163 protein-coding genes and 2 tRNA genes (1 of these 165 running past the window's edge) are annotated in these 207,627 nt (G+C 55.4%); 78 read left to right on the top strand and 87 right to left on the bottom strand.

Annotated features, from left to right (window positions below):
• Positions 1-122 precede the first annotated feature (122 nt).
• On the bottom strand, positions 123-1,061 hold the full coding sequence (locus tag ABD971_RS28235) for a sugar phosphate isomerase/epimerase family protein (RefSeq protein ID WP_345327089.1): 939 nt from the start codon (positions 1,059-1,061) through the stop codon (positions 123-125).
• A 233-nt stretch (positions 1,062-1,294) separates the two neighbouring features.
• Here ABD971_RS28235 and ABD971_RS28230 point away from each other — a divergent pair, with 233 nt between their 5' ends.
• On the top strand, positions 1,295-2,035 hold the full coding sequence (locus tag ABD971_RS28230; protein ID WP_345327088.1) for a 3-keto-disaccharide hydrolase: 741 nt from the start codon (positions 1,295-1,297) through the stop codon (positions 2,033-2,035).
• A gap of 14 nt (positions 2,036-2,049) precedes the next feature.
• Here ABD971_RS28230 and ABD971_RS28225 read toward each other — a convergent pair whose 3' ends face one another.
• Both ABD971_RS28225 and ABD971_RS28220 read right to left on the bottom strand, forming a co-directional pair.
• Positions 2,050-2,757 carry a class I SAM-dependent methyltransferase gene (locus tag ABD971_RS28225; protein WP_345327087.1) on the bottom strand — a complete coding sequence of 236 codons (708 nt, stop codon included), beginning with the start codon at positions 2,755-2,757 and terminating at the stop codon, positions 2,050-2,052.
• Entirely contained in the window at positions 2,754-3,656 is a 903-nt protein-coding gene (locus ABD971_RS28220; RefSeq protein ID WP_345327086.1) for a hypothetical protein, read from the bottom strand. The genes ABD971_RS28225 and ABD971_RS28220 overlap by 4 nt, the downstream gene beginning before the upstream one ends.
• Before the next feature lie 130 nt (positions 3,657-3,786).
• Between ABD971_RS28220 and ABD971_RS28215 the strand changes: the two genes are divergently transcribed.
• Positions 3,787-4,581 carry a methyltransferase gene (locus ABD971_RS28215; RefSeq protein ID WP_345327085.1) on the top strand — a complete coding sequence of 265 codons (795 nt, stop codon included), beginning with the start codon at positions 3,787-3,789 and terminating at the stop codon, positions 4,579-4,581.
• Positions 4,582-4,849: 268 nt separating this feature from the next.
• On the top strand, positions 4,850-5,158 hold the full coding sequence (locus ABD971_RS28210) for a hypothetical protein (protein WP_339937616.1): 309 nt from the start codon (positions 4,850-4,852) through the stop codon (positions 5,156-5,158).
• Positions 5,159-5,289: 131 nt separating this feature from the next.
• Here ABD971_RS28210 and ABD971_RS28205 read toward each other — a convergent pair whose 3' ends face one another.
• The 3 genes from ABD971_RS28205 to ftsY all read right to left on the bottom strand — a co-directional run bounded on the left by ABD971_RS28205 (position 5,290) and on the right by ftsY (position 8,432).
• A complete protein-coding gene (locus ABD971_RS28205; RefSeq protein WP_345327084.1) occupies positions 5,290-6,381 on the bottom strand; it encodes a hypothetical protein in 1,092 nt (363 codons plus the stop codon).
• 442 nt (positions 6,382-6,823) lie between these two features.
• On the bottom strand, positions 6,824-7,405 hold the full coding sequence (locus ABD971_RS28200; protein ID WP_345327083.1) for a MiaE family protein: 582 nt from the start codon (positions 7,403-7,405) through the stop codon (positions 6,824-6,826).
• Positions 7,406-7,409: 4 nt separating this feature from the next.
• The gene (gene ftsY / locus ABD971_RS28195) at positions 7,410-8,432 is read right to left on the bottom strand and encodes a signal recognition particle-docking protein FtsY (RefSeq protein ID WP_339937612.1); all 1,023 of its coding nucleotides are present in this window, start codon (positions 8,430-8,432) and stop codon (positions 7,410-7,412) included.
• 644 nt (positions 8,433-9,076) lie between these two features.
• Here ftsY and ABD971_RS28190 point away from each other — a divergent pair.
• A complete protein-coding gene (locus tag ABD971_RS28190) occupies positions 9,077-10,390 on the top strand; it encodes a porin (RefSeq protein ID WP_339937611.1) in 1,314 nt (437 codons plus the stop codon).
• Between the two features lie 190 nt (positions 10,391-10,580).
• On the opposite strand, the gene ABD971_RS28185 is transcribed toward ABD971_RS28190, so the two are convergent.
• Both ABD971_RS28185 and ABD971_RS28180 read right to left on the bottom strand, forming a co-directional pair.
• Entirely contained in the window at positions 10,581-10,832 is a 252-nt protein-coding gene (locus ABD971_RS28185; protein ID WP_345327082.1) for a (2Fe-2S)-binding protein, read from the bottom strand.
• Complete coding sequence (locus ABD971_RS28180) at positions 10,822-12,018, bottom strand: M20/M25/M40 family metallo-hydrolase (RefSeq protein WP_345327081.1); 1,197 nt, start codon at positions 12,016-12,018, stop codon at positions 10,822-10,824. The genes ABD971_RS28185 and ABD971_RS28180 overlap by 11 nt, the downstream gene beginning before the upstream one ends.
• Before the next feature lie 398 nt (positions 12,019-12,416).
• On the opposite strand from ABD971_RS28180, the gene rlmN reads away from it, so the two are divergent.
• From rlmN to ABD971_RS28165, 3 genes are all read left to right on the top strand, one after another.
• Complete coding sequence (gene rlmN, locus ABD971_RS28175) at positions 12,417-13,523, top strand: dual-specificity RNA methyltransferase RlmN (RefSeq protein ID WP_486348653.1); 1,107 nt, start codon at positions 12,417-12,419, stop codon at positions 13,521-13,523.
• A gap of 397 nt (positions 13,524-13,920) precedes the next feature.
• Positions 13,921-14,208, top strand: a complete 288-nt coding sequence (locus tag ABD971_RS28170; protein ID WP_345327080.1) for a hypothetical protein — start codon at positions 13,921-13,923, stop codon at positions 14,206-14,208.
• Positions 14,209-14,254: 46 nt separating this feature from the next.
• Complete coding sequence (locus ABD971_RS28165) at positions 14,255-14,980, top strand: glycine zipper domain-containing protein (RefSeq protein WP_345327079.1); 726 nt, start codon at positions 14,255-14,257, stop codon at positions 14,978-14,980.
• A 34-nt stretch (positions 14,981-15,014) separates the two neighbouring features.
• On the opposite strand, the gene ABD971_RS28160 is transcribed toward ABD971_RS28165, so the two are convergent.
• Positions 15,015-15,695: a histidine phosphatase family protein gene (locus ABD971_RS28160; RefSeq protein WP_339937602.1), complete on the bottom strand. Its 681-nt coding sequence runs from the start codon at positions 15,693-15,695 to the stop codon at positions 15,015-15,017.
• A gap of 245 nt (positions 15,696-15,940) precedes the next feature.
• Entirely contained in the window at positions 15,941-16,708 is a 768-nt protein-coding gene (locus ABD971_RS28155; RefSeq protein ID WP_339937601.1) for an AraC family transcriptional regulator, read from the bottom strand.
• 879 nt (positions 16,709-17,587) lie between these two features.
• On the opposite strand from ABD971_RS28155, the gene ABD971_RS28150 reads away from it, so the two are divergent.
• Complete coding sequence (locus ABD971_RS28150) at positions 17,588-19,141, top strand: sulfatase family protein (RefSeq protein ID WP_345327078.1); 1,554 nt, start codon at positions 17,588-17,590, stop codon at positions 19,139-19,141.
• A 65-nt stretch (positions 19,142-19,206) separates the two neighbouring features.
• On the opposite strand, the gene ABD971_RS28145 is transcribed toward ABD971_RS28150, so the two are convergent.
• Genes ABD971_RS28145 through ABD971_RS28130 form a run of 4 tightly spaced genes read right to left on the bottom strand, consistent with a single transcriptional unit; the run spans position 19,207 to position 24,348 of the window.
• The gene (locus tag ABD971_RS28145) at positions 19,207-20,811 is read right to left on the bottom strand and encodes an ABC transporter permease (RefSeq protein WP_345327077.1); all 1,605 of its coding nucleotides are present in this window, start codon (positions 20,809-20,811) and stop codon (positions 19,207-19,209) included.
• Complete coding sequence (locus tag ABD971_RS28140) at positions 20,808-21,776, bottom strand: ABC transporter ATP-binding protein (protein ID WP_339937595.1); 969 nt, start codon at positions 21,774-21,776, stop codon at positions 20,808-20,810. The genes ABD971_RS28145 and ABD971_RS28140 overlap by 4 nt, the downstream gene beginning before the upstream one ends.
• On the bottom strand, positions 21,773-23,980 hold the full coding sequence (locus tag ABD971_RS28135; RefSeq protein WP_345327076.1) for a hypothetical protein: 2,208 nt from the start codon (positions 23,978-23,980) through the stop codon (positions 21,773-21,775). The genes ABD971_RS28140 and ABD971_RS28135 overlap by 4 nt, the downstream gene beginning before the upstream one ends.
• Complete coding sequence (locus ABD971_RS28130; RefSeq protein WP_345327075.1) at positions 23,977-24,348, bottom strand: hypothetical protein; 372 nt, start codon at positions 24,346-24,348, stop codon at positions 23,977-23,979. Before ABD971_RS28130 ends, ABD971_RS28135 begins: the two co-directional genes overlap by 4 nt.
• A 111-nt stretch (positions 24,349-24,459) precedes the next feature.
• Between ABD971_RS28130 and ABD971_RS28125 the strand changes: the two genes are divergently transcribed.
• From ABD971_RS28125 to ABD971_RS28115, 3 genes are all read left to right on the top strand, one after another.
• A complete protein-coding gene (locus ABD971_RS28125; protein ID WP_345327074.1) occupies positions 24,460-24,777 on the top strand; it encodes a hypothetical protein in 318 nt (105 codons plus the stop codon).
• Complete coding sequence (locus ABD971_RS28120) at positions 24,774-27,767, top strand: CRTAC1 family protein (RefSeq protein ID WP_345327073.1); 2,994 nt, start codon at positions 24,774-24,776, stop codon at positions 27,765-27,767. The genes ABD971_RS28125 and ABD971_RS28120 overlap by 4 nt, the downstream gene beginning before the upstream one ends.
• Positions 27,768-28,064: 297 nt before the next feature.
• Positions 28,065-29,270: a DUF1559 family PulG-like putative transporter gene (locus ABD971_RS28115; protein WP_345327072.1), complete on the top strand. Its 1,206-nt coding sequence runs from the start codon at positions 28,065-28,067 to the stop codon at positions 29,268-29,270.
• A 285-nt stretch (positions 29,271-29,555) separates the two neighbouring features.
• Here ABD971_RS28115 and ABD971_RS28110 read toward each other — a convergent pair whose 3' ends face one another.
• The gene (locus tag ABD971_RS28110) at positions 29,556-29,741 is read right to left on the bottom strand and encodes a hypothetical protein (RefSeq protein WP_345327071.1); all 186 of its coding nucleotides are present in this window, start codon (positions 29,739-29,741) and stop codon (positions 29,556-29,558) included.
• A 481-nt stretch (positions 29,742-30,222) separates the two neighbouring features.
• Here ABD971_RS28110 and ABD971_RS28105 point away from each other — a divergent pair, with 481 nt between their 5' ends.
• A complete protein-coding gene (locus ABD971_RS28105; protein ID WP_345327070.1) occupies positions 30,223-31,677 on the top strand; it encodes an alkaline phosphatase D family protein in 1,455 nt (484 codons plus the stop codon).
• 481 nt (positions 31,678-32,158) lie between these two features.
• On the opposite strand, the gene ABD971_RS28100 is transcribed toward ABD971_RS28105, so the two are convergent.
• The 6 genes from ABD971_RS28100 to ABD971_RS28075 form a co-directional block, all read right to left on the bottom strand.
• Positions 32,159-33,445 carry a DUF1552 domain-containing protein gene (locus ABD971_RS28100; RefSeq protein WP_345327069.1) on the bottom strand — a complete coding sequence of 429 codons (1,287 nt, stop codon included), beginning with the start codon at positions 33,443-33,445 and terminating at the stop codon, positions 32,159-32,161.
• Between the two features lie 32 nt (positions 33,446-33,477).
• The gene (locus tag ABD971_RS28095; RefSeq protein ID WP_345327068.1) at positions 33,478-35,916 is read right to left on the bottom strand and encodes a DUF1592 domain-containing protein; all 2,439 of its coding nucleotides are present in this window, start codon (positions 35,914-35,916) and stop codon (positions 33,478-33,480) included.
• Between the two features lie 57 nt (positions 35,917-35,973).
• The gene (gene rpoN, locus ABD971_RS28090; RefSeq protein WP_486348654.1) at positions 35,974-37,458 is read right to left on the bottom strand and encodes an RNA polymerase factor sigma-54; all 1,485 of its coding nucleotides are present in this window, start codon (positions 37,456-37,458) and stop codon (positions 35,974-35,976) included.
• Positions 37,459-37,650: 192 nt separating this feature from the next.
• On the bottom strand, positions 37,651-38,250 hold the full coding sequence (gene recR, locus ABD971_RS28085; protein WP_345327067.1) for a recombination mediator RecR: 600 nt from the start codon (positions 38,248-38,250) through the stop codon (positions 37,651-37,653).
• Positions 38,251-38,255: 5 nt separating this feature from the next.
• Positions 38,256-38,612, bottom strand: coding sequence for a YbaB/EbfC family nucleoid-associated protein (locus ABD971_RS28080; RefSeq protein WP_339937577.1), 357 nt, complete (start codon positions 38,610-38,612; stop codon positions 38,256-38,258).
• A 378-nt stretch (positions 38,613-38,990) separates the two neighbouring features.
• Positions 38,991-39,878, bottom strand: a complete 888-nt coding sequence (locus ABD971_RS28075) for a DUF1571 domain-containing protein (protein ID WP_339937575.1) — start codon at positions 39,876-39,878, stop codon at positions 38,991-38,993.
• A gap of 662 nt (positions 39,879-40,540) precedes the next feature.
• Between ABD971_RS28075 and ABD971_RS28070 the strand changes: the two genes are divergently transcribed.
• A complete protein-coding gene (locus ABD971_RS28070) occupies positions 40,541-41,053 on the top strand; it encodes a hypothetical protein (protein WP_345327066.1) in 513 nt (170 codons plus the stop codon).
• Between the two features lie 291 nt (positions 41,054-41,344).
• Positions 41,345-42,151, top strand: coding sequence for a hydrogen peroxide-dependent heme synthase (hemQ, locus tag ABD971_RS28065; RefSeq protein ID WP_425571383.1), 807 nt, complete (start codon positions 41,345-41,347; stop codon positions 42,149-42,151).
• A 340-nt stretch (positions 42,152-42,491) separates the two neighbouring features.
• Here hemQ and ABD971_RS28060 read toward each other — a convergent pair whose 3' ends face one another.
• Complete coding sequence (locus ABD971_RS28060; protein ID WP_345327064.1) at positions 42,492-43,415, bottom strand: phosphoribosylaminoimidazolesuccinocarboxamide synthase; 924 nt, start codon at positions 43,413-43,415, stop codon at positions 42,492-42,494.
• A 235-nt stretch (positions 43,416-43,650) separates the two neighbouring features.
• Here ABD971_RS28060 and ABD971_RS28055 point away from each other — a divergent pair, with 235 nt between their 5' ends.
• Positions 43,651-45,147: a glycoside hydrolase family 10 gene (locus tag ABD971_RS28055; RefSeq protein WP_345327063.1), complete on the top strand. Its 1,497-nt coding sequence runs from the start codon at positions 43,651-43,653 to the stop codon at positions 45,145-45,147.
• Positions 45,148-45,205: 58 nt separating this feature from the next.
• On the opposite strand, the gene ABD971_RS28050 is transcribed toward ABD971_RS28055, so the two are convergent.
• From ABD971_RS28050 to ABD971_RS28040, 3 genes are all read right to left on the bottom strand, one after another.
• A complete protein-coding gene (locus tag ABD971_RS28050; RefSeq protein ID WP_345327062.1) occupies positions 45,206-46,015 on the bottom strand; it encodes an SDR family NAD(P)-dependent oxidoreductase in 810 nt (269 codons plus the stop codon).
• 470 nt (positions 46,016-46,485) lie between these two features.
• Positions 46,486-47,973: a Gfo/Idh/MocA family protein gene (locus tag ABD971_RS28045; protein WP_339937566.1), complete on the bottom strand. Its 1,488-nt coding sequence runs from the start codon at positions 47,971-47,973 to the stop codon at positions 46,486-46,488.
• Positions 47,974-48,073: 100 nt separating this feature from the next.
• The gene (locus ABD971_RS28040; RefSeq protein ID WP_345327061.1) at positions 48,074-50,125 is read right to left on the bottom strand and encodes a sulfatase-like hydrolase/transferase; all 2,052 of its coding nucleotides are present in this window, start codon (positions 50,123-50,125) and stop codon (positions 48,074-48,076) included.
• Positions 50,126-50,313: 188 nt separating this feature from the next.
• Here ABD971_RS28040 and ABD971_RS28035 point away from each other — a divergent pair, with 188 nt between their 5' ends.
• From ABD971_RS28035 to ABD971_RS28020, 4 genes are all read left to right on the top strand, one after another.
• Positions 50,314-50,799 (top strand): hypothetical protein, encoded by a 486-nt coding sequence (locus ABD971_RS28035; RefSeq protein ID WP_339937564.1) that lies wholly within the window; start codon positions 50,314-50,316, stop codon positions 50,797-50,799.
• A gap of 83 nt (positions 50,800-50,882) precedes the next feature.
• Positions 50,883-53,510 (top strand): prolyl oligopeptidase family serine peptidase, encoded by a 2,628-nt coding sequence (locus ABD971_RS28030; protein ID WP_345327060.1) that lies wholly within the window; start codon positions 50,883-50,885, stop codon positions 53,508-53,510.
• Between the two features lie 448 nt (positions 53,511-53,958).
• Positions 53,959-54,477, top strand: coding sequence for a hypothetical protein (locus ABD971_RS28025; RefSeq protein ID WP_345327059.1), 519 nt, complete (start codon positions 53,959-53,961; stop codon positions 54,475-54,477).
• Positions 54,478-54,641: 164 nt separating this feature from the next.
• Complete coding sequence (locus tag ABD971_RS28020; protein ID WP_345327058.1) at positions 54,642-55,871, top strand: DUF1559 domain-containing protein; 1,230 nt, start codon at positions 54,642-54,644, stop codon at positions 55,869-55,871.
• A gap of 83 nt (positions 55,872-55,954) precedes the next feature.
• Here ABD971_RS28020 and ABD971_RS28015 read toward each other — a convergent pair whose 3' ends face one another.
• The 5 genes from ABD971_RS28015 to ABD971_RS27995 form a co-directional block, all read right to left on the bottom strand.
• On the bottom strand, positions 55,955-58,285 hold the full coding sequence (locus ABD971_RS28015; protein ID WP_345327057.1) for a GMC family oxidoreductase N-terminal domain-containing protein: 2,331 nt from the start codon (positions 58,283-58,285) through the stop codon (positions 55,955-55,957).
• Positions 58,286-58,458: 173 nt separating this feature from the next.
• A complete protein-coding gene (locus ABD971_RS28010; protein ID WP_345327056.1) occupies positions 58,459-62,088 on the bottom strand; it encodes an AAA family ATPase in 3,630 nt (1,209 codons plus the stop codon).
• Entirely contained in the window at positions 62,088-63,365 is a 1,278-nt protein-coding gene (locus ABD971_RS28005; protein ID WP_345327055.1) for a metallophosphoesterase family protein, read from the bottom strand. Before ABD971_RS28005 ends, ABD971_RS28010 begins: the two co-directional genes overlap by 1 nt.
• Positions 63,362-65,986, bottom strand: coding sequence for a UvrD-helicase domain-containing protein (locus tag ABD971_RS28000; protein WP_345327054.1), 2,625 nt, complete (start codon positions 65,984-65,986; stop codon positions 63,362-63,364). The genes ABD971_RS28005 and ABD971_RS28000 overlap by 4 nt, the downstream gene beginning before the upstream one ends.
• A gap of 73 nt (positions 65,987-66,059) precedes the next feature.
• Positions 66,060-68,969, bottom strand: a complete 2,910-nt coding sequence (locus ABD971_RS27995) for a PD-(D/E)XK nuclease family protein (protein WP_345327053.1) — start codon at positions 68,967-68,969, stop codon at positions 66,060-66,062.
• A 433-nt stretch (positions 68,970-69,402) separates the two neighbouring features.
• On the opposite strand from ABD971_RS27995, the gene ABD971_RS27990 reads away from it, so the two are divergent.
• Together ABD971_RS27990 and ABD971_RS27985 are read left to right on the top strand one after the other, a co-directional pair.
• The gene (locus tag ABD971_RS27990; RefSeq protein ID WP_345327052.1) at positions 69,403-70,305 is read left to right on the top strand and encodes a TIGR03546 family protein; all 903 of its coding nucleotides are present in this window, start codon (positions 69,403-69,405) and stop codon (positions 70,303-70,305) included.
• A complete protein-coding gene (locus tag ABD971_RS27985) occupies positions 70,302-72,062 on the top strand; it encodes a TIGR03545 family protein (RefSeq protein WP_345327051.1) in 1,761 nt (586 codons plus the stop codon). The genes ABD971_RS27990 and ABD971_RS27985 overlap by 4 nt, the downstream gene beginning before the upstream one ends.
• 169 nt (positions 72,063-72,231) lie before the next feature.
• Here the strand turns inward: ABD971_RS27985 and trpE are convergent, their stop codons facing one another.
• The gene (gene trpE, locus ABD971_RS27980; RefSeq protein ID WP_345327050.1) at positions 72,232-73,749 is read right to left on the bottom strand and encodes an anthranilate synthase component I; all 1,518 of its coding nucleotides are present in this window, start codon (positions 73,747-73,749) and stop codon (positions 72,232-72,234) included.
• Positions 73,750-73,983: 234 nt separating this feature from the next.
• On the opposite strand from trpE, the gene ABD971_RS27975 reads away from it, so the two are divergent.
• The 7 genes from ABD971_RS27975 to ABD971_RS27945 all read left to right on the top strand — a co-directional run bounded on the left by ABD971_RS27975 (position 73,984) and on the right by ABD971_RS27945 (position 84,127).
• The gene (locus tag ABD971_RS27975; RefSeq protein ID WP_339937543.1) at positions 73,984-74,541 is read left to right on the top strand and encodes a UvrB/UvrC motif-containing protein; all 558 of its coding nucleotides are present in this window, start codon (positions 73,984-73,986) and stop codon (positions 74,539-74,541) included.
• Positions 74,538-75,626 carry a protein arginine kinase gene (locus tag ABD971_RS27970; RefSeq protein ID WP_339937542.1) on the top strand — a complete coding sequence of 363 codons (1,089 nt, stop codon included), beginning with the start codon at positions 74,538-74,540 and terminating at the stop codon, positions 75,624-75,626. Before ABD971_RS27975 ends, ABD971_RS27970 begins: the two co-directional genes overlap by 4 nt.
• Positions 75,627-75,986: 360 nt before the next feature.
• On the top strand, positions 75,987-76,559 hold the full coding sequence (locus ABD971_RS27965; protein WP_339937540.1) for an RNA polymerase sigma factor: 573 nt from the start codon (positions 75,987-75,989) through the stop codon (positions 76,557-76,559).
• 28 nt (positions 76,560-76,587) lie between these two features.
• A complete protein-coding gene (locus ABD971_RS27960; protein ID WP_339937538.1) occupies positions 76,588-76,845 on the top strand; it encodes a hypothetical protein in 258 nt (85 codons plus the stop codon).
• Between the two features lie 169 nt (positions 76,846-77,014).
• Positions 77,015-80,155 carry a PSD1 and planctomycete cytochrome C domain-containing protein gene (locus tag ABD971_RS27955; RefSeq protein ID WP_345327049.1) on the top strand — a complete coding sequence of 1,047 codons (3,141 nt, stop codon included), beginning with the start codon at positions 77,015-77,017 and terminating at the stop codon, positions 80,153-80,155.
• A gap of 62 nt (positions 80,156-80,217) precedes the next feature.
• On the top strand, positions 80,218-81,642 hold the full coding sequence (locus tag ABD971_RS27950; protein WP_345327048.1) for a DUF1501 domain-containing protein: 1,425 nt from the start codon (positions 80,218-80,220) through the stop codon (positions 81,640-81,642).
• A 190-nt stretch (positions 81,643-81,832) separates the two neighbouring features.
• Entirely contained in the window at positions 81,833-84,127 is a 2,295-nt protein-coding gene (locus ABD971_RS27945; RefSeq protein WP_345327047.1) for a leucine-rich repeat domain-containing protein, read from the top strand.
• A gap of 196 nt (positions 84,128-84,323) precedes the next feature.
• Here ABD971_RS27945 and ABD971_RS27940 read toward each other — a convergent pair whose 3' ends face one another.
• From ABD971_RS27940 to ABD971_RS27915, 6 genes are all read right to left on the bottom strand, one after another.
• A complete protein-coding gene (locus ABD971_RS27940; RefSeq protein ID WP_345327046.1) occupies positions 84,324-85,403 on the bottom strand; it encodes a leucine-rich repeat domain-containing protein in 1,080 nt (359 codons plus the stop codon).
• Positions 85,404-85,822: 419 nt separating this feature from the next.
• The gene (locus ABD971_RS27935) at positions 85,823-87,034 is read right to left on the bottom strand and encodes a DUF790 family protein (protein ID WP_345327045.1); all 1,212 of its coding nucleotides are present in this window, start codon (positions 87,032-87,034) and stop codon (positions 85,823-85,825) included.
• Between the two features lie 9 nt (positions 87,035-87,043).
• Positions 87,044-88,447 carry a DEAD/DEAH box helicase family protein gene (locus ABD971_RS27930; RefSeq protein ID WP_345327044.1) on the bottom strand — a complete coding sequence of 468 codons (1,404 nt, stop codon included), beginning with the start codon at positions 88,445-88,447 and terminating at the stop codon, positions 87,044-87,046.
• A gap of 10 nt (positions 88,448-88,457) precedes the next feature.
• Entirely contained in the window at positions 88,458-88,874 is a 417-nt protein-coding gene (locus ABD971_RS27925) for a hypothetical protein (protein ID WP_345327043.1), read from the bottom strand.
• Between the two features lie 64 nt (positions 88,875-88,938).
• A complete protein-coding gene (locus tag ABD971_RS27920) occupies positions 88,939-89,415 on the bottom strand; it encodes a tetratricopeptide repeat protein (protein WP_345327042.1) in 477 nt (158 codons plus the stop codon).
• A 29-nt stretch (positions 89,416-89,444) separates the two neighbouring features.
• Positions 89,445-89,921, bottom strand: coding sequence for a GNAT family N-acetyltransferase (locus tag ABD971_RS27915; protein ID WP_345327041.1), 477 nt, complete (start codon positions 89,919-89,921; stop codon positions 89,445-89,447).
• 178 nt (positions 89,922-90,099) lie between these two features.
• Between ABD971_RS27915 and ABD971_RS27910 the strand changes: the two genes are divergently transcribed.
• Both ABD971_RS27910 and ABD971_RS27905 read left to right on the top strand, forming a co-directional pair.
• Positions 90,100-90,627: a hypothetical protein gene (locus ABD971_RS27910; RefSeq protein ID WP_339937650.1), complete on the top strand. Its 528-nt coding sequence runs from the start codon at positions 90,100-90,102 to the stop codon at positions 90,625-90,627.
• A 22-nt stretch (positions 90,628-90,649) separates the two neighbouring features.
• Positions 90,650-91,600 (top strand): hypothetical protein, encoded by a 951-nt coding sequence (locus ABD971_RS27905; protein WP_339937521.1) that lies wholly within the window; start codon positions 90,650-90,652, stop codon positions 91,598-91,600.
• Between the two features lie 43 nt (positions 91,601-91,643).
• Here the strand turns inward: ABD971_RS27905 and ABD971_RS27900 are convergent, their stop codons facing one another.
• From ABD971_RS27900 to ABD971_RS27865, 8 genes are all read right to left on the bottom strand, one after another.
• Positions 91,644-92,588, bottom strand: a complete 945-nt coding sequence (locus ABD971_RS27900) for a GHMP family kinase ATP-binding protein (RefSeq protein ID WP_345327040.1) — start codon at positions 92,586-92,588, stop codon at positions 91,644-91,646.
• A 98-nt stretch (positions 92,589-92,686) separates the two neighbouring features.
• Entirely contained in the window at positions 92,687-93,340 is a 654-nt protein-coding gene (locus ABD971_RS27895) for a DUF447 domain-containing protein (RefSeq protein WP_345327039.1), read from the bottom strand.
• Entirely contained in the window at positions 93,337-93,927 is a 591-nt protein-coding gene (locus tag ABD971_RS27890) for an anthranilate synthase component II (protein ID WP_345327038.1), read from the bottom strand. Before ABD971_RS27890 ends, ABD971_RS27895 begins: the two co-directional genes overlap by 4 nt.
• Before the next feature lie 28 nt (positions 93,928-93,955).
• Complete coding sequence (locus tag ABD971_RS27885; protein ID WP_339937513.1) at positions 93,956-94,429, bottom strand: ExbD/TolR family protein; 474 nt, start codon at positions 94,427-94,429, stop codon at positions 93,956-93,958.
• Positions 94,426-94,863 (bottom strand): ExbD/TolR family protein, encoded by a 438-nt coding sequence (locus ABD971_RS27880; protein WP_339937511.1) that lies wholly within the window; start codon positions 94,861-94,863, stop codon positions 94,426-94,428. Before ABD971_RS27880 ends, ABD971_RS27885 begins: the two co-directional genes overlap by 4 nt.
• Positions 94,864-95,703 carry a MotA/TolQ/ExbB proton channel family protein gene (locus ABD971_RS27875; protein ID WP_345327037.1) on the bottom strand — a complete coding sequence of 280 codons (840 nt, stop codon included), beginning with the start codon at positions 95,701-95,703 and terminating at the stop codon, positions 94,864-94,866.
• Positions 95,704-95,976: 273 nt separating this feature from the next.
• The gene (locus tag ABD971_RS27870) at positions 95,977-97,008 is read right to left on the bottom strand and encodes a tetratricopeptide repeat protein (RefSeq protein WP_339937506.1); all 1,032 of its coding nucleotides are present in this window, start codon (positions 97,006-97,008) and stop codon (positions 95,977-95,979) included.
• Between the two features lie 131 nt (positions 97,009-97,139).
• Positions 97,140-100,211, bottom strand: coding sequence for a tetratricopeptide repeat protein (locus tag ABD971_RS27865; RefSeq protein ID WP_345327036.1), 3,072 nt, complete (start codon positions 100,209-100,211; stop codon positions 97,140-97,142).
• Between the two features lie 207 nt (positions 100,212-100,418).
• Here ABD971_RS27865 and ABD971_RS27860 point away from each other — a divergent pair, with 207 nt between their 5' ends.
• From ABD971_RS27860 to ABD971_RS27815, 10 genes are all read left to right on the top strand, one after another.
• A complete protein-coding gene (locus ABD971_RS27860) occupies positions 100,419-101,954 on the top strand; it encodes a hypothetical protein (RefSeq protein WP_345327035.1) in 1,536 nt (511 codons plus the stop codon).
• Positions 101,938-103,425, top strand: a complete 1,488-nt coding sequence (locus ABD971_RS27855) for a hypothetical protein (protein WP_345327034.1) — start codon at positions 101,938-101,940, stop codon at positions 103,423-103,425. The genes ABD971_RS27860 and ABD971_RS27855 overlap by 17 nt, the downstream gene beginning before the upstream one ends.
• Before the next feature lie 200 nt (positions 103,426-103,625).
• The gene (gene mdh / locus ABD971_RS27850; RefSeq protein WP_345327033.1) at positions 103,626-104,573 is read left to right on the top strand and encodes a malate dehydrogenase; all 948 of its coding nucleotides are present in this window, start codon (positions 103,626-103,628) and stop codon (positions 104,571-104,573) included.
• Between the two features lie 193 nt (positions 104,574-104,766).
• On the top strand, positions 104,767-105,690 hold the full coding sequence (locus ABD971_RS27845) for an alpha/beta hydrolase (protein ID WP_345327032.1): 924 nt from the start codon (positions 104,767-104,769) through the stop codon (positions 105,688-105,690).
• Between the two features lie 409 nt (positions 105,691-106,099).
• On the top strand, positions 106,100-106,552 hold the full coding sequence (locus tag ABD971_RS27840; RefSeq protein WP_339937496.1) for a response regulator transcription factor: 453 nt from the start codon (positions 106,100-106,102) through the stop codon (positions 106,550-106,552).
• The gene (locus ABD971_RS27835) at positions 106,549-106,971 is read left to right on the top strand and encodes a DUF423 domain-containing protein (protein WP_345327031.1); all 423 of its coding nucleotides are present in this window, start codon (positions 106,549-106,551) and stop codon (positions 106,969-106,971) included. Before ABD971_RS27840 ends, ABD971_RS27835 begins: the two co-directional genes overlap by 4 nt.
• A gap of 374 nt (positions 106,972-107,345) precedes the next feature.
• Complete coding sequence (locus ABD971_RS27830) at positions 107,346-108,347, top strand: aspartate carbamoyltransferase catalytic subunit (RefSeq protein ID WP_339937648.1); 1,002 nt, start codon at positions 107,346-107,348, stop codon at positions 108,345-108,347.
• The gene (locus ABD971_RS27825) at positions 108,340-109,623 is read left to right on the top strand and encodes a dihydroorotase (protein ID WP_339937492.1); all 1,284 of its coding nucleotides are present in this window, start codon (positions 108,340-108,342) and stop codon (positions 109,621-109,623) included. The genes ABD971_RS27830 and ABD971_RS27825 overlap by 8 nt, the downstream gene beginning before the upstream one ends.
• A gap of 101 nt (positions 109,624-109,724) precedes the next feature.
• Positions 109,725-110,582 (top strand): fumarylacetoacetate hydrolase family protein, encoded by an 858-nt coding sequence (locus ABD971_RS27820; RefSeq protein ID WP_345327030.1) that lies wholly within the window; start codon positions 109,725-109,727, stop codon positions 110,580-110,582.
• Positions 110,583-110,693: 111 nt separating this feature from the next.
• Positions 110,694-112,286, top strand: a complete 1,593-nt coding sequence (locus ABD971_RS27815) for an aldehyde dehydrogenase (NADP(+)) (protein WP_345327029.1) — start codon at positions 110,694-110,696, stop codon at positions 112,284-112,286.
• Between the two features lie 291 nt (positions 112,287-112,577).
• Here ABD971_RS27815 and ABD971_RS27810 read toward each other — a convergent pair whose 3' ends face one another.
• Together ABD971_RS27810 and rho are read right to left on the bottom strand one after the other, a co-directional pair.
• Positions 112,578-113,543, bottom strand: coding sequence for an RluA family pseudouridine synthase (locus ABD971_RS27810; protein WP_345327028.1), 966 nt, complete (start codon positions 113,541-113,543; stop codon positions 112,578-112,580).
• A 5-nt stretch (positions 113,544-113,548) separates the two neighbouring features.
• Positions 113,549-114,907, bottom strand: a complete 1,359-nt coding sequence (gene rho / locus ABD971_RS27805; protein ID WP_339937484.1) for a transcription termination factor Rho — start codon at positions 114,905-114,907, stop codon at positions 113,549-113,551.
• 579 nt (positions 114,908-115,486) lie between these two features.
• On the opposite strand from rho, the gene ABD971_RS27800 reads away from it, so the two are divergent.
• Positions 115,487-115,798 carry a hypothetical protein gene (locus tag ABD971_RS27800; protein ID WP_339937482.1) on the top strand — a complete coding sequence of 104 codons (312 nt, stop codon included), beginning with the start codon at positions 115,487-115,489 and terminating at the stop codon, positions 115,796-115,798.
• A 111-nt stretch (positions 115,799-115,909) separates the two neighbouring features.
• On the opposite strand, the gene ABD971_RS27795 is transcribed toward ABD971_RS27800, so the two are convergent.
• The gene (locus ABD971_RS27795) at positions 115,910-117,490 is read right to left on the bottom strand and encodes a diguanylate cyclase (protein WP_345327027.1); all 1,581 of its coding nucleotides are present in this window, start codon (positions 117,488-117,490) and stop codon (positions 115,910-115,912) included.
• Between the two features lie 677 nt (positions 117,491-118,167).
• On the opposite strand from ABD971_RS27795, the gene ABD971_RS27790 reads away from it, so the two are divergent.
• Positions 118,168-118,389, top strand: coding sequence for a BON domain-containing protein (locus ABD971_RS27790; protein ID WP_339937479.1), 222 nt, complete (start codon positions 118,168-118,170; stop codon positions 118,387-118,389).
• 153 nt (positions 118,390-118,542) lie between these two features.
• On the opposite strand, the gene ABD971_RS27785 is transcribed toward ABD971_RS27790, so the two are convergent.
• The 4 genes from ABD971_RS27785 to ABD971_RS27770 all read right to left on the bottom strand — a co-directional run bounded on the left by ABD971_RS27785 (position 118,543) and on the right by ABD971_RS27770 (position 123,048).
• Positions 118,543-119,805 carry a DEAD/DEAH box helicase gene (locus ABD971_RS27785; protein WP_339937476.1) on the bottom strand — a complete coding sequence of 421 codons (1,263 nt, stop codon included), beginning with the start codon at positions 119,803-119,805 and terminating at the stop codon, positions 118,543-118,545.
• A 55-nt stretch (positions 119,806-119,860) separates the two neighbouring features.
• Positions 119,861-121,210 (bottom strand): ABC transporter permease, encoded by a 1,350-nt coding sequence (locus tag ABD971_RS27780; RefSeq protein ID WP_345327026.1) that lies wholly within the window; start codon positions 121,208-121,210, stop codon positions 119,861-119,863.
• Positions 121,211-121,299: 89 nt separating this feature from the next.
• Positions 121,300-122,883: a sugar ABC transporter ATP-binding protein gene (locus tag ABD971_RS27775; RefSeq protein WP_345327025.1), complete on the bottom strand. Its 1,584-nt coding sequence runs from the start codon at positions 122,881-122,883 to the stop codon at positions 121,300-121,302.
• A gap of 36 nt (positions 122,884-122,919) precedes the next feature.
• The gene (locus ABD971_RS27770) at positions 122,920-123,048 is read right to left on the bottom strand and encodes a hypothetical protein (RefSeq protein WP_345327024.1); all 129 of its coding nucleotides are present in this window, start codon (positions 123,046-123,048) and stop codon (positions 122,920-122,922) included.
• 188 nt (positions 123,049-123,236) lie between these two features.
• Between ABD971_RS27770 and ABD971_RS27765 the strand changes: the two genes are divergently transcribed.
• Positions 123,237-124,763, top strand: coding sequence for a sensor histidine kinase (locus ABD971_RS27765; RefSeq protein WP_345327023.1), 1,527 nt, complete (start codon positions 123,237-123,239; stop codon positions 124,761-124,763).
• Positions 124,764-124,794: 31 nt separating this feature from the next.
• On the opposite strand, the gene ABD971_RS27760 is transcribed toward ABD971_RS27765, so the two are convergent.
• Positions 124,795-126,273, bottom strand: a complete 1,479-nt coding sequence (locus ABD971_RS27760) for a hypothetical protein (protein ID WP_339937467.1) — start codon at positions 126,271-126,273, stop codon at positions 124,795-124,797.
• Positions 126,274-126,494: 221 nt separating this feature from the next.
• Entirely contained in the window at positions 126,495-126,671 is a 177-nt protein-coding gene (locus ABD971_RS27755; RefSeq protein WP_345327022.1) for a hypothetical protein, read from the bottom strand.
• A 261-nt stretch (positions 126,672-126,932) separates the two neighbouring features.
• Here ABD971_RS27755 and ABD971_RS27750 point away from each other — a divergent pair, with 261 nt between their 5' ends.
• The 13 genes from ABD971_RS27750 to ABD971_RS27690 all read left to right on the top strand — a co-directional run bounded on the left by ABD971_RS27750 (position 126,933) and on the right by ABD971_RS27690 (position 140,034).
• A complete protein-coding gene (locus ABD971_RS27750) occupies positions 126,933-127,388 on the top strand; it encodes a type II secretion system protein GspG (protein WP_339937463.1) in 456 nt (151 codons plus the stop codon).
• Between the two features lie 16 nt (positions 127,389-127,404).
• Positions 127,405-128,040: a hypothetical protein gene (locus ABD971_RS27745; protein ID WP_339937461.1), complete on the top strand. Its 636-nt coding sequence runs from the start codon at positions 127,405-127,407 to the stop codon at positions 128,038-128,040.
• The gene (locus ABD971_RS27740; protein WP_345327021.1) at positions 128,037-128,546 is read left to right on the top strand and encodes a type IV pilus modification PilV family protein; all 510 of its coding nucleotides are present in this window, start codon (positions 128,037-128,039) and stop codon (positions 128,544-128,546) included. The genes ABD971_RS27745 and ABD971_RS27740 overlap by 4 nt, the downstream gene beginning before the upstream one ends.
• Complete coding sequence (locus tag ABD971_RS27735) at positions 128,543-129,598, top strand: PulJ/GspJ family protein (RefSeq protein ID WP_345327020.1); 1,056 nt, start codon at positions 128,543-128,545, stop codon at positions 129,596-129,598. Before ABD971_RS27740 ends, ABD971_RS27735 begins: the two co-directional genes overlap by 4 nt.
• Positions 129,595-131,262: a type II secretion system protein GspK gene (locus tag ABD971_RS27730; RefSeq protein ID WP_345327019.1), complete on the top strand. Its 1,668-nt coding sequence runs from the start codon at positions 129,595-129,597 to the stop codon at positions 131,260-131,262. Before ABD971_RS27735 ends, ABD971_RS27730 begins: the two co-directional genes overlap by 4 nt.
• Before the next feature lie 13 nt (positions 131,263-131,275).
• Complete coding sequence (locus ABD971_RS27725; RefSeq protein ID WP_345327018.1) at positions 131,276-133,111, top strand: hypothetical protein; 1,836 nt, start codon at positions 131,276-131,278, stop codon at positions 133,109-133,111.
• Positions 133,108-134,301, top strand: coding sequence for a hypothetical protein (locus tag ABD971_RS27720; protein WP_345327017.1), 1,194 nt, complete (start codon positions 133,108-133,110; stop codon positions 134,299-134,301). Before ABD971_RS27725 ends, ABD971_RS27720 begins: the two co-directional genes overlap by 4 nt.
• 12 nt (positions 134,302-134,313) lie before the next feature.
• On the top strand, positions 134,314-135,072 hold the full coding sequence (locus ABD971_RS27715; protein ID WP_345327016.1) for an ABC transporter ATP-binding protein: 759 nt from the start codon (positions 134,314-134,316) through the stop codon (positions 135,070-135,072).
• The gene (locus ABD971_RS27710) at positions 135,069-135,866 is read left to right on the top strand and encodes an ABC transporter permease (RefSeq protein WP_345327015.1); all 798 of its coding nucleotides are present in this window, start codon (positions 135,069-135,071) and stop codon (positions 135,864-135,866) included. Before ABD971_RS27715 ends, ABD971_RS27710 begins: the two co-directional genes overlap by 4 nt.
• A gap of 96 nt (positions 135,867-135,962) precedes the next feature.
• On the top strand, positions 135,963-137,096 hold the full coding sequence (locus ABD971_RS27705) for a Re/Si-specific NAD(P)(+) transhydrogenase subunit alpha (protein ID WP_345327014.1): 1,134 nt from the start codon (positions 135,963-135,965) through the stop codon (positions 137,094-137,096).
• 12 nt (positions 137,097-137,108) lie between these two features.
• Positions 137,109-137,414, top strand: coding sequence for an NAD(P) transhydrogenase subunit alpha part 2 (locus ABD971_RS27700; protein ID WP_425571380.1), 306 nt, complete (start codon positions 137,109-137,111; stop codon positions 137,412-137,414).
• 13 nt (positions 137,415-137,427) lie between these two features.
• Complete coding sequence (locus tag ABD971_RS27695) at positions 137,428-138,834, top strand: NAD(P)(+) transhydrogenase (Re/Si-specific) subunit beta (protein WP_339937442.1); 1,407 nt, start codon at positions 137,428-137,430, stop codon at positions 138,832-138,834.
• Between the two features lie 153 nt (positions 138,835-138,987).
• Positions 138,988-140,034 (top strand): ABC transporter substrate-binding protein, encoded by a 1,047-nt coding sequence (locus ABD971_RS27690; protein WP_345327013.1) that lies wholly within the window; start codon positions 138,988-138,990, stop codon positions 140,032-140,034.
• A 36-nt stretch (positions 140,035-140,070) separates the two neighbouring features.
• On the opposite strand, the gene ABD971_RS27685 is transcribed toward ABD971_RS27690, so the two are convergent.
• Together ABD971_RS27685 and ABD971_RS27680 are read right to left on the bottom strand one after the other, a co-directional pair.
• A complete protein-coding gene (locus ABD971_RS27685; protein ID WP_345327012.1) occupies positions 140,071-143,055 on the bottom strand; it encodes a tetratricopeptide repeat protein in 2,985 nt (994 codons plus the stop codon).
• Positions 143,056-143,747: 692 nt separating this feature from the next.
• A complete protein-coding gene (locus ABD971_RS27680) occupies positions 143,748-144,593 on the bottom strand; it encodes a protein kinase family protein (RefSeq protein WP_339937436.1) in 846 nt (281 codons plus the stop codon).
• Positions 144,594-145,001: 408 nt separating this feature from the next.
• Between ABD971_RS27680 and ABD971_RS27675 the strand changes: the two genes are divergently transcribed.
• Complete coding sequence (locus ABD971_RS27675; protein WP_339937434.1) at positions 145,002-146,081, top strand: substrate-binding domain-containing protein; 1,080 nt, start codon at positions 145,002-145,004, stop codon at positions 146,079-146,081.
• Positions 146,082-146,332: 251 nt separating this feature from the next.
• Positions 146,333-146,530, top strand: a complete 198-nt coding sequence (locus ABD971_RS27670; RefSeq protein WP_345327011.1) for a putative motility protein — start codon at positions 146,333-146,335, stop codon at positions 146,528-146,530.
• Between the two features lie 25 nt (positions 146,531-146,555).
• On the opposite strand, the gene ABD971_RS27665 is transcribed toward ABD971_RS27670, so the two are convergent.
• Positions 146,556-148,274: an NADPH-dependent assimilatory sulfite reductase hemoprotein subunit gene (locus ABD971_RS27665; RefSeq protein WP_339937431.1), complete on the bottom strand. Its 1,719-nt coding sequence runs from the start codon at positions 148,272-148,274 to the stop codon at positions 146,556-146,558.
• A 182-nt stretch (positions 148,275-148,456) separates the two neighbouring features.
• On the opposite strand from ABD971_RS27665, the gene folD reads away from it, so the two are divergent.
• Complete coding sequence (gene folD / locus ABD971_RS27660; protein WP_339937429.1) at positions 148,457-149,356, top strand: bifunctional methylenetetrahydrofolate dehydrogenase/methenyltetrahydrofolate cyclohydrolase FolD; 900 nt, start codon at positions 148,457-148,459, stop codon at positions 149,354-149,356.
• Between the two features lie 7 nt (positions 149,357-149,363).
• Here the strand turns inward: folD and ABD971_RS27655 are convergent, their stop codons facing one another.
• The 4 genes from ABD971_RS27655 to ABD971_RS27640 all read right to left on the bottom strand — a co-directional run bounded on the left by ABD971_RS27655 (position 149,364) and on the right by ABD971_RS27640 (position 154,947).
• The gene (locus ABD971_RS27655) at positions 149,364-150,797 is read right to left on the bottom strand and encodes a class I adenylate-forming enzyme family protein (protein WP_345327010.1); all 1,434 of its coding nucleotides are present in this window, start codon (positions 150,795-150,797) and stop codon (positions 149,364-149,366) included.
• 199 nt (positions 150,798-150,996) lie between these two features.
• Positions 150,997-152,019 carry a class II fructose-bisphosphate aldolase gene (gene fba, locus ABD971_RS27650; protein ID WP_339937425.1) on the bottom strand — a complete coding sequence of 341 codons (1,023 nt, stop codon included), beginning with the start codon at positions 152,017-152,019 and terminating at the stop codon, positions 150,997-150,999.
• Between the two features lie 181 nt (positions 152,020-152,200).
• Positions 152,201-154,171 carry a YjhG/YagF family D-xylonate dehydratase gene (locus tag ABD971_RS27645; protein ID WP_345327009.1) on the bottom strand — a complete coding sequence of 657 codons (1,971 nt, stop codon included), beginning with the start codon at positions 154,169-154,171 and terminating at the stop codon, positions 152,201-152,203.
• A gap of 107 nt (positions 154,172-154,278) precedes the next feature.
• On the bottom strand, positions 154,279-154,947 hold the full coding sequence (locus ABD971_RS27640) for a zinc metallopeptidase (RefSeq protein WP_339937422.1): 669 nt from the start codon (positions 154,945-154,947) through the stop codon (positions 154,279-154,281).
• Positions 154,948-155,369: 422 nt separating this feature from the next.
• Here ABD971_RS27640 and ABD971_RS27635 point away from each other — a divergent pair, with 422 nt between their 5' ends.
• Complete coding sequence (locus tag ABD971_RS27635; RefSeq protein WP_339937420.1) at positions 155,370-156,386, top strand: phosphatidate cytidylyltransferase; 1,017 nt, start codon at positions 155,370-155,372, stop codon at positions 156,384-156,386.
• On the top strand, positions 156,383-157,165 hold the full coding sequence (locus tag ABD971_RS27630; RefSeq protein WP_345327008.1) for a TatD family hydrolase: 783 nt from the start codon (positions 156,383-156,385) through the stop codon (positions 157,163-157,165). The genes ABD971_RS27635 and ABD971_RS27630 overlap by 4 nt, the downstream gene beginning before the upstream one ends.
• A gap of 661 nt (positions 157,166-157,826) precedes the next feature.
• On the opposite strand, the gene ABD971_RS27625 is transcribed toward ABD971_RS27630, so the two are convergent.
• Entirely contained in the window at positions 157,827-158,156 is a 330-nt protein-coding gene (locus tag ABD971_RS27625) for a nucleotide pyrophosphohydrolase (protein WP_339937416.1), read from the bottom strand.
• A 23-nt stretch (positions 158,157-158,179) separates the two neighbouring features.
• On the opposite strand from ABD971_RS27625, the gene ABD971_RS27620 reads away from it, so the two are divergent.
• From ABD971_RS27620 to ABD971_RS27610, 3 genes are all read left to right on the top strand, one after another.
• Positions 158,180-158,890: a hypothetical protein gene (locus ABD971_RS27620; protein WP_345327007.1), complete on the top strand. Its 711-nt coding sequence runs from the start codon at positions 158,180-158,182 to the stop codon at positions 158,888-158,890.
• A gap of 71 nt (positions 158,891-158,961) precedes the next feature.
• On the top strand, positions 158,962-160,395 hold the full coding sequence (locus tag ABD971_RS27615; RefSeq protein WP_339937413.1) for a phytoene desaturase family protein: 1,434 nt from the start codon (positions 158,962-158,964) through the stop codon (positions 160,393-160,395).
• An 86-nt stretch (positions 160,396-160,481) separates the two neighbouring features.
• Complete coding sequence (locus ABD971_RS27610) at positions 160,482-162,014, top strand: sulfatase family protein (protein ID WP_345327006.1); 1,533 nt, start codon at positions 160,482-160,484, stop codon at positions 162,012-162,014.
• 103 nt (positions 162,015-162,117) lie between these two features.
• Here ABD971_RS27610 and ABD971_RS27605 read toward each other — a convergent pair whose 3' ends face one another.
• Positions 162,118-162,687 (bottom strand): DUF488 domain-containing protein, encoded by a 570-nt coding sequence (locus ABD971_RS27605; RefSeq protein WP_345327005.1) that lies wholly within the window; start codon positions 162,685-162,687, stop codon positions 162,118-162,120.
• A gap of 36 nt (positions 162,688-162,723) precedes the next feature.
• Entirely contained in the window at positions 162,724-164,625 is a 1,902-nt protein-coding gene (locus ABD971_RS27600) for a transketolase (protein ID WP_345327004.1), read from the bottom strand.
• Between the two features lie 263 nt (positions 164,626-164,888).
• On the opposite strand from ABD971_RS27600, the gene ABD971_RS27595 reads away from it, so the two are divergent.
• Both ABD971_RS27595 and ABD971_RS27590 read left to right on the top strand, forming a co-directional pair.
• Positions 164,889-165,134 carry an acetyltransferase gene (locus ABD971_RS27595; RefSeq protein WP_345327003.1) on the top strand — a complete coding sequence of 82 codons (246 nt, stop codon included), beginning with the start codon at positions 164,889-164,891 and terminating at the stop codon, positions 165,132-165,134.
• Between the two features lie 52 nt (positions 165,135-165,186).
• Positions 165,187-165,825 (top strand): PDZ domain-containing protein, encoded by a 639-nt coding sequence (locus ABD971_RS27590; RefSeq protein WP_345327002.1) that lies wholly within the window; start codon positions 165,187-165,189, stop codon positions 165,823-165,825.
• Positions 165,826-165,952: 127 nt separating this feature from the next.
• Here the strand turns inward: ABD971_RS27590 and ABD971_RS27585 are convergent, their stop codons facing one another.
• The 5 genes from ABD971_RS27585 to ABD971_RS27565 form a co-directional block, all read right to left on the bottom strand.
• Positions 165,953-167,455, bottom strand: coding sequence for a DUF1501 domain-containing protein (locus tag ABD971_RS27585; RefSeq protein WP_345327001.1), 1,503 nt, complete (start codon positions 167,453-167,455; stop codon positions 165,953-165,955).
• A gap of 93 nt (positions 167,456-167,548) precedes the next feature.
• On the bottom strand, positions 167,549-170,794 hold the full coding sequence (locus ABD971_RS27580) for a PSD1 and planctomycete cytochrome C domain-containing protein (protein ID WP_345327000.1): 3,246 nt from the start codon (positions 170,792-170,794) through the stop codon (positions 167,549-167,551).
• Between the two features lie 32 nt (positions 170,795-170,826).
• Positions 170,827-172,551 (bottom strand): FecR domain-containing protein, encoded by a 1,725-nt coding sequence (locus ABD971_RS27575; protein WP_345326999.1) that lies wholly within the window; start codon positions 172,549-172,551, stop codon positions 170,827-170,829.
• Positions 172,548-173,090 (bottom strand): sigma-70 family RNA polymerase sigma factor, encoded by a 543-nt coding sequence (locus ABD971_RS27570; RefSeq protein ID WP_345326998.1) that lies wholly within the window; start codon positions 173,088-173,090, stop codon positions 172,548-172,550. Before ABD971_RS27570 ends, ABD971_RS27575 begins: the two co-directional genes overlap by 4 nt.
• Positions 173,091-173,514: 424 nt before the next feature.
• The gene (locus ABD971_RS27565) at positions 173,515-174,111 is read right to left on the bottom strand and encodes a DUF4416 family protein (protein ID WP_345326997.1); all 597 of its coding nucleotides are present in this window, start codon (positions 174,109-174,111) and stop codon (positions 173,515-173,517) included.
• 155 nt (positions 174,112-174,266) lie between these two features.
• Between ABD971_RS27565 and ABD971_RS27560 the strand changes: the two genes are divergently transcribed.
• Positions 174,267-175,379: a pyridoxal phosphate-dependent aminotransferase gene (locus ABD971_RS27560; protein WP_345326996.1), complete on the top strand. Its 1,113-nt coding sequence runs from the start codon at positions 174,267-174,269 to the stop codon at positions 175,377-175,379.
• 22 nt (positions 175,380-175,401) lie between these two features.
• Here the strand turns inward: ABD971_RS27560 and ABD971_RS27555 are convergent, their stop codons facing one another.
• Positions 175,402-175,578 (bottom strand): hypothetical protein, encoded by a 177-nt coding sequence (locus ABD971_RS27555; RefSeq protein WP_339937398.1) that lies wholly within the window; start codon positions 175,576-175,578, stop codon positions 175,402-175,404.
• Positions 175,579-176,022: 444 nt separating this feature from the next.
• Here ABD971_RS27555 and ABD971_RS27550 point away from each other — a divergent pair, with 444 nt between their 5' ends.
• The 3 genes from ABD971_RS27550 (at position 176,023) to ABD971_RS27540 (ending at position 180,200) form a co-directional block, all read left to right on the top strand.
• Positions 176,023-177,156 (top strand): NHL domain-containing protein, encoded by a 1,134-nt coding sequence (locus tag ABD971_RS27550; protein WP_345326995.1) that lies wholly within the window; start codon positions 176,023-176,025, stop codon positions 177,154-177,156.
• Positions 177,157-177,196: 40 nt separating this feature from the next.
• Complete coding sequence (locus ABD971_RS27545; RefSeq protein WP_345326994.1) at positions 177,197-178,291, top strand: L-threonylcarbamoyladenylate synthase; 1,095 nt, start codon at positions 177,197-177,199, stop codon at positions 178,289-178,291.
• Positions 178,292-178,616: 325 nt separating this feature from the next.
• Positions 178,617-180,200 carry an ATP-binding protein gene (locus tag ABD971_RS27540; RefSeq protein WP_339937390.1) on the top strand — a complete coding sequence of 528 codons (1,584 nt, stop codon included), beginning with the start codon at positions 178,617-178,619 and terminating at the stop codon, positions 180,198-180,200.
• Positions 180,201-180,259: 59 nt separating this feature from the next.
• On the opposite strand, the gene ABD971_RS27535 is transcribed toward ABD971_RS27540, so the two are convergent.
• The 4 genes from ABD971_RS27535 to arfB all read right to left on the bottom strand — a co-directional run bounded on the left by ABD971_RS27535 (position 180,260) and on the right by arfB (position 183,928).
• Positions 180,260-180,889 carry a response regulator transcription factor gene (locus ABD971_RS27535; protein ID WP_339937389.1) on the bottom strand — a complete coding sequence of 210 codons (630 nt, stop codon included), beginning with the start codon at positions 180,887-180,889 and terminating at the stop codon, positions 180,260-180,262.
• A 92-nt stretch (positions 180,890-180,981) separates the two neighbouring features.
• On the bottom strand, positions 180,982-182,463 hold the full coding sequence (locus ABD971_RS27530; protein ID WP_345326993.1) for an ATP-binding protein: 1,482 nt from the start codon (positions 182,461-182,463) through the stop codon (positions 180,982-180,984).
• Between the two features lie 21 nt (positions 182,464-182,484).
• Positions 182,485-183,219 carry a UvrB/UvrC motif-containing protein gene (locus ABD971_RS27525; protein ID WP_339937385.1) on the bottom strand — a complete coding sequence of 245 codons (735 nt, stop codon included), beginning with the start codon at positions 183,217-183,219 and terminating at the stop codon, positions 182,485-182,487.
• A 280-nt stretch (positions 183,220-183,499) separates the two neighbouring features.
• Positions 183,500-183,928, bottom strand: a complete 429-nt coding sequence (arfB, locus tag ABD971_RS27520; RefSeq protein ID WP_339937383.1) for an alternative ribosome rescue aminoacyl-tRNA hydrolase ArfB — start codon at positions 183,926-183,928, stop codon at positions 183,500-183,502.
• A gap of 149 nt (positions 183,929-184,077) precedes the next feature.
• Between arfB and ABD971_RS27515 the strand changes: the two genes are divergently transcribed.
• Positions 184,078-185,490 carry an outer membrane protein assembly factor BamB family protein gene (locus ABD971_RS27515; protein WP_345326992.1) on the top strand — a complete coding sequence of 471 codons (1,413 nt, stop codon included), beginning with the start codon at positions 184,078-184,080 and terminating at the stop codon, positions 185,488-185,490.
• Between the two features lie 100 nt (positions 185,491-185,590).
• On the opposite strand, the gene ABD971_RS27510 is transcribed toward ABD971_RS27515, so the two are convergent.
• Positions 185,591-186,739, bottom strand: coding sequence for an FAD:protein FMN transferase (locus tag ABD971_RS27510; RefSeq protein ID WP_345326991.1), 1,149 nt, complete (start codon positions 186,737-186,739; stop codon positions 185,591-185,593).
• Positions 186,740-187,028: 289 nt separating this feature from the next.
• Between ABD971_RS27510 and ABD971_RS27505 the strand changes: the two genes are divergently transcribed.
• From ABD971_RS27505 to ABD971_RS27495, 3 genes are all read left to right on the top strand, one after another.
• A tRNA-Ser gene (locus ABD971_RS27505) sits at positions 187,029-187,117 on the top strand.
• Positions 187,118-187,239: 122 nt separating this feature from the next.
• A tRNA-Lys gene (locus ABD971_RS27500) sits at positions 187,240-187,312 on the top strand.
• A gap of 170 nt (positions 187,313-187,482) precedes the next feature.
• Positions 187,483-187,866, top strand: a complete 384-nt coding sequence (locus ABD971_RS27495) for a group I truncated hemoglobin (protein WP_345326990.1) — start codon at positions 187,483-187,485, stop codon at positions 187,864-187,866.
• Between the two features lie 59 nt (positions 187,867-187,925).
• On the opposite strand, the gene ABD971_RS27490 is transcribed toward ABD971_RS27495, so the two are convergent.
• The 7 genes from ABD971_RS27490 to ABD971_RS27460 form a co-directional block, all read right to left on the bottom strand.
• A complete protein-coding gene (locus tag ABD971_RS27490; RefSeq protein WP_345326989.1) occupies positions 187,926-188,468 on the bottom strand; it encodes a type 1 glutamine amidotransferase domain-containing protein in 543 nt (180 codons plus the stop codon).
• A 69-nt stretch (positions 188,469-188,537) separates the two neighbouring features.
• Complete coding sequence (locus ABD971_RS27485; protein WP_339937375.1) at positions 188,538-188,876, bottom strand: P-II family nitrogen regulator; 339 nt, start codon at positions 188,874-188,876, stop codon at positions 188,538-188,540.
• A 390-nt stretch (positions 188,877-189,266) separates the two neighbouring features.
• Complete coding sequence (locus ABD971_RS27480) at positions 189,267-190,685, bottom strand: ammonium transporter (protein WP_425571382.1); 1,419 nt, start codon at positions 190,683-190,685, stop codon at positions 189,267-189,269.
• Positions 190,686-191,267: 582 nt separating this feature from the next.
• Positions 191,268-191,603: a hypothetical protein gene (locus tag ABD971_RS27475; RefSeq protein ID WP_345326988.1), complete on the bottom strand. Its 336-nt coding sequence runs from the start codon at positions 191,601-191,603 to the stop codon at positions 191,268-191,270.
• A gap of 11 nt (positions 191,604-191,614) precedes the next feature.
• On the bottom strand, positions 191,615-193,129 hold the full coding sequence (gene proS / locus ABD971_RS27470) for a proline--tRNA ligase (protein WP_345326987.1): 1,515 nt from the start codon (positions 193,127-193,129) through the stop codon (positions 191,615-191,617).
• A 232-nt stretch (positions 193,130-193,361) separates the two neighbouring features.
• Positions 193,362-195,800: a flagellar hook-basal body complex protein gene (locus ABD971_RS27465; RefSeq protein ID WP_339937371.1), complete on the bottom strand. Its 2,439-nt coding sequence runs from the start codon at positions 195,798-195,800 to the stop codon at positions 193,362-193,364.
• 85 nt (positions 195,801-195,885) lie between these two features.
• Positions 195,886-196,329 carry a flagellar hook assembly protein FlgD gene (locus ABD971_RS27460; protein WP_339937370.1) on the bottom strand — a complete coding sequence of 148 codons (444 nt, stop codon included), beginning with the start codon at positions 196,327-196,329 and terminating at the stop codon, positions 195,886-195,888.
• 319 nt (positions 196,330-196,648) lie between these two features.
• Between ABD971_RS27460 and ABD971_RS27455 the strand changes: the two genes are divergently transcribed.
• Both ABD971_RS27455 and ABD971_RS27450 read left to right on the top strand, forming a co-directional pair.
• Positions 196,649-199,132, top strand: a complete 2,484-nt coding sequence (locus ABD971_RS27455) for a sodium-translocating pyrophosphatase (protein ID WP_339937369.1) — start codon at positions 196,649-196,651, stop codon at positions 199,130-199,132.
• A 25-nt stretch (positions 199,133-199,157) separates the two neighbouring features.
• Positions 199,158-200,132: a dihydrodipicolinate synthase family protein gene (locus ABD971_RS27450; protein WP_339937368.1), complete on the top strand. Its 975-nt coding sequence runs from the start codon at positions 199,158-199,160 to the stop codon at positions 200,130-200,132.
• A gap of 118 nt (positions 200,133-200,250) precedes the next feature.
• Here ABD971_RS27450 and ABD971_RS27445 read toward each other — a convergent pair whose 3' ends face one another.
• On the bottom strand, positions 200,251-200,934 hold the full coding sequence (locus ABD971_RS27445) for a glycine zipper domain-containing protein (RefSeq protein WP_339937367.1): 684 nt from the start codon (positions 200,932-200,934) through the stop codon (positions 200,251-200,253).
• Positions 200,935-201,188: 254 nt separating this feature from the next.
• Positions 201,189-201,659, bottom strand: a complete 471-nt coding sequence (nrdR, locus tag ABD971_RS27440; protein ID WP_339937366.1) for a transcriptional regulator NrdR — start codon at positions 201,657-201,659, stop codon at positions 201,189-201,191.
• Between the two features lie 476 nt (positions 201,660-202,135).
• On the opposite strand from nrdR, the gene ABD971_RS27435 reads away from it, so the two are divergent.
• Positions 202,136-202,531, top strand: a complete 396-nt coding sequence (locus ABD971_RS27435; RefSeq protein WP_339937365.1) for a GYF domain-containing protein — start codon at positions 202,136-202,138, stop codon at positions 202,529-202,531.
• A gap of 58 nt (positions 202,532-202,589) precedes the next feature.
• Here the strand turns inward: ABD971_RS27435 and ABD971_RS27430 are convergent, their stop codons facing one another.
• The 3 genes from ABD971_RS27430 to ABD971_RS27420 all read right to left on the bottom strand — a co-directional run bounded on the left by ABD971_RS27430 (position 202,590) and on the right by ABD971_RS27420 (position 207,003).
• On the bottom strand, positions 202,590-203,888 hold the full coding sequence (locus ABD971_RS27430; protein WP_345326986.1) for a hypothetical protein: 1,299 nt from the start codon (positions 203,886-203,888) through the stop codon (positions 202,590-202,592).
• 88 nt (positions 203,889-203,976) lie between these two features.
• The gene (locus ABD971_RS27425; RefSeq protein WP_345326985.1) at positions 203,977-205,752 is read right to left on the bottom strand and encodes a pilus assembly protein N-terminal domain-containing protein; all 1,776 of its coding nucleotides are present in this window, start codon (positions 205,750-205,752) and stop codon (positions 203,977-203,979) included.
• 384 nt (positions 205,753-206,136) lie between these two features.
• A complete protein-coding gene (locus tag ABD971_RS27420; protein ID WP_339937361.1) occupies positions 206,137-207,003 on the bottom strand; it encodes a TrmH family RNA methyltransferase in 867 nt (288 codons plus the stop codon).
• A gap of 92 nt (positions 207,004-207,095) precedes the next feature.
• Here ABD971_RS27420 and ABD971_RS27415 point away from each other — a divergent pair, with 92 nt between their 5' ends.
• Positions 207,096-207,627, top strand: partial view of an N-acetyltransferase gene (locus ABD971_RS27415; RefSeq protein ID WP_345326984.1) — the 5' end (the start) only. The gene runs 599 nt beyond the window's last position; 532 of the gene's 1,131 nt are visible here — the first part of the coding sequence; the start codon lies at positions 207,096-207,098; its stop codon lies off the right edge, out of view.

Here is a 207,627-nt window from a genome sequence, read left to right as displayed (position 1 = left end):
GAATTCACCAGCCCTCCCCGAAAAGCTCGCGGGAGGCTCGTTTTTCGACCCTCCCGACGCAGGCTGGGAGGGTGAAACGAATTTGCCGCTAACGTCGGCACAACCTTGTTCTCGGTCAGCAACTAGCCGATTTTCTTGGCGACCTTTTCTAGCAACGCTTTGCTCTTGCGAATGCCTTCGTATTCGTCGCCGCCACCTTCGAATTCAATCCCCACGTAACCGTGGTAGCCGTGGTCCACGACGATTTTCATCATGCGTTCGTAGTCGGTGGACGTTTCGTTGCCGTCGGCATCAAACTCGTGTGTTTTCGCGCTGACCGCCTTCGCGTACGGCATCAGTGCTTGCACGCCATGGTAGCGGTTGAACAGATCGGGGTTCTCGCCACGGGTGATGTAGAAGTTGCCGAAGTCGGGAAGCGTTCCACAGTTATCCATGCCAACTCGCTCGATCACCACGGCCAACCAAGCGGCGTTGCTACTGAGCCCACCATGGTTTTCGACGATCACGTTGATGCCGTGGGGTGCGGCGAACTCACTCAGTCGGCGAAGTCCATCGGCGGCGCGATCGAGTTGTTCGGTGTAGGTGCCACCGCTGGCTGCATTGACACGAATCGAATGGCATCCCAAGAATTTCGCTGCTTCGACCCATTGGTGATGGTTTTCGACCGCTTGCTTGCGTTTTTGTTCGTCGGGGTCTCCCAATCGGCCTTCGCCATCGACCATGATCAATAGACTTTTGACACCGAGGTCCGAGCAGCGTGTTTTCAGTTCGGTCAAATAGTGGGTGTCGCGTGCCTTGTCTTTAAAAAATTGATTGACATACTCGACCGCGTCAATCCCAAACTCTTCTTTGGTGATGCGAGGGAAATCAAGGTTGGTGATCCCTTTGGATTGATCGCGAAGGGTGCGATGCAGCGACCATTCGGCGAGCGAAATTTTGTAGGGAGCATCACTGCCTTCGGCGGCAAACACGCGGTTGCTGACCAAAGTGGTTGCTGCGGCGGCGGCCATCGAGGCTTGCAAAAACTGGCGACGACTCGGAGCGTTAGGGAGATTACGCATCGTGAAAGGGATCCTGTGTCTTGGATATGGGTGGGGGAAATGAAGGAGGGGGTGTCATTGAATTGTTTCGCTAAATTGTAATTTGTCGTCCGCCGTTTCGCTTGGGGTAAGCGAGGTAAACGACGTAAAAAATGTCATTGGAAAGAGATCGGGTTGCGTGTTGCTTGGTCTATAATCACGCTGCCTCCCCTGCCTGTTCCTATCCCACCCCCAGTCAATTCGACGGAAATTTGATGAAAACGACTTTTTTGCGGTACGCGACCCCGCTGTTCTCGGTACTGCTTTTCGGATGGATGTCGGTGGCCACTCCGGCCATGTCTCAGGATCTGCAGTTTCGAGATCTCTTTAATGGCAAAGATTTATCGGGCTGGGTCGACGTCAACACATCGCCTGATACCTGGAGCGTCAAAGACGGCTTGCTGGTTTGCACCGGTCAGCCGATCGGAGTGATGCGTTCGGATCGTCAATACGAGAACTTCATTCTCGATATCGAGTGGCGGCATATGGAACCGGGCGGCAACTCGGGTGTTTTTCTTTGGTCCGACGCGACACCCGATCCCAAGAATCGATTGCCATTGGGAATGGAAGTGCAAATGTTGGAACTGGATTGGGTCAACCAGAACAAACGTGCCGATGGGACGCTGCCGCCGATCGCCTACGTTCACGGTGAACTGTTTGGTGCGGGCGGGATGACCGCGATCCCCGACAATCCGCGTGGCACTCGCAGCAAGTCGCTCGAAAACCGCTGTAAAGGTGTCGGGCAATGGAACCACTACGTCGTCGTGGCGGTCGATGGGACAGTGAAGCTTTCGGTGAACGGCAAGTTCGTCAACGGAATCCGAAATGCATCCTTGAAAAAGGGATACCTCTGTTTAGAGTCCGAAGGCCGTGAAATCCACTTTCGCAAAATCCGGATCATGGAATTGCCCGACGGCATGGCGGACGAGGCCACCACCGCAGCGCTGCTGAAGTGACGAAGAGTTGCACTTTAGTCCTGCATACGTTGGGGCTCTCGCCGCTGATAGATCCCGGCAACGATCATTTCAAAGTGGAATGTTTTTTCACGCTGTATTTCAAATCCGAGCGAGCGAAGCATTGGACCAGGATCAACAATGCAGCGAGATTTTAATCCGGTTTGCCAGCGAAAAAACGCATGCATGATGGCGAGCCAGAACCTTGCCCACCATCGCCGGAGTCCTCGCGGGGGCTCACAAAAATCGACAACGTACCAAATCGCGTGCGGCTTTAGTGCATCGGCGATTCGCGGCAACAGCTTGCTGAGTTGATGTGAGTCAAAGCAGTCGAGGAAAAATGCGGTGATCACGATGTCAAACGTCGACGTCGGAAACACGAACGACTCGATCGGCGACTTAATCCACGTTACCGCATTTTGAAGTGGCTCATTCGCCAAATCGTGCAATGACAATCCAGCGATACGGTTGCGTTGCAGCTCGATCATCTTAGGACTGGCGTCCACGCTGGTGACGTGCGCGGTGGGGCAATGCTTCAAAAATGCTTCGAGCAATCGGCCATCACCATCGCCGAGCACCAGCACGTGGGGGGACGAATTGGCATTGGCAAGCGAGGGGATGCCCCAGACGCGAGCCCGCTGAAGGGTATTGCCGAATCGTAGTTTCTCGATCCACTCGTAGTGACGGGCGAGCCGGTCGTAGCCAGCGGAACAGCGGTCGCTCATGTCACGATCGCCATGACCATGAATGGCAACAACAGTGCATAGTCGGCAAGTTCGCCCCATTGCGATGCGGTCAGCCCGCCGATTTGATCATCGATCGACACTGCGATCGGAATCAGCAAGATGCTGCTCAGCGAGATGGTGGCCGCAATCGAAGTAGGGATCAACCCGACAGTACCCAGCACCGCCGACGCAGTGGCTAACATGCCGGCAAGCCAAGGGAGACGTACGGATAAATGAGGGAACATCAAGATCGCCGAACCGATTCCTTGTTGGCGATCGCTTGCGCGTTGGGCTTTGGCGACACATAAGCAATTCAGTACGAACAAGGCTGCTAACAATCCGATCGCGATGACAAGTGATAACGTCAGACGCGATGTCATAACCGGCAGGCTGACACCGATGGCAAACAATGTTCCGACAATGAACTCTTTTGGAATCCCACGCTGGAGATAATGGACCGCTGCGGCGTAGAGGGTGACGAAGATCAACAAGATGCTGCCCGCGAACAAGAGTTCGCGATGTAAATGAGTCAGTGCAATCAGTCCACCAAGCATCAACACGGCGCCCCACAGCGGCCACATAATGGGGGACCAACGTTTAGCAAACCGATGTCGCCGTGACGCTTTGCGGTCGAAGTCCATCCGCCGACAATCCAACAATCGATCGGCCGTGTAAATCAACCACACGCTCATGAACAAAACGATGGTCGACGCGGTGAACATTGGCGCCGTAAGCGTTTGCTCATTTCTCGTGGCGGGATTGGCAAAGGCGAAAAGCATCAGCCACTGCCAACCGATTGCAACCAACGGGGCATCCAGCGAAAGGATGTTGGGGATCGAGATCAAACCCCGTAGCGAGCGCGTTGTAGTTCGTGATGCGTCCGAAAGGATGGTCGCCATGCGTATTGTCCTCGATAGCGTCCTTTGCCGGAACTTGTCGTCAAAACCGGATACTCGTGATACCCTCGCCGCCCTGTGATACCATAGTGCACGAATCGGATCTTTTTGAGGGGCTTTGCGAGGTGAGACGATGCGGATCTTAAGAACAGTGTGTTTCGCGTGGCTCGCGGTTTCGTTTTGTGGGTGCTCGCGAGGTTACCGTGACGACTTGGACTATTCATACGGGGTGGTCCAAACATGGCCGATGGAATCGTTGTTGTTTGGCGACTTGGTCCAATTTGAATCCGTTCCGCTGGATCTAGACGAGACGGAATCGCTTCGCAAGCTGATTATCGACGACAGCATCGCGGCAAATCGAAACGTGTTAGAAGTAGGGACCGGCACGGGATTGATCGCCATTTTGTGTCTTCAAAATGAAGCGAGCCGAGTGGTCGCGATCGACTGGAATCCCGCCGCGGTGGCTAATGCACGCTATAACGCCGCAGCCTTGGATAGCGAGGCGAATTTGGAAGTGCGGGCGACCGGGCACAAGGAAGAGGTGTTGTCAGGCGTCCAAGAAAAAGAAAAATTTGATTTGATCCTCGTCAATTTTTCGGATGCGGTCCCCCCCGTTGTCTCAGCCAACGCGGCGGCTCATTCTGGGATCGAAGATCATGATGCGTGGCGGGATGCATTGCTGGATCACTTAAAGCCGCATCTGAATGCGGGCGGACGATGCTTGTTTATCGTTCACAACAAACAAGCTGTTACGCGACTTATCGACGCAGTTCAAAGCGAGCACTATCAAACCAAGGTGCTGGATTCTCGCGACTGGGAAACGTTAGAGAGTGAAATTCGACCAAGTTTGATCGTAGAGATTCGGGTTGCCGCCAATGCGGAAATTGTTTCCGAAGGAGAGTTCAGCTCCGCCCCCACGGCGCAGTAAAATCAGCAGCGTGAAGCGGGTGGTAAGGGATCGGACACATTTCGATGGTGATCGTAACGCCATTAACTCGATGCGGTGGCGTTTGTCAAGCATCTGTCAGGTTCGGGTTTGTTTGTTAAAAAAAGTAAGGGCAATTTGCCTTGCGACCGCATCGCTCACGTCACTAATATTAAGATAGCTCGTCACGTTTCTTTTCGTTTGAATTTCAGCATCGGGTTTGTGTACCCGGCGCGTTGGCGAGATTAACCCACGGTTGGATGACTGATTGATGATTCATTACACCTGTGATCGTTGTAAACGGGAAATCGATACCGCTTGCGAAATTCGATACACGGTACAGCTTGAGGTTCAAGCCGCACCCGATCCGCAACTCGGTGATTTTGATGAGGACATTGATCACTTGACTGAGTTGCATCAGATCCTTGAAGGCATCGCAGAAGAGGACGAGATGGATCTGTCCAATGCGGAAACGAGTCTGCAGGGACGCTACGATTTGTGTCCCGAATGCCATCGTCAATTTTTAAAAAATCCGCTCGGGCGTGATGCGTTCCACGCGATCGGCTTTAGTAATAACTAGGCCGCCCGATAACTAAGACGCCCGATAAATTTCGAACGTTTCACTCACTGCAACCGGGCGGCTCTCGCGCCGCGTCGCGACCAAAGTGGATGACATCGCGAGGGGCGAGCTGCGTGGACGACAACGCGAACCTACTCTACCGCTGGCTTGGCAGCGGAGTACCGCCCGGCGGGCTCGCCTGCATCGGCTACATCAGTCATCCTCGTTTCGATCGGCGAAGGTTGGTTCAAGCGAGTGAACTTCTCGCGGGCTTCGCAGTAATCGATGGCAACGACCCGTGTTTGGACGGGCAGTTCCAGAATCTCTTTGTCCGAATATGGATTGGTTGCATCGAGTAGCAAACGCTCGACCCAGCGAGTGGAACGGTCGCGATCATTGGCATCGAAAATTTGAGTGACGCTTCGCACCAGCGATGGCAACGAAGTGTTTCGCTTTTGCAAATGCAGGATTGCAACACGCCGCAGCGCGTCTTCGGCACTCGAGAGACTCTTGGCGGCATGGAAAGCGGTTTGATCGCCATCGTTGTAGGCAGCGACCACGAAATGGGCGTTACCGAGCGTGACCACTTCTTTGTCCCAACCCCCGAACGATTTCTTTTCGCTTTGCGCGATCACGGAAACGTCGATCAATCCGCCCCGCCATTCATCGGGAACACTCATGGTCAAGCGAAATGTCTTTTCGCCCTCGAGCACTTGCTGTTCGGTCCATTTCAATTTGAAATAGACGCCGCGTCCTCGATTGATCGTGCCTGATGCTGTCACCGTTTGCACCGGCGAGACGCGATCGTATTGAAGCGATTCAATGGTCTTGTTGGTCTGGTCGGCACCAAGATGACCGCGAGCGAAATGCGAAAGCGTTCCATCGACGGACAATCCTGCAGTCTTGGCATTTTCGTCGGTGGTCTTGATTTGGATCGGACCTTGAATCGGACTCGCCACTTCGGTTTGCGGAGCGTAGTCGGCAATTTGCATTGTCCGGTCACGGGGTTGGCAACGAACGATCCATTGATCGATCCGCTTGGGTTCGGGGGCCACGATCATCGACGAAAGTTTCAATTCCACGTCGACGAGTCGTCTACCGTTGCTGTCGCATGAATTCGAAACGGCCGCGACAACCAAAGGCAAATCAAACGTGATTTCAGGGCTGGATGCTTGCAATGTTTTAGGGAGCCCCGCGGATTGGACGAACAGAATCGCGGACGAAAACATGAGGGAGCGTAGCATTTCGATATTCCTTTTCTTTGATCTCGGCAAAATCCATCGAGCGTTTCCGCAGGGGGCGACCTGCGTGAGCAATGGCTTTGTGCGAACAAGACTTCCGTATGTTGTCTTGCCGGATCCTCCGGTCGATCAAGCCCCGCTGCTTCGCAAAGCAGAATTTGCAAAGCAGCGGAGCTTGAATTCCAGTTTCCGTCTTGGAAAAGGGCGAGGGCGAGCGGGTGGGTTAAACTGAGCCGCTAAGATCGTCCTGCAGAGAAACTGTATTGCTGGAAATTGCAGAAATCAAACCGACAAGATCCCCGGGCGAGCCCGTCAATGAAAACTCACTTTCCATCGCCGCCCGTGAAACACGCCCATCGTCGTTGATCGCTCCGCGATCCTAACGCAGCTTCGAAACAAAGCACGAAATCTCGCACCCCACGCCGCCGCCGCGTGAAACACACTGCTAGCTATGCATCCGCGGCAGCGGGGAACCTGCGGCAATGATCTCTGCTTCGCAAGCGGACAGTTGGTTCAGTCGGTCGCGAACCGTTTCCCGCGGGGCAAAGTATTCGGCCAGTCGCACGTAGGTGGTGTGATGTCTTGCTTCGCTTTCGAAAAGTCCCGCGTAGAAATCGGCCAGCTCTGGTTCGCGCGGGCGAACGTGCTCGGCAAGCAGACTGAAACGCTCGCAGCTGCGGGCTTCAATTAGCGACGCAACAAGCAACCGGTCGACGGCGCGATCAGGTTCTTGGGATCGAACGAGTTCGTTCAGATCTTTCCCGTACGGCCCCGGCGTCAATCGACGGAACGCGACCCCACGTTTTTCGAGGATATCCAACACCATTTCAAAGTGTTCGAGTTCCTCTTCGACAATTCGCTTCATCTCGCGACAGAGATCGCGATTTTCAGCATAAGCATTGATAAAGTTCATCGCCGTGGACGCTGCTTTGCGTTCGCAATGGGCGTGATCGATTAGGATTTCGTCAAGATTTTGATCGACTTGCTCGAGCCAGCGGGCTGCGGATTCGGATTGTAAATGCAACATCGGCTTACTCCGAGAACAATGCGGTGGCGAACGAGGCGGGGTCAAACGGGGCAATATCCTCAATGCCTTCGCCCAGCCCCACAAATTTCACAGGCAATTGAAACTGTTCGCGAATCGGCAGCACGACGCCACCTTTGGCCGAACCATCAAGTTTCGCCAGGATAATGCCGGTGCATTTGGCGGCTTCGCTGAATCCACGTGCCTGGCTGATCGCGTTTTGACCCGCGGTAGAGTCAAGCACAAGCAGCACTTCGTGGGGCGCCCCCTCGATTTTCTTTTCCACCACGCGGCGAATCTTCTCGAGTTGCTGCATCAGGTTTGTTTGCGTCTGCAAACGGCCGGCGGTATCGATAATCGCGATATCGGCGCCGGTGTCGATCGCTTGTTGGACCGTTTGAAACGCGACGCTGGCCGGATCGGCCTCCGGTTTGCCGGTAACGATGTCGCATCCGATTCGCCCCGCCCAAACGGTCAATTGTTCCACCGCAGCGGCACGAAACGTATCGCCTGCCCCGAGCACAACTTTTTTGCCCGATTGATGTAAATGGTTGGCCAATTTGCCAATCGAGGTGGTTTTTCCGCTGCCGTTAACCCCGACGACCAGGATCACGGTGGGGGCCGCGTCGGCAAGATTTAGCGAGGTCGATTCTTGCTGCAGCATGCTGCGGGTTTGGTCGGTGATCGTTTGCACGACCTCTTCGAACTGCACCACTCGGCCTCGCAAACGGGTTGCGACATCATCCCGAATCGTTTCGGCAGGGCCAATTCCCATGTCGGTGCGGATCAGTTTGGCAAACAATTCGCTGAGCAACGCGTCATCAACGAGCCGGCCTTCACTCTTGAACAGGTCACGGATATCGGTGTTCAGCGTACGACGTGTTTTCTGTAACCCGGCACGCATTTTTGAGAGCAGACCGCCACCTGATTTCTTAGCGACATCCGCTGACTGCCCCTGTGTGGGGGCTTTAGCCGAGTCGACAGTGGAAGGGTCGTCAGAAGCGGTGTTTTTGGATCGCCAAAACGCCATCGGTGAATCACTTGCTTGTCGAAGGAGAGAATCGGACGCTGCAGACGTCGGAAAGGAAAGCAACGATTCTGCCCGATGAGCATCGTTTCGTATAGATCCGACCTAATTGTGTCGTCCCGCCGGGGGGCTGGATCATTAGCCAAGTAGCGTGTTTTCGGCGGCGAAACGGGCAAATGTTAATTTGTAACGGCACTGATATCGAATGTTTAGATTCATCGATAGAAAACGTTCAGTCATCAAAATTGCTACAGTCGATGAAATGATTGTAGACCGACCGACCGTTTCGACCGGCTAAGTTTGACCAGAGAGATTCACAGGTCCAGGTCGCAAGATTCCTACAAGATGCACTTGTGGAACCTGACTTGGGCATACGTCGTCGGAATCGTCACATTCGTGCGTGCGATTCCCGACGGGACTCCGATATCTGCTGTGAAGACTTAGCGTGGACGTAGGAGTGTCGATCGCAATTTGAAGTGAGCTCTCGCAGTTTTCTTCAGGCGGAAATTTCGAATTCGTTCTACCTAATGCGGGCGTAGACCTGCATTTTCCCTGACGGTTTGTTGTCGTTAGGAAAATTCACGTGGTTGTAATTAAAGCAGAAGATACAGTCACCCTTTACGGATGATGGGGAGTAGAGAGCGATTATGAGAATTAGCAAACTAGCGATGCTGGCCATGATGGCCTGCGGCGTTAATGCCGGAATCAATTCAGATGTCCGTGCAAACGAAATTAACCTGGTTTCGCACTGTGCCCAAAAAGGCTGCGATTGCGGCGAACCTGTTTGCGGTTGCGAGCCTGTAGCTCCCACGTGTGACACCGGCATCTGTGATGGCGGATGCGACGGTGGTTGCGACTCGGCTGGCTGCGGATGTGGTTCGGGATCGGGATGCGGCATCGGCAGCATCTTGACCGGTGGCGATTGCTGCCTGGGCGACCCTTGGACCTTGTTCGGCGAGCACAACGGTTGGTCCGCTGGCGGTTGGATTCAAATGGGCTACCACAGCGACGCATTGCCGTTGTTCAACAGCCGTCCCGATGAATTGCAACTGCACCAAGCTTGGCTGTACGCCGAAAAGGCAATCGACACATCGAACGGTTTCGATATCGGTGGTCGCATTGACTATCTATACGGTACTGACTCGCAAGACACCCAAGCGTTCGGTATCAACAACGATCACTGGGACAACGGATGGGATAACGGATCCGATTACGGACACGCGATGCCTCAGTTGTACATGGAAGCCGGTTACGGCGACCTGTCCGTGAAAGTTGGTCACTTCTACACCATCATCGGTTGGGAAGTGGTTCAAGCGACTGGCAACTTCTTCTACAGCCACGCTTACACGATGTACAACAGCGAGCCATTTACGCACACCGGTGCTTTGGCAACCTACAACGTGAACGACAACGTCACCGCCTACGGTGGATACGTGATGGGTTGGGATAGCGGTTTCGAAGACAACGGCGACGCGTTCCTCGGCGGATTGTCGGTTGGTTTGACCGATGACTTGACCGTCACTTACGCCACCGTCGGAGGCGTTTTCGCCAACAACCAAGCCGCATACGAGCAGGGCTACATGCACTCGATCGTTGCCGATTTGGCTCTGTCGGACAAACTTCAGTACATCTTCCAAAGCGACGTGCTTGACACCGAAGATCGTGCTGGAGCAACCGCTCGCGAAACGTTCGACATCAACCAATACTTGATCTACTCGATCAACGATTGCTGGTCCTACGGAACGCGTTTCGAATGGTACGATGCGAAGTCGGGCGTTTTGGCTGGCAACGACGTCGACGTCTACGCCTTGACCGCTGGTGTGAACTACAAGCCACACGCCAACGTCACCGTTCGTCCTGAAATTCGTTACGACTGGGTCGAAGGAAATCCTGCGGGAATTCTTGAGAACAACGACGACGAGCAATGGACCTTCGGTGTTGACTCGATCTTCACATTCTAAGCTTCGTGTAAACGAGCAACGAATCGTGTAAGCGAATCACAGATTGAAAAAGACCCGGTCGCCTTGGAAAAGGCGGCCGGGTTTTATTTTTGCCCTCGTGCTTTGTTACAGCTAAGAATCAAGGTCACGGCCGTAGCGGAAGCCGTCAAGACTTTCGACGATTCACGGTACCGATCGAAGCACTCGCAATCTAGCTCGACTTGTGCTTGCGGTACTCGGCTCGCTGCAGCGAGTAATCTTCGGGGGCGGGCAAGTTCACCGTTTCCGGATTCGCTTCGTCCATCAATTTGCGCAAAAACGGCCGGCACCAACCGCATCCCGTGCCCGCGCCAAAACACTCCGAAAGCTGGCTCGCCCGCTTGGGTTTCTGAACACGAATGAACTGCACGACCTTGCGGCGTGTGACGTGAAAGCACAAGCACAGTTCGTCATCATCCTGCACTTTCGGCTCCTTCGGTAATCAGCCATGTCGCGATACGACAGGCATCGAGGTAGTCGGCGATTTCGAGACGTTCATCAATTGTATGAATGTTTCGCTGGCCGCAACCGAGCGTGACCGCTTCGACTCCGTGACGATACAGCCAATTGGCATCGAGTCCGCCGTTGGCGACATCGCAGTAGGGTGTCCGTCCAACCTTGGAAATCGCGTCGTTGGCTGCCTGGATCGACGGGTGATCTTCGCCCAACCGGAATGCCTCGTAATCAACCTGAGTCTCGAATTCGATTTTTCCACAAACTCCCGATTCGGTACTGACACTTTCGGCAGCGGCTTGGAATGCTTGACGAATTTCGGCAACGATTCGCGTCCGCATCTCGGCGTCGTGGCTTCTCGCTTCGGCACGCAGAGTCACTAGCGGGGTGACCACATTAGTCGCGTCACCGCCCTGGATGACACCGACATTCGCGGTCCCGCTGCGGCCGTCTTTTTCGATCTTGCCGAGCCATCCTCGTTGATCCAAATCGGCAATCGCTTTGGATGCCATCACAATCGCGCTGGCGCCTTGCTGAGGCGCGACTCCGGCGTGAGCTGGCGTTCCGAACACTTTAATGGTGATCCGTTCGCCACCAACGGCTCCGATAGTGACTTTCTCGGGGGCTCCGCCATCGAAGTTAAACGCTCGGTCGACGTTGCCAACCAGCGAGACATCCAAATTGCGAGCACCGTGCAATCCGATTTCTTCCTGTACAAAGAAGCCGATCACTGCCGGGGGGAATTTTTCGTCGCCCAGCTTCAATCGCTCGAGTGCGGCGGTCAAAATCGCGGCACACCCGCTGCGATCGTCTGCCCCCAACCCCGTTGCCGCACTGCTTCGCACTTGGTCGCCATCGACCACCGGCTGGCTGCCGACGCAGATCGGAACGGTATCCATGTGCGCCGACAACATCGTTCTCGGCCCGCTGCCACTTTTTGCCCCGATGCCGTTGCCCGGCAGGGTGACGATCAGATTGCCACAGTTACCCTTGAGGTTGGTTCGCGTTTCGGCGGCATCGAACTGGATTTGCGAATCGGGAACCCCCGCCTCCTTAAAAACGCGGACCAGATACTCTGCGACGGCTCTTTCGTCGCCGCTGAGTCCAGGAATTGCGGCTAATTCGAGGAATCGGTCCAGTGTCTTGTCTGCATCCATAGGGCTCTCTCGGGTGGGATGTTAAGTCAATGCCATCTCGTTTGGCACTAAGCGGGTGGTTTTTATAGCGGAGCGGCGCAAGCGGGCTGTCAGTTTGATAGTCAATCCCAGCGGTGAGCCGTGGGACGTAAGGCACCGGGTAGTGCGTGGAACCCGGCCGCTCACGCGCCAGCGGCTCACTAAACCGACAGCAATCAAGCCGCACCGCTATCGATATCGATGGCATTGGATTGCCGGTCGCCGCAATTTAACAATATTGGCGAGCGATTGGCAGAAGACTCCTTTCCAGTTTGCCCTCTGCACAGAGAATCCTTGCGTTAGAATAGACCGCGAGCGCACGCTCGCTGAGCTCAATCAATCACTGCTGTTTCCCCTTTACTTACTGCTGGTACCCACCGTTGGATCTTCCCGTTATTCCGTCCGCTGCAATTCCCGGCACCGCGGCTCAAGATTCCGGTGATGGCGCCGGACAACGCATCCATCTGCTGGATCTCGATGTCGATCAGCTTCGGACTTGGCTTGTCGAACAAGGCCAGCAGGGGTTCCGAGCCAAACAGATCTGGAATTGGATCTACCAGCGTCGTGCGTCCACGTTCGCCGAGATGACCGATCTGCCGAAAAAGCTTCGCGAGCAGCTGGAACAGCATTTCGTGATCTTCCGCGCCAGCGAGGTCGAAGCGGTTTGCTCGTCCGATGGCACCGACAAATTGCTGGTTCGTCTGTTTGACGGAGGCGAAGTCGAATGTGTATTGCTTCGCGATGGCATTCGCCGCAGCATTTGTGTTAGCAGCCAAGTCGGTTGTGCGATGGGATGCGTGTTTTGCGCCAGCGGACTCGACGGCGTCGACCGCAATCTGACGCGAGGCGAGATTCTGGAACAGATGCTGCGTCTGCAGTCGCGTTTGGACGAAGACGAACGGCTCAGCCACATCGTGATGATGGGGATGGGAGAACCACTCGCTAATCTGGATCGCGTGTTACCGGCGCTGGACGAGGCACGCAGCCCCGAGGGACTGGGGATCAGCCCCCGGCGAATCACGATCAGCACCGTCGGACTGCCTCCGGCGATCGATCGGCTTTCCAAGCATGGCGTCCCCTACAACTTGGCGGTCTCGCTGCATGCTCCCAATAACGAACTGCGAACTCAGCTGGTGCCCGTCAACAAGCGGATCGGTATCAAAGCGGTACTCGATGCGGCGGATCGCTATTTCGAAGCCAACGGACGTCGCTTGACGTTTGAATACGTCCTGCTCGGTGGTTTGAACGACTCGGATGATTGTGCTCATCAATTGTTGGGAATCCTTCGCCGACGTAACGTGATGCTAAACGTGATCCCCTACAACCCAGTGGCCGGATTGCCGTATGTGACACCGAGCAGCAAAGCGATTGCCGACTTCAAAGACATCTTGGTTTCAGGCGGTGTCAACGTGATGTTCCGGCAACGCAAAGGCAGCGAGATCGATGCCGCTTGTGGCCAATTGCGTCGCAACCGCCAATCGGTCTAAGTCGCGTACGGAACGACGTGCTTTGTCTCTCCCAACGTGAGACCGTGCTGTTTTATTACTGAGAGTGGTGGATCTTGCTAAAGATCCCGCTTGCAGGACGTGTAGCCACGTCCACTACGCAAAAGTTTTCAGTCAAAAGATTGTGATGTCCCACGCCAATCGAGGAGGGCATCTTATTGCCCTTGCAACTCGCCGCTCGCTGCATAATCGTCACATCCGGCACGCGTTGCCGAGATGCATCCCCACATGTGGGCTGGCCGACGTTATTTTATCGGCAATTCTTTCATCGTGTGCAAAACTTTCGTAACAAAGCTTTGCAAAGAATCGTCAGCGCGGGGGCGGTGGTGATTGGTCAACGCAAAGCCGTTCCAATATCCCACCTAACGAGCATTCTGCCATGAAACGTATTGCCGCTTTCCTGTTTGTTGTTGTCGCTGCGAACACCTCTGTTTCCGCACGTAGCCCCTTCCAATTGTTCCGTTCGTCGACCCCTTCGCGACCTGCCCAGCCCGCCAATCCACAGCGTTCGAACACCGAAAATCCGCTCAGCATGAGTGACGAACAACTCGAAAAGACCTACGGACCGAGCATTTTGGTGCGTGAGGTCCAAGTCACTCAGAAAGCAACTCCGGCGAAAGCAGACACCGCAACGCGATTTGTGACTCAGCCCACCGACGATCAATAACACCACGCATCATCGGTCTCTCCTTTTTTCATCAAAGTAACGTGTCATGTACAAGCAAAGTTTGATCGCGATCGTCTTGGTTGCCTCCACGCTGAATATTGCCAGCGCGCAGGACCACACGCATCGGCGTCGCGGCGTCATCCTAGGCGGGCTCGCCGGCGCCGCGATTGGTGCCGCGATTGGTGACAAAGGAAACAATGAGACGACGGGAGCCTTGATCGGGGGTGCCGTCGGCGCGATCGCCGGTGGAACGATCGGTAACGACAAGGATGCTCGAATCGAGCACAACCGAATCTATCACTCGGCTCCGCCTCAGCACGTTCACTCGTACCCGGGATACTCGCAGCCTGCGTACCCACAACCTGCCTATCCTCATTCGGGATATCCGCAGTACCGGCCGACGTCGCCGTACCCGTCTGCATCGGCCTATTTGGGGCACTCCAGCATGGAAACCGCTCCGCCGCCAACGATCTATCGAAGTCGGCCTGATTGGCAAGCGGAACCACAATACCTGGGCCCGCTGTCGCCGCTTGACGTTGTCTCGATGAAACGTCGCGGAGTTTCCGACGCTGCGGTGGTAAATCATCTGCAAAGCCACGGCATCACGATGCCGCTGAGTGTGCGAGATATCATCGGGATGCACGACCAAGGCGTTTCCGAATACGTCATCGATGCGATGCAAGTCGCACCCGTGATGCAGCCCACCCCGCAGAGTTCTTCAACATTGACTTCGCCTACTCTCGGTTCGCCTACACTGCACGGTCCTCAGTAAACCGCCGATTAGATACCGAAACGCAGCGTTAAGATTACGTTTCGTTGCCAGTCACCAAGCGTGACGGCAGATGGCTGGCAGAATTCAGCCAATGCAGTTGCCACGCTTTGCCGTCGTAATCCAATTTGGTGATTCCCGTATTGACGAGCGCGCCGATCTTTTCGACGTCGGTTACATCGGAAAGCATCTTTGTCAACAAACATCGTTTAAAGTCGGCATGGATGACCGCGACGATCGTTTTGCCGCTGGCTCCAAACGACTGGACCAACCGCTCGGTGACGACTCCGGCTCGTGCGTTCGCCTGGTCATCGGTTTCTCGTGCGTTGCCGGCCCACCAGCCTGCATTGGTGATCGTTTCGTCGATGATACAGTCGTGGGGCAAAGCCGAAAATTCTTGTTCGATGCTCGCGCGTCCCATGCCGGGGCCACCCTCGGTTGCATCGGGACCATGGCCACGGAAACAGCCGCCGCGTTCAAAGACATTGTGCCAAACGTGAACACGCTGTGGCGACTGATCCAGAATGAACCGCGTGGTTTGGATCGATCGGCGAAACGGGCTTGTGATCAACGTGTCGATCCTCAGCGTGCTTGTCCATTTGGCAAGATACTCGGATTGCAACCGACCCCGCGCGGTGATCGCAGGATCCTCAACCCGTTGGTAGGGCGGCATGGCATTGTTTTCGCTTTCCGCATGTCGAATCAGGTAAAGTTGCATCGTCGATTATTGTGTCCGTGCTTGCAGCCAAGTTCTCAGCATGGCCCAAGCCACGCCGTCACAGGCATTTCGATAGAATTGCGAGGTGAATGACCGATGCGTATCCCACCGGTCGTCTCAATTCTAGGGATCGCAACCGATGATGCGAGCCGCCACCAAGCGTGTGGCTACTTTGAATTACCGTTGCCGCGAGTTTCTAAGCGGCCGAGTGTAAAGTTTTGCGGAAGATTGGTTTCGGCGGCGCTTCATTCCTTCGATAGGTTCTGGGTCTGTTGGCGAAACTGCGACGGCGTTACGCCGGTTGCGGCGCGGAACGCTCGGGTGAAGGCACTTTGGTCATAGAACCCGCTCGAAAATGAAATGTCTGCGATTGTTTTGTCGGTGTCCAGCAGCAGCCGCGATGCCGTTGCCACACGTGTTTGACGTATAAATTGACTGGGGGTCAGACCGAACAGGCGTTTCGTCAGCCGGGCCAAACGCTGCAGTGACATATTTGCCCGGTCCGCTAACATCGAAGGGGTGCTGATCTCGATCGGGTTTTGTTCAAAGAACTCGAGCGCCATCGCAAATTCATTAGGAATGATATCGGTTTCGACCGGCACACGGACGTCGCGTGAGAAGCCCACCAAGCCGATGATTTGGTCATCGGAATCGATAATAGGCAGCTTCGTGGTCAGACACCAAACCGGTTTGTGAGGACGATGCCACTGCATTTCAAGATGGCCAACTAACGCGCGTCCGGTTCGTAAAACCTTGGCGTCCTGTTCGGCGGGAACTTGTCCGAAGTCGCCAGGACAGATTTCAGAGGGGCGTTTGCCAATCGCATCGGCAGCACGTTTCAAGCCATGCCGCTTCGCCAGCGATTCATTAACGCACACGTATTGCCCGTGTTCGTTTTTGATGAAAAACGCGACATCATCTGCTTGATCGAAAAGCTGACCTAGCAACCCCACTTCGATGCTGGTGATCTGTCTCGCGGCGAATTCTGTGGTTGGTTTTAACCAAGTGTTCATGGTCGTCGGTCCTTGCCAAAGGCGTCCGAGAAGTAAGAGCCGGCAAATTCGTGGCGATGAAGATTCGGTAACGAATGACCGTGAACAATCATGCGAGCATTCGCATGCGAATCTTCACGGGGGCCAACGCTCGCAATGCAGACGCGGTTTAACACGCTTCGGGTAACCGAGAACAGCCCCACCGATCGAGTCCAGCATCGGGGATATTTCGTTTTGAAAAACATGCTTTATGGCGGCTAAGTCGAAGAGAAGATTTACGTGAATCATAGCATCGCAATCGATCGCAAGGCCAATGATTGGGGTGAATTAAAACCGAGCGGGCCCATTGTCGGCATCGCTCCGTCTTGGTGAGGTCCCTCGGCGCCCTAGCACCAAGCAGCTGGGTGTCGCAAATTAGTATCGAGGTGTCGCAAATCATTAATCTTGTGCCGCCCGGACCTGCTGGCTGTGGGAGGGGGCGTTCCCCCAGTCCAACCCCACCATTGTAGGAATCAATTGCCAAACAGTGTCATTTACCGCCTGTTTCGTAATGAACCGTGTCCAGCCGGCTGATGGATTGTAATTGGTTCTCCGCCATTGTGCGCATATTTGTCGAGTCGCAATCGTTTCGTCCAATGAGCAGGGCTCGTCCGTCATTAGGATCAATTCGTCTCCCTCCAAACGCTTGTTCCGAGAGCGACAGTGTATGGATGGATCCTGCCCTCTCGGAACTCCAGTTGCTAATCGTCGGCAGTCCGAATCGGGCGAGCGGATGCATGCTAACAGCATGACTTTTGCATTGCCGGTTGTTATGGTGACAGCTCTCGCCGGCATCAAAAGCGGTGCTGACGCGAAACCTGCTTTTCCTTCGCCCTCCCCCCGAAGATCGATCTAAAACTCATGAAGCTGATCTTGAACTTAGCGGTGTGCGTCCTGGTGGCGTCCACCTGCGGCGGTTTCTCAAACACGTTATTCGCCGCCGAACTGCCGAACGTGGTCGTGATCCTGGCGGACGATTTGGGGTACGGCGATTTGGGATGCTACAACCCCGAATCGAAAATTCCGACGCCGAACCTTGACCGCTTCGCGAGCGAAGGAATGCGTTTCACTGATGCGCTTAGCCCTTGCACCGTATGCACGCCAACGCGTTACAGTTTGATGACGGGGCAAATGGCGTTTCGGATTCCCAACGGCGGCCGCGTGTTTTCAGGTGCAGGCGGACCATCGCTAATCGCTCCAGGGCGAATGACATTACCATCGATGCTGCGTGATCAAGGCTACAGCACCGCATGCTTTGGCAAGTGGCATATTGGATTGACGTTTTACGATCAGCAGGGGGAACCGATCCATCACGGAAATCTTGAAGCGGTCAAGCGAATTGATTATTCGCGACCCATCGATGGCGGACCCGTGGATTGTGGGTTCGACCATTTCTTTGGTACCGCATGCTGCCCCACGACCGATTGGTTGTACGCTTTTATCGATGGAAAACAGATTCCCATTCCGCCCGTCAAGCAGCTCGATCAGTCCACACTACCGAAACATCCTTATGCCAACGATAACCGTCGAGGGATGGTTGCGCCGGACTTTGATCTCGAAGAGGTCGACATGGTCTTTCTGAAAAAGAGTCAGGAATTTCTCAACAAGCATGTCGCGGAAACACCTGAGAAGCCGTTCTTTTTGCTGCATAGCACACAAGCGGTTCACTTGCCCTCCTTTCCTGGCAACGCGTTCAAAGGCAAAACCGATTCTGGGCCGCACGGCGATTTCATTTTCGAGTTGGACTATGTTGTCGGCGAGTTGATGAAGACGCTCAAGCGTCTGAATCTCGATGACAATACGTTGGTCATTTTCACCAGTGATAACGGTCCCGAAGTCCCCACGGTTTATCACATGCGGCACGATCACGGTCACGACGGAGCACGTCCGTGGCGAGGGGTTAAGCGTGATAACTGGGAAGGCGGCCACCGTGTTCCGTTTCTTGTCCGCTGGCCTGGCAAAGTACCCGCCGGGACAACGTCTTCGGAACTCACTTCGCTCACCGACGTGATGGCGACGATTGCCGAGATCGTCGATACGCCGCTTCCCGACGATGCGGCCGAAGACAGCTTCAGCATGCTGCCGGTGATGTTGGATGCTTCCCCACAGGATCCCATTCGTCCGTATCTGCTGCAGCAAGGGTTTGGCGGTCGTAAATACTTGGCGATCCGGCGAGGACGTTGGAAGTATTTAGCGCACAAAGGATCGGGAGGGAACAACTATGAGTCGCATTTCCAGCTCAAAGAGTACCACTTGCCAGACACAGCTCCTGACGCTCCAGGGCAACTTTTTGACTTGGAAGCCGATCCAGGCGAGACGCGGAATTTATCCGCTTCGCATCCCGAGATTGTCGAAGAATTAAGTTCACTATTAGAGCAATCGCTCGCGAGTGGCCGCAGTGCCCCAAGCCGATAACATTGGGGAATCGCAGGTCACCGCCGACGCGGAAATGCGTAGGGGGCGTTAGCGTGCTTCGCTTGTCATTTTTCGGAGTCGGCGATCACACGGACCGGGACTGCGACGCGGCGATAGGTGAATTCGCGAATCAGTAAAAACAGGTTCACGACGAAGACCGTGCCACCGGACAGGAAGGAAATGAACGCCACCGCTTCGATGCTGGAGCTGCGGCTAAACGATCGATCAATCGTCCATATCCAATTCGTGAATTCTTGCATTCCGTATTGTTGTGAGGGGCCGCCTGTCGTGATCGTCATGAAAATCGCTGGCGCAATCACACCGAGTGCCAGCAGCGCCGCGGTGACGCAACAAGGGATCGCAAATGTATTTCCCATCCGCCATGCGATTGGCAGCACAATCAAGCGGCTGCCGCCAAGGAACATCGTCAAATAACCCATCATCAAAAAAGCAAAGGTGAGCGGCTCGAATGCGTTGTTGATGCCGAACAGCACCGCTACCATCCCAAGCGACATCATGCCTGCACAACCTGTGGTGATGGCAAACATGAACCCAGTGCCCGGTCCGGGACTAAACCACAACATCATCATTCGCCCAAAAGTGGTTTGCGGCAGCGTTCGTAAAACACGTGGGCTCAGCTCGGAGGATTCGCCCAGCATCAGCGTGCCCATCAATAACCAGTAACCGCCTTGGATCATGATCCCAAACTGAAGGACTACTTCTTCCGAATACCACAGGGCGAGCGTCGCGATGCTGGCGATCCAAATCAATTGTTGCGCGAACATGATCCAGCGCAAACGCGTTGATCGGTTCTCGGTAATCGGAGCAATCCGTGCTGCGGCGGCACGCACAAACATCACCATGCAGGAAACCGTCACCGCTGAAAATAGCAGCGTGAACACGACGCCCTCGCCATTCCAGAATATCTGCTGCCGCATGATGACTTCGAGAACAAACGCGCCGCACAAGAATTCGGAAAACACAATCACGCCGAGCAACACAAGCAGCGTGAAAATTTGGCCCGCGCGATTCTGGACAACGGTGGCCAGCAGCAGTCCAAACGTCGTCAATAAAATCGAAACGCCGAATACCAACATGATCGTGGTGCCAATCATCACCATGTCGATACCCCGCAGCAGGTAGCAAAACGCAAAGCAGGGAACGAGTGCGGCAAAGTAAACCAGCATCTGCAGGACCGCACTTCCGAGTTTGCCCGTCACGATTCGCATCGACGTCAGTCTCGTGATCGCCAGCAGTTCGTAGGTGCCTTCATCAAGTTCGGCGGCTAGTGATCGGTGGGCGGCAAGCGGCACCATCGCGATCATCGGAATGGCAAGCAAAAAGTAGTAGCCGGACATCAAGTCGGCGCCCGAGGGGACAAAATAGATATCCGGTGCAAGCGTGACGACCCCGATAATCATCCAGAACCACGACGTGACCAGCAGCAGAAAGAAGGTCACGGCAAATTGCCGGCTCTTCAGCGATTGACGTGCTTCTTTGATCAAGATTGGATTTAAGTGACGCGAGACCTGTTCGCTTTGTTTGTCGATCCATCCCCACCACCCCGGTCGGTCGGTGTCGCGTAGCAGAGGATGTTCCTCGTCTGGTTCTGCCATGATAGGGTCGCGGTGAAGTTCAAGTGGCATTTTTACTGATGCAGAATCACTCATTGCACATGCCCCTTGGTGACTTGCAAGAAAACGTCCTCTAGTGAATGGTCGCACGGTGAGTACTCAAGCACATCGACGCGAGCGTCACAGAGGAGCCGGAGTATCTCGATCTGCGGTGCGTCACCATCGTCGATTGAAAATCGAATGATGGAATCGATCGCCTTCACATCTTTGGTTTGCGTGTGCTGGGAAATCAGTTCGGCCGCACGTGCCGCGTCTGACGCGACGCGAACCAGGATCTCGCGATGCGGCTGCAAGGTGCGGCGGATTTCTCCGACCGTGCCGGTTGCCAACAATCGTCCACGCTCGATGATCCCCACGCGGTCGCACATCTCGGCAAGTTCGGTCAAGATATGGCTGCTAATCAAGATCGTTTTGCCTTCCGCAGCGAGTGAACGAATGATTTGACGCAGCTCGATTCTCGCTCGCGGGTCTAGCCCCGCAGCGGGTTCGTCAAGCACGAGAACCGGAGGATCGTGAATCAGAGCACGTCCCAGACACAGTCGTTGACGCATCCCCTTGCTCAGCCCTCGCATCGGCTTGGTCGCCAACGGACGCAGGCCAGTGAAGTCGATCACCCACCGCAAACGCCGGGTTCGCTCGCGACCGACCAACCCGTACGAGCGTGCAAAAAAATCGAGGTACTCGATACAGTTCGTGTCGCTATAGGTTCCAAAACCATCGGGCATGAAACCCAAACGGCCACGCACACGATCAGGATCGTTGACGCTACTGAGGCCTTCGATATACGCTTCGCCTGATGTCGGCAGTTCCAGCGTCGATAAGATTCGCATGCTGGTCGTTTTGCCCGCGCCGTTGGGACCGATGTAGCCAAACACGCTGCCTTTGGGGACCGCGAACGAAACATTGTCGACGGCATGGGTCGTCCCAAACGTGCGGCACAGCGAATTCAGTTCGATCATCGGCCCCGCATACGATGTCGCGTTATAAGTCGTCGCGATCATTGCAAAGCTCCCATAATGACATGAACGCTATCTTCGATCTCGACGTCATCGATTCCAAGCGAATCGGCTCTCAAGGCGGTCGTTGCGATAAATTGATTTGCCGGAAGCCGGCTTAGCCATCCGTTCAGGGTTTGGTCGATGGAGGAAACTTGCGATCCCGTGCTGCCGCGACTGTAATAAGCGCGGCGCAGCCGCGGAACCAAACTCGCTAACGCCATGGGCGAAACACCAAGCTCCGCTGCAGCGGAACCACTTTGTAATAAACTCATCGGAACCGATTTTCCAGGGGCGACGGTTTGCGTGGTCCATTGTTGCTGTTGGCTATCGCTGGCGACAACTTGATACAGCGGTTGGTCAGAGTGGTTAGTCACAGTCAAACCGTTGCTGGTTTTAGAAAACGTGACCAGCGGATCGGCTTTCTGCGGTTCAAGACGGAGGTATTGGACCTGAGATCGTGAGGGCAGGAATTGGCCCGTGAATTGTTGGTAATCATGGCCGACTTCGATTTGGCAAGCGGCTGCCCCGCTGCGACCACCGCCGTAATATCGATTTTCCACTGGTTTGTTCAGTATGGGAAACAGGGCAGTGTCGTCCGCGAATTGCAGTCCGCTACTTTTTCCCATCGCCGAAAAATAGGTCAGCCGGTCGTTGTGGACCAAATAGCCCGACTGAGCGTCTTGCCATGTGATTTGTCGGGCTCGCAATCGAGTGCCCAAACCATCTGCGAGAATTGCAGAGATGAACAAACCGGTGGTGACCAGCAGTGCGAGCGCGGGAGCAGAGAAGAGCAACAAATACAATCGCTGGTTTTTGCGGAAAAAACGATAGCTAAGCGGCCCCACCAAGACGATAAAAACGGTGTTGATCAGAAAAAACAGTTTCACCGGCGGCCCGCCGACCGCTTCGATCAACCAGCTCCAATAATGGTCGTTGCCATAGCGGACATCGATCCCGTTACGCTCGACCCACTGCAGTTGGTTTTTCCCATGCAGACCGGCGACGGTCTGCCACAACTGAAACGATCCAGGGAATGGATCGACGTCGTCAATCGAGGTGACCGTGCCTCGACCCAAGGAAGTGGTCTTGATCGTCAACGCCAATGATTTTGCAGGAATATCCTGGACGATCGGATGGTTTACTTTGACCAGTTTTTCAAAAATGGTTTGGCGTGATGACAGCGTGTTATTGTTCTGTTTCCACTGCCAATTGCTGGACCCTTTGCTGATGCCGGACCACGATTCGTACTCGAGGTCCGTGGTGTCGTTGATGTCTTGCAGTTTTAGTTTGCCTTTGACTCGCGAGGGCGTCACGACTTGTCCCACCGTGACCGGTTTTAAATTCGCAAACGGCAACGCAAGACCGCCTGCATCATAGATCCACAGATTCCCTCCGGCCGCAATCCAATCACGCAGGGCGTCAAATCGATCTTGCGGCCCACTGCTGGCCAGCATTTCAAGTGTGGGCCCGTGAATCAGAATCACATCGAGTTGTGAATAACCCAACCACGAGGAATGCATCGACTCGGGGGCGATGTTGCGGAACTGAACCCATGCCGGTTGGACCTGGGCGACGCGTCGCAGTGATTCGGCGTGGGAAAGTCGAGGTACGTCCACGGCCTCGTCGATCGGACCCTCCCCTAACACAGTGATCAGTGTGCGGATGTCCGGGAACGCAGGCAGCCCCGATGCGGGGAGTTGTTTCAGTGTCGGGTGGATGATGCCAACGGACGTCTTTTGATCCGCATGACGAACCGTCAATTGATTAACGAATGCGATTTGTTTGCCACCGTCCACGGTCCGTCCGTCGTCTCGGACTTCGATAAAGATCGTTTCCCAGGGGACATAGTAGGGGACATAAACGACAAAACGTGCGAGCGTTGTCTTTTGTTTGACCTGACAGCGAAATCGGTAGCTAAAGTCGACATCGCTTATCGAATTCCCATGGGGCGACAAGGTGACGTCAAAGGTCCGGTCTGTAGCAAAGCTTCCCAGCGGACTGGCGAAGCTCAGGTAGATCGGTTGATAGCCATTGCCTGCCACTTTTGACATATGAACGGTCATCGAAAAGCCAGCCTTGCGAAAATTTGCAGGCAGCGTTGCCAATGAATGCGCATTGGGGTCGGACTGGGCATAAAGTTCGCTGCCCGGCATCGCCAACAAGGTGACGGAAACCAGCATCAGCGAAAGTCGAGTGAGCGGGTTCACGCGTTGTCCTTCGTGGGGATCGACGATTGAGAGGGGAGCGAAGCGGAGCCAGGGCTGGGCGGTAGCGGCCGGTTCTGGTGAAACGGTTCGAGGATCGCGCCGCTGACTCCGGCTAGAAAATAGGCGATGCAAAACATGACAGCGTAGGCGAAAAAACATGCCATCGCCGTTATCAAAACCACGCTAAGACACTTCGCCCAGAACAGATTGTCCATCGCGCCAGCGCGAAACGCCCACATCATCGCGGCACAGACGGCTGTTAGTTTTAACAGGAATTTAAGCGACAGCTGCGGAAACAACCGCTCACGCAGCGGTTCATCTGCAGCACTCGGGATCGATGGATCTTGCAGTGGCGGATCTTGAGACATTGTGATGGTTACCGAGAAGAGCAAGGGCGATGCGGATGAGGAATCCGGCCACGCAATCAGGCACAGCGCAATCAGGCACTGGGAGTCAGTGTAACGTCTGCGAGCCCCCCTGTGGTTGATTTGACCGGTGACGTTTTTGGGCACTTTGTACCGATGCCTGAGCAGTTCGCCAGTGATGACGAGCAGTTCGCCGGTGATGACGAGCAGTTCGCCAGTGATGACGAACCCGGCAGCTCGCGGGTGCCTCAGATTTTTGCCTGTCCCTCGCGTGTGTTGGCAGCCCGTGTGCTACGGACTAGACTTGATTGGCCCGGTCGTTTGCAAAAAGTGTTGCCAGTCGCAACGCCGGGCCTCTGTTCGTTTTTATCCCTCCTTAGACGCAACGCTTGGTTGCGGACGAAGAACCTAGCACCTGAGTTGGCGGAATGATTCCTGTGGTTGCTCTGAGCCGTACGCCAATCGGGGCGAGATATCTGTTTGGGTTTATCCTTCTACTGACGGGCTGTGGCGGGGCAGAGATGAACTCGACGCCACCCCCGGTGGATGAGCCTCAGACGCCGTTACAGGCAATGGATGCGGCAATTCGTTTGGGGCGATGGGAGCAAGCGTGGCAGTGGTCCGACGAGGTCTTGATCGCTCATCAGGGCGATCCCGATGTGCTTGCCAAGGTCGCACGGGTTGCGTTCGAGAACAAGCAAGGTGACGTTGCAGCCCACCTGCTGGTCGATGCAAATCGGGCGGATGATTTCCAAAACCCCGATTTAGTCCAACAGGCGACAATCGCGTTGATTTCGGTCGGACAACTGTTTGAGGCATTGGAGATGCTGGAGGAAGTGGCCGCGAGACATCCTCAGCAACATCAGTCGCGTCGGTTGCTATTCGATTTTTTGATCGTCATTGAAGATCGTGATGCTGCGATCGAGCATGGCCGAGAACTCGTTCGGCAGCGAAAGTTTGACTTCGATCTGCTGCTGTTGCTCAGTAATTACGAAAAACGGACTCTCGATACCGCCGCGCTCAATGTGTTGATGCAGCGTAACCCTGCTGACAATCGTCCTTTGATCGGAGAGGCTCGGAAGCAATTTGATCTCGGGATGTCATCCCAGGCGGTCGAGACGTTGCGGCCGATCGTGCAGTCGCATCCCCAGTTTCTGCCTGCCCAGATACTGCTGGGACGCGCGCTCGTCGATTCGGGGCAATTTGACCAACTTGATAGCTGGTCCGATGGGCTTGCCGGCGATTACGAATCGACGTGGGGATACTGGATGGTGCTTGGTGATTGGGCACGCTATCAGGGGAAGACGTCCGAGGCAGCTGGGGCCTATTGGCAGGCGACTCAGCGAAATCCAGACGTCGTTCAGATTTGGTCCAAGCTCAACGCAGCACTCAGTCTGCTTCAGAAAAGCGATCCGGGGCTGACCGAAGTGTCTTTGCCGGATCTCGAGCGGCGAGCGAGTTTGTTGAGTCGTTTTCGCCAGCAAAAGGATCGCTTTGCTAACTCGGGAAGCCAATCAATCGCCATTATCATCGAGATCGTCGAAACGCTGCGAGATCTTGGACGTGTGTGGGAAGCAGAAGCCTGGGCCGCGATGGCGATGACGCTTCCCGATCACAAATCAACTCGCATTGGGACACTGCGAGATTCATTAATTGCCCGATTAAACCGGAGTACTCCTTGGCAAACATCAAACGAACACTCCGAATTGCGACTCGATTTGTCAAATTTACCGCTGCCATCGTTTAGCGGTGTGGCGACTGTCAAAGCAACGCCACCGCGACGCATCGCTGTGGCATCGGTCCAGCCCGACCTGCGGAACGAAGCGACGCAGCGAGGACTGAATTTTTTCGGCAAAACGGCAGACCAACTCGACCAGCCGGGGATTATGTTCTATGCCACGTTGGGTTGTGGCGGCGGTTCGATCGACTTTGATCTCGATGGCTGGACCGACCTCTATCTCAGCGCTGCCGGTGGCACCCCTCCGCAACGAGACTCCGACGCCAACGCACTGATGCGAAACATCGCTGGCAACTTTGTCGATGCCACTGAAACATCGGGGACCGGGGACACCGGTTTCGGCCAGGGCGTTGCTGTCGGGGATGTGAATGAGGACGGATTTCCCGATCTGTTAGTGTTGAACTACGGCGAAAATCGCCTGCTCGTCAACCAAGGGGATGGAACATTTGCAGACGTCAGCGAACGAGTTTTGGGAAATCCGGTCTCGCAGTGGTCCTCTAGCGGCGCTATCGCAGATCTAAACGGCGATGGATTGTCGGATTTGATTGTCGTTAACTATTGCGCCGGGCTCTCACCGGTGACTGATGCGTGTGCCAATGCGGCTACCGGTGAATCGCGAGCTTGTTCCCCTCTCGCCTTCGCAGGCGAACCGGATGTCTTTATGCTCGGGACGGAGGATGGAGTATTTGTCGACGTCGATCAGGACAGGGGAATCAGGCCAAGCTTGTCCGGTCGGGGGCTCGGGGTCGCCGTCGGATCATTGGATGCCGACAACGGAATCGATGCGCTGATTGTCAACGATATGAGCAACAATCACTATTGGAGCCGGTCTCCAGGCGAAAAAGTCGAGTTCGAAGAATCCGCCATGTTGCGTGGGGTAGCGTATGACGATCGCTCGCTTCCTCAAGGGTCAATGGGAATTGCGACGGCGGATTTTGACGCAGATGGCGACATCGATTTTTATGTGACCAATTTTGAACATGAATACAACACGTATTATGAGCAGCGTGACGCGGGGATCTGGCAAGATAGGACGGCACAGCAACAGCTTGCGACGACGGCATTGCCAATGGTCGGGTTTGGTACCGAAGCCGTTGATTTTGACAATGATGGAGTGTTGGAGTTAGCTGTGACGAACGGGCATGTCGACTTTTTTCCCGAAAGAGATGGTCAACGCTCCGAGTACTACCAACCGATGCAGATTTTTCACCGAACGCCTACTGCGGGTTTCGAACAGTTCACGGATTTTGCGGCGGACGAATATCTTGGCAAGGTGCATGCAGGACGTGCCTTGTGGACAATTGATGCCAACCGCGATGGACGCTGCGATCTAGTGGTCACGCATCAGACTGAACCTGTGGCACTGCTCGTCAACCGCACCGTTACCAAGCACCACTGGATTGCCGTTCGACTTGTCGGCCGTCATTGTGCTCGCGATGCCATCGGTGCGGTCATTACGTTGCGGCAAGGTAATCAATCGTGGCGAAAAGTACTGACTTCAGGCGACGGCTATTTATGCAGCAACGAACGGGTGATCCGGTTTGGACTCGGTGGCGCTAATGCAGAGGCACTGGTGACCATTGAATGGCCTGATGGTTCAACGCAGACGACAAAATCGCTGTCAATCGAAAGCGAGTGGTTGCTCGTTCAAGGAGAGCCAGCGTTCAAATTGCCATGTCAATAGACTTAGGATTTTTGAGAATATGGTCGCCTCAAGTACTCGTTGTGGGTGAGTCGGGTGACATGGGGGCTGTGATGGTTGCTTTGTCTAGGTTTGAATTGAGTTTCCTTGCCAATTGATGGGCTCGCACGTGGCTGGAAAATTGACAGCGTGTTCTGTCCCTGTATATTTGCTATGTGGGCGTATTCTGCCACGCTATTTAAGCTGATGCAATTTTATTGTGGTATGCTACTCCGCTAACACATCTAGATACGGATTCGAACCGCTATCTTTCCTTTTCACATTTTGAGGTATTTTGAGATGAGCAGATCAGGGATTGCGCGACGCGGTTTCACATTGGTGGAACTGCTCGTCGTCATAGCCATCATTGGGGTGTTGGTGGGATTGCTGCTGCCAGCAGTTCAGGCAGCACGTGAAGCTGCACGACGAATGAGTTGCAGTAACAACTTCAAGCAGATTGGGCTTGGAATTCACAACTATCACAGTGCTTACGATCAGTTGCCGATTCACGGTAGCGGTACGGCGCCTGCTGCACCGGAATGGTGGTGGAATGGATCCACGACATCAAGTAATCACCGACTCAGCATTTTCGTTGGTTTGACACCGTTCGTTGAACAACAGGCAATGTGGGAGCAGATCAGTAACCCGATGGACGTTGATAAGAACGGCAGCATTGATTATTACGCGATGGGACCAACACCTCAGGACATTGCCTACCCGCCATGGGCGACCACGCTTGCTTCGCTCCGTTGTCCAAGCGATCCGGGCGTCGGACTGCCATCTGCAGGCCGTACCAATTATGCAGCCTGTCTCGGTGATTCGATGGTGAATTCACAGCAGGGTGTCTTGGAGGTTCGAAACAACTCGCCTGTACCGTATCCGAAGACACAAGGGCTTGCCGAAGATTCTCGGGCTGCGGATCGTGGTGTATTCGTACCCCGTGCAGCGAGTAAGTTCCGCGATGTTCTTGATGGATTGGCCAATACGATTATGGCGGGCGAAATTGCGACCGACTTGGGTGACCGAGACAATCGTACTATCCTGACGGATAACGGTAACGCAGTGAATAACCAACGTGATAATCCTTCGTACTGTCAAGACAATCCATTAATTGACCCCGAGCGTCCTCGCTTTTGGCTTGCCTCGGCGCCGATCAACGGTTCCACCAATGGGCGAGGTTATCGTTGGGCCGATTTCTTGCCGCATTATTCTGGGTGCCACACGATCCTGCCGCCGAACCGCGAGGTTTGTGGTGTCAACAACACCGGGAATACCGCGATCAGTACGATGTCCAGTCGTCACCAAGGCGGCGTCCATGTGCTGATGGGTGACGGAGCGGTGAAATTCATTACCGATTCGATCGAAGCAGGCAATTCGCGAAATCCAATGGTGCATAAAGGTGGGACTGCTGGCAATCTCAATGTCCCAGGTGCCAAGAGCCCGTACGGCTTGTGGGGTGCTTTGGGTACGCGTGCTGGTAAAGAAGTCCTGGATGGCGATTTCTAAGTTACTCTAGCTTTCTAAGATTAATGCGAGGCCTCGGATCGACTGGATCCGAGGTCTTTTTTTGTGCGCTGTTAATTAGCTTACAGCAGGTCAATTAGCAGCACGCTCTGAATCAACGACATTGGTGCAAATAGAAATCGTATCTTTCATACGAAGTTGCATGTTACGGCAGTGTCTAGAGGGGCGACTGCGAGTTCGCCGCAGAAAAAAGCCATTCGTTGCATTGCAACGAATGGCCTTAGTCATGTTGATTAGCAGCGAGGAGTCGTTAGCAAAAATCGAAAATCACTTTCCTGGAGCGTTGCCTTTCATCGCATCCTCTTCCGCTTTAATCGCTGCTTCGTAATCTGCGATGGCCTGCGCGTCGGCGTCCTCCGTCACGCTCGTGTTGGTGCCGCCTGATCCACATCCTGGAACGGCAATTATCGTAAATCCCGTAAAAAGAATCATTAAACTTAGCAAACGCTTCATTTGTCGTTCCTTATCTTCATGTGAAAATTTTAGTCATTAATTCAACAGTCTGGCTTATTTTAGTGGTTTCGTCCTCTCGATCCTAGCACGCACGGGAAAACAAAATTGCTTGGTTGACCAGTCCCACCTAACTCTTGCATCACAGTTTCAGGATGCTCGTTTGCTGAGTTTGTCGCTGCCCAAAAATACTCATAGCTCGCACTGGAGGCCATCCTCGTGTTCGATGTTGACACGTCTTTCGGCTCTGGTGGAAGCGAATAACGTTATTCAGTCCGATCGACCCGCCGTCAACCAACTGCAATGGTGTTTTTGATGTTCGTTCGTCATTATGGGCTGCTGGATGTTTAGTCGGGCTAATCGGGCGGAACCTGGATTCGTATTTGGAACCCGATTCGACTAATCTATTGAGCGACACCAATTGTTGGGGGCTCAATTGTTATCGGACTCAATCATCTTCACTCCTACATGTTCGTTTATCGCGATGTTGTACCGAACCTATTTTGTTGCCGCGGCACTGTTTTTATCGTCGTTAGGAATTCCACCGTATGTCGTTGCTCAGTCGGCAGCGTTTCATGCACAAGGTGAATTCGCGGGCGAAGTGACCGCGACCTCGGTGCTGCTGCAAACGCGGTTGACGAGCGTGCCAGGGCCGACGCTTGACGAAAACAGTGATGTTCCTGGAGCCGAAGGTAACGTTCAGTTTGAGTATTCACAGAATGCTGACTTCGATCCGTCGCAGAAAACAGCATGGTTGACCGCCGACGCGAAGCATGACTTTGTCGTTCGCTGCGCGATTGAATCGTTGTTGCCCGATACCCAATATTACTACCGCGTTCATATCGGGACCGAGACCAAGTCGCTGCGGACCGGGCCTGTGCGAGAATTCAAGACGCTGCCCGCCAAGGATCAAGCGACCAACGTCACGTTTTGCATGGGCAGCTGCATGAATTACGATTCGTTCATTCGTGGAAAGTCCAACGGAGGCGGTCCGGTCACGGCGAGTGCGGAGGACAAGCAACTCGGTTATCCGGTGTTCGATTCGATGAGCAAGCTCGAGCCTAGGTTCTTTGTCGGGACGGGAGATATCGTTTATTACGACAAACCCAACAACGCTGCGGCAAAGCAGTTGCCGGAACTGCGACGAAAATGGCACGAGCAGTTTCGTTTTCCCCGGCTAATAGAATTCTTTGGCAAGACGCCTGCTTATTGGTCCAAAGATGATCACGATTTTCGATTTAATGATGCGGACATGGTGGGCGAGAAAAAGCCCACGCCGCAATCAGGTATCGAATTGTTCCGCGAGCAGATGCCGATTCATGCAGCCGATGATCACGATTCGCCCACTTACCGAACGCACCGCATTGGTCGCGACTTGCAATTGTGGTTCACCGAAGGCCGCGATTTTCGTTCGCCCAATCGCATGGAAGATGGCCCCGACAAATCGCTGTGGGGCAAAGAACAACGCGAATGGCTCGAAGCGTCACTGCAGGAAAGTGACGCGGCGTGGAAAATCATCATTAGCCCCACGCCGATGGTCGGGCCGGACGACGCCTACAAGAAAGACAACCACACGAATCTTGGCGGGTTTCGACACGAAGCCGACTCATTCTTTGCTTGGGCAAACGAGCATGGGATCGAAAATTTGATGGTGTTCTGTGGCGATCGCCATTGGCAATACCACAGCATCCATCCGAGCGGGGTGGAAGAGTTCGGCTGCGGAGCGCTGAATGATGAAAATTCACGCCGCGGCGTGCCACCGGGTTCAAAGCGAGGCACCGATCCCGACGGGAAAATTGTGCAGCCCTACACCTACAACGAACCGACCGGCGGATTTCTTTTCGTCTCGGTCAGCCCTGACCAGAAAAAGTCGAAATTACAAATCCAATTTCACGACGACCACGGCGAGCTGATGTACGAGGTCGCGAAAGAGCGATAAACAACCCCGATTGGAATTCAATCGGTGTTTTGAGTGTCGCTGACGCCCCATGCCATCTACGTTGGTGTTGACATCAAATATTGGGTGAGAGTTTCACCTCCGGTCTGTACAGCCGTTACCTCTGCACCGACGAAGGTGACTGCTGATTTAGTAGCAATGATTACAGGCCGGAGGCCGACATACCCTCTGCCGGTGGCGTGAGCCACCGGCTAGCGGAGGTGGGGAAACATAGCCCAGCGGGCGACACACTCTGCCGTCAGGTTTCGGCCTCTGGCCTGTGCGTTTCCTACTAAATCAGCAGGCTCCGAAGTTGGTGGAGAGGTGGCAGAAAAATTTCGCAATCAAAAATCACAACAAGCCCAAAGTTTTAGCGATCCAGGCTTGCGCCGCACCGCTACTAAAGTAGATAACGGCTCGATGGAGTCGGCCGGTGGGAACCGGCCCTACGCTTCAATATGCAATCGTTCATTCCCGTTTGACCCTATCCAAGGCCTGTCAGTGTGCTGGTGCCACTGGAGAAACGATCGGTTTCGAGGCCGAGGTGTTGCAAATAGCTGACGAACAAGTTGCAAAGCGGGGGCGGCGAATCGGGGTCAAAGGCGAGATGTTGGCCATGTTTGAAATGGCCTCCTGCGGCAATGATCGGTAAATCTGTATTGCTGTGGCTCGATGCGTTTCCGAGGTTCGATCCCAACAGGATCGCCGTTTGATCCAACAGCGTGTTGTCGCCTTCGTGAACCGTATCGAGTTTTTCTAGCAGTTCGGCAAACAGCCGCATTTCTTCTGTCTCAATGATCGATAACATTTCGATCTTATTGGGATCGCGACCGTGGTGGCTTAGGTTGTGCCATCCGTCGTCGACGCCCTCCAGTGCGACCACTTCGTTGCCACCGGCGCCTATCATGGTGATCAGCCGCGTGGAATCGGTTTGGATGGCCAGGAAAATCATGTCGTACATCAATTGCATTGTGCCGGTAAAGTCGGCGCGATCGGTGATGTCGGTCGGCGGCTTGCGATCGACGGTGGGTTTGGGACGTTTTGACCACTCGGCCGCTTGCACTAACCGGACTTCGAGTTCGCGGACGCTGGAAAAGTATTGATCCAAGGTTTGGTTGTCTTCACGCCCTACTTCGCGCTGGACCTTGCGAGTTTGCTCAAGAACAAGATCCATCACACTCTGGCCATCTTCGATTCGCCGCATTTGTGCGGCCTTCTCGTCTTTGTTGCCTTCGAGAAACAGCTTGGCAAACAGACGCGAAGGACGCGATTCGGCGGGGATTTGTACACCCGATCGTGTGAACGAAAGACTCGATCGATTCGCCGCCAACACCAACGAACCAAATCGAGTGCGGTGGCCAATTTGTTCCGCCGCATATTGGTCGACCGAAATGGTGTTTTGAAAACTAGGTTGGCCGGGGTGGGCGGCGCCGGTCAAAAAACTTTTCTCCGCCGCGTGACCTCCGTCGACATCCGGATGCATCAAACCGGACACGATCGAAACCTTGTTGCGAACCTTTTGTAGAGGTTCCAAGTACGGAGTGACCTCGTATTGGTGCCCCGCTGATTTAGGGAACAGGTTGGGGGTATGGATTCCTAGCGGAGCACAAATCATCAGCATGCGGCGGATGTCGCCGTTGCTCGGGTCGGTCGTCGTGTCGTGAGGATCGGCTGCATCAGCGGAGGTTGCCGAGAATGTCTGCAGCAGCGGCAGCGACATCGCGATGCCGGTGGATCGTAAAATTCGTCGGCGATCAATGCGGAGGTTCATGAGGGGAGACTTTCTCGATTAAGGGCTGCAGTTCAGGGCTGCAGAAATAAGTCACTCGCGACAATTTCCAAAATCAGCGAACGCAAGCCGTAATCGTTCTGTTTGGCTTCGTTGACGATTGCATCGATGTCACGGCGATCGGAAAGCGTGACGCGGCGACCTAATGCATAGACGCACAGTTTACTTGTGATCGCTCGCGTGATCGACGTTTGGTCTTGCAGCAAACATTCGCGAAACTGTTTGAAATCGTCGAACGTGCGGCCGTCGGCAAATTGGGAAGCGGTTTCGACCGACGGGCCTTTGCGATAAGAAAGTCGCTTGTCGGGGATCTTTTCTCCCTCACCGAGCGATCGATACCACGTCCGCTCTCCGCCGATCGGATCAAAATGTTCCAAAGCAAAGCCCGCTGGGTCGATTCGTTTGTGGCAGCTTGCGCAGGAATCGACGGATGCATGTTTACTCAATTGTTCGCGGATCGTCGTGGCGCCACGAATGTCGGGTTCGACCGCGGCAACGCCGGGCGGCGGTGGCGGTACGCTGCGACCAAGCAAATTGGTCAATACCCAATTGCCACGGAGCACGGGTGAAGTGGTCGTGCCATTGGCCGTCACCTTCAACACGCTGGCGTGCGTCAGCACTCCGCCACGAACACTATCCGCCGGAAGCTGCACACGCTGAAACGTTTCGTTGCCCTGGATGCCGCGGATCCCGTAATGTTTCGCGATCCGTTCATTCAAAAAGGTAAAGTCCGAATCGATGAAATTTGCGACGCTGAGATCTTCTTGCAAAACATGGGCAAAGAAGTGGCGGGTTTCGCCGAGCATCGCTTCGACCAAAAGAGGATCATATTCGGGATACAGTTTGCCATCGGGCGTGGTGAATTCGATGTCGCGGAGGTCGAGCCATTGCCCCGTGAAATTCTCGACGAATCGCTGGATCTTCGCGTCACGCATCATCCGCTCGGCTTCCGCTTTGCGGATTTTAGGATCGCGAAGCTTGTCGGACGCAGCCAGTTCAAGCAGTCGTTCGTCGGGCATCGTGGACCACAGAAAATAGGACAACCGCGATGCGATCGTGTAGCTATCCACTTGGGGATCGCGATTGATCAGCAAAAATTGCGGTGAGCATAATACGGCCGTCACGCCGGCTCGCACCGCCTGCTCGAATGTGCGTCCAGACTGTAATCGATCGAGTGTCAAACGAACGAACGGATCGATCTCGGATCCATCGACGGGACGACGAAAGGCACGCTGCACAAGGTTGCGAATGATTCGCTCGGCATCTTCCTCAGCATTGGACGATGCGACCACATGACGCTGGACCCCTTTGCGGTGACGCATGTAGACGGATTGCTCGGGAACCATCGTGATCGAGTCGGGGTTGCCGAACAGCCGTTTTTGAGCTTCGCTAGGGAAGCTCTGGTCGATCGGGCCATGCGTTTCAGCCCACGCGATGCCGACGCCTGGACGCGACTCGTGCTTGTCTCGCCACGTGACATGCTCGGGCCAAATTCGTGGCACGATGTGGATGGAGTGCCCTTCGTCCATCGCGGTGGTGAATTCGATCACGCGAGGGTTCGTCGGCGTCCCGGTGACGTCATAGATGCCAATGAATTTGCGAGTCTCGGGGCCAAACAGCGATCCCGTATAGATGGCGACCGACAACGTTCGATCGCCAGGATCGTGCGGCCAAACGGCAACGCGACAGCGAAAGACGCCGTCTTCGATCGGATGCACCGCGTCGAGTCGAGCGGGAGGCCAACCGGGAGTAAATTTGACGAACGCATTCTCGGCTTCGATCGTTCCCCCTTTCTTCTTTTTCACCGATTCGATGTTCTCGCGAACCTGCATCATCTCGACGTGACGCGTTTCCGCAGGCAGCGGCTTGATTCGGCGGACGACCGCGTCAAAGGCAACGTCGGCGGCTTGTAGGTATTGTTCGAGCAGCACCGAAGAAATACTCAATCCATCGGCGACGTTGTCAAATCCTTGCACCGACTGGTCCTCGGGCAAAAGATCCACGAGCGGCACATCGATTCCCAACAGATCGTGAATCGTGTTTTCGTACTCGCGGCGATTCATTCGCCGCAACGAGAGTGGCGGTTCCGATGCTATTCGGGCGACACGCCCGACAATATGCTCGATCGCTGCAGAGGTTGCTGCTGGATCAGGACGGGGCGAATCGGGGGGCGGCATTTCGCCGTGTTGGAGTACGTCGACCACGCGAGACCATGTCGCTAAATCGGCTTGCCACGTTGAGGACGCGGTCAACGCGTCGAGCCGTATGCCGGATTCCGCTTCCGCTCCGCTGTGGCACTCGATGCAGTGTTGCTCGAAGAACGCATCGAGCTGCAGCTCGGGTGCCGAGGAGGTTTCCATTGCCGAAGAATCGGCAGGTGGGGCAGCATTGGCGGCGGCAAGTCCCATGGTGAGCGAGACCAGCAGCAACAGAGAGCGGAAAGGGTGGGACATCGGGCGACCGTCACGATTGGTATTCAGCCGTCCCTAGCGTCTCATTCGCATTCCTGACTACTTTTTAACAAGTGACCAATCGCGACGCTGGCGGCTGCTGGGGATTCCCATCCGTTTTCGGTATTTTGTTACCGTTCGGCGGGCAACGGTCATGCTCGCCTTTTTCAGCTCGTCGACAAGTTGCTCGTCGCTGTAAGGATTGCTCTTGTCTTCTTTGTCGATCAATTCTTGCAGCTTCAACCGAATCGTATCCCAGGCAACATCGTCGCCATCTTCGGTTTGCGTTCCTCCGACGAAGAATCGTTTCAGCGGCAAAATGCCACGCGGGGTTTGGATCCATTTATCATCGACCGCACGGCTGACCGTGGTCACATGGACGCCCACTTTGTCGGCAATCTGTTGCATTTTCAGCGGTTCGATCGCCTCGGGGCCTTCGTCCAGAAACTTCTTTTGATGTTCGACGATCGCTTCGGCGACTTTGGTCAGTGTGCTGCGTCGCTGTTCGATCGAGTCGATCAGCCACTGGGCACTGCTGATTTTCTGTTTGATGAACTCGCGTTCTTCCGTCGTGCTGTTGGGGTCCTGCAGTCGGCTACGGTAGTAGTCGCTGATGAATAGCGTGGGGACGCGGTCATCATCAAGCCGGACTTTGTATTCGCCTTCGTCATCTTGTTCGAGGATGATGTCGGGGGTGACATTGGGAACGTAGGTTTCCATGAACGCCGCGCCCGGCTTGGGGTTGAGCATATGCAGCTCTTCGCGGATTTCTTGGATCTGCTCGATCGTGAAATTTGTTTTCTTGGCGATTTGTGGCAAGCGGTTCTCGGCCAAATCGACCAAGTGCGAGCGGATCAACGTCTTCATTTCCTCGTAATGAGGAATCGCCGGGGAAAGTTGATTCAGCAGGCATTCGCTCAGGTCACGAGCCGCGATTCCGGCCGGTTCAAGCGATTGCACGATACCGAGTGCTTTTTCGGCCAGGTGCAAGTCTTCTTCGGTGTGGCCGGCTGACAACAAATCGACCAACGGGGTGCGAAGATAGCCACCGTCGCGTGCATCAAGGGTGCTGATGATCCGTTCGGCTAGCTTTTCGATGCGGTCATCAATGTCCATTTCGGCAAGTTGATGCAGCAAGAAATCGTTTAGCGATTCCGGTCGCGACTGGGCATTGGCCATCAAATCGTGGCGGCGATCGGCATCGTCCTGCATGCGGTTGGACGAGCGGCGGAACGAATCATCAAACGTGCTGGGAAGATCATTGACCATCTTTTCCAAGCGTTCGAAATCGTCTTGGTTGGCGTGGTCATTGTCGACGACGAGTTCTTTCTCGTCTTCGCTACGTGTATCGGCCGACGGAGCATCATCGTCTAAACGATCTGGCTCCGATGGATCGACATCCTGTTGTTCGAGCAGCGGATTCTCATTCATCTCCTGCTCAATGCGCTCCTGCAAAGCCAATGTAGGCAGCTGCAGAATCTCCATTGACTGGATCATCCGAGGGGCCAACTTCTGAACCTGCATTTGCCGGGCCTGAAGACCCATCGACATCCGCATTGTTGCATTCTCTGAAAATACGAGGAGGTGGAATCCTGGCACCGCCTGTTCCCCGAACCAGCGAACTGGCAATCGGTGGGGAACTGGCAATCGGTGCGCCGCAATTCTACCAGCACTCGCTGTGCCATTGGCGAGAAAAATGCGGCTTTGGCCAAGAAAAGTTTCTATAGCGTGTTGGTACTATAGTTTTTGCCGGCCCGTCAATGCATCCGCGATCATTTCGCGATTGGCATATTCCAACACGCTTCCCGCCGTAATTCCTCGGGCCAAACGGGTGACTACGACCGGATATTCACTCAACAGATTCGAGATGTAGAGGGAGGTTCCGTCTCCCTCGACCGTCGGGTTGGTCGCCATGATCACTTCGACAAAGTTCCCTTTTCGAACGCGTTCGACCAGGGGATCGATCGTTAATTGGTCGGGCCCGATTCCGTCCAGCGGGGCGATGCGGCCGAGCAACACGTGGTAGACCCCTCGATAAGCACTCGATTGTTCGAGGCTCATCAGGTCACGAGGCTGTTCGACCACACAGATCCGAGTTTTGTCGCGATTGGGATCCGAACAGATCGAACAAAGTTCGGTCTCCGACAGATTGAAGCATGCCGAGCAGTAGCGAACGTCCTTGCGAACACGCCGGATTGCGTCGGCAAGTCCGAGTGCCTCGTGTTCGCTGACCCGCAGCAGGTGGAACGCCAAACGTTCGGCACTTTTGCGTCCGATCCCGGGTAAACGCCCCAATTGTTCCACTAATTCCGATACGGCACCGGCATGATTGCTCATCGTGATCAACCGCCTCCGGTCAAGTTGGCCAAGATGCGATCGAGTCCGGGGATGTTGATGTCCATGTCGGCCACCATTTGGGAAATGCCGTCGGCGTACAGTTGTTTTGCGGCGGCGCCCGCCTCGTTGGTCGCTTCGAGCACCGACATTTCAATCACTTCACTGGAATACTCACCACGGATCTGTACCGATTGGACATGCCCAAGCCCGTTCATCAAGACAGTCACATCGGTTTCCGATGCCGTTCCCGTGACCGTCGCGACTTTCATCTGGTCGTTGAGCTGCTGCATCTTTTCGGGCAGCTTTTGGAACGAACCCATCATCGAAGCAATATTGCCGAGATTGCCAAGTCCTTTGAACATATTGAACGCTTAAAAGTAGGAGAATGCAGGAAAGAAACGATCGCTGAGTGCGAATTGTATACCGTTGGCAAACGATTCCCAACACCTGCGATTCTAATCGGAGCCGATGCGAATGGGCATCGATCCGGGCGAGCAGAAATCGCCCCGAGCAGGGCCGCTTGGCCCCCGAAGAAGTGCTTTTACCGTCGTGGTGCGGCCATGAGGCCTCACCCGGTTTTAGCGTGAAAAACGTTCGAATTAGACCGGGCGAGACCCTGCACCGCACCGCTATAAACTCGCCCCGTTTAGTGCCAAGAAGATGGCATTGGGCGATTCGCCCCGCGGTGTCGAGCCGAGCCGCTAACGAACAGAGCGGCTTTTTTTACGGCACCGTGAACGTTATTTCGAGTGAAAGTTGTACGCCGAGTTGTACTGGTCAAAGTCGGCATTGCTAAGTCCGACGTTCACGTTCAGATCGAGGTAGGTGTACTCTTCGATCACTTCCAAGGGAGCTCCCTGACGCTTAGGCCAATCGTAGGCCACGTAGCGGATCGGCAGGTTCAGTTCGTCGTCGATGAAGATCTGAGCCTGATGGAACTCGGCACCGGGGGTACGGGTCGGCTGGGTCACATGCAGCACGGTACAGGTGCGGTCTTTGATTCGTGCGTTTTTGCGGAATTCGCAAGTAACGTCAGGGCACTGTTTGGCTTGCTGGCCTCGCTCGATCAGCTTGACGATCAAATTTTCGATGCCGATTTCGGTCATTGGGTAGCGTTGGCCACGCATTGCCAACATGCCATCCACTGGAATCGTGACGGTGGGCAAGAACTTGCCTTTGAACCCGCCTTCGTGAGCGACGAGATAGCCGTCGTTCTGGTTCTCGACGAACAAGACCTCGCGGCCTTTGACGCTGCTTGGTTTTAGGAAACCGAGATAAACGCTTAGCGGCTGGGTGAGCTGGCCAGCGTTTGTTTTACGATTGCGAACTTTCGCATACATGTATTCATAATCGCCGAGCGTGTCCCCGACACGTTCACGCTTGACCAAGATCGCGGTGTAGTCGTTCACGTTGGCGCGGCAGTGCGTCAGTGCGTCCTGGGCCATGTCCAGGGCGCGATCCAACGGGTGCTGGGAAATAGGCTTGTGAGTGATGCTGGCCGCGTTCGCGACGCGGTGGATCGGTTCGACGAGCTGCGGATCTTCCGCAAAAGCACTCCCCGTTGCCAGTGCACCCGTAGCGGAAAGCGAACCAAGTAGAGCGACAAAATGGCGGCGTTGCATTTTCATGAATTTCTTCCTGGAAGTAACGTTGCGGCCATCCGTTGCCGCCTAGGTTGTCTATCGCCGAACGAGAGCACGAATCATGAAAAGGGAAAAGCATCACAGTCTTCAATACCGTAACCGGTACATCCGGAACCATCGCTGCGATGATTCGCCACTCCTGCCGATGGCAGACCAAACACTCCGTATTTCTACCGAGGATTCGTGGTTTCACCATACAGCCGCCGCCAATGCAGTTTCTAGACCATTTTCGCCCATTTGCTCGGGGAATGATGCAAAAAATGCGACTCGTACTTCTTGAGTCGTTCTTAAATCATTCTTTGATTTTCGGCTCAACCACCCCCTAGCAGCCGGCCGATGAGTAAAAAGCGGACAATCGGCAAAGTTTTCCTAGCTTGCCAATCCCGCAGGTTGCTCTTTTGCCCTCGGTCGAGTTTTTTGAAATGATTTCAAGCCGTTCTTTCACCGGATCTTGCTCGGCCACGGGGTTGGTGCTCGTTTTGCTATCAAGCATTGTTGTTTCCCCGACAGCTGCGGCGGATGTGACATCGGCGGAAACGAGGGCGAGACAGTCTTGGGCTCCGGTGGCCCGCTCGAATCAGCCGCCGCAACCGCTGCGCGACCCCGTCGATTGGCCCCAACCCGTTCGTCATGCGTCGACCAGGGCTGTGTCAACTTCCCCAAGCGGGGCGACTGTAGACAGCCGTTATCCGCAACGCGTCGGCTTGGCTGCGGAATCGGCTGACGCGTTCCGAAGCGAGCAGCGATTTCGAAACGAGCAGCGATTCCGAAACGAGCCACCGCAGAACGCTTATGGCGAGCCGCCGATCCATGTGCCCGAGCAATCGGAACCTCCGGCCGGGCAAAACGTCGGATTGCTTTCGGATTTGTTTGGCGGGGCGATCGGTCCTGGCAACCCGACGCCGACGCACCGCGTGATCCGATCACCGGAATTCAGTTTGCCCAAAAACAAGCTTGGCGAACGATACTCGCAAACCCATCCTCCGCACGGGTCGCATCACCAACGCAAACTCGGCACGCCCGCGACGATCCCGCAAGCCAAGGAGAGTGCGAGCTGGAAGACGCCGTATTCGTACGGCTATTTCGGAGCGACCAGCAAGCGAAGTTGGTCCAAGCACACGGGGTATCGGGACCGCTATACCGAATGGACCCTGCAGTAGCATTGGGATCCTGCAGTAGCATTGGAATCCTGCCGCAACATTGGGATCCGCAGATGGGGAAGAGAAGAGTGAATCGAGCTGAGTTGTTTGGACTGAGTTGTTTGCCTTCGGATCGCCCTTCTTTCAAACGTGGCGGCAATCGGGGTACGATGGGCGGAACTTGTTGCCGTTGTTCACAACCTCTCTCTCCCCTAGCGATATACGATGAGCTCTCCTGAACCTTCCTCAGGGCGTCCCGCCCCCGCGTCACCTGCATCGCCCGCTGGCCGTCCAGGTCACCGTGGTGCCCCGTTGCCCGAGCCTTCGGTGATCCCCGAGAACGGATGGCATTGTGCCCATTACTTTTATCGTTTTCGCCGCGAAGCACTTTCCGCACGTCTGAGTGCCGAGTGTCAAAGTCAGTTCAAAGCCGCGCTGCATCCGGCTGCGGACGTGGCGCCCGAGCGACTGGCGAGCTACTGGACCAGCGGGCATCGTGCTGATTTCGGCGTGATGATCATGGATCCTGATCCGGCCAAGGTGGATGCGGTTCATCAACGCATTCTCGCTCCGCCGTTGGGCCAATTTGTCGAGGCGAGTTGGTCGTTTGTTTCGATGAGCGAGGTGAGCGAGTACGTTCCTTCGATTGAGGAATACGAGAAACGTTTGATCGCTGGTGGCGAAGTCGCCGGTTCACCCGAGGTGGCTGCCAAGGTGGCTGCGTATGAGCGACGTTTACCGATGATGAACGAGCAGCGGATCCGACCGGAATTCCCCGAATGGCCTGTCGCTTGTTTTTACCCGATGAACAAAAGCCGCGTGGTCGGCGCCAATTGGTTCACTGAACCGTTCAGTCTGCGAAACAAGATGATGGCCGAGCATGCCCAAAGTGGCATGGCGTTCGCCGGCAAAGTAAGCCAGCTGATCTCCGTCGGCGTCGGTATCGACGACTGGGAGTGGATGGTCACGCTGTGGGGGCGAAACCCTGAATACTTGAAAGAGATCGTCTACAAGATGCGGTTCGACGAAGCGAGTGCCAAGTACGGCGAATTCGGGCCGTTCTACGTCGGTTATCGCGCCAGTGCCGAAGAAATCCTCGAGCATTGCCAACTCAGTTAGGAGCCTAACGCTCTTTCAACAAGATCCAGTAACACTAACCCGACGCGTCAGTTTCGAAGTTGCTGTTTTTGTGCCGGAGGCACTTTATGGGATAGCCTTGGACTTTAGTCCAAGGTTATCGGTTCTGAAATTGGCGCCAAGTCGCGGAGCGACGTTCTGCGGCGAACCATCAAGCCACAAAACGTCCCGTTGGGACTCGATTGATATTGGCGAAGATCCCTCGGACTAAAGTCCGAGGCTATCGAAATATGTCGCTCCGCGACAGCAAATAGCGCAACTTCAGAACTTACGCTTCGGGGTGTGATTCTCGTGTGCCGGATGCGCCCGTAATCTCTGCGGCTCAGGAGAACGTTTCGCCGGTGATTCGCTCGAACGCTTCGGTGTACTTGGCTGCTGTTCGCTCGATCACCTGCTCGGGCAACGGCGGCGGATCGGATTGTTTGTCCCAGCCGCACTGCGACAGGTATTCGCGAACGAACTGCTTGTCGAACGAGGGTTGAGCCGATCCCGGTGCGTAGTTGGCTGCATTCCAAAATCGTGAGCTGTCCGGCGTCAGCACTTCGTCGACCAGCACCAATTCGCCATCGACCATGCCGAATTCGAATTTGGTATCCGCGATGATCAATCCCTTGGATGCAGCATGCTGAGAGGCTTCGCGGTAGATATGCAGGCTTTGATCGCGAAGTTTTTCGGCGAGTTCCGTACCGATGTCCGACGCCATCCGCTCGAAGGTGACATTCTCGTCGTGCCCCTCTTCCGCCTTGGTTGCCGGGGTGAAAATCGGCTCCGGCAACGCATCACACTGCTTCAGCCCCGGCGGCAGTGCGTTCCCGCAAATCTCGCCCGTCGCTTGGTATTCCTTCAGTCCGCTGCCTTCGAGATAGCCGCGGACGACGCATTCAAACGGCACGACGTCGGCTTTTTCGACAATCATCGTTCGCCCCTCTAGCGGCGATGTGTCGAACTTTTGCGTCAAGTCGGCGGGGATCTCCGTCGCCAGCAAGTGATGTCGAACGGGCAGAATCGAAAACCAAAAACGGCTCATTTGCGTCAACAAGCGGCCTTTGTTCGGAATCCCGCTGGGCAAGATGTAGTCAAAGGCGCTAATTCGATCGCTGCTGACGATCATCAGCGAATTTCCCAGATCGTAGACGTCGCGGACTTTGCCACTGCGTCGGGGCATTGGCAAATGCGTCGATAGCAGTGCTCCGCAGGCGTCGAAGGTGTACAGGTCCGGGGGGCTGGATTCGTTTTGGTTGCTCATGCGTTTACTTTGCCAAAACGCCTCCGACTCGGCAACTAGCCTTCTGTGGCGAATCCCCGCTTCGCAGATTCCCCCCCCCCTCGTCTCGCGAATCCCCTAGTTAGAAAGTACAATAACTGTCGCAGAAGACGGATGGCGACGTGCTGGAAAGAATACGTTACGCTCTTATGCTTCAATTTTTGGTTGCGCACGCGCGTATGACTCATCAACTTCGGAATCAGCCTGGCAAGACACTATGGGACAGTTTTTCTTTGATGTCCCTGAGACGGCTCAAGATTTTATCAGCCGGTCTCTCTGGAAAGATGCCTATATCTGCGGGATTGAAGGGGTTCCTTGGCAATCGCGAAACGAATTTGATGGCTCGCGATTGACGATCACGCGAGGCATCGAGTCCTCGGGGAAGCTGTTTTTGACCTGCCCGGTCGAAGGCGTCGGCTATTGCACGCTCAATACCTGTAGTTTGCGGCCGCTCGAAGAAGCCCACCTGCTGTTGTTGGAATTGGCTCGCGGCAGTTGTTATCGCGCCCGTATCCAATCCGACGCGTGGGAACGAGCCGGATTGACGCTGACCAGCACATTTCTAGAGCTGATGGCCGAGGGAACGCAACGTTTTCTTGACGCGGCTCAGCGTCGTGGCGACCCCGGCGTGGCATCGGAGTATGCGATCGAAGCGATTTCGATCCTGGAACAAGCCAACGCGGAACTCGGTGATAGTTACGCGATCCAGTCGGTTTCGTTCCGCAAACAGCGTGAGAACCAGCTGGGGACGTTGTTGGCCGCGGCCGTGGTGCCGCCCAGCCCAACCGAGCCAGATCACGAGGAAGCGTTTTGTGCGGCCTTTAATTCTGCGGCGGTGCGACTGAGTTGGGCCGATATCGAAACCGATTCAGGCCGTTTCGATTACGACGCGGCCGAGCAATCGATTCGTTGGTGCGCGTCCAAAGGGTTACGCGTGATCGGAGGTCCGCTATTGGATTTCCGCGAGCGTTTGATGCCACACTGGCTGTATTTGCTCGAAGATGATTTTGAGTCGCTATTGCAATCGGTTTGTAATTTTGCCGAACGCACCGTCTTAAAACTTCGCGGTTCGGTCCAACTTTGGAATTGTGCTTCGGGACTCAATACACCCGGCCCGCTAAAGCTTGACGACGAGCAAATCATGCGATTAGCTGTGGGGATTCTGCAGACGGTGCGCCGCAATGATCCCAACACCCCGGCGATCATGATGTTCGATCAACCGTTTGGCGAATATTTGGCCAAACACCGAGACGCAATTTCACCGCTTCACTTTGCCGATGCAATCGCTCGCAGCGGACTCGGGATGGCAGGGTTTGGTTTGGATGTGCGAGTGAACTACGCCAGCGGCGCGACGCTGCCGCGGTCGGCCATCGACTTTGGCCAAATGATTGACCGCTGGGGAACGCTCGGATTGCCGCTGCTGGTTCAGCTGTCGATCCCCGGAGATCGTGGAGCGGATGAAAAGGCGATCTATCCCCTCGAACCGCTACCGGAAACCTCGTCCGAGCTTGATGCGAGTTCCGATCAACTGCGAATCGCAAGTCCGCTGATTCGCACGCTGCTTGCCAAACATATCGTGCATGGCATTGTTTGGGACGGCTGGTCCGATGCATTGCCGCATGTGTTGAGCCATTCGGGGCTGATCGACGCCGAAAACGAACCGCGACCGCTGCTGGATTATTTGACGCGAGTCCGACGCGACTTTTTAGCGTAAGCTCCGCGGCCTTCGCGTAGCGAAAGTCGCCAAGACTTTCGGCGTCATGCAACACCGTTTACCACGTTTCCGGTACATCGGGTTGTTGCCAAACGCTCATTCCGCCGTCGACTAACAACGTTTGTCCGTGGACATGTTCCGCCGCGTCGGATAACAGGAATACCGCGGCACCACCACATGCATCGGGGCTGGGGATTTGGCCGTTGGGTGTGTGTAGTTTCATCCAGCTTTCAACGCGTGTGTCTTGATTGACAATGTCGGTTAGTGGAGTGCGGACCAACCCCGGTGCCATCGCGTTGACGCGGATTTGATGCGGGGCCAGCGAAACGCACAGCGAGCGAACCATCGCCGCGACCGCTCCCTTGCTGGTGTCATAAGCGGTGTGATCGGGTTCCGCCAACACGCCATTGATCGATCCGGTAAACAGCACACGGCCAGCCACGCCATTTTCGATCCAACGTTTGGCAAACGCCTGAGTCAAAAAGTATCCCGAGGTGACATTCAAATCGATCGTGGTGCGATAACGTTCGTATGTCATCTCTAGGAAAGGGGTGTCGATAAACGTGCCGGCGTTGTTGATCAACAGATCGATGCCCGGCATCGTGTTCTCAATCGTCTCCATTAGATTGGCAAGATATCCACTCGGAGGGGCTGACAGATCGGCTGTCAACAATTCCGCTTGGACGCCCAATTCTCGCAGTTCGGTCCGCGTGCGAATCGCGTTCTCGTCTTCGTCGCGTCCCAGAATCAACACATCCGCTCCGGCGGCGGCGATTGATTTTGCGATGGCTGCTCCGACGCCTTGGGTACCGCCCGTGACAAGGGCCCGGCGTCCGGTCAGATCGAAGGGAGATGACGTGGGGCTCATGGTGCGTGAGATTCCGATTGTTGCGTGAGCGAAAATGGAGGGGCGAAAACGGAGGGAGCTGCGGATGGGAAATGTAGGAAATGCGAAATCACAAAAGTTTTGTTGTCACTGGTTTTCGGAAAAAAAGCAGCAACTTTGCAAGTTCGTCTCATCGACGGGCGAAACTTTTGCCGACCTACCTTGATGACTACCTTAGCGAGTCTAAGATAAAGGTTGTGGGACTGAATAAGACCCACAACCGCTTCGGTCGTCTAATTTCGGCAGAGGGATCATTTTCCGGGTTCGCCAAAGTCATTCAAAGGCTTGTACAGTAGTACGCTGAGACTTTCGCGTTTCTCCCAGCGGCTCCATTTTGCCGCCGACCGATCGAAGCATTTCAAATAGCCGACCAATGATGTGAAAACGTCATTGGCCGGTTTTTTTTTATGCTTTGATCGAAGCCGACGGCATGTCGCCGCAGTCGCAAGGGACTACGATTTCGCGGGATCTTTCCCGTCGATCCAAGGACCGCCCAGATTCATGTATTCCGGTTCGACCAATTTGCTACCAAAATCACCCGCATTCCATCCGGGGATATGTTTTGGATTGGCGCGAGCTTCGGAAAGTTGTTCCCATTTTTTTGCCCAACCTGGATCGGTGGTGCTGATTTCGCGGGTTTCTGGATCGACGAAGAACACCTTGCCTTGACGATAACTTTCCGCACCGAGGTTCACGACGGCAATCGCGGCGGCACCCAAGTCGGGTGGGTTGTTACACATCATGGGCTCGCCTGCTTCGCATGCATCAAGCCAATTCGCAAAGTGAGCGTACGTCGTATTGCCGACTTTTTCGGTGGCGATGCGTTCGTCTTTGTAGTCACGCTCGTGCGTGACTTGAGGACGCTCGGCAACAAAATCGAAGCCGTCAAATTCTTCGCCGTTTCCAAAACGGAACGTGCCAAAGTGTCCGCGAATCAGTTGGTCAATTCGTGATTCTTGGTTACACATCGTGGCGGTCACCAAGCCTTGAACGCCTTCGTTGAAATCGGCGACCACCGTGGCCACATCAGGCACATCGCGGCCGTCGTATTCCATGTAAAGACCGCCCGCCCCAACAACGCGTCCAGGGATTCGCAGTCCCGTTGCTTTTAACATCGAAGTGGTGCGGTGCACGAACAGATCGGTGAACATGCCGCTGCCAAATGGCCAGAAGCGACGCCACTGTTTGTACTTCTCGCGGTCAAACGGCATCTCCGGTGCAAGTCCTTCGTTCGATCCGAGCCAGCGTTCCCAGTCGATCGTTTTGGGCGACATGTCGGCTTCGAGTTTGTAGTACCGCCACTGTCCCATATCGCTGTTGCGGAAGTACTCGGTTTGGAACCCAAGAACCTTGCCAAGCTTACCGTCTTTGAGCAACGCATTGACTTCATTCCAAACCGGCAAACTGGTCGACTGCACGCCCACCTGCATGACTTTGCCGCTTTCACGCCACGCCTTCTCGACCGAAAACGCTTCCTCGACCGTCTTGGTCATCGGTTTTTCACAGTAGACGTTCAGTCCCGCTGCGATCGAATCGACTGTTTGTTTGTGATGCCAATGGTCAGGCGTTCCGATACAAACGGCGTCGAGATTTTCTTTCTCGATCATATCGCGATAGTCGACATAGCGACCGGGATCCGTTCCCGTAGCTTTCTTGATGTGGTCGGCGACCTTGTCTCGCTGCGTTTTATAGACTTCGGCGACACCGACCAGCTCGATGTTCCGGCCTTCTTCGTGCAGTTTGCACAGTGTCTTGACGTGTGCGCCGTAGCCGCGACCACCGGGGCCAATGAATCCAATTCGCATCCGTTCGTTGGATCCTGCTGCTGCAGAGGCTCGCGTGGCGGAGAGGCCCACCGATGCTGCTGCCGCAACACCGGCCGACTGCGTGATGAAGCCGCGGCGATTGGATTGATTCTCGGGTTGCTTTTCAGCTGTCATGATAAAGATTCCTCAATTTAGACGCTCTCGGTGATAAAAGAGCGATCGGGTAATAAAACGTACGGTGAGTGGAGTCAAAAAGGTTTTTTTTGTGGGACGGCTATTTACGGAACAACGACTTGTCCTCGATGGAAGTCAACTCGTTTGCCGAACGGCCCCATTTCCAATCGAGTGTTGGCGGCGTTTGGCCATCGGACAGACATGTTAATTGGATCGGGTGATAACCCTTGGCCAATTTAATCGAAACCGTACGCCGTTGTCCCGCTTGGTAACCAAAGTCGGCATTGAGCACCGACGCTTGGTGAATCCGTAGAAACGCTTTGCTGCTCGTCGACAAGGTCATTTGGTAGGTGCCCGTTTCTGGCACATCGATCCAGCCTGTCCACTGGATGGCCCCCTTGCCGGCTGGCAATTCCGCCGCATCGATATTCGCAGACGTGCCCGTTTTTTGCGGTTTCATTCCACTGGTTTTCGGGACGTAGGGGAAATCGCCTTCGTAGAACGACCACTGCAAACCGGGCGACGCTTCCGAGACTTTGGCTGCCGGAATAGCAACATTATCGTAGGGCCGTTTAGCACTCGCGTTGGGCATCCGTGATTGCAAGACATGGTCACGCATCCGCTTTTCAAGTTGCTTGAATCTTGGATTTGTGTCCGCGAGATTGTGCTGTTCTTTGGGGTCTTTTTTCAGGTCAAAGATTTGAAACGGATCGTTGTGTGACTTGATGTTCACTCGCACGCCCTTGAATCCGTCCAAATGCACGACTTGCATTTGGCCTCGTTTTTTGCCGCGATGCGATGGCGAGAAGTCTTCGTATTTTGGGGTCGATCCGTTCTGGGAATACTCGACATAAATCTGGCTCGCTGCCGCTTCGCCTTTTCCAGTCAATCGTGGACGCAGCGAAACGCCATCGGTGCGGGCCGGAGCAGCAATCCCTCCAAGATCGGCAAACGTCGGCATCCAATCATGAAACTGACTTGGTTCTGTGTTGATCTTGCCTGCCGGAATGTTCCCAGGCCACCATGCCAACGTGGCGACGCGAATGCCGCCTTCCCAAACATCGCGTTTGATCCCATTGAGTGGGCCGTAGGACTGGAACGACGTGGGGTCGTAATTTGAATTGGAAAGGTAGCTTTCTTGATGCGGCCCGTTGTCACTGGAGATCACGACAAGCGTGTTTTTGTCGATCTTTAGATCACGTAGCGTCTGCAGTAGATCGCCGACGCAGTGATCAATTCGCCGCACCATCGTGGCGAATCGTTCTTCCTCGTCGCTCCAACCTTTGCCGACGTAATCGGGATGGCGGTACGAATCAATTTCCCCTTCGGCGGTGTTGATCATGTGGCCCGCTTCGCCGGTCCACTGAATTCCTCCCTTCAAACCGCTGCCTTCGGGATAAGCCATCGTCGGCGTTTGCAGGGCCGCATGGGGTGTGTCGTAGGCGAGGTACAGAAAAAACGGTTCCTGCGGATTCGATTTTGTCTGTTCAGCGATCCAGTGTTTGCTTCGTGCCGTGAACAAGTCGGTGGTGTAACACTTTGAAAGCCCCGCGGAAACTTCGCGGTCGTTATGCCATACCTGTTTGGGTTGGCGATGGTTTTCGCTGTTGCCTAGTGGCCACGCGTCGGCGGGGTAATGCACATGCCCATCGACGTGACGAACGTAGCCGAAAAATTCATCAAAACCTCGTTTGGTCGGATAGGCGGGCCATGTTTCTGCCGAGTCGCCATTGCCCTGCAAGCCATACTTCCCAATCAACGCCGTTGTGTAGCCGGCGTTTTTCATCACCGTCGCCAGCGTATGATTGTCGGCCAAACTCTTGTCGAATTGGTTGTCTCGCACCTCGGCGTGTCCTTGGTGCACGCCGGTCAACAGCGACGAACGGCTGGGGGCACAGACCGGAGCCGGACAATAATGCTGGCGAAGCTGGATGCCTTCGGCCGCCATTTGGTCGATCATCGGCGTATGCAGCCGCTTGTCGTGTTGGGAATTGTTTTGGTGCAGGACTCCAAGGTCACCCCACCCCAGATCGTCACACAAAATGAAAATCACATTGGGCTTCGACGGCAGGTCGGCCGCCGTCGCCGTAGGGTGGGGCCCGGCATAGGCCAGCGTCATTGTGAGAAAAAACAGGGCAGTCAATCGCATCATTCTTGGGGTATCACTCGTGATCGGAAGGTTGATAAGCGTCGTCGTTGATCGCCGCCAGGAGTACGGCGGAATGGGACCGCATAAGGTTCGGTTCTCATTGTAACCCAATCTCTGCTTGTGGGTTTACCTGCACGCCCTACACTGAACGACTACCTGTTTTTTTGTTTGTATTGATTATCTTGCCGGTTATGACTGAAACCAATTCCGATCTGGCGGACCAACCGCCCCGCAAAATAGCGCCGAGCCCGAAATTGTCGGGACTGGGGCTGACGCTGGCACTTCTGGCGGTCTGTCTGTTCCCGTTGGCGGGGCTAAGTCTGTATGCGACATTTTATGGTCGCGCCGCCTCGCGATCGCTGCCGGTGGAAGTCTCGCTGGACCGCCAAACCGTCGTCGCCCCCAATGGCCAAGGCGGGCTGTTGACCGATGTCGTGGTGATCGTCAACACGGCCGATCATGACATTCCCAATCTAACCGTGAATTTGAACGGCCAGTATTTTTTGTACCGTGATTCCCCTCTGCAAAAAGGCGAAACGTTGGTGTTGCCTCAAAGCATTTTTATGACCAAAGCCAATCAGCGATTCGTTCCAGGTCGGTACCCGATCACCGAGGTCACCGTGACAGGGCGGTTGCCCAGCAATGCACGTGGGGTGACCGAAGCCCACTTCGAGTAGACGCCTCTGCCCTGCCCTGCCCAGCCCAGCCCAGCCCAGCCCTGCCCTGCCCTGCCCCACCCTACCCTACCCAGGCTCCTGGTTTGTCCGCCCACCTGTCTCCGTTTGACCTGCCTCGCGAGAATCCAAACATGCGTCCCTTCGCCGCTCGTGCTCTCTGTTTGTTGACTATGTTTGCCATCGTGATCGCGCCGACGGCGGCGATCGGGCAAGGTAGTAAACAGAATTACGAACGCTGGCAAACGCTGACCAAGCGGATCAATCAACCCATTTTCGCGGACAAAGTCGATCCAAACTGGAGCGAGTCGTCGGAGGGTTCGTTTTGGTATCAAGTTCTCACATCCGATGATGCATTCCATTACATCATCGTCGATCCGGAAAAAAAGACTCGCAATGAGGCCTTTGATCACGACCAATTGGCGAGCCTGCTTGCATCAGAACTGGGACAGGACGCGGCGTCATCGAAACCAAACTTGAAACTGCGATCGTTGTCCTTTGACACCGAATTTACCAAGGCTCGGTTTGAATTTGGAAAGCGAAAGTGGCAGTTCGTCCTACCTGCTGGCCCGCTCAGCGAGGTTGATTCGCGAGAACGCGACCGCGCCGATTCGGACGCCGTAGAAACACTTCCTGCCAATCGACAGGTGCAGAGAAGTCGCGATGGCGGCGATCGGACGCAGATTCAGTTTGAAAACCGCACCGCCGAATCGCTGCGTTACAAATGGGTGACCCCGACTGGCGAGTACCGCGAATACGGCCGCGTTGCACCTCAGAAAACCGCATCGATTTCGACGTTCGAGGGGCACAGCTGGATCCTAGAATCTCCTAGCGGTTCGATCGTCGCGGCATTTGTCGCCGACGTGTGGCAGTCGCTCGCTCGAATCGACGCGGATACGCCCCAACCCAAACCGTTACGAAATTTGACAAAACGATCGGCACGTGCGGGCCGTTCGTCGCAATCTCGTTCGCCTGATAATTCTTGGCAGGTTGCTTTCGAGAATCACAATGTCGTGCTGACATCAACAGCTTCCGATGCACGAGCTGTTTTGACGACGGGCGGCGATGACAAAAATGGATTCGCAGGACGAGTTTGGTGGTCACCCGATTCTCGCAGCTTTGTCGTGATGAAAACTGAGAAAGTCGACGTGCGAACGATTCCGATTGTCCAGGCTGCACCGAAGGGCTCGATTCACTCCGAATTGCATACCGTCAATTATGCAAAGCCCGGTGACGCAATGGATCATCCGCGTCCCGTCCTGTTTCGTGTCAACGAAAACGAAATCGCCGAGACAACCGTCACGATGATTGACGATTCGTTGTTTCCGAATCCCTACTCGATTGGCGATTTTCAGTGGCACGATGACAGTACCTCGTTTTCATTCTTGTACAACGAACGTGGCCATCAAACGCTGCGTGTGATCTCGGTCGACGCGGAATCTGCGGAGCCGCGAGCGATGATCGATGAACAGAGCGAGACGTTTGTTTGTTATTCACACAAGACTTTCTTGCGGCGAATCGATGCGACCAACGAAGCGATCTGGATGAGTGAACGCTCGGGGTGGAATCATTTGTATTTGATCGATCAAGCCAGCGGCGAAGTGAAAAACGCAATCACCCATGGCGATTGGGTGGTGCGGGGTGTCGAACATGTGGACGAAGCGAATCGACAAATTTGGTTAACGGTTTCGGGGATCGACAAGAATCAAGATCCCTATCATCGTCATTTGATTCGAGTGAACTTTGACGGCAGCGATCTCGTTCGCTTGACGCGTGGTGATGGAGATCACGCGTGGGGATTCTCGCCCCAGCGCCGCTATCTCGTCGATTCGTATTCGCGAGTCGATCTGCCACCGGTGACCGAGCTCCGGGATGCCGAGACGGGCGAGTTGGTTGTTGAGTTGGAAAAGGCGGATGCGTCCGAGTTGCTGAAGACTGGATGGCAATTTCCCGAACGGTTTGTCGCGAAAGGACGCGATGGGGAAACTGATATCCATGGGATCATCATTCGTCCTACCGATTTCGACGCGAGTAAAAAGTACCCGGTGCTCGAAGCCATTTACGCCGGGCCTCATTCCGCGTTTGTGCCCAAGCAATTTGGCCGCCATAGCAGCTTGGTTGAAATGGCCGAGCTAGGGTTTGTCGTGGTCAAAATCGATGGGATGGGGACCAGCCATCGCAGTAAAGCATTTCACGACGTGTGTTGGCAGAACCTTGGCGACAGCGGGTTTGCCGATCGCATCGCTTGGATGAAGGCGGCGGCAATCGACCGACCTGAAATGGACCTCTCCCGCGTCGGCATCTGGGGCGGCTCCGCGGGTGGCCAGAGTGCGATGCGAGCCCTGATCGCTCATGGCGACTTCTATCACGCAGCGGTCGCTGATTGCGGATGTCATGACAATCGCGTCGACAAGCGATGGTGGAACGAGCAATGGATGGGCTATCCCATCGGGGCTCATTATGCCGAGCAATCCAACGTGACCCAGGCTCATCGGTTGCAAGGTGACTTGATGTTGATCGTGGGCGAGATGGACCAAAACGTCGACCCCGCGACGACCATGCAAGTGGTCGATGCGTTGGTCAAAGCGGATAAGGATTTTGAGCTGCTGGTGATGCCCGGGGTCGGTCACGGCGCCGCGAGCCACCCCTATGCTCACCGTCGCCAAGCCGACTTCTTCATTCGTAAATTATGGAAAAACGAACCCCGGTTTTAGATCGTGCTCGCCGCGTTCTGTGGAAGAGCGGCTTAGCAAACTTCGACATGTCTCGGGCCGCAGAGCAATCACCCCCCATAACCCAACACGTCAGCGAGGGACTGAAACAAGATCAAGATTCGCACGCTGACGCGTCGGGTTGTGAAAAATGCAGCTTCAGAACGGCATCGTGGGGACGCCTGGCTTGGAACCCAATGAATTGCGGGCTGTCCGCCTGCCGAGCGAGAAAAAATGAGCCGAGAAAAAAATGAGGCGAGAGCCTCGAAAGCAGTGCATTCCCCGGCTGGAGCCTGGGAATGAGCGTTTTTGGGGTGCGATCGTCAAAAAACACAAGAAATCACCTTTTTGGTTTAATTCAACTTGCTTAGGCTAGAACTACTTTCGTAAACGTCGCGTAGAAGCTATTTAAAATCTCTCTCTCTTACCGTCACTGTTCTGCACTGTTTTGATGAATCTTGCTTCCCGGATCGCGTTGATTGCCTATGTGGTGGGCGGCTGGCTTTTGCCGGCGATGCACCATCATCCAGGGCATTCGCACACGCAGCTTGGCGGGGCGGCAGGTTCGACGTGCTGTTCGGATCACGGTTGCGACGCGGCGTTAGCGACGCCCGATTCATCCCACGGCGACGGCTCGCATGCTGATGACGGTTCGCAGTGCTGCCACCACCACGATCGTTGTGATGTTGCCCCTACGAGCCATTCGGCTCCTTCAGCGGCTCTCACTCATTCCCCCGCCGATCAGTCTCATTCGGTCCTGTACGCGGTCGATTCGGGCGATCCTCACGCTTGTATCGGGCTGTGTGCTCTCTGTGCAGCCCAAAGTTTAATCGGTCAAACCGTCGCCAATTCGTCGTCCTCGATAGGCGAGATCACGCTGGTCGATCGCATCGGTTCGACTGGAATCGGCTGGCCGCTACGCGTCCAACGCGGCGGCATCTCTTCTCGCGGTCCTCCTGCGATTCTTTAAAGACGTTTCGTGCCGCACGTGGCACGGACACCATCGATGATTTTGCATCTGCATTTTGATGCTGATGTTTGCTTGATGTTTCCACCGACGCTCTGCCGTGCGCTGGAATTTCGGTCCGGTCTTTTTTGAATCATTTAATCTTTTTTGAATCGTAGAGAATCACAATGAACACTTCTTATATCTTGCACACTCGAAGTCGCCCCCGCCCTTACGCTAGCAGCTCGCGTTCGGGGAACCCACGTTTCGCTTTCACCTTGGTCGAACTGTTGGTCGTGATCGCGATCATCGGGGTCTTGGTTGGATTGTTGTTGCCCGCGGTGCAAGCGGCTCGCGAAGCGGCTCGTCGGATGAGCTGCAGCAATAATGTGAAACAGCTCGGTTTGAGTATTCACAACTATCATTCGTCCTACAACCAATTGCCGATGCATGGCGGCGGGACTTGGGTCAACGGAGCTGCGATCGGCAGCGATGTCAGCAACCGCATGGATTTGTCGGCCTGGGTTGGCTTGACTCCATTTTTTGAACAGCAAGCGTTGTGGGAACAGATCAGCAACCCGCTGGGATCGTATCCGGCAATGGGCCCAGAAACGGACGAAGCAAACTATCAACCCTGGGTCACGGAATTGGCGACGCTGCGTTGCCCGAGTGATCCCGGTGTAGGATTGCCTAGCTTTGGACGAACCAACTATGCGGTCTGTCTTGGTGATTCGATCCATTACATGGATCGCGGACCGCTGGGAATCGAGAGTGCGACGACCGTCACGCTCAGCAATCTGGCGACGCATGAGACCGAAGCACGTGCAGCTTGCCGAGGCGCGTTTGTATCGCACCAAACGATGCGTTTCCGTGACGTGTTGGATGGTATGTCCAACACGATTTTTGCAGGCGAAATCGCAACGGATCTCGGTGACAATGACATTCGTACGATTGCCGCGATCGGCAATGACGCGTCCGAATTGGTGCGTGAAGAACCCGACTATTGTGTTCACGACGGGTTGGTCGACCCCAATCGTCCCAAATTCTGGCTTGCCGGGGTGGCAACGCTCGCTCCTTCAAATCACGGTCGCGGATTTCGTTGGGCATCGAGCGGCTCGTCCTACACTGGTTTCAACACGATCATTCCTCCCAACCGTGAACTCTGTTTTGGCGGTCCCAACGCCAGCTCGCATGGCGTTGCACCGCCGAGCAGCCGACATCAGGGCGGCGTGCATGTGTTGATGGGCGATGGCTCGGTCAAATTTGTTACCGATTCAATCATCGGCGGTGACGTTCACCACGAGAATGTTTGGAGCGGTGGTGCCGGCGAAAGCGCTCCTGGATCCAAGAGTCCCTATGGTTTGTGGGGAGCCCTTGGCACACGCGCTTCGCGAGAAGTCATTAGCGACGACTTCTAGTCCAATCGATTGCCGTTTCCGTTTCGGTAGCGAAAGTCGCCAAGACTTTCGGGCGACATCCCCGTTGAGCCTTCACGCTCGTTTCACGACCGTGCCAATGCCGGAGTCGGCTGTGGCAACGTGGCTGACGAGCGTTGAATGATTTGCTGTGCCGCCAACGTCGCGAGCGCTTTCAGCGTCAGTTGCGGATTGATTTCGCAACCGGCAGGGAAGATCGAGGTGTCGGCGACCGTCAAGTTTTCAATCGCTTCACCGCAGTCGGTCATCATTTGGAAGGTCGTGGGATTGACCACGTCGCCCAACGAAGCGCCGCCTTGGGGATGGGTGGTCAACAGATTGACGAACGCGGGACCGCGGCGGCGAATTTCGCTCAATCCCCATTCAAAATCATCCATGTTTCGGATGCGTAACGGACGGCCACATCGCATCAGGATCGATTTGGTAGGCAGATGCAGCGAGACGCCGTCATCGGGTTTGGCCGCCGCAAAATAGATCCGTGCAACACGCCGTAAACCACGCAGCAGCATTTCAAATTCGTCACAGTCGAATTCGAGATGGAAATCGCCACATGAGTCCACGTAGTTGCTGCAGCGAACTTTGGTGGGAACGACAATGCCCGACATCGACAGATGATTGAACTTTCGCATCACGCAGGCGAACTCTTTGAACCATCCCGTTAACGCCAGCGCGACCGTGCCGGGAAAGTGGAACCAATTTTCCAACGCAGGTTCCTCGACCATTTTGCCGTTTTCCATGATGTTGCGGCGATCGACTAAGAAACACTGAGTCACGCCCGGTTCAGGGCGAGTGCTATCGGATGGCCAAATCGGCTTGTCAAACATCGCGTACAGTGCCGTTCCGATGTTCGCCGTCAATCGTTTACCGAGATGTTGGTTTCTCAGTCCCGCACACGACAAGCTGTGGCTCAGCAATTTGTTCGTTTCACCAATCCCTGCAGCGACAACAAATTCGTTGGCCGAAATCGTGGTGTGTGTATGGCATCCCGATTCACTGCGGTGGCATACGTCGATGCCGTCGACTCGCAGTGAGCCCACTTCATCGCGACGAATTCGCAGTCGCTTGCCTTCGGTTCGGTAAGACACCTCGGCGGGAACCGGATTGTTCATCGACTGAGTCAGGAAGCTGTTGGGTTCGCCTGCCTTGTACGGATGAATGCCACCGATGTGATCCCCGAAACTGTCCACGGAATTGTCGCTGCCGCAGCCCAAGCACTCACGCCGCATCGCCACGGGCAGCGGTTGGACATCTTCGCCGAGCGCGTGACATCCTTCGGCAAAACGCATACTGCGATCGCTGATCTGAGACTTGGTGACCTCGGTGTTGACTCCGAGCTCGTCACAGACCGACGTCATCAATTCCGATAACTGCGAATAGTCGACACCGGTGGGTCGACGATCGCCCCACGATTCATAAACCGATTCGATGATCGGCAGGTGAATCGCATTGTTAACGTAGGGGCCGCCACCAAACACGCGTGCTTGGCAAACGTTGACGGTTTGCTTGGGCGGAATCTTCTTTCGCATCGACGGGATGGCGAGCTGCAATTTCGAATGAACGTTCCCCAGCCCGCCGGCGATTTGACCGGCGCCGTCTTTGTAAAGTCGATAAAGAACTTGGTCACTGCGTGGCGGCGACAGTTTGATGCTGCCATCGTCTTGCGGGATCTTTTGGATCAATGCATCGGGGCTGACAAAGTCACCGACGTCAAGGATCAGCACGCGCAGCCCCGCGGCGGTCAATCGGCTGGCGGTGGTTGCTCCGCCCGCCCCGCTGCCGATGATACAGACGTCGTAATGGTTGTTCAGATCCGCCAATGGTGGCGCATCCATCGTCACTAAAAACTCAGGCTTCTCGCACTGAGGTGACCATCCGCCGCCGATCAATTGACGTGCCGGTTGACGCGAATGGATCACCAATCGTCCCAGCATCGTGACGCCGCCGATGGCGGTATGCAGCAGATGGTCATCGGTCCACTCGATGCGAGGTGGGCCGTGTTTATCGCACGGGGTTTCCCCTTGATTGAGCAGTCGGCGAAGTTCGTGAGGGCAAAGCTTGTGCAGTTGATGGCCGGTGTGCTTGACGCTGTAAAGGTTCAACCACAAAAGGGCGACGTTCAGTCCGAGTTGCAATCTCGCGGGCAGATGCTCGGCGTAAATCAGCACTTCACGAGCGACTTGGCAGGCATCATCGCCTTGATGTCCGCACCACAGCGAATCAATTTGCGCATGGATGATCGCAACGAGCGCAGGAAAACGCTTCTCGCGAATCGTTTGAATCGGACAATCGGGTTGATTGTCATTCCCGCCCAGGCCAAACGGTAGAAAACCCGCAGCCAAAGAACCCTTGAGGATATCTCGGCGCGAAAACGCATCCAATGAAGAAAAATCTAGCATCCTTGCCAGTCTCGTCAGCGATCAAGAGGAGTAGTGGAATGTTCAACCGGAACAATCCATTCCTTGGCATCGGCAAGATGCGTGTCGCTTTGATCGTGAAAAGCATGGCGAACGTGTGATGATTCACAAATTCGATTTCTCGTGTCGAATATGACGGTAAATCGGACTCGCGATCACGTTAAACATTCGGCATCCAAGCGGTGAACATGGAACTCGCCCGTCTTGAGCGTTTTTTCGGCCAAGTCCACCAAATGCTCGTGATGGGTAAACATGATCACTTGCGTGCGTGCGGATAATTCGGACAAGGCCGTGATTGCGGCGCACGCCCGGTCATCGTCAAGTTGCACCAAGCAATCGTCGACCACCAACGGCAACGCGGTTCCGCGAGTCAATTGGTGATCGATCGAAGCCAATCGCAGGGCCAAATACAATGCGTCGGCTGTCCCCGTACTCATGGCGTTGGCTGGCACATCGGGTTCGCCGCTACGCGTGCGAGTTCCGAACAACATGACCTTTCCGCGTGAGTCAAAGTCGACTTTTAACGAGTCATATTCGTCTCGTGTCAGTTGTTGAAAAATCGTCGAAGCAAGTTGCAATACCGGCCCTTGGTTCTCTTGTCGGTAATGCTCGATCGCTTGTCGCAGCATCATCGCGGCGACCTTCACGCGAGCGAACTCTTCGATCGCGTTCTCCATTTTACCTGTCAGAAATTGAATCGATTGCGATAGTTCTGAAGCGCGGTCGCTGCCATCAATTTGTTTTAGCCGCAGTCGCAACGCACCGACCGTTTGCTGAGCTTCAGAAAGCGAGTCTTGGTTATCGGCAAGATCCGCTTCGATCTTTTCAATTTCAATTTGTACCAATTCTGGTTGGTGCTCGGCGACCTCTTCGGCGAACGCTTCAAGCTCGACGGTGCCCGAGAGCATTCGCAGTTGTTCTTCGATCGCTTGCTTGGATTGCTCGAATTGTTGCCGCTGTTTGGATCGCTGCTCGACCTCGACCAATTCTTCCGCCGCGTCGCAGCCAGCCTCTTCGCACAACTTTTGAATCGCGACTTCGGCTTCGGTCACCTGTTGCTCGGCAGTTTCAAGTTGCTTTTCAGTTGACGCAAGTTGCGTGGCCAAAACACCGCGTTGTTGTGACGCGGCACGCTCGTTTTGCAGTCGATTGTAAAGCTGCTTGACGGTGCTGAAGGCGTCGCTGACGTCCCCCTCCTTTTCCTCGATCTTGACGCCCAATTCGGCGGCCAGGCGTGCGACGTCTTTTTGGTAGGTCTTGTCGTCTTCGAGCATCGATCGAATGCGGTGGGCCAAGATATCGCGTTCGCGTTTCTGGGCACACAAAGCGTCGATTTGCGTGATCTTTTCCAAAACCACCGCTGGCGTGCGGTCTACCGATTCGGCCAATGCCGACGTGGCGGCGGCCCAATCGGAGTGCCATGTGTCGTAGTCGCGTTGACGCGATTCGAGTTGCGTTTGCAATCTCGGCAACTCTTCACGCATCATGTCATGTTGTTTCAATTGTTCATCGTAACGTTTACGAGCATGATGCAGCGTCGTGCGAAGATTCACCGCGTCATCGTACAGCGACGAAAAATCATTCGCGTCGATCTGGTCAAACAGGCTCGGCTCGTCACTGCCGACTAAGACAGGTTTGTCGACGACGGCCGATTCGATCGCGTGATTAAGTCGTTTGCACGAGGCGGCAATACGTTCTTCGAGTTGGCCCACGCGTTCTCGGGCTTCGTCAAGCCGGATAGTCGTTTCAACCAATTGAGCATGCTCGGTGATCCAGCGGTACATGCGGTCGGGCGTGGTGGGGGTGACGCCCGAGGCTTCCCACAACGATTGCCACTGTTGCTGGGCCTCTTGGAACGCGGCTTTCGCTGCCTCGCCGTTTGTTTGGCAAAGCGTTTTTTGGTTGGCAGTCTTTTTCAGCTCTTCTTCGATCGAGCTCTGCAGGTGCAGTTGTTCGTGATGAGATCGCATCGCATCGACCAACGTATCTGCTTTGCGAATTTCCGCTTGCAGCAGCGTCAGCGTTTTAGTGTCGAGCGTTCCCGCTTGGTTTGCGGCGATCACGTCGCAGAAAATCGCATCGCGACGCTCACGAGCTTCGCCCAATTGTTCCTCGCTCGGCAGCGTCGTGACAGACTGGACTGCGTCGAGTCGCTGTTGCAATTCTCGCTCGGTCGTGTCGAGTTGCTTCCACTGCTGTGTTACGGCGGCAAGTTGTTGTTCTCGTTTTTCGAGATTTTGGACTGCCGATTCGATTGCCGATTCGACTGGCAATCGCAACTTTGCGGTGTCATGGAACGAATCCGCAAACGAAGCCGCGGTGGTGTCGCCGGCCGACATAATCGGACTGCAGAACGTGTCCAATTTTCGAGCGAATTGTTCACAGCGATTGTGAAGTTGTTTGACGTCCGATTTCTGCTGAGCCAAATTCGACAGCACTGAATCGGGAGAGCCCACCGACTCGATCAATTGGCTGATCGAGTAGGGATCGTCCGGAACGATCGTTTCTTTTATTTGTTCATCGGCTTCGGCAAGCCGTTTGGTAAGCGAACGGAGGCTTTCATCGGCGTCGTCCCGCTGTTTGGCGATCACGGCGTATTGCTGTGCCAGATCGTTGAGCTTGGTTCGTACCGAATCGACGACCCGCAGCTTTTTTAGTGAGGAATCGATTTCATCGGTAACCGCCTGCTCTTCTTGCGAGACGATTTCGACCGAAAGCTCTTGTAACGCTTCGACCATGCGGCGATCGAGGTTTTTGCGAGTGCGTTGCAGATTCGTACGCTGAGTCCGTGCCTCTTCTCTCGCACCGAGACGCTGAAACAGCGAATCGATTTGAGCTTCGTGAACCAAAATCGCCGAGTCATCGCCGAGGCTTTTCAGCTGCTTAGTCAATTCATCCACGCGGGTGCTGAGCGAACGCGTTTGCCGCAGCGAGATTTCGTGATGGGTGTCGACGGTGCGGCGTCGTTCGCTAAATGCATCGTCAAGTCGCGGCGCATCGGCAAGTTCGTCCAGCTTCTGAAGCAACGAATGCCACTGTGGGATCAACGGCAATGCGCTTTTAACGGCTCGCAGTTTCGACAGTGCGACCGCTGCTTCTTTGACACCGTTCTGCAACTCGTCGACGCGTTGGCACTCTCGATCCAATTCGTCTTTGAGATCGTTGAAGTCGCTCGGAGGGATTTTCGCTAGCTCAAGTTCTTTTCGTTTTTCAGCGATTTCGCGAGACAATTGATTGATCGCCCCTCGGGTACCGCCAGCGACAAACAGCTTGCCCGCTAAGTCATCGAGTTGAGATTGCACGGTTTTTAGTTGGCTGACCCCTGCACCGGCGGCGAACAGGATTTCACCTAGGTCTCCTTCGCCCTCGAGGATGGCTTGCCCGCCGCGCACAAGTTCCTCGTGCGACAATCCAAAGCGATGTTCAAACGCCTCGCGATCGACGCCACCGAGCATTGCGTCGAGAACCGCATCGTCGATCGTTTCATTGTCGTCGGCATCGCGCAACGTCGCCTTGTTGCCGCGTCGCCGCAGGCACTCTAGCACGTTGCCGTTACCATCGGACAACTTGCCACCGACACGAATCTTCCCCGTCGGATGGATGTAATTGTCCTCGGCACGTTTGGACATGCCATACAACAGTGATGTGATCGCCCGCAGACTCGTCGATTTTCCCGACTCGTTGGGGCCGTAGATGATGTGCAACCGCCGCGGACCGTCGGGCAATTGGATCGAGGTATCGGTGAAACGTCCAAACGCTTTTAAATCGAGTCGTTCAATGATCATCAGTTCGCGTCCTCGCTTCCTTGCAAACGGCCGAGCAATTCCGCGGCAGCGGATTCAATCAGTTCGTCGACCCATTGGTCGTTGTCGGCGGAAAAGTTTTCTTCTTGTTCGGGCACTTTCTTGATCAATGCCGCGAATTCATTGGCAATCAATTTGCCACGTTCGGGTGAGTTGCGTAGGTCGTCAAAAATTTTGGAAACACTCGCCAGCGGTCCTTCCAAATCGCCCAGGTCCAATTCATGATTGGGCGTCGACGTTCGCAAGCGAAACTTTTCCATCCAAGCTTGTCCAGCACCATGCGTGATCGCGGTGGCACGAAGCGACGCTTCTAAACGACGACGGCTTTGATGCAGGGCATTGTGGATCGGTGTTTCTCCGACAATCGAAACGCGAGAAACCAGCAGCCGATCCTCGATCGTTTTGACCGTCTGTTGCAGCCACTGTTCGTATTCTTCGATGATGTCATCGACATGCTCGATCTTCGCGGCATTGATTTCGAACGATTCCCAGCGAACGACATCCAGCGGATGAAACGTTCGTGTGCATTTGCCGCGGGAATTGATGTCGATGATCACGCAGCCCTTCTCGCCAGATTCGCGAATATGGCGGCCTTGGATATTGCCGCTGAACACGATCGGAGCTCCATCCTCGGTTCCGTGCTCGCCGCGGATGTGGATGTGCCCGAGCGCCCAATAGTCGTATTCCTTGGCGGTCAATTCAGCCGGTTTACACGGTGAATAATTATCGTGCCCCTCGGCCCCCGTCAAACTGGTGTGCAGCAGTCCAAGGTTGAACATTCCTGAGAGCGGTTTGGGGTACGTTTTCGACAGATCGTCGGTTTCCGCTTTCTTGCGAAACGAGCGACCGTGCACGGCGACGCCAATCGATTCGAAGATGCGGCAATCGACTTTTTCGGCAGCCAACATGATCTCGCTGCCGTCGGGATTCTTGGGCAGCGGTAACGACGAGGTCATGATGTTTTGTGCATCATGGTTGCCACGGATGACCACCAACGGAATTCCGGCACGCGTCAACTTGGCCGCTTGAGCGACGAAGAACAGCCCCGTGTTTTGATCCCGCCAATCGCCATCGTAAAGGTCGCCCGCGATCACGACCAAGTCGACTTCTTCGTCGATCGCCAACCGCACCAAATTTTCCAGCGCGCGACGCGAGGCGCCACGGATTTGGTCGACCGGAGCATCTTCGTACGATTCCAAGTTTTGCAGCGGGCTGTCCAGATGGATGTCTGCGGCATGTAAGATTCTTCGTTTACTCAATGCTGTCTCAATGAAGGTTGGCGGTTTGCACTTTGACGCGACGACGAGGACGTGTGGGCAAAGCGGATCTCGACGTGCTTGACGGGCTCGCTTTCAGCGACGCCCCGTTTCGCAGGCCCCTTGTCATTTTTGTACCAATCAGGATTTCCCGAACAATACAGCGTTTCATTGTCGGCGGTTGGGTCTGCGTCACAACCCAGCGCGTGATAGATCAGCGACGCGGCGGTTTTGACTTGAAAGTCCTTTTTCTTGCTCGGCTGAACGATGATGTACAGCGCCTGCTTGGCTCGCGTAATGGCAACATACAACAAACAGAGCGCCTCGGTCATCGAGCTTGCTCCTTGCCCCCCAAACGCGAGTTGCCAGCGGCGATCCAGAAAATGCCAATGCGTTTGTCCAATATAACGCGTGATCCCGCTGGGCGGTTCGCTCAGCGATTTCATGTCCGCGACGCAATTGCCGCTGCTGCGTGTGAGCGGCCCGTCCAACTGCGGCAACACCACAACATCGAACTCGAGTCCCTTGGATTGATGCACCGTCATCACTCGCACCGGAGCACGCTGAGGGCGTTCGACCCGCTTCTCGCGTACCAAACGCACGAAGTCTCGCAGTCGTGGGCCGGGATTGTTTTCGTAGGCGATGGCAAGCCGCGTCAATTGTTTCAGCCGCAGCGTGTCGCGGGCGTTGCAATTCGCAGCGAGCTTGCCAGCGAGATACTCGACCGTTTGGGCAATCCCATCGCGTTCGACTCGCATCCGAATCGTGTTTTCATTGAGCGACGGATCGACCACCATCAACGTTTGTTCGACGTGGAATCGCCAACGCCCATCGCCGGGATGCTCGGCCATCATCAGGGCCGACAACACCGTTTCGACGGCGGCGGAATCGGTCAGCGGATTGCCCCCTTCTTGGCTGACTTCGATATCGAGTGCCTCTAACCGCATGATCAATTGAGCCACCGCGCCGTTGGTTCGCGTCAGCACACCGATTGATTTGTGCGGCGATTGCTTGTGGATTTCGGCGATTCGTTTTGCCGCGTCATTGAAACAGGCGTCATCGTTAGCCGCTTTGTCGCCGTCTTTGACCGTGTGGCTGGTTTCGATTTGGACGTATCCAGCAAGCGACTTGCTATTGGCTGCATGCGGTGGGAACTGTTTCGCAAACTTGCGAATCGACTCGGCTTCGTGAGCCGATTTGTCGGCCGGGTTTTTAACGTCGCCTTCGGTTGCCATCGGATGACGAACGAGGTTGGAGAACAACGTGTTGACGAACTCGATGATGTCGGGACTGCTACGAAAGCTGACGTTTTGTTCGGATTCGGTGATGCCCGCGATCTCGTCGGTCACGGCATCAAAGATTTCGGCCACGCCGCCGCGCCATCCGTAGATCGCTTGTTTGGTATCACCGACACAGAAAAACGATCGGGCGGTCTGCCATGACGATCCATCACGCTCCGCCGCGGCGGTGTCGCAAGCGTGCATCGCCAACGGACGCAGCACTTGCCACTGGGCAGGCGAAGTGTCTTGAAATTCGTCGAGCAAAACGTGATCGATCGCGCCGTCCATGCGGTTGGTCAACGAAGCATGGTCGACCTTGGCAAACAGGTTGGCCAACCGGACCGCGACGTCTTCGAACCCCAGCACGCGAGTGGCTTGTTTGAGTTGATTGACGTGGAAATCGTAGGCCGCCAACACCTTGCCAGTGGCCTCGTTCTGGGCGCTCAGTAAACTAAGTACCTCGGTTCGCACCGCTGCGTAGACGACGTCCAGTGCCTCGTCGAGTCCATCGGGTAACACGCTGCGTCCGAACTTGACATCCTCGCCCGTCCGGCGTGCCTTGGCGATATTCACGATCAACGTTTCATCGGTCAATGTCTTGAAGTCGCCCGTTTCGGTGACGTCTGCCAACTTTTGCAACTTGGCTTTCACTGTCTTTTGTTTCGCTTCGGCCTGGCGAAGCTCGCCGGCGACTCGCGTTAAATCTTTTTGCTCGGGACGTTTCGGAACGACTAGCTTGTGCCATACCTCTTGTTCGCTGCGACGCTGGATACTGTACGCGGTATCGATGACTTGCATCAATTCACGCTGGATCGAACGTTTGATTTCGCCCTTGCCAAGCATCGTCAAGATCGTGGTCATTTCGCTTGGATTCAGCATCGAAACCACGTTGCTGATCGCTTGTTCTTGGATCCACATCTCTTGGATCTCGTCGGTCAATTGCCACGCGGGAGGCAGGTTCAGTTCAAACGGGAACGAACGGGCCAATTGCGTGAACAGACTGTCGAGCGTGCAGATCCGCAGGCGATGGATGTTACGCAGGATCTTGTGCAGCAGTTGACGGCACGTTTGGTGGTTCAGCGTTGGCACACCGACTTGATCTCGCAATTGCTGCAGTGCATCGTCATCGTTGTCATCGCCGGCTTTGGAAAGGACCAACAGCACACGGTCCAGGATTTCACCGGCCGCTTTACGAGTAAACGTCGTCGCCAGGATCGTCTCGGGCGGCGAGTCTTGCAGCAGAATTCGCAACAACCGAGCGGTCAATTGGTACGTTTTTCCCGTCCCTGCCGACGCGCGGACGAGCGTCGGGCGAAGTGCGTTGGTTTGTGTCGAGGCGTTCAAGGTGATTTCGTGGGGGTTGGGGAAAGACATCAACTATCAGTAGCACGGCAACATCGAGGCAGAACGACGCCGTCTATTCGGAGTCATCCATTCCGCCGGCGACGGACATCACGCCAGTTTGCATGATCATGTCGTAGTCGTCGTATTGGATCGGATCGGTGCTCGGCGCAAAGTCTTCGTCACGGATGCGGCGAACGCAGTCGAGGATCAATTGTCGAGCTTGATCCATCAGCGGTTCGTCAAATTCGGCGATGTTGATCTTCGTTTCCTCGTCCTTGTCGCTGATGTTGAAGTAACCGAGTTGGACTTCGGTTGGATTGGCTTCGATGCCGAGATACGGAATCATCATGCGGTAGAGCGGCAATTGCAGGTCAATCCACTTCAGTCCCTCGTCGGTCTTTTTGAGGTGCTTTTTCTCAGGTTTGTGCCCGTGCGTTTTGTAATCCAAAATCGCCCAGCGTCCTGAATTGGGATGGTAATCGATGCGGTCGAGTCGGCCGCGAAGTCCCATTTTAAAACCGTCGACCTCAATGCAAGCTCCGTCCCGTTTGTCATCGACGGACGCTTCGGATTCTTTGATCACCCAGCCTTCGCCAATGCGTTTGGCTTGTTCGATCGCCACTTTGCGAAGACGTCTTTCCGCTTGCCGGATTTGCAAAGCCACCGCAGTGGAAGCGGAATCGCCGTATCGTAAGCTCGCGTAGCGGTGCAAATGATGAAGCAGGATTTTTTCGATCTTGTCCGCGTCGGCTTCGTCGCGGTCATCGGAATCGCCAAACGTTTCCAATGCACCGTGAATCAAATCGCCAAACTGGTTCGCCGCTAACTCGGCGGACATGTCGTCCAGCGGTTTCAGTTTCAGCACGTGACGCAGATAGAATCGATACGGACAAGCCAAGTAATCGTGAAACGCGGTCACGCTCATGGCCTTGACCGGACACGTACCAGTCGAAGGGGGCAGCTTGGGGATCGGCAGCGATGATTCGACGTTTGCGGTGTCCCAGCCGTGCTGGACCACCACTCGCGGTCGGCTTTTTTCGAGTAACAAGCGGATTCGCCGAGCCACGTCCTCGTCCGATGCCGCCGCCAACAATCGGCTGGGCGGTGTCGGAGTCCCATCGGCCGAATTGCGGCCGACGATAAAACGAACCGATTGGCGAGTCGACAGCAATAGTTGCATGTTGTAAACGTCGCGGGCAAAGCGGCGATCGTTGTCGGCCATCCGTAATTGAGTTCGCAACGTGCCTGGCAAAAACGCGTCGTTGGTGACTGCGGTGGGGACAAACGGATGGTTCAGCCCCAGCACCACCAACGCCTGAGCATCATCCAAGGCGAGGTCCAGCCAACCGAGGATTTCAATGTCGTCGGGCTTCATTGCATCGACTACACGCAGGTCGCCGACGCGATTGGCGATCATTTGCATCGCACTCGCCCCGTCAATTTCAAGGTCCAATTCCGCGTTGACCTCGGCAAACCGCGTTAGCAACCCGCGAACCGAATGCAACGCCATTGCCGTTCGGTCTTGCGGCCCGCTGTCTTCAGGAGCATGGTTTTCGGAAACACGGTCTTCGGGAACGCTGTTCGCTTCGAAAGCGAACAGCGGCAGAGACTCGTCGGCGAGTTCTTCGGAATCAACCTCTTCGGATTCGAGTTCTTGGGAATAGAGCGTCGTTAACCACTGCGAGATCGCGCCGCACCATTGCCCCAGCGAGCGGTTCACTCCTTGCAGCGGCGCCATCCATTTTTCAATTCGTTTGGCGACCTGGATCGCCGTGGGATAGTTTTTCTTTGCCTCCTCGGGCAACGGGTTCGCCAGTTGGATAGGAAAGTGGTTGGCGAGTAGTTGGTCCAACTGCGTTAAACAGGACTTGGCAGCCTCGGGATCCTGTTTACAGATCCAATCGTGAACATCTGCATGCCGAACCAGGGTCGCGAGCGATTGCCACGAGCGAGTTTTTAAATAGGACGCGGTTAAATTCAGCAGCCGCCCGATCGCCGTCCGGTCGATGCTCCAGCCCAGGTTTCGGAACGTATCGACACCGCAGCTGCGCATTTCAAACTCGATCGGGCCGACTTGGGATTCGTCGGTGACGCCGATCGTGACTTCGTCGACCGGATATTGTTGTGCGAACTCGGCTATCACTTCGGCAACGGTGATCGCTTGGTCGGCGATATCGCCGGCCGGAATCAATTGGTCATCTTCGATCGGCAAGCGGTAATCGGCCCACCTGCTCGTTTCGATACAGCCGAGGTCGTCAAATCGCGACGCTTCGTTTTCGGGGGCGGCGACCATCGCGATGATTTCGCCCTGCATCGCTCGCAGCATCGCAATCTGCAGATGACTCAAGTCGCTCGTCCCAATCATCACGATCGTCGAGTCGGTTTTACAGGCTTTGTTGGCCAGCGCAAATCGACGTTCGTGGTGCGGGTCGGCCAATCCCGCCGAGGCGAGTCGTTTTAAATACGATTCAAACAACGTCGCAAGCAGCGTCCATCGTCGCTGGTCGTTTTCGGCTTCGGTTGCGGCAGCCACATCGGCAAACGAAAGTTGGTTCGAGGCCAAATCCTCGTGCAGTCCCCGAATCGTCGCCGCCAACTCCATCCAAGTATCCGCCTCATCGGACGTCGGTAAGGTGGGAACAAGCGGTTTCAGCGTCTCGGGATTGGTCGCTGCAAGGACTTGGGACCAAGCAAGCGTTTGCTCGAAGTCGATCGCCAGTTTGGCGCGGGGCGAATAGAGTTGTTCGGGAAGCCGACCGAGCGTCAGGATTCGGGGCAGACTCAGACGCAAATCGGCATCGGCGGCCGCTTCCTTCAATAGCGTCTCGAAACGATAGGAACTTTGCGACGTGGGCAGAACGCAGATCAGTCCCGACAGATCAAACTGATTCGCCGACGCAAATTTCGTTTTCAGCGATTCCACAGCACGCGGCAGCAGCGGGGCATCCCAGCCAAGAAATTGGGTCGTGATTTGTGGATTCATAGATTCGGTGACAAAAAAGGTCATGCGATCAGAAAGCTATCCGAAAACCGAGAATGAGCGATCATTGCCGATTCGGTCGTAGCGGAATTCGTCAAGAATTTCGGCCCTGATAGAGCTTGATCGAAAGTCTTGACGACTTCCGCTACCGGTTTTCGGATAGGTTCCAAGTGCGGAAATACAGTAGTGTCGCGATCGGAGTGACACGTCTGGTCACAACGGAGTGATTTTCAGGAAAAAAGTGTTCTTTGCTAGTAAGGCAAAAAAATGAGCAGTCAGCCTAGGCTGCCCATCTTTCCTGGTTCCGTTCAGAAAGAATGAAAGGACTTGGGAAAATTTACCGTCTGTGCTGAATGTTCTAGCGCCGCAGCGCCGATAACACTTAACAAATGGAGTCCCAGGGAAGCCACTACCGTGCGCATGGAGGCGCACCGCGATGATCATCTGGTCCATCAAATTATTTAGTAACGTTCGCCACGCGATCGCCGGACGCAAATATCCGCACCAGCTTGCTGGGGCGGTTGCGATCGGTGCGTTGTTGGGCATTATTCCGCACGGAAATCTGTTGGCGCTGTTTGTGCTGATCGTTTTGTTGTCGCTGAAGATCAACCACTCGATGGCGGCATTGACCACAATCGGGACGACCTTCGCTGCAACCAAACTCGATCCGTATTCGCATGACGTCGGCAGCTATATTCTGACGCATCCGACGCTCGGTCCCAAGATGGCCAGTTTCTGGAAGCTGCCGCTGGTGCCGTGGACCGATCTGAACAACACTATCGTGTTGGGAAGTTTTGTCATCGGATTGGCCGCCGTGCTGCCCATCTTCCTGATCACCTACCCCGTGTTTCGGTGGTTCAAACCTGGGGATGCTGAGGCCGAAAGAGAGCGGATCGACGCCCTTTCGGATGAAGCCCTGGACGCCGAAGAAAACCGCATCGTGCTTCAGCCCGCAACACCCAGCGCACCGCAAACGCCCCGTCGCGTAGGCGAGGTGGCTGCCGCAGCGACACAGCCGATGGTCGTTCGCATCGATCAATCGCATGTTGTTTCCAAGGCGGATTCTGAAGCCCATGCTTCTGAAAATAACGCAGAAGTGAACGTGGCGTTTGCGGATGAATCCAACGAGCCAAGCGAACACCTGCAGATGCCTCGTATGTCGGTCGAGACGCGAATCGACGTGATCCGCATGAAAGATGCCGACATGGCGAACAGCCCCATTGAAACCACTCCCTCGGCCACTCAGGACGAGGACGAAACCGATCAACAACCGATGGACGAGGCGCTTAATTACTTACTTCGTCAATTGCGCACCTCTAAGCAAAAGGATGCAGCATGATACGCTGGAGTTTTGTACTAACCCGTCTGATCATTGTTGTCGCGATCATCATGTTGTTGCGCTGGGGCTTAGGCCCGGTCGCCAGCTACGTGACGATCAAAGGGTTCGAAAGTGCCACCGGTGCCAAAGTCGAAATCGGCAGCGCCCATGTCGGACTGTTTCCTCCGAGCATCTCGTATTCGGATTTCCGAGTTGCAGATCCTCGCAAGGGCAAACAGATGGAGGACATGTTTCGCGCCGAATCGATCGAGCTTGTGATCGATGGCGACGCGATGCTGCATCGCCGCTGGGTGGTTCGCGATGGCAAGATTACGGGACTGGAAATTGGTGCCGATCGAGATTCGTCGGGACACTATGAAGACGAACAAGAAGAGGCGGCTCCTTCGCCGTCGGATGCCCCTTCGTTTTTGACTCGCATGATTGCTGCGACAACCGATTCGCTTAGCGCCGAAGCAAGTGCGTTGACCGAAAACCTGGAAACCGTTCGCCGAAGTCGTGAGATCCGTGATCGCTGGGAAAGCGAATACGATTCGTTGGTCGTGCGAGCACGTAATTTGGAAAAACAAATTCGCTCTGTGCGTGATGAAGCACGCGGGATCGACAATCCGCTGCGAGATTGGCCGCAATTGCAGCGGACGCTCGAGCAAGCCAAGCAAGCTCGCAACGAATTGATGGCGGTTCGCCAAGCCATTGACACGTTGCCCGAACAATTGCAATCGGATCTCGCTTCGCTGGATGAAGCGAAGAAGATTGACATGCAAAAAGTCAACAAGTTTGTGCCAGGCGATCTTCAGAATGGAGACGACTTTGGCATCGATATGTTGAAGTTTGCCGTGCAAAAACAGATCGATCAAATTCGCGAATACCTCGATGGGGGACGCACGATCGCCAACTACACCGTGGTGGCGCCCGAGAGCGAACGGATTCGTGGGGAAGATTTTGATTTGCTAGGCGATGCACAGCTCTCAGCCTTGCTGGTTCGTCGCTGTGAAGTCGGCGGATTGATGCGTGCCAATGGCAAAATGTATACGCTCAAAGGCATCGTTGAAAATTTGACTCCGACGCCTGAATTGTTGCGAGAACCAACGTTGGTCAAGTTCCAATTGGATGGGCCTGATGTGGTTCGCGTTGAATACGCGGTCGATCGTCGTCGTGGTGCGGATGTCGATTTGTTAACACTGCATTGGCCTCAAATGGAAGCCAAACCGCTGCGTTTGGGCAGCCAACACGAAGCGGGAATCAAAATCAGCGGCGGCCAACGCGAATTGTGGGTCCAACTGCGAAGTGAAGGTGAGAACGTCGAAGGCCGTTTCGTCAGCAAACAAACAGGGCTGCAGATGAAGCTTGCTGTCGATTCCAAATTCGCTAAATCGGCCGCGGTCCAGTCGTTGCAGTCGAGTTTAGATGCGGTCGATCGCATCGAGATCGATGCCAACTTCAGCGGCCAGTGGAACGATCTCGCCCTGAAGATGCACACCAATCTGGGACAAGTGTTCCGCCGAGCGACTCAGGACGCCGTCAATGATCAAATCGTGGCATCGAAGCAGAAGCTGCAGGAACAGGTCGACAAGGCTCACTTGGAGCAAACGTTGGCGCTGCGAGAATGGTTGACGTCACAGCAAAGCGAAGCACGTTCGCTGCTGGCCAGTGCGGACAAGTCGATCGAAGAGATGAGCCAGAAGGTGATGAGCGAAGTCGGCGACGCTGACGTCTATCTAGGCAAGTTGCGAGGCGCCTTCGAGAAGAAGCTGCGTTAAAGGCGGCCATCAATGTCGACGGACGTCTCCGACGTCCGATTGATAGGTTGATATTTTAGCCCAGAGGGCGGCACAATCTTTGCCGGGGATGGCACTCCCCAGACTGCGGCCTATGTTGCAGTCACCTCTCCACCGACGAAGTCGGGGGAGAGGTGGCAGAAAACCTCAGTTACGAAGAGACGCGAGCCACGGTCGTCTCGATCGCCGAGATCAAGGCTCGCGCCTTGTTCATCGTTTCGTCGTATTCCGAATCGGGATCGCTGTCGGCGACCACGCCGCAGCCTGCTTGCACGTAGACGACGCCGTCTTTGGCGACCATCGTCCGCAGTGCGATACAGGTATCCATGTTGCCTCGGTAATCGACGTAACCGACCGCGCCACCGTAGGGGCCGCGGCGGTGAGGTTCGATTGAATCAATCACTTCCATCGCACGTACTTTCGGCGCACCGGAAACCGTGCCCGCGGGTAAACAGGCCTTCAATGCGTCAAAGGCATCGAGCCCTTCACGCAGCTTGCCTTGCACTTCGCTGCTGATGTGCATCACGTGCGAATAACGCTCGACAACCATCACTTCGGTCAATTCCACCGTGCCAAACTGGGCCACGCGGCCGACATCGTTGCGTCCCAGGTCGACCAACATCACATGCTCGGCAATTTCTTTGGGGTCGGCGAGCAATTCTTTTTCGAGAGCCTTGTCCTCTTTTTCTGTTTTGCCACGAGGTCGAGTTCCCGCTAACGGGCGGACGGTGACGACATTGTCGGCGACTCGGCACATGATCTCGGGCGAACACCCAACCAGCATGCAGTCCGGCGTGCGGACAAAGAACATGAACGGGCTGGGATTGACCACTCGCAGTGAGCGATAAATCTCGAACGGATCGACGTCCGTTTTGACGCTGAGCCGTTGGCTCGGGACCACCTGGAAAATATCGCCTGCACGAATGTATTCGACGCAGTCCAATACCGCTTTGCGGAACGATTCGCGAGTAAAGTTGGACTCGATATTCAGCGGTGGCGAAGGTTTTTCGGTCGTGAATTCTTCGGGCGTATGCGCGGTCGGTTGCGAAAGCTTGGCAATCGTTTTGTCTATCTGTTGGGATGCCTTGCGGAAAGCTTGTTGCGATCCCGCGGCATCGCTGACGTCGCGGCAATCGGCCAGCGAGACGACCGTGATCGTTTTGTCGACGTGATCGAACACGCACAACGTGTGATAGAAGGCAAAATCGAGATCCGGCAGCTGCCGGTCATCCAGCGGCGAGTTGGGAAGATTTTCGACGTAGCGGACAACATCGTAGCCGGCGTACCCGATCGCCCCGCCCACGAATGGGGGCAGTCCCGCGACGTCAGCGACTCGGTATTTCACGTGCGAGCGAAAAGTTTCCAGCGGGTCAGCCGACTCGAGTTCCTCGGTTTTGCCGTCTGTCTCTGCGTTCCCGCCGAGTTCCGAAATCGTGACTTGGTTGCCGCGTGCGACGAATCGCTTGATCGGGTCGGCGGCCAGAAAACTGTAGCGGCCGACTTTCTCGCCGCCGATCACACTTTCAAACAGACAAGCGGGGCCACCGTCATCCAAAAGCCGAAACGCGGTCACTGGGGTTAACGAGTCGCTGAGTAAACGCCGATACACCGGAACAAAGTCATGGTGGATCGAGAGTTGGTCGAAGTCGGCAGATTCGGGTGTTAACATCGAGGTCGACGGGCTCTTCAGAGGAATCGGGCTCTAGTAGATTGGGCTTCGACGCGGTGGTCGGCTTTGCGGCAGTCTATGACAAAGGAAACGGCAAACAGGTTCTCGTCGCCACACGAACGCGTCAAAGTCGTTACGTTGACACCGATGGGGGCGGCGATAGAATCCCTTTGGCGTCCAATACTTGGGAAAACACACACTTTAGCGGCAGTCACGGCAGCTAGGAATGACACGATGAAATGCCAGTATTGCGAAAAGCCCGCCACGTTCCATATCACCGAGTTGACGGAACCTTCGGGTCCCAAAATTATGCATCTTTGTGAGGAACACGCTCGCGGCTTTTTGCAAAAAGAATCCGACAGTCCCGTGGCCTCGGTCACCAACGCGCTTGCGAAGCAGCTGCAGCTAGGACAATCCAAAAAAGAATTGGCCGAATTGGACCAAAAAGAGTGTCCGGTGTGTGGCATCAGTTTTTTCGAGTTCCGTAACACTGGGCGGCTCGGATGTCCCTACGATTACAGCTTTTTTGAGTCCGACTTGGTCCCCCTGCTGAGGAATATCCACGACGCGGTCGAGCACGTCGGCAAGCGGCCTCGGCGACTGGCTGCCTCGGCCGACTCGCAAGCCGAAATGATCCAGCTGCGGCGTGAGATGGAAGAAGCGGTCGAGCTTGAAGATTACGAGCGTGCTTCCGAAATCCGAGACGAACTAAAACGAATGGAACGCGAACTGAGCATCCCCGCGTCGGATGACGACGATGCAAGTTCGAGTGAAGGTGAGAATCAGTCGTGAATCAAGAAACGGACTTTACTAACCTTGCGAAAAGTTCCGGAGAGTGGCTTCGCGGTACCGGGCCGGAATCCGATATCGTGATCAGCAGCCGAATTCGCTTGGCTCGAAATCTCGCCGACTTTCCCTTCATTCGCCGCTGTAGTGATGAAGATCGTGACAGCATCGAACGGACCGTGCGCGCCCGGATGGAGGCGATGGAGGACTGGAAAGACATTCGCTATATCGATATCGAAGAGCTTTCGGAGGTCGATCGTCAATTCCTGGTCGAACGTCAATTGATCAGCCGCGAGATCGCTGATGCGGATGGTTCGCGAGCCGTCGCCGTCGATCCAGGCGAACAGTACAGCGTGATGATCAACGAAGAGGATCATCTGCGAATCCAAGTGATGCAAAGCGGATTGGATCTGCAAGCCGCCTGGGCCCGAATCGACGCCTTGGATGACAAGCTCGAGGGCTCGATTCTGTACGCGTTCCACCAGAAATACGGCTATTTAACCGCCTGTCCCACCAATGTGGGGACGGGGCTTCGCGTCAGTGTGATGTTGCATTTGCCCGCCCTGGTGATCACGCGGCAAATCGAAAAAGTATTTCGCAGCATGCAGCGGATTAACGTTACCGTCCGCGGACTGTACGGCGAAGGATCGCAATATTCGGGCGATTTTTATCAGGTCAGCAACCAAGTCACGCTCGGTCACAGCGAAAAATCGCTATTGGCGCTGGTCGGAGACGAGGTCGTGCCGCAGATCATCCAATACGAACGAAAAGCACGTGCGTTTTTGATCGAGCAAAACCAACAAGACCTGCATGACGATGTCAGCCGAGCGATGGGGATCCTAAGCACGGCGAAAAAGATCAGCAGCGAAGAAACGATGCACTACCTTTCCAAAGTGCGAATGGGAGTGAATCTTGGCTTGATCAGCGATGTCGAAGTCGCCACGATCAACAAGTTATTCATCCATACCCAGCCGGCTCATTTGCAGAAATTGCACGGCCGCGTGCTCGGATCCTCCGACCGGAACGTCCAGCGTGCGACTTACTTGCAACGCCATTTAACCGGCCACCAAGGCGAAGGCGAATTGAACTAGATAGTCGTTGATCGTTTCGCGATCAAAACGAGCGATTGGAAGGCATCGCAAGACCTGTTTCCCTAACGCTCCTTTGTTGCAGATGTCAAAGACGGTCGAAATGGGGGGCTTGTCCCATTCTGATTTTGGGGATCGACTAGCTCCGAAGCTGCTTTGAACCGCTGCAAGGGATTGATAGAGAGGGGTTACGCGGGCACTCGACCCCTTCTTGCTGAGGAAATCGCACGGTTTGGCATATTCTTTTGGTTCAGGATGATAAACTAGGGTGCTGATAGTCCCTTCGTCCTAGCGTTTAGCTCTGCAGAGCAGCAGGAGGAAAGCGGTGCAGAGTAAACCTCGATTTTCACGAAAGTTGGCGGCGTGGGCGAAGAGCCTGAACTGATTGACCGAGCACTCCAGGGCGATCGTGCTGCGTTTACCCGGTTGGTAGAGGTCAACCAGGATCGCTTGTTCGCGTCGATGCTGCAGGTCACCGGTTCGCCCGACGAAGCCGAAGAAGTCGTCCAAGAAGCGTTCATTCGGGCTTTTGTGAAGCTTGATACGTTTCAGCGGAACAGCCAATTTTTTACCTGGCTGTACCGGATTGCGTTTAACAGTGCACTGTCGCGTCGGCGAAAAAAGCGAGCTCGTATCTCGTTGGACCAATTTCGCGAGAAAAATGGACTCGAAGTCGTCGATCAATCCAGCGGAGTCGACGAACCGATGCTGCAGCGGGAACGTGTCGCGATGGTCCGTACCGCGATGGAGCGATTGACCGACGAGCATCGCTCCATTCTGGTCTTGCGAGAGATGGAGGAGCGGTCTTATGAAACGATTGCCGAGATCCTGGAGATCTCGATCGGGACCGTGCGAAGTCGGCTGAGTCGAGCGAGACACCAATTAAAGCTCGCGTTGGAAGTCTTGCACCGTGCCGAAGAGTCTAGTTCTGAGTGATTTCTTTCCTTCACTTCTTCGCCATCCGATGTCGACACCCCAGTTTGACGCCTCCAGCGACCCCGGTGATTTGAGTCGTCCAGGCGATTCGTCGCAAAAGGAAGCCTCCGGCTATCGATATCGCCCCTTTCTGGGGATCACGTTTCTGTGCTGCCAAATCTACGGCCGGATTTACCAGAATTCCGAGTGCACCGCCTACGTCGGGCATTGCCCTCGCTGTGCGAAACGCGTCAACGTCAAGATCGGCCCGGGCGGCTCGTCGACTCGCTTCTTCAGCGCGGGCTGAGGATCGATTCGAATCCTGATCGGCGAGATTCGGATGCAGCAAGGCACCGAGCAACACGATAAACTGGTACCCTTGGTGGGTGGTTTGTGGGTGCACGCACGCCGTCGTCCTTCCGCTCGCCGCTACGGTTTCCCACCTGCCAGCAACGTCCCACCGAGGCAACTCGATCATGCGTTCCTATCGAATTCTTGCGAGTTTGCGATCGCCATGGGCAATGCCAAGATGTTGGGGGCTGCTGCTCGCTACCGGCTTGCTTTGGCTGACGATTGGCGGCTCCGATGGAAATGCAGAAGAGGCACGATTGGCTGCGGACCGATTCGTTCCGCAACATGATTTCGGACGCCAACTCGCTGACGACCCGCATTCTGGATTTGCGAGTCCATGGCAGTTGTCACAGTTGCGACCGCCAAGATTTGCCGACTCTGGCGATCGCATGTCCCCCTCCGATGCATCGCCACCTAACGTGGTGATTGGCGGAACGAACGATCGAAACAATCCGTTGCGTCGTGAACTGAGCCAAACCTTCGCCGAAGATGAATTGTTCGTCGGCTTTCGATTTCTGTACGAACCATCCGAGACCTCTGTTGCCAGCGACCCCGAATTCTTTGTGCTTTGGCTCGACCGCACCGAAGGCAGTGATCAGGCTGTCCATGCCACAGGCATTCCGAATATCGGCATCCATATGGCGGACCGGGGTGAAAGTCGCGGAAAGAATGTGTTCATGGTACGCTTCGGCGCGAAACAAACCGCGTGGAGCCGCACGGAACTGGTGCCCGGTAAGACGTATCACGTGATCGCCAGGATCGCCAAACAGAAACCCGGCAAACGCAACGCTTATAGCCAGATTCAGTTGTGGGTCGATCCGCAAGCTGACGACGTCGATCAGCCGCTGCTCTCGCTGAGCGAACAAGATGGCATCCACCAAGTTCGCTGGGTCGGTTTTTCCACGGGCGTCAAAACGGAGCGTGAGGATCAAATCCGCGTGGACGACTTGGTCTTGTCACGATCCTGGCACGACGCGTTTTCATTCCTCGATTCGTCGGACGATCCGGCGTCGAATTCCACTGTCCCTGCAAAACCTGCTGTCACCTGGGACCAGCCGATCGAGTTCACCACCGACATCTATCCGATCCTGCGAGATCGTTGTTTCGATTGTCACGCCGGCGAATATCCTGATTCCGGACATCGGCTTGACGTGCGAAATGAGTTGCTCGGTTTCAGTACCGGCCAAGTCTTTGCCGTTCCGGGCGAAAGCCGCAACAGTCATTTAGTAGAAGTGTTGACGACGAAATCCGACTCCGATCGGATGCCTCCCGATGAAGCGCCGCTGCCGGAAATCGAAATCGCAAAAATCCGAGCCTGGATCGATCAGGGACTCAGCTGGGACGACAAATTGTTGCCCACGCCAAAGATCAAGTCCGATCATTGGGCGTTCGCGTCGGTCGAGCGTCCGCCATTGCCCGCCGTGATCGCGACGCCAGCCAGCGCGGATGTTGCCGGTTCGCGACATCCGGTCGATGCTTTTATTTCGGCACGCCAGAAAGCAGCGGGTGTAACACCAGTGAGCGCCGCGGAACGTCGCACGTTAATTCGACGACTGTACCTGGACCTGTTGGGATTGCCGCCCACGGTCGCTCAGATCGATGCGTTTGTAAGCGACCCTGCGGCGGACGCCTATGCGAGATTGGTCGACCAGGTGCTGCAGTCGCCGCACTATGGCGAGCGGATGGCACGCTTCTGGCTCGATCTCGCGCGGTGGGGCGAAAGTCAGGGGTACCAGCATGACATCCCGCGTCCCTTTGCCTGGCGTTATCGCGACTACGTGATCAACGCCTTCAATCGCGATAAACCCTACGCTGAATTTCTGCGAGAACAAATTGCCGGCGATGAACTACAGCCGTACTCCGACGAAGCCTTAATCGCGACCGGGTTTCTAGGAGCTGCGCGGATCAGTGGCAATCAAATGGACAAGCCACTGCAGCGGATGGAGGTGTTGATGGACATTGTCGACAATACGTCTAGCGCGGTGTTAGGGCTGACGATGGAGTGCGCGCAATGTCACAACCACAAATTCGAACCGCTGATGCAGCGTGACTACTACGCGATGATGGCGTTTTTCTCCAATGGCCAGCTGGGGAATTTCAATCTGCGCGATACACCTGCCGTCGCCGCGGACGAAATTCAAAACTGGTTCACCAATGATTCCTATCGTTTCTATCTGTCGGAAGCCAAAAAGCGGAAGGTGGATCCTACCGATTACCCTGCACATACATGGGGCTTTTATTCGCCCGTGACGGGTAACAAGGAAGTGCAACATTTGCCGGTCGTCAATCGTTCTCCCCTGCCCTATTCGCCCGACTTTTTAGCCGGCAATGTGACCCACGTGCTGGTTCGCGGCGACGTTCGTAGCCCGGGATTGCGAGTCCAGCCGGCATGGCCAGCGGTGCTCGGCGAGACCCCTTCGCAGCTTTCGCCAACACCCCGGCAAGCCTTGGCGGATTGGTTGGCCAGTCCCCAGAATCCGCTGGTCGCCCGCGTCTGGGTGAACCGCCTATGGCAATCGCACTTCGGTCGTGGCTTGGTCGACACCGCCAGCAATTTTGGGACTCACGGTGCCATGCCGACGCATCCGCACCTGTTGGACTGGTTGGCCTCGGAATTAATCGACAGTTGTTGGAGTACCAAACACATTCATCGCTTGATCGTGACCTCGGCGACCTATCGCCAGTCAAGTGTTTTGGACGCATCCAATCATGATTTGGATCCCGACAACAAGACCTTGTGGCGATGGCCTCAGCGACGGATGCAAGCCGAGGTAATTCGTGATTCCATTCTCGTTGCGACGGAGGATCTAAATCGGCATGTCGGTGGCCCAAGCGTGGCCCCGGAACGTGAGGAACAAACGTTGAGGCGGACGATCTACCTGTCTCAGCGACGTAGCCAAATGCCTGACGTGATGACGATGTTTGATGCCCCCGACGGCGTTCGCAGTTGTTCGCGTCGCGAGGTGTCGACAGTCGCCTTGCAGCCGCTGTACCTGCTGAACAGTCCGTTTGTGGTCAAGCGTGCTGAGCAGTTGGCGCGGATCGTGAGCGCTCAGGCCGGTGATGATCCGCAGGCATTAATTCACGCCGTCTTCGAGCAGACGCTCGGTCGCGCACCGACATCGGAGGAAGTTGGATTTGCCACAGCGGCACTGAAGCCTCGCGACCGTCAGACCGGTTCCGCGAAGTCGGATGGTCCCGCCGCCGAACTGGTTCGTTTCTGTCACTCGATGATGAACCTGAATGAATTCGTCTACATCCCCTGACCGAGTTTCGTTTGAACCTCGTTCGCAACCCGCCTGCCTTTTGCCCCCCTTCGGCCCAGCCAATGATTATCAACCCCATTAGCCAAGATCGACGAACATTCCTCGGGTCTGCGGGCATCGGCCTGGGATCGATCGCCTTGAACACGCTGCTGCAGGAAGAGTCAGCGACCGCCGCCGACGCCAAGCTTGGTTCGCAACAGCCGCATTTTCCGTCCACGGTCAAGAACGTGATCTTCTTGTTCATGTCGGGCGGTCCCGGGCATATGGACACCTTTGACCCCAAGCCTCAGCTGTCAGCAATGGAAGGTGAGTATGTGCCGGACAGTATCGGGGCGAATGTTCCTAACATCCCTCGCTCGGGCGTGGGATCCAAATTGATGGCGTCGCCGTTTGGGTTTAAAAAGTATGGCGAAAGTGGGATTGAGGTCTCCGATTTGCTTCCCCATACCGCTCGCCATGTCGATGATCTGTGCGTGATTCGTTCGCTGAACCATCGCATTCCGGTTCATGGGCCAGCGGAGAATTTCACGTTGACCGGATCGTCACTCGGGGAACGGCCCAGTTTGGGCGGCTGGGTGACGTACGGATTGGGCAGCGAAGCCCGTGATCTGCCTGAGTTTATTGTCTTGTCGTCCAATTCGGGCGGACCGGCACCGCAGCGACCGGGATGGGGCAGCGGTTTTTTGCCGGCTCGATTCCAGGGCACGCAATTGGACGATCAAAGCGGCGTCCCGTACTCGGAATTACCCCAGTTGTACTCCGTGGCGGATCGTCGCGAGCAGCTCGACTTTATCCGCCTGATGAACCAGCATCATCTCCGGCGGCAAAACGCGAACAGTGAACTCGAAGCCCGCATCGAATCTTACGAACTGGGCTTTCGGATGCAGCTGAACGCACCGGAAATCCTGGATCTATCCAGAGAAACCGAAGCGACTCAGAAGATGTATGGGATCGACCAGAAGCCCAGTGCGGTGTTCGGGCGGCATTGTTTGTTGGCCCGGCGACTGGTGGAACAAGGTGTCCGCTTTATTCAATTGCGAAACGGGGGCTGGGATGCGCATGGTTCACTGAAGAGCAATCATATCGGCCGCTGCCGTGCAACGGATCTTCCCATTGCGGGTTTGTTGCAAGACCTGAAACAACGCAACTTACTGGAGCAAACGTTGGTCGTTTGGGGTGGCGAATTCGGGCGAACGCCAACGACCGAAGGCAATCAAACGGGCGACAAACGTGGCCGCGATCATTCACCCGCCGGCTACACAATGTGGCTCGCGGGAGGCGGAATCAAGGGCGGGCAAGTGATCGGGGCCACGGACGAACTGGGCTTTGTGCCCATCGAACGCCCGCTCTCGCCGCACGACCTGCATGCCACGATGCTGCACGGCCTGGGACTGGACCAGCACAAACTCATCTACCTGCACAACAATCGCGAAGAAATCCCCACTGTCCTAGGCGGTGAGGTGATCCGAGAAGCCTTCGCCACGTGAGCGACCATACGCCCTGATAAAACAAAGGTGTCAGGATTCAAATACAAGCAATGACTCCTGAGACCTTCGATTTCTCCAAGTGATCGATTGCAAGACGAGCGTGTGCCGTTCCGCTATATTTAGGCTGCGCCACTGGGTTTGGCGCAGACAAATTTCGATCACCGGTGATGGGGAGCGTTCGATGATGAAAATGAGTATGACGATTTTGATTAAGAAGTTCGTACTTCTTAACCTGTTATTGATTGGTTGCTTCAGCCTACCCGATGGATGGTATGCGACTTCGCATGCACAGCCTCCAACGACTGAAGCCGCCCAGGATAAGAATCAATCAGAACCCGCAATCCGAGCTGCGATCGCGGATCTTTATAGTGTCAAGTTTCTGAAACGACAAGCAGCATTTGAATTCTTGATCGAAAGCGGAGATCCGGCAATTGCTCCACTTACGACGGCAGCGTTGACAGATGACGTGGAAGCCGGTGCTCGATGCGTCGAAGCTTTGACGCGGATTGGAGCGAACAAGTCACTTCGTCCAGCGGTACTAGAATCGTTGAAACGCATTGTTGCCGAAGGGACAACCCAAACTGCGGCGTTCGCGCGCAAGCAATTCGAGGACTTGAGCCTTACCGACCAAGAACGCGCGATTAGGAAGTTGGAGTCATTTGGCGAGCGGATTTTTCAGCGTGGCGACGCTCCGATCACTCTCTTGCGGATTAAGAATGGTAAGTCCGCAAGCCAGCTCAGGTTCTTTCCAGCACTGACGTCCGTCAGCCTGGATGGTCCGATGATTACCGATGATGTCATACCGCACCTGCTGGAGATTCCCGCGCTCAGCTATCTGACGATGAAGCACACGTCGATTACCGATGATGGAATGAGTCAGCTTGCGAAGTGTCGATCGATTCGCACCCTAACATTTCATGATCGCGAAATCAGCGAAGCACTTGTTGCCGCCATCTACGAATTCCCCGGTCTGCAAATGCTGTCGCTGCAAACACGCATTGACGAAAAAGACTTACGCCTCCTGACCAAGTTACCCAAGCTGACGTCGCTTAGTCTGTCGGATCCTATCGTCAGTCAACAAGGCATTGAGTTGCTGAACCAATTGCAACGCGTCAATACGCTATCGCTATCGATGAAAGGCCTCACTGATGAGCAATGTGAACATCTTGCTAGCCTCACCATGCCGGCATCGCTATCGATCACTGGCAGCAAAGGTATCTCCGAACGGAGCTGGATATCGGTTAGCAAGGCAAACTTCATTTCCATATCGCTATTCCGCTGTGACATCAGTGACAGCAGCTTAGCGGCTCTTGCAAAAAGCGAGTCGATGCGAAGCCTAGCAATCTATGGCGGATCGATCACCGACACAGGCCTTCAATCTTTGCACGGAAACGAGCTGTTGAGTTCGATCAGCCTTCAAGATACGAAAGTAACAAAGAAAGGCGCGGAAGATTTGCTATCGGCTCTTCCAAATGCTCGGCGCATTCGCTTCAATCGCGAGTACATTGGAGAAACGTTGCAATTTGGTCGGTTTGTCCCTCCGAAACAGCCAAGCGTTCACTTTTCGGAGATCGCAAATAGACTTGGAAAATCGGCGCACGTACGTGAAAAAATTGATGCCGAAGCAATCAAGTTGCTCAATGCCGAGCCGAATCTAGGTCAGGTTTTTGTTGTGAGGGGCGATCCAACGGATGACGAGATCGCTCAACTGAAAAATGTGTCAATGACCGGGCTTGTTATAGCATCGACCGGGATAACGTCGCGAGTTCTCGAGCCGTTTGAGAATCATAAGTCAGTCTCAGAGATATCCATCACATCCGATAAAATCACTGACCAAATCGTCGACGGCCTGCTCGCGATGCCTCTCTTGACCAAAATCTCGCTAAGCCGGGCACAGATTTCGGACGACGGTTTGCAGCGTCTTTGTAAAGGGCTAGCGACGCATGACCAATTTCGATGCTTGGTACTGTCGAACTGCTCAGAATTGTCCAATTTGGCTATGAGAGAAGTCGGTCAACTGAAGGGGCTCACGCAACTTATGCTTTCGGAAAATCCGGGGATCAACGGTGACGTCTTGGAGCACATAGCGAGAGCGAAAGGTCTAACCGAGTTGAGTTTGAGTAGCATTACGCTTGACGATAGCGACCTTGAATCGATTAGACACTTGAATCTCGATCGGTTGCACTTTCAAGGCGGTAGTTTGAGCGATGAAGTCGTCGCAAAGATTGCGAAGTACTTTCCAAATCTAACTCAAATTGGACTCCAAGAAAGTGATGTGACCGATGACGCGATGAAGTCGCTGGCGAAACTCAGCAAGCTGCAGTGGATTTACTTGAATGGCACCAAAGTGAGCGGTGACGGTTTGGAGCATTTGAACGTACTAACAGATCTGAAATACGTTCACGCAAGCCGCAGCGAGATCAGCCCAGCGGCAGTCAAGCGGTTTTGCGAACAGCATCCCAATACCAATCTTCAGCTCAACTAATCTACAGCCAAGTGCTTCACGACCATCTTCGTAAACGCAAGCAACTCGGTGTAGTACCGCAAATACAAACACTCACTGAATCCAGTGACACACCGTCAGGTGCAGCATGCGAAAGATAGTTGGATAAAACAAAGGTGTCAGGATTCAAATACGAACAATGACTCCTGAGACCTTCGGTTTCTCTCCTTGCCGTGCATTATCTTGATTTCGACATCTTGATTTCGACGTTCGGAAGCGCACTCTGGAGAATATCCAAAGAGCGATCGGGAGGAAGGTCGCCGCTGATTCTTAGTTTTTTCAGCTTTCCAAGTTTCGAGATCTGCTCAAGTGGACAATTGATAAACAAATCACTGTCAATAGCCAGTGACTGAAGGTTTGCCAGCCCGCTTAGCAGTTCAAAACAACTTGGCGTAACGAGAGTCCCACTAATATTAAGTTCAGTCAATTTCGATCCTCTAAGGAGAGAAATGTGCTCGTCCGTGGTATTCGTTTGCAATAGGACTAGCAACTCAACGGAGCGCAGTAACTCGTAGGTAAAGACCTCGCGTTTCAATTTGCATCCATCAAGTCGCAATACTCTCAGAGAGGGCAAGACTAGATTCTCAAGACCAGAGCCATCTAACGGGTTGAATCCTACATCAAGCAAGGTCAGACCGTGTAACCCATTGAGGAACGACAAGTCAGAGTCATTAAGACCTGAGTTTTGTATGGTCAAGACCCGTAATCCCGAGCCGAGTCCATGTTCGACATCTCTTCCAAAGGTATTTCGTTCTCGAATCAAACGCAGATTTAGCAGTAACAAAGGATCGAGTTTTCGATCGGTAAACTCGACTCCATACACACCTGGATAGGAACGTGCCCCGCCTACGTTGTATTGCTCAACAAATGCTTTGGCGCGTTCGTCGAGCCTCGATAGAGCGCGGTGCACGACGATATTCAATCGTCTGCCTCGTTTGTCTATTCCAAATCGAAACTCTTCGTACTCCAAATCCACGAGCGAATCCAAACAGCTTGCCGCGAAACGCCAATCAAGGCTATAAACATTCCGAGCCAAGAATGAGACAGTGTCCTCCAGCGGGTGGACATCCTTTTCAACAATCTGAGCGACGATGTCCTGGACTAAGTAATAGCGCGACGCCAATAAACCGTCGGGAACATTCTCTAGCCCCACCTCAACGGCATGTTCTTCAAATTCCCCGTCGCTCGACGTTGCCCATCCAACCACCGCCAGTTCCTCGGCATCAACGACGTTGATGTTCAGCGGCAAGGCAAGCATACAGATTGGCAGCCATCGCCATACGTAGATCGGCGATCTCGTCATAATGGATAATCTCCGTGATGGATAAGAAGGCCACCAAGCACAACGTCTTTCGAGTTTTGATCGTGCAAAACTCCTCTAAAATCATTGGAGATTTCCCCAAGCCTCTGGTCGAAGTCCGCACCTATGGACGGATCCTTCGTCAGTAGAGACGTCGATCGATACTGATCGTTTGCACGAATGAGGCACACGCTTGCATCGATGCGACAGGCGTTTGCACTAATGCGACAAGCGTTTGCATCAAAGAGGCAAGGAGTGGCGTGAGCGGAATCGTATGCTTAGCGAGATATCAAGTCAAACAAATTCCCGTCAGAACCTAAAGCTATCGTTCGCACTGCTTCCTGGCCTCTTTTTATCCAGGCCAGCGTCGCAGCGGTTCAACGCGGCAATATCTGCAAAATGTCCTTCACCTTCAGCGTCGTTTTGAAGGTGACACGTGGCATTCCCAAATCGGGAATCGCCTGGTCAACGCTTTCGCTGATCGCCAGCACGATCCTCGCAGTGTGCTGAAACTGTTTTAACCGGATCACTTTCTCGCTCAAATATTCCGGCGTCCAAAATCCGATCACTTCCAACAGCACTTCGCCATGCTCGGGATGGCTCAGCGAGAAGTCGGGGGTGAACACGGTTTGGCCTTGGTGCAGCACCGTGCCCTCACGCCGGAGCCGCCAGCCGTCGGTTTGATTCTCTGCTTGCAGTTTGTTCCACTGACGCCAAAACGTTTCTTCCAGCTGGCTGTCGAAATCGTTCGGTTGTACTTCGCTTCGCAGTCCATCTGAACTGCTCAGCCGCAGCGCAAATCGCCGCTTCGCAGGTCCCAACACGGTCGCTTGCATCCGCCAATCACGTGCTGCCAGCAATCCCGGCAAGAACCGCGCGAATGCGACGCCATAGCGGCGAGTTTGACGCAGCAGAGACGCTGGTCCGTTCAACTGAAACACATAGCGATCGCCTTGCCGCGTGATCGAGTGCATCAATCGCGCCAGCTTGGCGTAACGCAAGATCATCTTGAAATCGTCGTCGGCCCAAACCGTCATCGACAATGCTCCGTAAACCGCCGTCTGAGTTTGCGCGACGTTGTAACGCGACAGTAAACCTGCAGCATCGAGATCCTCGGGCGGCTTTCGAAGTCGATGGAACTCGATCACATCAGCAAACAGACTGGCTTCGATCTCCGCCCAACTTTTGCCAAGTTCTGCTGCAATCTCCGCTTTCGTATTCGCTTCGTCGTGGTCAAACAATTGGTCACGCGTTTGCACCAGCGGATGTTTGGTTGCCGCCAACGAGAACACGCGTTGTCTGAGTTTGGCAGACGCAGCGGATTTGTCCTGATGGAACTCGCTCGCGTCATCCAGTAATTTGCAAAACGCGGCAATTCGTTTTGCTGGACAATCCGTGACATCCTGCAGCGAACGTCGGACGCGGTCATGCAGATGCTTGCGTACTTCACCGACATTTTCGCGATAGATCTTCAGCATTTCCTCGGCGAGCCGCGGGTAATGTCCATGAGTCGAGCGAGTCAACCGATCGGGGGCGACCGTCAGACGCGAAAAATCGTACTCCAGCAGAGCTTGTTCTTTGGTCAACATTAATCGTGGTCAATGTTTGCGAAATGCGTCGTCACGCCGACGCGAACGAGACCGCACTTCGTCACGCGTCCCGGCGGTCACGATCTCGTAGAAACAGGCGCGGCCAAAGCGGTTTTTGCGTACCACGCGTCCAAGTCGTTGCAGTGCTTGGCGGGTACTGCTGCCGCCACCGACAACGATCGCGACGTTGACCTCGGGTAAATCCACTCCCTCGTCCAACACTCGATTGACGACCAACGCGGGGTAACGCCCTTCTTTCAATCCCGACAAAATTTCTTGTCGTTCGCGTTTGCGACAATGACTCAGTAGACAGGGGATCAAAAAACGCAGCGAGACGTCGCGAGCCATTGCGTTGGAACCGCAGAAGACGATCACCGGTTCGCCGGCATGAAGTCGAAACAGGTCTTCGATGACTCGCAGTTTTTCTTCCGCTCGGTCTTCGATGGAACGTTTGGCGTGAAAGGCAACCATCGCTGCACGGGCGGCAGGGTCATGACCGCTTTCGCTGCATAGCGCCGGCCAATCGTAGGAAGAGTCGTCTTTTCGTCGCTCGGCAACAAATTCGCGAACCGTATTACCCAACGATTCATAGCGAGTTCGCTCATCACTCGATAAGTGCACGGCCATCCGCACGATGTCGTAATTCGCAAGCGTCTTGCCTCGCGCGGCCTTGATCGCTTGCGTATAGACCCGCGGACCGATGATCTCATTAAGCAATTCGTGTCCCCCGTCACGTCGCTCGGGGGTCGCGGTCAAGCCGAGCCGATAGCGGGCCGCGGACATGCGGGCGGCATCCTGACGCATCGGCCCTGGCAAGTGATGGCATTCGTCAAAGATGATGAATTCGAATTGGTTGCCTAATCGAGGCATGTGGATCGTTGCACTGTCGTACGTGGTCACCGAAACCGCGCTGACGCGATGCACGCCGTCGCCAATGATCCCGGCGTCGATCCCGGTTGCATTGCGAATCCGGTCGTGCCACTGGTACATCAAATCACGCACCGGGGAAACGATTAAAACACTCGTGTTGACGCGGCAGATCGCGTGTAGCGCCACTTCGGTTTTTCCCGTCCCCGTTGGCATCACCACGACGCCGCGTCGAGTTTCCATCCAAGCATCCAGAGCCTCGTTTTGGTCTGGCCGCAACGAGTGCAGCTTTGCTGTGGCAAAGCGAATCGGCGTCCAGCGTGCGACGTCGTCCGACCATTTTGTCGCCAGTCGGTTTTGTAAACACTCGACCACATCGCGGTAATGCATCGCGTCGGTCCGCCAGCAGCCACTGCGAGGGTCGTGCATCCACAGCGGTTCATTCCACAATTGCTCGACCAACTGCTTTTCCACGCCCGAGAGCGTCAACGTCCCCTCCTGAAACGCAAGCCGCGTCGGGGCTGAAACGGGAGCGAGTGCGTTCATGGTTGACAGATTATAGGTTGGCGTGCGTCGCAGATGACGGTGATTCAACGAGAGATCGAACCACTGCGCCGATGACGGCGGTTAAGTAACCGGGGACCATCAATAGCAAGCTAATAAATGGAGCCACCAGTGCCGTGGAGAAACCCGCTGCAATCTCGGCAGGTTTGGGCGCCGAACTGCTCATTGCAATCACGGTAAACGCAGAGATTGCACCCTGGAAAGCTGCGAACAGACCGACCAACAAAGGGATGTGAACCACCAGAACGAGTGCCGCAGCCGCCATGGCTCCCTTGCCGCGAACCACAATCATCAACGCGACAACGAAGCTCAAAAACGCTGCCAAAGGCAACAGCACGAGGTACGCTGGCCCAAGGGAGACAAATATCCAGTGCAGCAAAGACTGTTGAACGGGTTCGGCTTCGTGCATGAATGCTTACCTCGCAAATTGCGGTGGGGCGGATAACAACGCCGATTCGACAATTGAGAAAAGGTCATTCAGGATACCACAAGTCGTTCGCGATTTCGTCCTGCAGGATTTTCAATTCAACTGATTGCTGATCCGAACAATGATTCAGTTCTGACATCGCATCTGATTTCTGGCCAAGTTGGGCGAGAACACGAGCAAGACCAAGGCGGGGCACATCGGACTTCGTTCGTTGGATAGCGAGCCTGAAATATTTCGCGGATGTTTCAAAGTCATTTTCGATATCATGCCAGAACCCCAGTGATTCGTAAGCCTCCGGATCGTCTGGTGACCTCTGAATCGCGGTTTCGTAGCATTTTCTTGCGTTATCGAGCGAATAGCGGTCCCCATCGGATAGTTGAATTGAGTCGCCGCAAAGATTCCACAATCGAGCGGAATCCGGATACACATGCAGCATTTCAAAAATTTTGTCGACATCAACTTCGGTAGGTTGTCCCCCCGAACCCGAAAACTGAAATGTCTTGATAAATGATTCGGCGCTCATACTAATTTACGCAGGACTTTCCCGATTGGTTATGAAGTTGTCCGCTTCATCTTAACTTCGTGCAGTTCTGGATAGATGTCGCTCTCGAAACGGTTCGTAACTCGCTCGCGGGTAATTAGAAAACCCAGCTTCGCAAAGACCGGAACATTTCCGGTTTCCTTAATCGTCTCCAGAACGATGGCAGTGCGAGCGGTGGAGCGTGCATGCGAAGCGATCCAATTCAACAGGCGACGGGCGATGCCCTTTTGTTGAAAGTGGGGGTGAACGGCCAGCCCAATCACATGCAAGTAACCTTCGTGGCTGTCGAATTGAACCGTCGCAACGACTTGCTGATCCAGCTCAGCGACGAGCCGTGTTCCGTCCTTCGGATGAAGGGACTGGCTGGCGACGGTTTGGGAATTGGGTCGATAGATCGCTCGCAAAGGAGCGAATGCAGCGTGAAACACCGTTGCCACCGCTTCGGCATCCTCGGCCGTCGCCTTGCGGATCGTGATGGAAGGCTGCATTTGCTCCTCAGTCAAAACACTGTGCTAGCAAACCTGTGATGCTGGAATTTGGACTGTTTGCTATGAATTTTGCTGTCAAAACCGGCTCGACATTCTGTCTTTCACGCTAGGATGGAATTGTGCTACGGTTCCAATGCGCGGACCCCTTTACTCGAATTCCTTCTGTTTCTTGGCTCCTATGTTAGGCGAATACCACGTCGGCCGCTGTACCCGAAATTGCCATTCGCTGCACCGCCCGCTGCGCGAAGGCGAGTGGTATTACTCGGTCGTGATGGAATCAGGGGACGATTACGTCCGTCGCGACTTTTCGGCCGAAAGCTGGAAAGGGCCGCCAGAGGACGCGATCGGATGGTGGAAAAACCGAATGCCCACCGCTTCGGAAAAGAAGCTTGTGCTGGCGCCGCCGGAGGTCTTGATCGATCTGTTACGCCAAATGGGTAACTTTCCCGACAAAGCGAAAACACGCTACTTGCTGGCGATCATGTTGATGCGTAAACGGCTGGTGCGTCCTTGGGAAGGCACAGCCGATGATTCTCTCGAAGAGGGGGCGATGCGATTGGAAGTGCTGGCCGATCAGTCGACGATCGATGTGATGCCCTGCGAGATCAACCGCGCCGAATCGGACTCGATCCGTGACGAGTTAAACGATTTGCTTTACTGCGAAGCCGATGTGGTTAGCGCCGACGACGAAACATCAACCCGGTAACGGTCCCAGGAGAAAAGCAAGGATGCGAACATGGCTGTGGATCGGAACGTTGATGATTTGTTTTGTCTCGGGTGGAGCGACTTGCGCCCGCCGCGAGGCTCCGGTACCGTTCCCACCGCCTCCGGTTGCCTTCAATGAGACACCCAGCTTGGACGAATTGGCTGGGGTTATGAACCGCACCAGTTCGATCCAGCAGTTGTCGACCAACACCGCCTCGGTCGAAGTCTTGTCGATGCCCAACATTCCGAAGCTCAGCGCTACCTTAAGTCTGCAGCGTGAGCGTCGCTTTCGCTTGCGAGCCAGTTTGCCGATCGTGCTGGGGGCCGGGATGGACATGGGCAGCAATGACGAGGTGTTTTGGTTCGAAGTTCCCGAGGGGATCGGGATGTCCAAGACGCTGTACTACGCCGAGCACGCGAAGTACCGCCAACAGCTCCAGCGAGCGGTTTTGCCTGTCGATCCAACTTGGATCATGGACGGCTTGGGATTGGTTCAATTGGATCCCGCGACGGTCGTCAACGGCCCCGTCAAACGCGAAGACGGCAAGTTGGAAATTCGCAGCGTTATCCAAATGCCTGACGGTTTGTATCAACGTGTCTACTTGATCGAACCTTCGGCCGGTTACGTGACAAACCAATTCTTGTATGCCCCCGACAATCGCTTGATCGCGCAAAGCACCGCGACCAATCATCGCTACTACGCCGAGCACCAATGTGCTTTGCCGCATCAAGTCGAACTGAATCTGACGCCCGCGATGGGACAACCATTGCGGATGAAAATTACGATTGGTTCGTACGCGGTGAATCAATTGCTAAGTGGCGATCCCCAGTTGTTCACAATGCCGCAGAACGCGTCTCAGATGGTCGATTTGACCACCTTGTCCGCGACTGCCGCAGCCGCCGCGGCGACCGCGCCGACGGAGTACACCGCGGATCATCACATGGCGATGCCACTGCGGGGAACGCTGCGGTAATCGGTTGAATCACCGCAGCGGATCACGTCAACGTGTTGGCACGTCAACACGTTGACTCGATTTGTCGCGGCTCGTTTTTGGCATGCGTTAGCAGCACATGAACCTTGGATTCGTCGATTTCGTTCGATACGAATTGATGAGCTTTCTCTCGTGTCGCGAACCAAGCAAAAACCGATGGCCCCCAACTGCTCTGCCCCACTCCCTTGACCCGATTGCTTCTTAGAAAATCAACAAGCGATGACACGGCGGTGCCATTGTAGGGACCGTTTTGCACCGATTCGAAAAGCAACCCGCTGTCGCGGTTGTAGCGGTGCACCGCTTCGCTGAACGCATCGAAGTCGCCGTTTTGTATGGCTGGTAGCAATTGGCTGGTGATCTGGTCGCGAAAGTGATCGCGCTGCGCGGATGTCGTCGCGGGAAGTTTAGAGAATTGGTCCAATTCCACATCACCACTGATCGTCATCGTTTCTTGGATAGGGCGAAGGATCGCCACACACCACTGCCGAGGAACGTCGATTCGTTGCCGGATCGGATTCAGTTCCGCAGCGTTGTCGGCGTCTTCGTAGATCAGCCCGCCATGCCGATAGCCATGGATGCCGACGGCGGAGCGGCGTCCGCGATCGGCGATGCGAAACGCAGTCGTCTCGTCCACCATGCTCGGGTTCAGTAGCTCGCTGATCGCCTCGGCCACCGCCATCGCCAACTGGGTTCCCGTGCCAAGTCCCGTATGAGCGGGTGGACGCCGGACAATCTCGATCTGGCAAGCCGGTAACGCATCGAGATGAAATCGCTGGCGATAACGCTCGGCAATCCCCAATACCCGCTCAGCCGCAATCGCAGGTCCTTGGAACGTGTCGGCGCGTCGCGCAATCACTTCGGTGATCGGATGCTCGATCATCACACCGACACCCCCGAAGGGTTTCGCTGTGTCTAGTAAACCGAAATGAAGTCGTGAGCCTGTGGTCACGCGTACCTGCTGAGATGTCATGTGCTCACAATACCAGCATCCCGGTATGCCTTCCAAGACGGGGGAAGCAAGTGGTTGCCAATGCCCAACTTGGAAAACGGCACGGCGGCTACGCTTGATCAGGGATCGATGTCGGCGTACCGCTGCGAAATCGCTTGGCTGAGGAATTGGAACGCCGCCGTCTCGGCGGCGCCTCCGGTCTTATCGACCAAGATTTGCAGGCGGCGAAGATCCGCCTCGACTTCCTCTTGCGCGATCAGGTGTGTTCGTGTCGCCAGAATCGCGGCCTCGATCACAGCATATTTAGCTCGGTTGAACCCAAAAAACGGGCGAACGATGCCTGATTGGACAACCCGGCACTGCATCTCGGCTCGCGGGTCATGGTCGTCTATCGATTCCACCTCGACCGCAAACCAGCGATGACAATCTCGCAGAACCCAGTAGGCGGAGGAATCGGCGGGTGATGGATCGAACTGCAATGGATCACGCTGCAATTGTTCGAGCGGGCGTACCCATTGCCGAAGCGTCGCTTGGTCACCGAGCGGCCCCACTGCGGCTCGTGCAAACAGATCAACATTGTCGGTCACGTGGACGACGGCTCGCCGCGTTTGCATCAAATTTTGATACGTGCGGGATGAGTTGAAAGGACGCAACAGGATCGTTTGCCCCTCGGCGTCGCCATGAGCAAGCGATTCTGAGACAATCGGTCCCATCGGAGCAATGTTGATTTGTTTGTCGGAACTTGTCGACGTAACGATCGATTCCAAGATCACAATGCCAATTCCCGTCGCCGTTTGGAAGCAATCGTGACAAAGTTTTCGAGCAGACGGCTGCCCTCGTCGGTCAAGATCGACTCGGGATGAAACTGGACTCCAAAAACCGGTCGGCTGCGGTGCTGGATCCCCATGATCACCCCATCGTCGCTGCGGGCGGTCACATCCAGATCGTCGGGCAGATGATCTGGATCGATTGCCAACGAGTGGTATCGTCCGACGAGCATCGGTGAAGCAAGGTGCTCAAAAATACCTTGCCCATTGTGTTTGATCGAAGATTGGATGCCATGCTCGGGACCACATCGCAACACGATGCCACCAAAGGCAACACCGATCGATTGATGCCCTAGACAAACACCCAACATCGGAATCTGCGAGGACAGTTCGCGGATCACGGGTACCGAGCAGCCCGCTTCCTTGGGGCTTTTCGGGCCTGGCGAGATCACGATCGCTTCGGGATCCAGTTCCAGGCATCCTTGAACATCAATCTCGTCGCTGCGAATCACACGCGTGTCGCAGCCGAGTTGGCGAAAGTATCGGGCCAAGTTGTGGACAAAGGAATCGTAGTTGTCCAGCAATAAGATCATGCAATACAGCTTCTAAGGGATCGGACCGCTAGCGACGCGGTTTGGCAAACTTAATCTTTTCGATCAGTTTGACAACTTCGTTGCCATCTTTGTAGCCGCTTACCGCGGTGATGGCTCGGATGACATTTTCGTAGCGTAAGTTGTAATCGGTATCGATTTCAAGTTCAGGCCCCTCGTCCTCTTCGGTCGGCGTCGCCGAACCGATTTGAGAAACGATGCGAGCTCGCAGTGCGTCGTAATCGGTGCCCAAGTCCGAATCGTTCAATGCCATCGAAGCGAGTCGGCCCTGCGAATCGGCTCGCAACCGCAGTTTCAATCCGAGGTCGGTCGGATCCGCAGCACCTTGGCTATCCCCCAGCGGCATCCGCACGCTGAAGTCGCCTTCCATTTCCACGACTTTAAAGGTCATCACGAAGAAAACCAGCAACAGAAAGACGATGTCAATCATGCTGGTCATGTTGAGTTCGTTTTTCTCGTTCGCGTGTTGATTGCGAATTTTCATCGATTGTCTTCCTTCACTCGCAGCGCAAAGTTGACGAGTTTCTGTTCTTGCGCCACTCGGATCACCTCCTGCACATCGCCAGCAGCGGTATCTTTGTGAGCTCGGATGACGACGTTGGCATCGTCAGCGGATTTGCCTTCGGATTCGATCACCGTCAGTTCGCGGAGTAGACCGACTCGCAGTGTTTCCACGGTGTAGTCGTCGCCGCCAAGCACAATTTCACCATCCATCGCCACATGCAGGATGATGGGAAATTCGAGCGGCACTTCGGGCGGTTTAACCAGCTGGCTGTTCGGCAACACGACGCGATCATTGGCTTCGGTTTGTGCGAAATTGATCAGCACCATAAAGAACGCGATCAACTGAAATGTCATGTCGATCATCGGCGTCAAATCGCCTTCGGCCAAGTCAGGTTTTTTGGATTTGACTCGCATTTAAGCTTTGGTCCCCTGAGGCGTCACGTCCTCAAAACGGCTCATCAAGTTTTCGCTGGTCACACCGATTTCCAACAGCATGCGCGAGACACGGTTCCGCAACACGTTGTAGGCTGCGATCGCAGGAATCGCGATGGCCAATCCAATCAGCGTGGTGAAAAGTGCCGTCGAAATACCGGCTGCCAAGTCGGCGGGTTTCGGCGAGGCGCCGCCCAGTGCGATCACTTGGAACGATTCGATCATCCCGTGTACCGTCCCAAACAATCCAATCATCGGGCTCAAGTTGCCGATCAAAGCCATGTAGCTCAGTCGATGTTCAAGCTTCATGCTTTCCTCTTCGCCGACTTCCTGCATCCCTTCGAGTGCTTTGTTGTAGCCTCGCGACAAACGAGCAAGTCCGGCGGAAAGCACTTGGCCAAGTACCGATTCGTCGGCTTTGGCCATGTCGTAGGCCTCTTGGAATTGTTTCTCGTTCAGCTTCTCTTCGAAACCTTCGACCAATTCATGCGGACAGAGGGTGTCGCGACGAGCGGCCAACACATTCATCACAAACAGTGAAACGAGTGTGATCGAGAGCACCAAAAAGACGAATGAATAGGTCAACCCAAGCGCTTCGATCGTCCAGGCGAGCAGGTTTTGATCGCTCGATTTCTTTGCCGTCGGAGCCGCTCCGTTGTCCGCTGCGGCGTCGACGCCGCCATCGGCGGGCACGTCCGCAGGGGCCGCCGCGGCCGGTTCGGCTTCCCCAAATTCTGCTGCAGCATCATCTTGAGCTGACACATGGGTGACAAGGAATAGCGATGCCAAGATCGCTAGACCCACCGAACGAAACGTGTGCATGCTGGGCGTGCTGAGACGGGCAGGATGCAGGAGGGAACCGCAGGCAGCGAACATCAACGAGACTCTCTGAGGATAAGAAGCGGGAACGTTTAGATTTTATTTTGGGTTTTCAAGCGAACTCTGGCGGTCCCGAAATCGGAACCAGTGAATTCTAGCATTTGAACAGGATAGTTGGGGAAAAGTACCCTCGCACCCTCCAAGCGACTCGAATCGATTGAGAAAACTGGCTCGAAGGTCCGCTTGCAACGGCAAAAACCGTATCGGCGGTTTTAATTATTTGCCAAATCCGGGATAGCGTTGTTGCAATTCTTGACGCGCTTCGGCGCCACGTTCAGGTTTTCCAACCTTCGGCCAAAGCTCGACAAGTTTCGAAAGTGCCACCGCATGTGCATCACTTTGGCCCGAAAACATCAAGTGCGTATGCAGGTAGGCCATGATCGCCCCTTCGGTGTCCCCTTTGGCCTCGTAGATCGCGCCTTGAGCGTTGTAGATTCGGGCGGCCATTTCAACATCGGTTGGGTTCATTTCACTGATCAGCGTTGAGACCAATTTCAACCCTTCGTCGGCTTGTTTTTTCGAGGCCAATGCCGCCGCTTTTCCTGCTTTGGAAAGCGATTGCAAGCGGGCGGCTTCCACCGACTCGACTTTTAAACCCAAAACCTTGTCGAATTCGGCAATCGCCGCGTCGGCATCGTCGCTCTGCAAGTGCACCATCCCGGTGAGGTAAACGTGTTGGATCTTGGCGTTCGCGGTGGGGGCTTGCCGCAGCGAACCATAGAACTTGAGCGCTCCATCTTTGTCGCCGAGCGCTAACGCTAGATCGCCGAGCACCTTGGCGGCTTCGAAGAAATGCCACGAATCACGGTGCTTTGACGCAAACGCCAGCATCGCTTGCTTCGCTGCCTGCTTGTTTCCTTTGCCCGCGATCGCCAATTGGCTCATCGAATAGGCGGTGTAAAACATCGCATCCGCCTTGATCACGTCACGTGGCAGTTCGCCGATGTTGACCGTCTTTAACTCTTGCATCGCTTGGTCGTATTGCCCGTCCAACGCAAATTCGCGTCCTTTGGTCAGTGCAGGTGAATCGCCTGCGAACAAGATCTTTTCGATTTCACCCGCGACAAAGTTCTGAGTGTTGCCTCCGACTTTGACTTGGATCCCTTGCGGGCTGGTCTCGGCAACCGAACCAATCACAGGTGAACCCGAACTTGGATAGATCCGATCGTTTTGTGCTTGGACCGTATTTCCTAATAGCACCCAACCCATCCAGACGGCGGACATCAGTGCGGCGTTAAAGTATTTCATTTTCACTCGGTCTGTTCGTTGAAGTGAGTTCGTTGAGATGAGATTGGTTATCGAAAAGGTTTTTTGTCTGCACGGTAGGGCTGCGATACACTGTGCCAACACCATCGGTGCAGCGGGATGGCGGATCCGACTTAACCGGCTGGTGGCAGCGGTGGAAGTCCTTTCACCGGGTCTCCCACCTCTTTCTGAATTTGGCGAAGCAACGCGTCAAACTTTGCACGTTGCGCGGGGCTACCCAGTTCGGGATAGATCCCCGCGACTTGAGTGATGTCCGTGATCGCCCGTTTCATGATCGAGGTGTCTTTGGCGCGTCGCCCCCACAGGAAACGCGACAGCGCGATGTGATAGCGAGCATCAAAGAAAATTTCTTTGAATTGTTCATTGCCGTTGGTCAGCTTGCTGATCTTGCCCCAACCCCAGATGGTGTTCTGTTTGTTGGGACCGGGACGTCCGCCATTGAGTGCGGTTTGATACGCCTTGGGCGCAAATTTGTCCGGCAGCTCGCCAGCCCACGTTTCGTACGCTGTCGCGGCTTCGACTTGAGCGTCCAGCATGGTCGGTTTTTCGAGCAAAATCTGTTCAAGCACATCGAGCGAATTCTTGTATTGACCGACCAAACGGTAGGCGCGGGCTAGTTGGAACTGAACCGAAAGTGACACGTCCGGGTTTTGAGCCTTGAGTTGCTCGTATGTTTTGATCGCCGTCGCCAACAATTCTTTTGCGCGTCCAGTCGCTTTGGTCTCAGCCTCGGGCATCGCGGCTTCGCCCAATTGAACCAACGTTTGCACGATCCACTGCAACGTCGCAGGATCTTTGGTGGTTTCTGCGATCTGGGTTAGAAAGACACGAAACGCATCGATCAACTTGTCTTTTTTGGCGGCGTTGGCGGTTTCCAGTTCATCTTTCAAACTGCGTGCCATGCCGATGTAGATGGACTGCAAACGTTTTTGGCCGTCGTCGCCTTTGTAGGTTTGGCGAAGTTTGTCCATAACCGCCGTGGCGCGTTTTAGCAGTGCGGTTGGATCGGTCCCGTCGCTGGTCATCCGCTGCACAATCGTGGTCAATTCTGTGGCAAACAGATCGCCTCGCAATGCGTCGTCGTCGTCCGCAATCTTGCTGATCAACTTGACCGGACCATAGGTTTTATGGTCGAGCGTCGCCAACGCTTTGGCATCGTCGCCTTTTCGCAAGTAGACTTTGGCCAAAACCAATGCGGCTCGCAGCCCCTCGGGTTCAATCAGCCCGCCTTTGATTCCCGACAATCCCTTGATCAATTCTTTTTCGGCGTCCCCTAGCAATTTATCAGCTAACGCATCGTTCTTTTCTTGACGAGCGACAATCGATTGATTCCAAAGCAGTTGCCCCATTAAACGCTCGAAACTAGCGCGTTCAGGGCCTTGGGGCATTTTTGAAACCAACGATTGAGCTTGATCCCATTGGTCTTTTTGCAGTGCCAACCGAATCATGATGCCTTGCGCTGCTGCGGCTTCGGGATCATCGGGCCAGGTCACAGTGAGGAAATCGCCAATCGATTTCAGCTGAGCGATCAAGTTGGTGTTTTCGTCCTGCGGAACTTCGACGAGCAGTTTCTGCAACGCACTGAGTGCCACCAAACCGCCCTTCAATCCGACCTCGGTTCCCGGCGAAGTGCGTGCTAAATTATCACCCACCACCGCGGCGTCGCGAAACCGATCGACTTGATACAACAGGACCGCGTAAAAATGTTTGGCTTGGTTCAGCGTGGTCAGGTCAGCACCACGGTTGATCATCGTCATGCCGAGACGCAGCGTTTCAATCGCCAGGTAACGTGTGTCGGCAAGTTGTTTCTCAAGACTTTCGATCTGCTTTTTGTGTTCCGCATCGTCCTTTTTTTGCTGCTTCAGTAACTCCAACGCTTGGCGTAGATCTTCGCTCAGTTGGTACAGTTCTCGCGAGGCCGCGAAGGCTTCTTCGAGGTTTTCGGGATCGTCCGCTTTCGGCAGTTCAGTGGGGGTTAAATCCACGCCCATTTCTGCCAGCAATTTCGTCGATTCTTCGGCATGGGTGCCCGGCAGCTTTTCGATCTCGATCAGCAATTGACGACCCGCAGACTCGGCCCGTTTGATGTCCGTTTTCTTTTGCCCCTTGGTGTCTTTGGATTTGGCAAGATAGGCTTTGGCGAGTTCGAGTTTTAAATGTAGTGCTGCAGGGAGGCGTTTTTCGTTAGGGCGAACCGTGTCCAGTAACCCCTGGCCCCGTTCGATGGCGGGATTGTAGTCGGGCGGCGATTTTGCCAGCCAGATTTGGGTCAGCGCACTGGTCGCTTCAAAGCGGCCTTCGCGAAGCGGATCGGCATCGGGTTGTTCTAGGAACTGCAAAAAACTATCCAACGCCGCATCGTTTTGTCCGAGCAATTGCTGCGTTTGTCCAAGATGCAAAATGGCGATCGCCCCGGTCACATAGCCGCCGTAATTGTCGGCCAAATCTTTAAACTGAGTGATCGCTTCGTCGAGCAGCTTCTTTCCATCTTTGGCGGGATTTGCAAAGGTGGTCGCGGCCAAACGACGAGCATCTCCGGCGTTAAGTTTGGCTTCAAGAAAATCGGCGCGATACTGCGTTCGCTGTTCGGCCAATTTTGGATTTTCGTCGGCGTTGATCTTCTCTCCCTGCATCTCCTTTAATTGGGTACGCAGGTTTTCGACGATCGTGTCAAACGTTTTTGCGGCGTTGAGATACGATTCCCGCGCCGCTTTCTTCTTGTCATCATCGGGATCGAGCATCATCAGCGTGTTGGCACGCACTAATTGCAACTTCCCCAACTGCAACCGTGCTTCGGGCGCCCGCGGATGAGAATCCTTTTTTAGGAAGTCGGCGATCGACGATTCTGCTTTGACGAAAAACTCGTCCCGCTCGGTCGCCGATCGCGCATTGACGCCGGCTTCAATATAGGTCTGTGCCTTTTCGAGCGAGACCGCATCCTTGAGCGATCCGTCCACGCCAGGGTATTGGTCGAGCCGGTCTAAATACGCCAATGCGGTATCGTAGTAGCCAGCCGCGCGGAGCCGTTTGAGAAAGTCTTCGGCGGGTTCGCCCTCGGCCAACGCCAGCGAACCGCAAGTGCCTGATATCGACAGTGATATTGCTAAGACATAAATCGTGAAACGAACGGCTCGATGGCAAAATGCCTTCCGTGATAAGCAATTCCGCGAATAGAATACGAGCATGGCGACCGAGTGCGGGTTAGATTGAATGTTTGCTGCCAGGGAGGATGAGTTGACAGGATAAGGGTAAGGCGAGCAGGGGTTTTAAACGCTATTCTAGCTCATTGACGCCGTCACGATGTGCTATTGTTCGCCAAACTTCCCCCCATCCTAGATTAAAGCTCCCGAGTCGCTCCTTCAAGCTTGTCCAGCGATTCAAGGACATATCCGATGAAAATCCCTTCTCAATTTAACGAAGATAGCCTTTATGGTCGTCATCGACGGCGCGGCGCAACGGTTCAGAACTACCGACGCTTGATCCGACTCGGACTCGGTTTGGCCTTGGTGCTGGTCGTCATGCGACAATCCGCTAAACCGCGTGTTTACGAACCCTTCTTCGGAGGTGCGTCGGGGCAACAGGGACGCGTCAGCGAGGCGACACGTCAGATTTATGCGGCCGCTCAGCCAGTCCAACTACTCGCTGGGGGGGATGCGGCAGCCGACACGGTGCCGCATCACCGCAACGTCGATCCCAATCCCAAAATTGTCTCGGACGCGCGCGCGATCGTGTCACTCGTTCCACCGGAGGATCAGCAGCTTTGGCTCGCCACGCTGCTGCGGATTCGTCGTCATCAAGAGATTCCGCAATTCACCGTGCTCGATACCGGATGGACGGTCAAACTCTCGCAACTCGAATGGCAAGCGGATCAAAATTCCCAAAATGAGTCCGAGGCAGATCCCTCACGTCAAGGTTGGAGCGAATTGATCGAACAAGTGGCATCGGACCCCTCGGGGCTTAGCGCGGAGTATGCCGATCCGATTGGGGACGATCCGAATGGGGACGATCCGAGTGGGGAAACGAGGGTCAAGATTCAGGCGTTGATCCAAGCACTCGACGCGGCCGCGGCATCCCGTGTTGCCTCGTCGGGCGTGTGGCAGTCTCGCGATCGTGACGCATTGTACCGCTACTTGGACGAGGCCCGATTTGGCTTTGAAAACGATTTGGCAGGCTTGGGGGCGGCTGATTCCAACGGCAACGAGACATCCGAAGCACAAAAAACGAAGAATGTGCAAACCGCCGCTGCCCCCGCGGTGCCGCAAGTTGGTGTGTTGCCGTTGATGCAGCAGCCCGACGTCTATTTGAACCATGTCGTTGCATTTGCCGGTCGTCCGGCACGCGTCGAGCGACATACGGCGACCTCCAATGAATATGAGATCGCTCACTATTGGCATCTTTGGCTGCGGCCGGTCGACGGCGCCGATCGCCCCCTCTTGGCCGTCGTTGACGAGGTTCCCGAGTCGATTGCAAATTGGGCCTCCGAGAATGTGGGGACCGAAGAAACGGATATCGAGGAAGCTCCTGTGCTATGGATCACCGGTCGCTTTCTAAAGCGATTGGCGTATCGATCCAGTGTCGGAGCCGATTCCACGCCTGTGATTGTCGGGCGGATTTTGACGTTGCCTCCCGACGCTGAAACGGAATCCGCGTCGCAATCAAGTTCGCTCGTCTCTGACGATGGAGTCTCGCGTTCGCTGTGGGGGATGATCGTGTTTGCGGTTCTACTTGGCGTCGGATTGGCCGCGTTTGCGATGTGGCGGACCGCAGTGTCGGCAAGACAAAGTCGCGAGCTGCGACATGCCAAAGAACGCCAACCTGCATCGTTTCTCGAACAATTAGCACCGCAACATGGCGATCCATCCCTGCCAGAGGCGGATGCAGACGTCGAGTCGTCCCAACCAGAGAATCACAATGACACAACCCCCTGACAAGATTGTTTTTCAAGAAGAGTCGTCGATCACGCTGCGACCGGGCGGCTGGCGCCACACCGCTACTAACGTCGAGGACGCTACCAAAATTGATCGCTTGGGAAAGTGGTTGTGGGTCTGGGGAATCGTGGGGGTGTTGTCCGCGGGGCTGTTCCCTCGATCGCTCGACGCCCAGTCAGAACTGTTACAGGCAGCCGGTTTTGATTCGCCGCGAATCGAGCAGCTTTATCCTGCTGATGACGACGAATCGATTGGCGAGTTGGCGAAGCTGATCTACCGAATCAATCGGCTTAATCGCAGCTCTATAGAGAAATCGCTCTCCAGCGAAACCCCCAGCTCGCTCCGTGGGCCTGCGATTGGGCTAGGGCAAGTTGTCGCATTCGAGGGGGCGGTTGTGAAGGTTCAGTCGCTGAAAGTGCCAGCCCGATTGGTCGAATTCTTAGAAATGCGGCAACTCGATCTGGTGACCGTTGAAACGGGGGAACAGGGTGAACGCCGCGCGGTCGAAGTGATTACGTCGGGGCTTCCCGCGACAGTTCGCAGCGGTGACCAGATCGCTGCGTTAGGCGTTGTTGTCGAAACGAAGCCAGACAGCGGAGGCGACGGCAACGTGGTCGAAGCCATCGCGGCACTGCCGCTGCAGTGGTTTCCGGCGAATCCCGAGAAGGTCGGCTGGCAGCTACTCGCCCAACAGGGTGTTAGCTTGGGCGAGCTTTCCGGAGTCGCCTCACGTAACCGGCAACCGCTTTCCAGCGACGATACCGAATTGTTTTACTCGATGCTGGCCGCGGCGGATCGGATCGCGAAATTGCCCGCTGCCGAGCGTGTCGCAGCCAAGCCGGTCGAGCCGATTGCGTTGCTGAAGACGCCTGAGGCGTTTACTGCGGATTGGCTGCGAATGGAGGTCGAAGTCGTTCAAGTGACGCGAATTTCCGTGACCGAGCCGGCCCGCATAAAACAGTTGGGGGCGGATCATTATTATCAAGTCGATGCGATGGGCGACCTCGGTAACGTCAAAGTCCAGATTGATTCGGGGCGTGATGCGGCGGGCGACGGACCGGTGTTTCAAAACCGATATCCGATCTCGTTGGTGTTTAAAACGCTGCCGACGTTTTTGCAAAACAAACTGCGAGCCGAGGGAAAATCGGAGGCGATCGTGGCCGATTTGACGGTGCTTGTTGCTGCGGACGCGTTTTTCTTTCGCTTGTGGAGTTATCCGACGGCGTACATGCAGCGGTTCGGTGGCGGAGATCAGTTTGGACCGCTGTTGATCGGCGCCGATATGATCAATCGTGAACCGACCGAAGCGGACCCTGTCGGCGTGAGCATCTTTGGCTGGATCGCGGCGGTGGCGGTGGGGGTGGGCATGTTGGCGATTTTGTTTTGGAATGTCGTCACCGGACGCCGTGATCGTGAAGTGCAACGCCAACGCAAAGAACGCGAGGCTGATGAGTTGCGGTTGCCACAGTAGATCCGCCCAGCTGAAGATCCACCGGGCTTCTGATCCACCAACCCAATTTGTGTTTGATCGCCAGAAATCTAGCGAGCGTCTACTTGACCCACGGCTCGCTTGCGAGAGGATAACGCCTTAGAAAATCATCGAAATGAGAAAGCGATTCCCATTTCGCCCTCTCACACAACTTCCCAATACTTTCCCCGCGAGCGAAACAAATGCGCCGAGCAAAAATTACCGTCATCGGAGCCGGAAACGTCGGAGCCACCTGTGCTCATTGGTGTGCTGCTGCAGAGTTAGGTGACATCGTTCTGTTGGACATTCCCCAGACCGAAGACATGCCGCGTGGAAAAGCGCTGGACTTGATGCAAGCGTCACCGATCATGGGATTCGATTCCAACATCGTCGGTACCACAAGCTATGATGACGCTGCTAATAGCGATGTCATCGTGGTGACTGCAGGTATTCCTCGCAAACCAGGGATGAGTCGTGATGATTTGCTCAACACCAATGCAAAAATCATCACCTCGGTCGGCGAACAGATTAAGGCCACCAGCCCCAATGCGGTTGTCATCGTCGTCAGCAATCCGCTTGACGCGATGGTGCAACAGATGTGGAAAGTCACCGGATTTGACAAGGCCAAAGTGGTTGGCCAAGCGGGCGTTTTGGATACCGCTCGTTACCGTACCTTCTTGGCAATGGAGTTGGGCGTCAGCATCGAAGACATCAGCGCTCTGTTGATGGGCGGCCATGGTGACACGATGGTTCCGATCCCAAGCTGCACCAGCGTCGGCGGTATCCCCGTCACTCAATTGATCGATCGCGCACGATTGGATGAAATCGTCGAACGCACCCGCAAGGGCGGAGCCGAGATTGTTTCGCTGTTGAAAACCGGCAGCGCCTACTACGCACCGGCCGCTGCTTGTGCGCAAATGGTCGAAGCGGTCGTTCGTGACAAGAAGCGTGTTATCCCTTGTGCCGCACTGTGTGATTCCGAATATGGGGTCGGTGGCTACTACGTCGGTGTCCCTGTGGTGATGGGAAGCGGCGGAGTCGAAAAGATCATCGAACTCGATTTGACCGACTCCGAAAAAGCGGATTTCCAAAACAGCGTCGACGCGGTCAAAGGGTTGGTTGCAACGATGGAACAATTGCTATCGTCGTAACGGAACTTGCAAGTTCTTTCGCTGAAGCAACCGCTTCAGCGTTGACATCGGCGAGCGATTACGCGTAGGTTTATGACATCCATCAAACGCGTCTGTATCGTTGGCTGAATTGATTTTTTGGCACGTGTTTTTCACCTGCCATTGAATCTTCAGAGAACCTTAGGCGGGGCCTTCCTCTAACATTCGGTTGGTTATGAGTCGTTATTTTTCATCGGCAAATTGGGGGACATCCCAATCGAATGAAGCCCCTCACGACAACACACCAACTCAAGAATCTTTGGGGCCGCCCGAAGAAGAATCCGGTCTGAATTTTGCCGGAAACTCCGATAGCTTTCTTCAAGATTACTCGTGGCACGATTCGGTGTCCGACGCGAATTTGGTCGACGGGTTCCCTAACCCATTTGACCAATTCAAGGGCGTCGGAGCGCGAACTGCGTTTTTCTTGCCACTGCATTACGAAGCTAATTATGCCTATCCGCTGCTGATATGGCTGCATAACGATGGGTTCAACGAGAACCAAATCACGCAAGTAATGCCGCACATCAGTTTGCGGAATTATGTCGGCGTGGGCGTTCGCGCCAGCTGTGCGACCGATTCCTCCGGACATCGCTACGAATGGCGGACCCGTCCCGGTGCCATCCAGACTGCTTACGAAAACGTAATGCAAGCAATTGATGAGGCGAGCGAACGTTTTTCGGTGAACGCATCACGGATCGTTTTAGCGGGCTATCAGAGTGGTGGCGCTATGGCGATGCGAATTGCACTTCGTGATCCGAAACGATTTGCGGGTGTCGTCTCTCTCGGCGGCCGGATGCCAAGCGGTTGTCGGGCGTTGTCCAATTTGTCGGACTTGCGCGAGCGGCGATTGCCAATGCTTTGGCAGTGGGCGACCGAAAACTCTCTCTTTGATTCGTCCGAGCTCGACGAGGATATGCGTCGTGCCATGATGATTCGTGCTCAGCTCGAAATTCGCCAGTATTGTGATGATGACGAGATGAATACCGTCGCCCTGGCGGATATTAACCAGTGGATCATGGATAAGGTCGTCTCAGGCACTAGCGGCAGCAGTTCGAGCGATCGCTGGGCATCCTCGCCCACTCAGTTCTCGTCCAACTGAGCCCATTCGGCTTACGCTCGTCCCGCTGGTCTTTGATTTGCGTCGTATTGCTTTCATTGGCAATATGTGTGACGCTGTGCAAAGTGTCGCGCACGGATTTCGGTTGTCGCTCCAAGACGAGTCGAGTGGAGTGGGATCGAATCGAGCCGTGGGGGCGTTTGTAGCGTAATCAATTTAGCCCGCCCGACTTAGCTCACCCGATTTAGCTCGCCCGTCGTAACCCACCCGACCTTGTCGTTCGCCGGGCCGCCCTGCCTCGCCGATTGCCGTCACCCCCCCCCTCAAATTGATTTTGCCCCACCTTTGCGCTTCCGGATGTGTTGCTTCGCCATCTGGTACGCTATGCTGACGCGTCCCTCCCCCGTAGACAGTTTTTTCGCTTGATTCCGCTTTGCCTGAACGAGAAACGATGACCCGCGAGAACAGCAGCGACGATGCCGTCGAGAAGAGTCCCGATTCTGCAAAAGACCTTGCACCCTCCTCAGCCGATTCTTCCGGCGGCAAGCGGATTTTGATCGTGGATGACGATCATGAAATCATCGAATCGGTTCGCTATGCCCTCGAGGGCGAAGGTCATGAAGTCATCATTGCTCGCGATGGGAATCAAGGGCTTGCACTTGCCGAGCGAGAAAACCCCGATCTGATGATCTTGGACATGATGATGCCCAAACGCAGCGGTTTTTTGGTGCTTGAAAAGCTGCGTCGCATCCGTGATGTTCCCTTGCCCGTGATCATGATTACCGGCAACGAAGGAAGTCGCCACAAGGCCTATGCGGAACTGCTTGGTGTGAGCGACTATATCCGCAAACCGTTCCCGATGGATCGTTTGATCAAAGCCGTTAATAAGTTGCTCGAGTCGTGATTGATACTGCACTGCAAAAGCGGATTTTGGTTACCGCTGCGATTTGCGGTGCACTTGCCGTGTTGATCGGTGCCTTTGGCGCTCATGGATTGGCGGACTTTCTGCAATCGCGTGGGTTGGATGCAGAAACGATCGCCAGGCGGAGCGATCAGTTTGATGTGGGGGCTCGCTATCACCTCGTGCACGCGGTCGTGCTGCTTGTGATCGCCGTTGTTCCCTTCGGCTCGGACCGTGTTCGCCGCGCGGCAGCCTGGATGATGTTGCTGGGGATTCTGTTTTTCAGCGGCAGTCTTTATCTGCTTGTGGCCCTGAACAAACCCTGGTTGGGGGCAGTTACCCCGATTGGCGGACTGCTTTGGATTGCCGGCTGGGTATCGTTGGTCGGTTTGGCAAAGAGCCGCAATGATCCGGGCCGCTAAGGCCAATTTTTAAGCTGGCGAAACTCGCCAAGGGGTGCGGTCACGATCACCCTGTTCTTTAGCGGCCCAGCGCCAGTTCAATGCCACGCTTTCGACCTAACCGGGTGGCTTTTTTAGCGGTGCGGCGCAATCCGTCCGGTAAATTGCGAACGGTTTTTTTGCTCAACAACCGGGTGGCTCACGTTGCGGTCGCTGTTCAGATGACGTGTCGCTGGCATGACAGCCGGTTCTGAAACTGGGCTGAAATCGGGCCGCTAATCCGATGGTCGAATTAGAAAAAACTTGCGCCAGGGTGCTCGCGGAAAAGCGATAAATCTCGTAACGTGACGCCACGATCCTTTCTGAATTTCCTTCACTGTATGAAGATCGAAACGATGTCCAAGGCGGATGCAATCGACTTAGCGTTTCCAGAAAACTGGCACCGGCGTCATTTGCTTGATTTAGAGAGTCTATCGGCCGACGAAATCCAGATCCTCTTAGATACCGCTCAAAAGCTGAAAGAGCTGACTGGCGGTTGCCGCAACAAGCTCTCGCTGTTGACGGGGAAAACGCTTGCGAACCTGTTTTTCGAGAATAGCACTCGGACTCGCAATAGTTTCTCGCTGGCGGCCAAACGGCTTGGGGCCGATACGGTTGAATTCAGCAGCGGTGGCAGCAGTGTCGCCAAGGGAGAAACCTTCGTCGATACTGCGAAAACGATCGAAGCGATGGGGGTCGATTGGGTTTGCACGCGGCACGTGACACCCGGCACCCCGCATCTGCTCGCGCGCGAACTACGCTGTTGTGTGATCAACGCAGGCGATGGGCCGCACGAGCATCCGACGCAGGGGCTGCTTGACATGTTGACGATCCGCCAACACCGTGGACGTCTCGATGGATTGACCGTCGCGTTGGTCGGCGACATCTCTCACAGCCGCACGGCGCGTAGCAACATTTGGGGGCTCAGCAAGCTCGGGGCTCACGTGATTATCTGTGGACCGCCGACGTTGGTTAGTCCGCGATGGCAAGAGCTTGGGTTCGAGGTGGCGCACAATTTGGATGCGATCCTGCATCGCTGTGACGTGTTGAACTTGTTGCGAATTCAATTCGAGCGTCAAAAGGCGCGTCCCTTCCCAAGCGTTCACGAATACGCGGCATTGTACGCGATGAACGGGGCTCGCATGCGACGAGCCAAAGACGACATTCTGATCATGGCACCCGGGCCCATTAACCGTGGCGTCGAGATTACACCGGAGGTTGCTGACGGGCCGCACTCGGTCATTCTCGAGCAAGTCACCAACGGCATCGCAGTGCGGATGGCTGCGTTGTGGTTACTTTCGGGGGCCAAAGACGCTTCAAACTCAACGACACAAGCTGAACCTATCCACTATGTCTGATTTGCTGATTGAAAATGGGCGGTTGATTGACCCCAGCCAAGGGGTGGATCGCCAGGCACGTTTGCTGATTCGCGGTGGCTTGGTTGCCGCGATTGACCCCAGCGATGCAGAGATCCCGGCAGATTGCCAACGCGTGGATGCGAGTGGTTGCATCGTGGCGCCCGGCTTGGTCGACCTCGGGGTCGAGTTGCGTGAACCCGGCAACGAGGAAGACGAGACGATTCAATCCGGCAGCGATGCAGCGTTGGCGGGTGGCTTTACCTCGATTCTCTGTACCGCGAACACCGAGCCTGTGATCGATTCGCCCGGTGCCGTGGAATTTGTGCGTCAAAAGGCGTCTCGCGCCAATGGCGTTCGTGTGCACGTGATCGGGTGTCTCAGCCGGCAACGCGAAGGCGAGCAGATGGCCGAGTTGGGCTTGTTGGCCGAAGCCGGCGCGGTCGCGTTTAGTGACGCTCCGCGACCGATCGCAAGCGATGCACTGCTGAAGCGATCGCTCGACTATTGCCGGATGCTCAACCGAGTCATTTTTGACATCCCCGAGATTCCCGAGCTCGCCGAGAACGGGGTGATGCACGAGGGACAGGTCTCATTAACGCTGGGGTTAAAAGGGTTGCCTACCGAAGCCGAGGATTTGGCGGTCGCACGCGATGTGCGGTTGGCCGAAGCGACGTCGGGGCGATTGCATGTCGGCCCGGTCAGTACGATGGGGGCGGTCGATATGATTCGCCGCGTGAAGTCACGCAAGATCGCAGTGACAGCATCGGTGTGTCCGCACAATCTCTGTCTGTTGGACAGTGAGCTGCGTTCGTTTGACTCGCGATTCAAGGTACATCCCCCGTTGCGCAGTCGCCGCCACGTCGAAACGCTTCGCGAAGCGGTGGCCGATGGCACGATCGATGCGATCCAAAGCGGTCATCGTCCACGCAGTCGTGAAAAGAAGATGAACGACCTCGACTTGGCCCCGTTTGGCGCCGCGACACTCGAAACGACGCTTTCGGCCGTTTCAAAATTTATGATCGAAAACGGAATTTTGACGTGGCCCCAGGCGATTGATCGGCTGTCGACTGCACCTGCACGGATTGCATCGATCGCTGGCGGCTCCTTGGCGGTCGGTTCGCTTGGTGACGTCGTGATCATCGACCCCAACGCGACATGGCAAGTGGATGCCTCGCAATTCCGCTCGAACTGCATCAGCAGCCCGCTCGATGGCCAAGAATTGTCGGCGCGAGTAACGCACACGATCGTCGGCGGCGTGATTCGCTTTCAAGCATAAAGGCGGTTCGTCGAAGTTCCGGAGATTTCCGCTTTTTCTACGGCGGTTCTACTCGGGGTGATGGCTCCCGCGGCGAATTGGTTTTCGTTATCCTTAGCGGTATGAAAATCGCAAAATATATTGATGCTTCGGGCTCGCCTCGAATCGCTCGCGTGGACAATGGCCAATTGGTTCCCCTGCAAACCCAAGGGCCAATCCAGTCGCTCGCCGATATTATCGCTGCGGATGAACCGATCGCTGCAGCGATGTCGCTCGCTGCCGACGCGCCGATTGCGATCGATGATTCGGTCTCTTGGTTGCCGCCGATCGATGCTCAGGAAGTATGGGCCGCCGGGGTGACCTACAAGCGGAGCCAAGCGGCCCGGATGGAAGAGTCTGAGGCGGCGGCATCCTGTTACGACCGCGTCTACAAAGCCGACCGACCCGAGTTGTTTTTTAAGGCGACGCCGCACCGCGTCAGCGGCCACATGCAGCCGCTGCGGATCCGCGAGGATGCGACCTGGAATGTGCCTGAACCCGAAGTCACGCTGGTGCTCAGTCCGCAAATGAAGATCGTTGGGTTGACGATCGGTAACGACATGAGTTCCCGGGATATCGAAGGCGAGAATCCACTCTATTTGCCGCAAGCGAAATGCTACAACCAATGTGCGGGACTCGGCCCCTGGATCACGCTGTTCGACTCGCTGCCCCCAAATTCGGAAATCGGGATCGACTTGAAAATCGTTCGCGATTCGAAGGTTGTGTTTGATCAGCAAACCTCGGCCGCGGAAATGGCTCGCGGATTTGAGGACCTTGTGCAGTGGCTCGCTCGCGATAACGATTTTCCCAACGGTGCATTTTTAATGACCGGGACAGGCATCATTCCGTCAAGCGACTTTACGCTTCAAGTTGGCGATCAAGTTCACATTACCATCGATGGAATCGGAACGCTTTCCAATCCCATTGTTCAAGGTCACTAGTCTTTTGTGACCCCTGCTTCTCGATCGTGTTGCTGCGGTGCTCGCCCCGAGTCGCTGGCGGTGACGCGAGAGTCGAAACTTCCATTCTTATTAACTCAATTAGGTGTTTCCATGTCCGTAGCGACTTCAACTGCACGTCAAGTACTGATCGGTGGTGTCTGGCGTGATGCCGACTTTAGCAAGACCTTTCAGGCAACCGATCCAAACAAAAACGAAGTCTTAGCGGCAGAGTTTCCGGTCAGCGATTGGTCGGATTGCGACGCGGCGCTGGATGCGGCTGTCGACGCGGCACGCGAACTGCGCAAGCTTCCCAAGGCAAAGATCGCAGAGTTTCTAGAGGTCTATGCCGACAAGATCGATGCAGCAAAAGACGCGTTGGTTGACGCCGCGTTTGCCGAAACAGGGCTTGGCCGCAGTCCGCGTTTGGCTGATGTCGAGTTGCCGCGAACCAGCAATCAATTGCGTGCCGCTGCTGCTGCGTGTCGCAGTGGTAATTGGGCAATGGCAACGATCGACACTAAAGCGGGGATTCGATCCTGTTACGAAGCTCTCGGCCCGATTGTCGTGTTTGGACCCAATAACTTTCCCTTCGCCTTTGGTAGTGTTTCGGGAGGCGATTTCGCTGCCGCGATCGCTGCCGGTAATCCTGTGATAGGCAAGGCGAATAGTTCGCACCCCGAGACGACTCGCTTGTTCGCCGATCTGGCGCTACAGTCGCTTGAGCAAACGGGGTTGCCGCCATCGACCGTGCAGTTGGTCTATCGCACCAGCCACGCCGATGGCGAGCGTTTGGTTTCGGATCCACGTGTCGGTGCCACCGGTTATACCGGCAGCCGTGCAGCTGGTTTGAAGCTAAAAGCCGCGGCCGACGCAGCCGGCAAGCCAATCTATTTGGAACTCTCGAGTGTCAATCCCGTTGTTATGACTCCCGCCGCGCTGCAGCAGCGTGGCGACGAAATCACCAACGACTTCGTGACCAGCGTCTTGATGGGGACCGGGCAATTTTGTACCAACCCGGGCATGGTATTGTTGATGGCCGATGAGTCATCGGAAAAGTTTATCGGCGCTGTGAAAGAATCCTTTGCATCCACGGCAGCGGGCACCCTGCTATCGCCCGCCGTCTCAAAAAGTTTGTCGCAAAGCGTGAAAACGCTTTGTGATTTCGGGGCCGAGTTGTTGACGGGCGGAGGAGAGCCCGAGTCGGGGCGTTGTGCCTATGCCAACACGCTACTTCGTGTTGATGGTGACGCCTTTTTGGGGAACCCCGAAGGTTTCCAGACCGAAGCGTTTGGTAACGCGTCGCTGATGGTGGTGGCAAAAGATTTGGACGAAATGACTCAGGTGATCTCGCATCTCGAGGGCAATTTGACCGGCTGTGTCTATTCCGCAACCGACCAAAGCGATGAAGCGGTCTATGAAAAGATCGCGTTTGAATTAACGCCGAAAGTGGGGCGAGTGTTGAACGACAAGATGCCAACCGGCGTCGCGGTCAGCCCGGCAATGAACCACGGTGGCCCCTATCCGGCAACAGGCCATCCCGGCTTTACCGCTGTCGGAGTGCCTGCGTCGTTGATTCGTTTTGCCAAGTTGACGTCGTATGACAACGTGCGAGAGTCACGGCTGCCGTCGCTGTTGCAGGATGCACCACCGACAGCGGAAACATGGCGCAACATCAATGGCACATGGACGCAAGGCAGCGTGTAGCTCGCAAACTTCGCCGTTGGCATCGGAGTGCGGCGTAAATTTTTCTTCCGGCCACGACTGCAGTCACCTCTCGCCAGCGACGAAGGTGGCTGCTGGTTTGTTTCCCCGTCACCGCTCTTATGTTAGCCGCTTGGGCGCATTGGCGTTTAGTGGCGACGCTCGCGACAGCGGGGATGGTTACCGGCTAACGCGAATCGCCACCTTCTGACGAAGGTAGCTACCGGAAAATGCTTTACAGCGTTGGCCCAAACGTCTAACAGAGATCGCGACTAAGATTAACGCGAGTCCAATTTACTTTGCTACGCTGTTCGCGATGTTGCCCCACCACTTCGGTGCTGGGCTTTGGTAGGTCACCGGTGTTTGGTGCTCCGGGTGGCAGAATGTCAATTGGTGAGCGTGCAGGCACATCGGTGGATCGGTCATCGTGTGCGTTTGTTGTTCGCCAATTTGTTTGTCTTGCAGATACAGCAAGTCCCCGAGAATGGGAAAGCCCAGCGACCAGCAGTGGACGCGAATTTGGTTCGTTCGACCGGTCAGGGGAATCGCTTGCACCAGAGTGGTGTTGTCGGGTAATCGCTGGATCACTTTGAAATCGGTGCGAGCTTCTTGGCCGCTGGCGCATGTGACGCGAGCTCCGACCGACAGCCGTCGCTTCATCACGTCCGAGGCATGGGCGATCGAGAGATCGCAGCGGTGTTCGTCCCAAGGGACCGTGCCCGACACGCGAGCAAGGTACAGTTTCTTGACTTCGCGTCGTTCAAATTGAGGCTGCACAAAGCCGGCTGCTGCGGCGGTTCGGCACAGCACCGCGACGCCCGTTGTATTGGCATCGAGCCGATGCGCGACGCGGAGTTTTTCACCGTCGTAATATCGCTCGAGCATCCACGACAGCGTGTTGCGGTGGAATCGGCCGCTGGGGTGAATCGGCAGCGGTGCCGGTTTGTCGACCGCGATGATCGAATCATCCTCGTGAAGGATCGTGATCGCCGAATTGACATCGGGTTCCACCACATCGCTCATGACATGGGTAAAGTGGTCTCCCTCGCGTACGATTCGTTCGGCGCGAACGGGAAACGAGTCGATTAGAATCTCACCCGCGTTGATCCACCCGAGCCACGCATCGCGTGGCGTCGGAGGGTGATATTCGCCGAGGAAGTCGATGAACTTCATCCCCGAAAACTTTGCTTTGACTCGAATCGAGCGGCGGTTCTCGTAAGGGATGCTGCCCGGCAGTGGGTCGACAACAAAGCTTTTCATGAAAGCTAGAGCGACGTTTTGGCGCCGCTGATCAGCTTGATGAATTCATCGTTGCTGTCGAATCGGCCAAGCTGCTTGGTCAACTGTTCCATCGCGTCGACCGGATGCATGCTGCTAAGCGTCCGTCGCAACATCGTGACGGCCTCGTAGGTCTCTTCGTCGTGAAGCAATTCTTCGCGTCGAGTTCCACTTTGGCTGATGTCGATCGATGGCCACACACGGCGATCCGCCAATCGGCGATCGAGCACCAATTCCATGTTGCCCGTTCCCTTGAACTCTTGGAAGATCGCTTCGTCCATGCGGCTATTGGTGTCGACAAGCGCGGTGCCAATAATCGTTAGCGAGCCGCCTTCTTGGAAGGCCCGCGCGGTGGCGAACAGTTTCTTGGGAATGTCCATCGCTTTGATGTCCAAACCGCCGGTCATCGTCGCACCGCCACGGCCGCCACGTCCAACCCATTTGTTGAACGCGCGAGCCAGTCGCGTGATCGAGTCGAGCATCAAGAAGACGTCCTGGCCCATTTCGGCGAGTCGTTTCGCGCGGTCGATTACCAATTGGCTTAAGCGAACATGGCTTTCGACGTCCATGTCCAAGCTGCTTGCAACGACCTCGCCACCGAGCACATTGCGACGCATGTCCGTGACTTCTTCGGGGCGTTCGTCGACCAACAAGACAATCAATTTGACTTCGGGATGGTTTTGCGTGATTCCCGTTGCGATGTCTTGCAGCATCACGGTTTTACCGCTGCGTGGAGGTGCAACGATCAGGGCTCGTTGCCCCTTGCCCATTGGCGCCAACAAGTCGATGACGCGATTGGTTAGCGGTTTGCGGCCGGATTCCAGTCGTAGCCACTGCTCGGGGTTGATCGCGGTCAGTGAGTCAAAGTTTTTGACTTCGAGATAAGCCTCCGGTGCCATGCCATCCACGTCGACAATCTCACGCACCCGGGGGCCCTGTTGTCGGCGTGCCTGTTGGACCATGGCCTTCAGGTAAACGCCTTGGCGAAGCCCAAACTTTTCAATCATGGTGCCGGGAACAAACGGATCGCTGCGTTCGCGTGAGTAGTTGTTCTCGGTGCTCCTTAGGAAACCGTAGCCGTTGGGGTGCAGTTCGAGGATACCAACGCTTTCTTCGAGCGGCGCATCGCTGGGGATATCCGCAGGTTCGCCATTGCCCTGTCCGCCGCCTTGACCGCCGCGATCCCCTTGGCCGCCGCCTCCGCCGCCACCCCCGCCGCGTCGACGTCGTCGCACGCGCGGTTTTCCGTTGCCGCTATTGTTGTTATTGCCGCTGTTGCCATACGAACCTGAGGGTCCGTTTCCGGAACCGCTTCGGCTGCGACTGGTCCGTTTCTTTTTTGCCATTTTTGATCCAGATGCGTTTTAAGTGAGACGCCAAGTCAGCGTGATGCGAGTTACATACTCGCTAAGCGGGAACCTCCGCGGAGTTCAGACGCATCAAATCGGAATTTGAGTGCGAGGCTCGCGTGAAGGCGTCCCCACAAGGGTCGCCGCAGCGCTCCGCTTAAAAGCGGGAAATCGAAGAAACACCGCACGAATTCAAAGGGAAAAAGCCTACCAGGAGTACGGCGGTGACATGCCCTGGAGAGGCGAAACAATTAAATGATGGGTTCGGTAAGCGATCGCCGGATCGCTCGTTAAGAAAGGGTCAAAACGAACAGTCCAGTGATTCGTGCCTGAGGCGAGCCCAGCGACGGTGCGGTTTCCGCAGCACGCGTTTTTCGACCAACGCGTTTTCGCCAAACCTGAGCTAGCCGGAAATCTCAGCCGAATCGCAGATTGTCGTGTACGACTTAAAATCCATTCAGTAGTAAATTAGGGGGACGTGCGATTGAGAGACCAATCGTGATTTCAAAACGAAGTGTTGTGTATTGAGGCGGCCATCGCGATGCGAAAGCGGCAAGCAACCTCGGTAACATGTGTTTGATCAACCGTCCTCTTAATCCTCAAGCCGTCATTCTGCCTGGCGAGCGTAGCGGCTTTTTCCTCAAGCGTGCTACTAAGAGGGACGTGATCAAGCGTCCTTTGGGAGAGGTGGGCAGCAAACTTAGCGCCGACCTTCATAACGCTCTCAAATATATACATGAAATCAGGGAAGTCAATAGCAGCTTGATCCCCTGGTTCGCCGTAAAATCAGCGATTTTTGCAGCGTTGCCCCCTGTAAAATTAATAAATCTCGTCGTTCACGACGCCAATGGCAATGCGAGGTCAAAATGCAAGTATTTTGCGTTTTGATCCTGTTTCGGGACATTGGCTGGGACATTCACGAAGTGACCCTCCCTCTTCCGCATGACGCAATCCGCGACAGGGGTTGCCGCGACGGGGTTGCCGAGCGGGGTTGCGGAACTAGGCTTCTGAACGCGCCGTTTCGGTTGGTAGGGGATCCAGCGGCACCGCCAACGGTGCGGCCGCAGGAGTTGCAGTAGATTCTGCAGCTGAGGCTGATTCTGCTGCTGAGGCTGGTTCTGCTGCTGAGGCTGGTTCTGCTGGAGGGGCCGATTCGCTTGCGGTTCGCGCAAACGCCTCGTCCAGCGACTCGTCGGTCTCGACCGCAATGATCGTAATCTCAAGTTGGGGTGAATCGGCAGGTTTGGCGTCGCCGAATTGTAGCGAGGCGGCCGACGAATGGATTTGTTTGACACGTTCTTGAGCGTCGTCGTCGTCAATCCCCGGCATGCAAACAAGCAGCGTGGTTGCATCGTCGGCTCCGATGCGATCGACACTTCGCAGGGTCGCTCGCACGATTTGTAGCAGCGTTCGCATGGCGCCCGCTGCGGGAGTCCCGGTCACATGCAGCTTCATGATTTGTGTGGGTAACCCAATCGATTTCGAACGTTCTTGCATGTCCCCCATCGCCGCGTTCAGTGCGGAACGTGTTGGCAGGCTCGAGAATGCACCGCGGTTCGGTTCTGCCGTGGACGGATTGGATTTCACTGCGGCTTGTTTCTTCGGTCTGGCGGTGACCGTGGGTGGCTCGTCGATGTCTGGAATCAACGCGGATTCCGTCCCCAGTGTGATCAGTTCCGGTGTGGTTCCGTTCATCGAATGTCCACAGTTACGTCCGTGCTTCTTCGAGTGGTACATCGCCGCGTCGGCGCGTTCAATCCACTGCTCAATCGACTCCTCTTCGAGCAGTTCGGCCAATCCGATACTGGCGGTCACGGCAAGCTCTTTGCCCTCGAATTCGACAATGTGTTGCCCGATCGCCGCACGCGCCGATTCGACGATCCGTTTGGATTCCTCGACCGTGTAGCCGTCAATAATCGCGGCGAATTCTTCACCTCCGAACCGCGCGACAATCCCATAGGATTTCAACCTCGCGTGCAACATGTTGGCGACCACCTTCAACACCTCGTCGCCGGCGCGGTGGCCGTGTTCGTCGTTGAATTTCTTGAAATGATCCACGTCCAACAGCATCAGTGTGCCGGCGCGGCCGGGACCCAAGATGTGACGCCGCGCTAGATGTTCGTCAAAGGCACCACGGTTTGACACCCGTGTCAACGCATCGGTCTGAGCCCGACGTTCGGCCGATTCAAGTTGGTCGGCCTGTTCGGAAATTCGATCTTGAGCCGATTTCAATTTGGTTTGCATCGTCTCGTTCGCTTCGATCAAACGATTGACCGCATCGCCAAGTTCGTCCGCGGAATAGGTCGTTTCCGAGGACAGGACGTCACTGACCGCCTGAACGCTGCTCTGGTGTTTGTCGACGTCCATCGCCATCGTGGTGGCGTATTCACGCAGTCGGTCCGCCGCTGTGGCAAGTCGCTCGTATTCCGCTTTGACTTGCTCGAGTTCCGACCGTTCAATCAGCGTCAACTCATCATCGAATTCGTCAAAGTCGACACCCCAGCCAATTCCGTTCATCACCCACCCGCACGCGACGCCTACGCCGGCACAACTCAATGCGATTGCTAAGTCAAGAAACATGGTGAGGACCATTGGTAACAGGGATGCAGTTTGCTCAGCCCGGTTTGCTCAGCAAGGTATCTCAAACGCGATATGCTCATCGAAGTGGATTCGTCGCGTGGACACTGATGCCGGCGCCGGCAGGGCAAGGGCGAGGATTGCGAGATTGAAATCTCGCCCATGGGGATATAGGTCATTCCGATTGCCCCACACTGAATTCCCGCTCAAAACCCCTCTACTTTCAAAACGCTTGCCGCTGCGACAGTGCCGGTGCGAACGGTCGTCGCGATTGTGACGGTCAGGGTAAGAACGCCCCGGTTGCGATCGCATTTCTCCGCAGGGCCGATCCACACGTATCGCAGACATCTGCACAACGCCGACTTGATACTTTCTTGAAAATTTCCGTCTTTGCTAGCAATGCATATTTATTGCCTAGTGCTCGACAAACCTTTAGGAATTCGGAGTGGATTCGCATAGGCAAAAATCAGGAAATGTGTGATATTTGATTGAACTCCCATCGCTCTGCTTGCCAACCTTCGCTCACACCGCGTCTTTCGCAATGCTAGCCAATCACGTTTTGAGCAACCTGTCCTACCGATGTAGCATTCGCTTGCGATGGTCCTCGTTCACCCCATGCGGCCAAGCTCACTCGATTTTAGTGAGCCGCTGCCCTTCGCAACATTTTCTGGGAGCACACTATGATTCAACGCCCTAGTCAGGACATCGCCATCGCCGCCAATGCCGTGCTTGCCAAAAGTTCGGTTGCCGAGTTACGTCAGTTGCGAGTGGATGAGAGTGGAAGCGAATTGAAGCTCAGCGGGCTGGTTCGCAGTTTCTATCACAAGCAACTCGCTCAAGAGACGGTGCGGGTCGTGGCGGGCGCGTTGCGGGTGAACAATACGGTCCGTGTCAGCGGTTGACGTCACCCAGGAGGTCCTTCTTGAAAGGATGCCGTGATGTTTGAATTTCGATTCTGTCACGACACGAAAAATGCCGTATGGCGATCGCCACACGGCAGCTAGGAGCATCCAGTACGAAGCATGTCAGGCGATGATTAGCGCCGCCGACGATGTTTAACGCCGCCGACGGGTCACTTTGCGGTGCATCGGGTTTAATTTCGGAGCCGCTTTCTTGACCGTCTCTTCGGCTTTCGGAGCCAACTGGACCGCAGCAGGAGGATCGAGGCCTTCGAAGTGATCACGTTTGAGCTGCTTATTGATCCGCTGCTCGATGCTGGTCAACGAGTCGCCTTCGCCAGGAACGACGAAGGTGAACGCGATTCCGTCTCGTCCCATACGGCCGGTACGACCCACGCGATGGACATAGTCGTCGCAATCTTGGGGCATGTCGTAATTGATGATGTGGGAAATCGTGCTGATGTCGATTCCGCGTCCCACGACATCGGTGGCGACCAGGATTTGTAGCTTGTCGTCCCGCAATTGTTGCAGCACACGGTCTCGTTCGCGTTGAGCCAAGTCGCCGTGCATGCTGCCACAGGCAGGGTAGGTTCGGCTCAATTGGCGATAAAGCCGGTCCGTTCCACGCTTGGTGCGACAGAAAATGATGGCTTGCTTAGGATTCTCGCGTTCGAGAAGACGTTCAAGCAATTCCAATTTCTTGTCATGTGAAACGGTAAAGTAACGCTGTTCGATCGTATCCACTGCGATGTCTTTGTCACAGCAATCGATCACCACGGGCTCTTGCATATACGTTTCCGCCAACCTGCGAACGGTGGGGGGAAGCGTCGCCGAGAGCAGCAGTGTTTGCCGATCTTTGGAACATTTCCGCAAAATGCGTTCGATTTGCGGACGGAAACCGATGTCGAGCATGCGGTCGGCTTCATCCAAAACGACGCACCACACTTTGTCAGTGCGAAGCGATCGTCGTTGTAGATGGTCGTGCAGCCGCCCGGGGGTGCCCACGACGATTTGAACGCCATTTTCGAGTTGGCGTAATTGGCGTTTGATGTCTTTACCGCCCGCCAGGACGGCGACTTCGGTTGGCACGCCACGGGCCAGCATTTGGGTTTCCCGTCCGACTTGGTCGGCTAGTTCACGGGTGGGAACGATAATGATCGCTTGGGGATCACGGCATTCTTCGAGCGGATCGAGTTGCTCGAGAATTGGGATTGCAAACGCGGCGGTTTTACCCGTTCCGGTTCGTGCTTGCCCGATCACGTCCTCGCCTTCCAAGGCGAGCGGGATCAATTGAGCCTGGATGGGACTTGGTTTCTCAAATCCAGCGTGCTTCAGCGCACGACGCATCACAGGGGATAGATCGAGATCGTCAAATCCAGGGATCTCGGCGGTTTCCGACTTTTGTACCACGTAATTCATGGCATGAGTGTATCGCGTGTCTTCGTTTTGCACCACGCGGCTGTTATACGAGTTTTTACGGATTCGACAATGCTTTGCTGGCGGGATCGGCATTACCGGCCGAATCTTTACTGCCCGAATCGTGACTTCGCAGTCGCCGGGCGAGCTGAAACCGCCGAATGATTTCATCGACCAGCACGCTCACCAGCAGTGCGACGCCAATAATGACCATTTCCCATTCTTGAGGGATGTCAAGCACGATGATCGCTTTGTACAGACAACGCATCACGGCAGCACCGGCGATGACGCCTAGAATCGCTCCGCGTCCCCCCCGCAGCGAGCAGCCGCCAAGCACCGCGGCGGCAATCGCGTAAAGTTCGTAAAACGAGCCGCTGGAGCCTGGCTGGATCGAATTCCACTCGAGCATAAACAGGATTCCGGCCAATCCGGCCAATACGGCACAGACGACGTAGGCCAACACGATCAGCCGATCCGTGGCGACGCCGCTGTAAAAGGCCGCCTGTTTGTTTTCGCCGGTCGCGATCAAATGACGCCCCCAAATCGTGCGGTTTAGGAAAACCCAAGCGATCACCGCGACGATTCCAAGCAGCACGCCCGTGACTGGAAAGTCAATCCAGACGATGTCGGCGAACGATTCCTGTTCGCCCGCCACTTTGCCGATGAAGGGGACCGGGACTTCGAATGCTTTGCCGGTCACGGTCGCTTTAAAATCGGACAATGCACTCAGCAGCCCCACTTGATCATCCCCCGTCCAGACTCGCGCCATCCCGCGGTAAATCAATAAACCGCAGAGCGTGACGACAAACGGCTGCAAGTTCGCACGTGTGATCAACAGCCCATGAATCAAGCCAAGAAACGCCGCGAACAACAGCACGATCCCGCATGCCAAGAGTGGCGGAGTGTACTGGATCTTGTCGATCTGGATCGCCAGCCCCGGTTTAATCGATCGCAGCGAGTCGTGCGTTTCGATCCAAATCTGGTCGTCCACATTGACGCTGCGATAGACATTGATGGTCGATTCACCACTGTAACTTTCGTAGACCAAGCGATCGCCATCTCGCAGTTTCGGCGGTGGATCGGTGAGGCGGAGTGTCGGTTTATCGAACCCTTCGGTGGGCTCGTTTTGAACGGCCGCGATTGTGCTGGAAAATTCAATTCGCTCGTGCCGAATATTGATGACTTGAACCAACATCACGCCACAGAGTGCGATCATCGAACCAATCGAAAGATCGATACCGCCCGTAATGATCACCATGGCGACGCCGATCGAGATCAACCCGTACAGACTGGTGTCCCGCACCAGCGTCTTTAGATTCGCCGGGGCGACAAAAACGCCGTTGAACCAAGACGTGATCACGATGATCGCGACCAGCAGCGCAAAAATACCGATGTTCTTTAAGTGCACGTTTGTTCGTCTCAACCTTTAACGGAATGAACGGATCGGATCCGATTGATCGCAGTTTCAAAATGCGTCTGTGTTGCTAATTTTGGCGATTAACCGTCAATCGGTGGCGGTTCGGCTGTGATGCCAACCGCCAAACGCATGACAGCCTCTTCGCACATCTCTGATCGCTGCAGCGATCCGGTGACGCGGCCTTCGTGCATGACGATGATGCGGTCAGCCAACGCGAGTAATTCTTCCATTTCGCTGCTAACGAACAGAATCGCCATTCCCTGTTTCGCCAACGATTCGAGCAGTCGATAGATCTCTTCTTTCGCTCCCACGTCGACTCCCCGTGTCGGTTCATCGAGCATCAGCACCTTCGGATGCTCGATCAACCATTTGCCCAAGGTAATCTTTTGTTGGTTGCCCCCGGACAAGTTGGCGATGATGGTTTCTTGCGATGCCGTTTTCACTTGCAGTTGCTCGATCAACGACGCCGTTACCTGTTGCTGCCACCGCTGGCTGACCCAGGGAGCGGCGTCACAGTCGGAAATGCCGACGATCGTGGCGTTTTCGCGTACCGATGATTCAACCAGCAATCCGGTGCGTTTGCGATCCTCGGGCACCAATGCTAAGCCCGCCGTAATAGCGGCTCGAACATTCCCGGTGGCAATCGAGCGGCCTGCGACTTCGATTTTGCCGTCCAGCGGCGGCGTGACACCAAAAATGGACTCCAGCAACTCGCTGCGCCCCGAGCCCACCAATCCGCCCACCCCCAAGATCTCGCCTGCCCGCAGCGAGAAATGGACCGGGGCCGCATCGGGGAACGCCGTCCGCAGCTCGCGAACATTCAATACCACATCGCCGTGGGGAATCGCCGTGCGGTGAAATCGCTTGTCGATATCGCGGCCGACCATCCGAGAAACCATCGCATCGTGGTTGATTTGATCTTTTTCGCTTTCGGCGTTTTTGTAGAGCGTACCCGCGTTGCGTCCGTCGCGGAGCACTTCCACTCGATCCGCCAACCGGGTGACTTCGGCCATTCGATGCGAAATATAAATCACGCTGACGTTGGCGTCGCGAAGCGAATCGACCACTTCGAATAGCCGCATCGCTTCTCGCGTGCTTAGACTGCTGGTCGGTTCGTCCATGATGACCACCGAGGCGTCGGTAGAGATCGCTTTGGCCACTTCGACCAATTGACGTGCCGCGGTGGACAGTTCGGCGACCGATGTGCGGGGTGAAATCGTCAGCCCCACTCGACGCAGCGCGGTCTCGGCTAACGCTTCCATCGTTTTACGGTCCACGATTCCAAATCGATTCGGTTCGCGTCCGAGAAAGATGTTTTCCGCGACCGACAAATTTTCGTGCAAATTCAATTCTTGATGAATCAGCGACACGCCTGCGTCGATCGCCGCGGCGGTCGAAGTGAATTGAACCGAGACGCCGCTGAACAAAATCTGGCCTCGATCGGGAGCCTGAATTCCGGCCAAAATTTTCATCAGCGTGCTCTTGCCGGCCCCGTTTTCACCGATCACCGCCAACGTCTCGCCAGGCATGACGTGTAGCGAAACATCGTCGAGTGCCAACACGCCTGGGAACTGCTTCGAGATTCCGGTCACCGCCAAGCGGGCTGCAGACAACGGAATCGCAGCGGGATCGGTGGGGGATTCTATAGCGGTTGAATCAGACATAGCGATAGTCTCGGGGGCGAGCGAGGACCGGAGGACCTAGTTTAGCCATCCTCGCGGGGTGATGTTGTCGTTGCCTGAGTCCAAATCAAAGCGTTCCCCCGCAGGATCCGCAAAGCAGGTACGACAGTCGGTGTGCTGCAGCGATCGCAACAAGATCAACGACATTCGCTGTGGTCGTCGTCATAGCGATGACGATGCAACGACAACGCTCGATCTTGCTTCACGCTCAGCAAAGCCGCATTCGATTCATGGGGCGATTCTCATAAGTCGATTCGAGCCAATCGAGCTGGCCTTTGCTGATTCGCGTGCCCCACGCGAGCTCGCTCGGACTATCCAACCGGAGAATGCTACCGATGTCATCATCGAACTTTACCGCACCAACACAATCATCCCCCGGGCCCCAACACACGCTTGGGCCTCAACACACGTTTGGGCCCCAGTCTTCGCTTGGCTCGACGGGGGCATCACGGCCTCATGGTTTCGGCGCCGCGGCGCTCGCTGCCGATCCGCTCACCCCCGAGTCGGAATTTGACAACACCGTCAATGCGATCGTGCAAATGATGAGCGAAACGGCGAGCGATCTGCGTACGCCATTAACCACCGTGCGTGAATCACTGCGATCCCTTGCTGCTGGACATCAGGGAGACATCAGCGTTCCGCAGTTACAGACGCTTCGCGGCGCCATCGACCAATGTGATTGTATGGATCAAATCGTTGGTGAGATGATGCAGTTGCAGCGGTTGCGCGCCGGTTTGCCACGCGTCCGCCGTCGCTGGGTTTCGGTGACGGACATTCGTCGTGCGGTCGATGAATCGCTGCGACCTTGGTTGCTGCGAGGCCACGTCGATGTGCTTTGGGACGGCGCCGACGATTCTCATGTGATCGTGTTTGCGGATCCCGACATGCTCCGCCGCTTGCTGGTGAATCTCGTCGCCAGCGCGATCCGCACGACGGTTGAGGGTGAAGATATTCTGATTCGTTTGCAAATGGCTTCTAGCGGCGGCGCGATTACGTGGTCGGTCGTTGATCGCGGCGAAGGAATTTCGCAGCGGCAAATGAAACAGATCGAATTTCAGCACAAGTCGTCCGCACGCAGCGAGGGACTCGGGTTAGCGATCAGCCGTCAATTGGCGGCGCTGCATTTTTCCACCCTGCGGCTCCGCTCGCGTGTCGGTTGGGGGACGGAGGTGAGTTTCCAAACGCCGGTTTCAGGCTCGAAATCGGTCGCCGAATCGTGGGTTCGTTGGCGTCAACGCGGAGGCGTCAATCGGCGTTCTGCGGGCGAAAACGCGTTGTCCGCTGGCGCCGCTAGCCATATTCAGCGGCATGTGCGTTTGGATCCGCCGATGTTGTCGGTCGAACTCGGCCACGACAGCGTGGTGCCGCGTTTGCAAGATCTTGCCACCGTCACCACAGTGGCAATGGGCGCCGCGATGTCGCGGGCAGATGCGGATCAGTTCGACAGTCTGCTACAACGCGATGCGTGGTTGTTCGACCTGATCTATCGTGTCGACACTCGCCGTTGGATTTGTGTGCTCGATGGCGACAGCGAAGAATCCCGTCGCCGTGCTTCGGTGATTACCGAAGCAGCCCGCCGACAAATGGGAAGTGTGCGATTGGACTGGGGGACGCCGAGTCAATTGGATCTGCAACATCGAGGTGCTGCCGCCAAATTGAGCGACATGTTCGTCCGCGAGACGTTGGCGGCATCGTCATCCAACACCATCACCGATGCAAACCAAGTCCGGTTGGGCACTGCTCCGATTGAAATATCGCCGGTCGCAGCCGCGCGGCTCGACGAGGAACTGCGACGGCTAAGCGAACGGTTGCAACGTCAAGCGGTCACCGTTTCGGGGCAAGCCGAAACGCTGCGGCCGTAAGAAATATTGCGGCCGTAACTGGAACACTCGATCACGGGGGCAGGATCTTGTTGTCGGTCTGCATGCCCTCGGTTTGTCGGCGGAATAATTCCGGCAGATTGCTCGGGTAACGCTGAGTCGCTCCGACACCCGATTCCGGTGGGAAGTCTTCTCCGCGTACCGCTGAACCCAGCGGCGTCGTCAACGTGTCGTCGATCGTCTTCAGGTAAGCTTGTAGCTTCCAAGCCGGGATGACCGAGACACCAAGTTCTCTCGCCAATTGCTTGATCTTTCCGATCGCAATCTCTTGCTCTTGATTGACTTCGTCGTCGCTGCCGCTCATTGCTTTCTCGTCAACGACAAGGAAGCGGACGCTGGCGTCGAGCGTGCCTTCGACCACGCCGGTCGACGAAATTTCGGCAACCACCGTGGCTCCGGCCGCGGTGATCATCCCCTTGATCGCTTCGTTATCCGGTCGATCGTCGTTGTCGATATCGATATCGCCCGCCAAGGCAATCTTGACCTTACGTCCAGGCGCCCAGAATGGCGAGTAGATAAAATCGCCTGGGATAATCGGATGACGAATGTCAGGTCGGGCCACCACGCGTGCTTCGGCCAAATGGTCAGCCAAGATTCGAGTGACTTGGATGGTCGCTTTGACCTTGGCATCTTTCAAACGGGTTTCATCGCCACCGACGACTCCGAATGTCACACCCGGACGCAGTGCATCAGCGGATCCAAGGTTGATGGTGACCGTTTCACCTCGCACAAAGCGAATGTTGCCTTGCACCGTTTCGAATTGATCGCTGCGAAGTCGTACAAGCTCCATTTTCTGCGTCTCAATCGTGTTTTGCCGTTGATCGAGTTGGCGGTTTAGCTTTGTTTTTTCTTCGTTGGTGACTTGGCGAAAACGCGTGAATTCTTGCACCGTCTTGGTCAAACTGTCGCGTGTGTCTTCTTTTTCTTTGTTGATGCGTTCGCGGTCTTGCGTGAACAATTGACGTTCTTGGTCAAGTTTCTTTTGCACGTCGTCAGCACGTTGTTCGGCAACCTGTTGTGCCTTTTGAGCGATCTGGATATCGCTTTCTGCTTGGGCCTTGATCTGCTCGACCTCCTTCAACAGCAATCCGTACTGCTCGTTGCGTGAACGAATCGTGTTCATCAGGAATTCAGGAACCTTGGGATAGCTCGGGTTCTCGGCGCCTTCACCGGACAGCAATGCCATGTCGCGAACAAATTGTTGTTCGATCAACTGCATCTCGGGGTCGCCACTGGCACTTTGCTTGAGCAGTTCGAGTTCTGCCTCAGTCATGCTGCCCACGCCCAACATCGATTTCATTAAGCGTGCTTGGTCGTCCTTCAGCTTCAGCTCACTCGTTCTGGATTGCAACTGATCGGCTGCCTTGTCGGCTTTGATCGCTTGCACGTTGGCGGACTGCCAAAAGAAAAAGTTGAGCGCAGCAGAGAGGACCAAAAAGATGAGACAGGCAATTAAGCTGCCACGAATGACAGAATCGTCGCGTGCGGCCATGTTTTTCTTGTTTGGAGCAAGAGGAGTGAAAAGGATCAATTGGAAGCGGAATGCGTTCGCCGCAGTCGCTGGACACAGCGTGTCCGCTTCTTAGTAGCATATTTGCGCATTTGCCGCATTCTACCTACGCTGCCCACAATTACCTAGTAAACGGGTCGGTTTCGAGCAGTTTTTCCAATTCTAAGCATGTTGAGGGGTTCAGGTCCGAAAAACTCTTGGAATTAACGCATCAATGTGCTCTCAAAACCTAATTCCGTCAGGTTGGCTGGCGGGATGCGAAACAGTGCCAACCGCTTTGCACTCGCCACACCGAGACGAAAACCGCAGAGCAACCAGCAGAGCAGCCAAACGACGGGATCGGCAACGCGAAATTGGCCGGAACCTTTGCCATTTCTCACGGTTAGTATATTGTTGACGATCACGATCGATCACAATTTCTGGATGTTGCAGCGGAATCGTCGCTTTTCTCTGCGACGTTGCCTGCCACATTCCGGCGATCAACCCGATCGTGAACGTCCGCTGTCGATGAAAAAGGCGGCACCGCGGACGTGGATTGCTTTGGATCACTCGGTTTAACCCCTGTGAGCCAGCAATAACACCCCCGCCATAACGGCCCCTCACCCGTCCCCCTTCCTCTGCTTGAAGATTTTGCAATCCAGATGAATTGCCATTCGCAAACCAACCTCGCTTGTGTCCGTCGTCCCCATGCTCGTGTCGCTAGCCGACGACGAAAGGGCTTTACGCTGCTCGAGTTGTTGCTCGTGCTGTCCATCCTCGTGGTGATTGGCGGTATCGCGATCATGAATCTCGGCGGAGCCCAAGAGGACGCGTACCGCGACTCGACCACCACCCAGCTCAATTCGCTCAAGCAAGCGATCGAGCGTTATCGAATCAAATTGGGTTCGCTGCCCGAGACGCTCGAAGCGCTCAAGGATGGCCCCAGTGATGCGGCCAAAAAAGCCAAGTGGACTCGCCCGATCCTGGACGCCATCCCGAATGACGCTTGGGGCAATCCATTGGTCTATTCGCTCAACAGCGGAAAATATGAAATTCGTAGTGCCGGACCCGATGGCCAAGTCAACACGGATGACGACATCACGGCTGAAGGCTCCTAATTAAGGACGCTTGTCTGTGAATCGTCGCACCGCTTTTACCCTGCTTGAATTGCTGCTGTCGATCTCGTTGATGGCAGCCATTGCGGCGGTGGTGATTCCGAATATCACGTTGATGCTGGGAGACCAGCGTTTGACACGTGCCGCTGAACAATTGCAAATCGAGATGACTCGCTTGCGACTCGATGCGATGCGTCAAGGCCGTGTGATGGTCATGGACGCCGCGCCGGATGCCAGCGTGCTGAAGACCCGTCCTTATTTCTCGATGAGCGATGCGGTGGAGACCACCGATACGGCGGGCCAGCAATCAAGTTTGATGATGGGGGCCGACCAAGCATCCGTGATGGCGATGCCAATGCCTAGCGATGCCGACAGCGAAGTTACGGTCGAGCTTCCCGAGGCGGTCGTGATCGAATCGGTCCAAGTCGTTTCGTCGGCACGTTCGCTCACGATCGCTCAACAAAGTGGTGACGTGGTCGCGGGAGCGTCGCCCGCTGGTACATCCCAGTCGATCTTGTTTTACCCCGATGGCACTACCAGCACCGCCGCCGTGGTTGTGTTCCTACCCGACGTGGGGCGGATTTCAGTCAGACTACGCGGTATCACAGGCGACGTGACCATCGGCGAGATGACGGCTGCGGAGATTTCACGATGATTCACGCGGCTGATTATCCATTGACGACTCGCAATCACGCGGCGGCAAACCGCGGCGGTTTTTCGTTGCTGGAAATCCTACTGTCGATCGCGATCCTCGGCGGTTCATTAGCGGTGCTCAGCCAGCTTGCCTTGACCGGAACCGATGCCGCCCGAGAAGCACGCGAGTTGTCGGTGGCTCGAATTTTGTGTCAGACGAAGTTGTCCGAGATCTTGTTGCAAAACATCTCGCCGCAAAGTTTGCCGATGTCGCCGGTGGAATCAGCCGACTCGGGGTCGATGATTCCCTTTCAGTATTCGGTCGAAGTCCAGCCTGCAGCACTTGACGGATTGTTGGCCGTTCGCGTGACCGTCGAAGCGACCGATCCCGATGGGGGACCTGCGATTGCAACGTACGCATTGACCCGCTGGATGATCGATCCCACCTTGGGACTCGAAGAAGCCGAAGCTGAGGAAAAAGCGGCCAAGGAAGCCGAAGCTGCCGCATCCGCCGAGGCCACCGAATGATCTCAGTACAACCCCATGCCCGAATGTCATTGATCGCTCCGCAGTCAAAACTTAAGATCGCTCCGCGACCAACGAAAATGCGTGGATTCACGCTGCTTGAGGTGATTTTGACGCTGGCGTTGTCGGTCGTATTGATGATGTTGATCGGCGGTGCAATCCAATTTTATGCCGACACCATGAACACGCGTGACATGGATGTTCGCCAAGTCCAATTGGCGACCGCGGTGCTGCAGATGATCGAAGATGATCTGCGGTCGGCCGCACATCCGATCCCGATCGACACGTCGGCGCTCGAAACATTGCTGGCCTCGGCAGCCACCCAAGCTGCGGGCGGCGGAGCGGGCGGCGAAGAGAGTTCCGGCGAGGATCTTTCGGCAGCGGGATTGGCCGATGATAGCGACATGGCGATGGACGATTCCGCGATGGGCACGATGACCGACGTGGGGCTCGACTTGCAAATCGGTACCTCGGTTTTGGAAACGCCTGGATTGATCGGCAATCAATATCAAATTCAAATCGACCTGAGCCGTCTGCCCCGTCTCGAGGAATACTCGGTTTTGATGGACGGATCAGCAGCCACGCTTGACGATGTCCCGAGCGATCTGAAAACGGTCACCTACTTTATCCAGGACGCCGGCGCGATTGGCGGTGTCGTGGACGCACTGCAAGACCCCAACGCCACGATGATCGAGTCGCCAGGCGGGCTCGTACGTCGTTCGCTCGACCGTGCGGCGACGATCTATGCGATGGATAATGGAGCGATCGCGACGCTGAACCAAACCGGCGAGCTGCTGGCGCCCGAGATTGTCGGAATCGAGTTCTCGTACTGGGACGGTGCGCTGTGGCAGATGCAGTGGAGCAGCGATGAAATGGGGGAATTGCCTGCGGCGGTTCAAGTCCGGTTGACGATGAACGACCCCACGATTGTCGCTGCGAATGAATCGGGTCTGTCCGACGAGAGTCCGGCTCGCATCTTTACCCACATCGTCCGTTTACCTCTGTCGCGTCCGATCGAAGAAAGCGAAGACGAGTTGCTGGAGACCGGAATATGAGCTCCGAAATCAATACCGACCTCCATCCGTCGCGTCGTCCGCGAGCCCCTCGCCGTGGTTTCTTTCTCGTCTTGGTGTTGGTCGTGGTAGCGGTAGCGACCATGGCGGTTTATTCGTTTACCGAGTTGATGGTCGCCTACGATGATTCCGCCAACTTGTCAGGCGACTTGGTGCAAGCACGTGTGAACGTGGAATCGGGCGTCGATACGATTCGATTGCTGCTCTCGCAACCGCCCACCACACGACTCGATTACGGCGGGCTGTACAACAATCCATCAATGTTCCAAGCGATCACCGTTTCTAGTGGAATCGACGGTGTCACCCCCGCCAATTTTACCGTCGTGGCGCCAGGAATGTCCGAGACGGGAACGTTAGCTGGCATTCGTTTCGGATTGCAAAACGAGTCCGCTCGCTTGAACATCAATACGCTAACGGTGCTCGAAGAAAACTCGGATCTAATCGTTCCCACCTTGGCGCTCACCGGCGCGGATACCGAAGAGGTGGACGCCGAAAACTTGGCGGTGTCGCTGCTGATGGCATTGCCGGGAATGACCGAGGATGTTGCCGATGCCATTTTGGATTGGCTCGACAGTGATGATGAGATGCGTCCGTTCGGGGCCGAGCTGGAATATTACACTACGCTGCCCACGCCTTATTCCCCCGCCAACGGACCGATCAAAAGTGTCGAAGAACTGCTGTTGGTTCGCGGCGTCACTCCGACGCTATTGTTCGGTGCCGATGCCAATCGAAATGGGGTGCTCGATGCCGATGAACAGCAGCGATACGGCGTCAGCATCGAAACGCCCGGATCGCTCGGCTGGGCCGCCTACTTGACGGTCAACGGCGCCGAGGGCAACCGGACTCGCGACGGTTTGCCGCGTGTCGATGTCAATAGCGACGACTTGGAAACGCTCTACGACCAACTGTTCGACGCGTTGGGTGACGAGCTGTATGCAAGTTACATCGTCGCGTACCGGATGTATGGCGAATCCCCGGTGGCAGCCGCAGCCGCAGCGAGTGGAAATAATAACAATGGGAATGTTCAATCCGCAGGCGTTTGGACGGCTGAGCAGTTTGGACAACTCGACCTGAGTGCCGGTGCGAAAACGACCGTGAACCAGGTGCTCGACTTGGTCGGATCGAGCGTGACGATTGGTAATGGTGACAATCAGAGAAAATACACGTCGCCGTTTGCCGAGGATCCGATCTCGATGGCGATCTACTTGCCGCTTTTAATGGACGTTTTGACCACTCAAGATGTCGACTCTTTGCCAGGTCGGATTAATCTGAATGAGTGTCCGGCGGAATTGTTGTACGGCATCCCCACGCTCGATGAAGAAACCGTGCAAGCGCTCATCGAGTCACGAACGACCGAGTCGGATGATCCCAATCGCGAATTTGCAACTTGGCCCCTCGTCGAGGGCATTTTGACCCTGGATCAGATGAGAACGCTGATTCCGCTGCTGACCGGCGGAGGCGACGTCTATCGAGCTCAGATTGTTGGCTATTTCGAGCAATCCGGGATCGCCAGCCGTAGTGAAGTGATAATTGATGCGACCAGTGTGAACCCCAAAGTAATCTCCTGGAAAGACCTCAGCCATCTGGGACGGGGTTTTGATTTGTCCGTGTTGGGCCAGCGTTCTGCCGGCTTGTCCAACGAATGATCCTAAGAAAACCATGCCAAAAAAATTAGCCATCGATTGGGACGAAACCGAATTACGGTTCGTTGCTGCGCAGTGCACCGCGACCCAAATCACGGTCACCGATGCGGCGGTTGTGCCGATGATGCCCTCGGGCATATTTGAAACGCTTCGTAAAACCATTGCCGAACGAGGTCTCGAGAAAACGGAGACTTTGGTGGCGATCGGACGCGGCAAAGCCGAGCTGCGAGAATTGCAATTGCCGCCGGTGCCGGACGAAGAGTTGCCCGACATCGTTCGCTTTCAAGCGATTCGCAGTTTCGCTTCGGCCGGTGAAAGTGCCACGATCGATTATTTGGTGACCAATCGCAGCGAGGCGAATGTGAACGCAATCGCGGCCGCCGTCGCTCCGGCAAAGCTAGCCGAAGTCAAGGAAATTTGCAGCGATGCGTCGTTGATGGTCAAGCGAATAACGCTGCGGCCCCTTTCCGCTGCGGCGTTTTATCTGACTCGCCCAAAATTGTCGCTCGGTTCCGGCGATGTCGTGCTGATCGATCTATTGTCCGATGATGCTGAAATCGTCGTGGCTCGCGGCGGCAAGGTGATTTTTGTGCGGACCGTCCGCATGCCCTCGGGTGAATCGGCTCGGCCACGTGCCCTCGTCAATGAACTTAAACGCAGCTTGCTCGCGTGCGGCTGTAAATCGCCCGACAAAATGGTGCTCTGGGGCCGCGACTCGGTTCACCGTGGTGACGTCGAAGTCCTCAGCGAAGCGCTTGACGCGCCGGTGGAAGTCGTCAATCCATTTGATCTGGTCGACGTCGAAGCAAAACTCAAAGACCAATTGCCAAGCCATGTCGGTCGACTCGCCCCGTTGGTCGGATTGTTGGCCTGTGAAGAAACGCATGCCGACCGTTTGATCGATTTTTTGCATCCTCGCGAACGGGTCGAAGAGAAACCAGATCACCGACGCACCGCCTTGCTCATCGGCGTGCCAGTCGCCGCAGCGATATTGTTGGGCTATCTCGGTTATCGCAAACTTAGCAATCTGGATGCCGAAATTGACCGACTCAATCAAGCCAACGCGGCGATGAAAGAACCGGTCAAAGAGGCCGAGCAGTTCATTGCCGAAACCGAAAAAATTGACCAGTTTCTCGATGCCGATGCGATCTGGATCGACGAGATTCGTACGCTGGCTAAAAAACTGCCGCCCGCCGAAGAGGTGATCCTCAAGTCGATTGTCGCCACCAGCGATATTCGCTCCGGCGTCAGCACCATTGTCTTGAGTGGCTCGGCGACCAACCCCAGCGTCATCGAAAAACTCGAGTCCTCGATTCGTGACGAAAATCACAGCGTGACCAGTGAAGGGGCCAGCGAGCAGGACGCCAAAAACGCCTATCGATGGGTGTTTACCGAGAAAATTGCGATCCCGCCGCACCATGCACGCGCCCGACGCTACGCCGGAGTGGAACAGGCACGCACCGCGTCGGCGGATGAGTCGCAAGACGTAACACAATCGGAAGCGAAATCGGAATCGCCGAACGCAGAGATGCCGAACGCAGAGATGCCGAACGCAGAGATGCCGAAAGCAGAGATGCCGAAAGCAGAGACGTCGAAAGCAGAGTCGCCGAAAGCAGAGTCGCCCAAACCGGAGACGCCTGCGGCGGAACCGGAAGTCGCAGTGACTCAAACGCCTGTCACTGAGACGCCTGTCACTGAAACGCCTGTCACTGAACCCGACTCGCCTGCGGTGCAACCCGATACGTCCAGCACCGAGTCCGAAACGCCGGCACCAGAACCGACACCTGCCGCTTCTGAATCGACCCCCAACCCTGAAACTGCTGCGACCACTGTCACCGAGGTGCAATCATGAATCAACGCGAACGATTCTTGGCGATTGCCATTGGGGGTTTGGTGGGTGCGTTGGTGATCCAGTGGGGCATCAATAAATATCAAACCGCAGTGCGAAGCCGCACCACGCGGATTGATGCGCTGACCAACGAGAAACTGAAACTCGAAGACCGCTTGCTTGACGGAGCTTACGCCGACCGCCAATTGGGCGAATACTTGTCTCGCTCGTTGCCGGGCGATCCTGAACGCGCCCACAGCGATTACCAAAGCTGGTTGTTGGACGCGGTGGAGCAGAACGGGCTGAGCAATCCGCGTGTCAATCGAACCAATATGTTGCCCGTAGGTGACCTCTATCAACGACTCTCCTACAGCGTCGATGGTCGTACCGATTTACCAAAATTGATCGAGTTTTTGCATACGTTCTATTCAAAAGATTATTTGCATCGGATGAGTAAGCTTGCGATCACCCCGGCACGGGACGAGGCAAGCCGTTTTGATGTGAAGATGAGCGTCGATGTGATCGCGTTATCGGCTGCGACCGAAGATGCGAAACCACCGACCTCGCAATCATGGCGTGTGGATCCGACGGTTGCTGCGTATCAGGAACCAATTTTGAACCGAAACTTTTTTGAACCGCCGAACAAGGCGCCACAGTTCACGGGCAAGTCGGTGGTCGATGCGATTGTCGGCAAAGACTCGACCACGCCGTTAACGTTCAAAGACCCCGAAGGGCACAAGCTGCGATTTGAATTGCTCGAATCGGCACCCGACTTTGTGCGACTCGACGAGCGGACAGGCACGTTGACTGTGAAATCGGATACCAAACAAGAGTTCGACGTCAACATTCGCGTGACCGATGATGGGTACCCCAATCGCACGACCGAGCAGAAATTGGTCGTCAAAGTAGGCGATCCACCACCGCCGCCGAAAGAGCCCGATGCTAAGCCGATGTTTGACGATTCGACTCAGACCGTGTTGACTGCGTTGGTCCAAGGCCGTGACGATTGGACGGCATGGATGAATGTGCGTACAAAGGGTAAAACACTGAAGCTGCGTGTCGATGACGAATTTGAGATCGGAACTCTCAAAGGAAAGGTCGTGGAAGTGACACCGAAATATGTGTTGCTCGAGATCGATGGTCGACGGTTTGAACTGAAACCCGCCGGAGTGCTGGCGGACGCGGCAAAGAAATCGGAACCGATCGAAAACTGAGAAATCCCCGCATTGACCTTGCGTGCCTCCACCATTCGTTGTGACCACGTCACTGTCCAGTTTGACAATGGCATTCGCGCCGTTGACGAGGTCCAGGCCGATATTCCCGCAGGCAAGATCAGCACGTTGATTGGTCCGAGCGGTTGTGGGAAAACGACGCTGCTGCGGTTGATCGCCGGATTGCAGTCGCCGGTTTCCGGCAAAGTGCAATTTGTGGACAGCACGGCGGCGCGTCGTCGTGGCGATGTGGCGTTTGTCTTCCAGCAACCTTCGCTATTGCCGTGGCGAGACACGCTCGGCAATGTGTTGCTGCCGCTCGAGTTGATCGCCCGCGATACCGCGTCGCAGCGACGTGACAAAGCGGCGGCGATGCTGGACATGGTGGGACTCGGCGACGCACTGTATCGCCATCCGCATCAGTTGTCCGGAGGCATGAAGATGCGTGTCTCCTTAGCGCGTGCCTTGGTCACCGAACCGAGTGTGCTGTTGATGGACGAACCCTTCGCGGCGCTCGATGACATGCTGCGGAATTCACTCGGTCAATTGCTGCTGAAACTCTGGCGAGATCTTTCGCTTAGCGTGGTGATGGTGACACACAATATCGCGGAATCGTGTCTGTTGTCGCATCACATCTTGGTGATGCACCACGGCAAAATCACGCATACGATGGACAATCCGCTGGCCTGGCCGCGTGATGAGCAACTGCGTCGCACCGCCGAATTTGGCAAGTTTTATGGTGCGGTCAGCGATACGCTGAGGGGCACGTCGTGATCAATTCTCCGACTTGGAAATCGCTTGCCCAAAGTGTCGTTTCGGTGATCGCAGGAGCCCTGGTGCTGTTGGCGATGTGGAAGGGCGTGATCTGGTATTTCGCGTTGCCGCCCATTCTGCTGCCGTCGCCGAGCCAAGTGTTTTCAACGGCGGTCGAGGAACGCCAATCGCTGTTTCGCGGCACCTACGTCACCGGGCTAGCGGCCACGGTGGGATTGTTTTCAGCCGTCGTGATTGGATGCGTGATCTCGATTGCGTTCAGCCAATCACGATCGATTCGCAAAGCGTTTTTCCCTTACGTGGTTTTTTTGCAAACCGTTCCCATCGTCGCGATCGCACCGCTATTGATCACGTGGAGCGGTTACCAATTTCGCACCGTCGTGATCGTGACGGTCATCGTGTGTTTGTTTCCCATCGTCAATAGCGTCACCGAGGGACTGCTAGCGATTCAAACCGATTTGAATGATATGTTCCGACTCTATGGGGCTTCGCGAACACAGCGGTTGTTAAAACTGCAATTGCCAACGGCGATTCCCTATTTGATGCTTGGCATGAAAACGAGCAGCGGGCTTGCGGTGATTGGAGCCATTGTCGCCGAGTTTTTTGTTGGCAATGGATCGAACTACGATGGGCTGGGAACGCTGATGACTGGTTGGCAAGGATTTCAGCGAACCGACGCGCTGATTGCCGCGATTTTTGCGTCGACGGTTTTGGGATTGTTGCTGTTCGCTGTCGTCAACCTGCTCGCCGCGACGGTGTTTCATCGTTGGACATCGACCGATCGCAAAAGGTAACGAGTTCGGGTCTCTCTGCTTTCATTGTGACCTCGGTTCGCTTACGCTTGGGGACCGAGCGAATGAAAAATCGAAGCATCACGACGAGGGACAAAAATGCGAATCGGAGTGCCCAAGGAAACTTGGCCGGGTGAATTGCGAACCGCGTTGGTGCCCGCCAATGCTAAGAAGCTGATCCGTAGTGGATTTGAAATCGTAGCCGAATCCGGCCTCGGTCTCGGTTCGGGTTTCAGCGACGAAGCCTACATTGACGCGGGCGTCACGTTGCACTCCGATCGACAATCCATTTTGGCCGATTCCGATCTGGTTTTGCGGGTCCGCAAGCCTGACGCGAGTGAGGTCAGTGGTCTTCGGCGGGGCGGGATCCACATCAGTTTCCTCGATCCGTTCAATGAACAAGCGTTGGTCAATTCGCTGGCCACACACGGGGTGACCGCGATCTCGATGGAGATGATCCCGCGGAGCACACGGGCTCAGAAAATGGACGCGCTCTCGTCCCAAGCCAACTTGGCGGGCTACGTCACCGTGATCCAAGCGGCTTATCACAGCGTCAAGGCGTTCCCGATGATGATGACGCCCTCGGGGACCATCCGTCCCTGCCGCGTGTTTGTGATTGGTGTGGGAGTCGCGGGGCTGCAAGCGATCGCGACAGCAAAACGGCTTGGGGCTCGCGTCGAGGCCTTTGACACTCGGCCGGTGACCGCGGAACAAGTTCGTTCGTTGGGGGCAAAGTTTGTCGAGATTGATCTGGGCGAAGTCGGGCAAACCGAACAAGGCTACGCCAAAGCACTGACCGACGAGCAGATTGCATTGCAAAAAGAGGGGCAAAAGAAAGTCATCGCGGAATCCGATGTCGTCATCACGACGGCTCAGTTGTTTGGCCGACGCGCCCCAGTCATCGTGACTCGCGATATGCTCGAGGCGATGCAACCCGGCAGTGTGGTGGTCGATATGGCAGTCGAGTCGGGCGGCAATGTCGAAGGCTCGGTGCTTAACCAGATCACTGAAATCGGCGGAGTAAAGGTGATCGGGCAAGGCAACCTGCCATCGGAGGTCAGCCGCAACGCCAGCGAAATGTACTCCAATAATCTGCTGAACTTGATCGAAGAGTTTTGGGATAGCGAGACCAAGCAATTGGAACTCAACCCCGACGACGAAATCATCCAGGCGGCGGTCATTACCCGCGAGGGTGAAATTGTTAACGAAACCATCCGAAACCTGAATGCGTAAGCGAGAACAATCATGGGAATGGAAGCGGTCTATCTCGGCTTCGTTTTGATGCTGTCGATTTTTTTGGGCTTTGAATTGATTTCCAAAGTGCCGGCGACGCTGCACACACCGTTGATGTCCGGGGCGAATGCCATCTCGGGGATCACCGTGGTCGGCGCGATCACCTCGGCCGGTGCCGGGATGAGCGATTGGGCCACGGCACTCGGCGCGATCGCCGTCTTTTTTGCGATGGTCAACGTCGTCGGCGGTTACATGGTGACCGACCGCATGCTCGGTATGTTCAAGAAAAAAGAAGCTCCCGTCAAAGACCAAGTTTGAAAAAAGGCGATCCATGAGTGCGGAACTAATCGGCGCTGTTTACATCTTCGCCGCGGTACTTTTTATCTACGGTTTGAAATTGCTTAGCTCTCCCGCCACCGCGGTGCGAGGCAATTTGATTTCGTCGCTGGCCATGCTGGTCGCAGTCCTGGTCACGCTGGCGTCCAGCGAGATCATCGATTACCGCTGGATCGCCGTTGCCGCAGTTGCCGGCACGCTCGTCGGCGCGGTTGCCGCGCGTCGTGTTGCGATGACCGGGATGCCCGAAATGGTGGCGTTATTCAACGGTTCGGGCGGGATCGCAAGTCTGTTGGTCGGTTGGGCGGCGCTTTACATGAGCGACAGCCCTCACATTTCGACGGTGGTCGCCACCCCCGACACGCCCGCAGTATCGGCGTTCACGATGATCACAATTCTGATCTCGATCCTGATCGGCGGCGTCACGTTCTCAGGCAGTTTGGTGGCTTGGGGGAAATTGTCGGAAACGATCAGCAGTGCGGCGATGTCGCTGCCGGGCCAGCGGTTCCTCAGTTTGTTTAATGTGTTTGCCCTGCTCGCATGCAGCGTCTTGATCTTTTTTCAGCCCGCTTGGACGCTGCCGTTGATTATCGCGGTGATCGTGTTGTCCTTGATCTTGGGGGTGATGGCCGTGATGCCAATCGGCGGTGCCGACATGCCGGTCGTGATCTCGCTGCTGAATAGTTACTCAGGGCTGGCTGCATGTGCTGCGGGACTTGCAATCGATAATTCGATTTTGATTGTGGCCGGTTCGCTGGTTGGGGCCGCGGGGATCATTTTGACGAACATCATGTGCAAGGCGATGAATCGTTCGCTTAGCAATGTGCTTTTCTCTGGCTTTGCCGCGACCACGCAAGCAACGAAAGTCGAAGGCGAGGTCAAGCCGATCTCTGCCGATGACGCCTACCTGATCCTCGAAGCCGCATCGTCGGTCGTGATGGTGCCGGGCTACGGCATGGCGGTCGCCCAGGCTCAACACGTGGTGCGTGAATTAGGGGAATTGCTCGAAGCCAATGGGGCCGAAGTCAGCTACGCGATCCATCCCGTGGCCGGTCGCATGCCCGGACACATGAACGTTTTGTTAGCCGAAGCCAATGTGCCGTACGACCAATTGGTCGAAATGGAAGACATCAACCGGCGGATCGAAAACGTCGATGTCGCGGTCGTGATCGGAGCGAACGATGTTGTTAATCCGGCCGCTCGCGAGGACGAGAACAGTCCGATTTATGGCATGCCGATCATCAATGTCGATTATGCCCGCACCGTGTTTGTATTGAAACGTTCGATGGCTTCCGGGTTTTCCGGAGTCGATAATCCGCTGTTCTTTGGCCAAAACACGCGGATGCTTTTCGGTGATGCCAAACAGTCATTGTCCGCCGTGATTGCACAGTTCAAAAACTGAGCTTATCGTGAGATGATCTGATGCAAAGTAAGTAATTGACGTAGTGGATCTTGCTAAAGATCCTTCACAAGGGATCTTTAGCAAGATCCACTACTGGGAGGACTGCGTCACTCATGAGTTTATCGACCTCCGATCCAAACGAAGAAAATTGTCATGATCTTGAGCCACCCGTCCACGATGTTGCGGTCTGTATTCATCCTCATTGGCTGTGTCTTGATCAGCGGTTGTGAATTCTCGGATTCATCGACAAATCCGTCGCCACCGCCGATTGTTGGTGGCGACGCTCTGAGATCCGCGGCGGTTCAATTGAATTGGTTTCCCGAATCCGAGCATGGTGGTTTGTATCAAGCCGCCGCCGATGGAACGTTCCAGTCACACGGATTGGATGTAGAGATCCGGCCTGGCGGGCGGCAAAGCCCCGTGGCTCCGGAATTGGTCTTGGGACGTGTCCAGTTCGCGATGGCCAACGCCGACGATGTGGTGTTGTTTCGTAATCAAGGTGCCGACATCGTGGCGGTGTTAGCGACGATGCAGAATCATCCTCGCTGTATCTTGGTTCGCGAAGACAGCGGCGTGAAGAAGTTCGAGGATCTCGCCGGCAAAACGCTGCAGCGGCAAGGGGGCCGAGCGTTTCTTGAGTTCATGCGTTCCAAGGGATTGCTGGATCAAGTCAAAGAGGTTCCCTATCATGGCAGCGTTTCGTCGCTAGTGACGGACAAGAATGTCGCGATCCAAGCGTACTCGTTCGCGGAACCATTGTTGGCGGAACAACAAGGGGTCAAAGTTCGCAAGTTGATGCTCAGCGATATCGGCTGGAATCCGTACTCAAGCGTTTTGATCACCACCGGTGACATGGTTCGCAACCAACCCGAGTTAGTTCAAGATTTTGTCGATGCCACGCGTGAAGGTTGGCAGCACTACTTGGACGATCCCGCATTAGGCAACGAGGCAATTCTGAAGGCGAACCAGCACGGCATGACGATCGAAGCGCTTCGATTCGGGCATCAGGAACTCAAAACGCTCGCCTTGCCCGACGGCATGTCGCCGGAATCACTTGGCGAAATGACGGACGCGCGTTGGCAGACGTTGGTCTCTCAAATGGTCGAGCTCGGCCTCGTCGATGGCGACAAAGTCCACGCCACCGACTGCTTCACACCCCAGTTTACCAAAAAGGTGTCGGACACCTTTTTGGTGGAATAGGCGGCATGGGTGGTTTGCGGTGGTGCCTGGTTTGTGTTAATCCGTTGAGGGATTCTCGGCGGGGAGCAGTTCTTTCGGGGCGGGGGTCCCGAAGTCGATGGCTTCGTCGCGAAGCATCGCTGCCGCAAGATGCCGATTCCATTTATTCGTTGGCGAGCGTGCTGCTAACCGCAGGTACGCTTCGCCGAGGCTCCGGTCGCCGCTGTGCCACAAAAACTTTCCAATGAAATAGTTCAAGTTGGTCGGGTCACCCAGAGGTGCCGTGCGGACTAAGGCATCGACCTTGTCGCGATCGAACGCTGGCGAAGGCTCGGTTTGTGAATCAAGCAGCAGCTGTGCCAGCGTCACTTCCACTTCGTGTCCCGCTGGTGGTGCGTCCTTTTGAGCGGCAACACGCACCAGTAGTCGGCGAGCCGCTTCCGTTTCCCGCAGTTCGGTCGCAAGCATGGCTGCGTGAAGGCCATCCCAAGGATTGGCTCCCGAATCATAGAGTCTTTGAAAACGCAGGGCGGCCTGCGACGTATAGCCTTGAAGTTGATCGAGGACGGCAAGTGTTTGCTGGTGACCTTCGAGAGGTTCGCCAATGGATTGCAGGTAGCGTTTTGCAAACGCAAACGCTTGCTCGACGTTACCCGATCCCGTTCGCCGACAGAAGAAATACCAGTCCAGCGATTTGCTGTCGTATCGCTGAGACAATCGCTGTACCCAGAGTTCGGCGGCTTCGTTATCGCCAAGTGCTTCGTGACAGTTAATCGCGGCAATCATCGCCCACGCAGCCCAAGATTGTGCTGCTTGCTCGGCATAAGGTAACGCTTCGGCGAATTCCCCCCGGCTCATGTAGTGCTCGGCAATTTGCACTCGGATTCGATCTTGGTCCAAGCCGGAAGCGGGAAGTTCGAGTGAGGCCGACAACGTTTCGAGCCATTGTTTGGTTTTCCCCTGCTGCCCATAGAGATTAGCGAGTGTTTCGAAACTCTTTGCCGTGGGATACAGTTCAATGAGTCTTAGCAATAGCCGTTCAGCATCGCTCCAACTCTCGGCCGCAAGATACTGTTGAGTCAGGTTCTCGAGCACCAACGAGTTGTTTTCAAAATCCGATTCGAGTCGGCTGCGTTGTTGATCGTTCAGCGATCCCCAGCGGTATCGAATGTGCCCGACGGCATACATTGGCGACTTTGGACTGACCGATCGCAAGAAAAATGTCGCTGTGTCTCCCAGCGATGCATGACCACGTTGCAATTGAAAAACTAAATCTCGGTAGACGAGATCCTGATTGTCAATTCCTTTGATCATCACTTGGTCAGCAAATGGACGATATAAATCCGCAAAGTAAATTGCCATTGGCTGTAGCGAAACTTCCATATCGTCCAAGTCGATGGATTCAAGAAAGCGAGGTAGCTGTTGGACGTTTATGTCCAGAGTTCGTCCGTAGCCCAGCAGTCCTTGTTCGTAGGGGTGACCGCTAATCAACGGGCTTAACCCGGACACGAGTGCGGACATCTCATTTAAAGGCAATCCTAGGTGATTGCCTTGGACAAACAGAAGATCCGCCGCCTGTGCAAAATTTACTTCTCGAATCAACTGTCCGAGAAAATCCCAAGAGAGCTCGCCGTTATCGCGGCGTACCTGTCCAGCATCATGCAATTCGTTGATCAGCTGTAGGCGTAGCCCCATTTCTTGCCGCATCGCATCATTGTCCAACCCCGCCTCGGCGGCTCGATCGGTAATGTTTCTGATCGACGATGGCAGTTCTGCGGATTGGGCCAACCGATCATAGAGCGTTTGAGCAAAAGCGCCCAGTGCTGCTGCGGTGGCGCCGCGTTTGACCCCCAGCGTCGCACGATGTGACAAGAAATGATAGGCGGGCAAACAGGCCTCTTGTTCCTTGACCAGATTTATTGCTGCCTCGGCGGCGAACGCGTGATCTTCGAGCGGCTCGACCGCCAAAAACTGCAGGTATCGCACCAGCGAGCGTTGCGACGGATCGGCTGCCAATTTTTCCAGCGTATCCGCATCGAAACGTACAAACGCTTTGATCACTTCCGTGGGCAGCGTCAAGTCAACTTTCTGCTCGGCCAATAAATCGAGCTGATCCAGCGCAGTTTGGTGACGCCCCAGTAGAGCAAGTACATAGATGTAAGATTGTCGCGCATCATCCGAGTCCGACGTGCGGGCGAGCAAGCGGTGGGAATACAGCAGTGCCCGTGCTTTGAGTGCTTGGTGGGCAGGGCTGCGGAGAAACGCGGTAAGCGTGCCGAGCCGTGCGTAGGACTCTGCCAATGCAGCCAGGCTCTGCGGTGACTCGCCGCTGGTTCGATGAATTTGATGCAGCGCACGGATCGCATTGAATTGCGAAACCAGGTCCCATTGGGAACTGGACTGCACCACGTTATCGGGAAGGGAACTGTTCTCGAGAATGGCATTCGAGTTGCCTTGGTATCCAACCTCCCTAAGGACTTTCGGAAACTCATTTCGCGACAATTGTTCCACCGCCGCCGCGATCTCCTCAATCGCCTCGGGACGCGGACGCGATAGTTGGACCGTCTTCTCGAAGACCGTTTGCGGAATCGGAGCATCGTCGCGAAAAATGCTGATTTCAAGTCGATCTGAATGTTGCAAAAATAAATCGCCTGGGATCGACGAGACAATCTGAACCGAGCCCTTCGTCGTGTCTTGTGCCGCCGCCGGTTTGTCGGAATCGACAAGTGACTCACGCAGCGTCGCATCGCGAGTCCGTAAACCCAATTCATCTCGCGCCGAAATCAATAGCGACTGGCGTACCAATTCACGCAGCAGTAGTCCGCGGTGAAAGCTAGTCCGGCCCGACGGATCGCCACTGTAAGACTTTAGCAGCAGTGCATCGGGTCTAAACGGCAATGGTGGTTTTGTCGCTCGCGACGACTGAACCAGCTTAGCGACGTCGTGAAGAGCCGCGTGTGAGTCGCCATCGACGGGACTCTCGGCACGGACATTGGAAAAGAGAGTGCAAAACAGCAGAATGCCAGATATCCACCAACGCATATGTATGACTCCGTCGAGAATCCGTATCAGGGGGGCGAACAGGGGAACGCTGTTCCGGAAAAGGGGGGCCAGGAAACGCGTCACGCAATACTTGCGTTCGAAATCCGCAATGACGCCCTCAAGAACTCTGGACATCCTACTTGAATGTCATCCGAGGGGGAACTCAATTCTACAGCGGAGCCGCTGTCGATCGCTAAGTCTATGGATTGCAAGCCGGAACATTATCGAAATTAAGGGCGATTCACCCGCGGCCAAGACTCACGCGGGCAAGACCAGCGTAGCGATCGTCGTATCGACATTCAGAATTAGAAACTGGCCCCAATTTCATAGCAATCAGAAGCGTCGATTCCGCGGACTTGGTGAAATTCGCTCAAGCAACGAAGTGGCCTTTTCCACCCCCTGCTGCAAATTGGCTCCCACGCCTTTGTTTGCTCGGCCGGCTTTCATGACCGCGCGAGAACTCCACAGAATGCAGCTTCTGCCAAACACCGAACATGATCCCCGGCAAATCGCTTCTGCTATTTTCTAACCTGCCATATTTTAACCTTCTCGCTCGGCCGCGGCGGCCTGCGGTATCGTCGACGCCGGAGGTGAAGGCGGTAGGAAACAGACGAAGTGTGAGCCGAAGACCAGGACCGGAGACCAGGACCGAAGAACAGGACTGAAAACAGGCTGGAAGCCTATTCTACGTTTTACGCGGCGCGGCGGCGGCGTTTGTCGGGCTCGATGTGGCAACCGAGACTCTCGATTTCAAGTCGCAACAATTGCCGTGTCACGTCATTGGCGGTGGGGCGATCGCTGGGGCGAGGCGAGATCATCGTCTCAACCAGTTCGGCTACCGGCGAAAGCAACAAGTCGCTGGCCGCTTCGACCCGTGTTAACCATTGCCAAAGGATCCGCCCGAGCGAGAAGATGTCTGACGCCGGTAACGCTACCATCTTGTCCGTCATCGTTTCGGGGGCCGCGTACTCAGGCGTGCCACGAAACAATCGTTTGGGCGAACAGTGCACACGCTCGGCAAAGCCAAGGTCGATCAGCGTCACGTGGCCGGTCGCACCGACCATCACGTTCATCGGCTTCACGTCGCCGTGCACCCAGCCGCCTGCATGCATTGCTTCAAGTGCTTGTGCGACTTGACGTACCAACCACAAACCCACGGGAAGCGGTTTGCGAGGCTGTTGATTCAAGTGCTCGTGCATCGTCAACGCGTCCAACCGCGGCATCACTAAAAAGGGCGATGTGCCGGAATCCGATGCGTCCAAGACCGCGATCAAATTGGGATGAAACACCTCGGTCGCGCACGCCGTGAACTGCTGGATTTGCCGCAGCGATTCGATCGTGTTTTCTCCAATCCCACGTCGTACGACGTAATCCCAGCGAGGGCTGCCGGTGGCGTCGGCTGGTTGAGCGTAGGCCAATTCCGCCGTGTCGCCTTGGTGGATCCGTTTTCCAAGTCGCCAAATACCCAAGATCGATCCGCGCGAGTCGGTGGGGCGTGTTGCTGCAGTATTTGGATTTTTCGTTGAAACTTTGGACATCGTAAGTTTCCCCACCCGCGTGTTGAACTAAGAAGAAGATAGAGGGCAACGCATCCTCGCTACCGAATCGCCCCGACGTTGTCGGAGCGTTCCACCGTCAAAGCATCGACCAGTCAGCCTAGCTAGGTCGAACCGCTAAAGACGGAACCCTAGAAACATCCGAAACTGCCTAACCGGAACGACCGTTCGGGTTTGCAGGGCAGCCCTGCATCGACCTGGCGTTTTGCACACTCCTGACGCGTAAAGTGACTCGCTCGCAGCCATGTTGAAGATCTTCGGGACGGATTGGCCGCGACTCCGTAACTGCGGTATCGGTGCCATTGGGTGCTGACAGCGAGCGATGAAGTTCCGTTATGATGGGGGTTCGATTTTCCAAATCTCGATTTCACATTTTGTTAGGCGCTCGCTGTGCGATATTTATCGTTTGCAATTTGCATGTTGTTGTTGGTCGGATGTGGTTCATCCAAGCAGAACACGTCGACGGACGGTTCCTCTGCGAATGCGTCGGCTCCGACCAAGGGTTCGGGCCGTTTTCCGCTGGAGGCCGGCAAATACACGGTTCTGGGGATTCTGACCGACAACCAAGACAACAGCAAAGCGAAAGAGAACGCCGAAACGACGCTATTAACGAATCCCGACGTCGCTTGTCTCGTCGGGCTGTGGAACATCAATACGCCGATGATCTTGGCGGCACTCCGCAGCAGTGATGCGGTGGGCAAGGTCAAGGTGGTGGCGTTTGACGAGCACCAAGAAACGCTGGCCGGAATTCGCGAAGGCACGGTCGTCGGAACGATTGTCCAACAGCCCTACGATTTTGGTTATCGCAGTGTCCAGTGGTTGACGATGCTCGCCAAAGACAAGCCAGTCGAGGTGCCCGAGTCAGGGCTGATCTATATACCGCACGATACGATCACGCCGGAAAATGTCCAAACATTCTCGGACCGCATCGATGCGATCAAGGCCGGGAATGGCCCCGAGTTGTCGCCCGAATCGGATCTTGATGGGAAAGGCGTACATGTGGCGTTTATCAGTAACAGCATCGATCCGTTTTGGACGCTGGCCGAATTTGGCTGCAACAAAGCTGCTGAGCAATTTGGATGCAAAGTCGATGTGCAGATGCCGTCGACCGGTTCGATCGAAGAACAAAAACGCTATCTCGAAACGAACGCTGCGAACAAGCTTGATGGGGTTGCGATCAGTCCGATCGACCCGGCGAACCAAGTCGGCATGATCAACGAAGCGTGTGAGTCGATGACGGTGATCTGCCAAGACAGTGACGCACCGACGTCAAAACGCAAATTCTATCTTGGCACCAGTAACTACATGGCCGGCCGAGCGGCGGGCAAGTTGATCAAAAACGCGTTGCCCGACGGAGGCAAGGTGATGATGTTTGTCGGCAAAATGGAAGTCCTGAACGCTCAAGAGCGGAGCCAGGGAATTATCGACGAACTGTCCGACAAACCTGTCCCAGAGGTCTTTCTGCAGTAGTCCAGTGTTGGAATTGGCTTCCAGCCTGTCGTTGAGTCTATGACGAGCCTGGACGCCGTTCCCACAGCTGAATTGCTTGCCCAATCGTTACCACCGGACCGATTCGGGCGAAACGGCGAGAATCGAGCTGAGAATCCTCGAGTCACCACGACAGGGTGTCGAATTTGACTCGATAGGTGACGTAAGTTTCGGCAAAGGAAGAAGCGATTCATCCTTTTCGACAATTCTCTGATCACGACCAAGGTTCGCCCATGTCATCGATTCATCCTGCCGTCGCGAGTGTACTGAACGCTCGCAACGATGCGACGCAACAGAAAGTGCAGATCGCAGTGATTGCCAAAGGCATGGACGTGCAGAAGCAAACCGGCGATGCGATCAACGCCATGCTTGAACAGGCCAAGCAGGTTCAATCGCAAATCTCAAGCGGACATATCGACGTCCGCGTCTAAGTTGAGCTCGGTTTCAGGCAGTTAGCTACGGGCGAGGTGCGGCAGCAGCTAGCACTTCCAAATCATCGCGGCCGACGCGGGTGCAGAACGTGCCCAGCGATTCGCCATCGAGACGATTCGCCTTGTAAGCCGAGAAGATCCCGATCAACTCATCCGCGACATCAGCATCCTTGACCAAGTCCTTGTAGATGTACGCCATACGGTCGCCAACCCAGCCACCGCCGGCAAACAAGGTGTACTTGTCCTTGGCTTTTCCAACTAGCGCCAAGTCGGCGTTGTAAGGACGGGCACAGCCGTTCGGGCAACCGGTCATTCGCAGCGTGAATCGTTCTTTGTCCAGCCCAAGCTTTGCCAATGGCTGTTCGATCGAATCGATGATGCCTGGCAGACGTCGTTCGCTCTCAGTGATCGCCAATCCGCAGGTGGGAAGCGCCACGCAAGCGATCGACCAACGACGCACCATGCTGATGTCTTCGGTCAGCGGAGCGTTGTGCTTCTTGATCAACGCGATCAACTTGTCTTTGTCACCCTCTTCGATATCGGTGAAGATGATGCTCTGGTTCGTGGTCATACGAAGTTCGGTTTTGAACTCGTGGCATACCGCGCGAATCGTTGCTTTGAGTTGATGATTTTCGTTGTCGTACAAACGACCATTTTCGATGTTCAAGCCGTACGACCATTTGCCGTCGCCTTGTTCTTGCCAACCCATGTGGTCATCGACTTCGTGCACGTCATCTTCGGTGCAGTCCTGTAGCGGCTCGCCGAAATACTCTTCGACCTTGGCTCGGAACTTTTCGATACCCCAGTCGGCGATCAAGTATTTCATCCGCGCGACTTTTCGGTCTTCGCGATTTCCGTGATCCCGTTGCACTTTGACCACCGCGACGGCAACGTCAACCGCTTGCTCAGGGGTGCAGAACGCCATTCGCTTGGCGAGTGCTGGGAAGGTCTTTTTGGCCGATGGGGTCGTTCCCATGCCGCCGCCAACCAACACGTTGTAGCCGATGATTTTGTCATCACGAACCACCGCCAGGAAGCCGAGGTCCTGAGCGTAGATGTCGATGCAGTTGTCATCGGGAAGTGCGATGCCGACTTTGAATTTACGTGGCAAGTAAGTCGGCCCGTAAAGCGGTTCGACGACTTCGCCGCTGCCGCCCCCTTCGAGTGTCGACTCGCCACTATCAGGATCGGTGACCCACAATTCGTGATAGGCGGGGGTTTGCGGCGCGAGTGCCACGACCAAGGCATCGGTTAAGACTTGCATGTCGCGATGAACGACGTCAACTCGTTTAGCGGGACAGCAAACGACGTTTCGGTTAACGTCGCCACACGCGGCAAGTGTCGAGAGCTGGATCTCGTTGATGCGGTGAATCGCTTTACGAAGATTGCCTTTGACCACTCCGTGAAGCTGTAGCGTTTGCCGCGTGGTGATCTTCAGCGTCGAATTGCCTAGTTCGTCACACAGATCCAATTGGGCGAGCATTTGGTCGCAGGTGATTCGGCCGCCGGGAATCCGGCAGCGAACCATCATCGAAAACTCTTTGCCACCGCCGGTCTTCTTGGCGGCCATCCGCGCGTCGCGGTCGTCTTGTTGGTAGGTGCCGTGGAATTTCAGCAGCTGTTGATTGTCTTTATTGAATTGATCCGTGTCCTCGGTCAACTCGACGTCGATCGTGCCTTTCAGGAAATTGCTTTCCTCTTTGATTGATTCGTTAGCGCTTAATTTTGGAGCGTCGGTAGACATCGAGACTCAAATCCTGTGAGATTTCGTTTACGTAAATAGTTGGCACATTCCGTCGCACGTCGGCGTCGTCGTTGTACCCAGTGGGGTTCCGCAAAGTTGTGCGGTTTACGAATACTATAACGACGAGACCGAAATGCCACTATGGCGATCAAAATGACTCTTTTTCCCGCGTGAGAAACTCAATGGCAGAAATACTCGATGGCAAGCGAATTGCCGCTGAAATCCGTTCCGAAGTAGCCAAGGATGTCGAGAAACTCAAGCAGGATCTAGGCCGCGATGTCGTTCCCTGTCTCGCAGCGGTGCTGGTGGGTGAGGACCCCGCCAGCCAGGTGTATGTCCGCAATAAGCAACGGGCCTGCGAAAAAGCGGGGATCGAGGGGCGAACGCACCGTTTGCCGGCGGACACCAGCCAAGCCCAATTGTTGGAACTCGTCGACCAGCTGAACAAGGACGACACCGTCAACGGGATTTTAGTTCAATTGCCGCTGCCGGCCGCAGGCAACGGCGGCGCCGGATTCGACGAGCGAGCGGTACTCGATGCGGTGGATCCACTGAAAGACGTGGACGCTTTTTCGCCAGTAAACGTCGGTCTTTTGATGCAGGGGCGGCCGCGATTTTTGCCCTGTACCCCCCATGGAATTGTGCAATTACTGCATCGCTGCAACATTTCCGTCGCTGGAAAACATGTTGTGGTCGTCGGACGCAGCGATATTGTCGGCAAGCCCATGGCGATGATGTTGGCCCAGCGAGACGGAAGTTGCGGCCGCGAAGTCGCCAACGCCACGGTCACGATCGCTCACAGCCGGACCGCAAATCTAGCCGAAGTTTGCCAGTCCGCCGACTGTCTGATCGCCGCCGTCGGTGTGCCGGAAATGATCAAGGGCAATATGGTCAAACCCGGTGCCGTGGTGATCGATGTCGGAATCAACCGCGTCGGTGACAAGTTGGTCGGTGATGTCGCGTTCGCCGAAGCAGCCGAAGTCGCCTCGGCGATCACGCCGGTTCCCGGAGGCGTCGGCCCGCTGACGATCGCCATGCTGCTGCATAACACGGTGCTGGCGACCCGTCTGCAAAACACCTAAGACGACGTTACTCGATCGCTGGAAATCGGTTCTCAAGAATGCGGCTGCGGCAAATTGTCTCTTTTGCCGTCAGCTCGCCAGCGAGTGCACTCAGCGGCGGCGAAAAGAAATGCAGTTGATCCGGGACCTGCCACGAAGCGTCATTGGCAAGCACTTGGCGAACACTCTTGTCGATTTCGCAGTGGTCCGCGTCCAAGTGAATATCAAGCCACAATTGCAGCGAATCATCACGGTAAATCAGCATCGATTGTCGGATGCCGGGCAGCAGGTTGATTCGTTGTTCGATGGACGCGGGAAAAATTTTGTGACCGTTGGGCAGCACGATCACATCATCGCTGCGTCCTAAAATCCGAAACTGTTTTGAGCTTGCATCGACTTCCGCGAGGTCGCCCGTTTCAAACCAGCCATCGCGGTCGATTCGCTGCTCGGTCGCTTCGGGATCATTCCAATATCTCAGCATCACGTGATCCCCGCGGACAAATAATCGTCCGCCGCGGATGTCGATTTCCCAGCCTTCGACCGGGCGACCGACCAATCCGGGAATAGGATCGGCGGGAGTCGCACTGCAAATCACGGGGCCCGTTTCGGTGCATCCGTAACCTTGAATCACCGTGACGCCACGCTTGGCCCAACGATCAAACGTTTTGCTCGTGAGCCCCGCGCCGCCGCAGCCAAGAATCTTTAGCCGCGACAGTCCAAACGATTTTGAATCTTCATCAAGCAGCCGATTGGCCAAGCTAGGGACGACGTTGGCGAGCGTCGGTTGGACATGCGACGCCAGTTGTTTCCAGCCTGCATAACCGTAAGTCAGCACAAGGGTACAGCCACTTAATAGCCAAGTGCCAAAGTCACACGTTCGCGCGTAGGCGTGCGCCAGCGGCAGACTGGTGAGCCGCACGTCGGTGGGCGATTGTGGAACCGCCTTCAGTTTCGCGTAGGCGTTTTTAACGAGTGTTTGGTGCGAGAGCGTGACCCCTTTCGTCGTCCCGCTGGTGCCGCTGGTCCAAAGAATCAGCGCAGCTGACTTGGGATCGGTCGCTTTTCGCTTCGCGAAAATAGCGTCGTCTGCAGCGTCCGCAGAACCAAACTCAACCAGAGTCTCTTCGCTAATCCAGTGCCCGCCGACGCGATCCCAACATGCTTGTTGGTGTGCCGGGTTCGTTCGGCTGCTGATCGGAACATTGATCGCACCGACGCGGGCGGCGGCGAGAGTGAGCACGACATCGTCGATCGTATTGCCGCTGGTGTAGCCGATTCGTTTTGGCAGCGCCGGCGATGATGCGAAGAGGTCATCAAGATGGGCCGCCGTCGTCTGGACCAGCGACGCAAGTTCTCGCCAAGTTCGCGAGCAAGGTTGCTCGTTTTCCCAGGTGATCAGGGCCACCGAATCGGCTCGCGATTGCACCTGTTCGTCAAACGCATCGAGCAGATTCGTGTGCATAAGAAATGGGAACTGTAATCCCGTTTATTAATTTCTATCCGTAGCGAAAGTCGCAGAGACTTTCAGACGCCATCGCTCATGGTCGAAACTCGCTGCGAGTTTCGCTACGCATAAAACTGACTTGTACCCAACCTTCCCCAAACGAAGTTGGGGAAGGTCGTTGTTCATGGAGTGACAGGCTGGAAGCCTATCCTACGGCTTAGGCAGTGGCGCCCATCGACTTGCGAAGCTTCTCGGCGTTGCCGGCTTGGCCGAACGAAACCATACGTGCGACACAAACTTCCTTCATCGCGGTACGAGCTGGCTTCAAGTACGCACGTGGGTCAAACGCAGCCTTGTCTTCGGTCAATACCTTGCGGATCGCACCGGTGATCGCCATACGGCAATCGGTATCGACGTTGATCTTGCGAACACCGCTCTTGATGCCGCGTTGAATTTCTTCGACAGGCACGCCGTAGGTTTGCTTCATTTCACCACCGTACTTGTTGATGATGTCTTGAAGCTCTTGTGGCACCGAGCTGCTGCCGTGCATGACCAAGTGAGTGTTAGGGCATTTCGCGTGAATCTCTTCGATTCGGCTCATTGCCAAAACTTCACCGGTTGGTTTCTTGGTGAACTTGTACGCACCGTGGCTGGTGCCGATCGCAACGGCCAACGCGTCGACGCCGGTTTCGGCAACGAAGCGAGCGGCTTCATCCGGATCGGTCAACAATTGGTCGTGAGTCAAAACGCCTTCGGCACCGTGCCCATCCTCTTGCTCGCCGCCACCCGATTCGAGCGAACCGAGGCAACCGAGTTCGCCTTCAACGCTAACGCCGCGAGCGTGAGCGGCTTTGACAACTTCGGCGGTGACGCGAACGTTGTAGTCGTAATCGGCAGGTGTCTTGCCGTCGGCTTCAAGCGAACCGTCCATCATGACGCTGGTGAAACCGTTGTCGATTGCCGACAAGCAGGTTTCAGGGCTGTTGCCGTGATCTTGGTGCATCACGATTGGAATGTGGGGGTACAACTCGGTCGCTGCAATCATCAAGTGACGCAGGTAGTTGTCTTGCGTGTACGAACGAGCGCCACGCGATGCTTGGATGATGACGGGCGAATCGGTTTCTTCGGCCGCCTCCATGATCGCTTGAATCTGTTCCATGTTGTTGACGTTGAACGCGGCAACGCCGTAATCATTTTCTGCTGCGTGGTCGAGTACAACGCGGAGTGGAACCAAAGCCATGACTAGCTACCTGAGTGCTTGAGGAAAAGTTTGTAAGTTCAAGTTTGTACGGATTATCCCCGACTGGCCCGGTCTCGCAAGGGCTTTAGGATGCGGTTTCCCCCACGATCGAAAGTGGGGCGACAGCAGGCGGATGCGTGGCATCGTCAGCCATGCGGGCAGATTTCTGACAACGGCTTTCTCATTGCCCCTGTCTCGCCTTTAGCCCCGCTTCAAGCGTCGCTACGATCTCGTCAACGTCGTAGACACAGCCTCCCCAAGTTCCCCCGCCGACTTGTTGCAGTGCTGCCCATAGTCGCGTATCAGCGGGCATTTCCGCTTCGACAGCCAAGTCCGGGTGCGGTCCGCGTGCGGCAAACCGCTGTTGGACTGTCGTTTCCGCTGCCCCCGGTTCGAGCACCAAGTCGACCCTGCCGGTGAGCGAAACTCGGTCGACTTCGATTTCGATGATGTCGCCGTCGCGGACCTTGGCAATCGGGCCGCCCGCCAATGCCTCAGGGCCAATGTGCCCGATACAAGCCCCGGTGCTGACTCCGGAAAAACGAGCGTCGGTGATCAAGGCCACCTCTTTGCCGAACGACAAGTATTTCAGCGCCGACGTGATCTGATACGTTTCTTCCATGCCACAGCCAAGCGGTCCGCGACCGATCAACACGATTACGTCACCCGCCTTGATCGCCGGTTCGGTTTGTCCCTTGATCGCGGCGATCGCAGCCCGTTCGGTGGTGAAGACTCGGGCCGGGCCCCGTTTTCGATAGACGTTGTCCTCGTCGATCACGCTCGGGTCAATCGATGTCGCCTTGATCACTGATCCTTCGGGGCAAAGATTGCCGCTGGGGAAACAAACCGTGCTGGTCATCCCGCGACGCGTCGCTTCGGCAGGCGGGATGATCACTTCATCAGGATCGACACCGTCGGCTTCGACGAGTCGGTCGCGACAAACCTGGCGCCGATCACTTGCTCGCCACTGGTCGATCAATTCGTTCCATGTTTTGCCCGTGATCGTGATTGCATCGGCGCGAAGCAGCCCGAGTTCTCGCAAATGCCATGCAACCTCGGGAACACCGCCCGCTAAGAACAATCGCACTGTGGGATGCCCGACGGGACCATTGGGTAAACAGTCGACAAAGCGAGGCACCATTTGGTTGACTTTGCGAAACGCCGCAGCATCAGGCCGTTTTAGACCGGCGGCAGCCGCGATCGCAGGGATGTGCAACAACAAGTTCGTGCTGCCTCCGACCGCCGCGTGAATCAACATCGCATTGAAGATCGCATCGTCGGTCAACACGTCGCGAAGCGATTGGCCTCGCAGCACCATTTGTCTTGATGCTTCAGCCGAATCGCGAGCCAGTTTGGTCCATATCGGTTGCCCGCTCGGCGCGAGCGCCGCGTGCGGTACGGTCATCCCAAGGGCTTCGGCAACCACTTGGCTGGTCGCCGCAGTCCCCAAAAACTGGCAGCCGCCGCCGGGCGTTCCGCACGCTCGGCAGCCTTCGAGCGAGGCTTCCTCGAGTGACATTTCACCGCGAGAATAGCGTGCGCCGATCGTTTGGACTTTGCCCGCGTCTTCACCGACCGTGGGCGGCAACGTCACGCCGCCCGGAACCAATACGTTGGCAAGATTGCTGGATCCGGCCAGTGCCATCATCATCGCAGGCAATCCCTTGTCGCAGGTCGCGATGCCGATGACTCCTTTGCGTTGCGGCAGCGATCGGATCAAACGCCGCATCACCATCGCGGCATCATTGCGATAGGGAAGCGAGTCGAACATTCCCTGAGTTCCCTGCGTCCGCCCATCACACGGATCGCTCACGAATGCGGCAAAGGGAACTCCGTCGTTTTTGCAAACTTGTTCCGCCGCCGCCTGAACCAACAATCCGACTTCCCAGTGCCCGGTGTGGTAACCGAGCGCGATCGGGGTACCATCCGGATTCCGCATCCCCCCCTGCGTGCTTAGGATCAGGTATTGGTCGCCCAATACCCGCCGCGGGTCGAATCCCATACCGACGCTTTGCGTCAATCCAAACAGGTCGCCGCTGCTCCAGTTTCGCAGAATCTCGTCGCTTAACGGCAGCTTTCCGGTCGGCCCGGTGGCTTTGGTTTGGACGGGAGAAACATTTTCAAGAGCACCAAAGTAATCAGGTTCGCTCATAGGGACACCACAAAAAAAAACGGTAGGACGAATGGGGATCGTCCTACCGTAGCTTGAAATGTTCCGCGAGGGAACTCGATGATTGGGCTAGAAGCCTATCACTGCATTTAGCGGCGATCACCTAACAGGATGAACAGGTAATACGCCAACGTCATGATCGATTGCAGCGTTGCGGCCACGTACGTCAATGCGGCAGCATTGAGAACTTTGGCAACATAATGCTCTTCGTTGCCCGCGATGATCCCTTGAGCGACCAGTTGCTCGCGAGCTCGTGAGCTGGCGTTAAATTCCACGGGCAAGTTGATCACCTGGAAAAAAACGACCGCCGCGAACAAAATCACGCCAATCCAAGCCAAGGCGGGGATACCGAACCAAATCCCGCCCAACAACATCCAAATCCCGGCGCCCGAACCAAAGTTCGCTGCGGGGACTGCGGTGTTGCGAATCATTAGCGGTGCGTAATTTTGAGCGTCCTGGAACGCATGCCCCGCCTCGTGACAGGCAACGCCAACTGCCGACATGTTGTGGCCGTTGTAAACGTCGCTGCTCAGCCGCAACACCTTTGCACGCGGGTCGTAGTGATCGCTCAATCGGCCGCCGACTTGTTCGATTCCGACCGAATTCAGCCCCGCACTATCGAGCATCCGCCGCGCCGCTTGGGCACCCGACATTCGAGTCGATATCTTGCTCATTTGCGCAAATGCCGACTTTACCTTCCACTGGGCATACAGCCCCAACAGGAAGGGTGGCAACACAAACAAAAAGTAAAGCATCATTGGCTCTCTACCACCTCATTGAGTAAACACACACTTTGACGCCAAAACGACAGCGCAAAGCGATGCCATGACCTACACGCAACTTATGGACCATTCGCAGCAACAGGAATGATTCTTGGCAGCAGGACACCAAAATTGCACCGTTTTGGTCCCGATAAAACGAATCCGGCCATGCTCGTCAGAACCTAGGCCCAGCCATTACAATCCGAGGCACGATGACCGGGTGGTTGCCAATTTTGACGGCATCGTGAACCTGAATTGGCTGTGACCTTCGTTACTCGCGGCTGATCGACCGCATTGCATTGAAAGTTTTCGTGAACGTTTTAAGCCAATTCGTAAATACAACGACGGATCTACCACTGTCGCTACACTCGGCTGCTTCCCTGTTAGGGGGGGGCGGCTTGCTCGCTAAAGCCGAAGCTTTGCTAGCAAACGCGCAGTGGCTCTCCAATCGGACCTACATTCTGCTCGCCGTGATCATCACGACGCTAGGAATCGCCACGATCGTCGGCGAAGTGCTCTCGCGTCGTGAACCGATGGGAATTGAATCGGCGCTAATCGCACGTTTCAAGCACAAAGTTCGCGTGTGGTGGATGATGCTGGCGATCTTTGTGTTCGGTTTCGTGCTGCACCGGGTCGGAGTCGTCGTGCTGTTTGGTTTCGTTTCGTTCTGGGCGCTGCGTGAATTCATCACGATGACGCCGACGCGGCGAGGCGACCATCGCACGCTGTTCTGGGTCTTCTTTATCTTCACCCCGCTGCAATACATTTTGATCGGACTGGGCAGCAGTCCTCCAAGCTGGATCACCACCGATCCAAACCGCGATTTTTATGATTTCTATAGCATCATGATTCCGGTTTATGCGAGTTTGTTTATCCCGGCACGGGCGGCGATCGCTGGCGACTACAAACGGTTCCTCGAACGCAGTGCAAAAATTCAATCTGGATTGCTGATCTGCGTTTACTCTCTCAGCTATGCTCCGGCACTACTGGACCTTGATTTGGTACAGACCGGAAAGATTCCTTGGAACGGCAGCAACGTAAGCTTGCTTGTTTTCTTTGTCTTGATCGCACAACTCGCCTCGGTGTTTGAACGAGCCTGGGGCAAGCTCGCAGGCCGCAAGGTGATCGCCGAAAAAATCAACGCCTCGCGAACCTGGGAAGGTTTTTTAGGCTCGATGGTCACCACCGGACTTGTCGCGGCGGCGCTTTCGTGGGCCACCCCGTTTCATCCTTGGGAGGCATGGATTTTGGGTGCTGTTGTGACCGTGATGGCGTGTGCTGGAACGATGACAATGAGTGCAATCAAACGCGACCGAGGCGTCACCGACACCGGGACGCTTGTCCAAGGCCACGCAGGACTGTTGGACCAGATCGACACGATTTGTTTCGCCGCGCCCGTTTTCTATCACCTCACTCGATTCTTTTGGTCGGTATGACGCTTCACCTTTTTGACACTCACGCTCATCTGAATACCGATGCCTTTGACGGAATCGTCGACGACGTGATCACGCGAGCCAAAGAGGCGGGCGTCGTTGGGATCAACGTGGTCGGGGTGGACGTCAAGACCAGCCGCCGCGCGTGCGAGCTCGCTGCAGAGTATCCGGATTACTTGTTTGCCACGATCGGGATCCAGCCCAACTCGGCCGCCGAAGCGGCCGATGGGGATTTCGCTTTGATCCAGGCGATGGTCAACCAGCCGGGCGTGAAAGCGATCGGTGAAACGGGATTGGATTGCTATTGGGACGACACACCACTTCCGATGCAACATGATTACTTTGATCGTCACATGCAGTTATGTCGCGACACGGGATTGCCGATGGTGATCCACATGCGTGAAAGTGGCGATTTGATTGTCGATCAATTGCAGCGGCAATCGTCGGTGCCCGCAGGCATCATGCACTCGTTCACCGGCGATATCGCACTGGGCAAACAGTGCTTAGAGATGGGGCTGCACCTCAGTTTTGCAGGGATGGTCACGTTCAAAAAGAGTGACGAATTGCGAGCCGTTGCCGCGATCGTGCCCGACGACAAACTTCTCATCGAAACCGACGCGCCCTATCTGAGTCCTGAACCGCTGCGAGGCAAACGACCCAACGAACCGGCTCGCGTGGCTCACACGCTTCGCTGTCTCGCCGATGTTCGAGGCGTATCCCCCGAGCGATTAGCGGCGATCACCACCGATAACGCCCGCCGTTTGTTTGGATTGTCGGTTTAGACCGAATCAAGTCGCTGCAAGCAATGCCGTTCCGGCAACCGATTGTCGCTCGGCTTTCGAAGCCGTCTGCGTGCTTCACCTCCTCAAAACTTGTTTTGGGGAGGTCAGAGCGAGCAAAGCAAGCTCTGGGTGGGGCCTCGCCGTGTTAGAGATTGCACTGTGCAAGTTCATTCCAACCAGCCCTCCCCGGCCGCTACCGTAATAAAATTCGGCGTTGAGCAAGCGTCCTGTCACCTCTCCCAAACGCAGTTTTAGGGAGAGGTCGAGCAGAGCCTTCAGCGATGCTCGGGTGAGGGCCGACCGAGCAAGTCGGGGCCAGTGCATGCTATGTTGCGCGGTCGGCCCTCACCCGGACGAGGCCTGAAGGGGCCCGTCCGACCTCTCCCGCGCTGCGCTCGGGAGAGGTGACAGAACACTGCTGTCTGCAATGTCGCTCGGCTTTCCAAGCCGTCGGCGTGCTTCACCGCCCCGAAACTTGTTTTGGGGAGGTCAGAGCGAGCAGAGCAAGCTCTGGGTGGGGCCTCGTTGTGTTAGAGATTGCACTGTGCAAGTTCATTCCAACCAGCCCTCCCCGGCCGCTACCGCAGCCGAACTCTCGAGGAGTGGGGGAATTCTAGGATGCCGGAACTTCGCTATCGCTACAGTCCGGCCTTCGGGGGCATTACGGCGCCGGGTACTTTACTGCATTTCGAATCATTTTGGCTCGCAGTGTCTCGCTTAAATCGATCTCCATCGCGTTGGCGATTGCGATCACGTAAGCCAAACAATCCGCGAGTTCTTCGCCCGCTTCGTGTTTGCGTTTCTCGTCCAGCTTGACCTTGGCTCCTTCTTCGAGCGTCAACCACTGGAAATGCTCCATCAGCTCGGCCGCTTCGATCGCCAGCGACATCGACAAGTTTTTGGGGTTGTGGAATTGATGCCAGTCTCGCTCGGCGACAAATTTCTCGACGAGGATTCGCAGTTCATTGACCGTGGTTGTTTCATCGCTCATGGTTCACACTCTACAATCTTGGCATGGATGATCCGTCAAACCCAGCATCTCAACCGCATTCCGGCGTGCCACCACGTCGAAACGGAAATGCATCTCGGCAATGGAGTCTGCGTGAGTTTTGGGGGCTGGTCACGATCGTGATGTTGGTGGTCGCATTTGTCGTCACACTACAGCGTTTGCGGCGAGCCGAGTTGGAACTGGATCGATTACGCCGCGAGCATGGCTATTTGGAACCCACCACGGAGAGCGAAATTGCCGCCTCGCGTGCTCCGTCGGACCAACCGCTGACCTATCGAGCCCGCGTGCGTGTTCCTGACCAGCCTCGTTATCGCGTGTGTTATAGCACATTGTGGCCCAAGGACTCGTCGGCTCCTGATTGGTTTGCCGCCGTCGACCTGCCGCCCGGCGAGTCGGTCGTGACCGTCAAAATTGGCTCCGATCCGCGAGACTCGCGGTGGAAAATTACCGCGACCGTACAGAGTGACCGTGGCACGAAGCGTTTGGCGACAGTCCTGCCGGCTGAACATGTCACGATTTTTCGCGGCACACATGATGCGCTGCGGTCGGGAATCGGCAAAGAGACGGTGCGAAAAGGGAAGACCGGGTCGATCCGCCTGATCGACGACCGCTGGCTGGTCGGCAATGCGGGGGTGATGTTGTACGGTGACAAACCGCCGTCGGAAAACCAAGTCGGCGTGTTTGCCGAGTTACAGCCTGATCAAGGCCCTCTCTAAAGAATCCGCATTTTGCTGTATCTTCTAGCCGTGTCCCCCTCGTTTCTCCCTTTGTTTTTGTAGCTTCATCGATGGCGAAAGATTTCCTAAAAGGTGCCGCGGACGAATATGACGTGGTCGTGATTGGCAGCGGATTAGCCGGAATGACCTCCGCCAATATCCTCGGCCGCGCCGGCCATCGCGTCCTGTTGTTGGAACAACACTACAAACTTGGTGGACTCGCGACTTGGTTCCTACGTCCCGGTGGCCACATCTTTGACGTGTCGCTGCACGGGTTTCCCCACGGCATGATCAAATCGTGTCGCCGCTATTGGAACCGAGACATTGCCGATCGCATTGTCCAATTGAAAAACATTCGCTTCGACAATCCTCAGTTCTCGCTCACGACCAGCTTCAATCGCGAAGACTTTACTCGTTTGCTGACCACCGATTTCGGGATCGCTCCGGATACGGTCAACGAGTTCTTTGATACCGCCCGAGGCATGAACTTCTACGACGATCAACAGATCACGACTCGGCAACTGTTTGATCGTTTCTTTCCCGGTCGCGATGACGTCGTGCGGTTGTTGATGGAACCGATCACGTACGCCAACGGTTCGACGCTCGAAGACCCCGCGATCACTTACGGAATCGTGTTTAGTAACTTCATGAGCAAGGGCGTGTTCATCTACGAAGGAGGCACCGAAGACCTTGTCGCTCGGATGAAGAAAGAACTCGAATCGAACAATGTCGACATTCGCATCCGCTGTGGTGTCGACAAAATCAATGTCAAAGACGGCAGCGTCAATTCAGTCGAAGTCAATGGTCGCACCATTCGCTGTCGCGCCGTCGTCAGCAATGCAAACCTAAAGACGACCGTGCTGAAGATGCTCGGCAGCGAAGTGCTTGACAAAGACTATGTCGAGCGAGCCGACGCGGTGCGGCTGAACAACAGCAGCACGCAAGTCTATATGGCGCTGAAAGAAGGCGAAGAAATTGATGAGTCCGGCGGCGATTTGTTTTTCACCAGCACGGCAAAGGAGTTTCGCACCGACTTGTTATTGAGTCGCGATATCACCAGCCGCACGTTCAGTTTCTACTATCCTCGCACGCGGCCTGAGAAGAAAAAGGATCGTTATGCGATCGTCAGCAGCACGAATGCGAACTGGTCTGATTGGGCCGATTTGAGCGACGAGGACTACGAAGCAAGTAAAAAAGATTTGGTCGAAACGACGATCGACGCGTTGGAAAAATACATTCCAGGGATTCGCAATAAAATCGATCGCGCCGAAGCAGCAACGCCGCGGACGTTCAATCACTACACGCGACACGAGCTCGGAGCGAGCTTTGGAACGAAATTCGAAGGGCTTGGCGTTAGCCGCGAACTGCCTCAGCAGGTCGGTGGCATGTTCCATGCCGGCAGCGTCGGGATCATCATGAGCGGATGGCTCGGAGCGATCAATTACGGCGTCATCGTCAGCAACGAGGTCGATCAGTTGCTGGTCAGCACCGCCAACGCGACTTAATTCTTAGGCGGAAACCCCACTTCTAAATACTGCGTGGGGTTGGCATTGGTGGTATCTTTGGGATTCCCCTTTTTGATTGGATCCCCATGAGAATACTTGCTTGTTTTGCCATCGCTTTGGCCGTATCTGCTGTCGGACAATTGAACGCCGCGTCGCCCCCGAATATCGTCTTCGTGTTGTGTGACGATCATCGATTCGATTGTCTCGGTGCGGCGGGGCATCCGTTCATCGAAACCCCGCACATCGATTCGATCGCTCGTGACGGTGCGATGCTGACGCGGGCTTACGTGACAACATCGCTCTGTTCCCCCAGCCGCGCATCGATTCTGACCGGTCAATACGCTCATAACCATCGTGTGGTCGACAACTACCATCCGGTCGACCCCACACTGACGTTTTTTCCTCAACACTTGCAAAAAGCCGGTTTCCAAACCGCGTTCATTGGCAAGTGGCACATGGGCGGTGAAATCGATGATCCCCAGCGTGGTTTTGACCACTGGGTCGCTTTCAAAGGCCAAGGCACCTATTGGCCCGACGGCCACGGCACCACACGAGAGGTTCCTCAGACGACCTACGATGGGCTAAACATCAATGGGAAACGGGTGCCGCAAAACGGCTACATCACCGACGAGCTAACTGATTATGCGATTGAATGGTTGCAAAATCGTGACACGGAGAAGCCATTCTTTTTGTACGTCAGCCACAAGGCGGTGCACTCCGATTTTGTTCCCGCCGATCGACATCGGGGACGTTATGCTGATCAACCGCTTCCGATTGAAACACCGACGGTTGAGCAAATGGATGCGGGCAAATTGCCGATGTGGGTTCGCAATCAACGAAACAGCCGACATGGAGCCGAATTCGGATACAACTTGGCCGATTTTTCGCCTGAGGTTTATTACCGGCGGTATTGTGAATCGATCCTTGCGGTCGACGACAGCGTCGGGCGGCTGATGACGTTTTTGCAAGAAAACGAATTGCGAGACAACACCGTGTTTGTCTTTATGGGAGATAACGGGTTCCAGTTTGGCGATCATGGATTGATTGACAAACGAACGGCATACGAAGCCAGTGCACGCGTTCCGCTGCTGATCATGGCGCCGGGACGGATTCCCGCAGGGCAATCGTTTGACGCGCTGGTCGGTAATATCGACGTCGCTCCGACACTTTTAGAAGCGGCTTCCGCACCCGCCCTGCCCAAACAAGACGGCAAAAGTTTCTGGACGGCACTGACGCAAAACGATGCGTCCGGTTTTGATCGCAAGACGCTGCTGTACGAATACTACTGGGAACGCAACTATCCCCAAACACCGACGCTGCATGCGATCATCGGCGGTCGTTACAAATACATCCGCTGTCACGGTTTGTGGGATCGCGATGAGTTGTACGACTTGCAACTCGACGCTGCCGAGATGCACAATCTGATTGACTCGCCTGAGCATGCCGATCGAATCGGACAGCTCAACGCCCAGTTGTGGGACCTTCTGCACGCCAGCGGCGGTGACGAGATGCCGTTATTGGAAGATCGCGGAGCCCAATTCCCGTGGCGGAATCCCCGCAAGTCAAAACAAGCCCCGTTCCCCGCCGAATTCTTCCGCACCAGCGAACACGGAAATTGATTTCTGATTGTCTCCTTCAAGACCAGCGATCAGGCAGCTTTCCATCCGTCGAAGTTAATTTTAGAAAGTTCCCTATCGCGTCAAAACGTGTCCAAGCCCGTTTTTAATCAAAAAGGGTCGGGGCACCGGGGTAAATGACTTGGGGGGAATCGCTGGAGTTTTTGATCACTGCTTCGTTTGTTAGGGCATGGGGGCGAGTTTTGCCATCGGGGAAAATGTGGTGTACCGTTCCTCCTGATGTGACCGTGTAGTCGCTAACGAGTCGGCGGTGGCACCTCCAGAAAACGCTTTCAGAGCACATGATCGCGGTTCGTTTGGCTGCAGCAATTTGCTTGAGCTCCGCAAACGCCTCTCGAAATGTCTCGGTCAGCATGTAGTCGGCGTAATTTCGAAAACTTTGGTTTCGTAGTCCGTCGTTGGGCGATGGCGATGTCGCGTCTTGTTGACTGCGGCGACCTCCGAGGCCTTCCAGCCAACGATAGTTGATTCCCTGCGACTGAAGCGATTCGGACAGAAGTTCCTGGCCAAAGTGCGGGAATTTTCGAGAGCCAGGAAATCGACGAATGTCGCCAACTAGCTCGATGTCGTGCTGTTGCAGCAGTGCAACAAAATCGTCGAGCTGCAAGTTGGAGTGACCGATCGTCCATATTTCCATCGAGTTGGCTTTCACCATCTTGGTCCTATCACGAGTTGAACAGAGCGGCGTCCGCTAGTCAGAGGCACCGCTGTCATGTTTGACAAATCGCATCACCGCGTCGACGATTGCGTCGGCCGAGATGCCTTGCAGGTCGAGCTGTTTTTCCGGCGATCCGCTGAGCGGTTGCTTGCGGACGGCCAGACAGTTCACGGCGGTCGCGTGGTCCGACAAACTGGTCAACACCGCTTCGCCGAGTCCGCCTTCGGGCGCATGGTCCTCGATCGTAAAGATCACTTTGGTTTGGTCGGCCGCTTGCCGTACCGTGGCGTGGTCCAGCGGCTTGATGGAATACAAATCGATCACTCGTGTGGCAATCCCGTGTTCTTTCAGTTGCTGGTGCGCGTGCAGTGCTTCGTGTAGTGTGATGCCGGCCGCGATCAGCGTTACTTGATCCTCGTCGGATTGACGCAGCACTTTACTGCCGCCGATCGGAAATTTCTCGTTGATGTCATAGATTACCGGTGTGTCACCTCGCGTGGTTCTTAGATAGGCGATACCACGGTGCTTGGCCATCGCTTCGACCAAGGCTTCGGTCGATACGGCATCACAGGGATACAGCACCACACTGTCGCGAATCGTGCGGAACATCGCGATGTCTTCCAGCCCCATTTGCGACGGCCCGTCCTGACCAATCGAAACGCCACAATGCGAGCCGACAAATTTGACGTTGGCTTGGCTGTAAGGCAACATGCGAATTTGATCAAACGCTCGGGTCAGAAACGCGGCAAAGCTGGAAACAAACGGCAATTTGCCTCGTAGCGCCAATCCCGTTGCCGCTCCCACCATGTTTTGTTCAGCAATGAACATTTCAAAGAAGCGGTCGGGATAGTCGTCACGAAATTGTTTCGAACGCGTTGAATTGCAGACTTCGCCGTCCAGTGCAACCAACGCAGGATACTTCATCGCCAAGCGGCATAACGCGTTGCCATAGGCGTCGCGTGTTGCCAATTCATCACCGATTTTGTAATCCGGCGGCTCCGCTTCGTCTGACTCCAGCGGCTTCAGTTGCACATCGTCGGGTTTGGCGATTTCGCCTTGTACGGGTTCTGCGATCTCGCCAATGTCGGACAATGCTTCGTCCAGACGATCTTTGTCGATCGGTTTGCCGTGAAAGCCTTCTTGGTTCTCGAGGAACGGGACGCCTTTGCCTTTGATGGTCCGAGCAATGATCATGACGGGTTGGTCGGTTGATTGGCACGCATCGGCATAGGCATTGCGAACTTGCGAATGATCATGGCCATCGCTAACGAGGATACATTTCCATCCAAACGCCTCGATTCGTTGTTGGTACGCTTCCAAGTCGTAACCGTACATCGTTTCGCCGCGTTGACCGAGTCGATTGACGTCCAGAATGCCAATCAAGTTATCTAGTTTGTAATGGGAGGCCAATTGGATCGCTTCCCACTGGGACCCTTCGGCCATTTCGCTATCGCCGAGCAATACAAATGTGCGGTAGGGCAGATGGTCCAAATACTTGGCGGCAAGTGCCATTCCCAAGCCGATCGACAATCCTTGACCGAGCGAGCCGGTGGCGGCTTCGGTAAATCGAAAACGAGCCGTCGGATGGCCTTCCAGTTTGCTACCAAACGTGCGGTAGCTCATCAGTTCTTCTTCACTCACCTGACCCGCTGCGGCCCAGAGTGCGTAGAACAGCGGAGAGGCGTGTCCTTTAGAGAAAATCAGCCGATCGTTGGCGGGATGCTCTGGATCTTCCACGTCGTAGCGAAAGGTGCCAGCAAAGACGAGGTCGGTCATCAATTCCACCGCGGACAGCGAAGAAGTCGGGTGCCCCGAATCGGCTGCGGAAGTGGATTGCACGATCCAGCGGCGGATTTGTGTTGCGAGTTGTTGCAGTTGTTTCGCTTTGATCGGCGAACTTGGTTGTGAGGAAACCGATTGTGAGGAAACAGCCATGGAATTTCTCCTGGTTGGTTTGTCGTCAACGTGGTCGCCACGCCATCAGCCGGCGGTGTTTGTCGGGCTCGCCGCGACCGAATTGTGTGGCCATACGCGGCCTTGCTTCGCGAATAAATTTCGAGCAATTGTCGCGCCGTCGCTATCTCGGGCGACAGCGGTTTATAGGAATGCGAGTTGCAGCATTAATGGCAACAAACCCGGCACCGCTCGCAGACGTCTACGACACCGGAAAAGCAGAAAATTCCTAAGGAGCTACTGAAATGTTTATGAAAGTAAAAAGGTCGGATGACCTCGTTCGTATCGACGATCTTCAAATGCTGGCCAGCCCATTAGAAGAAAGTGTCAAGGGATGTCGTCAAGCGGGAGAGGAAGAGCAAGATGCGGAGATGTTTCGCAAAACCGACTTGGTTTTCCCCTCGGGTGAATCTCTACCCAAGTGCTGGGTCGATGCCGATTATCAAGTCCATCACACGCCCACCGATTCGTCGCATCCATCACATGCCTGATCTATACGGCATCTCGCTACGGCATCAATGATCACATCCAAAAGGAACTCGCATGAATAGAAGTACTCGCAAAACTTTTGTACGAAACGGCTCGCTTCCACTTCTGGCGTGTCTCGCGTTGACGTTTTGGGGATCGCAGGTTACGGCACAACAATTCGACACACCGGATCGCGAACGCGGTCGTGACGCTGCGGTCCAACGCGAAGGTGGCATTCCACGATCGCAGATTTCAAGCGAAGCCGACGACCCACAGCAGGGCAGCGAAGAAGGCATGCCGCAATCGAACCAATCGCGTGCGAACACAAGAGTTCAGCCGCATGTTGTCCCGCCGCAATCGGATCACTGGAAGCTAGGTGTGTACGCCCGTAACACCGACACCGGTGTCGTTGTCACCCGAACCATTCCCAACACTGCGGCGCACCGCGTTGGGCTCGAGCGTGGCGATCGCATCGTCGCGGTCAGTGGTTTCCAGGTGGGCTGGATCCAAGATCGACTGTACCCGCTTGGTGCGGAATTGAATCGTCAAGCTGGCCGCCGAGGGCATGTCACGTTGTTGGTCCAGAATGTGCGAACCGATCAATTGATCAATCTCGAGGTGCAGTTGGACGGTGATCGACGATTTCGTATTCAAGAACGCTCGGAGCGTCCGACTGACGATTCTTCGTTTCCACAACCTTCATTGCCCGAATAAGGATCGCTGTCCGCGGTGAATCCAGCGCTGAACAGCAACGCAGTGAAGCAACGCAGTGAAGCATTTAGAGGCGGCAAATGACGGCAATTGCATTTTGTAGCTACGCTCGCAAGAGCGTGGTTGGTTGCTAACCCGTTACAAGCCGGCGGAAGAATTCGCCTTCGTTGACTGTGGGGCTTTCGGGGCGGCCTTTGTGGATGTAGGTCAATTGCCGGTTGCCAAGTCCGAGCAAATGCAGGATCGAAGCGTGCAGGTCGTGAACATGCAATCGGTCGACGGTTGCATGCAGCCCAAGGTCGTCCGTCTCGCCAATCGTTTGCCCTCCTTTGACTCCGCCGCCGGCCATCCACATCGTGAACCCGCTGGGATTGTGATCGCGACCGTTGCCTTTTTCCGACATCGGCGTGCGGCCAAACTCGCCGCCCCAAACCACCAGCGTCTCCTCGAGCATGCCTCGCTGTTTTAAGTCCTTTAACAGCGCGGCCACCGGCAAGTCCATCGCTCGGCACATGTTGCTGTGGTTGCCTTCGATGTTCGAGTGCGAATCCCACTTGCTGCCCGCTCCATGGTACAGCTGGATGAACCGGACGCCACGTTCGGCCATCCGCCGAGCCAACAAGCATAGCCGACCATAGGATGCGGTTTCCTTTTGGTTGATCCCATACATCACCTTGGTCTTTTCGGACTCGCGTGCGAGATCGATCACATCGGGAGCTTCGGATTGCATGCGAAACGCCAGTTCGTAGCTCGAGATGCGAGCTTCCAATTCGGATTGCTCGGGATGCTGGTTTGCGTACCGCTGGTTCAGTTGATTCAAAAATGCCAGCTTGGCTCGTTGCTGCAGGTCGGTCATCCCTTCAGGTGGATTCAAGTAGGGAATCGGTTGTTTGCCTTCGCTCAGCCGTGTGCCTTGATAGACCGCGGGCATAAATCCCGAACCCCAGCTGCGCGGTCCATTGACGATCTGGGCTCCGTTGTCCTGCATCACAACAAAGGCAGGCAGGTTGTCATTTACGCTGCCAAGCCCGTAGCTGACCCAGCTGCCAAGCGACGGACGACCACTAAGGATCGAACAGGTGTTCATCTGACAAACGCCCGCCGAATGATTGATGCCGTTGGCCCAACATGACCGGATCACGGCGATGTCGTCGACGCACTTGGCGGTTTCGGGCAACCAATCCGAAACCCAGGTTCCCGATTCGCCGTGTTGTTTCCATTTGCGTTTGGTGGGCAGCAGCGGCGATCGCATCTCCCCCATCGCCGTGACCACTTCACCAAAGCTGGCCGGAATCGGTTTGCCCGCTAATTTTTGCAGCAGCGGTTTGGGATCAAAGAGGTCCAGATGACTCGGACCACCCTCCATAAACAGAAAGATGACTCGCTTTGCCGTCGGTGCGAAATGAGGCGACTTGGCGGCGAGTGGATTCAAGTTGATCTCGGATGCGTCCGCACGGTTCGCGATACTTGCCGCCGCAGGCCCCGCAGTCGCATCGGACATCATCCCTGCCAATGCAAGGGCTCCAAAACCAGCACCACTTTGCGTTAGGAATTCGCGACGACTCGATGGAAGTGCGTAGTGCGGCAAATCGATGGTCGCGAGACGATTGTTGTTTGGTCTAGGGATGGACATGACTTTCCTAATGCACGACGGGGGAGGGAGTGTCGTCAATGGTGGGAGAAAGATGGGATGGACAGACGTTTTGACCGCGGAGTGATCCACGGGTCAATGGACGTAAAGGAACTCGTTGGAATTGAGCAACGCGTGACAGAAATCGACCAATGCCGCTTCGGATGCCGACAGTGCAATGATCGAGTCGCCTTGTGCCGAAATCGGCAAACGATCGTTGGCACTGTTTTGCATCACACCCGGATCAAGTTCAAATTGCCAATGACCGATCGTGTCGCTGACGGATCGTTCGACCGTATACAGGATCTCATCAACCTCCAATCCGCGGCCAACGAAGCGGATATCGTCTACCAATCCGTCAAAAGTTTGAGCGTTGCGACCGCTCACGCTGCCAATCGTGAACGGCACTTTATTAGAGAAATTTCCGGCCATGTTGTGCTCGATCACAGCGGGCAATAATGGCTCGTCATCGTTGGACAGATCTTTTAAGAAAAACGTCACGCTGCCCGGTTTGCCGTCTTTGGCGGTTTGAAAACTTGCCGAAGCGTAATAGGGCGTATTCATCTCGATGTGGTGATCCGAAAAGATTGCCGCTTCGCCATACTTACCGCTGCTGAGTTCGCCAAACATTTGCAGCACCAAGGTTTGGGGTTTACGGCGTGACCCCATTCCAGTGACACCGAAACGCCATCCCGGCCCGCCCTTGTCACCGTCCCATTTGCCCACGATCGTGCGAACGGTTCCGGTGTTGGCAATCGATCGCAACTGAAAGAACGTCTCGATCGTAAAGTCGCCGACATTCATCACATCATCATGGGCAATCGCCAATTTCAGTGACGGATCGTCGACCATAAAGCGAACCGCTTGCCCGTCACGGTAGGGCAACTTGGATGTCTCGATTTTTCCTTCGTCTTGATTTTTTCGTTTACATTGCAGTTGTTGGGTTTGAGCATCAATGAAGGTTAGCGATTGCAGTATTTCGTCCTGCGACGGCTCGCGGCCGTACACTCGCTGCCACGCCAAGGCGACCTGCGTGCTGAGATCACTTGTCGTCTCGGAAAGATTCGCTGCCATTTTTCGAGCATGCCCAAGCACCCGATCGCTGTTGATCATCATCAACGACTGAACCGCCGTGGTCGTGGTGTTTCGCGACGAATTGCTCGAGAAAAACATTGGCAAGTCAAAACTGTTGAGCAGTTCATCGGGCGAGTTCCGCATGCTGCGAACAAAGATACTGCGATAAGGCGAATCGCCGAGCACGGGGCCGCCACCGCTGCGGTCTTTCAAATCCCCCGTCACGGTCAACAACGCATCGCGGATCTGTTCGGCTTGCAGACGCTGCGTGTCACGTCGCCAATAATATTCGTTCCCCGGATCAATCGTATGACAGGCGTCAAAGTCAGGATGTTCGGTCGATTGGCGATAGGTGGCCGAGAGCAAAATCATTCGATGTAGCGTTTTCAGACTCCAGCCGCTTTCGATGAAGGTCGTGGTCATCCAATCGAGCAATTGAGGATGCGTCGGTGGTTTGCCGAGCTTGCCAAAATCGCTGGTGTTTTCCGCCAGTCCGCGGCCAAAGTGACTTTGCCAAACGCGGTTTGTGATCACGCGAGTCGACAAGGGGTTCGAGGGGTCGGTCAACCACAGTGCAAGCGTCGTGCGTCGGCCAGTGGTCGGTGTCGTAGTGACCACGGCATCGTGTTTGATCTCGGCTGCGGATTCTTGCATGATCGTGGGGAACCCAGGTTCGATCGGTTCGTCTGGTCGTTTGGGGAGCACCGTTGGTGGGGCAATCGCACCATTGTCGGTCACGCCCATGGCCGTCGGCAGCGGCTTCGGTTTCAATTTGTCGTGTGCTTTGAGTTGACGGCGAAGTTCGACCAAGCGGTCCTTGTCGGCCGCTTTGATGACGTTGTTCAAACGGTCGTATTCGGCTTGGATTTGCCGCTGCACCAAATAAACCATCGGTTCTTCGGCGGGCGAGCGATCCGCCGGCGGTTTGCGGGCAATCGCTTGAATGTCCTCGGGAAAACGGTCGATCGCCTGATTCTTGACTTTGTCGCGATAGGGTTGTTCGATCTTGACGATCTGGTTGCGGATCGATTCCGTCGCCGCTTCCCAAATTTCCAGCTCCGCTTCGTAGGACTGAATCTCCTCATCGCTAGCCAACGTGATGTCGGTGGGCATGATGGGGGCAAAAAACGCTTGCAAACGAAAGTAATCCTTTTGCAGCAGCGGGTCGAATTTATGGTTGTGGCATTTTGCACACTGCAGTCCCAGTCCCATAAAGACGTCCGCGGTCGTATCGGTCAGATCTTCTTGGATCGTTTTCCACTGCCCCGGCGCATCACGAATGTTCCATTCGTAAACCCAGTGACGCAGGTAACCAAGGGCCGCCCGAGCGTCCACATCGTTTGGGAACATTTCATCCGCCGCAATCTGTTCTTGCGTGAATCGGTCGTACGGTTTGTCGTCGTTAAAGGACTCGATCACGTAATCGCGATAACGCCATGCGGTGGGCCGAAAACCGTCGGCGCGATAGCCGTCGGAATCAGCGTAGCGAACCAGATCCAACCATTGCCGTGCCGCATGTTCGCCATAGCCTTTTGAATCCAGCAGCGAATCGACCAGTCGCTCATACGCGTCGGGCGCCGTGTCGTTGACGAACGCCGCGACTTGTTCGGGCGTCGGGGGCAGCCCAATGATGTCGAAATACAAACGCCGCACCAATGCATGGCGATCGGCTTCGGGGGCCGGAGTAAGGCCACGGGATTGCAGTTGGGCAAAGATGAAATGATCAATCTCGTTGCGTGCCCATCCGTCGCCATTCGGCTTGGGCACCGCCGGTTTTACGACGGGCTGGAACGCCCACCAACTTCGGTCCTCTTGGCTAAAGAATTCACGAGGCTCGCGGAGGACTGCATCGGGATTGCTGCCGGGCCACGGGGCTCCCATCGCCACCCAACGCTCCAGTACGGCGATTTGTTTCTCTTCGAGTTGGCCCGCCGGTGGCATTTCAAACGATTCGTAGCGGACCGCTTCGATCAACAAACTTTCGTATGGTTTGCCCGGAACCAACGATGCCCCTGATTCGCCGCCGAGCAACATGTGGCCCAGCGAATCGAGCCGCAGATCGCCTTTCTGCTTCTCCTCGTTATGACAACGAAAGCAATTTTCAGCCAACAGCGGCCGCACTTCGTTTTCGAAAAAGTGCATCTGCGATTTCGTGATCGGCTCATCGGCCACTGCCAACGGACACACGATCAACGTCGACAAAACCAGCAGTCGAACCAGCAGTCGAACCAGCAGTCGTAGGGGCCAGAAAGTGTGAGGTTGAGACATAGGTGAGAAATGAGAGAGAGAGGAGGGGAAGGTCATGGAGTCGGAGGAAGACCACCGATGAAGACGGGATCGATCCGGTTTTCATCGTCTTGGACATCTTGAAAGAACAAGCCGTTGACTTCGGCGCCGGCGGCGTAACCGAGATCGCTGAGGTCGATGCCGACCGCGATCACTTTGGCCCGTACCGAGTGAATGGTGCCTCCGGCGTGCGGCAAGCGATTGAGCATGCCCAGCGAGGTCGGTGTTTCGCTAAATCGATACAGCCGAAAGGGAGTCAGGAATTTGGACTCGGGCGAGGCGAGGTCGATGTCGTAAGACTCGATCGTATGGGTGCGGAGGCCGTCGGTGAATTGCAACGGGCTGACGTGAAACGCATCCCCTTGCTCGGGATGGATGATCACTTGTAATTCAAAGAAGACCACATCGGGGCCGGCTGAATTGATGACCGGTTTTTGAAAGCGAATTGCAAACCCCGGCGTGCTTCTAGCGCCATCGGCTTCGTCGCCAAAGACTGGATTCACACTAAGCGGCGTGTTGCTTCCGCCGGGGTTGATCAATCCGCTGCAAAGGTGGCGGTCGCGGTCGGTGTAACGTGATCGAAGTTGTTTGCTGTGTGTGGTGTCGATCGGATCTCGCTGTTGTTCCGCTGTGATGATGTTTGCATCCGAGCCGCCTTGGAAATGAATCATGTCAAAACCAATCAGCTCATCCACTTGGTATTCGTGCTCGATCCCGCCTCGCTGGACCGTAACGGATTGCAATTCTTTTGCATTCCCTTGCTCGTCTCGGCTGGCGTCAAAGCGAACGATGCGATCAGGGATTTGGTCGCGATAGGCTGCGTCGTCGAACGGGATTTCCAAAATGTCGACACGGTCGCCGATTAACAACTGACGTGCCTGTCCACACTGCAAATTGATGGGAGTCGCCGCCGACGGTGATGCATCGTCCGTTTGCTGTTTGGCAATCAGATCGGCTTCGCCTTCGACCACTTGGACCTTGGTGTCACCCGTTTGGTCCACGTCCACGACAAACCGGGTGCCGAGATCAATGATGTTGCCAAGCGGAGTGTCGACACGGAATCCTTTGGCTCCTTCGGGAGCGTGCACCGAACAACTGCCACTGGCCAATTCCAATCGAGCATCGTCGGTGACGACAAATACGGCAGGAGCTTCGATGATGGTGGTGGCGCCGGCGGGGAACTGTAGTTCTACCATTCCGCTGGACAAGGCAAATTCGTGCCCCAGCGGAACGAAACTGCCGAGTGGTGGCGTCGCTTCACCAAAAAACTTGGTTGCCAAAGCTTGCGTCAACTGGACATGCGAGCGATTTTCGATGCGGGACTGCGGAGAAACTTCTTTGTGTTCGACAAGCCGAGACGACTCGGATGGATTCCGAGACGTGGCGACGAGAGCAACGCCAACACACAATGCGATCGCAACCGCCAACGATGCCCACCAAGTCCAGCGTGCTCGCGCTGCCACTAATTCGAGACTGTCTGGATCGCTCGCGACTTCTTTGGGGGCCCCCCGCGTCGATTCGACAAGCTTCGAGAGGTTGTCGGCATTAGGGGGCAGGTCGCCGATGGATTGGTGAAGGCGATCGAGATCAAAGTGCAAGTCGAGGTACTCGAGGTACTGCTCTCGTGCCTCTGGATCGGACTTGAGGATGTCTTGCAGTTGTGAATGTCGATCCGCGTCGATCGTTTGATTCAGCAGCTCGTCCAAAAGTTGGAGCAGTTCGTCATGCGAGTCGTTCATGTCGCTGCCCCTTGTTGGGCCAAGCGTCGCTTGACGCAGTTCAGCAGTTTGCGTCGCGTCAGACTGATGCGGTTGTACAACGTTTGCACCGACAATTCACTTGCTTCGGCGAACTCTTTCACGGTCGTGTCGCCACGGTACATCAGTTCAATCAGTTCACGTTCGACCGATTTAATGCCTTGCAAACAACGTCGCAACGCTTCGAGGCGGAGATCGGGTTTTGTTGTGGATGCTCCTCGCGTTTCCGCCAGCTTGTCGATCAGGTCGGCATCAAACTGCAATCGATCACGATGGACCGAACGGATGAAATTTTTGACCTCGTAATGTGCGATTGTGCACGCCCAAGGCAGGAAGGGCCGCGACGGGTCGTAATCGGAAAACTTTTTCCAGAGCAACAGACTACTTCGCTGAAAGACGTCCTCAGCGTCAGCCTTGTGCGGCAGTAACGCATAGATGTATCCAAACAAGCGGTCACGATCTCGCGAAAAGTGTTCGAGAAAGTGTTCGTAGTCGGCAACTTGGCGGGATTCAGGGGGCATGTCGCTGCCGTGTGGTTGGTTCGACGAAAGAGACTCGAGCGTTTTGCACGCGTGTCACTACAGATTTCTCGTACAGGAAATCGTGGACTTACCGATAAAAATGCAAAAGAGTTCGAAAAGCGATGCTGCCTCCTTTGGCGTATCACAATAGAGGTGTGCCGAAGTCAATAGAGTGCAGCCTTTGCTCGGTCGCCCCCCTCAGCCTCGCAATCACAGCAGTATTGGCCGGAAGAAAAATTTACGCCCAACTCCGGCGTCAACACCAACGTTTTAGCAACCTAGGTAAACGCCAAAACGGGTAACTTCTTCAGCAATCGCCTACGTTTGGGAGAAGTGACCGTGGCGGAACTCGTCAAGACTATCGTTCCATAGCAGGGATCTTCGCCCGGTCGCAGCGAGGGCAACGTTCAAACGAGTCCAGGCATCAGTTGCCCTGTTTGCTCGATGGGGCCTGTTTGCTCGAGGGACGATTTCGGAATTTGCGAATCGATTTGAGGTGCTCGCGGAGATGTTCTCGGCACTGCTGCGCGAATTGCTTGACGTCATCGGTGCGGTAATCGGGATAGGTCCAGCGGTGGTCAACCCATTGGCGGTGGACATATGTTAATGTGACTTCGGCAAACATGCCGTCGCGCAAGTAAATGCGGTGGTCACGGTCTTTGGTCGTCGCCAGCACCAATTTGGCTTGTGTCACGTAGCCCGGATCGAGGTTCAGCGGTCGGGGTTCGTCGGTCGCAATCGCTTGGGCACACTCGAGTTCCCAGAGGTTGGTTTGCGTTTTCCAATCGGCCAGTCCGGCCGGGTCGGCAAAGTCGCGAAAGCCGACAATGGTCTTTTCAAGCCCGCCACCCATTTCGCGAGTGTAATAGCCGCCTGCTTCAAACGGCATTTGCGGCGTTTGCACAAAGGTTTCGCCCCAAGTTTCGTTCAAGCGGCGGACGGCCCAAGCCCGTACCGCATCGTGCCGCGTGATGACAGCACAAAATCGGACGACCGGCTCAACGTACTGGATCACTGCCATTGTTTTACAAAACTCTGCGGGATTTAGTTTCGGGGATTGCTGGGGTAATCTAGGGGGCACGAGCCCGGCATGGTTTGGGAACCGGCTCGCGGCTGGTTGCGAATTGGATTCGCCCGCATTGCGTCCCTCTTCTTTGTCTTTAACTAAGTTTCATCATGCATCCCTGGATCGCTGACCGTACCACCACGTTTGATAGTAGCGGAATTCGTAAGGTTTTTGATTTGGCCGCGAAGCTGAAGGATCCCGTCAATCTATCGATTGGTCAACCCGATTTTGACGTTCCCGAAGCGGTTCAGGATGCAGCGATCGAGGCCATTCGTGGCGGTAAAAACGCCTACTCGCCGACCCAGGGGATTGCACCGCTGCGAGAAGCGTTACGGCAAGAAATCGCCGAAAAATATCCTCACGAAGATCGCGATGTCTTCATCAGTAGCGGAACCAGCGGGGGATTGATGCTGTCGATTTTGACGATGGTCAATCCGGGGGACGAGGTGATCTTTCTGGACCCGTTCTTTGTGATGTATCCCGCGTTATTAAAGATGTGCGGCGGGGTGCCGGTGCCAGTCGACTCCTATCCCGATTTTCGCTTGGATGTTGAGAAAATCGCGGCCGCGATCACGCCGCGGACGAAAATGATCCTGCTCAATAGCCCCGCCAATCCGACCGGGGTGACGGCCAGCGAAGCGGAGCTGAAAGCGGTCGCCGAATTGGCCGCAGAGAAGAACATCGCGTTGTTGTCGGACGAAATTTACAGCCAATTTTTCTATGATGGTGAATTCGCGTCCCCCGCTTCCTTTAACGATCAAACCATTGTGATCGATGGATTCAGCAAGAGCCACGCGATGACCGGTTGGCGGGTGGGATACGTTCACGGCCCCAGTGAAATCATTCGCACGATGCTGAAAATTCAGCAGTATACATTTGTCTGCGCCCCGCAACCGGCTCAATGGGGGGCGCTACGGGCGATGGAAGTAAATCTCGGTGGCCATATCCAAGACTACAAACGCAAACGCGATCTGGTCTTTGATGCGCTGTCGGATTGCTACGAAATCGCAAAGCCAGGGGGGGCGTTTTATATGTTCCCCAAAGCTCCGATCGAAAGCGGAGCGAAGTTTGTGGAACAAGCAATAGAGCGGGGGCTTCTGATTATCCCAGGCAATATTTTTAGCGCCCGGGACACGCATTTTCGGATTAGCTTTGCCGCAAGCGACGAACAGCTAAAACGAGGGGTCGATATTTTGAGGTCCATGGCGGGAGCCTCGGTCTAAGGCTCGCGAGCACGGTTAGCGTTTATTCACCATCAAGTCCGGTATTGCAACGCATCACGTACAAGCGTGATTGGTAACGAGCGTCACGGCAAATCGACGCAATGACACAGTCAAGATCTTTGCTCGCTTGCGAGGAGGTCTCCTGACACTGCGGTTCCGTTTCCGTTTGCGGTGATTTTGTTGCTGTGATTGATTGCATTATGATTCGCCAGTGAAGGTGAGGGCTAAGTTGTTTTTGCAGCGGATAGGATTCGATTGGAGACCGATCCCTAAAGTGCCATAAAAAACAGAACGTGAGTCAAAATATTTCGCATACGGGTCGAGCAGAAGGAGTCCGGCACGTAGTCGCTGTTAGAAATAAATGCGTATTCTGAGCGAGCAAACCGCAACGTTCTTCGAGCAAAAAATCTTTTTTTCAAAATCGAAGGACAGCGACGATCATGGCGAGATTGTAGGAACAGTGACTAGTGATGCTATTGGAACCCCCCCGGGAAGGCGTTCGGTTTGTTGCAATCTGCGGTGGCGGGTTGGACATCCCCGTGCTCTCCTGTTTTATTGATTGCGGGGGGATTAGATTGAGTCGGGCGTTTTTCGGATATCCGCAGTCACGTTCATTCTTCCGTCCTCTGAAACCTTGGCAACCATGAAATTTCATTGTTTACTTGCAATCGTCGCCGTATCCACCAATTGTTGGTTGACGTCGGTGACGCAGTCCGCGCTCGGCCAATCACCAGACACCGATTTACCTCGCGTGTGGGCAGGGACCGGAGTCTCCCCGCAACCGAGCGTACGGTACGCTAACCCACCAACCCCACGTCCATCCACAGCCACCTTGCTGGGCAATCCGTTTGGGATCGAGATCGTCAAGGACAAGGTGTGGGTGACCACCGTCGATGACCATTGCATTTGGCTGGGATCGATCGACAGCGATGCCAATGCAAGCCAAAGCGGCCAGAACGACGAAACGACTCTTGTGCGAGTGGCCGGGTGTGGCGAGAAAGGTTACAGCGGAGACGGTGGTTCGGCGTTGGAAGCCCGTTTCAATTGGCCTCACGAAGTTCGAGTCGATGGCGTTGGGAATCTCATTGTCGCCGATACTCGCAACCATGTGATTCGCCGGATCGACGCAAAGACCAACATCGTGACGACGATTGCAGGAGATGGCGTCGAAGGGTTTTCCGGTGATGGCGGACCGGCAACCCAAGCTCGTTTAAAACATCCTCATAGCGTCGTCTTGGATGGCGACGATGGGGTCTTGATTGCGGATACTCACAATCATCGGATCCGGCGACTTGATCTCCGCACCGGATTGATCGAAACCATCGCTGGGACCGGAGCCGGTAAATTGCCGACCGACGGAGCGTTGGCCCGCCAAGCAACGTTGTTTGGTCCCCGATCGCTGGCGATCGACGCTCAATCGATTTGGATCGCCTTGCGTGAAGGGAACAGTATTTGGCGGATCGATCGCGAAAGTGGTCGGATTCATCATGTGGCGGGAAGCGGGAAAAAAGGAAATTCAGGCGACGGAGGGCCTGCAACCGAAGCCACCTTTAATGGTCCCAAAGGATTAGTGATGGACGATCAGGGCAGATTGCTTGTCGTGGATACCGAGAATCATTTGATTCGGCGAATCGACATCGATGCCAATACGGTCGAGACAGTTTTGGGCAAAGGGGCGTTGAAACTAAAACGTCCTCACGGCATTGCCTACGCAAATGGATTTGGTTACTTGCTTGGCGATTCCGAGAATCATCAAGTCGTTCACGGAAATCCTTAAACGTTTGCCACGCTACCTCGGTTTTCACCCCTTCGGCCTGATGACTTTAATTCAACCTCCTGCTGATGAAGTGCTTGATCGCGCCGCTGCCCTGTTGGCCGCTGGAAAGCTGATTGCGATTCCGACCGAGACGGTTTATGGATTGGCGGCAAACGCGTGGGACCGCGACGCGGTGGCAAAGATATTTGCTGCCAAGCAGCGGCCTGCAACCAATCCGTTGATTGTGCATATTGCTGCGATCGATCAAATGGATCGAGCGGTCATGATGCCGCTGGCCCCCGAGCTGCAGCGACAACTCGATTGTGTCGTTGATTTGTGGCCAGGACCGCTGACCGTGGTACTGCCCCGATCGAATCGCATCTCTGATGTGGTCACGGCGGGGCGTGATACGGTGGCGGTTCGGATTCCGTCGCATCCGGTTGCACTGCGGCTCCTGAGGCGTTGTCCGTTTCCGATTGCGGCGCCCAGTGCGAACCGTTCGAATTACGTCAGCCCCACCATGGCCGAGCATTGTGACGGTGCGATGGACCAGCCAGGGATTCACCAGTTTATCGAGATGGTGATTGATGGAGGCGACTGTGATTTTGGAGTCGAGTCCACGATCGTTGCACTCCGGCCCGAGGGGCCACGGTTGCTGCGGCCGGGCGGAGTCGCTGCGGAAACGCTGGCGGAACGGTTCGGCATCACCGTGCCCCAATTAACTGGGGAACAATTGCCAGGGCTGCATTTGACAGGAACCCCGTTAACAGACGCCGTCGCTGAATCGGCGGCCGAAGCCGGAGTGACCGCGGACGGAACCGCTGCAATGCTGGCTCCGGGGATGATGAAGGAGCATTATTCGCCCACGACCCCGCTGATGTTATACGACACGGCGCGCCCTATGTCGTTGCCGGCGAGGGCCGGCCGCATCGCGTTCAAGCCGTTGTCCGTCCAAGAAGCGGCATGTTATGCGGCGGTGGAAACGTTAAGCGATTCCGGCGATCTTCACGAGGTGGCCAAAGGATTGTTTGCGGCACTGCGGCGTTTGGACCACGCCGAGCTCGATTTGATCGTGATCGATTGCTGCGAACCGGTCGGTATCGGCATGGCGATCATGGACCGCATCCATCGAGCCGCCGCGACCCATTCCAAGTAAATCGCTGTCCGTGCAGCGTCTCTTGTACTGCGGACACTCTTGCGGTGCCGATCTGCAGCATCGTCACGCCCAAAAAGTACTCACCGTTTACGCGATTATCGCTCGCTACCGCCGTGGACTCGTCGTGATGGTTAGGTTGTAACGATTGCAATGATGAGTCGGAAAAAACGACGTGCCACGGACAGGGGGTTCATCCGTTTGTTTCTGGCGTGATCGCGGATTGTATTCATCGCGAGCCGATAACGAAAATCAGTGATTCGTGTGCGTCACGCGATATTGATAAGGGGCGAACCAAATTGGTCCAAAGTTTTCAAAGAATTGCTCAATGAATCCCGCGAAACCGTCCAGTGATACGAAGCAGAGTGCCGCCGAAGATCAATTAGACGCCCTGCTGTCACGTATTCATTCGCTCAGTAGTGATGGGGCAAAGCCGCGAGCTGAGGAGCAGCCGCGACCGAAGCAGACGCCGCGTCCCGCAGCGGCACCGCCGCCAAACGCAGGCGGGGCTGCGGCGGTTTCGGGGGCGGTCAATCCACCGCGCAATCCCGCGACTCCGGCAGCACCCGCACCGCCGTCGCCGCAATCCGCAAATGCTCAAGTGCGTACGCAAGCCCCTGCGTTACTCGGGTTCAAGCCGTCGCGTGACGAGCCCTGGCGGCCAGCCGAGCCTCAAGATGCCTACGAATCTCGCATCAATGAAACGCTGCTCGAAGCCATCATCTATCGTTTTCTGAGAAACATTGGTGAATGCGCCGGTCGCAAGGTGGCCGATCAGGTCAAGTTGCCATTTCGCATGGTCGAGCCGATTTTAAATCGTTTGAAATCCGACCAACGCGTCGCCTACAAAAGTTCGACGTCGACGAATGACTATGTCTACGTCTTGACCGAATCAGGGCGTGAAATCGCACGCTTGATGCAACAGGATTGTACATATTACGGTGCGTGTCCGGTCAGTTTGACCGACTACGTCAACAGCGTCAAAAAGCAGACGATTGAAGGCCAGTTTCCCAAAAAGGTCGACCTCGAACGTGCGTTTAGCGATCTGTTAATCAACCCTCAAATGCTGATCCGGTTAGGTCCCGCAGTGGCCAGCGGACGCGGGATGTTTTTGTTTGGCTTCCCCGGAAATGGTAAAACCTCGATTGCCGAGCGTGTCACCGGAGCGTTTGGAAAGTACTTGTGGATTCCACGTGCAGTTGAAATTGATGGCGCGGTGATGCGGGTCTACGACCCGATGAACCACGAAATCGCGATGCCCGAAGCTGGTAGCGGGATCCTTGATATTGGCGGTTTCGACAAACGGTGGGTGCGAATCAAACGGCCTACAATCGTCGCGGGGGGGGAACTGACGCTGGACATGTTAGAGGTCCAGTTCAATCCCGAGAGCAACATCTCCGAGTCGCCGCTGCAATTGAAGAGCAATTGTGGCACGTTGGTGATCGATGACTTTGGGCGTCAAAAGATGAGCGTCGATCAACTCTTGAATCGCTGGATCATTCCGCTGGAAAAACGCTATGACTTTCTGAACATGGCCAACGGCAAAAAGATTCAGGTGCCGTTTGATCAGTTGGTCATTTTTAGTACCAACCTCGAACCCAAAGATTTGGTGGATGACGCGTTCTTGCGTCGTATCCCCTACAAGATTGAAGTGCCCAATCCGCCCGAAGCGGATTTCCGCAAACTGTTCGAGATCATGTGCAAGATCACCAAGATCCCTTACAACGCCGAGGCGATCGACTACTTGATCAAGACGCACTATCTGCCCGTCAATCGCCCGTTTCGAAATTGCCAACCGCGTGACTTGTTGCTGCAGGTGCGAAATTTCTGTCTCTACAACGACTTGAAAGTCGAGCTAAAGAACGAGTACTTCGATTTTGCCGTCGACAATTACTTCTCGGTCATGACTTAGGCTGTCGCCCGTCCACGCGCTCGCCCACGCACGCGCCCGCCTACTCGCCCACCCGAGTCTTACTCGTCGTCATCCGCTTCGTCTTCGACGTCGGGAATCGCCGGATCTTCGGGAGCTCGTTTGCGAAGTTTGCGTTGTAGCGAGCGGCGATGGATTCCCAATCGCCGTGCCGCTTCGCTGATGTTGTTGCCACATTCGGACAACACCCGGTGGATATGTTCCCACTCGTTGCGGGCAAGCGAGGGAGCAGGAAAGGCGGTCGCGCCATCGGGCACGCTCGGTTCGACGCCGCGGACAAAGGCCGACAAGATATCGTCGGCATCGGCAGGTTTGCTCAAGAAGTTCACCGCACCGGCTCGCACCGCATCAATCGACGCGGGGATACTGCCGAAACCCGACAGCAAAATGACGCGGGTGCTCGGTTTCATCTGCAACAATTTTCGCAGCAGTTCCAATCCACTTTTGCCTGGCATTCGCAAATCCAGCACCGCCAAATCGGTCGGGCGTTGGCTGAATACCTCCACCGCTTGATCGAAATCCGCGGCCATCTCGACGCGAAAACCTCGCTGCTGCATCGCCAGCGATAGACGCTCTCGCAAGACCAATGTGTCGTCGACCAACAGGATGCTGTCGGCACCTACGGTGGCGGCGTTATAGACAGGGGGTGTTTCGCTTGTGGGGTCAATCATTGGATTTAACTTTCACGGTGGATCCGCTTCGCATCCTATCGTAGCACAAACTGGGGTGATCACGAACCGTGCAAGACAAAAACGGCGGACCGCTATCCGCTTTTGGAATCCGACAACTTAGGGTCCACCCCGCTGAGGGGATTCGCCGTATTCGATTCATTCATGCTGTTGGGGTGGAGTCGAATGTCGTCTTGTTGCAGCGGCAAACGAACGATCGCTCGCGTCCCGTGCCCTGGACTGGATTCAAAATTGAGATCGCCACCCAATTGTGAAATCACATTGCGAGTAAGGAACAGTCCCAAGCCGATTCCCCGGCCTGGTTCCTTGGTGGTGAAAAACGGTTCCCCTGCGCGCTCGAGCACGTCGCCGGTCATCCCGTTACCGCTATCGTGTACCAGCAGTTGCAAGTGTTGGTCGTCGAGTGTGGCTTCGACTCGTACGCGGCCATCACAGCCGCTCGCATCGAGTCCGTTGTGAATCAAATTACGGATCGCTTGGGCGACCGCTTCGCGTGGCACCCATAGCTCTTGGTTTTCGACGCGGTCGCTGCCGTCGTCCACGTCGACGCGATGCGGATCGCGAATGCCTTCAAGGGTGGCATCGATCAGGTCGCCGACCGTGGTTTGGTCCCAACGATGAGCCATCGCGTCGCCGGCGGCCGAACGCATACGAGCCAGGATTTGACGGCACATTTCAAGTTGTCCGTCAATCAATTGCAAATCCGTGTCGACCGATTGTGGTTTTTCGCAATCTTCGAGATGACGCGACAATTCGCGGACAATCACATCGATGGTCGAAAGCGGTGTGGCCAATTCGTGCGCGGCACCGGCCGCCAGGGTGGTGAGTCCTTCGAGCCGATGGCTTGCCGCATGCGCGGCCTGGGCACGCCGCAGTTCACGCTCGCGATTTTGCAGTTCACCGGCGGTGCGCGTGACGTAATACGTGACCACAGTCGCACATGTCGAAAAGGCAAACAGCAGACCGCCGGTGTGGAGATTAAAATCGGTGGCCGGTTGGCGAATGGTGATGCCTTCGACCGGGACATTGAACCGCAGCAAGATCATGTATCCGATGATCGCAAACGCCGTCATCGACCATGCCGGGCGTGGCCGAATCATCACTCCCCCCACCGCCAGGTTAACAAAGTAAAAGAAGCTAAACGGATTGTCGGCGCCGCCGCTGAAATAGAGCATCAGCGTCAAGGTCACCAAATCGAGCAGCATCAGTGCGAGTGCAATCGACTGTAACAGCGTCGGGTCGTCTTCGGCCGCGAACGGGTCCGTTGTCGGGTTCTCCGCGGACGCGGGGGGCTGGATGACAATCCCCGATGTCGATCGGCCCGATTGGGTGTAATACAGCCACGCCACACAAAGCAGGTTCGTGACCGCAGTGATCGCCACTAAAACCAGCAGCGGGATAAACGGAAGTTTGACATCGGCCAAAAATACCGCAGCCAAGATCGTGATCAACTGACCAGCGACAGCCATCCATCGTAAATGCAACAACCACGTGAACGATCCACGGCGTGCCGGAGCGATTAAAGGAATCGGAATGGGGTCGCGAGCAGCAGGCACGATTCGTGCGATCCTTTTTCCTTAGTTCGCTTCGCGACGGGTCAGTTCATCGCGAAGTTTTGCGGCCAATTCGTACTGCTCTTGTTCGACCGCCGCCGCCAACTGCTCTTTCAACGTTTTGCCGACCGAGTATTCGTTCCGCAATGATTCTCGCATCTCGATCAAACGGACGACCAATTCATCGTCTTCGTAGTGATCTTCGGCTTCGTGCTTGACAAAAAATTGGTGGATCACGTCAAGCCCCTGGTTGATGGCTTGGATCGCTTCTTCGGCGGTGTGGTCTTCGAGCTCGCCCAACGCGTGTGCCTGCGTGCGGTGAAATAAAACGAAGGGACGGTACTGTTCATGCGCCGCCCCCCATTCTTCGTCAGGACTCATTTCACTACTCAGGTCCATCAACCGCAGTGTGTGATCGGCATCCATCACGGCACGGTGATAGTACTGCAGTCGCAACCAACAAATGCGGCGGTGATAGAACTGCATGAACTCGCGATCGACTTCGTTGCATTCACTCTCGTTTAACTTGTGCTCGGGGTCTTCCAGCCGGATGTGTTGCAGATGCTCGAGATAGGTTTCACTTTCCTCATAGACCGCTCCGTCGGGCCGGCCGGTGGTTTCGAGCTGAAGCATTCCCATGTCGATCCGCATTTGGATGACATCGCGTCCGTCTTTGCCTTTGACTAAACGGACATTCAGATTTCCAGGGTCGAATTCCCATTTGGAAAGTAGTTCATCAAAGTGAATCGCTCGCTTCATCAATCCGTTCTGTTCAATAAGGAAGAAAACCGGCTGTTTCAGCGCCGAGTCTTGAGTATAACAGCCAGCCAAGCTCGGTGAAGCATTGTTGACATTTTACCACGCATCGGTTTGCCGCCCGCTGGGCCTGAATTTGCCGCCTGCGGAGGCTTGTGCACGAGCGTTCCTTCTTCACTGCCAACAGACTTCTTCTCCACTGCTAGCAGACGAATTCTCTGCCGCTGGTGCCTTCCAGAGCAGGTGCCCCAGTGAAATGGGGATCCACGACCCGTTCCGCGGCTTAGTCGTCGATGCGAGGACCGCGGCGATTATGCTTTTTCTGCGAGTTTTGCCGCTTTTTATCGAGCCGTCGCCGCTGGCTGCCACGGGTTGGTTTGGTCGCCTTGCGAGGGGTGGGGGGAGCTTGGCATTCCAATAGCATCTCGGCCAATTTGGTGCGTGCGTCGGCGAGGTTGCGAGCCTGGTCACGATACCGCTCGCTATGTACCAGCAATTCACCATCGCGGGTGATGCGGTTTTGGTAGCGATTGACAAATCGCCGTCGCCACCCCGGATCAAAACCGCGGCAATCCGCCAGCGACCACCGCAATGTCACTTTCGAATTGACTTTGTTGACGTTCTGGCCCCCAGGGCCGCTACTACGCGCCGCCGTGAAATTCAGATCCCCCGCCGGGATCGAAAGCCGTGTGTTTACAAATAAATCATTCATGGTTCTGCGTTAGATTGTAGGCCGTGACGAAGTCGCGTCGACAGCAGGAAAGTTTTTTTGCCTACGTTGGTAATCCAAACAAACCTGACGTAAGTTGAGTGCGACTCGTTCCGCATTGATTTATCGAAGTACCACCCGGAGACGTTTGAATGGCTTTTGTTGCGCGTTGTCAAGTTGGGATTCTCTTTCTGATCGCCTTTGGCATGGCAGGCTTTGCGATACCGGTGGCGGCTGCGGGCGAGGATGCGGTCACCCCCGAATCGGCGTTGCGTTGGCCTCGTTTGTTAGGCGAGGATTTCGACGGCAGCGCGGCGACCAAGCAAACGTTCGATTGGTCCGAGAAACCTCGTTTCGTGTGGTCGTTGGAAGTAGGCGAAGGTTATGGACTCGGTTCGGTTTGGGGTGATGAATATTTTCAGTTCGATGCCGAATCAACGGAATCCGGTCCGCAAGAACGACTTCGTTGCATCGACCTGAACACCGGTAAAGTGAAGTGGCAAGACGCACGGCCGCTCCAATACCGCGATATGTACGGTTACGAAAGTGGTCCCCGTTCTACCCCGACACTTGATTCGCAATATGTGTTCACGTTCGGTGTCGCTGGCGAACTTGTTTGCCGAGATCGCAGCAAGCATCAAGTCCGCTGGGTGGTCGATACAAACAAAAAGTATGGCGTGGTTCAGAACTTTTTTGGTGTCGGATCGTCGCCGCTGCTGGTTGATGATTTGGTCATCGTGATGGTAGGCGGAAGCCCTGCCGAAGACGCGTCAATCGCGCCGGGCCGATTAGATCGAGTGTCGCCAAATGGTTCCGCCTTGGTTGCGTTTGACAAAGCGACAGGAAAGGAACGGTGGAAGTGTGGTGATGATTTAGCGAGTTACAGCAGTCCGAGAACGATGCAAATCGACGGGCAAACTCGAGTGCTTGCTTATGCCCGCGACAACCTATGGTGCGTGGACCCTAAGCTTGGCAAAGTGCTTTGGAAATATTCGCATCGCGCCGACATCCTCGAAAGTGCGATTGCGATGACCCCGGTGGTTGATGCGAATCAAGTCTTTATCAGTGAGTGTTACCAGATCGGCAGCGTGCTACTGAGCGTGACGGATCAGAAAGCTGAAGCGGTGTGGAAAGACCCTCCGTTTGATCGCCGCAGTCAGGCGATGCGGTCACACTGGGCTACGCCCGTATTGATCGATGGATTTTTGTACGGATGCAGTGGCCGAAACGCTCCCGATAGCGACTTCCGCTGTATCCAGTGGGATACGGGCGAAGTGAAATGGAGCGACCCACGTCGCACTCGCGCCTCGGCAACTCGCGTTGGCGATGTGATGCTCGTGTTAGAGGAACGTGGCACGCTGCAAGTCGTTAAAGCAAACTCTGAGAAGTTCGAATTGGTGAACGAGTGGCGACTCGATGAAGGCGATGCCGATCACGACAATGCCGATCAAGACAATGCCGCTGTCCCGCCGATTCGTTACCCCTGTTGGTCGGCACCGATTGTGGTTGGCAATCGGATGTTGGTGCGAGGAGATGAACGGGTGGTTTGTTTCGAGTTGCGTTGACCGTACGGATCGTCGTTGATCGCTGCCAACGGCGTTGATCGCTCTTGGGGGCATCACGCACTTTGCTGGGACGCGATTCTAGTTCCGACATGCTTGCAGTTCAGACGCGATCGCTTGGGTCCGGTGGATCGATCCAGTGAAATTTGCCCAGCGTTTCAATCTTGGCGGAATCTTGTTTCTTGCCTCGGTGGACCATCATCGCGGCGGCCACTTTGTTTTGTTGAAACTGCTGGCGGACGACATCGGAACCTGAAACGAACAAGCCTGTCGCAAAGGCATCTGCATCGGTCGCATTGTCCATCAACAATGTCAATGACAACAAGTCACCTGCGGGGTAGCCCGTACGAGGATCGATCACATGCCCGTAGCGGCGTCCCTGATGATGAAAGAATTGTTTGCCTGAGCCGCTGGTCGCAAGTGCTTGGTTGCGAAGCCAGATGCCGGCCAATCGCCGATTCGATTTTGTGGGATGGGCGAGTCCGACAGCCCACCCTAGCCCGCTGCCGGGGGTTTGGTCGCCGCTGGCGATCACGCTGCTATTGCCGCCGTGGATCAAAAAGTCGTGGACGCCTCGGTTTTGCAAATGCTTTGCCAATCGGTCTAACGCATCTCCTTTGCCGATGCCCCCAAGATTGATCGCCATGCCGGGGACGGCAAAGCCGACGGTACGATTGGTCGGGTCGAGTTGGAGATGTTGGTAGCCGACCACACGACGTGCCGATTCAATCTCGTCGGCCGAGGGTTTTTTGCCGCTGCGTTGAGTAAACCCCCAAGCTTCGACCAGTGGGGCGGCGGTGATATCGAACGCTCCGCCGGTTTGTTCGCCCCAGTGCACGGCTCGCTGTATCAACGCAAACGTGGGGGGAGAAACCGAGACGGCGGTTTCACTGGCCAGCAGATTGATTCGCGAAATCTCACTCGTGGGGCGATAGATCGTCAGATCCGCTTCGATCCCTTCGAGCAGGTCGGCGGCTTCGACTGCGGCTTCGACCGCCTTACCAGGACGACCGTCGTGCTCGCGTTGCTGGTCCGAGTCGACGGAAGGATCGGGTGAGGGGGCGGAGGCTTCCTGGCTGGGCAATAGAATCACAAATTCGGTAGCCATTGCCTTGCGAGTGATTTGGCAAATCGAATAGGCGTCCGCTGGGGCGGACCGAATCGCTTGGTCCGTGTCGCGTGACTTGCTGGGCTCGCGTGACTGGCTGAGCTCGCTGGGCTGTTCGTCCGAGGAAGAGGGGGGCGGGGTCATCCAAAGGGTCGGTGTTGGGAGGAGCGGGGCGAGAAATGAATACGAAAAGTTAGAGATTTTTTTTCAGCTCGTAGTGAACTTCGAACCGATCCAGTTGTCTATTGGTCAGTCGCTAGCGGCGTCGAGCCCGTCAATTGCTGGTAAATACGGAGAATATGCGGTTCTTAACGTTTTTGCAGCGGCTGAAAAAAAGCCTTGCCAACATCGGCCAAGCGTGGGTTGCGTTTTCGGAGCGGATTCAGCACAATCTGGCTTGCTTGACTGAAGTTTAGCGAAGCAAAGCGAATAGGGAGCGGTGGCTGAGTGGTCGAAAGCGCCGGTTTGCTAAATCGGTGATCCGGGAAACTGGGTCCGCAGGTTCGAATCCTGTCCGCTCCGCTTAGATGAAGACCCAAAAGCATCAAACCAAGAAAAACTTGGTTGCTCTTGGGTTTTTTATTCGGTATTTCCAAAGTCAGGTGATTTTCGGTTCGGTTGGTTTTTCCTGCCACAGAAAATCAGAGGGCGTAGCTCAGTCGGTAGAGCAACGGACTTTTAATCCGTTGGTCCTGGGTTCGAGTCCCAGCGCCCTCACTTGTCTTCGCGAGAAGAAAGTAACCCGGTGTCCCCAATCAGGACACCGGGTTTTCTTTTGCGCATTCAGAGCGTGCTCGAAGAACGGGCGGCGAAAGTCTTGGCGGCTTTGGTTATAAGAAGTATGCTACAGCCGTTCTGTACACCGCCACACGCAAGGCTTCGCTTCGATGAATCATGATTCGCCCGAATTGTTTGATCGAATGGGGGGAGCCGACGCGCTCTCCGCGATCGTCCAAGATATGTATGAGCGTATCTTCAATGACCCTCAGCTCGCGCCGTTCTTTAAGCACGTACAGGCCGATCGGCTGCGTAAGATGCAGTACGAATTCTTAGCGTCGGCCTTTCAAGGCCCGGTCAACTACACCGGTGCCGAGTTGACTGCGATTCATCACAATCGTGGGATCCACGCGGCCCACTTTGCCTTGTTCTGCACTCACTTTGCGGAGGCGGCGAGAGCCCACGGTGCGAAGGAAGTGGATGTGGATCAAGCGCTCGGTCAATTAGCAACTTACAAAGACAAGATCACCGGCGACTCGAACGTCGACGGCTGATTCCATCAGCAGTTCGCAAACTTGCTGGCTTCGTTTTGGCCTGCTTAGCTTTGACCGGCTTAGCTTTGGCTGCTCATCATTTGGATGATCGCGCGACAGAATTCGGGAAGGTCGTCGGGGCGGCGGCTGCTGATGTGATGCCCATCGACGACGACCGCTTCGTCCTCGTAGGTGGCTCCGGCGTTTACTAGATCGTCTTTGATTCCTGGTGACCCTGTCACGCGAACGCCACGATAGACGCCTGCGGAAATCGTGATCCAGCCGCCGTGGCAGATCGCGGCAATCGGCTTCTTAGCCGCATCAAAATCGCGTACCAGTTGCAGTAACACGGGATCACGCCGCAGTTTGTCGGGCATGAACCCGCCAGGCACAATCAATGCGTCGAAATCGTCAGCGGCCATGTCGGCGATCGCTGCGTCGCTGGTGCAGGGATAGCCATGTTTGCCGTTGTAGTGTTGCTGGGCTGCAGGGCCGGCAATGGTGGTGGTGGCCCCCGCTTCTTCAAGCCGCAGTTTCGGGTACCACAGTTCGAGGTCTTCGTAAATTTCGCCGACCAGGATCAGGATGCGTTGGCCGGAAAGCGGGGAGTCGTTATTTGCCATGAAGAGATCTCTTTAACGGTGATGCGGTTGGGGAAGCAGCGAGCGGCTATGGAAAAATCGACACGGATCTTAGATCGCTTCGCTGCCGCGTTCTCCGGTGCGGATGCGGACGCAGTCGTCCATCGGCAGGACAAAGATCTTGCCGTCGCCAATTTCGCCGGTATGGCCTCCTTCGAGAATCGCGTCGACGGTGGGTTTGACGAACTCTTCGTTTACCGCGATTTGCAGCTGGACTTTCCGCAGCAGATTCACACTGAATTCGTGTCCTCGATAGACTCCGGTTTGGCCTTTTTGCCGTCCAAACCCTTGGCAATCCATCACGGTCAAACGAAACACCTCGACTTTGGTCAGGGCTTCTTTGACGGCTTCAAGCCGACTCGGCTGGATAATGGCGATAATCAGCTTCACGGTTAAGCACGATCAAGAAAGGAGGAAGGCGAGTGATTCCCAGTGGCGACTCGGAATCATGAGCAAACAGACACGATAACGGCATTGTACGGCGACAACCAGCGAGGGCGTAGGGCGTCCCCGATTCGAAAAGTGCATAAAAAAAGCCTCGCGACGTGAATCGCGAGACTTGTGAGCGAAACCCCGACCCGGGCGAGTGAGGCGGACACTCGCCGCGGGCCGTTGGGGCTCATTCTGACTCCGTGAGGAGCCAAAAAAATCAGCTTGGTTTTTCCGCCTTACCGGGCTGCCCCGCCGTTGCAGTGAGAGAATCCATCTCGTGCAACGGCGGAGCTGCGGTAGGTAGCTTCTATCAAAGGCTTTTTCCTCAGCCTTCATTTTTTCTCAGCGTTAGGCGGTGACGCCTGCACTGTATGAATCCGAGGGGTAGGCGTGCATGCCGTGCTCGGAAACATCCAGACCCGCTTTTTCTTCTTCAGGCGATACTCGCAACATTCCAACGGCCTTCAGGACCAGGAACAATCCGAACATGGTGACGAATGCCCAGATCGCATAAGCCACAACGCCAACCGATTGAATCATCAGCGAGGTGCTGCCACCGTCCAGGTGAGTGTTGGGCAGCAGGCCGATTGCCAAGCACCCCCACATGCCACACAGTCCGTGGACGGGCCATGCACCGACGGGATCGTCAATCTTCAATTTGTCCAACAGCATCACACCGAATACAACCAATCCACCGGCAACGGCACCGACGACAATCGACCATCCGTTGGTGAAGCAGTCACAGCAAGCGGTGATACCGACAAGTCCACCCAGAGCTCCATTGAGGCTCATGGTCAAATCGGGGTGACCAAACAAGGCCCAGCTAATCAGGGTTGCCACGACAACACCGGCTGCAGCTGCAAGCGTGGTGTTCACGGCGATCAAAACAGTCGCGTCAATGTCGCCCGTTCCTTGGAAAGCGAGCTGGCTGCCGGGGTTAAACCCATACCAACCGACCCACAGGATGAACACGCCGAGTGCAGCGAATGTAATGTTGTGACCAGGAAGGGGTACCGATTTGCCATCGGAGGTGAAGCGTCCCAAGCGAGGGCCGAGGACAATTGCACCGGCAAGGCCTGCGAAGCCACCGACCATGTGGACGACAGCCGAGCCGGCGAAGTCTTGGAAGCCCATGCTGTATCCATCGGCGGTCAATTCACCGAACTGCATCAACCATCCGCCGCCCCATTTCCAGAAACCGCTGATCGGATAGATCAGGCCGGTCAATAGAGCACTGTAAGCCAAGTAGGCAACAAATTTCATACGTCCTGCAACGGCACCCGAAACGATCGTGGCTGCGGTTGCGGCGAATACGGCTTGAAAGAACCAGTCCACTTGAGGGCTGAAGGTACGATCGGCTGCCGAATCATAGATGCCGTAATGAGGCACGTTGAAGTAAGCGTTGGGCTCCGAAACATAGCTGCCCGCATACATGATCGAGAAGCCGAATGCGAAGAACAACAAGGCTCCGACTGCCAAGTCCATCAAATTCTTGTAGAGAATGTTGACGGTGTTCTTGGCCGAGTTCAGCCCCGCTTCGACCATCGCGAAGCCAGCTTGCATGAACAAAACCAAGACCGCACAGATGAACAACACAAAGTTGTCCAGTGCGTAACCGACACCCAAGTCGGCCTCTTCTACTACCACTTCTTCGCTGGGGGCCGCGGCGTCGCCCGCACCGACCGTTTCCGCAATTTCCATAACCGCCGCAGACTCATCCTGAGCTGAAGCGACCGGCGCGAGCGCGATGCCGCTCCCCAACAACATGCCAAATAGAACTAATGCCGATAGCATCGGCGTCCGTAAACCGTAGAACATAAATCCGCCTTCTTTCTGTAAACCTTGAATCATTAAACCGGTGATCAGATGACGCCCGGTCGTGCCAATCACTCGCGGGCCATAGATGACAGGAAATCACTCCGCTCCACTTCACTCGTTTCAATGATGAAAATTCAATCGCTGAGAAAGTGGGAGTGCTTTCTTGGTGACGGAGTGACTTAGCATGGGGTGGGCCAAATGCTTTGGTCTTGGTTCTTTTCCTGTCGCAAGATACTGTGGTTAAAGGACTTAAGTTTATTTTTTAATTTTCGTGTCGCCCGGGTTAGACAGGCACGAAGATCGTGCGAGCTAACGAGACAGGCATCTTGAAATTGAGGTGCCTGTATTTTGTGCAGAAGAGTGCCGTCCGTTTCGGTTACCGGAATCGCGGGCGATGCTTCCCATTTAGCTGCCCGTTTACCGTCAACGCCGATGGCATTGGGGGCATTGTTAGCCGTTTTGGCGCTAGCCACGGTTTCGTCACTATTCAGCCGGCCCAGGCTAGCGCCCTTACGCAACGCAGTGCAGCATTTAGAGGGGGCGAATTACGGCGTTTGCGTTCTTGCCGCTACGCTCGCCCGAGCGTGGATGGTTGCTGTCTTCGTTGCGGGGGCGTCGCTGAGCATCACGCCCGCTGTGCAGCGAATCTGCGGCGGCTGAGGCGTGGGGGCGGACGACGCGAGAATTCGCGTCGCGAAGATTCAATTTTCGGTATCGCAGAAACCGGAAACTGGCGATGAAACCGTTGTCAGAGAGACGCGGCGATAGAAGAGCGGAACCCCGAGCGGTTGGCAAAACGCCAACCGCGGATGCTTGCCGCGACGAACGCGTTGCTGACCGCGTGACAATAAAACCATCAGCATGCATGCTGCTGTGTTTTAGTAAGCCTTCGCGAAGATCGCTTTTTGCGTGGCTGGACGGCCAGTGGCAAAGCACACGCCGCTGGCTGCGTCTTGGTCGCGGGGGATGCAGCGGATTGTGACTTTCAGCTCTTTGAGCAGCGCGTCAATCGAGGCTTCGTCCGCGAAATAGCAGCTGGCAAAGCCGCCATGGATCTCGGGTTGCTCTTCGTTTTTGGGCGTAAAGAAGGCTCGGAAATCGGCTTCGTTGTCGATCGTGACGGTGTTGTCTTGCCGCAGCTTAAGGGCGCGGTCGAACAAGTTTTGCTGCATTTCGCCGAGAATTGTCGCAATCGTGGCAATGAATTCTGAGCGGGGTAACCCGATGCTCTTGGGTTGATCGCGGCGTCCCAGAAAGACCGAATCTTTTTCGATGTCTTTGGGCCCGACTTCCACACGCAGCGGCACACCTCGTTTGACATGGTGCCATTTCTTTTCGCCCCCGCGGACGTCTCGGTCATCGACTTCGACGCGGATGGGCATACCGGCGTACGATTGAGCCATCAATTCGTTTCGCAATGTTTCGACGTACTGCATCACCTCAGCTCGCTGATCGGCATCGCGATAGATGGGCAAGATCACGACTTGGGCGGGTGCCAAGCGTGGTGGCAGCACGAATCCGTCGTCGTCGCTGTGAGTCATGATTAACGCGCCGACCAGCCGCGTCGAGACGCCCCAGCTGGTGGTCCAAGCAAACTCTCGCTCGCCTGCTTCGGATTGGAACACAATCTCTTGGGCCTTCGAGAAATTTTGACCCAGGAAGTGGCTGGTGCCCGCCTGCAGAGCTTTGCGATCCTGCATCATGGCTTCGATTGTCAGCGTATCGACGGCACCGGGGAAGCGTTCGGCCGGCGTTTTGCTGCCGATGATGACGGGCATTGCCATCCAATTTTCGGCAAAGTCGGCGTACACATCGATCATTCGCTCGGTTTCTTCGATCGCTTCGGCGGATGTCGCGTGAACGGTGTGTCCTTCTTGCCACAAAAATTCGGCGGTCCGCAAGAACATCCGCGTCCGCATCTCCCAACGCATCACGTTGGCCCATTGGTTGATCAAGATCGGCAGGTCACGGTAGCTCTGCACCCACTTGGCATACGTCGCCCCGATAATCGTTTCGCTGGTGGGACGAATGATTAGCGGTTCTTCGAGTTTGCCGGCGGGACGCAATCCACCCGCCGGATCGGGTTCGAGCCGGTGGTGCGTGACGACGGCACACTCCTTGGCAAATCCCTCGACGTGCTCGGCTTCCTTTTCAAGGAAGCTCATCGGGATCAACAGCGGAAAATAGGCATTTTGATGCCCCGTGGCCTTGAACATATCGTCCAATGCCCGTTGCATGTTTTCCCATAATCGATAACCCCACGGCTTGATCACCATACATCCACGAACAGGCGAATTTTCGGCCAAGTCGGCGGCGCGGATCACCTGTTGGTACCACTCGGGATAGTCGTCCGCACGAGTCGGTTGGATGGCGGTCTGAGGTGCTTTGGCCATGGGATCACGAGGAAGTTAAGGGAATGGAGACGCGTGGAACCAGGAACAGGCAACACCACACGGGCAGTCAAAACGAGGCGGGCAGGCGGAAACAGACGCTCCGCTGCGAAAACGCAGATTGTGGGGGCTTTAGCGGATTTGGCTAGACCCCGACGATCTTCACCATACGGAACAGACATGACGGAACATACATGCGAAAAATGCACGCGATGGGATCTGTGCCCGCGGAACGCTATCGTCGCAGATTCAGCAGCTCGTCAAGCAATTGTTGGCTCGTGGTGATCACCCGGCTGTTACCTCGGTATTGGGTGCTGGCCAACACCAAGGCGATCAAGTCTTTGCCGATGTCAGTGTTGCTCAGTTCCAACGCACCGCCGATGACGCTGCCGATCCCGTTTTGCCCAGGGCCCCCTTGAACGGGAAGACCGGTGTTCACCCCTTGAGCATACAGGTTCAGCCCACGAGCTTCCAAACCAGCAGGGTTAGCGAAGCGAGCGAGTTGAATTTTGCCGAGGTCACGCGAGATACCGTTGCTGAAAACACCTCGGATCGTGCCGTCTTCGCCGATCGCGAAACTGTTCAGAACGCCCGGGCCGCTGCCGTCTTGCTGCGTTGCCGCGAGTGTCGAGTTTTCGGTCGCGAGTCCCGAGACACGGCCAAAGTCGACTTTGATTTGCAGAGGCGAGACACTCGGAGTCCCCTCGCGGGCGATCGCAATTTTGTCGTTGGTGGCGTTGATAAAGTTGCCGTTGCCGTCGAATTTGATCAACCCGGTGCCGACGGCGATATCGGTGCCGCCATTGGTTTGATTGCCGCTGCTGTCGGCGTACCAACGATAAATGGTTTGCTCGTTCGTGCGACTTTCCAACGTCGTGGACATGCGAACGTTGATCGGAACCCCTAGCGAGTCATAGACGACAAAGTCGCTGACCGCGCTCTGCCCCGTGGCTTCTTGGACCGTTCCAAAGGCCAAGTTAGGCGTCGTGACGTTGCCATCGCGGCCGACGATACGGAACCCCGACAGGTCGATGTCCAACGCGTTGGATTCGCCATTGTTGCTGACAAATTCAATCTTGCCGTCTTGAATATAACCGCCGGCGGAAATCGTTCCGGTTTGACCGGGCAAGTGATTTTCCGATTGAGGAATCGGATTTTGGGCATCCACTTGGACCGTTTGGATCCCCGACGAATCTTCGATAAAGTCGATGAAATCTTGGAGCGTGGTCGTTTCGTTGATCTCGAAATCTTTGGTACCCAGCGCGCGGCCCCCTTTGCGGCCACTGTAGCTGAGCGTTCCCAATTGAAACGCTTTTTCGTAGGTCACGCCGTCACGTTTGAGCACATCCGTTAACAGCGTCCCGGCATTGATCTTGGGGCCGTCCATGTCGAGCGTCTTATTGCCAGCGACGGTCAAGTCCGAGATTTCAGCGTCCGATTTTCCATCGGTATAGGTTTCACCCGGCGCGACGGTGTCGACCAAATAGAAATTGTTTTGGTCATTCGACAGGTTGCGGTAGATTTTGATTTCGTTGTAGTTCGGAAATCCGTCGGTGATCGACGGCGTTGGCGGCGTGGGAAAATCCGACAGCGAAATCCGTCCCGCTACGATGTTTTGTGGTCCGATCATCACGCTGGGACGCGTTTCCGGTTCACCCGCGCGACCATAGGTGATCATGTAGGTGTAGTTGCCCGTCAACGTGTCGGTGTCCAGCGCATTGGACGACAGCGGTGTGGCACCGGTATCGCTAAAACTCGCACCTGCGGCAGCTGATCCGAGACGGAAAAATTCCTCGCCGTTGGGACCGGTGCGATAAATGTTGACCGTGGGGTAATCGCCTCCGTTGGGGTCGGCAGGAAGATTGCCTAAGTCGACGCGGCCTCCCGATCCCACGGTGACACTAATGTTTCCACTCGGAGCCGCTTCGTTGCCTTGGCTGTCGACCAACGCGACCCGGTATTTGTAGGTACCGGCAGCTAACGTGCCCACGCCACTTTTGTCGACCGAGATGTCGGTTTGATCCGAAAGGGGGGCGCTTTCAATGACGACGCTGCTGCCGTCGGCGCGAGGCACTTTGGCGTCGCCAAGCTGCAGACTCTGAATGATTTGGCCTTGGGTCGCAATTTCACCTTCGGGCGTCAACGTGCCTTCAAAGGAAACATTCTCGGTCGCTTTGGCGACACTCTCGGTCCCCAGCGGGACCGTCATCGGAACGAGTTCGGATTCCTGCAGACGAAATTGTTCGTCGACGCCGTAACCGAGCAACCGCTGACCGGTTGAATTCACCAGCTCGGCACTGCTGTTGAGCTTAAAGATGCCGTTTCGGGTGTAGAGCTGTTCCCCAGACGCTCCCTCGACGATAAAGAAGCCGTCGCCTTGGATCGCCAGATCCGAGGGACTGCTGCTGATTTCGATCGTGCCTTGGTTATGGTTTGCCGCGATTTCCGCGACTTGAACCCCAAGTCCGATTTGGCGAGGGTTGGTGCCGCCGTTATCGGCCGTGGGCCCCCCGCCGAGCGACAATGTTTGCAGGAACTGCGTCGCAAAGACCGCCTCGGACGACTTGAAACCGACGGTTTGCGAGTTCGCCAGGTTGTTTCCGATCACATCGATCTGTGTTTCGGAAGCTGAAAGTCCCGTGAGGGCGGTGGTCAGTGCTGAGGTTAATCCCATCGACTTATGTTCCTATCCGCGTGGCCGGATAGGAAAAAGTCGATTTCGAGAGCAGCGGAATTGCCGCTTTCGTAATCGTCAAACTCTACCCAGTCTGAATTTCTCGTATGTTCTTAATCTCCATCGTCTTTTCACCCACGTGAACTTTGACAGAACGTGAATTGTTATCGTCACTTGTTTCCACAGTGATGCGATCGACTACCCCATCCACGGGGCTGGCATCGTCCGCAAGCCCCTGCACGGTGCGTCCGATCAGCCCGCTGGCGGTCACAAGTTCTTGGCTGTTCGAAAGATTTGATAGCGTTTGAGTCAGCTGATCCGTCGCTCCGATTTCTCGAATCTGACTGATTTGCTGGATCATTTCCGCGTTGTCGGTCGGATTAAGCGGGTCTTGGTTCTGCAGTTCGCTGATGAGCAACTTCATGAAACTGTCGGTATCGACCGACGAAAAGCTGTCATTGGTGCCTGTTTGTCCCGCCGTTTCTTGCGCGGTGAAGCTGGCGGTGCCGGTTTGGCTGATTTGCGACATGGTCGAAACCCTTGATGCGGACGAATTTAGCGACGCGGGTGACTCCCGGTCGGGAGGTCGGTTGTACGATTTAGCCGCCTGAGTTGGCGAGAGCAATCTTTTTTGGGGGGCAGAGTTAGCTTCGAATCACTCGATCAGACTGGTTTTGGCTGTACAGGAACATATTCTTCCCCTTTTGGCCTGCACGGATGCTGTGCCCACCGTTGCGTTGCGGTTGGTCATCGAATAGCCTCAGAGAGCACGGCTGCAATCGAAGAGAATTAGCGTGTTTGCCGTTTCTTTCAGCCTGATCCATTTTCAAGATTAAAGGAATGAAAATATGTTGGCCTTGGTGGTTTGGTTGATTGCCTGCGGATCTTCAATCTTGGCATTGGTTTGGGCTTACCGCTTCTATCGGGAAATGATGGGGGCGGACGAAGGCAACGCATTGATGCAAGAGATTGCCCAAAGTGTTCGCCAGGGCGCCAACGCTTATCTGAAACAGCAATACAAATGGGTCGCCATTGTTTTTGTCTTCGTGGCTCTTTTGCTAGCAGTGGCGGCTTTTGTGTTGCGGGTACAAAACGCATTTGTACCGATTGCCTTTTTGATGGGCGGATTTTTCAGCGGGCTGTGCGGTTGGTTCGGAATGAAGACCGCGACCTACGCCAGCAGCCGCACCGCCGCCGGTGCCCAGCGGTCGCTTAACGATGGGTTACAGATCGCGTTTCGCAGTGGCGCCGTGATGGGATTGATCGTGGTGGGGATGGGGCTGATCTACATATGTTTTTGGTTCGCGCTGTTGTATTGGTTGCTGCCGCTGATCGACGAAGCCTACGCGATGAGTTTGCAACAGATTTCGGTCGCGATGCTGTCGTTTGGAATGGGAGCGAGTGCTCAGGCGTTGTTCGCCCGTGTGGGCGGCGGCATCTTTACCAAGGCCGCGGATGTCGGAGCGGACTTGGTTGGCAAAGTGGAACAGAGTTTGAAAGAGGACTCGCCACGCAATCCCGCCACGATTGCCGATAATGTCGGTGACAATGTCGGTGACGTCGCGGGAATGGGCGCCGACTTGTACGAATCTTATTGCGGATCGATCTTGGCTGCGTCGGCGCTCGGGGTGGCGGCATTTCAATCGAGTCGTGGATTGCCCGAAGGTTATGATGTGACCACCGCTCAGCTGCAAGCGATGTTGTTGCCGCTGGCGATCGCAGGCGTGGGGATTCTCCTTTCCATTGCCGGGATCTATGCGGTCAAAACCGGCGAAGAGCCGACTCAGAAAGCACTGCTCAAGGCGCTTGGAAAAGGGATCAACCGATCCTCGTTGCTGGTGATGATTGCCGCGGTGGTACTCTCCGTCTGGTTGATGCCACCGGTGCCGGGGACGTTGATCTTTGGAGTCATTCCCGGCATCGCCGTCAGTATTATCGTCGGTCTTGTTGCAGGATGGGGGATCGGTCAATGGACCGAACGAGTCACCAGCGATGAATACTCTGCGACGCGGAAATTGGCGAAGCAAGCCGAGACCGGCCCCGCAACGATTATCATTTGTGGGATTGCCGACGGGATGCTCAGCACCTGGGTGCCTGTGGTGATTGTTTGCGCGGCGATGTTGTTGTCGTTTGGGTTTGCCAATGGAGGTTCGTTCAACGATTTGAATTGTTTTTCATTGGGGTTGTACGGCGTCGGTATTGCCGCGGTGGGGATGCTAAGCACGCTGGGGATCACATTGGCGACCGATGCGTATGGCCCGATCGCCGACAATGCGGGGGGCAACGCCGAGATGTCGGGACTCGAAGACGTGGTTCGTGAACGCACCGATGCACTGGATAGTCTTGGCAACACCACGGCGGCCACCGGCAAAGGGTTTGCGATCGGTTCGGCTGCGTTGACCGCACTTGCGTTATTGGCTGCGTACGTCGAAGGGGTTCGTGATGGCATGGTCCGCTGGGGTGATGAATACGTTCACCACGAAGATGTTACCAGCGATGGCGTGTATCGAATCACGCCAGATTTGCTTGTCGAAAAAACGGGGGATGAATCGGAGGTGTTCCTGGTTCTGAATCCGTCGATCGATAAGGGCGAAGAGGTCAAAGCGTGGCGAAAAGCGACCGACCCCAAACTCGATTCCGCCACGGTGGCTTTACCAGGCGAGAAGCATTTTGGCCGAGTCGATTCGATCGGAGCCTCGATCGTCTCGGTACGCAGCGCCAACCTGAAAGATTTTTTGATCTTCTACGATGCGACGCTGATGAATCCTCGTGTCTTGGTCGGTGTGTTCTTGGGCGCGATGAGCACATTTATGTTTTGTGCGATGACCATGAAATCGGTGGGCCGCGCCGCGCAAGGGATGGTGATCGAAGTGCGTCGCCAATTCGAAGCCAATCCCGGGATTTTGGATGGCTCGGTCAAACCGGATTACGAGACGCCAGTCAATATCAGCACCAAGGCGGCGCAGCGAGAAATGATTTTGCCGAGTTTGCTTGGTTTGTTGATGCCAATCGTCGTCGGCGTCGTTCTCGGCGTCGGTGGTGTGTTGGGATTGTTGGTCGGATGTTTGACCAGCGGGTTTTGTTTGGCGGTCTTTATGGCCAACAGCGGCGGATCGTGGGACAACGCAAAAAAATATATTGAGGCAGGAAATCACGGTGGAAAAGGGAGTAATGCTCACAAAGCAGCGGTTGTAGGGGATACGGTAGGAGATCCTTTTAAGGATACCAGCGGTCCCAGCTTGAATATTCTGATCAAGTTAATGAGTATGGTGAGCGTTGTCGTTGCAGGCTTAGTCGTTCGCTACTCGCTTGTTGCGATGGGAATTTTCTAAGCAAACGTTCAAACCGCGATAAACCATGACCAATCGAATCTCTGGGATTTTGACTCCGCACATCACTCCGGTCGACTCACGGGGACGCGTCGATGAAGACCGCTTGTGCGAGTATATCGATTGGCTGATTGAACGTGGTGTCGATGGGCTCTACCCCAACGGCAGCACCGGCGAGTTTGTTCGTTTTACTCCCGAAGAACGACGCCGGATCATCCGAGTGGTCGTTGATCACACCGCTGGCCGCGTGCCGATTTTGGCGGGGGCCGCCGAGGCAAACGTCAAAGAAACGATCGCCGCCTGTGACGCCTATGGCGAAATGGGAGTTCGTGCGGTGGCGATTGTTGCCCCCTTCTATTACCGTCTCAGCGCTGAAGGGGTGTACGCCTACTTTAAAGAAATCGCGGACACCGTTTCGGTGGATGTCACGCTCTATAACATTCCAATGTTCGCATCGCCGATCGATCTACCCACGATCATCCGCTTGGCAGAGGAGTGCCCTCGAGTCATCGGAATCAAGGACAGTTCGGGGGACCTGCCTCAGATGATGCGAATGATTGCCGCAATCCGCCCGCAGCGTGAAGACTTTTGTTTCTTAACCGGCTGGGACGCCGCACTCGTGCCGATGTTGATCGCCGGTGCCGATGGAGGCACCAATGCATCGAGCGGCGTCGTGCCCGAGTTGACTCGCGCGATTCACCGTACTGTGCAGGCGGGGAATATCAATGAAGCGATGCGGTTGCAGTATCAGCTGCTGACGCTGTTTGACGCGATGCTCGGTCTGGGCGAGTTTCCCGAAGGCTTTCGAGCCGGAGCACGATCACGTGGTTGGGATTTGGGCCCCGGACGGGTTCCCATTTCTCAACAACAACGCGAAACGATTGCCCAAGCTCAGCATGAGATTGATGCCTTGGTGGCCGGAGTGACCGAGTCGGGACTGCAAAACGTGTTGCCATCCGAGACGATCGAGCAAATTGTTCAGCGGGTGATCCAGCAGTTGTAGTGACCTTGTTCGCGGCCTGGGCCATGTTCGCGGCACAACGCGAGCAGCGCGATAGCAGCTCGCAAAAATGTCGAATTCTACCGGGCGGCTTGTGCCGCACCACTATGACATCACCTGTTTAGAATCCGATATGGATGCCGCCATGATGACGTGGATGGTGGTGGTAGTGGTGATCGTGGTGGTAGTAATAACGAGGTCGATAGGCCGGAACGATGATCGGTTCTTGAACGATCACCGGTTGGCGAACGACAGGTTGAGTGATGACGGTCGGCGCGGCAACGCGAGCGGATTGTTGGATACCCGTCGGGGCATGTTGCATCGCTGAGATCACCGTCTCGCTAACGCCTTGTTGGTGCAATGCGATGATGTCGGCGACTTGCAGTTTTTGTTGCACGCCACGTTGGCTGATCTGGTTCGCGATCACGTTGTCGCTCAGTCCGCTGCGGCTCATCGAAACGACGTCGGCGATCGAAACCGCCGCTTGGGTCGCCGCGGTGTTGGCTTGCTGGGCTTGATAGTACTGTTGTTGCGTTTGGTAGTATTGTTGCTGCTGCTGGTATTGGCGTTCTTTATCCGCAGCGTTGCCAAGCAATCCTCCGGTGACAGCGCCAACGACACCCCCGATGGCGGCGCCCGCACCCGCTTCGCCGTTGTGGTCTCCGATCAAACCGCCGGCGACCGCTCCGGCCAACCCGCCCAACGTGGCACCACGCTGAGTGCCTGCTTGGCCGTACCCAACACTGGGCAAACAAATGGCGATCGTGCTGATAATCCACCAGCGAAAGCTTGGTTTTGAAATCATGAATAGCATCCTTGCATTGCCGACCGCCTTAAAAAGCGGGAGTGTGGAAGCGGTCAGCTGACTGGGTGTGAATGGTTCAAATGCCGATTCGAACCGAGATGACGATTCCACGCATCTATTATCGAACCGACTTTAAGCGGGATTTGAGACTATCTAATAATTTGTGAAGCGGTTTGGGATCAATGCCAATTTTTTCGGTGTCGGATGCCGCTCGCCCGCAAAACATCCGCCGAGGGGTCACAAATGCGTGATTCTTAGCGGGGCGGATCCGGGGTATGACCGCCGATGTTGGAGATCGCACGAATAAAATCATTGGCGCCATCAAATTCGCGATAAACGCTGGCAAAGCGGATAAAGGCCACCTGGTCCAGCGATGCCAAATGTTTCAGCACAATGTCGCCGATCTGAGTCGCGGTGACTTCGGAATCGAACGACTCGTAAATGTCGGCTTCGATTGTTTGCACGACCTGCTCAATTTTGGAGCTTTGGATGGGGCGTTTGGAACAGGCGCGTTCAATGCCTCGGCGAATCTTTTCGCGGTCCAGGGGTTCACGGGTTTGATCGCTTTTGACGACCCGAACGTTCAATTGTTCGAGTTTTTCCAATGTCGAGAAGCGTCGCTGGCACGACGAACAGACCCGTTTTCGCCGCACGATGTAGCCCCCTTCGGCGGCTCGGGTGTCAAGAACTCGGTCGTTATCGACGTGGCAGTAAGGACAACGCATGCGTCAATCAGTTTCAATAAATGGGGGGCAGTGATTCCATAGTATCGGAAACCAGGGGGCAGTGTCGCAAGGGCTTGCAGGCCACAGAGAAGCCGCAAAACAGCGAGAACATCGATTTTGCCCTGGCTACCCGCTCGAGTCACCCGCAATCGCGGTGCAGCACAAGAGTCGAGAATGAGAGAATGCATCGCCCAACAGGAAATGCATCGCGAAAGTGGGAGGACGACGGATTCGCGAAGACTTTGGGGGTGGAACCGACGTCCGCGATTCTCAAAGGGGCTGTCGCTCAGCTCATTCCGACGCGATACAATCTTAATTGCGTTTCAAGGGAGCAACCGAGCGTGATCCGAGAGCCTGCCTAGAGTCGGCCCTCCATCGCGTTTTGGCATTGACGTTTTGGCAAACCAACGACAATGGAGCTCCGCGTCAAACGTTTCTAGTGGTGGTAATTTTGTCGTGGTAAGAGGTACCTTGGCGTGGCCGAGTGGTATATCCAACAGCTGAATGCGCCCGAAGACCTTGGCCCGTTGCGGCCAAGTGATCTGTTGAAGAAGGTTCGTAGCGGCGACGTCAAACCGGACACGCTGATCCGCAAGGATAATTCGGCTTGGTTTCATGCGGCCGAAGTCGGTGGATTGTTCGAGGCGGCGATGCGTCCAACGATCGAATATTTTTGTCCGCAATGTAATCACCCCGTTACCGAACCGCCGGTGATGTGTTCGCATTGCGGTCGAGAGATACGGAAGGCGAAAACCCGTATTACCGAAAATACGATTTCCAATGGCACACGCTTACCAGACCAACCAGGTCGCTCGGTCCAGAGTTGGCTGAAACGCAAAATGCTACGCCGTCCCGATGAGGGAGAAGCGTAGCATCGCGGTTTTGCGGTCGTGTCAGCCCCACCTGCGATGGGAAGTCATCGGCAACGACTTAGAATTTGAACTGGGCACTGCCTGTCAAACCGGTGACGAAGATGTCGTCGTCCATTTGGATGCTGCGACCGAAGTTGGTCGTGACCACGGGGCTGATTTGATCGGTTGCTGTGGCTAAGCCTGCGATGTACCAGACCTCGAATCCAGCACGCAGCGTCAGCATCTCGCCGAGAGCGTAGCTGTATCCGGCACCGACTTCGAACACTCCGGCAAGCTCGGTGTCTTCGTCGATAGCGGCCACTACCGTGCTTCCTGCGTTGAACAATCGTGTGTCAGATTCGGCAAAGTTCAAGTAGCCGCCGGCACGACCACGGAAGTCGATCGAGCCATGGCAGGATACGGGATACAACAGGTCCATGCCCACCTGCAGACCAAACAGCGAGTTCTCGACATCGCTACGCAGCAGTCCTCGGTTACCCCCGGCATCCTGACTGTTGTAGTTGTACAGTTCGTCATAGTCGATGTAGCGAGCTCCGAAGAGGATCTTGGCAACTTCCCAGCCGACGAGCGTCTTGTTCGCTTCGAAGCTCCAGTACTCGGCGTGGTAATCTTGAGACTGAAACACCGAGTCATTGAATGTGCTCAGGTCGGCGGCAACGATCGGAGCGCCTGGTGCGAGCAGTGTGTTAATTCCCCCTGCAGGGTTGGCCAAACTGGCTGCCATGTCCCATTCCAGCGGTCCGACAAAGCTCGCTTCCCAGCCGTGGACACAATCGGGAACTGAGCCGACGGTGATCCGCGGAGCGAACTCGAAATCGAATTCATCCAGGGCAAAGTTGCGGCTGAAGGTCGAGCGGTCGCTCGAATTGAGTTCCATGTAAACCGCTTCGCCGCGGATGTACCAGTACGGTTTGCAAGCGACGCCGCAGCTGCCGTATTCGCCGTTAAGGTTCATCGCAGAGTAGTCACCGTAGCCGCCAGCAAAGCCGCCACCGTAGCCACCACCGTAGCTTGATCCGCAAGCTCCACCACAGCTTGTGCCACACGAATGGCAGCTGGTTTGGATCACCGAGCCCTCGGCCGCCGATTCGGGCAGATGCCCGACGGTCGCGACTTGATTGGATCCCGCACCGCTTTGGTACCCCGAAGCGTTCACGACTCGGAATGCTTGGTCGCCGTGAATGAATGATTTCGGAGCCGCCCCGGATGTGGATGCCGCAGGGCGATCAAACACGCTTCGCAAACCCGGGTCTGCGTAGACGTCCGATGCGGTCAACGTGCCGGCGAGCAGTCCACAAACCGCTAAATTGCGGACGGCTGTGCTACTGAAGTGTTTTAGTATCGAATGGATCTTCATGATCGAACCTCGTAGACTCTTAGTGCCTTGGAGTGCACCGCTGGGTATTGACCGGTTTGAATGACGGGAAAGTAATGGGCAGTGCAAACTAGCGAACCTTCAGTTCGTCATGCACAGGAATTAAACAAGTCTTGCGAACCATACGAAGGATCTTCGTTGCGGTTTCCTCGCTTGTACACGATCCGCTTATGACCAAGTGGTCACCCTCGGTTTTGACTCGCACGCGGCTGTCGGGAAACGATTGTTGAATCGTTCGCGTGAGCAGCTCTGCTTTGTCACCGATCGTGTCGCCGGTTGCTTCTACTGCGTCTTGTACATGCACATCAAAATGTTGGACTCTTGACGGAGCGTCGGGGGTTCCATCTGCCCACACGACCAGCCGGGTAACGCCTCGTCCCGCTCCGATTAACTTCAATTCGTTGCTGCCCGAGGCAATCGCACGACACACGTTTTGGTCTTCGATGCTGACGCGTCGAAGTTCGCCACCAATGGTCAGCGAACGGACCTGAGCTTGGGTCATGTAAAGTGGAATCGGGCTGCCGGCCGGTTGCGAGACCTTCCCCGCGAACTCGTTCTCGGGTGTATCGCCCTGAGCTCCGTTTAGCATCGGTGGACTCACCGGTTGCACCATGCCAAGGGATGTGTGCTCGGTAAGACGCTCGAATCCAAGTGGCGGAGATTCCACTGCAACCGGTGGACGATATCGTTTGGCTGGTTTGCGAGCTTGTGCTGCTCGCTGGTTGATCTCGGGCGCCAAGTTGATCGAGGGACTGCGGCGCTGCAGCGTGTCACGGTCCGACAGGTCCATCAACTCCGCTGGCGACGTGGCAACATCGCTTAACGGTTGTAAAGTGACCGCCGGGAACCGCTGCTCGGCAGGATCGACGATCGAGACAGGAGCAGGAAGTTCCGTTGCGATTTCGTCGACGCTAGCCTCGCTTTCAGGAAGGTTCGCTACCGCTTCCATTCGTGCTGGCTCGGCTGCCATCGGTTCAGCTGCCATCGGCTCGGTCGGCAACACCTCTGGGGCGATAGCCTCGGAAACCATCGCCTCGGGCACCATCGCATCGTGATTCATCTCGATGCCGGGTTCGGCGGTCGCATTGTCGGTCGTGGACAATCCTTCGCTGTCATCCGAGAACGAGAAGAAAACGGGCTCCGAATCGGAAACGAGTTCGACGTCGCTGCTGTCGGGGTTTGCGGTGGGTTCGCCCTGAGGAACCGCAGCAAACTCGATCGGTTGCAATGTCGAATCGTCTTGTTCAAGCGATGTGTTTTGCTGAAATGCGTTCTCCGCGTCGATTACGGGCGGCGTCACCATTGAAATCACCATCGACGGTGCGGTGGCCGAAGCATCGGCGGACGATACCGTAGGGCGATTTGCCGAAGCGACAGGTGCCGCAGCGACAGGTGCCGCAGCGACAGGTGCCGAAGTCATTGACGGTTCCACCGGGGTGGCGACGACGGCTTCGACAAGGTCACCGTTTACGTGATGCGACGAACCGATCAACGGGTTGGTCCGGACCGCAGCGGCAGGCGGCTTTTCGATCGTCATTGCCGCGCCCGAGGGACGCACGATCTTTGGACTTCCAATCGGTTGCAGTCCAATCGCAGCGCCGATCGGTTTGAGCCGAATCGCGGGTTGGTCATCGCCGGATGCCAATTGGATCGGCGAATCCGACTTGCTCACCTCTTCGTTGTCAAAGAAGGGATTGGCGCGGACTCCGGGCTGAGCGGCTGTGTTTTGTTGACCCGCTTGTGGGTAATGCCCCGTTTGCTGGATCGTTTGCAGCGGCAACGGTGGCATCATTGGGAAGCGAGTTGCCGCAGTTTCCAACATCGCCGGTTCGCTGGCGAAGACCATTGATGGAGCAATAAATGACGAGCTTGCTGCGATGACGAGCAAGCTGAGAGCGGCCCGTGCTCGGGTCCGTCGTCGATTCTTCGAGATTGTTCTATTGTCACGCATGCCGCATCCTTGCGTCCGAACGAGTTGATGCACCCCCCTCGGCACACCATGAAAGAAACCTGCAAAATTGCACGAGTCTTCCGGTTGCTCTAGTTATCGGATGCGATCTGCAAGGACATTAACGATTCTGACGGCTCGGACGGTCGTTTGCGTCGTACGAGTCATTCGGATCATGCTCAAAATGCCTGATATCAGGCCAGTTTCCACTTCAGCGAGGGGGGCAGGACGTGTCAGATTTCGCTGGATTTATCGCAAATAAGCACTTTTGGGGAGGCTGCGTCAGCTGCGAGGGCGGTTGCGTCTCGCTTCAAAGAGCACCACGGCCGCCGATACCGAAACATTTAAGCTGTCCACTTTACCAAACATTGGAATTCGCACCCCGGCGATGGTGTTTCCGTCGCCATCACGCTGCCATCGCGAGCCGAGTCCATTGGCTTCGCTGCCGACAATGATCGCAATCGAGCCCGAAAAATCGGTCGCCCACAGTTCATCTGACGATTCGACGCGGGCGGCAAGCAGGCGGATTTTCTGGTCGCACAAAAAACGGGCGACGTCGGATTCGCTGCCCACCGCCGTCGGGATTTGAAAGACGGTCCCGAGGCTGCTGCGGATCGCATTGGGATTGTAGATGTCACTTCCGCCCCCACACAAAATCACGGCATCCACGCCAGCAGCGTCGGCACAGCGAAAAACGGCTCCGATATTTCCCGGCTTTTCTAAGCTGTCCAGCACCAATACCAAAGCGTTCGGTGGAAGCGAGAGTTCGTCGAGCGAGTGGTCTGGCTGCACAAATTCGCTGACCACCCCGCGAGGCGACTCGCCATAGGCGATTCGCGACATGATGGCATCCGAAACAACTCGAATCGTTTGTGAAGTCTTGGCTTTTTCAATGACGATACGAACTCTTGGGTCGTGATTTGCGGTTTCCTCCTTTGCAGCTGCGTGATTCGGATCCGCTGGGCTCGATTCGGGCAGATACAGTCCGACTAGGTCCAAACCGGCATCGATCGCTTGCAGCGTTTCCCGCCAACCATCGACAAGCAGACGCTTCTCGCGTCGTCGTGTACGATTATCCCTAAGTCGGATCAGCCGTCGAACGGTGGGGTTTGCGGGGCTGCGAAGAATCAGGGGCTCCGAATCGCTCATGCCAAACTCTTGATAGACGTTGATGATAGGCTCGCGTCGGCATCAACACGGCCTTTTAACATTGTGACTCTGGAAAACGGAAAATCGACGAGATGAGCAAGATGCCAATCTGTGACGTAGTCAGCTCGAAACGCGACCAAAAGGAATTTCTCTATTTGGAGCGGGAACTCTATCGGGACAACCCCTACTGGGTGCCACCGTTGTGGGCCGAGCGTCGCAAAATCGTTGGTTTTAAACACCATCCGTTTTATGACGATGCCGATCGCCAAGCATTTCTAGTCCGCCGCGATGGACGTGCCGTCGGCCGCATTCTCGCCGTCGTCAATCATGCTCACAATCGTTGCCACAACGAAAAACGTGGCTTTGTCGGATTCTTTGAGTGCGAAGACGACAGCGAAGCAAGCAAGTTGCTGTTCCAGCATGCCTTTGATTGGCTGCGACAACAAGGGATGACCGATGTTCGCGGCCCGGTTCATCCGAGTCTGAATTACGAGGTCGGGTTGTTGGTGGACGGTTTTGATTCGTCGCCCACGTTTATGATCCCCTATAACCACCCCTACTACGAACGCTTGTTCCTTGAATCAGGCTTTGAAAAGGTCCAGGATCTGTTCAGCTACGACGCGC

Source organism: Novipirellula rosea (assembly GCF_039541335.1).
Taxonomy (GTDB): Bacteria; Planctomycetota; Planctomycetia; order Pirellulales; family Pirellulaceae; genus Novipirellula; species Novipirellula rosea.
Note: the sequence above shows the minus strand (reverse complement) of the source record. Positions and strands in the feature narration are given on the sequence as shown.

Bases quoted from the DNA above. Each gene is read 5' to 3' on its own strand.
- ABD971_RS28165 (WP_345327079.1), top strand. From the start codon at position 14,255: ATGTACAAGCAAAGTTTGATCGCGATCGTCTTGGTTGCCTCCACGCTG.
- ABD971_RS27870 (WP_339937506.1), bottom strand. From the start codon at position 97,008: ATGAAATACTTTAACGCCGCACTGATGTCCGCCGTCTGGATGGGTTGG.
- ABD971_RS27955 (WP_345327049.1), top strand. From the start codon at position 77,015: ATGCGTTCCTATCGAATTCTTGCGAGTTTGCGATCGCCATGGGCAATG.
- ABD971_RS28230 (WP_345327088.1), top strand. From the start codon at position 1,295: ATGAAAACGACTTTTTTGCGGTACGCGACCCCGCTGTTCTCGGTACTG.
- ABD971_RS27890 (WP_345327038.1), bottom strand. From the start codon at position 93,927: ATGATCTTATTGCTGGACAACTACGATTCCTTTGTCCACAACTTGGCC.
- ftsY (WP_339937612.1), bottom strand. From the start codon at position 8,432: ATGGCGTTTTGGCGATCCAAAAACACCGCTTCTGACGACCCTTCCACT.
- ABD971_RS28045 (WP_339937566.1), bottom strand. From the start codon at position 47,973: ATGACAGCTGAAAAGCAACCCGAGAATCAATCCAATCGCCGCGGCTTC.
- ABD971_RS27925 (WP_345327043.1), bottom strand. From the start codon at position 88,874: ATGCACGAAGCCGAACCCGTTCAACAGTCTTTGCTGCACTGGATATTT.
- ABD971_RS27810 (WP_345327028.1), bottom strand. From the start codon at position 113,543: ATGAAAAGCTTTGTTGTCGACCCACTGCCGGGCAGCATCCCTTACGAG.
- ABD971_RS27570 (WP_345326998.1), bottom strand. From the start codon at position 173,090: ATGCCCCCTGAATCCCGCCAAGTTGCCGACTACGAACACTTTCTCGAA.
- ABD971_RS27420 (WP_339937361.1), bottom strand. From the start codon at position 207,003: ATGAGCGATTCGGAGCCCCTGATTCTTCGCAGCCCCGCAAACCCCACC.
- ABD971_RS27735 (WP_345327020.1), top strand. From the start codon at position 128,543: ATGATCTCAGTACAACCCCATGCCCGAATGTCATTGATCGCTCCGCAG.
- ABD971_RS28040 (WP_345327061.1), bottom strand. From the start codon at position 50,125: ATGATGCGATTGACTGCCCTGTTTTTTCTCACAATGACGCTGGCCTAT.
- ABD971_RS28235 (WP_345327089.1), bottom strand. From the start codon at position 1,061: ATGCGTAATCTCCCTAACGCTCCGAGTCGTCGCCAGTTTTTGCAAGCC.
- rpoN (WP_486348654.1), bottom strand. From the start codon at position 37,458: ATGGGTCTTCAGGCCCGGCAAATGCAGGTTCAGAAGTTGGCCCCTCGG.
- ABD971_RS27770 (WP_345327024.1), bottom strand. From the start codon at position 123,048: ATGTCGTTGATCTTGTTGCGATCGCTGCAGCACACCGACTGTCGTACC.
- ABD971_RS27605 (WP_345327005.1), bottom strand. From the start codon at position 162,687: ATGGTGAAAGCCAACTCGATGGAAATATGGACGATCGGTCACTCCAAC.
- ABD971_RS27615 (WP_339937413.1), top strand. From the start codon at position 158,962: ATGGCGAAAGATTTCCTAAAAGGTGCCGCGGACGAATATGACGTGGTC.
- mdh (WP_345327033.1), top strand. From the start codon at position 103,626: ATGCGCCGAGCAAAAATTACCGTCATCGGAGCCGGAAACGTCGGAGCC.
- ABD971_RS27855 (WP_345327034.1), top strand. From the start codon at position 101,938: ATGACACAACCCCCTGACAAGATTGTTTTTCAAGAAGAGTCGTCGATC.
- ABD971_RS27565 (WP_345326997.1), bottom strand. From the start codon at position 174,111: ATGGCAGTGATCCAGTACGTTGAGCCGGTCGTCCGATTTTGTGCTGTC.
- nrdR (WP_339937366.1), bottom strand. From the start codon at position 201,659: ATGCGTTGTCCTTACTGCCACGTCGATAACGACCGAGTTCTTGACACC.
- ABD971_RS28020 (WP_345327058.1), top strand. From the start codon at position 54,642: ATGAACACTTCTTATATCTTGCACACTCGAAGTCGCCCCCGCCCTTAC.
- ABD971_RS27450 (WP_339937368.1), top strand. From the start codon at position 199,158: ATGACCAATCGAATCTCTGGGATTTTGACTCCGCACATCACTCCGGTC.
- ABD971_RS27995 (WP_345327053.1), bottom strand. From the start codon at position 68,969: ATGAATCCACAAATCACGACCCAATTTCTTGGCTGGGATGCCCCGCTG.
- ABD971_RS27465 (WP_339937371.1), bottom strand. From the start codon at position 195,800: ATGGGATTAACCTCAGCACTGACCACCGCCCTCACGGGACTTTCAGCT.
- ABD971_RS28210 (WP_339937616.1), top strand. From the start codon at position 4,850: ATGATTCATTACACCTGTGATCGTTGTAAACGGGAAATCGATACCGCT.
- ABD971_RS27560 (WP_345326996.1), top strand. From the start codon at position 174,267: ATGCATCCCTGGATCGCTGACCGTACCACCACGTTTGATAGTAGCGGA.
- ABD971_RS28025 (WP_345327059.1), top strand. From the start codon at position 53,959: ATGAATCTTGCTTCCCGGATCGCGTTGATTGCCTATGTGGTGGGCGGC.
- ABD971_RS27645 (WP_345327009.1), bottom strand. From the start codon at position 154,171: ATGAGCGAACCTGATTACTTTGGTGCTCTTGAAAATGTTTCTCCCGTC.
- ABD971_RS27990 (WP_345327052.1), top strand. From the start codon at position 69,403: ATGATCATCTGGTCCATCAAATTATTTAGTAACGTTCGCCACGCGATC.
- ABD971_RS27550 (WP_345326995.1), top strand. From the start codon at position 176,023: ATGAAATTTCATTGTTTACTTGCAATCGTCGCCGTATCCACCAATTGT.
- ABD971_RS27630 (WP_345327008.1), top strand. From the start codon at position 156,383: ATGACGCTTCACCTTTTTGACACTCACGCTCATCTGAATACCGATGCC.
- ABD971_RS27825 (WP_339937492.1), top strand. From the start codon at position 108,340: ATGTCTGATTTGCTGATTGAAAATGGGCGGTTGATTGACCCCAGCCAA.
- ABD971_RS28110 (WP_345327071.1), bottom strand. From the start codon at position 29,741: ATGAAGCGTTTGCTAAGTTTAATGATTCTTTTTACGGGATTTACGATA.
- ABD971_RS27920 (WP_345327042.1), bottom strand. From the start codon at position 89,415: ATGAGCGCCGAATCATTTATCAAGACATTTCAGTTTTCGGGTTCGGGG.
- ABD971_RS28180 (WP_345327081.1), bottom strand. From the start codon at position 12,018: ATGGATGCAGACAAGACACTGGACCGATTCCTCGAATTAGCCGCAATT.
- ABD971_RS27985 (WP_345327051.1), top strand. From the start codon at position 70,302: ATGATACGCTGGAGTTTTGTACTAACCCGTCTGATCATTGTTGTCGCG.
- ABD971_RS27555 (WP_339937398.1), bottom strand. From the start codon at position 175,578: ATGCAATCAATCACAGCAACAAAATCACCGCAAACGGAAACGGAACCG.
- ABD971_RS28075 (WP_339937575.1), bottom strand. From the start codon at position 39,878: ATGAAAATGCAACGCCGCCATTTTGTCGCTCTACTTGGTTCGCTTTCC.
- ABD971_RS27910 (WP_339937650.1), top strand. From the start codon at position 90,100: ATGTTAGGCGAATACCACGTCGGCCGCTGTACCCGAAATTGCCATTCG.
- ABD971_RS27695 (WP_339937442.1), top strand. From the start codon at position 137,428: ATGAGTGCGGAACTAATCGGCGCTGTTTACATCTTCGCCGCGGTACTT.
- ABD971_RS27880 (WP_339937511.1), bottom strand. From the start codon at position 94,863: ATGCGAGTCAAATCCAAAAAACCTGACTTGGCCGAAGGCGATTTGACG.
- ABD971_RS27765 (WP_345327023.1), top strand. From the start codon at position 123,237: ATGTCATCATCGAACTTTACCGCACCAACACAATCATCCCCCGGGCCC.
- ABD971_RS27730 (WP_345327019.1), top strand. From the start codon at position 129,595: ATGAGCTCCGAAATCAATACCGACCTCCATCCGTCGCGTCGTCCGCGA.
- ABD971_RS27875 (WP_345327037.1), bottom strand. From the start codon at position 95,703: ATGCACACGTTTCGTTCGGTGGGTCTAGCGATCTTGGCATCGCTATTC.
- ABD971_RS28115 (WP_345327072.1), top strand. From the start codon at position 28,065: ATGAGCAGATCAGGGATTGCGCGACGCGGTTTCACATTGGTGGAACTG.
- ABD971_RS27885 (WP_339937513.1), bottom strand. From the start codon at position 94,429: ATGAAAATTCGCAATCAACACGCGAACGAGAAAAACGAACTCAACATG.
- arfB (WP_339937383.1), bottom strand. From the start codon at position 183,928: ATGAATGATTTATTTGTAAACACACGGCTTTCGATCCCGGCGGGGGAT.
- ABD971_RS27665 (WP_339937431.1), bottom strand. From the start codon at position 148,274: ATGTCTACCGACGCTCCAAAATTAAGCGCTAACGAATCAATCAAAGAG.
- ABD971_RS28160 (WP_339937602.1), bottom strand. From the start codon at position 15,695: ATGCAACTTTACCTGATTCGACATGCGGAAAGCGAAAACAATGCCATG.
- ABD971_RS27535 (WP_339937389.1), bottom strand. From the start codon at position 180,889: ATGATTGACCCCACAAGCGAAACACCCCCTGTCTATAACGCCGCCACC.
- ABD971_RS28215 (WP_345327085.1), top strand. From the start codon at position 3,787: ATGCGGATCTTAAGAACAGTGTGTTTCGCGTGGCTCGCGGTTTCGTTT.
- ABD971_RS27900 (WP_345327040.1), bottom strand. From the start codon at position 92,588: ATGACATCTCAGCAGGTACGCGTGACCACAGGCTCACGACTTCATTTC.
- ABD971_RS27595 (WP_345327003.1), top strand. From the start codon at position 164,889: ATGTTTATGAAAGTAAAAAGGTCGGATGACCTCGTTCGTATCGACGAT.
- ABD971_RS27575 (WP_345326999.1), bottom strand. From the start codon at position 172,551: ATGAACGACTCGCATGACGAACTGCTCCAACTTTTGGACGAGCTGCTG.
- ABD971_RS28010 (WP_345327056.1), bottom strand. From the start codon at position 62,088: ATGATCATTGAACGACTCGATTTAAAAGCGTTTGGACGTTTCACCGAT.
- ABD971_RS28190 (WP_339937611.1), top strand. From the start codon at position 9,077: ATGAGAATTAGCAAACTAGCGATGCTGGCCATGATGGCCTGCGGCGTT.
- ABD971_RS27790 (WP_339937479.1), top strand. From the start codon at position 118,168: ATGATTCAACGCCCTAGTCAGGACATCGCCATCGCCGCCAATGCCGTG.
- ABD971_RS27455 (WP_339937369.1), top strand. From the start codon at position 196,649: ATGTTGGCCTTGGTGGTTTGGTTGATTGCCTGCGGATCTTCAATCTTG.
- ABD971_RS28200 (WP_345327083.1), bottom strand. From the start codon at position 7,405: ATGTTGCATTTACAATCCGAATCCGCAGCCCGCTGGCTCGAGCAAGTC.
- ABD971_RS28150 (WP_345327078.1), top strand. From the start codon at position 17,588: ATGAAGCTGATCTTGAACTTAGCGGTGTGCGTCCTGGTGGCGTCCACC.
- ABD971_RS28060 (WP_345327064.1), bottom strand. From the start codon at position 43,415: ATGAGCAACCAAAACGAATCCAGCCCCCCGGACCTGTACACCTTCGAC.
- folD (WP_339937429.1), top strand. From the start codon at position 148,457: ATGGCAGAAATACTCGATGGCAAGCGAATTGCCGCTGAAATCCGTTCC.
- ABD971_RS27445 (WP_339937367.1), bottom strand. From the start codon at position 200,934: ATGATTTCAAAACCAAGCTTTCGCTGGTGGATTATCAGCACGATCGCC.
- ABD971_RS28140 (WP_339937595.1), bottom strand. From the start codon at position 21,776: ATGATCGCGACGACTTATAACGCGACATCGTATGCGGGGCCGATGATC.
- ABD971_RS27480 (WP_425571382.1), bottom strand. From the start codon at position 190,685: ATGTTGTTGGGGAGCGGCATCGCGCTCGCGCCGGTCGCTTCAGCTCAG.
- ABD971_RS28035 (WP_339937564.1), top strand. From the start codon at position 50,314: ATGACTGAAACCAATTCCGATCTGGCGGACCAACCGCCCCGCAAAATA.
- ABD971_RS27490 (WP_345326989.1), bottom strand. From the start codon at position 188,468: ATGGCAAATAACGACTCCCCGCTTTCCGGCCAACGCATCCTGATCCTG.
- ABD971_RS28130 (WP_345327075.1), bottom strand. From the start codon at position 24,348: ATGTCTCAAGATCCGCCACTGCAAGATCCATCGATCCCGAGTGCTGCA.
- ABD971_RS27845 (WP_345327032.1), top strand. From the start codon at position 104,767: ATGAGTCGTTATTTTTCATCGGCAAATTGGGGGACATCCCAATCGAAT.
- ABD971_RS27815 (WP_345327029.1), top strand. From the start codon at position 110,694: ATGTCCGTAGCGACTTCAACTGCACGTCAAGTACTGATCGGTGGTGTC.
- ABD971_RS27670 (WP_345327011.1), top strand. From the start codon at position 146,333: ATGTCATCGATTCATCCTGCCGTCGCGAGTGTACTGAACGCTCGCAAC.
- ABD971_RS27510 (WP_345326991.1), bottom strand. From the start codon at position 186,739: ATGACCCCGCCCCCCTCTTCCTCGGACGAACAGCCCAGCGAGCTCAGC.
- ABD971_RS27590 (WP_345327002.1), top strand. From the start codon at position 165,187: ATGAATAGAAGTACTCGCAAAACTTTTGTACGAAACGGCTCGCTTCCA.
- ABD971_RS28055 (WP_345327063.1), top strand. From the start codon at position 43,651: ATGGGACAGTTTTTCTTTGATGTCCCTGAGACGGCTCAAGATTTTATC.
- ABD971_RS27750 (WP_339937463.1), top strand. From the start codon at position 126,933: ATGAATTGCCATTCGCAAACCAACCTCGCTTGTGTCCGTCGTCCCCAT.
- ABD971_RS27610 (WP_345327006.1), top strand. From the start codon at position 160,482: ATGAGAATACTTGCTTGTTTTGCCATCGCTTTGGCCGTATCTGCTGTC.
- ABD971_RS27580 (WP_345327000.1), bottom strand. From the start codon at position 170,794: ATGTCTCAACCTCACACTTTCTGGCCCCTACGACTGCTGGTTCGACTG.
- ABD971_RS27935 (WP_345327045.1), bottom strand. From the start codon at position 87,034: ATGTTGACCAAAGAACAAGCTCTGCTGGAGTACGATTTTTCGCGTCTG.
- ABD971_RS27840 (WP_339937496.1), top strand. From the start codon at position 106,100: ATGACCCGCGAGAACAGCAGCGACGATGCCGTCGAGAAGAGTCCCGAT.
- ABD971_RS27760 (WP_339937467.1), bottom strand. From the start codon at position 126,273: ATGGCCGCACGCGACGATTCTGTCATTCGTGGCAGCTTAATTGCCTGT.
- trpE (WP_345327050.1), bottom strand. From the start codon at position 73,749: ATGTTAACACCCGAATCTGCCGACTTCGACCAACTCTCGATCCACCAT.
- ABD971_RS28170 (WP_345327080.1), top strand. From the start codon at position 13,921: ATGAAACGTATTGCCGCTTTCCTGTTTGTTGTTGTCGCTGCGAACACC.
- ABD971_RS27940 (WP_345327046.1), bottom strand. From the start codon at position 85,403: ATGCTTGCCTTGCCGCTGAACATCAACGTCGTTGATGCCGAGGAACTG.
- ABD971_RS27705 (WP_345327014.1), top strand. From the start codon at position 135,963: ATGCGAATCGGAGTGCCCAAGGAAACTTGGCCGGGTGAATTGCGAACC.
- ABD971_RS28155 (WP_339937601.1), bottom strand. From the start codon at position 16,708: ATGAACACTTGGTTAAAACCAACCACAGAATTCGCCGCGAGACAGATC.
- ABD971_RS27425 (WP_345326985.1), bottom strand. From the start codon at position 205,752: ATGGTCTTCGCCAGCGAACCGGCGATGTTGGAAACTGCGGCAACTCGC.
- ABD971_RS28220 (WP_345327086.1), bottom strand. From the start codon at position 3,656: ATGGCGACCATCCTTTCGGACGCATCACGAACTACAACGCGCTCGCTA.
- ABD971_RS27930 (WP_345327044.1), bottom strand. From the start codon at position 88,447: ATGAACGCACTCGCTCCCGTTTCAGCCCCGACGCGGCTTGCGTTTCAG.
- ABD971_RS27860 (WP_345327035.1), top strand. From the start codon at position 100,419: ATGAAAATCCCTTCTCAATTTAACGAAGATAGCCTTTATGGTCGTCAT.
- ABD971_RS27620 (WP_345327007.1), top strand. From the start codon at position 158,180: ATGGATGATCCGTCAAACCCAGCATCTCAACCGCATTCCGGCGTGCCA.
- ABD971_RS27905 (WP_339937521.1), top strand. From the start codon at position 90,650: ATGCGAACATGGCTGTGGATCGGAACGTTGATGATTTGTTTTGTCTCG.
- ABD971_RS27785 (WP_339937476.1), bottom strand. From the start codon at position 119,805: ATGAATTACGTGGTACAAAAGTCGGAAACCGCCGAGATCCCTGGATTT.
- ABD971_RS27950 (WP_345327048.1), top strand. From the start codon at position 80,218: ATGATTATCAACCCCATTAGCCAAGATCGACGAACATTCCTCGGGTCT.
- ABD971_RS27795 (WP_345327027.1), bottom strand. From the start codon at position 117,490: ATGTTTCTTGACTTAGCAATCGCATTGAGTTGTGCCGGCGTAGGCGTC.
- ABD971_RS27700 (WP_425571380.1), top strand. From the start codon at position 137,109: ATGGGAATGGAAGCGGTCTATCTCGGCTTCGTTTTGATGCTGTCGATT.
- ABD971_RS27915 (WP_345327041.1), bottom strand. From the start codon at position 89,921: ATGCAGCCTTCCATCACGATCCGCAAGGCGACGGCCGAGGATGCCGAA.
- ABD971_RS28120 (WP_345327073.1), top strand. From the start codon at position 24,774: ATGATTCCTGTGGTTGCTCTGAGCCGTACGCCAATCGGGGCGAGATAT.
- ABD971_RS27725 (WP_345327018.1), top strand. From the start codon at position 131,276: ATGCCAAAAAAATTAGCCATCGATTGGGACGAAACCGAATTACGGTTC.
- ABD971_RS27775 (WP_345327025.1), bottom strand. From the start codon at position 122,883: ATGTCTGATTCAACCGCTATAGAATCCCCCACCGATCCCGCTGCGATT.
- ABD971_RS27865 (WP_345327036.1), bottom strand. From the start codon at position 100,211: ATGCTCGTATTCTATTCGCGGAATTGCTTATCACGGAAGGCATTTTGC.
- fba (WP_339937425.1), bottom strand. From the start codon at position 152,019: ATGGCTTTGGTTCCACTCCGCGTTGTACTCGACCACGCAGCAGAAAAT.
- ABD971_RS27525 (WP_339937385.1), bottom strand. From the start codon at position 183,219: ATGAAGCGAGCGATTCACTTTGATGAACTACTTTCCAAATGGGAATTC.
- ABD971_RS27720 (WP_345327017.1), top strand. From the start codon at position 133,108: ATGAATCAACGCGAACGATTCTTGGCGATTGCCATTGGGGGTTTGGTG.
- ABD971_RS27820 (WP_345327030.1), top strand. From the start codon at position 109,725: ATGAAAATCGCAAAATATATTGATGCTTCGGGCTCGCCTCGAATCGCT.
- ABD971_RS28145 (WP_345327077.1), bottom strand. From the start codon at position 20,811: ATGAGTGATTCTGCATCAGTAAAAATGCCACTTGAACTTCACCGCGAC.
- ABD971_RS27830 (WP_339937648.1), top strand. From the start codon at position 107,346: ATGTCCAAGGCGGATGCAATCGACTTAGCGTTTCCAGAAAACTGGCAC.
- ABD971_RS27690 (WP_345327013.1), top strand. From the start codon at position 138,988: ATGATCTTGAGCCACCCGTCCACGATGTTGCGGTCTGTATTCATCCTC.
- ABD971_RS27540 (WP_339937390.1), top strand. From the start codon at position 178,617: ATGAATCCCGCGAAACCGTCCAGTGATACGAAGCAGAGTGCCGCCGAA.
- ABD971_RS27960 (WP_339937538.1), top strand. From the start codon at position 76,588: ATGTCGACACCCCAGTTTGACGCCTCCAGCGACCCCGGTGATTTGAGT.
- ABD971_RS27495 (WP_345326990.1), top strand. From the start codon at position 187,483: ATGAATCATGATTCGCCCGAATTGTTTGATCGAATGGGGGGAGCCGAC.
- ABD971_RS27585 (WP_345327001.1), bottom strand. From the start codon at position 167,455: ATGTCCATCCCTAGACCAAACAACAATCGTCTCGCGACCATCGATTTG.
- ABD971_RS27685 (WP_345327012.1), bottom strand. From the start codon at position 143,055: ATGCGTTGGTGGATATCTGGCATTCTGCTGTTTTGCACTCTCTTTTCC.
- ABD971_RS28105 (WP_345327070.1), top strand. From the start codon at position 30,223: ATGTTGTACCGAACCTATTTTGTTGCCGCGGCACTGTTTTTATCGTCG.
- ABD971_RS27430 (WP_345326986.1), bottom strand. From the start codon at position 203,888: ATGAAGATCCATTCGATACTAAAACACTTCAGTAGCACAGCCGTCCGC.
- ABD971_RS27945 (WP_345327047.1), top strand. From the start codon at position 81,833: ATGAGTATGACGATTTTGATTAAGAAGTTCGTACTTCTTAACCTGTTA.
- ABD971_RS27545 (WP_345326994.1), top strand. From the start codon at position 177,197: ATGACTTTAATTCAACCTCCTGCTGATGAAGTGCTTGATCGCGCCGCT.
- proS (WP_345326987.1), bottom strand. From the start codon at position 193,129: ATGGCCAAAGCACCTCAGACCGCCATCCAACCGACTCGTGCGGACGAC.
- ABD971_RS27640 (WP_339937422.1), bottom strand. From the start codon at position 154,947: ATGATGCTTTACTTTTTGTTTGTGTTGCCACCCTTCCTGTTGGGGCTG.
- recR (WP_345327067.1), bottom strand. From the start codon at position 38,250: ATGAGCAATCATGCCGGTGCCGTATCGGAATTAGTGGAACAATTGGGG.
- ABD971_RS27680 (WP_339937436.1), bottom strand. From the start codon at position 144,593: ATGTCCAAAGTTTCAACGAAAAATCCAAATACTGCAGCAACACGCCCC.
- ABD971_RS27625 (WP_339937416.1), bottom strand. From the start codon at position 158,156: ATGAGCGATGAAACAACCACGGTCAATGAACTGCGAATCCTCGTCGAG.
- ABD971_RS28100 (WP_345327069.1), bottom strand. From the start codon at position 33,445: ATGAACCTCCGCATTGATCGCCGACGAATTTTACGATCCACCGGCATC.
- rho (WP_339937484.1), bottom strand. From the start codon at position 114,907: ATGGCAAAAAAGAAACGGACCAGTCGCAGCCGAAGCGGTTCCGGAAAC.
- ABD971_RS27460 (WP_339937370.1), bottom strand. From the start codon at position 196,329: ATGTCGCAAATCAGCCAAACCGGCACCGCCAGCTTCACCGCGCAAGAA.
- ABD971_RS27655 (WP_345327010.1), bottom strand. From the start codon at position 150,797: ATGCACACGAATCTGCTCGATGCGTTTGACGAACAGGTGCAATCGCGA.
- ABD971_RS28225 (WP_345327087.1), bottom strand. From the start codon at position 2,757: ATGAGCGACCGCTGTTCCGCTGGCTACGACCGGCTCGCCCGTCACTAC.
- ABD971_RS28050 (WP_345327062.1), bottom strand. From the start codon at position 46,015: ATGAGCCCCACGTCATCTCCCTTCGATCTGACCGGACGCCGGGCCCTT.
- ABD971_RS28205 (WP_345327084.1), bottom strand. From the start codon at position 6,381: ATGCTACGCTCCCTCATGTTTTCGTCCGCGATTCTGTTCGTCCAATCC.
- ABD971_RS27740 (WP_345327021.1), top strand. From the start codon at position 128,037: ATGATTCACGCGGCTGATTATCCATTGACGACTCGCAATCACGCGGCG.
- ABD971_RS28080 (WP_339937577.1), bottom strand. From the start codon at position 38,612: ATGTTCAAAGGACTTGGCAATCTCGGCAATATTGCTTCGATGATGGGT.
- ABD971_RS28095 (WP_345327068.1), bottom strand. From the start codon at position 35,916: ATGTCCCACCCTTTCCGCTCTCTGTTGCTGCTGGTCTCGCTCACCATG.
- ABD971_RS27475 (WP_345326988.1), bottom strand. From the start codon at position 191,603: ATGCATGCTGATGGTTTTATTGTCACGCGGTCAGCAACGCGTTCGTCG.
- ABD971_RS28015 (WP_345327057.1), bottom strand. From the start codon at position 58,285: ATGCTAGATTTTTCTTCATTGGATGCGTTTTCGCGCCGAGATATCCTC.
- ABD971_RS27975 (WP_339937543.1), top strand. From the start codon at position 73,984: ATGAAATGCCAGTATTGCGAAAAGCCCGCCACGTTCCATATCACCGAG.
- ABD971_RS27600 (WP_345327004.1), bottom strand. From the start codon at position 164,625: ATGGCTGTTTCCTCACAATCGGTTTCCTCACAACCAAGTTCGCCGATC.
- ABD971_RS27515 (WP_345326992.1), top strand. From the start codon at position 184,078: ATGGCTTTTGTTGCGCGTTGTCAAGTTGGGATTCTCTTTCTGATCGCC.